The organism is Mycolicibacterium hodleri (assembly GCF_025822245.1).
GTDB lineage: Bacteria > Actinomycetota > Actinomycetes > Mycobacteriales > Mycobacteriaceae > Mycobacterium > Mycobacterium hodleri.
This window is the reverse complement of record NZ_JACKTL010000043.1, coordinates 1-223,071: the sequence shown is the minus strand read 5'-3', so window position 1 is coordinate 223,071 and position 223,071 is coordinate 1. Positions and strand designations below refer to the sequence as shown.

Here is a 223,071-nt window from a genome sequence, read left to right as displayed (position 1 = left end):
ACGCCGCGACATCAGTGCTACGGTGATGTCACGCCGCGACAACAGCGACGAACCGAGCCGAGGAGACACGTGATGACGACCGACGACACCCGGGGGACGGGCAGGGCCGCGGAAGTAGTGGTCGAGCAGGCCGGCCACTCCCCCGCGTACTGGTATCGAGGCGCCCTGTGGAACGTGCTGATGTCGGCCGACCAAACCCTCGGCGAGATCACACTTCTCGAGCAGATCGTGCCCGCCGGAGCCGGCCCGCCGGCGCATGTCCACGAGCGTCAGGCGGAGGGCTTCTACGTGCTGTCAGGCGAGCTCGAGATGACGATCGGCGTCGACCAGCAGGTCGTGCGAGCCGGCGCGGGGTCTGCGGTGTGGGTGCCAAAGTCCACCAGGCACTCGTTCCGGGTCGTGTCCGACGAGGACGCCCGGCTGCTGAACTTCTACGCTCCGGGCGGTTTCGACGACCATCTACCGTTCTACGGTGTCGCGGCCACGGCACAGACCCTTCCGCCGGCCAATCTCGGGGTATCGGTGTTGGACCGGGAACGCACGGGGACGTCGGACACGGCCCGCGAGGCCTACCTGCAACGCCTCGCCGACCTCGCCGAAGGAACGTGGGACTTCACGGTCGCCGACCCCAACGTGCGGTAGGGCTCGAAGCCGTTGTGGCGGTGGAACTCAGCCGTGCCGGACGACCGGCTCCGAGTTGGCGTCGAGTGCGTCGAGGACCGCGTCACCGTTGGCTCTCGCCCACTCGGTCAGGACGTGGATCGGGTCGATGAGCGTCTGCCCGAGCGCGGTGAGCTCGTACTCGACGCGCGGCGGCATCTCTGCATACGCGTGGCGACGGACCAGTCCGTGCGCCTCGAGCCGCCGCAGCGTCTGGGTGAGCACCTTCCGCGAGATGCCGCCGATCATGTCGACCAATTCGCCGTGGCGCACCGGCCCCCCGCTGAGGCCGGCGAGCACGACCACGGTCCACTTGTCGGCGATCAACTCCACCGCCATCCGCCCCGGACAGTCGGCGAGGAACACGCCGCTGGAACCGAATTCGCTCATGGTGCCAAGGTACCCGGAGGTAACCGACGACTACCTAGGCTCGATCTGGATCCCCAACGACCAGGAGAGTCATGCGAGTCATCACCCAGCAGGAATTCGGCAGCCCCGAGGTGCTCACCGTCGTCGAGGCGCCCGCACCCCGGCCACTTCCCACCGAGGTGCTCGTCCGCGTCCACGCGATCGGGTTGAACCCCCTGGAGGCGCGACTGCGCGGCGGTGAGTTCCCACTGCTCGGCCCGCCGCCGTTCATCCTCGGCTGGGACGTCAGCGGAGTCGTCGAGGAGGCCCTGACGGGCCGATTCGCGCCCGGCGACGAGGTGTTCGGCATGCCGTTGTTTCCTCGCCCCGCCAACGCATACGCCGAACTGGTCGCCGCGCCGGCGTTGCATCTGGCGCTCAAGCCGCCGTCGCTCTCCCACGTCGAGGCGTCGGCCTTGCCGGTGGTCGGGCTGACGGCGTGGCAGGGTCTGGTCGACCTCGGCGGCGTGGGCGAGGGCGACCGCGTCCTGGTCCACGGCGGCGGCGGTGGCGTCGGACACGTCGCCATCCAAATAGCGAAAGCCCTTGGTGCGTATGTGATCAGCACCGCGAGTGGCAGCAAGCGCGAGTTCGTGGAAGGGCTCGGCGCCGACGAGGTGATCGACTACGCGACGGTCGACTTCGCCGACGTCGTCCGCGACGTCGACCTGGTGCTCGACACGCTCGGCGGCGACAGCGCCGAGCGATCGCTGGGAGTGCTCCGCCCGGGCGGCCACCTCGTCACCGCGGTCGCCGAGGGCGACGTGGAGTTGGTCGCCGCATTCGAGCGGGCCGGCAAGCGGTTCAGCGGCGTCGCCGTCGACCCCGATCCGGTGGCCCTGCGCGGACTCGTCGACCTCGTCGAACGAGGCAAGCTCCGGGTCCACGTGCAGGAGACGATCCCGTTCGACCGCGTCGTCGACGCGCACCGGCTTCTCGACGCCGGGCACCTTCAGGGCAAGCTCGTCCTAACTGTCTGAGCGTCGACTACGGGCTGCCGCGCCACCGCGCCGTCAGGCAACCGAATCAGCCTGCAGCGCTGCCCAATCCGGACACGTCGCCGAGACCGGACCCGGAACTGCCCACGGCACGCTTGGGGTGACGACGGCGTTCCTCCACGCGATCGGCGTCCCAGTACCGACGGCGGTCAATCATCCGCCACCCGAAGTACCCCGCCCAGAGCACCGCCGGGGCCAGCGCGATCAGTGCAACGGTCACCGCTGCTCCTCTCCGTTCGCCTGCCGAGCACGGCAAGCCCGTCATCCCATTGTGGCCCACGGCCCACCAGCCCAGTGGCGCCAGTTTCGTCGGCACGCCGTGGCGACGGCGTCACGGCCGACGTATCGTCGCCCTGACGGGGAGGAAGGGTGGAGATGAGTCCGTTCGACGTGCTCCTCGACGACGAGCGCACACAGCTCGAGGCGTTCATCGAGGACTACCGCACCGCCGTCGAGCACACCCTCGACGGTCTCACCGACGAGCAGGCGCGGCGACGACTGGTGCCGTCGGCGACGACGCTGCTTGGCTTGCTCAAACACGTCACGTGGATGCAGCGCGTGTGGTTCGAGGAGTGCATCGGGGGACGGTCCCGACGCGAACTCGGGTTGGTGAACAACCCCGAGGAGTCCTTCCACCTGGCCGACGACGACACCGCGGCGGGGGTTCGACAGGCCCATCGGCTGGCCTGCGCGACGGCCCGGGAGATCATGACCGGGCTGCCACTGGACGCGGTCGTCACCGGCCATCGTGGCGGACCCCGCACGGTGCGCTGGGTGTGCTTACAGGTCCTGCGCGAGCTCGCCCACCACTGCGGGCATGCCGACATCCTGCGCGAGCAGATTCTCGCGGGCTGAGCCGCCGAGGGGGCTTCTCCTCGTATGCACTTGTCCTCGAACTGGTTTCGTCGATCAAGATGCCCCGATCGCCCCACTCCGGCATTTCGGTCATGTAAATAGTTCGCCCTTATTCGCCCGTTCTGTTGCGAGACCTCACAGGTAGCCCTACGGTTCCGCAGTAAGCAATCCGTTAAGTAGGTCTTAACGAAATGAGGCAAGTGTTTTCCGAGCCCATGACAGCCGTACCCAACACCGACAGTGCCGTTCGCACCACGCTCGGCATCAGGTTGAGAGATGCCCGCGAACGCGCCCGACTGTCCACCCGGGAGCTGGCCGCCCGGGCCGGGGTGAGCGCGGGCTTCATCAGCCAGCTGGAGAACGGCAAGTGCGGCGTCTCCGTCAGCGTGCTCAAGCGCATCGCCGCCGCGGTGGGCGTCTCGGTGGCCGACCTGCTCTCCGACGAGGCCCCGGTCGCACGACCCGTACTACGAGCACACGAGAGACCCGTCTTCTCGAGCGACGGCGGACTACGGAAGCTCCTCCTGTCGCGTCCACCCATCCGCCAACTCGAGGTCTACGAAGGCACTTTCGAGGTAGGCGGGTCGACAGGTCCAGAACCGTACGCCCACGACGACGCTCAGGAACTCTTCTACGTGTTGACCGGTCACATGGAGATCACGATCGCCTCCGAAACGCACGTCCTCGGCCCCCGCGACAGCGTCGAGTACCTCTCCTCGGTCCCCCATCGCGCCGTGAACATCGGCGCCACCCCGGCCCAGGCCATCTGGATCACGTCGCACTTCACCCCGCCGATCGACGTCAACCCGCTCGCGGCGCCGCCCGCTCAACAGATTGAGGAATGACCCATGACCACACCGCAGAGACTGCTGATCACCGGCGGCCACGTCTTCACCCCCGCCGGCGTCGTCGAAGAGCCGCTCCTCGTCGAGGACGGCGTCATCACCGCGATCGGTGCGACGGCGCTCAGCGCGTCCGACGTCGTCGAGATCGACGCGGCGGGTGGCCTCGTCGCCCCCGGCTTCCAGGACTGTCACATCCATCCGTACCACGCGGGTCTGGACATGATCGCCTGCGACCTCACCCCGTATGACACCGCCGACGGCTACCTCGCGCGCATCGCCGAATACGCGGCGGACAACCCCGAACTGCCGTGGATCAGTGGCGGCGGCTGGTCGATGGACTCGTTTCCCGGCGGGCTGCCGACCGCCGCGGCGCTCGACGCGGTGGTCCCCGACCGTCCCGCGTTCTTCCCCAACCGCGACGGTCACGGCGCCTGGGTCAACACCAAGGCCCTCGAGGTCGGCGGCATCGACGACTCGACCCCCGACCCGTTCGACGGTCGCATCGAACGCGACGCCGACGGCCACGCCGTCGGTACGCTGCAGGAAGGCGCCATGGGCCTCGTCGCGCGGCACATCCCGCTGGCGACCCAGGACGACCTCGACGAGGCCCTGACGATCGCTCAGCGACAACTGTTCGCGTGGGGCGTCACCGCATGGCAGGACGCCATAGTCGGAGCCACGAACGACACCCCCGACACGCTCGACTCCTACCTGCGGGTCACCGCATCCGGCGTGCTGAAGGCCCACGTGGTCGGCGCGCTCTGGTGGGACCGCAACCGCGGGCTGGAGCAAATCCCCGAGCTCGTCGAGAAGCGCGAACGCGCCGTGGCGGCCGGATTCGCCGCCACCACCGTCAAGATCATGCAGGACGGCGTCGCCGAGAACTTCACGGCCGGGATGCTCGAGCCCTACCTCGACTCGTGCGGCTGCCCCGGCGAGAACACGGGCAAGAGCTTCGTCGACCCGACCACCCTCGTCGAGATCGCCACGCAGCTCGACGCCCTCGGCTTCCAGCTGCACTTTCACGCCCTCGGCGACCGAGCCGTCCGCGAGTCCCTCGACGCGATCGAGGCGGCCCGCAAGGCCAACGGCGACAAGGACCTTCGGCACACGCTGGCCCACATTCAGGTGGTCCACCCCGACGACGTCCCCCGGTTCGCCGAATTGGGCGTGGTCGCCAACATGCAGCCGCTGTGGGCCAGGCACGAGCCCCAGATGGACGTTCTGACGATTCCGTTCCTCGGTGCCCGCCGGGCCGGCTGGCAATACCCCTTCGGGTCGCTGCAGCGGGCGGGCGCACCACTGGCCTCGGGCAGCGACTGGCCGGTGAGCACCGCGAATCCGCTGCAGATCATCCACACCACCGTCAACCGGGCCCCCGCGGGAGCCACGGGGCCCGCGGCGTTGCCCTTCCTCGGCGAGCAGGCCCTCTCCCTGGCCGACGCGTTGATCGCACACAGCCTGGGCACCGCCTACCTCAACCACGACGAAGAGCGTTCGGGGAGCATAGAAATCGGAAAGGCTGGCGACATCGTCATCCTCGACCGGGACATCTTCGCCGCTCCCGTCGCCGAGATCGGTTCGGCCACCGTGGCCTACACGATCATCGGCGGCGAAGTCGTCTACGACGCCACCTCGACGCTGGTGTCGGCATGAGCACCGTGGACATGACCACCCGAGCCACCACCGCGCCCAGTTCGGTGGCAGGATCGGTCGAACTACGTTCCCTCACCAAGACGTACGCGTCGGCCGTCGCGGTGGACGACCTCAGCCTCGACGTGCAGCCCGGCGAGTTCCTCAGCCTGCTGGGGCCCAGCGGATGCGGCAAGACCACGACGCTGCGGATGATCGGTGGATTCGAGTTTCCCGACGACGGCTCCATCCAGATCTCCGGCCAGAACGTCGAGAACCTGCCACCGCACAAGCGGCCGGTGAACACCGTGTTCCAGGCCTACGCCCTGTTCCCGCACATGAAGGTCGCCGACAACGTCGCCTACGGTCTGCGCCGCTCCGGCGTGCCGAAGTCCGACATGGCCGATCGGGTCGCCCGCGCCCTGGACATGGTGCGGATGACCGCGTTCGCCTCCCGGAAGCCCGCGCAGCTCTCTGGCGGCCAGCAGCAACGCGTCGCGCTGGCGCGGGCGCTGGTGAACCGTCCCGCCGTGCTGCTGCTGGACGAACCGATGAGTGCCCTGGACCGCAAGCTTCGCGAGGAGATGCAGGTCGAGCTCAAACTGCTGCAGCACGAACTCGGCACGACGTTCATCTTCGTCACCCACGACCAAGAGGAGGCGCTGTCGATGAGCGACCGGGTCGCGGTGATGAAAGACGGCCGCATCGAGCAAATCGGCACGGCCTCAGACGTTTACGATTCGCCCGAGTCGGCCTTCGTGGCCGGATTCATCGGCCGGCAGAACTCCTTCGCCGGCACGATCTCGTCCTTCGACGGCGACGGCGTGAACGTCCGCACCAGCGGCCTCTCGCTGTATTCGTCGCGTCCGACCAAGGGCAGCGTGCCCGCTTCGAGCGGCGGCGAGGTCAGCGCCGCGATCAGGCCGGAGTCGGTGGTGGTCACGGCTGGAACGGCCGCGGCGACGGCCGACGCCCGGGTCAACTCCGTCACCGGCACCCTGCTCGGGGTCTCGGAACTCGGCCACAGCCTGCAACTGGTCATTCACACGCCGAGTGACGACCAGATCCTTGCCCGCCTCCCCCGCGCCGCCAACCCACCCACCGAGCTGGGATCGCCCGTGCTGTGTTCGTGGTCGGCCGACGCCGTCCGGATCTTCACCTCGTAGTCACCCGCCCCGTCCACCGTCTCGCCCATCCGACCTGGAGGTCATGCCATGAACCAACCGCCCAACATTCGCGCGCTCGTTCCCAAGGCGCTGAAGAGTTCGATCACCCGTCGCGGCTTTCTCGGCGGGACCGCGGCACTCGGGGTCGGCGCCTTCCTCGCCGCCTGTTCGAGCTCGTCGGGCGGTGGTGGCGCCAAGGCCGACGGCCTCAACATCTACACCTGGGGTGAGTACGACGATCCCGCGGTGTTGACCGACTTCACCGCCGCCAAGGGCCCGAAGATCACCGTCGACTCCTACGGCTCGAACCCCGAGATGATCGCCAAACTCAGTGCGGCGAAGGGCACTACGGGCTACGACATCTGCGTCCCCACCCACTCGTCGGTTCAGCAGATGGCAACGGGCGGGCTGCTCACCGAGCTCGACCACTCCAAGCTGCCGAACATGAAGAACCTCACCCCCAAGGTCGTCAACACCACGTTCGATCCCGGCAACAAGTACAGCGTCTGCAAGGACTGGGGCTCGACGGGTTACGTGTACGACACCACCGTCATCAAGCGCAATCTGACGTCCTGGGCGGACTTCCTCGACGCCGCGCAGAAGGAGGCGTCGGGAAGCATGTCGCTTCTCGAAGACCAAGGCGAGGTCGCCTTCACCTACTTCTGGGCCAACGGAATCGACGAGAACACCACCGATCCCGCGCACATTGCGGCCTACCGCTCCTTCATCCTCGACAAGATCGCCCCGCACGTGCAGGCCTTCGAGTCGTCGACGAACGCCTCGATCTCCTCGTCCGCCCGGGCCCTGATCCACTGCTGGAACGGAGACGCCCGCCTCGGCATCCTCGCCAATTCGGAACCGGATCGCTACAAGTGGGTCTGGCCGTCGGAGGGTGCGAACCTGTGGCAGGACAACTGGGCGATCGTCAAGGGTGCGCCCCACGAGGACGCCGCCTACGAGTTCATCAACTACGTTCTCGATCCGACCGTGTCGCTGAAGGAGCTCACCTACATCGGTTACAACACCGGAGTCGAGGGCATCGAGGAAGCGGCCACGAAGGCCGGCATCAAGCGCCCCGACCTGGTGTTCATCCCCGAGGCCATCATGTCCAAGCTGGTCTACAGCAAGATGACGTCGGCCGACGGCACCATCATCGGCATCTACGACGAGCTCAAGGCCGCGGCGGGCAAGTGACCACCCTGAAAGACCGGCCGACGCCCGCGGCGGTCGACGCGCCGTCCGGGCGACGGCGCCTTCGGATGCCCAAAGGTCTTGGCGCGCTGCCCATCAGCGTGTGGATCCTGCTGTTCTTCATCCTGCCGTTCGGCCTGGTGGTCTGGTACAGCTTCGGGTACAAGCCAGGTATCTACGTCACCCACGCCAACGACATCCTGTCGCTCGACCGCTACGGCCAGGCGGCGTCGCCGGCGTTCTTCGCGATCTTCGTCCGCACGCTCAAGATCGCCGTCCTGGGCACCGTGCTCTGCCTGGCAATCGCCTTCCCGATGGCCTACTGGATGGCGGTCAAGCTGGCCCCCAAGTGGCGCGGGGTGGTGCTGGCGCTGATCCTCATCCCGTACTGGACAAACTTCCTGGTGCGCACCATTGGATGGCAAATATCCCTCAGCCCAGAGGGTTTCGTCTCCAAGACGTTGCAGTGGGCTCATCTGACCGACGGGTCTCTGCACGTGCTCTACACCTCGTCGGCGGTTCAGCTCGGCGTGGTGTACAACTATTTGCCGCTGATGATCCTCCCGCTGTACGTGGCCTTGGAACGCCTGGACCCCAAGCTGCTCGAGGCCAGCCGTGACCTTGGCGGCACGGTGTGGAGCACGTTGTGCCACGTCACCATTCCGCTGTCCATGCCGGGGGTGACCGCCGGCATGCTGCTGGTCTTCGTCCCGCTGATGGGTGACTACATCACCCCGACCGTTCTGGGCGGAGCCAGCGGAAGCATGGTCGGCCAAATGGTGGCCGCCCAGTTCCAAAGCGCCCAAAACTGGGCGCTCGGGTCGGCGATGGCGGTCCTGCTGATGCTGGCGATCTTCGGCACCAGCGCCGTGGTCGGTGCCGCCCTCAAGGTGGTCGGCGCCGTCGCCACCGCCGCGACATCACTGAAACTTCCGCTGAAGGAGAATGCGTGACCGACACCGCGTCCGTCGCGAAACCCGTTCGCCGACCACGTATCCGGCCGGGTGACGCCCTGCTGAACCTGTGGGGCATGCTGGGGTTGCTCTTCCTGTTCTTCCCGATCGTGGTCATCGTGGTGTTCTCGTTCAACACCGGGCGCACCCTGCAGATGTTCGAGGGCTTCGGCGTCGACGCCTACGTCTCGGCGATGAACAACCCGGCGATCGTCAACGCGATCACCGTCTCCTTGATCACCGCCACGGGCACCGCGGTGGTCGCCACTCTGCTGGGCACCTTCGCCGGGATCGCGTTGACCCGGCGCCCCGGCTGGTGGGCACCGGGCCTGCTCGTCCTTCTGGGCCTGGTGATGGTCACTCCGGAGATCGTCAGCGCGATCTCGCTGCTGCCATGGTTCGTCACCCTCGGCGTCGACTGGGGTTTCGACGCCTTCAACATCGGTCAGGTACGCCTGATCATCGCCAACTCGCTCTTCGCGAGCGCGGTCGTCACCTTCATCGTGCGGGCGCGGATGACGGGCATGAACGAGTTCCTCGAAGAGGCCGCCGCCGACCTGTACGCCCCGCCGTTGCGGCGGTTCACCGACATCACGCTGCCGCTGATCCGTCCCGCCGTCATCTCTGGTGCGCTGCTGGCGTTCACGCTGAGCCTCGACAACACCGTCGTGTCGTCGTTCGTCTCGGTCGCCGGGTCGACGCCGTGGCCGGTGTACATCTTCGCGTCGCTGAAGGCGTCGCTGCGCCCGGACATCGCCGCGATGTCGACGCTGATGCTGGTGCTCACCCTGATCGTCCTGGCAATCGCCGCGCTGATCCTGCGCCGAGACCCGACGGGTGAGGGCGGTGGCGCCGCCGGCCTCACGAGTGCGATGGTGGGCCGATGAGCACCACACTGACCAACGGCAGGGTGTCCTTCTGGTGGGACAGCATCGGGCCGGAACCCCTGCGGCCGGCGTTGCCCGGTTCCGTCCAGGCCGACGTCTGCATCGTCGGCGCCGGGTACACCGGGCTGTGGACGGCGTACTACCTGAAGAAGGCGGCGCCGCAGCTGCGGATCGTCGTTCTCGAGCAACGCTTCGCGGGCTTCGGCGCATCGGGCCGCAACGGCGGCTGGCTGACCAACGAGATCACCGGCGGCCGGGGCTCGTACCTCAAGTCGCACGGCCGCGAGGCCGTGGCCCGCCAGCAGACCGCGATGAACGAGACGGTCGACGAGGTCATCCGCGTCACCCGCGACGAGAACATCGACTGCGACGTGGTCAAGGGTGGCGAGTTCACGGTGGCCACCAACGCCGCCCAGCAGACCCGTCTGCTGCACGCCGTGGAGGAAGCCCGCACGTGGCCGATGACGGACGTCGAACTCCTCGGCGCGGCGGAGGCCACGGCGCGGATCAACGTGCACGGCACGACGGGCGCCATGTGGCACCCCCACTGCGCGAGACTGCATCCGGCGAAACTCGCCGGCGGACTGGCCCGCGTCGTCGAGGCGCTGGGAGTCGAGATCTACGAGCAGACCCGGGTCACCGAGATCCGCCCGCATCAGGCGGTCACGGCGGCCGGCACCGTCACGGCGGACACGATCGTCCGGGCCACCGAGGGATTCACGGCTCAGATCGACGGTCTTCGACGCACGTGGTTGCCGATGAACTCCTCGCTGATCGTGACCGAACCACTGTCCGCCGACATCTGGGCCGAGATCGGGTGGAGCGGTTACGAGACGCTCGGCGACCAAGCCCACGCCTACATGTACGCCCAGCGCACCGCGGACGACCGCATCGCGATCGGCGGCAGGGGCGCACCCTACCGATACGGCTCGGGCACCGACGTCGACGGCGCGACCGACCCGAAAACCGTTGGCCTCCTTCGCGACATCCTGGTGCGATTCTTCCCGGCGACGGCCGGGGCGGGCGTAGAGCACGTCTGGTCGGGTGTGCTGGGGGTGCCGCGGGACTGGTCGGCGACGGTGGGGCTCGACCCGTCGACCGGGCTCGGTTGGGCAGGCGGCTACGTGGGCACCGGTGTCACCTCGACCAACCTGGCCGGGCGCACGCTACGCGACCTCATCCTCAAGTCCCCCTCGGCACTCACCGAGCTGCCATGGGTGAACCACCGGGTGCGCAAGTGGGAGCCGGAGCCTCTGCGGTACGTCGCCGTCCAGGCCATGTACAAGGCCTATTACGCCGCCGACCGGGCGGAGTTGCGTGGTCGTGCCACGACGTCGCCGATCGCCACGGCGGCCGACCTGGTCTCGGGTCGGGGGCACTGACCGTTTCGGCGCTACGGTTGACGGAGAGGTTCGTCGAGAGGAGCCGGCCATGAGCACGCAGGCACGTGCCACCTACCGCACGATGGCCGAGGGCACCGCGGAGGACTACGCCCTCATCGACTGCGCGGAGGAGGCGAACAACGCAGGGCTGGTGCCCCGTGTCCTGGGCCTGGTGGAGGCTCTGGCCGACGGTCGACAGGCGTACCCGGTCAGCCGACTCGACCACTCCCTCCAGTCGGCCACCCGAGCCGTCGACGACGGACGTTCGGAGGGGTACGTCGTCGCCGCGCTGTTGCACGACGTGGGTGACACCTACGCACCACATGCCCACGGTGCATTCGCCGCAGCCGTCGTCGCGCCCTACGTGTCCGAGCGAATGGCCTGGATCGTCAAGGTGCATCCGGAGTTTCAGCAGTACTACTACGCGCCTCACATGGGCGGTGTGCGCGACGCCCGCGAGAAGTACCGCGGGCACCGGTGGTTCGACGATTGCGTGGAATTCTGCGAGAAGTACGACCAGAACTGCTTCGACGCGGACTTCGAACACCGTCCGCTCGACTTCTTCCGACCAATGGTGGAACGGGTCTTCGCCCGTGAACCGTGGACTGCCACCGACTGACGGACGGACACGCCGCGAAGTACCGTTCCCACCTCGTGAAAGTGGACCCCATGGCAGAGCGTGAAGACCGGAACAAGGCCCTGGTCGTCGAGGCCTTCGACACCCTCTTCAACAAGCGTGATTACCCTGCGGCCGAACACTTCTGGTCTGAGCAGTACCTGCAGCACAGCGCCCACATCGCACCGGGACGCCAGGGACTCTTCGACTTGGTCAAGGCGGCTCCGCCCAACCTGCACTACGAGCACGGGCTCGTCGTGGCCGACGGCGACATCGTCATGCTGCACGGCCGGTTCACCGGTCGCGGTGACGCCCCCAACTGGGTTGCCGTCGACGTCGTGCGCATCGAAGACGGTGTGCTCGTCGAACACTGGGACGTCCTGCAGGACGAGGCCACCGCAGCGCAATCCAAGAGCGGTCTGCCCATGTTCGGCGATTCCTTCCCCGAACCCTGACCCCCACGACACGAGCGGCGCCATGCCAGCGGAACCTGCCGGTACATTCGGCTCGGTCTCCACGGCTCCTTCCAGACCGAGCTGAGTGCGCGATGGAGTCCCACGGTGGACATCACGTGGCCCACCGGCAAGCGCACCCGGGGGTTCGACTACGTCGTGGGGGCCATGGAGCGCGACCTGTCCGCCGGGGTTCGCCACCGCATCGCCAACGTCGTGGCGGGCCGTGACGTCGCGATCTGGGAAACCGATCTGATCAGCCCGCCCGAGGACCCCTTCCACTGTCCGCCAGGGGTGGTGTGGGCGTTGTTCCTCGACGAGGGCCGGGTCAGCCGGATACGGCTGTTCCATCCACGACGTGGAAACGCGCTCCGACGCGCGGTGTGACGCACATCGCACCACGACTTCCCCGCGGGATCGAACCATTCACCCGTCCCGCGCATCGTGCAGGAGAGGACCGCCACCCGAGGCGGGCTACGTCGCACAGTGAGGTTCAGATGCTTGCCAGTGAGATCAGCCTGTTGGCCGAAGCCGCCGAGGCGGAGTTCATGTACCACTACGAATCGTCGGCCCCGCCGGCGACGAAACACGAGCTCGGCATCGCGACCGCACGGATCGGGGGTGGCGTGGCGCTTTCGATGCGCCACGACGTCACCGGCTACTGGAGCAAGGCGTTGGGCTTCGGGGTCACCGAACCGGTCACCGCAGAACTCGTCGACGACCTCGTCGCGTTCTACGTCGCCCAAAAGGCACCCGGCGCCGTCATCCAGATCGCGCCCGCCCTGCTCCCCCATGACTGGCCCGAGATCGCTCGTCGACGCGACCTCACGCCGACCTCGCCCTGGATCAAGCTGTTCGGGGAGATCGAGCACGTTCAGACCAGTCACACCACCGACCTGGCCGTTCGACCCGTCGATCCGGTCGACTTTCCGCGATGGGCGGCGACGACCCTACGCGGGTTCGGCATGCCGACCGTCGGCTTGGCGGACATGCTGGCCGAGGCCCTGACCCATCCGGGTTTTCGTCCCTTCGCCGCCTGGGACGGCGACGACATGGTGGCCACCGCAAACCTCTTCCTCCACGGATCCGTGGGCTCTCTGAACTCGACGGCCACGCTTGAGACCCACCGCAGCCGCGGCGGCCGCAGACGCGGGTTGCCGCTGGCTCTCGGCCGAAGCCGGCCGGCCCGCCGACGGGGAGGTCAACCCGTCGTTGAACAACCTCCTCCGAAGCGGTCTGCGACCGCTCTACGAACGGCAGAACTGGGCGTGGTCACCCAGCTCATAGCCGGTGCATCTCGCGGGACATGGCCGCACGTTCGATGAAGTCGGGGCGATGAGAATGACGCGTCGGCCGGGCAGATCGAGGGTGCACCCGCCGGCCGCCCAGGTGGCGTGGCGATGCGAGTCGGCGACGAAGCCCCACCAGCATCGAACCGCGTTTACGTGACGACTCGGTGAAAGGTGTCCAATCATTCTCGCTCAGAACGTCTTCGGTGACGTCCGGACGGGCGTAGACGTACTCGTTGGTTGTCATGTTCATGAGCATTGCGAGCCAAGGCGCCCCGTTCTTGGAGGTGCCGTGGAGATCGGATGGAGATGTGCTGCTGCAGAACGCGATCCAAGTACGTCCCCTCGATCTACCCGGAGGTTCGACGAGAGTTACTGGGAATGAACATCATTCGTCATGTGGCGGAGTTCGACACTCGAGCGTCGCTCGACGGGGTGGACGAACTACGACGCCACGGTGGCGACCAGGAAGTCGGTGCGCTCGAACAGCTCCGGGGTACACGCGATGCCGGTCACGCGTTGCGCCAGGGCGAAGCCCGCCGCACTGAGGTCGACCGTGGCGATCTCCTCGGGGTCGGCGTCGAGGGGGATGCCCACGCCGCGGACGTGGTCGACGAGCACGTCGGGATCGGTGCCGTCACGCTCCGCCGGGAACATCAGGTCGACGTCGACCAACAGCTGCCCGTCGTGCCACCAGTGAAAGGTGTGCACGGCGTTGACGTTGGCGAAGTGCGACACCACCGTTCGTCCGGACGACAGCGGACCGATGAGCCGTTCGGTCACTCCGACGTAACCGTTGACCTCGGCGACCAACGTCCACGTGTCGTCCACGGTGGCCACGCCGACGACGGCGCGGGACGGGTCGTAGCCGTCGGGCCAGTCGGCGACGACGTAGTCGTAAAAGGCGTCGAAACCGTGCGCCCGTGTCACCGGATGGGCGCGCAGCGACTCGACGACACCCTCGACGGTGGCGTCGCCGACGAGGGTCACGCAGTGGGCCTCGGCCCACGCCGGCCGCCAGGTCCGCCACCACGAATAGTCGTCCACCGACACCAATGAACAGCCCTCCCTCGACGGACGAATACTAAGGGTTGAGGCACTCATCGGCGCCCGCCACCGTCGCGACTCTCGGCTGACAACGTCAACATAGGATGACGGGCATGAGCCGTGCCGAATCAGCCGCAGCCACCCGCCGTGCCCTGCTCGCCGAGGCCGCACTGCTGCTCGACGGCGGAGGTCCCGACGCCGTGACGCTGCGCGAGGTGGGCGCGCGCGCAGGAGTCAGCCGCGGCGCGCCCTACCGCCACTTCGACAACAAGGACAGCTTGCTGATCGCCGTGGCCGCCCAGGGCTGGGAACGACTGGGCGACGAAGTCATTGCGCTACGGAATGATTCGCGTGCTCGACCCCTCGACGCGCTCCGTGCCGCGCTCGTCGGCATCCTGGCGGTCAGTCACCGACGACCGTATCTGTACCGACTGATGTTCGACACCCCGGCGGGCGATCGGTCCGCAGTGAACCAGGCCGCCCAGCGCCTCTGCGACGGGTTCCTGGCCATCGTCACCGAGGTGGTCGGCGGCCGCGAGGCCGAACGTTACGCGGCGCTGCTCCTCACCGCCGTGCACGGCGCCGCCGGCCTGGAGTCCAGCGGGCTCCTGCAGACCGACAAGTGGCAGACGACCGCCGACGAACTCGTCGAAAACTTCGTCGGCGTCGTCGAACGGGCCGCCGGCGGACGCTGACCGGCGTCTACGGGACGGCGGATTGCATTGCGGCGACGACGTCTTCGGTCGTCACGACCCCATGGGCGAGGAAGCGGTAGTTGACCAGAGCGGCCTGATAACCGTCTCCCCACTCGGGGTGACGTGGGCCGGCAATGGCGTCGCGGACCACGTACACCTCGAAACCCTGTTCGAGAAGATCGCGTAGGTGCGACTCGACGCACATGTTCGCGAGCATCCCGCCGAGCAGCACCGTGGTGATCCGGCGCTTGCGCAACTGCAGGACCAGATCGTTGGTTTGCGATCCGAACACCTTGTGCGGGCTGGCCACTACCGTGTCCGGGTCCTGAATGTAGGGCTTGAACTCCTCGAGCCAATCCGCTCCCGAGCCCTCGAACCCGTCCACGGTCAGCGGGCCCGACCGGTCGAAGGTGCCCGTCCGCAGTTCGTCGGCTTCCAAGGCTCCGTTGAACAGCCAACGGTGATCCGTCGGATAGAAGTAGTGCGGGGAGATGAACATGCCGAACGACGCGGCCTTCGCAGCCTCGAAGATGGCAAGCATGTGCGCGACGGTGTCGTTCTCGGTCACGCTGGCCCCCGTGGCGTCCCAGCTGCTGCCGGTGGGGCTCAGCACGTCGTTCTGCGGGTCGATGAATACGACGGCGGTGTCGGCGTGATTCCAGTTCATCGCGGTGGCTCCTTCGCTCGAGGTGTGTCGGCGGCTGCCGTCCTCGCCGCGCGCCCGACGCCCGGCGTCGCCCATGCTTCCACGCGCGCGAGCTCGACGGGCGTCATCACCTCGTTCGTCGTCGCCACCGAGGTGGGACCGACCCTCACCACAGGTCGCCGAGACGCCAATCACAAATGAGCGGAACGGATTCCGCGAACTCGGCCGGTTCGCCAGACGGCGTCGAGAACAGCAGGATGCGGTCGGCGGCGTCGTAGGTGTCGACCAACCCGTCGGGCGTCTCCGCCATCGTGGGGCCGTTCCACGGGGTCCAACCGCGGCTGGCGTAGAACGCCACCGCACTCTGCACGGCGTTCAGCGCTCCGATGGCATGCCGCGCACGGATGACGGCCTCCGCGTGGTCCATCACCAGCCGGCCCAGCCCCCGGCCCCGTTGCCCGTCGGCCACCGCGACTGCCTCGACGTACCCGGTGTCGAAGTCTCGGCCGTCGTGGCACAGGGTGCGGGTCACCACCGAGGCGTGGGCGAGCAAGACACCGTCCTCGACGACCACGACGTGCACGCCGTCGACGCCGTGCAGCCAGTCGTGTGCGCGGAAGCCGGCGCCGAACGCCGAGCGGACCAACACCTCGGCTGCAGCCAGTTCGCGCTCGTTCAGCTCACCCGATTCGGCGAGACGCACGTCCGTCACCGACCCAGAATGCCAGCCGGGCAGCCCTTGCCGCCCACGGCACGCCAGGGGGTGATGATGTAGTCGACGAGTGGCTCGACATCGGAGGGAGCGCGAGTGAGTCGACGCGGACGGTGGACGCTGGTGACACTGTGCGGGCTGATCGTCGCCGCGATCGCCTGGGCGCTCGTGCCCTCGTCGTCACCCACCGCGCCGACGGCGACGGGTGTCCCCACCTGCTCGTTGACCACGCTGCCGCGCGAGGCTCGCGACACCGTCCGGGCCATCCACGCGAACGGCCCCTTCCCCTTTCCACGCGACGACGGCGTGGTGTTCGGCAACCGCGAGGGCCACCTGCCCGACCAAGCGCGCAGTTACTACCGGGAGTACACCGTCATCACACCCGGTGCGCACAACCGCTCGACCCGACGAATCGTTACCGGTGGGTCACCGGCCACCGATCCACGTGAGTTCTTCTACACGGCCGACCACTACGACTCCTTCTGCCTGGTCACCGAGGCGGGAGGGCGACCATGACGCGGACTTTCCGCATCGACGGACGAAACATCAAGACTGTCAAGGACTTCTACCGAGAGATCGGCCGAGCGGTCAACGGCCCCGACGGATACTTTGGTGCGAACCTCGACGCACTCTCCGACTGCCTGCGCGGCGGATTCGGCACCCCGTCCGACGAACCCTACGAGTTCGACTGGCAGCACAGCGATCTGTCCCTCCGGCATCTGCGCCACGTCACGCGCGGAGGGCACCCGTTCGTCGACGCGGTGCGGGACGTGTTCGACGACGCCGGGGTCACGCTGTGGCTGAGATGAGCGACGGGCCGTTCTGTAGCGTGGCGACCGTGAATTCAACTCGCGCGTCCCGCTCCGTCGCGTTCGTGGCATGTGCCGCGCCGCTCGTCATGATGCTCGCCGCGTGCGGCTCGGACGCCGACGCCGAACCCGGCTCGTCGTCGACCGCCGCCAGCAGCACCTCGTCGGCCGTCGCCGCACCCGGCCAGTCCCCCGCCGCGGAGTCGTGCCCGTCGGCGGCCCCCGCCGCCGGTGGCACCCCCGAGTGGACGTTGCCCGGAGCCACCGGCAACGTCGCGGTGACCGGGTCGACGGACTCGGCCGCACCGGAGGTCACGGTGTCCAGCCCGTTCAGCGTCACCGCGACCCAGGTCCACACCCTGGCGGCCGGAAGCGGCCCCGTCGTCCCGGACACGGCGACGGTGTCGGTCTGCTACATGGGCGTCAACGGTCGCGACGGAAGCACCTTCGACAGCAGCTACCAGCGTGGTGAGCCCGCAGAATTCCCCCTCGACGGCGTCGTCCCCGGCTTCCAGAAGGCGATCGTGGGTCAGACGGTCGGGTCCACCGTCGCGGTGGCCATGGCGCCGGCCGACGGCTATCCCGAAGGACAGCCTGCCGCCGGAATTCAGAAGGGCGACTCGCTGGTCTTCGCGATCAAGATCCTCGGCATCACGGGCTGACGGCACGACGAAAGTCACTCGGGTTGACGCCGCGCACCCGCTTGAAGGCCGCGCTGAACCCGAACGGGTCGGAATAGCCGACCGCCCGGGCGACCTCGGCGACGGTCGACTTGTCCCCCTGCACCAGTAGATCCGCCGCGAGCGTCATGCGCCATCGGGTGAGGTACGTCAGCGGGGGTTCTCCGACCAGGTCGGCGAACCGCTTGGCCAACGTCGACCGAGACACCTTGGCGGCGTCGGCTAGTGCGGCGATCGTCCACGGCGCCGCCGGGTCGGCGTGCAGCAGGCGCAGCGCGTCGCCGACCACCGGGTCACGCTGAGCCGCCCACCAGCCCGGAGGCGCGCCACCCGGCCGGTCGAACCACTCGCGCAGCGTGCACACCAACATCCAGTCCAGCAGCCGGTCGAGCACCACCTGCTGGCCCGGAACGTCGAGGGCGACCTCGGCGGCGAGGTGGTCGAGAACCGGGTCGCCGGTGCCCCCGGCGTCCACGCGGAGAAGCACCGGCAGCGCGTCCAGAAGTGGGCGGCTGATCTCCCCTCGCACGGGGTAGGCGCCGACGATCAACGTGGTCTCGCCCATCCCGTCGCCGACGTCGCTCCAGCCGAGCCGATGCCGCGTACCGCCCTGGTCGGGGGTCGCGCAATCCTCGCCACAGACGATCGGCTCCGCTGCGGTGCCCACCTCGTCGACGAAGGTGAACGTCGTCGGCCCCCGCACCACGATCGTCTCGTACGGGCGCAGCGGCTCGGGCGGACAGTCCTCGGCCACGATCCACCCGGAGCCGCCCAGGACGGTGCACAGCGTGAGCGGCGCCCCGTCGACGAAGTGCAGCGCCCACGGTGGCGACAGCGTCGAACTTCCGAACAGCGAGCCGTTGGCCCGCACCCCACGGATCAGATCGTCGAAGACGCTCACCACCGCCACGTTAGACGAATACACATGAGATTCGGCTGATCACCCATGGATTCGTCCGAGACACGTGCGTTGAATCGACGTCATGAACACAGACACCACCCTCGTCCTCGGCGCCACCGGCAAGACCGGTCGACGGGTCGCCGCCCGCCTCAGGCTCGCGGGTAGGCCCGTTCGTGCGGCGTCCCGATCCAGCCAGATTCGGTTCGACTGGAACGCTCCGGACACCTGGGACCCCGCACTGCGGGGCGTCACTGCCGCCTACCTCATCGCGCCCGGCACGCCTGGCCTCGCCCATGACGTCGTGGCCGCGGCCGAGGCGGCCGGGGTGAGACGGCTGGTCCTGCTCTCGGGTCGGGGCGCCGACACGTGGGGCGACTCACCGTTTGGGCAGGACATGCGATCCGCCGAGGATGCCGTGCGCGGCTCGGCGCTGGACTGGACGATCGTGCGAGCGTCCAACTTCCAGCAGAACTTCGACGAGGACCTCTTTCACCAGCCGCTGGTTGCCGGCGAGTTGGCGCTTCCCGCCGGCGACGTCCCAGAACCGTTCGTCGACGTCGACGACGTCGCCGCCGTGGCCGCCGCCGTGCTGACCCAGCCCGGTGCGCACGCCGGACGCGTCTACGAGCTGACCGGGCCGCGCGCGCTCACCTTCGCCGAGGCGGTCGAGCAGATCTCCCGCGCGTCGGGTTGGCCGATCGCGTTCACGCAGGTATCCGCCGCCGGGTACGTCGCCGCCGCGGTCGAGCAGGGGTTGACCGAACGGGAGGCACGCTCCGTCGCCGACATGTTCGAGCTCGTGTCGGGCGGGCAGCTCGCGGCGACGACGGACGACGTGACCGCCGTGCTGGGGCGGCCGCCTCGCACCTTCGAGGACTACGTGGTCCGGGTCGCCGCCGCGGGCGGGTGGGACCGATGAGCGTCGGCGTCACCGCACTCACCGAGGACGACCTGGCCTTCCTGCGACGCCCGCTCTACGGGTTTCTCTCCGTCGCCGTGGGTCCACGACCGCCGCAGCCGCGGCCGGTCTGGTTCGAGGTGACCGATCGGGGCACGGTCGAATTGTTCACGGGCCCAGACACGGTGAAGATTCGGCGCCTGCGGCGGGACCCGCGGGCCTCTCTGGTGGTCGCCGCACCGGTCGGTGAACGCGAGCGCTGGACGTCGGTCGCGGGTCACACCGAGGTCGCGGCCGACGGCGCCCACGAGCTGGCCGCGCGCCTGGCGGCCCGTTACTGGGACCTCGCCGACCCGGCCCGGGCCGCCGACCTGGCCGATCTGTTGGCGCACGACCAGGTTCGGCTGATCATCCACCCCGACTCCGTCAGTCGCTACGCGATGGGGTGAGAGCGCCGCATCCGTCGCACCCGGGAAGAACTCGAAGAGGGCAAGCGCCGTGCGTGCCATTGGCCGGGATGCACGCACCGCACGACCACCGGGTGACCACGCCGGTGCCTCCCCGGAGCGTCTCGCCGCTCGGGTCGGCGTGGAGCTAGCCGTCAGCCCGGAGGGGCGGGCACGATCGTCGGTGGCGCCGCGGGGTCGGCCGGCGCCGGTGGTGGCGCGTCGAACCCGGGGGGCGGGGGGCCGTTGAGCGGGTAGTAGCCGGGCGGCAGGGCCGGTCCACCGGTGTTCGGGGCGGCCTGCACGGGGGCAGTATCGGACTCGGGGAAGTTCAGCGACTTGAAGCCGGGCGGCAGCGGCGGCGGCGGACCCGCCCCGGGCGGAGGGGCCGCGCCGACCGGCATTCCGTCGGGCGAATCCCCCACGCCGTAGGGGTCCTTCGCCTGGTGCCAGGCGTCCCTGATGAAGCCCAGCGGACCCGATCCCGAACCGTACTGCTGGTTGGCGATCTCGGGCACGACGGGCGCGCCGACGGGCGGCGGCGCAGGCGGAGCGTCTCCGCCCGCCACCATCTGCTGGTCCGGCGCGGGCGCGCCGGGAACTGCCGGTACCGGCGTCACGGGCACGTCCGGATCAGCGGCGGCCTGACCGGCCATGCCGAGCGCGCCCCCGGCGAGGAACACCCCTGCGCAGGCGATCTTGGCGGCGTTGACGGCCGTGATGCGACGTCGTTCAGTCATGTAACCGGGTGTCCTCTCTGCTGACGCCCGGCCATCGTCGCATATATCGGCCCCGAGCGACCCGACATCGAGGCTCCGATCGGGTTCAGCCGTGGCTGGCGCGCCACTTGTCCAGGAGCCGCCGATCCCGCTTGGTCGGGCGGCCGGCGCCCCGATCGCGCAGGGCCACCGGGATGGCGACCGTCGTCGGCGGCTTGGGTGTGCGGTCGAGGAAGCACGTCACGGCGTCGGCGGCACCCACCCGCTTCTGGATGACGCGCACCACCTCGACGATGCGCGTCGTGTCGCCCACCCGGGCCTGCACCCGATCGCCGGGCACCACCGTCGTCGACGGTTTGGCGGGTCGGTCGTTGATACGCACGTGCCCTCCGCGGCACGCCGCGGCGGCGTCGGGGCGGGTCTTCGTCAGCCGGACGGCCCACAACCAGCGGTCGACCCGGGCCGACTCGACCGGGGCCGTCACGGGGTGCCACCGGTGTGGTGCCGGTGCAACCAGTCGCGCTGTCTCCGCACGAAGCCAGCATCCACCATTGCGCCGTGGCCCGGCACGTACACCGCGTCCTCCCCGCCCAGTTCCGTCAACCGATCCAGGGTGCGCGGCCACGAGGCCACGTCGGATTGGTCGGTGATCGACGGGTCGCCCGACTCCTCGACGAGGTCGCCGCAGAAGACCACGACGCGCTGATCCGGCGCGATCGGTGGAACGACGACCACCAGGTCGTGATCGGTGTGCCCCACCCCGGGATGCCTGACCTGGACCACCCGGTCGCCCAGGTCCAGGTCGACGTCGAGCACCCGGTGCTCGGGTGTCCGAACGGCAGCGATCGCGAGATCCAGTTCGGCGGGGTCCGCGCCGTACTCGGCGGCGTGGGCGCGCACGCCGTCGAGCCCGGTGCTGAGGGCCGCCGTCACCGCCGGGGCGCCGTAGAGCTCGGCACCGGGAAAGCCAGCCGAGCCCAGGACGTGGTCGAAGTGGTCGTGGGTCATGACCAGGTGGGTGACGGCACCCCCGCCGAGGACCTCGACGTCGGCGGCGACGGCCGCGGCCTCGCGCAGCGTCGTCCCACAGTCGACCAGCAGTGTCGCCCGACTGCCCCGGACCAGCCCCACCGTGACGTCGAGGAATGGCAACCGGCACCGGTGCACGCCCTCGGCCGGCGTCTCCCAGACGTAGTTCAGCGCCTCAGGCACCGAGCACCCGCCCGGTGAAGCAGCTGCGGTACTCGCTGGGCGTGGTGCGCAGGGCACGGACGAAGTGGTGTCGAAAGGTGACGGGCGAGTCGAACCCGACCCGCGCCGCGATCTGTTCGATCGACAGGTCGGAGGACTCCAGCAGCGCCAGGCTCGCCTGGATGCGCTGGGTGATGAGCCACTTGATGGGCGTGGTCCCGGTGGCCTTGGCGAATCTGCGCAGATAGCTGCGCCGTGACAGCGACGACCGGGCCGCCAGCTCGTCGAGCGTGATCGGTGAGTCCAAATGGGCTAGCGCCCAAGCCATTCCGCCGGCGATCTGGCCGTCGGTGGTCGGCTCGGGTACCGGCGACTCGATGTACTGCGCCTGTCCACCGGCCCGGTGCGGTGCGATCACGAGTCGACGCGCCACGTCGTTGGCGACGTGGGCGCCGTGATCGGAGCGCACGATGTGAAGGCACAGGTCCAGGCCGGCCGCGCATCCCGCACTGGTGAGGACGTTGCCGCCGTCGACGTAGAGCGGGGTCGGGTCGACGTCGACGTCGGGGAAGCGCTCCTGCATGAGGTCCACGTAGATCCAGTGCGTGGTGGCCGTCCGGCCGTCGAGCACGCCCGCCTCGGCCAGTGCGAAGGCGCCCGAGCAGATGGACACCAATCGCGAATTGCGTTGATGGGCAGTTCGAATCGCCTCGACGAGCGCGGGCGAGGCGGGCCTGGTGGTGTCTCCGACGCTGGGGATGACGACCGTGTCGGCGGCGGCCAGGTCGGCGAGCCCGAACGACGTCCGCACGGTGGCGCCGCCGAGCATCCGAACCTCCGGCTGCTCGGAGCACAGCTTGACCGAGTACCAGGGCGTCGGGATGCCCGCGCAGAACGCTTCGGACAGGTCGTGCATGCCGAAGATCTCCGCCGCCAGGCCGGATTCGAAGCCCGACATTCCGTCGTAGGCGAGGATGGCCACCGAATGCATGTCACTATCTTAGGCATTAACGGCCTTAGTGCCACTGTGCAATGCACGATTGGGCGACGATCGTGAAAACATGCTCTACAAGAGAACGTCTCGCTCCCAGAGGATCCGCCGCACCCGCACGTTCCGATTGCTGGCCGACGCGCTGGCCGGCGTGCACGCAGCCAACGGCCTCGCCCACGGCGTGCAGCCGCCGGCGAACTCCCGTACCCGCTATCCGAACGAGCCGGCGTAGGCGTTGAGCGCCGGCTGCCCGCCCAGGTGGGCGTAGAGCACGTTGGACTCCCGTGGAATCCTGCCGTCGCGCACCATGTCGACCAGGCCCGCCATCGACTTCCCCTCGTAGACGGGGTCGACGATCATGCCCTCGAGACTGCCGCAGAGTGTGATGGCATCCAGCGTCGACTGCACCGGAATGCCGTAGAGATCACCGGCCCAGCCCTCGAGGACGGTGATCTCGTCGTCGCGCAGATCGCGCCCTAGACCGATCAGTTCCGCGGTGTGGCGGGCGATGCGGGCGACCTGCGCGCGCGTCTTCTCCAGGGTCGCGGAGGCGTCGACGCCAAGGACGGTGCGCGGGCGATCCTGACCGGCGAACCCGGCGATCATCCCGGCGTGGGTGGAGCCCGTCACCGTGCAGACCACGATCGTGTCGAAGAAGACGCCCAGCTCGGCTTCCTGACGCTGAACCTCGTAGGCCCAGTTGGCGAAGCCGAGTCCGCCGAGCGGATGCTCGGATGCGCCGGCCGGGATCGGGTACGGCGTGCCGCCGGCCTCGGCGACCTCGCGCAGCGCGTCCTCCCAGGACGAGCGGATGCCGATGTCGAATCCGGACGGGTCGAGCCGGACGTCGGCTCCCATGATGCGGGACAACAGGATGTTGCCCACCGTCTCGTCCAACCGCGTGTCGCCCCACGCGTCCGGCCAGTCGACCCACTTCTCTTGCACCAGAACGGCTTTGAGGCCGAGCCTGGCGGCGACGGCGGCGACCTGGCGGGTGTGGTTGCTCTGATGGCCGCCGATGGACACCAACGTGTCGGCGCCAGAGGCGAGAACGTCCGGAACGATGTACTCGAGCTTGCGGGTCTTGTTGCCGCCGTACGCCAAACCGGAGTTGCAGTCCTCCCTCTTGGCCCAGATTCGTGCACCGCCGAGGTGGGCGGTCAGCCGGTCGAGCGGGTGGATCGGGCTGGGCCCGAACGTGAGCGGATACCTCTCGAAGTCCTCGATGGACATTCTGCCTGCTTCCCTTGGCTCGTCGCACTGTGCGAAACGCAATATATCGCACGCGTAGCCGTACGTCGTTCCCGTACCGATCCGGGATCACGCCAACGGGACTGATGCTGCCGTCACAGCCGAGCGAAGCACGGGTCCGCGTCGTCCTGGGGAATCGACGCGTTCTGCGTCGAGAACGTGCCCACCACCCCCGTCGGCGTGACCTCGACGCCGTCGGCGTGGATGCCGAGCGGGTACTGGGCATTCAGCTTCGCGGTCAGCCCGTCGAGCGCGGTCTGGACGGTGTCCTTGGCGAGCGGGCCCGAGACGTCGACCACCTGCAGGGCAAGGTCCCCGTCGTTCACCACGGGTTTGGCCATCACCTCGACGTTGCCCGCCTCCAGGATGAGGGTGCCCGCCGCCGGGTCCGTCCTCACACCCGTGACCAGGCTTCCCACACCCGGGAGGTTGGCGGCGACCGTGTCCTTGATGCCCGAGGCCGTCCACGTCAACGTCGCGTGCAAGGAGCCGATGGTCCCCTTCGAATCCGACGAGCCCTGCAACCGCACGTCCGACACCGACACCTCGGCCTTCATGCCCTTGGCGTCCTGCACGTTGTCGCCGTCGGTGACCACCGAGATGTTGGTGTAGTGCCCGGTGACGTGCTGCCACAGGAACGGCGGGTTGACGCCGAACGACACACTGGCACCATCCCTGACCACGCACTGGGCCACCTCGACCAGGATGGCGTCCACACGGTGCCGGGCGTACAACTCTCCCCCGGCCAGCCCTCCGACCAGGACGGCCACCACGATGATTGCCAGCAGTGTCAGCGACAACGGATCGCGCAGCCAGGAGCGGCGGGGCTTCTTCGGCGCAGGTGGTGGGGTGTCCTGGGCGCCGACCGGCGGCGGCTCGAGGGGCCGCTGCGGAACGCGGATCCGCTCGGTCGGCACGGCGTCGACGGGTGGCCTCGGGGGCGGCGGGCGAAGCCGCTCGGTGGGCGCCGCATCGGTGGGGCGTTGCGGCGGCCGGAACCGTTGCGTCGGCGGTTCGGGTCGCGGGGGGCCGGGAGTCCGCCGCGGCGGTGCGTCCCGGCGAGCGGGTTCACCGCGCTCACCCGGTCGACGGGGACCCTGCGGCGGTGTCGTCACGCCTCCGATTCTGCCTTAGCCGCTCGTGGCGTCAGCCCAGTTGCTCCAGCGAGATCACGCTGATGTCCGGTGGCGCGCCGACGCGCACCGGCGGGCCCCAGAACCCGGCTCCCCGGGACACGTACAGCTGGGTGTCGCCGACGGCGGACAACCCGGCCAGCGACGGCTGCACCGCGCGGACGGCGTAGTGGAACGGCCACATCTGGCCACCGTGGGTGTGCCCGGACAGCTGCAGGTCGACACCGCGCTTGGCGGCTGCGCTCACCTGCACCGGCTGATGGGCCAGCAGCACCGTCGGCCGGGCCGGGTTTCGGCCGCTCAGCGCCTTGTCGAAGTCCGGCGGGTCCGCGCGCGACGCGCCCGCGACGTCGTTGACGCCGGCCAGGTCGAACGCCGCACCGCCACGCCGGATCACCGTGTTCTCGTTGCGCAGCGGCTGCACGCCAAGCCTCTCGAGCTCCCGCAGCCATGACGCCGGATCGTCGACGAAGTACTCGTGGTTCCCGGTGACGAAGAACGCGCCCTCGCGAGAATGCAAGTCGCGCAACGGTTCCGCGGCCGGACCTAGCTCCGCCACCGTGCCGTCCACCAGGTCGCCGACGATCGCCACCAGGTCCGGCGACGTCTCGTTGATCATCCTGACGATGCGCTCGGTGTGGGCGCGGCCCGCCAGCGGACCCAGGTGGATGTCGGACACCACGGCGATCCGGAAGCCGCTCAGCGCCGGGTCGAGCCGGCGCAGCCGCACCGGGACGTGCAGGACGTTCGGCGGACCCAGCGCCGTCGCGGCGCCAACTCCGACCACTCCGACCGAGACGGCACCCGCCGCCACGGCACTGGCCCGGGCCAGAAAGAGCCGCCGGTTCACCGCGTCCGGCTCGGCCCGTGGCGGCACCTCCGGGGCCGGTCGCCGCCGGATCCGTCGTCGCAGGACCCACCGCACCGGCTCCAGCACGAGCAACACCAGGAACAGGTACGCGACGAGGGCGAACCAGAGGTAGCCCGGCCAGGCGATCTCGGGGGGAACGACACCCCGCAGGGCCAGCGTCGCAATCAGCACGACGGCCAGAGCGACGACGATTCCCGACAGAATCCAGCGGGCGCGGCCGGGACGGGTGGTGTCCTTGACCAACCGCGTCCAGACGAAGAAGTGCATCGCCGCCAGAACCCCGCCGAGGACCAGGAGGAACATCAGACGACCGTCATGGTCAGCGGACCCGCACGCTCAGGCAGGTCACGCAGCCCTCCAGCTTCTCGTACTCCGAGACGTCCACCCGTTCCAGCCGGTAACCACGGGCGGCGAACAGCCTGGCCGTCTCGGGTGCCGCGGAACTCATCAGCAGCAGGTCGTCGTCGAGGATCACCACGTGCGCGCCAGGTTCCTCCGGCACCGCCAGGAACGACGGGAACACGCCGGGGTCGTCGACGACGGGTGCATATCCGATGATCGTGCCGTCGGGGAGCGCGGTGACCGCGCTCTTGAGGTGCAACGCCTTGGTCAGGGGCACCGCGGTCACCGTGTAGCCGTGCGGTGCGAGGATCCGCGCCAACTGCTCGACGGCGGGGGCCGTCGTGGTGCCGCTGAGCCCGACGTACACCTGGGAACCCACCTTGAGGACGTCACCGCCGTCGAGGGTTCCCTCGGTGATCGCCGTCGACTCGAGGCCAAGACCGTCGAGCGTCTGGCGCACCGCCGCCGTCTCCGGGTTGCGGGTGGGCTGACGCGGATTGGTGACCACCGCGAGGTCTCCGAACATCACGACGACGTCCTCGACGAAGACGCAGTCGGGCATGGCGTCGTCGCCGTCGATCACCACGGTCGGCCATCCGCTGCGCTCCAGTGCGGCCACGTAGCCGTCCCATTGTCTCTTGGCGAGCTCCAGGTCGACGGGGCGACGCTCGATGAAGGTGACGATGCCGTCGGCCAGGGTTTCCGCTGGTCGACGAACGAGCGCGAAGGGGCGGTCCGGCATCCCGACATCGTAGGTGAGCCTCGAGCTGGTCAGCGGTGACCGACCACGGCCGCCGCGCACCTAGGCGAGCCTGGCCGCACGGGCACCACGCGGGAGGGGGGCAGGCTAAGCTACACCGAGTCGGGCTTACCGTTTGGAGCAAAATGATCAACGTCAGACGCGGAATCTGGGTTTTCGGCTGCGCCGCCGCGTTCGTTGCCGCGCCCCTGGTCGCCGCCTCCCCGGCTGCTGCCAAGGACTGCCCGTACGGCACCGTGCCCACCAAGTTCGACGGGGTGTGCGTGCAAGGTCAAGCGGGCGGCTTCGGCGCTCCCGGCGTCGTCGTTCCGCCGCAGGCATCCGCGCCCGGCGCCACCGTGGACCAGAACTTCAACGGCTACGGCTCCGTGAACGGCATCCCATGCACGCCGGGCAACGTCGGCAAGTGCATCGCGCTGCAGCAGAGTCAGGGCTGAGCGTCAGGTAGGTCAGCCGACGGCGACGGACTCGTCGACGCCGTTGAGCAGGTCGTCGTCGAAGGCACCGCGGTATGCGGCAGCTGGATGACTGTCGGGTAAGCGGTCACCTCGCCCAAATAGCTTCTGGCGCAACGTGCCCGACTTGTCCGTGGACAGCAGGCCGCGTTCTCGCAGCGTGGGGAACAGTCGGTCCGCCACCTCGCGAAACGATCCAGGGACAGTGGCGTGATAGACGTTGACGCCGTTCACTCCCGCTTCTCGCCACTCCTCCAGATGGTCGGCGATCTCCTCCGGCGTACCGACGACTCGGTTCGCGCCCTCCATGACCCACGCCATGTGGCGAATGGTCGGCTCGTCGCTGCCGGAGACCTCGGACGCCCAGCGAATGAAGCTCTTCACCCCGGTGAATTCCCCCAGTTGGCTGATCGGCGTGTCCAGCGGCAGGCTTCCCGCGTCGATGCCGGCATCGCCCAGCGCGTGCAGCGCGATGCCCTCCAGGTCGAGGTATCTCTTGAGCTCGTCGTTGCGTCGAACGGCCTCGGCGTGGGTGTCGCCGATGACGAACGACAACCCCTGCGCGAAGGTGACGTCCTCGGGATCGCGACCGTTCTGGGCAGCCAGCGCGCGCGTCTCGGTGGTCAGCCTGAAGGCGTCGGCCGGACTCGGACTGCTGATGTAGACGCCCTCTGCGTTGCGGGCGGAGAACAGCTGCCCTGCTGGCGATGAGCCCGCCTGAAAGAGCACGGGTGTGCGCTGCGGCGAGGGTGCCACGAAGTGCGGGCCCTCGACCGAGTAGCGATCTCCGACGTGGTTGATCCGGTGGATCTTCGAGGGGTCGGCATGGATGCCGGCAGCCTTGTCCTGCACCAGCCCGTCGTCGTCCCAGGAGCCTTCCCACAGCTTGTAGGCGACGTCGACGTACTCGTAGGCCCACCGGTAGCGCTCGTCGTGGTTCAGCGTGCCGTCGTGGCCGAAACTGCGAAACACGTTGGCGTTGAAGCTCGTCACGATGTTCCAGCCGAGGCGCCCCTCGGTGTAGTGGTCGAGCGACGACATCCGCCTGGCGAAGTTGAAGGGGTGGTCCTGGACGATCGAACTGGTGAAGACGATGCCCAGGTTCTCCGTCACCGCCGCCAACGCCGAGGCCAGCACCGACGGGTCGTTGACCGGGATTTGAATCCCACCTTCGACGGCCTTGCGCCAGTTGCCATTCCACGGTGCCCGCAGTCCGAAGACGTCCGCGAAGAAGATGAGGTCGTAACCGGCCTCGTCGAGCTCGGCGGCCAGTGAGGTCCAGTGCCGCAACGAATTGAACTCGTGATTCCGGGCCTCCGGGGCCCGCCACAGTCCGTGCAGCACGTGCGACGCGGTGTTCATCACGAACGCCGAGTAGTACAGCGGCTTCTTAGCGCTCACGAGATCGGGCCGAGTGTGTTGCGGATCAACTCGTTGTCGGTGGTCTTCAGGAACTCGGCGATCTTCGGGTCCTTGAAGGTGGCGATCAACTTCTGCACGTTCGGGTCGTCGAGGTGCTTGTCGCTGACGACCAGGCCGCCCTCGCTGCCCTTCGGCGCCGGTTCACGGGCGATGATCTGGTTCTCCCGCAAGCCGGCGGCGTAGACGTCGGAGATGTGCACCACGATGACGTCGACGTCGGCGAGACTGCGCGCGAGCTGCCCGATCGGCACCTGGACGAACTGGTAGTTCTTCGGGTTCGTCTGGACGTCCGACAGCTGCGGAAGGCCCTCGATCGTGTCCTTGCCCGGCTTCAACGTGATCTGCTTGTCGTGGGCCAGGTCGAGCAGGGCGATGGCCTGTCCGGCCGGATCGTCGCGCAAGGCGATCTTGGCCCCGTTGGGTACCTGCTCCCAGCTGCGGTACTTGTCCGAATAGGAGGCCTGGTCCCAGGTGAACGTCGGCGCGGCGAGCGTCAGGTGAAACCCGTTGGCGGCGACGGCGTCGTTGAGGAACGGTTGATGCTCGAAGAAGTTGCCTGCCACCGTGCCGGCGTCGACGGCACGGTTGATCTCGATCAGGTTGTCGATCTTCGTCGGCTCGATGGTGATGCCGTGCGCAGGCGCGACCTCGTCGGTGATGAACTTCAGCAGGTTCTCGGCGGCGATGTCGGTGCTCCACGTCGCGACCTTGAGATTGGTGCCAAACGGCTTGTCCTCGTTGGCGGACGTGGCGTAGACGATGCCGCCCACGACGGCGACGACGAGCACCACGGCACCGGCGATCCATGGCCAGCGGCTCTTCTTCTTGAGCTCGATGTCCGAGTCGGCGGGCGAGCTGATCTGATCGGTCACGGGTGTTCCTTCGTAGTGGGTGTCGGTGTGGCGGAGGGGTTAACGCGTCAGGGCCTTGACGAGGCGGTCGCCCGCGAACTGGACGGCCTGGACGGTGATGATCAGGGTGATCACGGTGGCGATCATGATGTTGTGGTCGAAACGGTTGTAGCCGTAGGTAATCGCCAGGTTTCCCACCCCGCCGGCACCGATCGAACCGGCTATCGCCGAATACTCGATCATGGCGATGAGATTCACCGTCAACGCGCCGCCGAGCGCGGGCAAGGCCTCGGACAACTGGACCGTGCGAATCAGCTGCACGTGCGTGCCACCGGAGACCTGACCCATGTCGGTGACGTCGGATCGCACGTCCCGCAGGGCATTCTGGACGAGGCGAGCGAAGAATGGCACGCCCGCGACCGTCATGGGCACGATCGCCGCGGCGATGCCGATCGTGGTGCCCACGACGAAACGCGTGAAGGGGATGATGGCCGTCATCAGAATCAGGAACGGCAACGAACGGCCGACGTTGACGATCGTGTTGAGGACCCTGAAGATTCGAGGGTCGGGAAAGAGCCCGAAATCCGACGTGTTGTGCAAGGCGATCCCCACGGGAGTGCCGATCAGCAGCACCAGAACCATGGTGACGCCCACCATCAACCAGGTCTGCCCGTAGGCGGGCAGGAGCAGATCGGGCACATTGGCCCAGGGAGTGCTGAAGTCCTCCCCCGCGGCGAGGATCATGCCGCCGTCTCCGCGGTCTCGGCCTTGGGGCTGGCCGCGGTCACGTGCAGTCCACGGTCTTGCAGGTAGCGCGCGAATCCTGCTGGCGCAGAGGGCGAGACGGCCAGAAGCGCACGTCCGACGGCCACCCCTCGGATGGCCTCCACGCTTGCGCTGAGCACGTCGACCCGTGATTCGGAGATCCCGGGCACCGCGTGGATCGAGGTGAGCCAATCCAACGGCACGTCACGTGAGGCATAGGAGACCTCCCAAATCTCCCCGGAGCCGTGGAACGGAACACTGGGTCGGTCCGGCAGCAGTTCCCGCGCCAGCGAGGAGGTGGGGTCGAGAATGACGTCGTCGACCGCTCCGCTCTCGATGATGCGACCGGCGTCGATCCGGGCGACCGAGTCGGCGACCTCGCGGACGACCTCCATCTCGTGGGTGATCAGGATGATCGAGAGGCCGAACTCGTCGCGAAGGTGGCTGAGGAGGGCCAGGATTGACTTCGTGGTGTTGGGGTCCAATCCCGACGTGGCCTCGTCGGACAGCAGATACGACGGGCCGAGGGCGAGTGCACGCGCGATCCCGACCCGTTGCCGTTGGCCGCCGGACAGCTGCGCCGGGCGATCGTTGCGCCGATCGCCGAGGCCGACCCGGTCGAGCAATTGGGCTACCCGCTTCTCGACGGAGGCATCGGTGGCTCCCAGGTACTCCAGCGGGAGCGCAATGTTCTGGGCGACCGTCCGGCGGCGCAACAGCGGGGCCGTCTGGAAGATGACGCCGACGCTGCGGCGTGCAGCGAGCAACTCGGAACCCTCGAGTCTGGTGAAGTCCTTGCCGTCGACCCGCACGGAGCCGCTGGTTGGTCGTTCCAGGAAACTCACGCAGCGGGACAGCGTCGTCTTGCCGGCACCGCTGGGGCCGACGACCGCCAGTATCTCGCCACTGGCCACGGACAGCGAAATGTCGTCGAGGACAGTGCGATCCCCGAACCGCTTGGTCAGGTTCTCGATCTCGATCATGTTGGCTCACTTCACGTCGGCGGGAGGGGCGACGCTGGATCGTGGCAACGACTGCAACCCGTCGGTGCGCAGCGTTCTACGCCGCCAGCGCCGCAGAACAGTGAACCTACGGAGGACTGCGAAGGCCGCACAGATTAGGGATCGGCCTGAATCAAAGGGCGGCCTGGGCGCGGCCGGCAATTAACCGATGCTGATGCCATCCACAGCTGGTGCTTAACATGGCTAACTACCGTGACAGGTGTGTTGCCGGGTGGAACATTCCGCTCGGCGCCGAACCCGGAAGGACTGAAATCGATGAAGTCTACGAAGATCGTCGCCGGAATTGCGATGGCGGGCGGACTCGCCGCCGCCGCCCTGGGAGTCAGTGGCGGGGTGGCCAACGCCGCCCCCGGCCTCAACGGGGCGCCCATACCCGCACGGTGGGGCCCGCCTCCCCCACCCGCACCGTGGGGTCCGCAGCCCCCGCCGGCCTGGGGTCCCGGTCCCGTCGGCTGGGGACCCCCGCCACCGCCGCCCTACCAGGACGGTCCCATCCCCGGCGGCTGGAACGGCGGCTGGGAGCCGAACGGCGGGATCTGCCTCGGCCCGTTCTGCGTCTAGCGCCGGCGCGCCCTTCGAATCGCCCTGACGCAAAGCAGTGACGTCGACGGCTCTGCGCGCCAAACTCGTGCCAGTGACCCGACCGATCCGTTTCAACGCGTTCGACATGAACTGCGTCGCCCATCAGTCGCCCGGCCTCTGGAGGCACCCGCAGGACAGATCCTCGGAGTACAAGGACCTGTCCTACTGGGCCGACCTCGCTCGGCTCCTCGAGCGAGGTCGGTTCGACGGGCTGTTCATCGCCGACGTGCTCGGTACCTACGACGTGTACGGCGCCAGCGACGAAGCGGCCATCCGACAGGCCGCCCAGGTACCGGTCAACGACCCCCTCTTGCTGGTGTCGGCGATGGCCCTGGTCACCGAGCACCTCGGCTTCGGCATCACCACCGGAACGGGATTCGAGCACCCATATCCGTTCGCGCGGCGGGTGTCGACGCTCGACCACCTCACCAAGGGCCGGGTCGGCTGGAACGTCGTCACCGGATACCTGCCCTCGGCGGCCCGCAACATGGGACAGCTCGACCAGCCCGCCCACGATGCGCGCTACGACCACGCCGACGAGTACCTGGAAGTCCTCTACAAGCTGTGGGAGGGGTCCTGGGAGGACGACGCCGTCATCCGCGATCGCGAGCGCGGCGTTTTCACCGATCCCGACAAGGTGCACCACATCGGCCATGCCGGAACGCACTTCACCGTGCCCGGCATCCACCTCTCCGAGCCGTCCCCGCAGCGGACGCCCGTCCTGTTCCAGGCCGGCGCCTCGCCGCGCGGGGTGCGGTTCGCCGCCGAGAACGCCGAGGCCATCTTCACTGCGGCACCGACGAAGGCGATCCTCCGCGAGACGGTGACGACGATTCGCCGGGAACTCGAGCTCGCGGGCCGAGACCCCTACGCGGCGAAGATCTTCAACCTGTCGACCGTCATCACCGCCGAGACCGACGAGGAGGCTCGGGCCAAGCACGCCGAGTACCTCTCCTACGGCGACCCCGAGGGCGCCCTGGTGTTCATGTCCGGCTGGATGGGCGTGAACCTGGCGAGCTACGGGCTCGACGAGCCGATCGGCAACGTCGACTCCAACGCCATCCTCTCGGCGGTGAAGGCCTTCCAGTCGGCCGATCCGGACGGCGGCGAGTGGGCGGTCCGCGACATCGCCGACTGGGGCAAGATCGGCGGCATCGGGCCGCTGATCGTGGGGTCGGGCGAACGCGTCGCCGACGTGTTGCAGGAATGGGTCGCCGAGACCGACGTCGACGGCTTCAACCTCGCCTACGCGATCACGCCGGGAACCTTCGCCGACTTCGTCGACCACGTGGTGCCGGTGTTGACTGCCCGCGGCGCCTACCAATCGGAGTATGCCCCGGGTACGTTGCGCAACAAGCTGTTTGGTCGCGGCGACCGCCTGCCCGACGAGCATCGTGGGTCCCGGTACCGGGTGGGCGGGCCGTCGTCGACGATAATCGAACGACCGTCCACCCAGCCCTCATCATCGTCGTCGACGGCCTCGCAGCCGACGGCCAGCCGCTAGGAGTGTCGCCATGACCGTCAAGCTTCACTGGTTCCTGCCCACCTATGGCGACAGCCGACTGATCGTCGGCGGCGGCCACGGCACCCCCGCCGGATCGGCCCACAGCGACCGGGACGCGTCGATCGACTACCTCGGGTCGATCGTGCGGGCCGCCGAGTCGTTCGGGTTCACCGGCGCGCTCATCCCGACCGGCGCGTGGTGTGAGGACGCCTTCATCACCGCCGCCCTGCTAGCCCGGGAGACCACCTCGCTGGCCTTCCTGGTCGCGTTCCGTCCCGGCCTCGTCAGCCCCACCCTCTCGGCGCAGATGGCGGCCACGTTCGCCAGGCACGCCCCCGGCCGACTGCTGCTCAACGTCGTCGTGGGCGGTGAAGCCCACGAGCAGCGGTCGTTCGGGGACTACCTCGACAAGGACGCACGCTATGAGCGGTGCGACGAGTTCCTCGAGGTGGTGCGACGGCTGTGGGCAGGCGAGACCGTGACCCTGGACGGCCAGCACATCCAGGTGGAGGACGCGGCACTGGCACTACCGCCAAATCCTGTGCCACCGTTGTACTTCGGTGGCAGCTCGAAGGCCGCGGGGCCGGTGGCCGCCAAGCATGCCGACGTCTACCTGACCTGGGGAGAGCCGCCGGAAGCGGTCCGCGACAAGATCGAGTGGATCCGCAAGGAGGCCGCCGACGAGGGCCGCACGGTGCGCTTCGGCATTCGGCTGCACACGATCTCGCGGGACACCGCCGACGAGGCGTGGGCGCAGGCCGGCAAGTTCGTCGACGCCCTCGACGAGGAGACGGTACGCAACGCCCAAGCCGGGCTGAGCCGCAGCCAGTCCGAGGGACAGAAGCGCATGCTCGCCCTGCACGAAGCCAACCGCGCCAACGGTTCCTGGAACGACGCCCGCAGCCTGGAGATCGCGCCCAACCTGTGGGCCGGCGTCGGCCTGGTCCGCGGCGGAGCGGGCACCGCACTGGTGGGCAGCCACACCGACGTCGCCGATCGCATTGCCGAATACGCCGAGATCGGCATCGACGAGTTCATCTTCTCGGGCTACCCGCACCTGGAGGAGCTCTACTGGTTCGGCGAGGGAGTGGTGCCGGTGCTGCGCGAACGTGGGCTGTTCGACGCCGGACGGGTCGACGCGACACCCACCTCGGTTCCCTTCCTGGGCACCGCGCGGTGAGCGCACCCGCTGCCGCGGCGGCGGTCGTCGTCACCGCCGCCGACGCGGTGGCGGTCGCGCACCGGCTGTCGAACGAGTTCGCCGCCGAGGCCAGTGCTCGCGACGCCGACCGAACGCTGCCGCACGCCCAGGTGCAGACGCTCAAGGAATCCGGGCTGCTGACGTTGTCGGTGCCTGCCGAGTTCGGCGGCGTGGAGGCACCCTACGAGGTGGTGACCGAGGTGTTCCGGGCGATCGCCCACGCCGACCCGTCACTGGCGCAGATTCCACACTCGCACTACACGTTTCTCGAAGCCATCCGCCTCAAGGGCACGGCGGCCCAGAAGGCGTTCTTCTACGACGTCGTCCTCGGCGGTGGCCTGCTCGCCAACGCCCAGTCCGAGCGCGGCCCGCATCCGATCGACGTCGACGCCACCACGCTCACCGAGACCGAGTCCGGGGACTACGTGCTGGCCGGTCGCAAGTTCTACTCCACCGGCGCGCTGTTCGCCGACTGGGTGATCGTCCGGGCGTCCGTCGTGGACGGGCCCGGTGAGGCACCGACGTCGAGTACGCCCAAGGCCCTGGCCTTCGTGCCCCGCGACGCGCCCGGTCTGCAGATCGTCGACGACTGGGACGGCATGGGCCAGCGCACCACCGCGTCGGGCACCGTCACCCTCGACGACGTGGCGGTACCGGCCGAACACGTCGTGCCCTTCTCCCCCATCTTCTCCGAACCGACCACCTACGGCGCTCAGGCGCAGGTGCTGCACGCCGCGATCGACGTCGGCATCGCCACCGGCGCGTTGGAGGAAGGCCTTCGGCAAGCGGCCAAGGCCCGGCCCCACTTCGAGGCCCGGGTGGACGACGCCGCGGAGGACCCCACCGTGATCCAGCTGGCCGGGGAACTGGTCGTGACCGTGCGAGGTGCCCGGGCGTTGCTCGCCGAGGCGGCCCGCGAAGTCGACGCCGCCCGAGCCAATCCCACCGCGGAGACGACCGCCGCGGCCTCGATCGCCGTCGCCGTCGCCAAGGTCGCGGCGGTGCGCGCGTCACTGGACGCGTCTGCGGCCCTGTTCGACCTCGGCGGCACCCGCAGCGCGTCAGCGAGCGGCAACCTGTCGCGTTACTGGCGCGACGCCCGCACCCACACCCTGCACGATCCGGTGCGATGGAAGATCCAGCACGTTGGCCGCCATGCGCTGTCGGGCACCCCGCCGCCGCGACACGGACAGATCTGAGCGCCCGTCGGCGGTGGCGTTCGTCAGCTGTGGTCGAATGGTGAGCACCACCATGGACGACGCGAACGATCAAGGGACGGAAGTTGATTCAGCCGGGCGGCCCGACCCATACCAGTAGTGACGCAATGGACGCCTTGCGTTTGGACTACGACAACACGCCGTACACCTCGAATTCATTCTCGCAGTCCGCGCCGGGACGGATGGCGGCCACCGCGCACCTGTTCGGGCTGTCGCCTCCGGAGGTCTCGCGGGCCCGCGTGCTGGAACTCGGCTGCGCCGCCGGCGGGAACCTCATTCCCTTCGCATCCGCCCATCCGGCCGCCCGCGTCGTCGGCGTCGACCTGTCGCAGGTACAGATCGACCAGGGACGTTCGCACGTCCGGGAGCTCGGCCTGGACAACCTCGAACTCGTCGCGGGCGACCTGGCACAGCTGGATCTCCCGTCGTTGGGAGAGTTCGACTTCGTGATCGCCCACGGGCTCTACAGCTGGGTACCGCCGGAAATCCGCGACGCCCTGCTGGCGACGATCCGCGCCGTGCTGGCACCCGACGGCGTGGCCTACGTCAGCTACAACACCTATCCGGGCTGGAAGGCCAAGGAGACGCTGCGCGACGCGATGATGCTCGCCAGCGGCGCGAGCTCCACCCCGCAGCAGAAGGCCGGCGACGCGCGCGACATGGTCGACTTCCTGGCCGCGGCCGCCCCCGCCGACAGCGTGCTGGCCGCGGTGGTGGCCGTGGCCAAGGACCACGCCCTCGGCTTCGCCGACTCCTACCTGCTGCATGACGAACTCGCCACCTTCAACGCGCCCTGCTACTTCTACGAGATGGTGGGTCACGCTGGGGCACACGGGCTTTCGTATCTTGCCGAGGCGCACGTGGAGACGGTGTTCCCGACCAACTTCGGGCCAACGGTCGCCGAGTACCTTCAGGCCAAGTGCGGTGGCGTCCAGGTGCTCGTCGAGCAGTACCTGGACTTCGCGATCAACCGCATGTTCCGCGAATCGCTGCTGGTGCATGCCGACGCCGCGGCGCGCATTCGGCATCAGCCGGACAGCGGGCGGATCCAGGGGTTGCACGTGGCCGCCTGGGTACCGCCCGCCGCGGAGCCGACCTCGATCGACCACGTCCGGCAGGAGTTCGTGGTGTCGGATGCCACGCTGTTCACCAACGATCCCGGCGTCAAGGCCGCCATGGACGCCCTCAGCGCGCGGTGGCCCTGGACGCTGTCCCGGGCGGAACTGTACGACGCGGTGCACGCGCGGTTGGTGTCGGCGGGACTGACTCCCGGTGAGCGACTCGCCCGGACCCTCGACGATCTGATGGGCGTGCTGATCATGCAGGGCGCGGCCAGTTTTCGGCTCGACCCGATCGTGCCGGACGCGGTCGACCCCGAGCGGCTGCGGTTGGACCCTGCTGCCCGACGGATGGCTGCCATCACGCGCGCACCGGACGGTACGGCGAGGACGTTCAACGCGTGGCACGAAACGCACGAACTGACGCCGGTGGACGCCCTGCTGGTGCCGCTGCTCGACGGCACCCTTGACCGTGAGGCCCTGCTGGCGCTGATCGAAGGAGTGGACGAGGACCCGGCCACGCTGGCCACGCAGGTCGACACCCTCCCGCAGCGCCTGGCCGAGATGAAATTGGTCCGCCTGCCCTGACTCACGGCAGTAACATGGGGCCCATTCGTCACACCAGTCGCGGAGGACCCATGCGGAGTCGAGGGATGCGCGCGATCACCGCCGTCGCGGCTGCCCTTGCCGTCGTGCTCGCCGGTGTGACCTCTCCACCCTCGCGGGCGGCACCGCCGGCACCGGCGGTGAAGGACTTCTCGAAGCCGGCCGTCGTCATCCTCGGATACGGCCTCAACCCCAACGGGACCATGCGCACGATTCTGCGTCGGCGGGTGCTGACCGGCCTTGCCGTCGCGCAGTTCTTCCCGCAGTCGCCCGTGATCGTCACCGGGGGAAATCCGCAGAACGGCAACACCGAGGCCGGCCAGATGCGAAAGATGCTGCTGCTGCTGGGGATTCCCGACAACCGAATCATCGTCGAGGACAAGGCCAACAGTACCGTCCAGAACGCCCAGTTCTCGGTGCCGTTGGCCAAACAGGCAGGCACGTCGGGCATCATCCTGGTGACGTCGACGACCCACCAGGGCCGTGCCGACGGTGACTTCGTCGACGCCGGCGCCAACCTGCTGGCCACCGTGAGCTATCCCGACGGTGACCCGGGGCTCAACGTCGTGCAGTTCGCGCGGGACGCCCTGAGCCCCTTCGTCGGCCTCGGATAGCGGTCAGTCCCAGGAGCCCTCGAGGTACTGAGCCCGACAGGCGCGCCGCGCCAGCTTGCCGCTGGTGGTACGAGGGATGGCCCCGGCCGGCAGGATCCGGACGTCGTGCACCGCCAGCCCGTGCCGAAGCGCGACCAAGGAACCGATCGCCTCGACCGCCGCCGTCGAATCGGCCCGGTTGGTACGCGGCGCACGTTCGGCGACGACCACGAGACGCTCACCGCCGTCCCCCGGCACCGTGAAGGCCGTCACGTAGCCGCGGCGCACCGTCGCCGACGCGTCGGCGACGGTCGCCTCGACGTCCTGCGGATAGAAGTCTAGCCCGTCGACCACGATCCGATCGGCGATCCGGCCGGTGACGTACAGCTCACCGTCGAGATGGAACCCGAGGTCACCGGTGCGCAGCCAGCTGGCCCCGCTCGGCACCCCCGCGGCGTGACTCCCCGTGTCCAGCCGGGACGCCAGCGTCGCCCCGAACGTCCGCCGGGTCTCCTCGGGAAGGCCCCAGTAACCGCGGCCGATGTTGTTGCCGTGCAACCACATCTCTCCGACCCGGCCGTCGGGTAACTCGGCACCGGAGGCGGGGTCGACGACGGCGGCCCACAGACTGCGCGCGACCTGACCGGACGACACGTGTGCCACTGCGCCCGGGGCGTCCGCCTCGACCCGAACCGCGTGACCCGTGGCGAGCTGGCCGCGGTCGAAGTACGCCACCGACGCCGTCGCGGCAGGGTCGGTGGTCGCGACGAACAGGGTGGCCTCGGCGATACCGTAGGAGGGCTTGATGGCGGTCGCAGGCAGGCCGTAGGGGGCGAAGGCCGCGTTGAACGCGTCGATCGCGTCGATGCTCACCGGTTCGGAGCCGATGATCATCACGACGTTGCGCAGGTCCACGTCCTCACCTGCGTCGGGCACCCCTCGCTGCGCCGTCCACTCGTAGGCGAAGTTGGGTGCGGCCGTCACCACCCGCCCCCGGCTCGACCCGTCGGACAGGGCCCGGATCCAGCGCTGCGGCCGACGGACGAACGCCGTCGGCGACAGCAGCGTGGAGTGCCCGCCGTAGACGGCGGGGAAGCCGATCATCGACAATCCCATGTCGTGGTAGAGCGGTAACCAGCTGACGCCGTGGGTGTTTCGATCGAGCAAGTCGATCGACAGGATCATCTGGATCAGGTTGGTGCCGACGGCCCGGTGGGTGACCTCCACGCCGACGGGTGGCCGGGTCGAACCCGAGGTGTACTGCAGGTGCGACACGTCGTCGACGCCCACCTCGACGGCGGTGAACTCGCCGGCCATGTCGTCGGGAATGCAATCGAGGACCGCGACCCGCGGGCGCAGCTCCGGAGGGAGCGTGTCGAGGAAGGCCTCCACCGCGTCGAGCACCGCCTCGGTGACGAGGACGAGGGCGGGCCGGGAGTCGCGAAGCGCGGTGTCGAGACGTTCGGCGTGTCCGGGGAGCTCCGGTGCGAAGAGCGGCACCGCGATGGTGCCCGCCTTGATGGCGGCGAAGAACCCGGCGACGTAGTCGAGGCCCTGCGGTGCGAGGATCGCCACCCGATCGTCGCGGGAGACCAGCCGTTGCACCTGTGCGCCGATGGCGCGGATCCGCACACCCAGCTGGGCCCAGGTCATCTCGACCGCGTGGCCCGCGTCGCTGCGGGTGTAATCCAGGTAGCGGTAGGCCACCTCGTCGGGCACGAACGTGACGTTGCGGTCGATCAGTGACGACAGCGTGACGCCGGGCGGCAGTCTCACCCCACCGTCGGCGTCGAGACAGTCCTCGATGCGCAGCAGCCCGGTGGGGACGGCGAGGTCTCGACCGGAACCGACTGCCATACCGGCATTCTATGCGGCGCAAGGGAATGCGGGCCGGCTCCCTCGTGCCCTCGAGCCCGGGTGGGCTGCCCACCTCAGACTCGAGTGGGCTCACCCACCTTGACGAGCATCTTGCCGACGTTCGCCCCGGTGAACAAACCGTTCAGGGCGTCCACGCACGACTCGATGCCGTCGGAGACGGTCTCGCGGTGCACCAGCAGGCCTTGCTGCTCCCATCGCCGCAACGCGGCGAAGGCCTCGTCGAACCGGCCCCATTCGTCGAGCGCGTTGAACCCCTGCATGGTCGCCGTCTTGGCCAGGATGTTCACGTAGTTGGCCGGCCCGGGATGCTCACCGGTCAGATAGCTGGAGATGACGCCGCACAGCACGACCCTGGCCTTGGGCGCCAAGCGTCCCAGGACGGCGTCGAGGATCGGCCCGCCGACGTTGTCGAAGTAGACGTTCACCCCGCGCGGGCACTTCTCCCTCAGTGCGGCGGGCACGTTGCCCGCGCGGTAGTCGACGCAGTCGTCGAACCCGAAGTCCTCGACGACCGCGCGGCACTTGTCCGGGCCACCGGCGATGCCGACGACGCGCGCGCCGGCGATCTTGGCGATCTGGCCGGCCACCGAACCCGTGGCGCCCGCGGCCGCCGAGACCACGACCGTCTCCCCCGGCGCCGGGCGCCCGATGTCGTTCATGCCGAAGTACGCGGTGGCTCCCGTCGGCCCGTAGATCGACATCACCGCGAGCTGGTCGACCTCGTCGGTCACCGGCGTGCAGAACACGTCGTCGCGCACGATGGCGTACTCCTGAAACCCGCACAGGGTGGTCACCACGTCCCCCACGGCGTAGGCCTCGCAGCGCGACTCCACCACCTCACCGATTCCGGCGGCCCGGACGACCTCGCCGAGTTGGACCGGGGGCAGATAGCCGGGCTGGTCGTTGAGCCAGGTCCGGGCGGCCGCGTCGATGCCGACGTAGGTCACCCGGACGAGCGCCTCGCCGTCGGCGGGTCGCGGTGCCGGGGTCACCACCAATTCGGTGTCAGCGGGGTCGACCAGACCCTGGGGCCGGCGACGCAACACGATCTGGCGGTTCGTCAGGTCGGACACCAGACGAAACTACCCAACAGTCGCCGCCACGGGCCCCGTATCGCGTTGCCAGCCCGTGTCGCAGTTGGTCAGGGGAGGTCGAGCCGTGTCAGGCGATGATGCGTCCGAGGTACGGGGTCATGTTGGCGGTGCGGACCGGTGAGACCTTGATGCCGGTGTCGGTGGCCTCCAACATCTGACCGTTGCCCACGAACAGCGCCACGCTCTGCGTACCGTCGGGACCGAAGAAGATCAGGTCGCCGGGCAGCGCCTGGCTCGGCGCGACCTTCTGGGCGACCTGGTACTGCTCACCCGAGGACCGCGGCAACTTGATGCCCGCCCCGGCGAAGGCGTAGACGACGATGCCCGAGGCGTCGAAGCCGACGACGGTGGGCGCGGGCGTGGGAGCCGGCGCCGCGCCCAGGATCGTCGAACCCGGAACGGTGCCGAAGATGCCGCCCGGATCGGTGCCGGGGGTGTTGGCGCGCTGTTCGGTCGCGAGCCCGTCGGTGGTCGGGCCCCTGCCGAGAGTGGGACCGTTGGCGTCGCCACCGCCGTAGGCGAACGGAACCCCAACCTGTGAGAGAGCGCGCTTGATCACGAAGTCGACGGCCTGCTGGTTGCGCGCGGGCCGCTGATAGGGGTCGGCCGACGCGAGTCCCGGCGTCGCCACCAACACGGCGAAGCTGATCACGAAGGCGAAAATGCGTCTCATCGGGGTTCCATCTCTCTGCAATGTCGGGGCGACAATTCACTTCTACTACCCCGTAACGCTCCCAGCCCAATTGCCGAGTGGCCCAACGCCAATGAGCCGCCATACTGTGACCGAACGGTGACGCCCGGGTAAGTTCGGCAACCATGAACACGCATACCGAAACGTGGTCGCAACGGCTGTGGCGCGAGATCGAGCCGACGTTCGCGGCGATCCTGGCCCACCCCTTCGTCACCGGATTGACCGACGGGACCCTGGACACCGACGTGTTCGCCCATTACCTCGCGCAAGACGTGCACTACTTGCGCGACTACGCCCGTGCGTTGGCCGTCGTCGGCGCCAAGGCACCCACCCTGACCGACACGGCGATGTTCGCCCGGCATGCCGCCGACGTGCTCGACGTCGAACTCGGCCTGCATGGCACCCTGCTGCCCGCGCTCGGGATGCCCGCCTCGGCGATCGACGACGACGTCATGCCCACCACGCGGGCGTACACCAGTTATCTGTTGGCCACCGCCTACGGCGGAGGTTTCGCCGAGGGGCTGGCCGCGATCCTGCCGTGCTACTGGATCTACGAACGCGTCGGCGCCGCCCTGATCGAGCGCGGCTCGTCGGACGCCCGCTACCAGAGCTGGATCGACAGTTACGGCGGAGAGGACTTCGCCGCGGCCGTCGCGCAGGTGCTGACGCTGACCGACCAGGTCGGCGCGACCCTCAACCCGGCGGAGGAGGCCCTCGCCAGGGCGCACTTCGCGACCACCGCGCGCTATGAATGGATGTTCTTCGACGCCGCCCACCGCCGAGAGCAATGGCCCCTCTGAGATTCGGCGAAGACGATGTGCGGGTTCGCCTGAATCGTCGCGCGAGACGGAGGACCATTCACCCATGACGCGCACACGACTCGGCTCACTGGTCGACGGCGGACTCAACTGGGACAGTCTGCCGCTGAAGCTGTTCGCCGGCGGCAATGCCAAGTTCTGGGACCCGGCCGACATCGACTTCTCCCAGGACCGCCGGGACTGGCAGGCGCTCTCGGACGTCGAACGCGACTGGGCCACCCGGCTGTGCGCGGAGTTCATCGCCGGCGAGGAGGCCGTCACCGAGGACATCCAGCCGTTCATGACGGCGATGCGGGCCGAGGGACGCCTCGGCGACGAGATGTACCTCACCCAGTTCGCGTTCGAGGAGGCCAAGCACACGCAGGTGTTCCGCCTCTGGCTCGACGCCGTGGGCATCACCGAGGACCTGCACCACTATCTCGACGACCTGCCCGCCTACCGCACGATCTTCTACGAGGAGTTGCCGCGGTCGCTCGAGACGCTGTCCTCGGATCCGTCCCCCGCCGCTCAGGTGCGCGCGTCGGCGACCTACAACCACGTCATCGAGGGGATGATGGCGCTCACGGGATACTATGCGTGGCACAAGATTTGCGTGAGCCGAGGGATCCTGCCGGGCATGCAGGAACTGGTCAGGCGCATCGGCGACGACGAGCGGCGCCACATGGCGTGGGGCACGTTCACCTGTCGGCGCCACGTCGCCGCCGACGACGCCAACTGGGCGGTGTTCGAGGGGCGGATGAACGAACTCATCCCCCTGGCACTGGCGAACACCGAGGAGGCGTTCGCACTCTACGACGAGATCCCGTTCGGCCTCGACAAGGACGAGTTCCTGCAGTACGCCACGGACAAGGGGATGCGACGGTTCGGAACCATCGGCAGTGCCCGCGGCCGCCCCGTCGGCGAGATCGACCTCGACTACTCGCCGCTACAGCTCGAGGAGACGTTCGCCGACGAGGACCACGCGGTCCTCGCCGCCGCCTCCGTCTAGGTGAGCTACGTCCGAATCAGCCCAGCGCCGCCAGGGCCGCGTCGTAGTTCGGCTCCTGCGCGATCTCGGGCACCAGCTCGGTGTAGGTGACGTTGCCGTCCGCGCCGATCACCACGACGGCCCGGCCGAGCAGTCCGGCGAAGGCTCCGTCGGCGATGGTGACGCCGTAGTCAGCACCGAAGCTGTCCCGGAAGCCGGAGGCCGTGGTGACGTTCTCGATGTCCTCGGCGCCGCAGAAGCGCTTCTGCGCGAACGGCAGGTCGTTGGACACGCACAGCACCGCCACACCGGCCGCGGCGGCGCGCTCGTTGAACGTCCGTACGCTCGCGGCGCAGACGGGAGTGTCCACCGACGGAAAGATGTTCAGCAGCAACGGCTTACCGCTGAACTGCTCGTCAGTCACGGCACTCATGTCGTTGCCGGTCAAGCTGAATCCGGGCGCGGGCGATCCGACCGCGGGAAGCTCGCCGACCGTGTTGATGGGATTTCCGCCTAGCGTTATCTGTGCCATGGGGACAGTCTGCCAAGTCCGGCGCGAACCCGTGGGGTTGGGTAGGCGCTCGGCGGCATCACCCCGGTCAGTACGCGAGCTGGTTGACCGCCATGGCGAACACGCGCGGCAGGGCCGTCGCCGCGGGCACGATGCGCGCCCTGACGGGCCCGACGCCGCCGGCGCGCACCAGCCCCGCCGTCAGCAGCCGGTAGCGCCGCGTCACCCGCCGCCACCGTCGGTCGTAGTCACCGGGCCGGTCGGCCACCACACAGTCCACCAATTCCCGTGCGGCACCGAAGGCGAGCCCCATTCCCTCACCCGTCAGCGCGTCGACGTAGCCGGCCGCGTCGCCCACCAGCATCACCCGGCCCGCCGTCTGGCTGCGGGCGGTCTGGCGCAGCGGCCCCGCCGCCCGGTCGGACCCATGGGCGTGGCCGAGCACCCGCTCCCGCAACGTCGGGAATTCCTCGAAGTGGCTGTCGAATCCGCCGCGGGTGGAACTGAGGATCGCGATGCCGACGCAGTCGTCAGCCACCGGTGTCACGTAGGCCTCGGCGCCGGCGGACCAATGCACCTCGACGGAGTCCGTCCACGGCGCAATCTCGACGTGACGTCGGATCCCCCACCGGCGCGGCCCCGGGCTCGCCGCGTCCAGGCCGAGGGCTCGTCGGATGGGCGAGTGCAACCCGTCGGCCGCCGCCAGATACCGGGCCTCGAGATTCCCGACGCGGACCGACGAGTCGTCCTGCGTCACCGGACCCACGTCCTCGTGGACGAACCGCACCCCGGCGTCGTCGGCAGCATCCCGCAGGGCGGCGTGCAGCACGGTCCTGCGCACGCCACGCCCGTGGCCCGCCCGGAAGGTCGCGTCGACCTGGCGGCCGCCACCGAAGTAGCTGATCCCCCGGAGTTCGCGCCCCTTGGGGTCGACACCGAGATGCGCCAGGTGCGCCAGCGTGTGCGGCATCATGCCCTCGCCGCAGGCCTTGTCGAGATCGCCGCGGCGCCGCTCCACCACCACGACCTCCAGCCCGGCCCGGGCGGCGTACAGCGCCGTGGCCAGCCCGGCGGGGCCGCCCCCGCCGACCAGCAAATCGATCACGACAGGCTCGCCAGCGCGGTGTTCTCCACCTTGATCCGCGTCCGCAGCAGCGCCGCGTTGAGGACGGTGAAGACCACCGCGGTGATCCAGGACCCGTGCACCAGCGGCAGTGCGACGCCCTCCACCACGACCGCCACGTAGTTGGGGTGCGGGATCAGGCGATACGGGCCGCCGGTGACGCGGTCGGCTCCCGGGACCACGATCACCCGGGTGTTCCACTGCGACCCCAGGGTGGTGATGCACCACCACCGCAACACCTGGGCCGCAACCACGACGGCCAGCATCGGCCACCCCAGCGCGGGGATGAACGGCCGATGCAGAACCAGCGGCTCGACCAGGCACCCCACCAAGAGTCCGACGTGCAGGACGACCATCACGGGATAGTGCTCGGCCCCGAACTCGGTGCCGCCCCTGGCCTTGCTCCAGGCCCAATTGCGGTTGGAGACGACGAGTTCGGCTATCCGCTCGAGCGCGATGACGACGATCAGAAGTACGTACCACGTCATCGCGTCACCGCCACCGGAGCAGGACGAGCTCCGAGCAGAAGCCCGGACCCATGGCCATCATCAGACCGGAGGTACCCGGCTCGGGCCGTTTGGCGATGGTGTCGCGCAGCACGTGGAGTACCGACGCCGAGGACAGGTTGCCCACCTCCGCCAGTGAGCGCCACGTCAGCTCCAGCGCGTCGTCGGAGAGGCCCAGGGTGGCGGTGATGGCCTCGATGACCTTGGGGCCGCCGGGGTGGCTCACCCACGTGCCGATGTCGTCGATCGTCTTGTCATGTGCGGCAAGGAAGTTGGTGACGTCGTCCCCGAGGTAACGTTCGACCACCTGCGGGACGTCGGGCGAGAGCACCAGGCGGAAACCGCTGGAGTCGACGTCCCACCCCATCGTGCGTTGCGAGTCGGGATACAGGTGACTGCGCGAGTCGACCACCTCCGGACCGGACGGTGTCATGCCCTCCGCGCGGCGGTCGCCCACGGCGACGACGGCGGCTGCTCCGTCGCCGAACAAACTGCTGCCCACGACGGTCGCCATCGACGGATCGCGCTTGGGCACCAGCGAGCACAGCTCCACCGCGACCAGGACGGCGACGGCGTCGGGTGCGCCACGAAGGTAGTCGTGCAGGCGCGCCACGCCTGCCGCCCCTGCGACGCAGCCCAGGCCGAACATCGGCACCCGTCGGACGTCGGGCCGAAGGCCGATGCGGGCGGCGATGCGGGCCTCGAGTGTCGGGACCGCGAGGCCGGTGACAGTCGTCGAGTAGATGACGTCGACGTCCGACGGCTGCAGGCCGGCGTCCTCGAGCGCTCCCAGCACCGCGGCACACCCGAGCTCGACGGCATGTTCGATGAAGACGTCGTTGGCCTTGCCGAAGTCGTCGAGCGCGGCGTACTCCTCCAGAGGCAGGACCATGTGTCTGCCGTCGACCTTCGCGCTGCGATGCAGCTTTCTGATGGGCTCGGCGTATTCCGCATAACCGGGAATGGCCAACAGCGCCTCGGTCACCTCGGCCTGCGTGTAGCGGTTGGGTGGGAGCTCTCCCCGTACGGCGGCGATCACAGTCATGGCGCCCTCCTTCTTCCTAGATACGACACCCGGGACCGAATGGTTCACGGGTTTGGTGATCGGAGCTGGCGACGGTGGTCGCTCCGGTGTGCCTGGGTGAGTGCGACGCCGCGGCGCCGTCGCCGTCGTCGAGTCCGAAGCGGTCGTGCAGCCGGGTCAGCCATCGCGGCGCCCACCAGTTCCACGCCCCCATCACGCGCATGAAGGCCGGCATCAACACCATCCGCACCAGAGTCGCGTCGGCGAGGACGGCGAGGGTGAGACCCAGCCCGAACATCCGCATGAAGGACACCTCGGCGGCGACGAGCGCGGCGAACGAGATGGACATGACGACCGCCGCGGCGGTGACGACCCGGCCGGTGCGGGCGATGCCGAGGGCCACGCTCTCGTCGCTCCTGGCCCGCGCGGTTCCCTCGGCTCGAGTGTCACCGGTGCCGCCCGACGCCAGCCAGAACTCGCGAATGCGCGACACGAGGAACACCTCGTAGTCCATCGACAGGCCAAAGGCGATGCAGAACAACAACACGGGGATGTTGGCGACGAGGGTGCCGGTGGTGGTCGTGCCGAGGCCGCCGAGGTGCCCGTCCTGAAAGATCCACACCATCGCACCGAAGGCGGCCGTCAGCGACAATGCGTTGAGCAGCAACGCCTTCAGCGGAATCGCGACACTGCCGGTGAGCAAGAACAGCACCACGAACATGATCGCCGCGATGAGTCCCAGTACCAGGGGAAGCCGAGACGTGATGGCGTGCACGCTGTCGGCGTTGACCTGGGCGGTGCCGGTGAACAGCACTTCGTGGCCGCCTGGGCCGCTCACCGCGTGCAAGTGGTCCAGCTGAGCCTGGGAACGGTCGGAGAACAGCGGCGCCGAGCTGAACACGGTCAGGAAGGCGCTCCCGTCGACCTGAGTCGGTGGCGTCACGGCGGTCACGTCCGGCACGCGGGCAAGGTCGGCGGCGTAGCGGGTGAACTCGCGGGGAGCGAGGTCCTCCGCCTCGGGTATGACGACGGTGACCGCGGTGGCCGAGTCGTCGGCGAACTCGTCGCGCAGTTGATCGCCGACCTGGTGCGCCGACGCCGACGGCGGCAGCACCCTGTCGTCGGGGAAGCCCCACTTGACCCCGAGGAAGGGTGCGCCGAGCAGCAGCATGACCCCGACGACGGCGACGGCGATAGGCACGGCGTGTCGCATCACCGCCTTGGTCCATCGATACAGGAACGGCTGCGCGACGGGGCGGTGTGCCGCGACGGAGCGTCGGAACGGCCCGCGAATCCTCAAAGCGTCCAGTCGATCTCCGAGCAACACGATCACCGCGGGGGTGACGACGAGGGCGGCTACCGCGGCGAAGGCGACGGTCGCGACTCCCGCGTAGGCAAACGACTTGAGGAAGTGCATCGGGAACAGGGCCATCATGGCCATCGACAGCGCGACGATGGTCGCCGAGAACAGCACCGTGCGGCCTGCCGTCCCCATGGTCCGCACCAGCGCCTCGTCGCGGGGCGAACCGTCGGCGAGCTCGTCGCGGTACCGGCTGATCATCAACAGCGTGTAGTCGATGGCGAGCGCCAAACCCAGTGCGGCACTGAGGTTCAGAGCGAAGATCGACACGTCGGTGAAGAGGGTCACGCCACGAAGCACGGCGAGCGCGCCGAGAACCGCCATGGCGCCGACGGCAATCGGGACCGCGGCCGCCAGCAGTCCGCCGAACACCCACACCAGCACGAGGAAGCTCAACGGTATCGCCAGCGACTCCATCACCATCAGGTCGTGTTGCGACTGTCCGGTGATCTGCACGTTGAGCATTGCCGCTCCGCCGGATCGGACGGTGACGCCGTCGCGGTCGTGGGCGAGTAGATCCGACAGCGCCTTGGCGTTCGCCTGGGCGGCGTTGCCGTCACCCGACACTCCGGCGACGACCAGACCGGACCGCCGATCCTCACTGACCAGTCCGGCGGTCGCCCCCGCGGGCGCCGTCCACGCCGACGCCACGGTGGTCACGTCGGGCGAGCGCTTGAGTTGGTCGACGATGCCTAGGCCGGTGGCGCGCGCGGCGTCGCTGCCGTACCCGCGGGGGTCGGAGACGACGAAGATCATCTGCACGTCGCCCTGACCGAACGTGTCGGTCAGCAGCGCCGTGGCCTTCGCCGACTCGGACGTCGGGTCCTCGAAACCGCAGGCGCACAGCGTGTTGGCAACCGGTATGCCGACGATGGCGGCGGCGATCGTCACCACCGCCGCGATCGTGACGACGCGACGCGGGGCGGCGATGGCCATGCGGGCGATCTCGTGCAGGAACGAACGTCCCGAGCTCGGTTGCGTCACGGTCGACTCCTCACGGTGCACCATGTCAACGACTGATGACTTGTGACCGTAGGTGACGCCGGGGGCTATGTCAACAACTGGTGACTTGTCCGGTCTCGCGGGTGTGCCGGCACGCGAAGACCCCCGAGGCGATCGACGATCGCGCTCGGGGGTCTCGGGGAACTAGCAGCGGGTGTGGTTACCCCGCGTTGGCGCAGAAGTTGGGTACGCAGAAGTTCGCACCACCGCGATCGGCGCTGGCACTCCCGCCGGGCACGTACACGCTGGCGCCACCGGGATTGGTCGACGCTCCTGCGCCGGGCACGGTGGCCGCGGTTCCGTCGGGTCCGGCCTGGACGCCCGCACCTGGCACCACCGCTCCGGCCCCGTCGGGTCCCGCTTGCGCCCCGGCACCGGGAACGGTCGCACCCGCACCGTCGGGGCCCGCGGTGGCTCCGGTGCCAGGCGCCAAGGCCGACGCACCATCGGGCCCAGCCGTCGCCCCGGTGCCCGGTGCACCGGCGGCGGCGCCGTCGGGACCCGCGACAGCGCAGGCCGGCGTGCCTTCGACACCGCACGGCGGCGGCGGGTTGGCTCCGGCCAGGGGGGCGAACGCAATCGCCGACATTCCGGCGCCGGCAACGATGATCTGAGTCAGGAAGTGCTTTCTCATGGCGGCTGGGTACCACCGGGCAATGTGGCCGAAACATTCGTCCGGATGTGAGCTACGTTTCCCTCGTGGCCGTCAACGAATCGCGTGAAATCACCATCGAGGCAACACCGGAGGAGATCCTCGAGGTGTTGCTCGACATCGAAACCCTGCCGGAATGGTCGCCGGCCCATCAGGAGGTCGAGGTGCTCGAACGCGACGCGGACGGCCGACCGAGCCGGACCCGCCAGGTGGTCAAGATCGTCGGCGTCAGTGACGAACAGGAGCTCGCCCACGTCGTCCATCCCGACGGTGTCGGGTGGTCGTTGATCAGCGCGCAACAGCAACGGGCGCAAGAGGCGCGCTACACCCTGACGCCCGTCGGCGACTCCACCCACGTCAGGTTCGACATCACGGTCGACCCGATCGTCCCCCTACCCTCGTTCCTGATCAAACGTGGCGCGAAGGGCCTTCTGGAGACCGCCACGGACGGCCTGCGTGCCCGGGTGTTGAAGGTCAAGAGGGGTTAGAGCCGGGAGTCCGACATCCGGTGACCACGGCGCCGGTGCACGACGACTCCCGCACCGACGATGAACACGGCAGAGATCAGGGACAGGAAGATCGCCGACTGCTGGTCGGGATCGAATGCCATGAGCACCAACACCGCGACGATGGCCACCATCACGACGACCGTCAGGTAGGGGAACAGCCACATCTTGACCGGCGCCTCCTCGCCCTTGGCCCGCATGGCGCGGCCCAGGACGAACTGGCTGGCCGCGATGGCCAGGTAGACGAACAGGGCGATCGCGCCACTGGTCGCCAGCAGGTAGGCGAAGATCTTCTCCGGTAGCAGGTAGTTGCCGACGACGGCCAGAAACCCCACCACCATCGACGCCAGCACCGCGACCCACGGAACGCCGTTGCCGGTCAACTTGCGCACGACTCGGGGCGCGTCCCTGCGATCACCAAGCGAGAACAACATCCGAGACGCGGTGTACAGCGCCGAGTTCAGGCACGACGCCACCGCTGTCAGGATGACCAGGTCCATGATGATCTTCGAACCCGGGATCCCGATCGCCTCCAGAGTGGTTTGGTACGAACCGTTGTCGAGCTTGTCGTAGGGCATCAGGGCGACGATCACGAAGATGGAACCAATGTAGAACAACGAGATTCGCCAGATCACCGAGTTCACGGCCTTGCTGATGCCGGTGGTCGGGTCGGGCGACTCGGCGGCCGCGATGGTGACGATCTCGGTACCCATGAAGGAGAACATCGTGACGAGCATTCCGGCGATGACGGCCCCAAACCCGTTGGGCATGAACCCGTCTGGCTGCCACAGTTGGTGGATCCCGCTGACCTGGGAGTCGGGGATGATCCCGAAGATCGCCGCAACGCCGATGCCGATGAACGCGATGATCGCGACGACCTTGATGAGGGCAAACCAGAACTCGAATTCACCGTAGTTGCCGACGCTGATGAGGTTGGTCACGGTCAAGAGGAGCGTGACCGCAAGCGCCCACACCCATTGGGGTGCGCCGATCAGATCCGACAGGATGGCCGCCGCCGCGGTGGCCTCGACGGGGATGACCAGGACCCAGAACCACCAGTACAGCCAGCCGACGGAGAAGCCCGCCCAGCCACCCAGCGCCCGGTCCGAGTACACCGAGAACGAACCGGTGTCGGGATTGGCCGTCGCCATCTCCCCCAGCATCCGCATCACCAACACGACGAGGGTGCCCGCCAGGAAGTAGGAGATGAGGACCGCTGGCCCAGCCTCCTTGATGGCGTTGGCCGAGCCCACGAAGAGGCCGGCGCCGATGACGCCGGCAATCGAGATCATGGTGATGTGGCGTGGCTTGAGACTGGTGCCGAGGGTGCCGTCCGGTGAGTCCGGGCGTGCGGTCTGGTCTTCGGCGGAAGCACGGTCGGTCATCGGAGCGCCACCCTTCTGTGTACCGGGTGTTCGACGCGGACCCGGAGACGCTGTGGGGTGCCCACGGCGCACGCAAACGAAACAACGCGCTTCGCCAAGCGCCACCTGAACATCCGACGCCGAACCGGTACCGAACACCGCCGGCTGCGAACCGCCTGGGAACTCAGGTGCACGATATTCTGTTGTCAGAGTGACGGGAGTGAATATTGGGTATGAGCTGAGGGATTCTCGGACTCAACCCACCTAGGTCAAGGAGCGGCCGTGTACGTGCAAGGGACCTCGCGGGCGATGCGCGCGGTGGCCGTGGTCGCCGCGGCCGTCGCACTGGCGACCACGACGGCCGCCAGCACGCTGATCACCGCGCCGACCGCCGCGGCCGCCGACGACTGCCCCGACGTCGAGGTGGTGTTCGCCCGTGGCACCGACGAGCCCCCGGGCATCGGCGTCGTCGGTCAGGCCCTGGTGGATTCCCTCAAACCGCTGGTCAAGGGCAAGTCGATCCGTTCCTACGCCGTGAAGTACCCGGCGTCCTACGACTTCCTCGGGGTCGCCGACGGTGCCAACGACGCCAGCGCCCATGCGCAGGCGACCGCCAAGAGTTGCCCGAAGACCAAGATCGTCCTTGGCGGCTACTCGCAAGGTGCGGCGGTCATGGACGTCGTCACCACGTCCCCCATCACCGGCCTCGGCTTCAAGGCTCCGTTGCCGGCGGCGATGGCCGACCACATCAGCGCCGTCGCCGTCTTCGGCAACCCGTCGGCGCGCCTCGGTCAGCCCTTGACGACGCTGAGCGCCCTCTACGGGCCCAAGACCGCCGACATGTGCAACACCAACGACCCGATCTGCTCCCTGGGCAAGGACTTCACCTCACACGTGCGATATCCGCAGTCCGGACTGGTCAAGAAGGCCGCCCAGTGGATCGCCGACAACCACTTGAACGCCAAGCCGACCTCCACCTAGGTGGAGATGGCCCGCGCCGACCGCAATCGCCGGCGCCACCGCTCGACGTGGTCGGCGTCGGTGACCGCGAATCGCTGCAACAGCTCGGCCGCAGGCGCTGCGGGCGTGGGCGCGACGGGCAGATGACCGTCCACGGGGCGCAACGACCGACCGGGCACGACGAGGTCGCCGCCCAGCAGGGACACCGTGCCGAGCGCACAGTCGTACGGCAGCTCGGGAAGCGCGCCCGCGAGCGCGAGGCCGGCGGCCAGCCCGATGCTCGTCTCCCCGGACGACGCGACCACGCACGGCAGGTCGAGCCGTTCGGCGACGCGCAGCGCCCGTCGCACGCCGCCGAGTGGACCGCTGCGAAGGATCACCACGTCGACCGCCTCGGCGCACGACGCCTCGGCGGCGATCGGAACGTCGACCCGGCTGCGCACCGCGGCCAGCTCCGTGGTGCCCCGGCAGGGGCGGGCGACGAACTCGACGTCCCCGGCCGCCTCCGCGAGGACCGCGATGGCGCGCACCGCGTCCTCGACGTTCCATGATCCGTTGGCGCTCAAGCGAATTCGTCCGGAGGGGCCGAGCGCGGCACGGACCGCCGCGACGCGCTCTGCGTCATCGGTCAGCTCACCCGGCGTCGTCGCGACGGTGACGTCGGCCGTACGACAGCCCGACCCGTCCACGGTGCGGCGCGCGGACCCGGGGTCGACCGCGCCGACCGTCACGGCGATCGGAATCCGGCCCCGCCGCGGATCGGGCCAGCCGACGGTGCCCCCCTCGACGGCGGCGGTGAGCCATCTCGACGCCTCGCCGTCGTCGCAACCCGGTGGTGGGCTGAACTCGCCCCATCCCTGCGGGCCCTCGATCAACATGCCCTCGTGCACGCCGGTGCCGTCGGCCAAGGGGACGCCGAAGATCGGCGCGGCGTCGAAGTCGATCATCGCCTTCATTGGGGACAAGCTAACGGACCGTCATCGGGCGGCATCGATCTGTCAGCCGAAGAACCCGTGCGACCCCGACCGCCCGGGGGTCGCACGGCCGCGGTCCGTCTGGCGCGGCGGCGGCGGAGGGGCCGCGCTCAACGGCGCTCGCGTCACGTTCGTCTGCGGCTTCTTCGGCGTGTCGGTCTGGTAGCCCGGCGAATACTGCCGCGTGACGACCGGCGGGGTCATCTCCTCAGCCGTCGGCGGTGGCGGCGGAAGTACCGGTGGTGGCGGCAGTGGAGCGACCGACGCGGCGGCGGGCGCCGACGTCGACGGGGCCGTCCGCGCGGCGGATTCGCTCGGCGGCACCGGTGCCGGCTGGTCGCCGGCGGGGCTGCGCAGGATGAGGACGACGCCGACGACGGCCGCCACGCCGAGCAGGATGGCGACGGCGAGCATCACCGCCCGCGGGCGACGTTTCCGGTCGGTCGACGACGACTTGAACTCCCAGGCGCCGCTGTCGGCGATGCGGGACTCGTACGAGGCGGTGGCGGAGGCGCCGACGACACCGTTGCGGCGCGCCGGGACGACGTTCAACGTTGCGGCCACGGATTCGGGTGCCGGACGGTGGTTCACCCGGGCGGGCGGTGGATCGTCGGGTTCGACTGGCTCGAGCAGGCTCGTGTCGCCGACGAACCAGCGGTCGGTGTCGGCCGCGGAATCGTCCTCGAGCGGGGGCGGGTACTCCTGACGAGGCGGTGGCGGAGCAGGCTGCGGCGGCGTTTCGTCGACGGGTAGTTCCGCGCCGAACCATCCGTCGTCGGGATCGTCGAATGCGTGTTCGGCGCCCAGATCCCGAACCGTCATCTGCCCATGCTACCCCGCTTGACGTGCTCGAAGAGCGCTCGTCCGAATGCGCTTGGGCGTCAGCCCTCCTCGAGACCCTCCTGCCGACGGGGCGGCCCGTCGTGGCCGAACGTCGGGGCTCGGCGCGCCGGGGAATGGCCGTGGACGCCTTCGGCATAGGCCGTTTCGGCGTGCTGGGTGAAGTCGATCCCGGTGGTCTCGTCCTCGGCACTGACCCGGAAGCCCATCAGACGGTCGATCACCGTGCCCAGCCCGTAGGACACCGCGAACGCGTAGGCGGCAACCACCACCGCGGCCAAGAGTTGTTTGCCGAGCTGGGTGAGCCCGCCCCCGTAGAACAGGCCTCTCGGGCCGCCGGTCATGACCTCGGTGGCCAGCAGACCGATCAGCAGCACCCCGACCACGCCGCCGACGAAGTGCACTCCGACGACGTCCAGCGAATCGTCGTAGCCGAATCGGAACTTGAACCCGATCGCGAACGAGCAGACGACACCGGCCGCAAGACCGACCAGGACGGCGCCGAGGGTGTTGACGGTGCCACAGGCGGGCGTGATCGCGACCAAACCCGCGACGACTCCGGAGGCGGCGCCAAACGTCGTCGGCCGGCCGTCGCGGATGCGCTCGACGGTGAGCCAGCCGAGCATGCCCAAGCACCCCGCCACCAGGGTGTTGAGGAAGATCGCCGCCGCCGTACCGTTGGCGGCCAGGGCCGAGCCCGCGTTGAACCCGAACCAGCCGAACCACAGCAGGCCGACGCCCAGCAGCACGAAGGGCAGGTTGTGCGGTCGCATCGCCTCCTTCTTGAAGCCGATGCGCGGTCCCAATACCAGCGCCAGCGCCAATGCCGAAGCGCCGGAGACGATCTCGACGACCAAGCCGCCGGCGTAGTCCAACGCGCCGAGCTTGAACAGCCAGCCGCCAGGTGACCACACCCAGTGCGCGACAACCGAATACACGACGATCGTCCAGATCGGCACGAAGACCATCCACGCCGAGAACCTCGCCCGGTCGGCGATCGCTCCGCTGACCAAGGCGGCGGTGATGATGGCGAAGGTCAGCTGGAACGTCGCGAACAGCAACTCGGGAACCGAGCCGTGCACGGTGGTGGGGTCGACACCCAACATCGCGACGTGCGTGAGATCGCCGACCAACCCGGCATGGCCCTCCCCCGAGAACGCCAAGGTATAGCCGAAGAGCAGCCACGACACCGTCACCAGTGGAATCGCGATGAAGCTCATCATGATCATGTTGAGGACGCCGGTGGTGCGCACCATGCCGCCGTAGAAGATCGCCAGACCTGGCGTCATGAGCAGGACCAGCGCGGTGCTGGCCAACAGCCAGGCGGTTGCGGCCGGATCGATCGAGTTCACGCGCACTCCTTGTCGAAGATTCGCCAGAGGTTAGCGAACCCCACGAGGCCGCCGACGAGGCAATCGCCGAAACGTCCCGGCGCGTCTTTGGCCATTTCTTGACCGATTCCAGAAAAGACGGGCATAGTGGTCCGCGTGACACCGTCGCCGAACTACCCGGAACAGCTACGCCAGGCTGGCCTCCGCGTAACCCGGCCTCGTGTCGCGGTACTCGGGGCGGTGGGCCAACACCCGCACGCCGACACGGAGACGATCTTCGACTCCGTTCGCAACGGTCTGCCCGAGGTCTCTCGCCAGACCGCGTACGACGTGTTGGCGGCCCTGACCACCGCGGGATTGGTGCGCCGGATTCAGCCATCCGGTTCCGTTGCCCGCTACGAGTCCCGGGTCGGCGACAACCATCACCATGTCGTGTGTCGGTCGTGCGGCGTCATCGCCGACGTCGACTGCGCCGTCGGTGACGCTCCCTGTCTGACCCCGTCCGACCGCAGCGGCACTCTCGAGGGCTTCTCCGTCGACGAGGCCGAGGTCGTCTATTGGGGACTGTGTCCCGAATGCTCCACCGCACCAACAGTTTGACCCGTTCCACGTCATCGCTGTCCCAAACGAAGGGGAACCCCGTGCCCGAAGGCAAGACTCCGAACGCCGAAGTCGGAGAAATGAACGAGTCGAGCATCGAGGGCCAGTGCCCCATGCGCGCTCCCTACCCCACCGAGAGCGGCAGGACCAACGAGAGTTGGTGGCCCAAGAAGCTCAACCTCAAGATCTTGGCCAAGAACCCGGTCGAGGTCGACCCGTTCGGTGGCACGTTCGACTACGCCGCAGCGTTCGGCGCCCTGGACCTCGCGGCGGTGAAGAGCGACATCGAAGCCGTCCTCACCACCTCGCAGGACTGGTGGCCCGCCGACTTCGGGCACTACGGGCCGCTCATGATCCGGATGGCGTGGCACAGCGCCGGCACCTACCGCGTCAGCGACGGCCGCGGCGGCGCAGGCGCCGGCCAGCAGCGCTTCGCCCCCCTGAACAGCTGGCCCGACAACGGCAACCTGGACAAGGCGCGCCGGCTGCTCTGGCCCGTCAAGAAGAAGTACGGCAAGAGCCTGTCCTGGGCCGATCTGCTGGTGCTCACCGGCAACGTCGCACTGGAGTCCATGGGCTTCGAGACCTTCGGCTACGCCGGCGGCCGAGCCGACGTGTGGGAGCCCGAGGACGACGTCTACTGGGGCCCTGAGACCGAGTGGCTCGGCGACGCCCGCTACACCGGCAAGCGCGACCTCGAAGACCCGCTCGGTGCCGTGCAAATGGGACTGATCTACGTCAATCCCGAAGGCCCCAACGGACATCCGGATCCGCTGGCCGCCGCGGTGGACATCCGCGAGACCTTCGGCCGGATGGCGATGAACGACGAGGAGACCGTGGCGCTGATCGCCGGTGGCCACACCTTCGGCAAGACGCACGGCGCCGGCGATCCCGATGCCTACGTCGGAGCCGAGCCGGAAGGCGCGCCGCTCGAAGAGCAGGGCCTCGGCTGGAAGCAGTCGTTGGGCAACGGCAAGGGCGCCAACGTGATCACCTCGGGTCTCGAGGTCATCTGGACCCAGAAGCCGACCGAGTGGACCAACCTCTTCTTCGACAACCTGTTCGGCTTCGAGTGGGAACTGGAGAAGAGCCCCGCCGGCGCCAATCAGTGGGTGGCCAAGGATGCCCCCGAGTCGGCGTACGTGCCCGGTCCGGAGGCGACGTCGGAGAAGCGCAAGCCGACGATGCTCACCACCGACCTCGCGTTGCGCATGGACCCGATCTACGGTCCGATCTCCAAGCGCTTCCACGAAAACCCCGACCAGTTCGCCGACGCGTTCGCCCGCGCCTGGTTCAAGCTGACGCACCGCGACATGGGACCCATCCAGCGCTACCTCGGCCCCGAGGTTCCGTCGGAGACCCTCGACTGGCAGGACCCGGTCCCGACCGGCCAGAGCCAGCTCTCGACCGAGGACGTCGCCACGCTCAAGGGGGACATCCTGGCGTCGGGACTGACCGTCTCGCAACTGGTGTCGACCGCGTGGGCGTCCGCGTCGACGTTCCGCGGCAGCGACAAGCGCGGCGGAGCCAACGGCGGCCGCATCCGGCTGCAGCCGCAGTCGTCGTGGGAGGTCAACAACCCAGACGAGCTCGCCCAGGTGATCCGCACGCTGGAGGGCATCCAGGCCTCCTTCGGCGCCGACAAGGTGTCGTTCGCCGACCTCGTCGTGCTCGGCGGCGTCGCGGCAGTCGAGAAGGCCGCGGCCGACGGCGGGGTCTCCATCTCGGTGCCGTTCACCCCGGGTCGCGGTGACGCCACCCAGGAGTGGACGGACGAGGAGTCCTTCGCCTACCTCGAGCCGAAGACCGACGGGTTCCGCAACTACCTCGGCAAGGGCAATCTCCCCTTGGAGTACCTGCTGGTCGACCGCGCCAACCTGCTCACCCTGACCGCGCCGGAGCTGACGGTCCTCGTCGGCGGCCTGCGCGTCCTCGGAGCGAACTGGGACGGCTCGAAGCACGGCGTCTTCACCGACCGGGTGGGCACGTTGACGAACGACTTCTTCACCAACCTGCTCGACATCGACGTCTCCTGGACGGCGACCGACGACTCGTCGGACACCTTCGAGGGCACCAACGCGTCGGGCAGCGTGAGGTACACCGGCACCCGGGCCGACCTCGTGTTCGGGTCGAACTCCGAATTGCGCGCGGTCGCCGAGGTATACGCCAGCGACGACGCCAAGGAGAAGTTCGTCACCGACTTCGTCGCCGCCTGGGCCAAGGTCATGGACCTCGACCGGTACGACCTCGTCTAAGCCACTCTGCAGCCCCAGGAACACCCCGCGAACCGGCTTCGGCCCGCGGGGTGTTCTTGCGTGACAATGGCGGCATGGGCACCCGATGGCAGGACTCGAACGCGCCGCGCGGCGACAGCTATGACCAGCGGTGGGCGAAGCTCGCCGAGTCGGGCGAGAGCATTCACGGCGAGGCGGACTTCGTCGAGAGTGTGCTGGGGCAAGCGGGCGGGCGCCGGGTCCTCGACGCGGGGTGTGGCACCGGCCGCGTCGCAATCGAGTTGGCCCGTCGCGGGCTCTCGGTGGTCGGGGTCGACGCCGACCCCGACATGCTCGCCACCGCGCGCACCAAGGCCCCCGACCTCACCTGGATTCACGCCGACCTGGCGGACCTCGGGGCGCACTCGACCGAGACGTTCGACGTCGTCCTTCTCGCGGGCAACGTGATGATCTTTCTCGCCCCGGGGACCGAGGACAGGGTCATGGGCGAGCTGGCCGACCGGCTCGCCCCCGGCGGACTTCTGGTCGCCGGCTTCTCGATTCGACCCGGTCGGCTGCCGCTCGCGGAGTACGACCATGTCGCCGCCGGCGCCGGATTGGAGTCCGTGGCCCGGTTTGCGACGTGGGACCGCGAGCCCTACGAGGGTGGCGACTACGCGGTGTCGGTGCACCGTCGGACGGACGTGGCAGGGTCACCGGCATGACCTCGGACGTGACCCCCGACTCACCCGCTCTGCGCATCGGATCGGTGTCCGTCGACTGCCCGGACCCCGGCGCGCTCGCGGACTTCTACGCCGAACTGTTCGGCATGACGCGGATCGTCGAATCACCCGACGGCCGGGTCGTCGCCATCTCCGACGGAACCCACACCCTGGCGATGATGAAGGTCGACGACTACGCGCCGCCGACCTGGCCAGAACCCGGGCAGGGCCAGCAGATGCACTTCGACGTCTCGGTGCGCGATCTCGACGCCGCCGCCGCACGCGCACAGGCCGTCGGCGCCCGGCTCGCCGAGCATCAGCCCGCGCCCGACCTGTGGCTGGTGTTCCTCGACCCGGCCGGCCATCCCTTCTGCCTGACCACGTTCGGCCCGTAGCACTCGGCGTCCGGCGTGGCGTGCGGCGAGTCGCTATGCTGGCGCATTCCACCGGCCCGACGCCGGACGTTCGACCCCCGAGGAGCGAGCATGGTCGCGCACATCCGACTGACCTCGCACAGCGGTGGGGTGGGTGCCCTGCCCATCAGGTGGGACGCCCCGACGGCGACCGAACGCGGACCCGTCATCGGCACCACCACCAAGCGCGCGCACCGCAACGTGATCGGCACCCACAGTGGTTCCTACGGCGTGTACCGGGCGCTGGCCGTCGCGGCCGGAGCGCTGTCGCGAGAGCACAAGGCCGACCTCACCAACACCTCACCCACCGACGTCATCGGCCCTCATCCGCAGTGGAGCGAACCGGGCAAGATCGTCAGCCTGGACCCGTGGGGGGCGATGGTCGCCGACGTGTTCGCCGACGAACTGGCGGCCGGTCACGACATGCGCCCGTCGATCGCCGTCACCAAGGCGCACGTCATCCTGCCCGAGGTCGTCGACGCCGTGCAGAAGGGTCGGCTCGTCCCCGACGGTCGCGTGCTGCTCCCCAGCGGAGCCGCGTTGGTCACCAAGGCCGCGATCGAACCGGTCTGGTATCTGCCCGGGGTGGCGCAACGGTTTGACTGCTCCGAAACCGATTTGCGCAGAGCCCTGTTCGAGGAGACCGGCGGGATGTACCCGGAGCTGGTGACCCGGTCCGACCTCGAGGTGTTCCTTCCCCCGATCGGCGGGCAGACCGTCTACGTCTTCGGTGCCACGCACGATCTGGCCGATCCGTCGGTCGAGCTGACCGCTCGGGTGCACGACGAGTGCAACGGCTCGGACGTCTTCGGCTCCGACATCTGTACGTGCCGGCCGTATCTCACCCATGCCATCGAGGAGTGCATCCTCGGCGCCCAGCGCGGCGGCGTGGGACTGGTCTCCTACTCCCGCAAGGAGGGCCGCGCGCTCGGGGAGGTCACCAAGTTCCTGGTCTACAACGCACGCAAGCGGCAGGTGGGCGGCGACACCGCCGACCAGTACTTCGCCCGCACGGAATGCGTTGCGGGAGTGCAGGACATGCGCTTCCAGGAACTCATGCCCGACGTCCTGCATTGGCTGGGCGTCCGCAAGATCCACCGGCTGGTCTCGATGAGCAACATGAAGTACGACGCGATCACCGGCTCAGGCATCGAGGTGGGCGAGCGAGTGAACATCCCGGAGGACCTGGTACCAGCCGACGCCCGCGTCGAGATCGACGCCAAGGTCGCCGCGGGCTACTTCACCCCGGGTCCGGTGCCGGGCGCCGAGGAGCTCCGGAACACGAAGGGCCGCGGGTTGAACGGATGAGTGCCGGCGAGGCCGACGGTGCGGCGGCGTTGCTGCGCACCACCGCTGCCGTCCGAGACCGCGCCACCGCTCTGCTGCACCGGGCGCGCGCCGGCGAGTCCACCTGGTTCGTCGTCGACGACGGGTCGGTGCCCGCGGCGGTGGCCGACGTGGTGGCCGTGACGCGAGACCGCTACCCCGACTTGGACATTCCGTTCCACAGTCGGTGGCGACACTTCGAAGCCGGTGGGGTCCACCGCAAGGCCGAACTCGACGCGCGGCTCGCGGCCCTCGATCCGGCCGGGCGGGCCCGCGCCATGATCGACCTCGCCGTGGTCAGCGTGCTGCTCGACGCCGGTGCGGGACCGGATTGGCACTACGACGAGGCGGCCAGCGGACTGCGATTCGACCGCTCCGAGGGGCTCGGCGTCGCGTCGTTCGACGCGTTCGCCGACGGCGTCTTCTCCTCCGACCCCGGCGTCCCGCTGCGGGTCGACGCGACCGGACTGCTCAGCCTGACGCCGGCGCGCCTGGCCGAGGCGTTCCAGATCACCCCGGACAACCCGCTGGTCGGCGTCGACGGTCGGGTGGCGCTCCTGCACCGCCTGGGGCAGGCCCTGACCGGGCAGCCCGAGACCTTCGGCCCGCTCGGCCGGCCCGGCGGGTTGTTCGACCGGCTGCTGCCCCAGCACGGTCCGGCGACGATCGCCGCGCACGACATCCTGTCGCAGTTGCTGCTGTCACTGTCGGGAATCTGGCTGGCGGACAACGCCATCGGTGATCAACGGCTAGGTGACTGCTGGCGGCACCCGGCCGTGGCGGGACCCGGCCTGACCCAGGGGTGGATGCCCTTTCACAAACTGTCGCAGTGGTTGACCTACTCGCTGCTCGAGCCGTTCGCCTGGGCGGGCGTCCAGGTCGTCGGGCTCGAGGAGTTGACCGCGCTCCCCGAGTACCGCAACGGTGGTCTGCTGCTCGACGCCGGCGTGCTCCGGCTACGCGACCCCGGCTGGCTGAGGACCGCGTGGGCCGTCGACGCCGAACTGGTGGTCGAATGGCGGGCGTTGACGGTGGCGCTGCTCGACGAGCTGGCTCCGCTGGTGCGCGCCGAGCTCGGCGTGGACGCGGCCCAGATGCCGTTGGCCTGCGTGTTGGAGGGCGGCACGTGGGCCGCGGGTCGGGTGCTGGCGCAGCGCCTCCGCGGCGGGCTGCCTCCGTTGGTGGTCGTCAGCGACGGCACCGTCTTCTAGGAGGATGACATGGGATCGCTACATCTGGTCGACCACCCGCTGGTACAGCACAAGTTGACCTTGTTGCGCCGAAAGGAGGCGTCCACCAAGACCTTTCGACAACTCGTCAACGAAATCGCCGCACTGGTGGCCTACGAGGTGTTGCGTGACGTTCCGCTGCACGACGTCGAGATCGAGACGCCGCTGGAGACCATGACCGGCCGGGTCATCGACGGCAAGAAACTGGTCTTCGTCTCGATCCTGCGGGCAGGCACCGGCATCCTCGACGGCATGCTGAGCGTCGTCCCCGGCGCACGGGTGGGCCACATCGGCCTGTACCGCGACCCCAAGACACTGGTGGCGGTCGAGTACTACTTCAAGATGCCCGGCGACCTCGACGAGCGCGACGTGGTGGTCGTCGACCCCATGCTGGCCACCGGCAATTCGGCGATCGCCGCGGTGGACCGGCTCAAGGAATGCGGCCCCAAGTCGATCAAGTTCGTCTGCCTGCTGACGTGCCCGGAGGGGGTGGCGGCCATGCAGCAGGCCCATCCCGACGTCCCGATCTACACCGCCGCCGTCGACCGCCAACTCGACGAGCACGGGTACATCCTGCCGGGGCTCGGAGACGCCGGTGACCGCATCTTCGGCACCAAGTAGTCAGACCCGGCGGGGCAGCTGGTCGCCGATCAGGGGCGCGATCTTGTCCGCCATGTAGGCGTGCCCGGCGTTGGTGGGATGCACGCCGTCGGGTCCGATGAGGTCCGGCCGGTCGACGAACCACCGCTCGGCGATCGGGTCGACGAACGTCGCCCCCGCCAGCATCGACTGGAACGACAGGATGTCGCGGATCTGTAGCACCGCGGGCGGCACGTCCGCCGTCGGCCACGGCGGTCCGATCACCAGCAGCCGCGCGGTCGGCGCGATGCTGCGGGCCAGGGAGAGCGAGCTGAAGACCTGCCCGTTGAGCGCATTGGGATCGACACCCTGGTCGTTGCGGGAGCCGTAGAACACGACGACCGAGTCGTCGGGCTTGACGGCTCTCGGGGTCAGGTCGACGAAGAGGTTGCCCTGATCGCCACGGACGCCGTACCCGGCCCGGCCCTCGGCCGCGACGTCGGCGTTGACCTGCATGCCCCGGCGCGCCAACGTCTTCCAGGCGAGCACGGGCCACGCGTTCGGGCCCTGACCGCCGATCGCGGTGCCATTGGTGTACGAATCGCCGACGACCGCGACCCGCATCACGGGCGTACCCGCGGTCGTGGCCTCATAGGGCGTCGCGCGAACTGAGGGCCCGTTCAGCACCACCCCGACCACCAGGGTCAGCGAGAGGACGAACGTGGCGAAACGGCTACCGAAGTCGTGCATCAACCCGCCTGGACTCGAAGTTTCTTGGGCCGGTCCTCGAGCGGGCCCCGAATCTGATGGGGCTCGGAGGGCTCGGGCACCTCGGACTGCGGGGTGTGCTCCAGGTCGACCGGCGGCCTGCGCTCGCCGACCATGCGGCGCATCCACATTCGCGCGGGTTCCTCGACGAAGTGGAACAGCAGCACCCCCAGGAGCAGGGACACCAGGATGAGCGCGGCGAAGATCAGCTTCGCGCCGATGCTCGGCACCATGGGGATCTGGTACTGGGCCATGATCCACAGCCAGGCGGTGTGGACGATCTCGTGGACCATGTACAGCCCGAAGGAGACTTGTCCGCCGTAGACCATCACCCTGGTGGACAGCAGCGCGGGCAAGGTGCCCGACCCGAGGGCCAACGCCACGACCAGGGGCATGAACAGCACGTCGACCAGGCCGAAGTCGTCGCGGATGGTCGGCAGCGGATGACCGTCGAACCAGTACAAGGCGCCGACGATGACGCCGAGCAAGACCACCGAGACCACGCCGACGGCGGCCCGGGTGCGGTCGGAGGGCCTCATCTTCCGCACCGCGGCGCAGGCCAGCGCGCCGGCGGTGAACTGCAGGACGATGCGGGGCAACCAGCTCCACGGGGTGTAGAACTGGCCGCCGGAGCCCACCAGGAGAATCAGCGGAGGCAGGGTGGCCGCGAAGGACAGCAGCAGCAGACCCCGCGCCCCCGTCGCGCGGTCCACGCGGTGGATCACCAGGATGAGCAACCCGAACAGCAGGTACGCCAACCACTCGGCGCTGATGGACCAGGCCGGGCCGTCCCAGCTCGAGAAGTCGAAGAACGGCTGGAACCACAGCTGCACCATCCCCAACTGGCGTAGGTAGCTGATCGCGTTCAGCGAACCCGCCTCCGGCGACGGGAAGTCCCCGTAGTTGAGGGTGAAGATGATCCACAGCGCCGCGAGGTGCATGGTCACCAGGTACAGCGGCCAGACCCTGGCCAGCCGCAGCCACAGGAAGTGCAGGGTGGCCCTCGTCGACCACCGGTCACCCATCCGCTCCAGGTAGTTCCACGTCAGGACGAAGCCACTGAGGATGAAGAAGAGGTCGACACCTTGCGCACCACAGTCGAGGATCGGCTTGAGCGAGTCGTAGAGCGGTGGTGACGCCATCTGCAGCAGGGGCCGGAAGTGGAACATCACCACCCACAGGGCAGCCACGATGCGCAGGCCGGACAGGGCCTTGATCTCTCCGGTGCGCACAACACTCTTTCCGTGATTCGAGCCGGTCGGTTCGCGTGTGATTCCGCGCCGTTGCGTCAGCTGCCGCGCGGTCGGGGCCTGCTGTCGGCTCTTGGCAGGGTAACAGCGCCGCCTCCGCGGTGGCATGTTCGCAACGCTGTGCAGTTCCTGACACCAGGCCACTTTTCGGTTCCGCGTTCGGTTGCCAGGCAGGGAGGCCACAATTCGTGGCAGACCCCGCGCAGCCCCGCAGGGCCCACGACTTCCCTGGAGGAACCCTCACCATGCTCGATCGACTTCGGCCACCGCGCCGAACCGTCATCGTCGGCGCCGGCCTAGGTGCGTTGGCCACTGCCGCCGCGGCCTGTAGTTCCGGCGACAAGCCGGCCGCCGCCGAATCGACCTCCTCGGCGGCCGCGCCGACGGGTACGCCGGGTGGCGGCGCCCTCGCCAAGACGGCGGACGTACCTGTCGGCTCCGGGATCATCGTCGACGACGTCGTGATCACCCAGCCGACGACGGGAGTCTTCAAGGGGTTCTCGCCGGTGTGCCCGCACGCCGGCTGCAACGTTAACAAGATCGCCGACGGCAAGATCGTCTGTCCCTGCCATCACAGTGAGTTCAACCTCGACGGCACGGTCGCCCAGGGCCCCGCGAAGAAGCCACTCGAGGCAAAGGCCGTCACCGTGCAAGGCGACTCGATCGTCGCCGGCTAGCTACCCGGCGGCGTTGGGCCGCAACGGCGGGCAGTTGCCGGCAGCGTCCACGGCAAGCTCGAAGTGCCAAATCTCGTTGGCGTAGATCTGGCACAGCCCGAACCGCGAGCCGTTGGCGATCATCCACTGGTCCGCGACCACGGGCCCGACGTCGACCGCCTTGCCGAACACGTGCATCGACGTCTCCGGCGACGCCACGAACTGCGCTGCCAGGTCGGTGTTGCCGTAGGTGGTCACGGCCTGGTCGAACAGGCGCTGCTGGAAGCCCTTGGAGCGCCACCCCGAGGTGAGCTGCACGTCGACGCCCTCGGCGGCCGCGGCGGTGGCGGCATTCTGAATCGCCGCGAGCACCGCAGGCTCCAGGAAGCCGACCGCCGGATTCTTCACGTCGAACGGTGAGACCAGCTGGCCGTCGGGAATCGATCCCCCCGTCGTGTCCTCGGCGGCGGCCCCGATGGTCAGCGGTTCGACGGCTACGGCGACGGCTGGCCCGGGCGGCGGGGCGGCCGTCTCGGGTTGCGTGCCGCAACTCATCAGCAGTGCGCTCAGTCCGACGGCCGTCGCCACCGAACCGCTGACCCCCTGACGCATGGGGTGAGCGTATTCGTCGCCGACGGGGACGCCTGCGGCGGCGCCTGTGGCAGGCTCTGACGTCGTGGACCTGCCACGCCCCGACCCCGACCTCCCCCACCTCGCCGACGTCGTCCCCTCGGTGCTCTCCGCCCTGGGCGCACCCGACTTCGAGCGCCGAATTCCGCTGCGCGAGGAACTGTCCGGTGCCTGCGTGTTGCTGGTCGACGGGCTCGGCGCCGAGTTGCTCGACACCTACGCCGCCGACGCCCCCGTGCTGGCCGGGCTCCGCGGGCGTGCGCTGAGCGTCGGCTTCCCGTCGACGACCGCGGCCGGACTGGCGGCGGTCGGCACGGGATGCCGCAGTGGCGAACACGGCATGGTCGGCTACACCTTTCGGCTGGGCGACGCGGGTGTGGTCAACGCCCTGCAGTGGCGCAGGCACCCGGGGGGCGAGGATCTCCTCGACGCGCAGCCGCCCGAGCAGGTGCAACCACTCCCGACGACCTTCGAGCACGCCGCGGCGTCCGGGTTCGCGGTGAGCGTGGTGTCCAACGCGCAGTTCGCCGGTTCCGGACTCACCCGCGCGGTGCTGCGGGGCGGGCGCTACGTCGGCGTACACGGCCTCGGCGACCTCGCCGCCGGGGTGCAGCGCGCCGTCGCGGACCGCGGCTTCTGCTACGGCTACCACGGCGACCTCGACCTCATCGGCCATCTGCACGGGCCGGGCTCTGCGGCCTGGCGAATGCAGTTGCGTCAGGTCGACCGATTGGTCGAATCGGTCGTGGAGAGCCTGCCGCCGGGCGGATTGCTGGCCGTCGTCGCGGATCACGGCATGGTCGCCGTCGGCGACGCCGACCGCGTGGACGTCGACGACGACGCCGCCCTCCTCGACGGGGTCACCGCCGTCGGCGGCGAGGCCCGCGCCCGGCACGTCTACACCGACGACGGCGCGGCCGACGCGGTGCTGGCGGCGTGGCGGGAGACGCTCGGCGACCGGGCCTGGGTGGTGTCGCGTGACGAGGCGATCGACGCGGGCTGGTTCGGCGAACGCGTCGCGGATCGCGTGCGCGGGCGCATCGGCGACGTGGTCGCCGCGGGGCGGGACAGCGCGGTGATGGTGCGACGCACGGCGGAGCCCGTCGAGGCCGGGCTCGTCGGGCATCACGGCTCGCTCACCACCGCCGAACAGCGTGTCCCGCTGCTGCTGGCATACGGCTAGTCTCGTCGCCGTGATCGTGCTGCTGCCGCCGTCGGAGACCAAGCGGGGCGGGGGCGACGGTCCGCCGCTGCGCCTGGACTCCCTCAGTTCCCCCGAGTTGGGCTCGGTGCGCGGCGCGTTGGTCGACGAACTGGTCGACCTGGCCGCCGACCGGCCCGCGGCCCGTCGGGCACTCGGGCTGTCGGCGTCCCAGGACGGCGAGCTCGACCGAAACGCCGCCCTGCGCGACGCACCGACCATGCCCGCCATCGAGCGGTACACCGGCGTGCTCTACGACGCCCTCGACGTCGAATCACTCAGTGGCGCAGCAGCTTCCCGCGCACGCTCCCGGCTCGCGGTCGGCTCGGCACTGTTCGGCCTCCTGCGGGCCGACGACGCCGTCCCCGCCTACCGGCTGTCGGCAGGATCGAAGCTGCCCGGCGGCGGGACGCTGGCGGCCAGGTGGCGGCCCGTGCTGGAACCGGTCTTGGCGGGCCTGGCGCAGGACGAGTTGGTCGTCGACCTGAGGTCGGGAAGCTACGCGGCGCTCGGCAGGTTGTCGGGTGCGGTGGACGTGGACGTGGTCGCCGAGCACGCCGACGGGCGGCGCACCGTCGTCAGCCACTTCAACAAGGCGCACAAGGGCAGGTTGGCCCGGGTGCTGGCCTCGAGCCGGGCCGAGCCGGGTGACGCGGCGGCGGTGGCGACGCTGGCCCGCCGGGCGGGCATGCGCGTCGAGCGCACGGGCAACGAGCTGATCGTCGTGGTGCCCGCCTGACGCTTAGAGCGTTCCGAAGAATTCGATGGAGTTGCCGTCCGGGTCGGCGACGAACATCCAGCCCATCCCGGGAACCGGGGCGAATTCGGTTGGGCCCTCGGTGATTTCGTACCCGGCGGCCTCGACCTTTGCGGCGAGGTCACGCAGGTTCCGCACGCCGACGGTGAAGTACCTGAGCCCAGCCTGCGCCCGACCACCGCCCGCGGCGGCAGGCAACGGTGGTGGCGTGGTGTAGGTGACGAGCTTGAGGACGCTGCCGCCGAGGGGGTAGCGCCGCTGCGTCCCGTCGGCGAAGTCGATCTCGCCTTGCAGTTCGAGGCCGAGGAACCCTTCGTAGAATTCGACCATCGCCTCGACGTTGGTGGTGACGACGCCGATCTCGACACCGGGGCTGAGCAAGTCCAGAATCACGAGCTCAATGTAGGGCCAGCCGAGGCACGCGCGCGGCAGAATGCGCGCCGGTGCGGCGCGGGAAGGGAGACCGCCAGATGGAGACGTTCATCCGCTACCTCAAGATCCAGGCCTTCGTCTTCCTCTGCGGCATCGTCGGCCCGATCTTCCTGATCGTCTTCTTCTGCGTGCCACCCGAACCGGACACCAAGTGGCTGTACTGGGCCGGGCTCTTCGTCACCGCCGGCGACGTCTTGGTCGCCCTCGGGATCACCAACGCGTCGATCCGCGCGGACCCCGCGCCCGCCACGTCGGCGCAGCGCACCGGGCGCGGTTGATTTCCCGTCGCGGCAGTCGTCTGACACACTTGTCGGTGAGGGGAGTATTCCTTCGCTACGGTGTCGTCATCACGTTGTCCACAGTTGGGCAGCCGGTGCCGTAGATCGCACCTGGTGTGCGGTGGCAGAGACCTCGGCCGTAGAACTACGTCCGGAGGCAGCCTCAGCCATGGAAGTCACCAACATCGAATGGATCGTCACGCTGGGCGTGACCCTGGCGGTCCTACTGTTCGACATCATCTTCATCGCCCGTCGGCCCCACGAGCCGACGTTCAAGGAATGCGCGATCGCGCTGACCTTCTACGTGGGCCTGGCCGTCGCGTTCGGCGTGTGGGTCACGTACTTCCACGGCACGCAGTTCGGCGTCGAGTTCTTTGCGGGCTGGCTCACCGAGTACAGCCTCTCCATCGACAACCTGTTCATCTTCCTGATCATCATGGCGAGCTTCAAGGTGCCGAGGAAGTATCAGCAGGAGGCGCTGCTGATCGGCATCATCCTGGCGCTGATCTTCCGCGGCATCTTCATCGCCATCGGCGCGGTGGCGATCAACCAGTTCTCCTGGATCTTCTACGTCTTCGGCGCGTTCCTGGTCTACACCGCGGTCACGCTGGTCCGTGACACCGACCACGACGACGACGCGGAGAACAGCGTGGTCAAGTTCGCCCGCAGGCACCTCACCCTGACCGACAAGTGGGACGGTCTGAAGCTGTGGATCAAGGAGGACGGCAAGCGTCTGATGACGCCGATGTTCCTCGTGATCGTCGCCCTCGGCACCACCGACCTGCTGTTCGCGCTGGACTCGATTCCGGCCATCTATGGGCTCACCAAGGAGCCCTACATCGTGTTCACCGCGAACGTGTTCGCCCTGATGGGTCTGCGCCAGCTGTACTTCCTGCTCGGCGACATGCTCAAGCGTCTGGTCTACCTGTCCCAGGGTCTGGCGTTCATCCTGGCCTTCATCGGCGTGAAGCTGGTGCTACACGCACTGCACGAGAACGAGCTTCCCTTCATCAACGGGGGCGAGCACGTGCCGGTGCCGGAGATCCCGACGCTGGCCAGCCTCGGCGTCATCATCGTGACGCTGGTCATCACCACCGCCGCGAGCCTGTACAAGACCCGCGTCGTGGACAAGAAGGCCGAGACGGTCGACGAGACCAGCTAGCGCCGAGTTGCCCAAACCGAGGCCAGGGTCGAGGATCCGAGCCAATGGACACGCAACAGGCTCGTCAGCTGGCGTCGGTGGATGCGATCGGTCAAGCGGAACTCGTCGGGTCGGGTGAACTGACGGCCGTCGAGCTCCTCGACGCCGCCATCACCCGGCTCGACGACGCCCGCGGACTCAACGCCGTCGTCGCCGACCTCTTCGACCGTGGTCGCCAACAGGCCGCCGCACTCGACGACTCCGGCGCGCTTCGCACCGGTGAGGCGGGGCCGCTGGCGGGGGTTCCCTTCCTGCTCAAGGATCTTGGGGCGTCCCTCGCGGGTGCGCCCGAGGTGATGGGTTCGCGGGCACTGAGAGGCTACGTCCCGACCGAGTCGTCCTGGGTCGTCGACCGGTATTTGAGCGCCGGCCTGGTGGTGTTCGGCAAGACCAACACCCCGGAGTGGGGCAACCACTGCACCACCGAGCCGGTCGTGTTCGGGCCCACGGTGAATCCGTGGTCGCCGGACGTCACTCCCGGCGGGTCGAGCGGCGGGTCGGCGGCTGCCGTCGCGGCAGGCGTCGTGCCCGCGGCCTCCGGCGGCGACGGCACCGGCTCCATCCGGGTGCCCGCGTCGTGCTGCGGGCTGGTGGGCCTCAAGCCACGTCGCGGCCGCAGTTCGTTCGCACCGGACGGCGGCCAGGGGATGGAGGGTCTGGTCAACGGCCACGCCCTGACGCGCACCGTCCGCGACAGCGCCGCGCTCCTCGACGTGATCACCGGGTCCGCGACCGGCGATCCGTACACCGCGCCTCCTCCCGACACCGACTTCCTGACCGCGATCACCCGGCAGCCGACGGGAGTCCGGGTCCTGACCACCACCGAGTCGCCGTTCCCCGGGCCCCCGACCCACCCCGACGTCGTCGCCGCAGTGGAGTCCGTCGCCCGGACGCTCGCCGACCTCGGTCACCATCTGGACGTCGGAGCCCCGACGTTCGATCCCGACGCGGTCGCCGATGCGATCGCCGTTCTGCACACCGTCAGCAACGCGCAGTTGCACGCGTTCGGCAGGCAGGTACTCGGCCGCGAACCCGAGGAGGACGACTTCGAACCCAGCAGTTGGGTGATGATGCGCGAGGGGTTCGCCACGACGGGCGTGGCGTATGCCGAGGCCGTCGGCGCCGTGCACGCGCAGACGCGTCGCTTCGCCGAGGGGATGACGGGCCACGACGTGCTGCTCGTGCCGACGCTGCTGACTCCCCCGCCTCCGTACGGGCTGCTCAACCAGCCGCGGGGAACCACCAGGGCGTTCTTCGACGTCGAGTTCGCCACGACGGGCTGGACGACGATGGCCAACGTGACCGGCTGGGCCGCCATCTCGCTTCCGCTCGGCGTCACGTCGGGCGGTCTGCCCATCGGCGTCCAACTGATGGCGCCCGACGAAACGGTCCTGCTGCAGCTGGCCGCCCAGCTCGAGACGGCGATGCCGTGGTCGGACCGGCGACCGGCCGGCTGGATCGGCTAACTGGCCGTGGCGCGTTCCGGTTGGTGGTCCGGTTCCTGCACTGCCACGGGAATCGACGCCGTCAGGGTCGTGCCCTCACCGAGCGGACTGGAGACCTCCAGCCGGCCGGACACCGCCTCGACCCGGTCGCGCAAACCGATGAGGCCCGATCCACCGCCGTCGGACGTGGCTCCCCCGACGCCGTCGTCGCTGACCTCGATGCACAACGCGTCGTCGACCAATCCCACCCTGATGGTGATGCCCGCGGCCTGAGCATGCTTGGCGGAGTTCGTCATGGCCTCGGCGACCACGTAGTACGCGGCCACCTCGACGGGCTCAGGGAATCGGCGGTCGAGGTCGACCTTCACGCTGGCCGGAACCACCGAGCGGCGCCCGAGCGCCCGCAGCGCCGGACCGAGCCCACCCTTGGACAGGATGGCCGGGTGGATGCCCCGCGAAAGCTCCTGAAGGTTGGTGTACAGATCGGCCAACCCGTTGATCACGTTGTCGAGCTGTTTGCGGACGGTGACGTCCTCCGGGGACACCGACGCCTCGATGGTGCGCAGCCCCAGCCCCAACGCCACGATGCGCTGCTGGGCGCCGTCGTGCAGATCGCGCTCGAACCCCCGTCTGGCCTGGTCGGCCGCCGCCACGACGCGGGCGCGCGACGCCTTCAGCTCGGCCCGCGTCTCGGCGTTGGAGATCGCCGTGGCGACGAGGTCGGCGAAGTCGCAGACCCGTTGCTCGGTACCGTCGGGCATGGGCCCGGCCTGCGCCGAACCAACCATCAGCGCGCCCCGCGCTGCGCCGTCGACGGTGACGGGTGCGCCCGCTCCCGAGCCCAGACCCAGTCCACGCATCCGGACGGCGATCGCGCCCGTCAGGTCCGCGTAGTCGTCGACGCGCGCCGTGCCGCCGGTCTGCCGGATCCGACCGGTGATGCTGTCACCGTCGATCGGGAGTCGCTCCCCCACCCGAAGGGTTTCGCGGCCGGGCCGGTCGTGCGCCGCCAGCACGGTGCAGGAGTCGTCGGCGTCGAAGCGAACGAGCGTCACGTGGTCGACGTCGAGGCCACGCGCCAACTCGGTGACCGTCACCGGGTACACGACGGCCGGTTCGGCGCCGCGGGCCACCAGGGTCGCCACCCGGCGCAATGCCTCCTGCTGCGTGGCCAGGGCGGCGGCCTCGCGGCGGCGCTGCTCGGCTTCCATGGCGCGCAGGCGCGCCTGCCCCGCCAACACGTTTGCCAGCAACGCAACGGGCAGGAAGACCGACAACGCGGCGGTCACGCCGTCGAGGTGGAAGGACAGGTAGACCAGGGTGCTGACGACCGACGTCGTGATCGCCAACCCGAAACCCCAGCCCGCCGAGACGACGAGCACCCCGAGCAGGAAGATCGCGCCGAACGCGTTCTCGGGGGCCACCCTGGTCAGGTAGACCACCACCAGCGTCTCGGCCACGATGAACCCCGTCGCGACCACGATGCCCCACCCCAACGGCCGCGCGGTCGGGCGCAGAAAGGTGGTCAGGAGGCGACGGCGCAGGACGCCGAACCAGCCTTCCTGCTGGTCGTCGGCAGTCGTCGCGCGCTCGGTCATCGCACCGGATGGTAATGCCTTTACAGCGATGTTTCCGGCTAGCAGCAATGCCCGACCCCGTGACGACCTGACAAGCTCGTCTCATGATGTTCTCCAGGGGTTCGCAATGCGTTGTCTGATCGTCGACGACAGTGCCGACTTCCGCGACGCCGCCACCGACATGCTCGGGCGCGCGGGGATCGACGTGGTGGGTGTGGCGTGCACGGGTGAGGAGGCCCTGGCCCGATATGCCGACCTCCATCCCGACGTCACCCTGGTCGACGTGGAACTGGGTGGTGAAAGCGGATTCGACGTCGTCGAGCGGCTTCACGGCGCGGACGGGCCCGCGCCCTCGGTCATCCTCATCTCGACGCACTCCGAACAGGACTACGCGGAGATGATCGCCGAGAGTTCGGCGCTGGGCTTCCTGGCGAAGTTCGCACTGTCGCCGACGGCGATCAGGACCATGGTCGGGCGCTGACTCGCCGTCACAGCGAGTCGAGGTACATGATCACCGCTCGGACCCGACGGTGCTCGTCGTGAGTCTCCGGAAGGTTCAGCTTCGTCAGGATGCTGCGGACGTGCTTCTCGACGGTGCCCTCGGTCACCCAGATCCGGCCGGCGATACCCGAATTCGACAGGCCCTCGGCCATCAGCGTCAGGACCTCGCGCTCGCGGGTGCTCAGCGCGTCCAGCGGATCGTCGCGGCGACGGGCCGAGACCAGCTCCTGCACCAGCGCGGGGTCGATCACCGACGCACCGGCCGCGATCCGGCCCGCGGTCTCGACGAAGTCGTCGACGTTGGTGATGCGGCTCTTGAGTAGGTACCCGACCGAGTGGCCCCCGGCCAGGAGTTCCATCGCGTGTTCGACGTCGACGTGCGCGGACAGCACCAGAATGGCGATGTCGGGCCACTGTTCCCGAATGGACTTCGCGGCGTCGAGACCCTCGGTGTCATGCGACGGCGGCATCCGGATGTCGGTGAGCACCAACCCCGGCTGGCGGTCCCGGACGATGTCGAGCAGCTCGACGGCGTTGCCCGCCTGACCGACGACGTCGAAACCCGAACGGGTCAACAAGCTGGCCAAGCCCTCCCGAAGGAGGACGTCGTCATCGGCGACGACCACGCGCACGGCATTCATCGTCGACGATTGTCGCACTCCGTGGCCCTACCCGCAGGAAACGGGGCGATCGGTGCCGTCAAGCCCGGGCTGGCCACGAAATCCGCATGCGACACTTTCCGGATGGTTCCACCCATCGCACGACCCCGGCTGGAGGGCAACGTCGCCGTCGGGGACGACCGTCAGATCGGCTTCGCCGAGTTCGGCGATCCCCTCGGCCGCGCCGTGTTCTGGTTGCACGGAACCCCGGGCGCCCGCCGTCAGATTCCCGTGGAGGCTCGGGTCTACGCCGAACGCCATGGCATCCGTCTCATCGGCGTCGACCGCCCCGGCATCGGGTCGTCGACGCCGTTCCAGTACGAGAACGTACTGGCGTTCGCCGACGACCTCCGGACCATTGCCGACGTTCTCGGCATCGAGAAGATGGCGATCATCGGGCTGTCCGGTGGCGGGCCCTACACGCTGGCCTGTGCGGCGGCGATGCCCGACCGCGTGGTGGCGGTCGGCGTGCTCGGCGGCGTCGCACCGACCGTCGGCCCCGAACGCATCGGGGGCGGTGCGATGACACTCGGCTCGGCGATGGCGCCGCTCATGCCGTTCATCGGACTGCCGCTGCGGCTGACAGCCGTCAGCCTGCTCAGGCTGGCGAAGCCCTTCGCCGACCGAGCCATCGACGTCTACGGACGGGTGTCGCCCATCGGTGACCGCCAACTGCTGGCCCGGCCGGAGTTCAAGGCGATGTTCCTCGACGACCTGCTCAACGGAAGCCGCAAGCAGATGGCGGCGCCGTTCGCCGACGTCGTCGTCTTCGCCAGGGACTGGGGCTTTCGCCTCGACGAGGTCAAGGTGCCGGTGCGCTGGTGGCACGGCGACAAGGACCACATCATCCCCTTCGCACACGGCGAGCACGTGGTGGCGCTGCTGCCCGACGCCGAGCTGTACACGCTGCCGGGTGAGAGTCACCTCGCCGGTCTCGGCTACGCCGAGGAGATCCTCGACCGCCTGATGGCGTTGTGGGACGACCTCGAACGGGACGCCTGACTACGTTTGCGTGGCGGGGGCCTGGGCACGCCCGAGAATGCGGTCCACCCAGTCGAAGGCATAGCCCTCGAACAGGGTGCTGCCCAACCCCTCACAATGCCCACCCGCACCCTCGGCTTCGCTGAAGGTGGTCAGGCGCCGCTCACACCTCAACTTCTCGAACAGCAGCTCGCCCTGCGCCGCGAAGTCGCCCTCACCCTCGGTGAGCAACGTCGGGCACCGAATGTTGCCTGCGACGTCCTCCAGCGTGAACGTCAACTGCTTGCGAAGGAAGTCGCCCACGGTGGCCGTCCCCATCGCCGCCATCCGCGCGCCGAACCACTCGACGTTGCGCGGGCCGTCGACCGCCTTCTCGAGCTCGGCGTCGAGCCCGGGGTCATGGGCGAGCAGTCGCGCCAGGAAGTCCTCGGCGTCGTCGTAGCCCAGTGTCTTGGCGAAGGCGCCGATGCGAGAGGCGAAGTCGTACTGCCCTGGGTCGGCCACCAGGGCGGCCACCCTCGACTCGAACGCCGTCGCCCGTGGCCCGAGATACCCGCCGAAGGACCGGCCCATCACGATGATCGCGTGCGGATGGACGCCGTCCTGCTGCAGGAGCCAGCGGAACGCCTCCGCGAACGGCACCTCGTAGTCCGGGCGGAACGTGCGTCGATGCTCGTAGAGGGTGCCCCCCTGGCCCGGACCCTCGAAGACGAAGAAGTTGTACCCGCGCGGGAGGGCCATGTAGCCGGTGGACACGTAGCCCGACTCGGCGGTCGAGTCGAACCCGCACGGCGCCAGAATCGTCGGCCGCGGGGTGTCGGCGTCCGCGGGCCGGAACAGGTACCCGGTCATCGAGACACCGTCGTACGGGATCTCCACGGTCGTGGTGTGGCAGTCGAGCAGTGGCAGCGCCGCGCGGAACGTGAGGCGGTGCCGTTGCCACGCACGCTGAAGGCGTTCGTCCTCGATGTCGTGGCGGATGAAGAAGAACGACTGCCGCCAGTATTCGGACGCGCGCAGGAAGGCCTTGCGGGCCGTCACGACGTGTCCGCCGCGCAGCGCGTCCTCGGCCAGGGTCTGGGCGACCTCGGCGGTCGCCGACCATTCCGAATACCAGGAGTCGTAGTCGCCGTCGACCACCCGGCCCGCCGTCGTCATGACCTCCCCGAGATCGGCGGCATGGGCCGAGACGGCGATCATCGTCCGCCCGAGTTGAGCGTCCATCTCCGTGTCGTCGAGCAGTATCTTCACGAGCCGTTGGTTCCCATCTGCGGACTTCCGTCGGGAGTACCCACGTCCGGATCGTCCGAGTGACGATCGCCGGGGTCCGTTCCGTCAACGGCGAAGAGCCTAACGTCGCCGGCGGCGTGTGTGGCGCTCATACGTCAGCGGATCCTCGTGTTGGCGGGGTCGTAGACGGCCTTGAGAGACACGGTGACCGGATGCAACACCCCGCCGACGTTGACCTGATAGTCGCCGGCCGCCACCCACTGGGCGTCCACCGTCGCCTGGTCACCGGAGCGCACGTAGGCCAGGCCGACGCACGCGCCGGTGGTCTCCGCCCAGGCCGCGGAGCTCACCTGACCGGCGACCTCCCCGTTGCGCAGGATCAGTTCACCGCCCCACAGCATGGCGTCGGGCGCGTCGACGCGGAAGCCGACGACGCGGCGGCGTGGACCGTCCGCCCTGGCCTTCTCGACCGCGGCGCGACCCAGGAAGTCGACGTCGGTGGCGAGCTTGCAGGCGAACAGCAACCCCGCCTCGACCGGGTTGTCCCCCGGCGTCAGCTCGCGGCCGAACGCTCGATAGCCCTTCTCCAGCCGCAGTGATTCGATCGCGTAGTAGCCTCCGCGCACGACCCCGAGGTCGGCGCCCGCGGCCAACAGGTCCTCGTACACGCCGACCGCGAACTCGGTGGGCACGTAGACTTCCCAGCCCAGCTCCCCCACGTAGGTGATGCGGGTTGCGCGAACCTCTGCGTACCCCAGGCTGATTCGCTGGCTGGTGCCGAAGGGGAAGGCGTCGTCGCCCAGGTCGGCGTCGGTCAGCGTGGCCAGCAGGTCCCGCGACCGCGGACCCATCACGCCGAACACCGCGAGCGAGGACGTGACGTCCACCAACCGAGCCTGCGTGCCGGCGGGCAGGTTGCGGCCGATGTGGTCCTTGTCCCGTTCGGTCGTGGCGGCGCTGCTGACGACGAGGAATTCGTCGTCGGCCGTGCGGGTGACGGTGACGTCGGACTCGTAACAGCCGCGCTCGTTGAGCATTCCGGTGTAGACGCACGACCCGACGTCGACGGCCATGTCGGCGGTGCACAGCCACTGCAGTGCCGCTTCGGCGTCGGGTCCGCTCAGCAGGTACTTGGAGAACGACGTCTGGTCGAAGACGGCGACCGCGGTGCGGGTGGCCACCTGCTCGGCGGCGGAGTACGGCAACCAGTTCTGCTTGCCCCACGAGTACTCGATGGTGGGTTCGACGCCGGCCGGTGCGAAGAAGTTGGCCCGCTCCCAGCCCATCCGGCTGCCGAAGTTGGCGTTCGCCGCGGCCAGGAGGTGGTGCACCGGCGAGCGACGGAAGGGCCGCGCCGTCGTCATCTCGCGGTTGGGCCAAGGGATTTCGTAGTGCAACCCGAGCACCTCGGACACCCGGTCGTGCAGCCACCTGGTGTTGCCGTTGAACGGTGCGAATCGGCGGACGTCGACGCTGGTGAGGTCCGTCGTCGGCGAACCGTTCGAGATCCACTCGGCCAGTGCGCGTCCGGCACCGCCGGCCGAGGCGATGCCGACGGAGTTGAAGCCCGCGGCGACGAAGAAGTTGGCCACCTCGGGCGCCTCCCCGAGGATGAACTGGTTGTCCGGGGTGAAGCTCTCGGGGCCGTTGTACAGCTTCTTCAGCCCGGTCTCCTCGAGCACGGGGATGCGCAGCAGGGCGTTGTCCATCAGGATTTGGAAGTGGTCCCAATCCTCTTCCAGCAGTTGGAATTCGAAGGGGTACGGGATCGCGTCCGGGCTGACCCACGGCTTGGCCTCGGGCTCGAAGCCGCCGATGACGAGGCCCCCGACCTCCTCCTTGAAATATGTGTAGCCGTCGGGGTCGCGCAGGATCGGCATGTCCGGGTGAACGCCGACGATCGGCTCGGTGACCACGTAGAAGTGTTCGGCCGAGTGCAGCGGCACGTTCACCCCCGCCAGCGAACCGACCTGCTTGGCCCACTGACCCGCGCAGTTGACGACGATCTCGGCCTCGACGTCGCCGCGGTCGGTCCGCACCCCGGTCACCCGACCACGGTCGGTGGTCACCCCGACGACCCTGGTGCGCTCCATGATTCGGGCGCCGCGCATCCGCGCACCCTTGGCCAGCGCCTGGGTCAGGTCGGATGGGTTGGCCTTGCCGTCTGCGGGCAACCAGATGGCCCCGACGAGGTCGTCGATGCGGATGACCGGGTAGTGCTCGAGTGCCTGCAGCGGGGTGAGCAGTTCGCATTCGAGGTCGAAGGCCGCGGCGTTCGCGGCGGTGCGCCGCAGCTGGATCATCCGGTCCTCGGTGCGCGCGACGGTCACGCCGCCACACTGCTTGTAACCCGCGGTCAGGCCGGTCTCGGCCTCGAGTTCGCGGTACAGCTCGGTCGAGTACTGCACCAGCCGGGTGCCGCTCTCCGACGCGCGCAGCTGACCCACCAAACCCGCCGCGTGCCAGGTGGTTCCGGACGACAGCTGGCCCTGCTCGAGGAGCAGTACGTCGGCGATGCCGAGCTTGGTCAGGTGGTAGGCCACGCTGGTGCCGATCACACCGCCGCCGATGACGACGACCCTCGCCCGGTCGGGCACGTTGGTGGCGTTCATTAATTCATCTCTCCCATGTCTCGGTTCCCGGCCGCGGCGTCGTCGAGCAGGCGGGCGAAGTCGGGACTCCTGAACTCCTCGACGGCGTTCTCATAGCGCTGCATTCCCCAGTCCCAGAAGTCGAAGTCGAGGGTGCTGCTGCCGTTCTGGATGCAGCCCCACAACGTCCAGCCGTACTGCGACACCGTGCCCTGCAGCCGTGCCCTGGCCAGATGGTGACGCGTCGTCCGGCCGTAGTACGCGGTGACCAACTCCTCGAGTTGATCGAGGGTCAACCCGTTGTCGCGCCAGATGTTTCCCAATTCGAAGCAGGGGTCGTTGTTGCCGGAGTACTCGTAGTCGATCAACCAGATCTTCTCGCCGTCGTCGACGAAGTTGGCCGCCAGCAGATCGTTGTTGCACGGCACCGAGGCCAGCCCGGCGCAGGCCAGCGCCGCCTTGATCGACGCGAACTGGCCGGCGAAGTCCAGATAGCCGTCGGGGAGCCGGAATCCGTGCGACTCGACGATCCCCAGGTATGCCGCCTGCCGGGAGAACATGTCGAAGTCGTTGCGGAACCGGGGGCCGCCGTGCAGCGTTCGGCAGGCCAGGGCGGCCTTGGCGAGCACGCCCTCTCGCGCGAAGTCCGCGGCGGTGAGGGTGACACCGTCCAGATAGCCGATGAGCAGGATCCCGAGGTCGGGCCGGTAGTCGACGACGGGGGCCCCGACACCGGCCTCCTCGGCGGCTCGGGAGTTGAAGTACTCGTCGTCGCGGTCGATGACGAGCAGCTCCGAGGAGTCGCCCGAGCACCGCGCCACGTACACCCCGGCTGCCGTGGTGATCTTGACGTTGCGGTTGGTGAGCCCGCCCTCGAGGTCCTCGACCCGACGCTCTCGCCCCGCGAGCACCGGCAATCGATCGAGACGATCGTTGAGCTCGGAGTCGCTGAGCGAGAAGGACATCGGCACTCAGTCGGCGTCGCCGGGGGCTGAGAGGATCTGTCGCAGCAGGTGCATCGCCACGGTGGTGGACCGCTCGCGGACGTCCGTTCGGTCGCCGGGGAGCAGCAGCGTCTTGGTCAGGGTCGGGCCCTCGGCCAGGCGGACGCTGAAACACACCGTCCCGACCGGCTTCTCGGCACTCCCCCCGCCGGGGCCGGCTATCCCGGTGATCGCGACCACGGTGTCGGCGCCGAAGCGGGCCAGGGCGCCGGCGGCCATGGCCTCGGCCACCGGTTCCGACACCGCGCCGTGGGCGGCCAGCAGCTGCGCGTCCACCCCGAGCAGGTCCATCTTGGCCTGGTTGGAGTAACTGACCACCCCACCCGCGACGTAGGCCGACGAGCCCGCCCGGTCGGTGAGTCGCGCGGCGACCAGGCCGGCGGTGCAGGATTCGGCCGTGGCAATCGTCCGCCCCGCCAACAGGTCCGCGACCTGGTCGTCCACCAGGGCGCCGTCGACGGAGAACAGCTGCGCGGCGTGCCGCTCCCGCAGCAGCGCCAGCAGGTCGTCGTAGACCGGGGCGGCGTCGGGTTCGTAGCGCGTGACGATCTCCAGTTCGCCGCGCCGCAGACAGGTGGTGATCTCGAGCCGGTCGAAGTCGGAGATCCGGGCCTCGCCGTCGCGCAAGGTCTCGGCGAGGGCCGATTCGGGAAGCCCGAACATGCGGGTGGTGGCCTGGACGAATTCGGTGCGGCCCGCCAACGCCTGTTGCACCGCGTCCGTGCGGATTGCCTTGTCCCACATGGGTTGCAGCTCGCGCGGCGGCCCGGGCAGCACCACCACCGTCGGCTGGCCCGCCGAACCCGGCACGACCACCCCCGGCGCCGTGCCCACGGGACCGAGGATCTCCGCCCCGGCGGGCACCATGGCCTGTTTGCGATTGGCCGCCAGGACCGACTCGAAGTCGGCCCCACCCCAGGACGTCGAGCGACTCATCATGTTCTTGAGGATGTCGGCGATGGTGGCCTCCAAGGCCGCGTCCAACACCAGGTCCCGGCCGCAGAACTTCGCCACCGTCGCGACCGTCATGTCGTCGGCGGTGGGCCCGAGCCCGCCGCTGGTGACGATCAGGTCGACCCCCTCGCCGGCGAGGAACCGCAATTGGGCCTCGATGTCGGATGATCGGTCACCGCAGATCGTGACGTGCGCCAACTCGACGCCCAGTTCCAGCAGCCGGTCGGCGAGCCAGGGACCGTTGCGGTCCTGAACCCGACCGGTGAGGACTTCGGTTCCGGTGACGACGATTCCCGCGCGTGCGCTCACGGGGTATGACACTACGACCCCGGTCGGCATGGGGTCGGTCCGCGGTGTGGTGTGGATGTCGGGTGTCGTTGGCCGGGCCGCAATGTCCACCGGCTACGGTCGGCGCCCGTGACGACCGTCGTGATGGCGCTGCCGGGCGTCATGGACCCGATGTACTGGCTGGGCCACGACGGCCTGTTCGGCTCGGCGGTACTGCCCGGGGTGATGCTGATCGTCTTCGTCGAGACGGGGCTGCTGTGCCCCTTCCTGCCCGGGGACACGCTGCTGTTCACCTCGGGTCTGCTCGCCGCGCAGGACGGCGCCCCCGTGGATGTATGGACGCTGGCGCCCTGCGCCGCGCTGGCAGCGGTGGCGGGCGGCCAGGTCGGATACCTGATCGGATGGCGGCTCGGGCCCGCGTTCTTCCGGAAGGAGGACGCGCGAATCTTCAAGAAGCACTACCTGACCTCGTCGCAGGAGTTCTTCTCCCGCCACGGGCGCAAGGCGATCGTGATCGGTCACTTCGTCGGCGTGGTGCGGACCTTCATGCCCGTCATCGCCGGTGCGTCCGGAATGCGGTACCGCGTCTTCCTGCTCTACGACGTGCTGGGAGCGGCCCTCTGGGGCGTGGGCCTCGTCGTCGTGGGCTTCCACTTGGGGAACGTGGCATTCGTCAACGCCCACCTGGAGCTGATGGTCGTGCTGGTCGCGGCGGCGTCGACGCTGCCGGTGGCGGCCTCGGTGGTCCGGGCGTACCTGGCCAGGCGACGGGTGACGGCTAGCGGGCCAGCCAGCCCTTCACCACGTCCAGATCCCGCGAGTACGTCTCCAGGTTGTCCTCCTGGAACCGGGATCCGCCGCTGATCGCGTCGTCGCCTCGCCAGATGACGCGCACGCGGGTCTGGCCGCGCAGGTAGATGTCCACGCGGTCGTCGATCCTGCGGTTCCAGCCCGCGGCGGCGGTGATCTCTGCGAGTTCTGACCGGAGGTCCTTCGTGGTCATCGCCACCTCCTCTTCGGATGAGCTCATGGGGACATCCTCCCGGTAGCCGTCACGCCCCGTGCGGCCACCCCGACTTTCAGGAACCGTCCAGGTGGCCTCCAGTAGCTTCGCCAGATGTCCAACACGGCGAACGCGCGGGTCCGCGTCTACGGGCCGGTGGTCCTACTGGCGGCGGTGGTCGCGTTCGTGGGGGTGTGTCTGCGGTGGCCGAGCCTCGCCAGTCAGGTCGACCTGCTGGTGTACCGGTTCGGCGCGCAACGGGCGCTTGCCGGTGCGGACCTCTATTCGGTGGGGTTGACCGGCAACCCACGGACGCTGCTGTTCGACTACACGCCCTTCGCAGCCCTGTGCTCACTTCCGCTGACCCTCGTCACGTCCCGGGTGACGCAGGTGCTCGGGCTCCTGGTGAACGCCGCGCTGCTGGTCTACGTCGTCCAGCGCTGTCTGGTGCGGCTCGGAGTGCGCACCTCGGCCGGGCTGTGGGGCCTCGGCGCGCTGCTGACGGGCCTGGCCTGCTGGCTGGAACCGGTGCGGCTCTCACTGCAACTCGGGCAGGTCAACCTGCTGATCCTCGCGGTCGTGGTCGCCGACCTGCTCGGCCCCGACACGCGCCGGTGGGCCGGCGTCGGCATCGGCGTCGTCGCCGGCATCAAGCTCACCCCGGCGTTGTTCGTCGTCTACCTGATCCTCACCGGGAGACGACGCGCCGCGGTGGTGGCGACCGTGACGTTCGTCGCCACGGTGGCCCTGGGGTTCCTTCTGCTGCCCCGCGATTCCGGATACTTCTGGCTCCGCGGCGGTTTCGACGACGTCGCCAGGATCACCAGTGACCCCGTCGCGAACACCAGCCTGAAGGGGTTGTTCGTCCGGATGCACGTCGACGGTGCACCGACGGTCGCGGCGACCGCTGCGCTGGCGGTCGCCGCGTTGGCCGTCGCGGTGCTGGCGTGGCGGCGGGGCCAGGCGGTCCTCGGGGTGGCCGTCGTGGGGATGGCGTCGGCCGCGCTGTCGCCGTTCAGCTGGAGCCACCACTGGGTGTGGGTGGTACCGCTGGTGGTTCACCTCGGACACCGGGCCTACGTCCTGGGCAGCCGGTGGGCGCTCGTCGGACTGTGGCTCTTCTGGGGCGTGTTCGCCGGCTGGCCGGTGTCGACCGCGGGTGACACCCCGGAGACCGGTCTGCTGTCGCTGCGGCCCGGCGGATCGTGGGACGTCGCAATCCCGGCCGCCTACCTGGCGGGGTTCGTCGTCGTGCTGGCCGGCACCGCGTGGTGGTTGCGCGGGCGGCCCGACTACGAGACCGGTATGACGACCGGTGCGGTGTTGTATCCCGTGACCCGGACCCAGTCGGCGGGTGCCAAGCCGCTCGGCACCGTCGCGCGGACGTCGACCGTCTCGCCGGGGAACACCGTCACGTAGTTGTCGTCGTAGGTGATCGGCAGCACCTCGTCGCCGTCCCGGGTCGAGGTCACCTCGGCCCGCTCGAAGAAGGCGACCTGTGTGGTCGGGTTGCGCAGCGAGATCACCACCCCGCCCTCGGACCGTGTCGCCGTCACCGCCAGCGGCACCTTCGCCAGATAGTTCAACGGGGTCATGTCGGCCCAGCTGTTCTGATGGAGTTCGAAGGCGAAGTCCCCGTCGGGATCTCCGACGTCGTCGTTGCGCTGGGACTGCCAGTACACGTTCTCGTCGACGACCGTGCCCGAGGCGTCGAGGACCTCGCAGCGGACGAAGAAGACCCGGGAGTCGCGCGCCTCCCGCGGCAGGGTGAGGGCACGTGCGGTGTCCCCCGAACCCACGGTGAGGGCGGCGCTGGTCTGGTCGTCGCGCACCCGGCCCTGCAGGTCGTACACCCGAACCCGGACGCGGACGTCCTTGGCCTGCTCGGGCGTCTGGTTGACCAGGGTGACGTTCGCCCGGCTGCGGTCTCCGGTCGCGTAGGAGTCGAACACCGCCGACAGCGGCCGCAAGCCCTGCTTGGCGCCGTAGTACGCGCCGCCGGGGCGCAGGTAGTAGTCGAACAGGTTGCCGAAGAACGACGGCCAGTGGTTGTTCAGCATCCAGTAGATGGTCATCTTGTGCCCCGCCCAGCCGAGGGCGGCGAACGACTCGAACTGGGCCCGGGTGGACTCGTAGTGCGCGAGCTGCGCCTTGCGGGCGAATTCGTACGCGCTGCCCGACGGGCCGTAGCGCCGGTTGACGGCGAGCTGGGTGCTGGTCAGCGCCGTGTTGTCCGGGTTGGACCCGGCGTGGAAGTACCAGTAGTCGTTGATGGGCCACAACTTGTCCGGCGGGATGAACTGCTGCAGGCTCGCGAACGGCGGAATGTGCTCGTTGTCGCCCTGTTCGGCCGAGGCGCCCCTGGCTGCGCCGTAGTTGCCGCTGAACCAGTAGGACGGTGGCCGCCACGTGTACGGCCCGGCCATCTGGATGCCGTCCCAGAGCCGTTTCCCCGTGTCGTCGGTGACGTAGGACGACACGGTGTCGACGACGGCGTTCTGCCAGTGCAGGTCTCGCAGAATCTGGTGGTAGTCCTCCCGCACCTTGTCCGGCGGTCGCCCGTCGCTGGCGTTGGCCCAGACGACGGCCGAGGCGTGCGAGCGCAGCATGGTGATCTGCGAGCGCAGGCTGTCGCGGGCGACGCGGTTGTCCTCGTCGTCCCACTGCGGCCACTTCTCCCATTGGTTGCAGCACATCCAGCCGACCATCAGCGGGATGCCGAGTTCGTCGGCCTTCTCCGCGAACCCCTCGTCGGGGATCTTCGACTCCAGCCGCAGCATGTTCAGGCCGAGGTCGCGCACGTAGGACAGGATGGCGTCCTCGCGGTTCGGGTCGTAGGCGTAGAGCAGGTCCGGGGTGTAGGTGGCGCCGCGCACCAGGAAGTCGCGGCCGTTGACCTGGAGATAGAAGTTGCCGCCGGCGCCGAGTTCGGGGAAGCGGCCATCGTCGTCGCGGAACTGGGAGATGGTGCGCACGCCGAAGCGCTGGTGAGTTTCGTCGACCGCGCTGCCGAATTGGCGGAACTCGAGCCGCAGGTCGTACAGGTTGGGAGCACCCATCGTGTACGGCCACCACAGATCCGGATGGTCGACGGTGAGTTGGCTGAAGTCGTCGGCGGCGAAGTCGACGTCGCGGCGTTCGCCGGGACCGAGACTGACGGCCTTCTCGACCTCGACGTCCGGCTTGCCCGCGCGGCTGATGGTGGCGCGGACCACGCCCCGGATGCGGTCGGTCGAGAAGTTGCGCAGCGTGGTGAAGATGGACAGCCGCGCGGTGTCGGTATTCGGCAGCGGCAGTTCGGTGTTCACCGTGGCGGCGGCGATCGCCACCGCGCCGGACATGCGCAGCGTCACGGGTTTCCAGACGCCCGCGTTGCGATCGGCGACGAACGAGTTGCCGTTGCCGGGGTTCTTGTTCGGCCCCTGGTACCCCAGGTAGTTCCAGTTGATCCAGTCGAACCAGCTGTCGGCCAGCTCGACCCCGTCGACGTCCTGCAGTGACCGCTCCGGGGTCACCTTCACCGCGAGGGTGTTGGGCTGCCCAGGCCGGATCCACTTGGTGACGTCGAGGTCGTGGTCGACGTACATGCCGACGATCTGCCGCGCGTCGGCGACCAGCTGGCCGTTGAGCCAGATCTCGGCGCGGTAGTTGATGCCGGGGAAGTCGAGTTGGTAGGTGCGGTGCCCGGCTTCGGCGTCGAAGGTGGTGCGGTACCACCAGTCCTGCTTCCACAGGTCCTGCGGGACCTCGTCGAGGAGGTTCTTGCCGTAGTACAGGTTCGGGTAGGTGCCGTCGTCCTGGAGGGCCTGCAGGACGGTGGCGGGCATGCGGCGGACGTCGTGCCACTTCGGGTTGCGATAGCCCGCGCGGGAGATCGCCGAGCCCTCGTCGGTGACGTCCCTGGCCGAGGCCAGTTGCCAGCCGTCGGACAGCCCGACGTCCTTGGCCGGCGGTTCCGGCCGGGCGAAGCGAGGCACGTCTCCAACGCTCAGGACGAGCAGCAGGAACAGAACCACGAGGCCCAGGACGGCGGTTCGGCGCATCTTGGGCGCGATGGGGCTACTCCGTCCTGGCATGGGGGTACGTCACGGCGACGTGGGGGGTCCCTCATTGTGCATGCCGTTCGGACGGACGGCCGAACGCGTCGGCCATCCGCAGATCAGGCGATCGCCACGGCAGCGGCTAGAACAGATCCTTGTGCGGGACGTCGGTCACCAGTCCGCCGTCGACTACGAACTCGGCACCGGTGGAGAAGGACGACTCGTCGCTGGCGAGGAACACGACGAACGTCGCCACCTCGTCGCACTCGCCGGGGCGGCCGAGCGGCGCGGTGACCATGTCGTCGGGGAAGTGCTTGGTCATCGGCGTGCGAATGAAGCCGGGGTGCAGCGAATTGATCCGGATGTTGAACTTGCCCAGTTCGATCGCCGCCGACTTGGCGAGGCCGCGCACGGCCCACTTGGTCGCCACGTACGGATGCACCATCGCGGCGCCGCGGAGGCCCTCGATAGAGGACACGTTGATGATGGAGCCGCCGCCGGCGGCCTTCATCGCCTCGACGGAGGCCTGCATGCCGAGGAACGTCCCGGTGAGGTTGACGTCGATGACCTTCTGCCACTTCGCCATGTCGAAGCTGCCGATCTTGCCCAGCGCCACGATGCCGGCGTTGTTGACCAAGACGTTGAGTTTGCCGAATTCGGAGATCGCGGTCGCGACGGCGGCGTCCCACTGTTCGGCGTCGGTGACGTCGAGGTGGACGTAGCGCGCGGATTCACCGATGTCGTCGGCGAGGGCCTTGCCCTCCTCGTCGAGGATGTCACCGATGATCACTTTTGCGCCCTCGGCCACCAGCATCCGGGCGTGTGCGGCGCCCATCCCCCGCGCCCCGCCGCTGATCAGTGCAACTTTTTCGTCCACGCGTCCCATGACGGGTCAGGTTACCGCATGCCCCTTTTCGACTAGAACCTGTTCCAATTCCGACCCGTGGACCGCATACTCCCATGGCATCCATCGTGAGGAGAACGTCAATGGCGATCCGCGTCGCACTCGTCGGCACCGGCAACTGTGGCAGCCTCGCGCTGCGGCAGCTGATCACCGACGAACGCTTCGAGCTGACCGGGGTCTGGGTGTCCTCCGACGCCAAGGTCGGCAAGGACGCGGGCGAGCTGGCGGGCCTGGAGGTGACGACCGGAGTTCTGGCCGTCGACGACCTGGACGCGATCGTGGCCGCCAAACCCGAGTGCGTCGTCTACTGCGCGATGGGCGACGTCCGGCTCAAGGAGGCGATGGCCGACGTCCGACTGTTCCTCGGCGCGGGCGTCGACGTGGTGGGCTCGGCCCCCGGCGTGCTGCAGTACCCATGGCAGGTCATTCCCCACAAGTACATCGAGCGCGTGGAAGATGCTGCCCGACAAGGTGATTCGAGCGTCTTCATCACCGGGGTCGACCCCGGATTCGCCACCGACCTCCTGCCGTTCGCGCTGGCGGGCACCTGCCAGACGATCCACCAGGTACGCACGATGGAAATCGCCGACTACTCCACCTACGACGGCGTCACGGTGATGTTCGACGTCATGGGCTTCGGCAACCCGATCGGCGAATTCCCGATGCTGTTCCAGCCGGGGGTGCTGAGCATCGCGTGGGGGACGGCCATCCGGCAGCTCGCCGCGGGTTTGGGCGTCGAGGTCGACGAGATCCGGGACTCAGTCGAGCAGGAACCGGCGCCGGAAGACCTCGAGGTGGCCGCCGGGCGCATAGCCAAGGGCACGGTCGCGGCGCTGCGCTTCCAAATCGAGGGCCTGGTGCGGGGCAAGCCCGTCATCGTCGTGGAGCACGTCACCCGGCTGCGGGCCGACCTGCGGCCCGACTGGGCCCAACCCGCCCACCCGGGTGGTTCCTATCGGATCGAGATCACCGGCGAGCCGTCGTACTTCGCGGACATCGTGCCGACCAGCGCGCACGGCGGCGCGCCCTACGCGGCCATTCTTGCGGCCGCCGCCCGCATCGTGAACTCCATCCCGGACGTGATCGCCGCGGCGCCGGGGATCCGCACCACCCTGGACCTGCCGCTGCCGACGGGCAGGGGGGTCGTCGTCCTGGACTGACCGTGCGTCAGCGCCGGCGAATGCCCGTCCAGACCAGGCGGACCGTGGTGCCGCTGGTCGAGGTCTGGATGGACGCCTGGTCGGAGAGCGCCTTCATCAGTGCGATGCCCCGGCCGCGACTTCGGTCGGCGGGATACGAGGGTGCGGTGCGCCACCGGCCGCGATCGGCCACGGTGACCGACAGCGCCGACTCGGCGGAATCGTGGGCTGCGCACAGATCCATCGTCCCGACGAACCCCGTCGTCGAGTAGGCGAACTCCGCCGTGTTGGCCAACGCTTCGTAGATCGCCAGGACGAGGTCGTTGGCCTTGTACGGATCGAGGTCGAAGGTGCTCTGCAGCCACCGCGAAAAGGCGTCGCGGGTGTGGGCGGCAGCGCTTGGCTCCGCAGGCACGCCCACCCGTTCGAAGCGTTCTGCGCTGGAGACTGTCCTGAACATTGAGTCGATCATCGCAATGGGTGAGGTACCCAATAGCTTGACCGTCTATGCGTACTCAGGCCGTGAAGGTCGCCAGCGCCTCGTCGAGGGTGGCGTGGAGCGGCATGATGTCGGCGATGCCGACCAGCTTGAGTGGCCGACTGGTGGCGGGGCCGTCGGCGACGATCAGGATGGCGACGCCCTCGGGTGCGGCGTCGTGGGCCGCGACGAGCACGCCCATGCCGGCCGACGCCAGGAACTCCACCTCGGTCAAGTCCACGACGAGGCCCGCAGGCGACTTGGCCAGCGCTGCGGTGATGGCGTCCTCGAGTTGAGGCGCCGTGATCATGTCGACCACACCCGAGGCAGCCACGACCGCGACCTCCCCGATCAGCCGTTCGTTGACTTCGCAGGTCGAGCCGGATGCCGTCGAGGTGCCGTCAGTCGATTCCCGTTGTTCGTTCAAAGCCCGTCTTCCATGTTCAACCGCAGCAAGAGTTGTGCGGCGCCGTGATTCTCGTTCGCTGGGGCTCCGGCTGAACCCGGCGCGAATTTGAAACCGCCGACCTTGAACCTATCCGATGGGTGGTCCGTCGTCCCTATCAGCCGGGTGGTTCGCTCCGTCGACCCCAGGAGGGCCGCCGGATTCGGGCGGCCGTCACCACCTGTATACCTGGAGTGAAATGAACGCCGCTCAGCCCGTCGCGCTCCTGCTCGACGACATCGCCGCAGCTCCGCCCGGCCCGCGGGTCGGCGCCTTCTTCGACTTGGACGGCACGCTGGTGTCGGGGTTTACGGCGACCGCTCACGCCGGGCACCGCGTCCACGCCCGCCAGGCCAGCATCGGCGAGATGCTCGGCGTCCTCGAGGCGTCGCTGCGGTACCGACTGGGGCGGATGGAGTTTCAACGCCTGGTCGTGAGGGCGGCGGGCTACCTGCGGGGCGATTCGATCACCGACCTCGACGAGCTTGGCGAATATCTGTTTCGCCGCCACATCGAGCCCAGGGTCTACCCGCAGATGCGCGACGTGGTTCGCGCTCATCAGGACCGTGGCCACACCGTGGTGCTCAGCTCCTCGGCGTTGACGATCCACGCCCAACCGGTCGCGCGCTTCCTCGGCGTGGAGACCGTCATCTGCAACCACTTCGAAACCGACGACGACGGATTGTTGACCGGAGGCATCGTCGAGCCGGTCGTCTGGGGCCCCAGCAAGGCCGCGGCGGTCACCCGGTTTGCCGACGGCAACGACGTCGACCTCAGGAACAGCTACTTCTACGCCGACGGTGACGAGGACGCCGCCCTGATGCGGGTGATCGGGCATCCCCGGCCGGTCAACCCGAGATCCGGCCTTGCCGCCGAGGCGCTCCGCAAGGGCTGGCCCGTGCTGCGGGTCGACGTCGATCAGGGGCGTCGCGGGTCGACGCGGACGAGGCTCTGGAGGCGTCCGACGAACACCGGCGGGTAGGCGCCGACGCCGGCCCTGGTCAGCCACTCGGCGGCGAGCTCGGAGTACTGCAGCCAGTGGTGGGCGTGCAGTTCGTCGTCGATCTGCAGAAGCATCATCACCTCCAGCGGGTCGTCCAGCGCGCTGAAGACCGACAGCCTCCGGACGCCCGCCCTGCGCAGGTCGTCGCCCGTGTCGTGGACGTGGGCGCGCAGCGCCGCGAGATCGTCGACCGGAGTCACCATCGACACCACGACCTCGGGCACGGTCGCCGGGAGGTCGGCACTCGTGGTCAGCCGTTCGACGAGCTCGCCGGCGAAGACGGCGGGGATGTCGTCCACGCCGACCGCGTCGAACCACTCGAAGAAGACGCGGGATCGCAGGATGTCGAGCAGCGGCTCGCGGGCGTGCAGGGCGATCAAGACCAGGACGCGCCGCGGGTCGGTGGTCGCGGCGTAGACCAGCACGTGGTGGGCTCCGACGTCGGCCAGGGCTCCGTTGCGTCCCTCGAGAAGCGGCCCGACCCGCCCGGGGTGGGACACGCGGTAGTCCGATGCCAGCACCAGCGAGTGGTCGAGCCAGTGCGTCACGGCGTGTCCTTCGAAGTCCTCCGAGGTCGAATGAGCAGGCGCTCGAGTTGGCTCATCGTAGGGCGAACGCGCCCGGTCGCCACGGGAATCGAAGCAAGGTACTAAACTAGAACACGTTTCAGTTCGTCCCGTGTCACTGCACGCCACCTCGAGGAGCGACCTTCATGCACACTCCCCTCTGCGATCAACTCGGGATCGAGTTTCCGATCTTTGCCTTCACCCACTGCCGCGACGTGGTGGTGGCGGTCAGCAAGGCGGGTGGGTTCGGCGTCCTCGGCGCGGTCGGCTTCAGCCCCGAGCAGCTCGAGGTCGAGCTGAACTGGATCGACGACCACATCGGGGACCACACCTATGGCGTCGACATCGTGATCCCCAACAAGTACGAGGGCATGGACTCCAACCTCTCGGCCGACGAGCTGACGAAGATGCTCGTCGACATGGTGCCCCAGGAGCACCTCGACTTCGCCAAGAAGATCCTCACCGATCACGGCGTCCCGCTGACCGCCGAGGACAACGAGAGCACGCTGAAGCTGCTCGGCTGGACCGAGGCGACCGCCACCCCGCAGGTCGAGGTGGCGCTCAAGCACCCGAAGATGACGCTGATCGCCAACGCCCTGGGCACCCCTCCGAGGGACATGATCGAGCACATTCACGCCGAGGGCCGCAAGGTCGCCGCGCTGTGCGGCTCGCCAAGCCAGGCGCGCAAGCACGCCGACGCGGGCGTGGACATCGTCATCGCCCAGGGCGGCGAGGCCGGCGGGCATAGCGGCGAGATCGGCTCGATCGTGCTGTGGCCCCAGGTGGTCAAGGAAATCGCGCCGGTTCCCGTGCTGGCCGCCGGTGGCATCGGCAGCGGCCAGCAGATTGCGGCGGCACTGGCCCTCGGCGCGCAAGGCGCGTGGACCGGTTCGCAGTGGTTGATGGTCGAGGAGGCCGAGAACACGCCCGTCCAGCAGGCCGCCTACGTCAAGGCGGGCAGCCGAGACACCGTCCGCAGCCGCTCGTTCACCGGCAAGCCCGCCCGGATGCTGAAGAACGACTGGACCGAGGCGTGGGAGAACCCGGACAACCCCAAGCCCCTCGGAATGCCACTGCAGTTCATGGTGTCCGGCCTCGCGGTGGCCGCCACCCACAAGTACCCCGACGAGACAGTCGACGTGGCGTTCAACCCGGTGGGCCAGGTGGTCGGCCAGTTCACGAAGGTCGAGCGGACCTCCGCCGTCATCGAGCGCTGGGTGCAGGAGTACCTGGAGGCCACGGGCGTGCTCAACGACCTCAACGAGGCCGCCGGCGTCTAGACCGGGCGGCCGCCCACGACGGCAGTCACGCGGTTTGCACCTGGCCGCCGTCGACCACGAGGTTGCTGCCGGTGATCCACGCGGCCCGGTCGGAGGCAAGGAAGGCGATTGCCTCGGCGACGTCGGATCCTTCGCCCATTCGGCCGAGGGGAATCGCCGTGCCGCCGGACTCCGCGCTGTCGGAACCCACGGCGTCGACGATCGCTTGCCGAATGGCGTCCGCACCCGGGGAGGCGACGTTTCCGGGGGTGACGGTGTTGACTCGCACGCCACGCGGCCCGGCTTCTGCCGCCAAACCCGTGGCGTAGGTGGTCAGGGCCGCCTTGGCGCTGGCGTAGTGCAACATCGCCGGGGGTGGGCTCAGCGTCACCGCGGAGGACACGTTCACGATCGAGCCCTTGCCGCGGGCATACATCGCTGGTAGCAGCGCGGCGTTGAGTCGGACCGCGGCCAGGAAGTTGACGGCGAGGTCGTCGACCCATTCGGCGTCGTCGATGTCGAGGACGCCGCCCAGATGAGGCCTCGACGCGCCGGCGTTGTTCACGACGACGTCGACGTCGCCGAGGATCTCCTGGGCTCGTCGGGCCAGCAGGTTGACGCCGTCGACGGTGGAGACGTCGGCGACCACGTATTCCACCCCCGAGGGCAGCGAGCCCGGCTGAGACCGACCGGAGGTGACGACGCGGGCGCCACCGTTGACGAATCGGGCGACGGTGGCCGCACCGATGCCCTTGCTGCCGCCGGTGATGAGGGCGGTCTTGCCGACCAGGTCGAGGACGGGGGTGGCGGGCACTTCTGAAGCCACGACGGGTGTGTTCACGAGACATCTCCTATGGGGTTGACGGTGCATTTTGATGTCCGACGTCATCATTATTTATGATGTCATTCGTCATCAATAGGAGTCAAGTGCGCTACCCTGTTCTTTGATGACGATCACCATTGATCGTCTGGCACGCTCGGGACGACTCACCTCGTCCGACGGGAGGGAGTTTCCGTTGCCTCGTATTTCACGGGAGCAGAAGGAGCGCAACCGCGAGCGCATCGTGGCCGCCGCGAGCCGAGGCTTCAAGACCCGCGGCATCGACGGGATGGGCATCGACGAGCTGATGAAGGCCGCGGGGATGACCCACGGCGGTTTCTACAACCACTTCTCGTCCAAGGACGACCTCGCCCGGGAGGTCCTCAACCAGGGTTTCACCGCCTCCCTGGGTGTCGTCGACGACCTGATCGGCGCCCACCCCCGCTCGAGCCGGGCAGCGCTGAACGCCATCGTCGACGGCTACCTGAGCACCGACCATCGTGACCACCCCGAAGACGGATGCGCGTCCGCCGCCCTGGCCGCCGATGCCGGACGGCATGGACTACCGGCCCAGGAGGAGTACCTGCGCGGGTTGCGCGGCTACCTCGCCGCGATCACCGACCTGCTCCTTGACGGCGCGGCGCAGACGAACGCCGAGCTCGATCCGCGCCGGGCGCGGGAGCAAGCCATCGCGCTGTTCAGCCAGTTGGTCGGCGCGCAAGTCATCGCTCGCGCCGTCGCCCAGGCAGATCCCGAACTGTCCGACGAAGTCTTGGCCTCGACCGGCAAGGAGCTCAAGCGCCGCTGACCTCGACGGCCGCGGTTCGGATCTGTTCGACGGGCCATGCCCTATGTATGCTGCTCTACATAATGGCGACACCCCGCGAACGCATGATCACCTCGACGGCTCTGTTGATCCGGGAACGCGGCGCCCACTCGACCGCGATCTCCGACGTCCTTCACCACAGCGGCGCACCGCGCGGCTCGGCGTATCACCACTTCCCCGGCGGCCGCACCCAGTTGCTGAGCGAGGCCGTCGACTTCGCGTCCGACCACATCGCGGCCCAGATGACCGGTGCCGCAACCGGATTCGAACTGCTCGACGCCGTGGTGGCCAGATTCCGCGGGGCGCTGCTGGAATCCGACTTCCGCGCCGGCTGCCCCGTGGTGGCGGTGGCCGTCGAGGCCGACAACGGGCCGGTGCTGGAGCGGGCCGGCGCGGCCTTTCACCGGTGGCACGACCTGATCGCCGAACGCCTGGTGTCCGACGGCGTTGCCACGGTCCGCGCGCGGGAACTGTCGGTCTTCCTGACCTCCGCGATCGAGGGCGCCGTCGTGGTCGCCAGGGCCACCCGCGACGTCACACCACTGGACTCGACGCACCGCCAACTGGCGGCGCTGCTGCACGCCGAGATGGGGAGCACCCGAGATGACCGCTGACTGGCAACCAACCGCCTGCATCCTCTGCGAGTGCAACTGCGGAGTGGTGGTCCAGGTCGAGGACCGCAGCCTGGTCAAGATCCGCGGCGACAAGGCGCACCCGGCCTCGCATGGCTATACGTGCAACAAGGCGCTGCGGCTCGACCACTACCAAAACAGCGGCAACCGGCTGACGTCGCCGCTGCGCCGCCGGCCCGACGGCGGCTACGACGAGATCGACTGGGACACCGCGATCGCCGAGATCGCGGCGGGCTTCGCCGCCGTCCGCGACGAGCACGGCGGCGACAAGGTCTTCTACTACGGCGGCGGCGGGCAGGGCAATCACCTCGGCGGCGCCTACAGCGGAGCGTTCCTCAAGGCCATCGGTTCGCGCTACCGGTCGAATGCCTTGGCACAGGAGAAGACCGGCGAACACTGGGTGGACGCACACCTCTACGGCGGGCACACGCGCGGTGAGTTCGAGCACGCCGAGGTGTCGGTGTTCGTCGGAAAGAACCCGTGGATGTCCCAGAGCTTTCCGCGAGCGCGGGTGGTGCTCAACGACATCTCCAAGGACCCGGCCCGCTCGATGATCGTGATCGACCCGGTGGTCACCGACACCGCGAAGCTGGCGGACTTCCACCTGCGCGTGCGGCCGGGGACCGACGCGTGGTGCCTCGCGGCCCTGGCCGCGGTGCTGGTGCAGGAGCAGCTCTGTGACGAAGCGTTCCTCGCCGAGCACGTCACCGGCGCCGAGGCCGTCCGGGAGGTGCTGGCGGAGGTGCCGATCGGCGAGTACGCGCAGCGCTGTGGCGTCGACGAGCGGCTGTTGCGCGCCGCCTCTCGGCGAATCGCCTGCGCAGCAAGCGTTTCGGTGTTCGAGGACCTTGGCATCCAGCAGGCGCCCAACAGCACGCTGTGCTCGTACCTCAACAAGATGCTGTGGATCCTCACCGGCAACTTCGCCAGACGCGGCGCACAGCACCTGCATTCGTCGTTCGCGCCGCTCTTCAGCCCCTCCGGCGTCGGGCGCACGCCCGTCACCGGCGCTCCGATCATCGCGGGGCTGGTGCCGAGCAACGTCGTGCCACAGGAGATCCTGACCGACCACCCCGCCCGCATCCGCGCCATGATCGTGGAGAGCAGCAACCCGGCGCATTCGGTGGCCGACTCGGCGGCGGTCGTCGACGCGCTGCGCTCCCTGGAGCTGCTCGTCGTCGTCGACGTCGCGATGACCGAGACCGCCCGACTCGCCCACTACGTGTTACCCGCGGCGAGTCAGTTCGAGAAGCCCGAGGCGACGTTCTTCAATCTCGAGTTCCCGCACAACACCTTTCACCTGCGCCACCCCGTCATGGAGCCACTGCCCGGCACGCTGGCAGAGCCGGAGATCTGGGCGCGGCTGGTGCGGGCCCTCGGCGTGGTCGACGACGCCGAGCTGGCCCCGCTGCGCCGCGCGGCGGCTGACGGGTTGGACGCCTACGCGCAGGCGTTCCTGGTCGCCGTCGGCGCCAACCCGCAATTGGGCCGGGTGCTTCCGTTCGTGCTGTACGAGACGCTGGGGCCGGCACTCCCCGAGGGGCTCGCCGGGGCGGCCGCGCTGTGGGGGCTGGCGCAGAAGACGGCCATGACCTACCCCGAGGCCGTTCGGCGCGCGGGGCACGCCGACGGCAACGCGCTGTTCGAGGCGATCCTGACGCAGAAGTCGGGCGTGACGTTCACCGTGCACGAGTACGCCGACGACTTCGCGTTGATCACCCACCCCGACCGCAAGATCGCCGCGGCGATACCCGAGTTGCTCGCCGACGCGAGAGCCCTGCGGTCGGCGCCGGCGGCGCTCACCTCCACCGAGTTCCCCATGATCCTCTCCGCAGGAGAGCGCCGCGCCTACACCGCCAACGACATCCTGCGCGATCCGCGCTGGCGCACCCGCGACGTCGACGGGGCGTTGCGGATCAGCCCGCAGGACGCGACCGCGATCGGCCTGACCGAGGGCGGACGTGCCCGGATCACCACGGCGGCGGGCACGGCCGAGGCAACCGTCGAGATCACCGACACCATGCTGGCCGGTCACGTGTCGTTGCCGAACGGCTACGGCGTCGACTACACCGAGGCCGACGGGTCCGCGAGCACGCCGGGTGTCGCGCCGAACGCCTTGACCTCAACCGACTGGCGGGACGCCTATGCGGGCACGCCGTGGCACAAGCACGTTCCCGCCCGGGTCGAGGCGGTCGCCACGCTCGGCTGACTTGCACCCGGCGCGGCGTTGCGACTTACATGGTCGGCATGCCTGAAATGGATCGACGCCGCATGCTGATGACGGGGATCGGCGTGCTCGGCGCCGCGGTCGCCCTTCCCGGAGCCACCGCGCACGCCGCACCGCGGGACCTGCCTGCGGCTCCCCCGCCGGTCAAGTACCTGTTCCGCGACGAGTTCGACGGTCCGGCCGGCTCGGCGCCCGACCCCTCCAAGTGGGAGACGGCCACGGAGCGCGAGTCGATGCAGGATCCGACGTTCTGGGAGCTGCCTGGAAACGTCGGGCAGTACCGCGACGACCGCCGCAACGTCTTCGTCGACGGCAAGTCCAACCTCGTCTTCCGGGCGGCCAAGGACGGCAACACCTTCTACAGCGGCAAGCTGTTCGGCAAGTACCGCGGACCGATCGGCACCACCTGGGAGGCGCGGATCAAGCTGAACTGCCTCACCCCGGGCGCGTGGCCGGCGTGGTACCTGGCCAACAACGACCCCGCCAACGGTGGCGAGGTCGACATCATGGAGTGGTACGGCAACGGCAGCTGGGCGCCGGGAACCACGGTGCACGCCAAGCTCAACGGCGGCGAGCACTCGAGTCAGACCATTGCGGTCGACAGCGCCTGGCACACGTGGCGCGCCCAGTGGGACGCCAACGGCATCCGGTTCTGGAAGGACTACGTCGACGGCGCGCAGCCGTACTTCGACGTGCCGGCCAGCGCACTGCCCGACTGGCCGTTCAACACACCGGGGTACACGCTGTTCCCGATCGTGAACCTCGCGGTCGCCGGTTCCGGCGGCGGGGATCCCTCGGGTGGCACCTACCCCGCCGACATGCTCGTTGACTACGTGCGGGTCTGGTAGCTCACTCGAACAACAGGGCGCCCGCGCGGCGCAATACCTGCGCGCGGGAGCGCCCGCCGTGGTCGGCGGCCACGAAGTGGTTGCCGATTGCCACCGAAAACGCCAGTAGCGCAAGGGCTTCGACGTCGTCGGCGTCCGCTCTCGACGTCGCGAACTGGCGTCGCAGGAAGTCCATCCTGCGGTCGTCGACGCGCTTGAGCCGGTCGGCCACCGCGTCGTCGCGGCGCGACCAGTCCCGTACGGCCAAGTCGACCGGCAGCAGCGCCGCGGAGAACGTCAGCATGCCCGCTTTGCCCGCCTTGGTGCGGGCGTCGCCACCCTCGCGCTCGACCCGGTCCAGCACCTCGTCGGTGCTTCGACGTTCCCAGGTGTCGAGCAACTCCTCGAGAAACGCGGCCCTGCCGTCGAATTGGTGGTAGAAGCCGCCGCGGGACACTCCGAGTCGCTGCGCCAGGGCGTCGACGCGCACGGCGTCCGGACCACCGTCGGCAAGTGCCGCCAGACCGGCGTCAATCCAGGACTCCCGCGACGTCCGTGTCGGTGCGGGCATCAGCGTTCGCCGTAAGTCGTTGACATGCAGCAAGACTAAAGCATACAGTCATGTATGGTTCCCACGACGGCACGGTTGCCGCTCGAGGCGCACACGACGCGCCCGTGGCGCATCCACCAGATCGCCTCCGATTTCGACGTGCTCGACGTGTGGGCGCTTCCGACCCCGGGCGGACCCGACGACTTCCCGCGGTTGCTCGCCACCATGCGCGCGCTCGACGCCGTGGGGTCCTCCCCCGTCGTCCGGATGCTGTTCGCCGCCCGACGGGCGCTCGGCCGCCTGTTCGGCTGGGACGCCGCCGGCCTGGCGGGCAGCCGGTTCCAGCCGCTGTTCGTCACCGAAGGCGAGGCCGCCTTCGAGATCGCCAATCGCACCGTGCACGGTGTCCTGCACCTGGGGTGGGTTCCGGACGGCGCCGGTGCTCACCGCGGCCAGATGGCCGTCCTGGTCGCGCCGAACGGCGCGTGGGGTACTCGCTACCTGGCCGCCATCGCACCGTTTCGGCACCTGATCGTCTATCCGGCGCTGCTGCGGGCCGTCGAACGGGGGTGGCGCGAACACGACGCGGCGGTGACCGTCAAGCAGGTCGAGCCGTCCCTGGCCGCGCGCGACCTCGGCACGCTGCCCAGCGTCGAGTACGCGGACTCCTTCGTCGTCGACGTCGCCGCACCGCCGGAGTGGGCGGCCGAGCGCTGGGCCAGGACGGTGCTGGAGGGCGCACCCGCGGGGCTTCGGACCGCGCTTCGACGCGGGTGGACGGCCCTCGGGCTGACCGAGACGACGGGGGCGCAGACGATCCTGGGATGGGAGATCCGCCACGCCGACCCGGACACGGTGCTGATCGGCCGGGCGTCGCGGATCGGGATGCCGGGGGAACTGCTCGTCACGCGTCGGCCGACCGGCATGTCGTTCTCCACGCTGGTCCATCACCGCACGGTCCTGACGCGGGCGCTCTGGGCGGTGGTCCGGCCCGCGCACGTCCGCACGGTGTCGGCGCTGCTGTCGCGGGCCGGGCGGGCCGCCGCTACGGAATCGGCGGCGCGGGAGCCGGCGGAACCGGGGCCGGGGGCGGGGGCGGCGCAAGCGCCGGATCACCCGGTGTGAGTGGCACGTTCGGACCGGGAGCCTGGCCGGGGATCGGGGTGTTCATCCCCCGCTGTGCCATGCCCATGATGAGCGCTTCCTTGCCGCTGATCTCGTGGTTCTGCACGGCTTGCCACAGATCCTTGAGGTAGCTGACGTTCGGCGAATCCATGTCCTGCGGCACCATCGTCGACCCCGGGGGCAGGGCGTCGGGGCTGGCGAGATGTGGGATGCCGTTCGGCGGTGTCGCCGACACCGCTGCGGCGTCGGGTGGCGGCACGGGCGCGTCGGGTGGTAGCACGGGCGCGTCGGGGGCAGCGGGCGGCGCGGGAGCGGCAGCCTGGACGATGGCATCCGGTCCGGGCGGCGGGCCGGGGGCTGGCAGCACCACCAGCGGTGCGGGTGGTGGCGGAGCGGGATCCACCGGATCCGCGCCGGCGGGCGACGCCGTGGCCAGCACCGCGAGGAAGAACCCCGACGCGCAGCACGCCGCGGCGGTCGCGATCCTGACGTTCTTGGCTGCCTTCATCTGCGAAACCCCTTCCCCCTGTGGCCTCAGGGACTGATGTTGCTAGTGGGTCCATCCACAATCGACCCTTTTTCGTTACAGGGCAATCCCCGACCAGTGGATTAACGAAGGTCTAATGATCAGCGGTAACACGTTCTACTCGTGACTTTCCGAAAGCGGCCGCGGTGCCTGCGATCAGTGGTGTAGCAATGCCTTATCCCGCTAGACCGCGTCATCGTGAGGAGCTTCCACGACATGCCGAACGCCGCGACCAGCCCCAATTTGCCCCCGGGATTCGACTTCACCGACCCCGACATCTACTCCGAACGTCTTCCAGTCGAGGAGCTCGCGGAGATGCGCAAGGTCGCACCGATCTGGTGGAACGCCCAACCCGACGACGTCGGGGGGTTCGGCGACGGCGGTTACTGGGTCGTCTCCAAGCACAAGGACGTCAAGGAGGTGTCGCGGCGCAGCGACGTCTTCTCGAGCCTGGAGAAGACGGCCCTGCCCCGATACGCAGACGGCACCGTCGGCGCGCAGATCGAGACCGGCAGGTTCGTCCTGCTCAACATGGACGCGCCGCATCACACCCACCTCCGCAAGATCGTGTCGAGGGCGTTCACGCCGCGCGCCGTCGAGCGGCTGCGGGGAGAGCTGGCCGAGCGCGCTCGCGACATCGCCGAGAAGGCGTTGGCGGAGGGCTCGGGCGACTTCGTCGAACAGGTGTCGTGCGAGCTACCCCTGCAGGCGATCGCCGGCCTGATGGGCGTGCCACACGAGGACCGGATGAAGCTGTTCCACTGGTCGAACCAGATGGTCGGCGACATGGACCCGGAGTTCGCCGGCAACGACGCGATCAGCGCGTCGGTCGAGTTGATCACCTACGGCATGCAGCTTGCGGCCGAGCGCGCCGGTCAGCCGGGCGAGGATCTGGTCACCAAGCTGGTCCAGGCCGACGTCGAGGGCCACAAACTCTCCGACGACGAGCTTGGCTTCTTCGTCATCCTCCTTGCGGTCGCGGGCAACGAGACCACCCGCAACTCGATCACCCAGGGGATGATGGCCTTCGCCGAATTCCCGGACCAATGGGAGCTCTTCAAGCGGGAACGCCCGGCGACCACCGCCGACGAGATCGTCCGCTGGGCCACGCCGGTGACCTCGTTCCAACGCACCGCGCTGCAGGACACCGAGCTCGACGGCGTTCCGATCAAGAAGGGTCAGCGGGTCGTGATGATGTATCGCTCCGCCAACTTCGACGAGGACGTCTTCGACGACCCGTTCACCTTCGACATCCTGCGCGACCCCAACCCGCACGTCGGGTTCGGCGGCACCGGCGCGCACTACTGCATCGGCACCAACCTGGCCCGGATGACGATCGACCTGATGTTCAACGCGATCGCCGACGCGATGCCCGACATCACCCCGCTGGCCAAGCCCGAGCGGCTGCGGTCGGGCTGGCTCAACGGCATCAAGCACTGGCAGGTCGACTACACGGGGTCGTCCGCGGCTCGGTGAGCGCGTAGTCGAAGATCGAGCGCCAGTAGTCCTCGGGGATCTCCGCACCCGACCTGAGCACGACGGCCAGACCCGTGGCCATCGCGAGCCCGAGCAGGCCCAGCCACAATCCGGCGACTGCGATGGCGACCCACAGGACGGTGGCCAGCGCCGGCCAGGGCGACACCACCGCCACGGCCGGCGCGAAGAAGAACCCGAGCCCGACGTACCAGGCGGAGCCGGCGCGGTCGGAGGCCAGGACGAAGCGCAGCCAACCGGGGATCGGCGGCCGGTCCGGGGTGTCGCGTCGGGTTCTCATCGTCGTCGTTCCCTCCGTCGTCGTGTCACCCTCCAGGGTGCAGGTCAGAGGTAATGCGGACAATTACCTCGGAGGTAGTCCATGAGCGCCCAGAGTCCCCCGTTCGGCGCCCTGCTGCGGCAGTGGCGTCGGCGGCGCCACGTCAGCCAGCTCGACCTCGCCCTGCAGGCGGGGGTCTCGTCCCGGCACGTCAGCTTCCTGGAGACCGGCCGCTCGGCCCCCAGCCGAGCCATGGTGCTGCGCCTGGCCGCGGCGCTCGAGGTGCCGGTGCGCGAGCAGAGCCGGCTGCTGCTCGCCGCGGGGCTGGCTCCGGTCCACGTCGACCGCACGTGGGAGGACCCGGACCTGGCCGTCCTACGCGCCGGTCTCGCCACGGTGCTGGCGGCCTACGAGCCGTACCCGTGCCTGGCCGTGAACCGCGATTGGGACGTCGTCGCGGCGAACGCCGGCGCCGGTCTCCTGCTGCAGGGGGTCGCACCGGATCTGCTGAATCGGCCGAACGCACTGCGCATCTCGTTGCACCCCGACGGGCTGGCACCCCGCATCCGCAACCTGGGGCAGTGGCGACACCACGTCATCGGGCGGCTACGCCGGGAGGTCGCCGTCAGCGGCTCGCAGACGCTGGCCGAGCTGCTCGCCGAGGTCGAGGCGTATCCGGGCGGATCGGACGCCACGCACGACCCGGCGGCGGTGGTGATCCCGCTTGAGCTCGAGGGGCCGGACGGCACGGTGCTCACCTTCGTCAGCACGGTGACGACGTTCGGCACCGCCCTCGACCCGATGGCCGCGGAGCTGAGCGTCGAGGCGTTCCTGCCGGCCGACGAGCAGACGGCGGCCACGGTTGCCTCGTCGCCGACGGCGAAGAACCTCGACGCGGCTACGCCTGAACGATGATCGGATCCCCGATGCTGACCTGGTCGTAGTACCAGGCAGCGTTGTCGGGGCTGAGGTTGATGCACCCGTGGCTCACGTTCGACTTGCCTTGGGAGGCCACCGACCACGGTGCGGCGTGCACGTACACCCCGCCCCAGGTGACCCGGACCGCGTCGTAGACCGTCAGCTTGTAGCCCTCGGGATCACTGAGGGGAATGCCGATGGTCCGCGAATCCATGATGACCGGCGACTGCTTCTCCAGCGCGGTGAAGGAGCCAATCGGGGTGGTGTGCTTCGGCTTTCCCATCGAGGCAGGCATGGTCCTGGCCACCTGACCGTCGACGCTCACGGTGAACGTGTGGGCGTCCAGATCCGCGACGCCGACCACCGACGCACCCGCCTCGAAGCTGGTCTTGACCCCACCCACCGACAGGGCGACCGTGGAGTGGGCGGGCCAGTACGTGCTCGGCGTCCACTGCACGACGTCGTCCTTCAGCCATGCGAAGGTGCCGTGCGGGGCGTCCGGCGAGGTCACGCGGAACGACCGCTCGGCAGCGGCGCGGTCGGCGACGGGGTTCGCGAACGTCACCGTGACCGGCATGGCGACGCCGACGACCTGGCCGGCCGCCGGGGAGACGTTTGCGACGGCGACCGGTGCCGGTGCCGCGGCGAGTCCCGTGCTCACCGAACCGCTCAGCAGCAGGGTCGCAATTCCCGCCACCGCCAACACATGTCGCAAAGTCATCCGCACGTGATCGAACCTCCGGGTGTTGGGCTTAGCTAGATGATAGATCGGTCGGCGACGGCGAAGCGTTAGCCGACCGCGGGCGAGCCACCGCCAAGAGCAGATACCCCAGGCCGACGAAGCCGGCCGCGAGGACAGCCACGTTCACCGTCACCGCGGCGACGCCGACGCTGCCGGGATCCAGGAAGTAGTACGGCGCGCGACGCCCGATCCGGTTGAGGACCACCAGCGCGATGCCGAGATACGCGGCGGGATACGCCAGCCAGGCGAGCGGTTGCCACCACCGGGCCGAACCAGTGCCCCGTCCGACCAGCACCCAGTCCGTCAGCGCCAGCACCGGGACGACGACGTGCAGCAGGAAGTTCGCCGGGGTGTAGCCCATGCTGCGGCCGGTCAGCAGCAGGTTCCAGACCACCCCGGCCACGACGACGTACAGCACGACCGCCCCGCGCAGACAGGCGCGGGCGTCGGCCCGCGGCGAGAAGAGCGTCCACGCGTAGTAGGCCGCAGCCAGGATGTTGGCTTGGTAGGTGAAGGTGACGAGGCGCCACGCCACCCCGGACCGCGACGTCACCTCGACGAGCAGCACGGCGGTCACCACCGCGAGCACGATGGCGAGGCGGAGAGCGAGGCGCAGGGCGGCGCCGGACATCGGCGTGGGGAGGGTCGTCAACTAGCCGGGTCCGGGCGTCAGCTTCTCTTTGATTCGGCTGAGGATGCCGGGCTTCTTGGTCGGGACCGGCGCGACGTACGGCGGGGCGACGGACGGCGGGAGTGGCGTCCCCACCATCGGGGTGTCCACGGCGGGGTCGACGGGCGCCGGTGCGTCGGCCGGGGGGTCGGGCACGACGGCGGGAGCCTGGTCGACGGGAGGCGCCTCGGCCGGCGTGTCGACGACCGCCACGGGGGCCTCGTCGTAGACGGGTGCGGGCGCCTCGGGCGGGGGCGGCGGGGCGGCCTCGACGACGGGCTCGTCGGGTACCGCGACCGGCGGTGGCGGCGGAGCCGCGGGCGGTACGACCCGGACCACCTCGGGGGTCTCGGCCCGGACGGCCGGGACCGGATCGCTCGGCTGGGCCGTACGCGTCGGGGTCAGCTGCGTGCTGACGGCGATCGACACCGACACGACGAAGGTGACGGCACCGACGGCGAGCATCGCGAGCGGGCCTGCGGTCGCCAGCGTCCGGCGGCGCCGGTCCCTGGCGCCGCGGGTGGTCTGCTCGGCGCGGTCGGTACGGGCGGCGACGACGAAGGCGTCCTCGAGCGCGGCACGCGGCATCTCGGTGCTGTGCGCCGAGGCCAGTGCTGCGCCGCGGGCCAGCGCGAGCTTGGCTTCCTCCGGTGCGTACACCGGCACCGACAGGGCGTCTTCCAGCTGGTGCAGGACGGGGTCGAGGTCGCCGGCCGAACCCACCACGACCAGTGCCTCCGGCGCCCAGTCGGCGCGGGTGAACACGGTGCTCAACCAGCTGATGAGGGCGTCGTCGGAGTCGACGGAGTGGTTGAACGCCGTCTGCACCGCACCGTCGCTGGTGTTGACGATCAGCGAGATCACCGACTCGGGCTCGACGACGCACACCGCGGTCGTCGCGTAGCCGAGCACGTCGGCGATGCCGCGCGCCAGGGCCTCGGTGGCTTCCGGCATCCGGATGGCCACGACGTTGTCGAAGCCCGATTCGGTCAGCGACTCCAGCAGCATGGAGGCCTCGAGGTCGGCGTCCTCGCTCCAGGTCACGCCAATGGAGTGCAACCGGAGGCCGCGAGTCGCGGCGATCGCCTCGGTGCGCAGCACCGCCGCGGTGGCCTGCTGCGAGGAATGCACGTCACCGGCGATGAAGGCGATGGAATCGCGATCCATCGTCGCGCCGTCGGCATCCTGACCTTCGACCAGCACCAAACCGACCGACGTCGGAGTCATCGACAAGCCGAGGACGGCGTCCACACGTAACCCTTCGGATCCACGAGGCGGCCACGCACGGGCAGCACCAGCGTGGAGGACCATTCCGCGCGACATTACCCGTTGTCCGCGACCCATGCGTGGCAGGGTGACCGTATGACGGAAGGACGAACCGACGACCGCACCCCGGAACGGACCGTGTTGGGTCACCCCATCGGGTTGGTGAACCTGTTCGGCGTCGAGCTGTGGGAGCGCTTCTCGTTCTACGGGATGCTCACCATCCTCGGGTACTACCTCTACTACTCGGCCACCGACGGCGGGCTCGGACTTCCCCAGAGCACGGCCACGGGGCTCGTCGGCGCGTACGGCGGGCTGGTGTACCTGTCCACGGTGCTCGGCGGGTGGATCGCCGACCGCCTCCTTGGCATGGAGCGCACCGTCTTCTACGGCGGCGTGGTCGTCATGCTCGGGCACATTGCGTTGGCCGTCCTGCCAGGGCTGACGGGCGTGGGCGTCGGCCTCGGACTGGTCGCGCTCGGTTCCGGTGCGCTCAAGGCGAACGCCTCCTCGCTGCTCGGCACCCTCTACGACAAGGACGACCCGCGTTCCGACGGCGGCTTCACGCTGTTCTATCTGGGCATCAACCTCGGCGCCTTCGTGGGGCCGCTGATCACCGGGCTGTTGCAGACCAGCGTCGGGTTCCACTGGGGCTTCGGCGCCGCCGCGGTCGGCATGGCCCTCGGCCTCGGTCAGTACGTGTTCTTCCGCCGCAATCTCGGCACCCACGGCCGCGAGGTGCCAAACCCGTTGCCGCACAACAAGTTGTTCGTCTACGTCGGCGCCCTGGTCGTCGTGGTGGCCGTGGTCGCCGCAGCCATGGCCACCGGCGTGGTGAAGTTGGCCAACCTCTCTCAGGTGACCACCGGCGTCCTCGTCGTCGCGTCCGTCGCCTACTTCGTGGTGATGCTGCGCAGCCCGAAGGTCGAACCCCTGGAGCGGACCCGCGTGCGCGCGTTCATCCCGCTGTTCGTCGCCAACGCGGTGTTCTGGTCGCTGTTCCAGCAGATCTTCACCGTGCTCGCGGTGTACTCCGACGAGCGGATGAACTGGTCGATCTTCGGGTGGACGGCACCGTCGAACTGGATCGGGTCGATCGAACCGGTCTGGGTCATCCTGCTGTCCCCCGTCTTCGCCGCGATCTGGACCAAGCTCGGCAACCGGGCCCCCACCACGCCGCGCAAGTTTGCCTACGGCGTCATCGGCATGGGGGTGGCGTTCCTGCTGTTCCTGCCGTTCTCGGGGACGACGGGCAGAGCGGTGCCCGCCCTCGTGGTGGCCGTCATCCTGGCGGCGTTCGCCGTCTCGGAGCTGATGCTCTCGCCGATCGGCCTGTCGGTCACCACGAAGTTGGCGCCGCAGGCGTTTCGCGCGCAGATGATGGCGCTCTACTTCTTCTCCGTGGGGCTTGGCACGTCGATGTCCGGTGTACTGGCCGGTTACTACGACCCCACGAGGGAATTCGCGTACTTCGGGATCCTCGGTGTCGTCGCCATCGCGGTCGGTCTGGTGGTGTTCGCGTTGAGCCGATGGATCACCTCCCTCATGGAGGGCGTGCACTAAGACCCCGCCTTGGCCGAGTTGTGACCTGTCGTAGACCGAATCCACGCCACGTCGGCGCGATGATGGAATGCGTTGGCTCGTGCGACGATCGGATGAGGAGGCGTCATGACGGCACCTGGCGTACTGGTGGACGTCGGCGTGGCCTCCGTCCGCCGGCTCGGGTTGTTCGACGCCACGGCGAGGTGCTCCTGCGGGTGGTCGGGCCGCCGCCGTCTGCTCGTGGCCGCCGCCGAACAGGACGCGTGGTCGCACGCCATGCGGGACAGGTGCGAGGTGTCCACACCCCTGGTCCTCAGCTGGTAAACCGGTACGTCCGTACCGCTTCAGCTGGTCAGGATCTCCGCGAGCAGAGCCGGCTCGACGTTTCCGCCCGACACCACGATCACCGTCGGCCCCGGGGGCGTCTCGCGGCTGCGGTAGGCGGCCAGCGCCGTTGCACCACTCGGCTCGGCCACCAGGTGGGCCCGCAGCGCGATCTCGCGAACGGCCGCGCGAATGTCGTTCTCCGACACGGTGATCAGCTCGTCGAGCACACGCTGAAGATGGGCGAACGTCAGCTCCGACGGCTGCGATCGAAGCCCGTCGGCGATGGTCCGGTTGCGATCCTCGATGGGCCAGTCGACCCGATGCCCCGCCGCCAGGCTCGCGGCGGTGTCGGCCGCGAGCTCGGGTTCGACGCCGATCATCCGCGCGCCGGGCGCGAGGGCCTTGACGGCGGTCCCGATGCCCGACGCCAGCCCTCCGCCGCTCACCGGGACGATGACGTTGGCGACCTCGGGCAGGTCCTCGGCGATCTCCAGCCCGATGGTGCCCTGGCCAGCGATGACGTCCGGATGGTCGAACGGCGGAATCAGCACCCCGCCGGTCCGGGCCACCACCTCGTCGGCAACCTTCTCGCGTTGACCGGCGGCGCACAGCACCACCTCGGCGCCGTGGGCGCGCGTGGCGTCGACCTTGACCGCCGGCGTTTCCTCGGGCATGACGATGGACGCGCGGATCCCGAAGGTCGCGGCCGCGTACGCCACCGCCTGGGCGTGGTTGCCGCTGGAGTAGGCGACGACCCCACTGGCCCGGACGGCGGGCTCGAGGTGGGCGATCGCGTTGAACGCCCCACGCACCTTGAACGCACCGATCGCCTGCAAGTTCTCCGGTTTGAGCCACAGCGGGCGGTCGGGATCGCCCCACGGCGCGGGCACCAGTGGCGTGCGGAGCACCGATCCGCGAATCCGTTCGGCTGCGGCACGGACGTCGTCGACGGTGACCATGTGCATGCCTCGAGTCTGTCAGCCGCCGTCGGCTGACACAGTGTCCCCCGTGACCGACGCGTTCTCGCTACCGATCGTTCCTCGCTACGCCGAGGTCGACCAGCAGGGCGTGGTGTTCCACGGCCACTACCTGACCTGGTTCGACGAAGCGTCGAACGCCTACTTCGACCACCTCGGTCTGCCGATCGCCCAGTTCGAGCAGTGGGGCGTCGACGTGCAGACGGTGCACGCCGAGGTCGACTACCTGGCACCGTTGCGCTGGCGCGACGAAGTCCGCGTGCGCACCCGCTGCGAGTCGACCGGGCGGACGAGCTTCGCGTTGAGTTTCGAGGTGCTGCGCCGCGACGCCGACGGAACCGAGGTGCCGACGACCCGCGGCCGCAACGTCTACGTCGTCGTGTCCACTCGGGACTGGACCTCCCGGGAGCTGCCGGCCCCGCTGCGGGAGGCGCTCACTTCCGTTGCGGGTCAAGGACGCAACGCGCCCGATGGCGGTACTGTCACCCCATGAGCCACGACCACGGCGACCACCACGGCCACGGTGAACCCCGTCGCGAACTTCCACCGGGAATGGCCGAGCAACTCGACCTGCCGTACTCGGGACTGGCGACCTTCGGACACCGTCCCTTCTTGACCGAGGTCGAACAACTCGATTCCTGGCGCCCCGACGTCGCGATCGTGGGCGCCCCCTTCGACGTCGGTACGACGAATCGCCCCGGGGCGCGGTTCGGTCCGCGGGCAATCCGCGCGACCGCCTACGAGCCCGGTACGTACCACATGGACCTCGGGCTGGAGATCTTCGACTGGCTGGAGGTCGTCGACTTCGGTGACGCGTTCTGCCCGCACGGCATGACCGAGGTGTCGCACCAGAACATCAAGGAGCGCGTGGCGGCGGTGGCCTCCCGCGGCATCGTGCCCGTCGTGCTGGGCGGTGACCATTCGATCACCTGGCCGTCGGCCACGGCGGTCGCCGACGTGCACGGCTACGGCAACGTCGGCATCGTGCACTTCGACGCCCACGCCGACACCGCCGACATCATCGACGGCAACCTGGCCAGCCACGGCACCCCGATGCGCCGGCTGATCGAGTCCGGCGCGGTCCCGGGGACGCACTTCGTCCAGGTCGGACTTCGCGGGTACTGGCCGCCGCAGGACACCTTCGAGTGGATGCAGGAACAGGGCATGGTGTGGCACACCATGCAGGAGATCTGGGAACGCGGATTCAAGGCCGTGATGGTCGACGCGGTCGGCGAGGCGCTGGCCAAGGCCGACAAGCTGTACCTGTCGGTGGACATCGACGTCCTCGACCCCGCCCACGCCCCGGGCACGGGAACGCCGGAGCCCGGCGGCATCACCAGCGTCGACCTGCTTCGGATGGTGCGTCAGCTCTGCTACGAGCACGACGTGGCGGGCGTCGACGTCGTCGAGGTCTCCCCCGCCTACGACCATGCCGAGCTCACCGTGAACGCGGCCCATCGGGTGGTGTTCGAGGCACTGGCGGGCATGGCGGCGCGACGCCGGGATGCGGCAGGCGCCGAGATGGGACCGCCGGGGCGTCGGCCCCCGCCGAACTGAGGGGTCAGCCCTTCTTCAGCGTGAACTGCGCGATGTCGGTGTAGCCCTCGGTGAACAGCTCCGCGCAGCCCGTCAGGTAGCGCATGTAGCGGTCGTAGACCTCTTGGGACTGGATGGCGATGGCCTCGTCCTTGCGAGCCTCCAGCGCGGCGGCCCAGATCTCGAGCGTGCGGGCGTAATGCAGGCGCAGCGGCTGAATCCGGGTGATCTCGAACCCTGCCTTGGTTGCGTGCTCCTCGACGGCCACCACCTGCGGAAGGTCTCCACCGGGGAAGATCTCGTCCATCGGCGAAGAGCACCACGTCGCGCGCACCCCGACTCCGGGCGTGCCGTACCGCCTGGGCGGTGACCGCCGCGCCGTAGCCGTGGCCGCGATGCTGCGGCGCGGTGTACACCGGACCGATCCGCGACATCCCCATCAGACATCCGTGCACGCGAGCCATGGCGACCGGTTCGCCGTCGACCGTCCACAGCACCACGTGCCCGCCCGCGTCGGCGACGTCGCCGAACACGCCGCGGCGGGCCGCCGGATCGGACTCCATGTCGAACGCCTCGACGAAGAACGCGTCGAACCAGCCGGCGAGCCACTCGGCGTCCTCGTCGGCGGCGAGGCGCGGCTCACCTACCACGCCGTTCGGTGGGACCAGGTCCGCGAGGCGGTACAGCGTCTCGGTGAACGCGGTCGTCGCGGTCGCACCCGTGGCTTCGACCCAGGCCTGGCTGAATGCCGCTGCGGTGCTTGACGTTCCGCGCACTGGGGGCAGCCCGGGTCGCACGGGTGCGAGCGCCGCGGCGGACTCCTTGGCCAAGGTCGGCGGCAGCCCGTTGACCAACAGCACCGAATCCCGCATCTGCAGAGCGGCACCCACGGCCCCGTCGCAGTCGAAGGCGGCCAGCAGCAGGTGATCGGCCGGCCACGCGGAGGTGCGCAGGGTGGTCAGCTCGACGGTGAACCGCACCGGGTCACGGCGATACACCCAGCGGGCCACCGGGCCGAAGCCGTCCGGCGTCGCGTACAGGTGAACGTTCATGCCTACGAGGGTGAGCCACTCGGCCCGCGAATTCCACTGATTTATCGGCCGTTTGGCGACACCACGGTCAGCGTCGGCCGCGCTTGGTCGGCCCCGGTGGGCGGGCGACCTTTCCCGCGGCGGCGCGGGCGGCCTGCTTCGCCAGCGTCTTCTCCCGTGCGGTCCGCTTCGGCGTCGCCTCGGCCTGCCCGCGCGACGAACTGGGCTTGCGGCCCCGGACGATGCCGATGAACTCCGCCACCAGTGCCGACTGCTCGCCGGCGGGAACGGCGAGCGCGACGGGGCAGCTAGGGGCGTCGGCGATCGGGCGGTAGGTGAGGTCCTTGCGGTGGTGCAGCCGCGCCAACGACTGCGGGACGACGAGCACGCCGACCCCGGCCGCGACGAGTTCGATTGCGTCCCCGACCGTTTCGGGTCGGTGGTCGACGAGCACACCGGGCAAGGCGGCCCAGCCGACGACGTCGTCGAGTGGGAGCAGCACCGGCTCGCCGTCGAGGTCGGCGGCGGTGACCGTGTCGTCGGCGGTGAGCAGGTGGTCGGTGGGCACCACGACCACCGTCGTCTCCTCGTAGAGCGGGATGAGCGCCACCCCGGACGAGTCACCCGACGGTCGAAGCAACGCCACGTCCACCGCGCCGGACCGCAGCGCGTCGACGGCGTCTGCCGCGTCGACGGCCGGCAACTCCAGCCGAACCTCGGGATGACGCTGCGCCCAGGTGCGAGCCCACTTCGCAGGTGTCACGCCGGGGACGTACCCGACGGTGAGGCGGAGCGGGGTCACGGCCTCAGGCTACCGATAGGCTCTGCGTCATGAGCAGGCCGAACGCGCAGTCCATGAAACCCGCCACCGCGGCGAAGAAGCTCGACGTGTACCTGCCGGCGACGCCCGTGGAGTTTCAGGAGAACGCGATCACCCGGTCCGAGCTCGCCGCCCTGCAGGAGGATCCGCCGCAGTGGCTCAAGGATCTCCGCAAGAACGGGCCGCACCCGAAGAACCTGGTCGCGGCGAAGCTGGGTGTCTCGATCGCCGGCCTCGCGCGCGGCGGCGTGACCGAGGCGCTCACCACCGAGCAGATCACCGCGCTGCTCGACGAGAAGCCCGACTGGCTGGTTGCCGAACGCGAGAGCTTCCAGGCAGTGCTGCGCGAGGAGCGACGCGTGAAGGCGCTGCGCGAGGACCAGGCACGCGAGAGCTGATCTGAGCCCCTCTCGAACGTGAAAGTGGCGACGCAATTCGCGAGAATTGCGTCGCCAGATTCACTTTCGGCGGTGGGGCGTCACAGCATGCAGCTGACGCAACCCTCCACCTCGGTGCCCTCCAACGCCATCTGGCGCAGGCGGATGTAGTACAGCGTCTTGATGCCCTTGCGCCAGGCGTAGATCTGCGCCTTGTTGACGTCGCGCGTGCTGGCGGTGTCCTTGAAGAACAGCGTCAGCGACAGACCCTGGTCGACGTGCTGGGTGGCCGCGGCGTAGGTGTCGATGATCTTCTCGTAGCCGATCTCGTAGGCATCCTGGTAGTACTCCAGGTTGTCGTTGGTGAGGTACGGCGCCGGGTAGTAGACCCGCCCGATCTTGCCTTCCTTGCGGATTTCGATCTTGCTCGCCACCGGGTGGATCGACGACGTCGAGTGGTTGATGTAGGAGATCGACCCGGTCGGCGGCACGGCCTGCAGGTTCTGGTTGTAGATGCCGTGCGTCTGCACCGACTCCTTCAACCGCTTCCAGTCCTCCTGCGTCGGAATGCGAATGTCGGCGTCGGCGAACAGTTCCCGCACCCGCGCGGTGGCAGGCTCCCACACCTGATCGGTGTACTTGTCGAAGAACTCGCCCGACTTGTACTTGGAGCGTTCGAAGCCGCCGAACGCCGTGCCCCGCTCGATCGCGATCCGGTTGCTGGCCCGGAGCGCGTGGTACAGCACGGTGTAGAAGTACATGTTGGTGAAGTCGATGCCCTCTTCGGAGCCGTACATGATCCGCTCGCGGGCCAGGTAGCCGTGCAGGTTCATCTGACCCAGACCGATGGCGTGAGAGTCGTTGTTGCCCTGCTCGATCGACGGCACCGACCAGATGTGGGTCTGATCGCTGACCGCCGTCAACCCGCGGATCGACGTCTCGATGGTCTGCGCGAAGTCCGGCGAGTCCATCGCCTTGGCGATGTTCAGCGAGCCGAGGTTGCAGGAGATGTCCTTGCCCACCTTGGCGTAGCTCAGGTCCTCGTTGAACAGCGACGGGGTGGACACCTGCAGGATCTCCGAGCACAGGTTGCTGTGGGTGATCTTGCCTTCGATCGGGTTGGCCCGGTTCACGGTGTCCTCGTACATGATGTACGGGTAGCCGGACTCGAACTGCAGCTCGGCCAGGGTCTGGAAGAACTCGCGCGCCTTGATCTTCGTCTTGCGGATCCGGGCGTCGTCGACCATCTCGTAGTACTTCTCGGTCACCGAGACGTCGGCGAACGGCACGCCGTACACGCGCTCCACGTCGTACGGCGAGAACAGGTACATGTCCTCGTTCTTCTTGGCCAGCTCGAAGGTGATGTCCGGGATGACCACGCCGAGGGACAGCGTCTTGATGCGGATCTTCTCGTCGGCGTTCTCGCGCTTGGTGTCGAGGAACCGGTAGATGTCGGGGTGGTGCGAGTGCAGGTACACCGCACCGGCACCCTGGCGGGCACCCAGTTGGTTGGCGTAGGAGAACGAGTCCTCCAGCAGCTTCATGATGGGGATGACGCCCGAGCTCTGGTTCTCGATGTTCTTGATTGGCGCACCGTGCTCGCGAATGTTGCTTAGCAGCAAGGCAACTCCGCCACCCCGCTTGGACAGCTGCAGCGCCGAGTTGATGGAGCGCCCGATGGACTCCATGTTGTCCTCGATGCGCAGCAGGAAGCAGCTGACCGGCTCGCCGCGCTGCTTCTTGCCCGAGTTGAGGAACGTCGGGGTGGCCGGCTGGAACCGGCCGTCGATGATCTCGTCGACGAGATTCTCGGCCAGCGTCGTGTCGCCGGCGGCCAGCGTCAACGACACCATGACGACGCGGTCCTCGAAGCGCTCGAGATAACGCTTCCCGTCGAACGTCTTCAGTGTGTAGGACGTGTAGTACTTGAACGCGCCGAGGAACGTCGGGAAGCGGAACTTCTTCGCGTACGCCCGATCCAGCAGCGACTTCACGAAGTTGCGCGAGTACTGGTCGAGCACCTCGCGCTCGTAGTACTCCTTCTGCACCAGGTAGTCGAGCTTCTCGTCCTGGTTGTGGAAGAAGACGGTGTTCTGGTTGACGTGCTGCAGGAAGTACTGGTTGGCGGCTTCCCGGTCCTTGTCGAACTGGATCTTGCCGTCCTTGTCGTACAAGTTCAGCATCGCGTTGAGCGCGTGGTAGTCGGTCTCGCCCGGCAGGGCGTGGACTCCGGTGGTTACAGGTTCTGCAGTGACGGTTGGTGACACGTCTTGTCCTTCCAGAAGTCGGCAAGCCCCGCGCGGACGGCGAAGACGTCGTCGGTGGTGCCCATGAGTTCGAAGCGATAGAGGTAGGGGACGCCGCACTTGCGTGAGACGACGTCACCGGCGTAGCCGAATTCGGCGCCGAAGTTGGTGTTGCCCGCGGCGATGACGCCGCGGATCAACGACCGGTTGTGTTCGTCGTTGAGAAAGGCGATGACTTGCTTGGGGACGTAACCCCCGGCGTCTGGGTCGGGCCCGTTGGCGTGTCCGCCGCCGTAGGTCGGCAGGACCAGCACGTAGGGCTCGTCGACCTGGATGCGGTCGCGGAGCGGGATGCGAATGGCGGGCAATTCCAGCTTCTCGACGAAGCGGTGCGTGTTCTCCGAGACGCTGGAGAAGTAGACGAGACTTCCCATCACGCCTCCTCTCCTACCCGCCGGGTTCTTCTTTCTTACGCCGTCGCTGCGACTGCGGACAGCGACTTGATCCGGTCCGGCCGGAAGCCCGACCAGTGGTCGTTGCCGGCGACCACGACGGGGGCCTGCAGGTAGCCCAGCGCCATGACGTAGTCACGCGCCTCGGGGACCTCGGTGATGTCGACGACCTCGTAGGCGACGCCCTGCTTGTCGAGTGCCTTGTAGGTGGCGTTGCACTGCACGCATGCGGGCTTGGTGTAGACGGTGACGGTCATTGGTGGGCTCCCCTCAGCGAAACGATGATCAAGCATGTGGCGTGTCTCTTACACAAGCGTCTCGCACGGCACCGACAAGACCCCATCTTGGCGCAATCATCGATATGTTCAACACCTCACCGAGGGGATGACTTCCCGGCCGGTGGAGTTGAACTGGTCATGATGTGAGCCCGTGATGCTTCGTTGCTTGGCACTAGATGTTGTGTCCGACTAGTAGAGCACATACAACATGGACTTAATCACACAAATGAAATTTCGCCTGGTCGTTGCGGTGTGTCGCAGAATTTCCGGCGTGTCATTCACAACGACGCACCTCCCTGTTAGTCGAACGCGACCTGGCCCGCGCGCAGCGAACGCCCTCCGTTCGACGAGCCGGGGAACAGCCGCGTTCGATGGTCGCGGAGCAAGTCACGAGGGCGGCCCCGTCGGAGTCCGTGGTTGCGAAGTGCGTGGCCACCCCACTCGGGGCGACACATGCGGGAGACATGGCGACGACGAAGCCGCCGGCGAACCCCTCTTGGGCTCGCCGGCGGCTTCTGGTGCCGAGCGGTCAGCCGACCTCGGCGGTCAACTTCTCCACGACCTCGCGGACCTGCTGCACCACGTCGGCGTTCTCCCGCGGATGCTTGCCGTCGAAGATCGTCGCCGGCAACGACAGCTTCACGTCCTCGACCACCCTGGGCCCCGCGACGCCGAACGACTTGCGCGTCTCGTCGTGTGCCCAGACGCCGCCGTACTGGCCGAGCGCCGTGCCGATGACGGCCAGCGGCTTGCCGCTGAGCGCCCCGTTGCCGTACGGCCGCGACAACCAGTCGATCGCGTTCTTCAGCACGCCAGGAATGCTGCCGTTGTACTCCGGCGTCACCACCAGCGCGGCGTCGGCTTCCGCCGCCGCGAGGCGCAGGGCCTGCACGGCTTCGGCCACCCCGTCACCGTCGACGTCCTCGTTGTAGAACGGCAGCTCGCCCAACCGGTCGAACAGCTGCAGCGACACGCCGGCCGGAGCCGTCTCGCTCGCCACCTGCGCCAATTGGCGATTCAGCGACGCCGCGCGCAGACTGCCAACCAGAACCAAAACCTTTACGTCTGCCATGCCCGTAGGCCCCTTTCGGTCGTTTCGTGCCGATCCTCTCACAGCTCAACCGGACCACGGTCCGATTGATTCCGCCTGAGCTAAAGTGCAGGCATGAGCGTTGGCGACGGACTGGTCGGGCTACCGGTCACCGATTCCGCGCCCGTCGAGCGCGGCGATGCGGCACGCAACCGAGCCCTGCTGCTGGCCGCCGCCCGGCGACTGATCGACGAGCACGGCGCGGACACCGTGACGATGGACGACGTCGCCAGCGCCGCGGGCGTCGGCAAGGGCACCTTGTTCCGCCGCTTCGGCAGCCGCGCCGGCCTGATGATCGTGCTCCTCGACGAGGACGAGAAGGCCGAGCAACGCGCGTTCATGTTCGGTCCACCACCGCTGGGGCCCGGCGCCCCGCCGCTGACCAGGCTCATCGCCTACGGACGCGAGCGCTTGCGGTTCGTCTGGGAGCACCGCGCGCTGCTGGCCGACGCCAACACCGATCCGCACATGCGCTTCAACGCTCCCGCCACCCTGCACCGCACCCACGTACGCATGCTCCTCGAGTCCGCGGGCACCTCTGGTGATCTCGAGGCTCAAACCCAGGCGCTGCTGTCGCTGCTGGACGCCGACTACGTCACCCACTCGGTCGAGGATCTCGGGCACGATCTCGACCGCCAGGGTGACGGGTGGGAAAGCTTGGCGCGCAAGCTCTGCGGGAACTAGCGGTCGATGCCCTGGGTGCTGCACGTCGACCTCGACCAGTTCCTCGCGTCGGTCGAGCTGCGGCGGCGGCCCGACCTCGTCGGCCTGCCGGTGATCGTCGGTGGCAACGGCGACCCCACCGAGGCGCGCAAGGTGGTCACCTGCGCGTCCTACGAAGCGCGCGAACGCGGGGTACACGCGGGCATGCCGCTGCGAATCGCCGCCCGCAAGTGTCCCGAGGCCACGTTCCTGCCCTCGGATCCGGCCGCCTACGACGCGGCCTCCGACGAGGTGATGGGCCTGCTCCGCGACCTCGGCCATCCCCTCGAGGTGTGGGGCTGGGACGAGGCGTACCTCGGGGCCGACGTCGCGGACCCCCACGAGCTGGCGATGCGCATTCGCCACGTCGTCGAAGCCGAGACGGGTCTGTCGTGCTCGGTCGGGATCAGCGACAACAAGCAACGCGCAAAGGTGGCGACCGGCTTCGGCAAGCCGGCCGGCGTCTACCGCCTCGACGACGACAACTGGATGGCGGTGATGGGCGACCGCGGCGTCGGCGACCTTTGGGGAGTCGGTCCCAAGACCACCAAACGCCTTGCTGCCCTTGGCATCACCACGGTGGGTGACCTCGCCGCCGCCGACGCCGAGGTCCTGACGTCGACGTTCGGTCCGAGCACCGGATTGGGAATCCTGCTGCTGGCCAAGGGCGGCGGAGACACCGACGTCAGTACCGAGCCGTGGGTGCCGAGGTCGCGCAGCCACGTCGTCACCTTTGCCGCGGACCTCACCGATCGGGCCGAGATGGACGCAGCCGTCGTCGAGCTGGCCCGCAAGACACTCGCCGAGGTCGTCGAGCAGGGCCGCACGGTGACCCGGGTTGCCGTCACCGTCCGCACCTCGACGTTCTTCACGAGAACCAAGATCCGCAAGCTCGCCGTCCCCGGCACCGACGAGTCCGTCGTCCGCGACGCCGCGCTTGCGGTGTTCGATCGGTTCGAGCTGGATCGGCCGGTGCGGCTGCTCGGCGTGCGCCTCGAGCTGGCCATGCCGCACGCCCCGGCTGTCACCACCGCCACCTAGCCTCGTCAGCATGCTGCACACCGTGGCCATTCGTGGTTACCGATCGATGCGCGAGGTCGTGCTCCCCCTGACGGACCTGACGGTGGTCACCGGCGCCAACGGCACGGGCAAGTCCTCGGTGTACCGCGCCCTGAAGCTGCTCGCCGACTGCGGTCGCGGCGAGGTGATCGGCTCACTGGCACGGGAGGGTGGGCTTCAGTCCGTGCTGTGGGCGGGCCCGGAGAACCCCACCGGCGCGCGCCGCGGCGGGGAGGTGCAGGGCACGACGCGGACCCGACCCGTCGCCCTCGAACTCGGCTTCGCCTCCGACGATCTCGGCTATCTGATCGACCTTGGCCTGCCCCAGTACGCCGGCCCCAAGTCGTTGTTCGCGCGCGATCCCGAGATCAAGCGGGAGATGGTGTTCGCCGGTCCGCGGCTTCGCCCGAGCGCGACGCTCGTCCGGCGCGGTGCCGACTACGCCGAGGTCGCCGACGACGCCGGCCGCGGTTTCACCGAGCTCACCCGCGCACTGCCCACCCATCGCAGCGTGCTGGCCGAATACGCCCTGCCCGAGCTCGCCTCGGTGCGCGACCGGCTGCGCGACTGGCGGTTCTACGACGGCTTCCGCGCCGACGCCGACGCACCCGCCCGCCGGCCCCAGGTGGGTACCAGGACCCCGGTGCTGTCCGACGACGGCGGGGACCTCGCCGCCGCCATCCAGACCATCCTCGAATTGGGGTCGGGCGACCTGCCGAGGGCGGTCGCCGACGCCTTCGACGGGGCCGAGCCGTCCGTCACCGTTCACGACGGTCTCTTCGAGTTACAGCTACGTCAGCCCGGGATGCTGAGGCCGCTGCGTGCTGCCGAATTATCCGATGGCACACTGCGTTTCCTGCTCTGGGGAGCCGCGCTACTCAGTCCGCGGCCGCCGTCACTGATGGTGCTCAACGAGCCGGAGACCTCGCTGCACCCCGATTTGGTGGCGCCGCTGGCCTCGATGATACGCGCCGCGGCCAGGGCGACGCAGGTCGTGGTCGTCACGCATTCCCAGGCCATGCGCGGGCATCTCGACGTCGAGGGTTCCAGCGAGATCGAGCTCTACAAGCAGTGGGGCGAGACGCTGGTCGTCGACCAGACCATGCTCACCACGCCGCCGTGGGACTGGGGAAAGCGCTGACGGCGCTCGCCGTTCGCAACGACATAAGCGTCCGTTAACCCGGGTCCCGTTCAATCTGCCAGGCAACGCACGGCGAACGAGGAGATACGGGTGGCGATGAGAGTTGGCCTCAAGCTGGCACTGGTGGTCGGTGCGGTGGCGATGCTGCCGCTGGCAGCCTGCAGCAGCGACTCCGAGAAGGCGTCCAACGGCGACGGGGTGACGCGCGCCGCCACCGGAGATCTCGCGACCAATGGAGGCGCCCGCCGCGTCGACGGCGACCAGAGCGAGGCCATCCGCAACGCGGTGAACGCCTCGGGGGCCAAGAACGTGATCCTGTTGATCGGCGACGGCATGGGCGACTCGGAGATCACCCTGGCCCGCAACTACGAGAAGGGGGCGGGTGGCTTCTTCGCCGGCCTCGACGCCCTCCCGCTGACGGGTCAGTACACCACCTATGCGCTTCAGAAGAACGGCAAGCCCAACTACGTCACCGACTCCGCGGCCAGCGCGACGGGCTGGTCCACCGGGACCAAGACGTACAACGGCGCACTGGGCATCGACGTCAAGGGCGTCGCGCAGAAGACGATCCTCGAACTCGCGATCGCCCAGGGCCGGGCGACCGGCGACATCACCACCTCCGAGATACAGGACGCCACACCAGCGGCGCTCTTCTCGCACATCACCGAACGAGACTGCTACGGCCCGAAGGAGACCGCCGAGGACTGCGCCTCCGAAGCCCTGGAACGGGGCGGGCGCGGCTCGGTGACCGAGCAGATGCTGGCGACGCGACCAGACATCACGATGGGCGGCGGCGCCGAGACCTTCGCCGAGACCGCAAACGGCGGCGACTTCAAGGGCAAGACCCTCGAGGTGCAGGCCAAGGAGCGCGGCTTCCAGATGGTCCGCACCGCGGACGAATTGAACTCGATCACCAAGGCCGACAAAGACGCTCCGCTGTTGGGCCTGTTCGCCGACGGCAACATGCCGGTCAGCTGGACCGGTCCCGCCGCCGTCCGGCAGGGCTACCTGCAGCCCGCGGCAAGATGCGCCGACAACCCCCAGCGCGGCGCCGAGGTCCCCACGTTGGCGGCCATGACGAAGAAGTCGGTCGACCTGCTCTCCGGTAGCGACAAGGGCAAGGACAAGGGCTTCTTCCTCCAGGTCGAGAGCGCGTCGATCGACAAGCGCGACCACGCCGCGGATCCGTGTGGCCAGATCGGCGAGACGGTGGCCTTCGACGAAGCCGTGCAGGCGGCGCTGGAGTTCGCCAAGAAGGACGGCAACACGCTGGTGATCGCGACCGCCGACCACGCCCACACCAGTCAGATCGCCGAGCCCTACACCGAGGAAGACCTTCAGGGCATCGCCGAGGACACCAAGCAGCCGATCGAACGGGTCCGCGACATCATGTATCCCGGCCTCACCCGCCTGCTGACCACCGCCGACGACGCCGAGATGCTGGTCAGCTACGGCACGTCAGCCGATGTGGGCATCGAGGACCAGGGTCACACCGGGACCCAGTTGCGGCTGGCCGCCTTCGGCCCCCGCGCGGCCAACGTCGTGGCCCTGACCGATCAGACCGACCTCTTCTTCACGATGACCGACGCGCTCGGCCTCAACCGGTCTTAGACGGTCGCAGCGCGCGGGTGAAGATCACGTTCACACGCCGCATCGCGACGCTGTACGGCCACCACGCCACGCGCTTGAACGCATAGAACGCGCGGATGTCGGCCGAGGTGTAGATGAGATACCGGTTGCGGGCGACACCGCGAAGGATCTTGTCTGCGACCACCTCCGGCGACACGGCGTGGCCGCTGAACCGCTCCACCCACTTCTGCACCTGCGGATGATCGCGGTCGACGCCCACGATGTCGACGCTCTGCACCAAGGGCGTCTTGACCGCCCCGGGTACCACGACCGACACCCCGATGCGGTGTCGGGCGAGGTCGAACCGCAGCACCTCCGACAGGCCGCGCAGGCCGTACTTGCTGGCGCTGTAGGCCGCGTGCCAGGGTAGGGCCACCAGTCCGGCGGCCGAGGACACGTTGACGAGGTGACCGCCCCGGCGGGCGAGAACCATTGCCGGAACGAAGTTTTCGATGACGTGGATGGGCCCCATCAGGTTGACCGAGATCATCGACTCCCAGTGCCGGTGGGTCAGGTGACTCACGGTGCCCCACGCGGAGATCCCGGCGATGTTCATCACCACGTCCACCGCGGGGGTCGGGCCGCCGATGGCCTCGTGGACCTCGGCGGCGAAGGCGGCCACCTCGTCGTGGTCGGACACGTCGAGCACGCGGTGAACCGTCACGGTGGCGCCGCGGGCACGCGCGTCGGCAACCGTCTCGGCGAGGCCCTCGGCGTTGCGGTCGGTCAGGAAGAGCTCGGCGCCCTCGTCGGCCAGCTTCAGCGCCGTCGCGCGTCCGATTCCGCTGGCGGCACCGGTGAGCACACATCGTTTGCCCGCGTAGCTCTGCACCATGGTCGTGACCCTACCGACCGCGCGTCAGTCGCCGGCCAGGCTCCCGCCGCCCCACAGCGAGTACAGCCACAGTCGCTCGAGCACCGCGACCGCGCGCGAGGTGTCGCGGCCGGCACCCACGAAGGACGAGTCGCCGGAGAGGGTGGCGCCCGTCGTGGCGGCCAGCGTGCGCACCAGTGTCGGCACGTCGTCGGAGATCGGGTGGGCCGTACCTGCCGTCGTCTCGTCTTCGACGATCTTCACGATCTGGTCGACGACCGATGCCATCTGCTGGTCGAGGATCTCCCGGATCTCGGCGTCGGTGCTGCGGGCGGCGTTGCACGCCGACATCACCGGGTCGTTGTGCGAGTAGACCAGGGCCGCACTGCCGACCATCCGCTTGGCGAACGCGGCGGTGGATTCGTCGGCGCCGCGCGGGGCGAAGTAGTGGGTCAACTCCTCGAGCTCCTGCATCGCCTCGGCGAGCATCTGCGCGAGCACCGAGTACTTGGAGTCGAAGTAGAAGTAGAAGCCCGACCGCGCCACGCCGGCGCGGTCGCTGATGGTGCTCACCGACAGTTCCGAGAACGGCTTCTCCCGGAGCAGGTCGTGGACGGCGTTCAAGATGGCCTCGCGTTGCCGGTCACCGCGGCTCTGGCGGGCCCCACTGGGAGCGGATTCGGCGGTCATCGCGTACAACCTTTGCACCGACGCCACGCCAGATCAAAACTTGACATGCGTCAAGTGTCAGCGACAGGATGGGTTAGGTCAGTGACATCGACCACAGACGTCCTTCAGCCCAGGAGCATGCCAATGGCGACCATCAGCACCCCGGAGTACTTGCGAGACCAAGCGAAGCGCCGCTTCACGCCGTCGATCAACAACTTCCCCGGGATGGGCGCCCTCGAACGCAAGCTGCTCCGCACCGACTTTCCGCAAAAGCCCCTGGCAGAGCCGCCCGCGGGCAGCGGCCTCAAGCCGGTGATGGGCGACGCGGGCCTGCCCGTCGTCGGCCACATGGTCGAGATGTTCCGCGGCGGACCCGAGTACCTGATGCACATCTACAAGACCAAGGGCCCGATCTACTACGCCGATTCCCCGGTGTTGGCGGCGGTGACGGCGTTGGGACCCGACGCCGCGCAGGCGATCTACGGCAACCGCAACAAGGACTTCTCCCAGGAGGGCTGGATCCCGGTCATCGGGCCGTTCTTCCACCGCGGCCTGATGCTCCTCGACTTCGAAGAGCACATGTTCCACCGGCGGATCATGCAGGAGGCCTTCGTGCGCACCCGCCTCGTCGGCTACACCGAGCAGGTCGACAAGGTGGTGTCCCAGGTGGTCGCCAACGACTGGGTCCCCAACGACCCCCGGTTCCTGCTCTACCCCGCCATGAAGCAGATGACCCTCGACATCGCCTCGATGGTGTTCATGGGCCACGAGCCGGGCAGCGACCACGAGCTGGTCACCAAGGTCAACAATGCCTTCACCACGACCGTCCGCGCCGGCAACGCGATCATCCGCACCGGCGTCCCGCCCTTCACCTGGTGGCGCGGCCTGCAGGCGCGCAAGCTGCTGGAGAACTACTTCGCGGAGCGTGTGAAGGAACGTCGCGGCGCGGAGGGTTCGGACCTGCTGACCGTTCTGTCTCAGACTGAGGACGAGGACGGCAACAAGTTCTCTGACGAGGACATCGTCAACCACATGATCTTCACGATGATGGCCGCGCACGACACCTCGACGTCGACGGCCACCACCATGGCCTACCACCTGGCCGCGAACCCCGAGTGGCAGGACCGCTGTCGCGACGAGTCCGACCGCCTCGGCGACGGACCGGTCGACATCGAGTCGCTGGAGAAGCTGGAGTCACTCGACCTCGTCATGAACGAGTCGATGCGGTTGGTGACGCCGGTGCAGTGGGCCATGCGACGGGCGGTCCGCGACACCGAGCTGCTCGGCTACCACATCCCCAAGGGCACCAACGTAATTGCCTACCCGGGGCTCAACCACCGGTTGCCGGAGTTTTGGACCGACCCGATGACGTTCGACCCCGACCGGTTCGCCGAGCCGCGCAGCGAACACAAGAAGCACCGCTTCGCGTTCACGCCCTTCGGCGGCGGGTCGCACAAGTGCATCGGCATGATGTTCGGCCAACTCGAGGTGAAGGTCATCATGCACCGGCTTCTGCGCAAGTACCGGCTGGAGCTGGCACACCCCGGTCGCGAGCAGAGGTGGGACTACGGGGGCATGCCCGTGCCGATGGACGGCATGCCGATCATCCTGCGTCCGCTGCGCTAGCCGCGACGACGGCGGTCGGACACGACCAGCCACACCGCCGACACCAGGAAGTAGAACGCGCCGAAGCCCGCGTAGGGCGCGACGTCGGTGATGCCTGGGACGACGGACCCGTTGGCCTTGACCAGGAAGGTGCCGCCGACGACGGCGGACTGAGCGCCGCTGAGCACCATCGCCCATTGGGCGCCAACGGTTTTCCAGCGACGCAGGCCCGTGCCGAGCTGGAACAGGCCCGAGAGCGTCGCCCACACGCCGAACACGCCGAGGACCGCGAACATGCTCATCCCCAGCGCGACTGCCACCGCGGCGGTGGTCGCAGCGCTGACGATCGCGTTGAGGGCTTGGGTCGGGTTGCGCCGCAATCCCCCGTTGCGTCGCGCGTCCTCGACGTTCGCGGCGGCGTCCCAGGCGGGGTAGACGACCAGGAGAACGCCGGCGAGAGCCGGCAGGTCGGTGCCCACGGTGAAGGCGGCGGCTACCCAGACGACGGAAAACGCCGCTCGCGCAAAGTAATACGTGGTGAGCCAGCGCCGTCCGTCGGTTCGGTGGTCCTCGAGCACTCGTTCGGCCATCGCCATCTTCCTTCCATGCGGGATCACGCCCCGCGTCGGCGACGAGGGCGGTGGGTTCGGTGATGCGGGGCTAGCTCAGCGGCGCGCCGTCAGCCCGGCCAGCAGAGGCTCTGTGACCAGGTCGAAGACCTTCGGGTCCCCGTACGCGCGGGCGGAGAGCATGGCACCGTGGACGGCCGCCATGAACTTCTCGGCCTCCGCCTCCGCGGTGTCTCCAAGAGTGAATTCGCCTCGTGCGCAACCGTTGTCGAGAACCTCTGCAAGCCACGTCGACAGCATCTCGAAGTACGTCCGCACCTCGGCGACGACCGCGTCGGGCAGGACCGGCAGCTGGGTGGCGAGCAGCGCACAGAGGCAGAAGGTGTTGGTGCCGTCGGCGATGCAGGCCGACCAGAACCCGATGTAGGCCTTCAACTGGTCGAGCGGGTCGGGGTGTTGTCGCGTCAACTCGGCGAAACCGGCGGCGGCTTCCTCTCGGTAGCGCGCGACCAACCTGGTGACCAGGTCGACCTTGGTCGGAAAGTAGTAGTGGATGCTGGCTTTTCGGATGCCGACGGAGGCGGCGACGTCGGCGTAGCTGAAGCCGTTGTACCCACCGCCGACCAGGAGGGCCCTGGCACTGCGAAGGATGTCGTCCTCGGTGGTCGGCGTCATGTCCGCCAATCTACCTACTAGTAGATAGATTGGTCAACCGTGGATGGCCGTCATTCGCACAGCCGGTTGGCGCAGGCCAGGACGGCCCGCAGGGCGGACTCCGTGGCGTCGCGGTCCCAGCCCATCGCCCACTCCTGGCGTCGCCCGTCGGTCGCACGGATGAACGTGGCCGTCTCGTCGCCGGCCCGAACCTGGTGGAACTGCAGCATCTCCACGGCGACGCCGCGATCGTGGAGCATGGCGGTGAGCGCGGCGAGTGGACCGCTGGCCGCTGTGACGCACGTGCCGATGCGGTCGCCCACGGCGATGGTGGCTTGATACCGGCGGGCCTGCGGGCCGGGCTTGGCCGCGTCCAGGCACTCCCAGTTGCGCAGTCGGACCGAACCCGACGACGGCGCGTACTTGGCGTGGAACGCCTCCGAGGGCAGGGCGCGGGCCTCGTCGCGGAGACCGCGCGGCAGTGACGACGGGAACGGGCCCGCGAAGGGCGCCCGAGACGACGCCGCGTCGACCGTGGTGGAGATCGTGGTGGTGGGGAAACTCATCTGCCGGGTCTCTCTGGAGCGAGGAATCGACCGACGGTGAAGCAACGACCCACAGCGAGGGGTCGGTCTGGATCAGACCCCGCTGCGGGTTGCTACTACGAGTCGCTTCGGCACGGACGTGATGGTAGGCCTCCCCCGCCGGGGGACGCAACCCCTTTGTCGTCCACTAGGGTTCATCGCCGATGGCGACATGACGTGGTGGCATGCCCTTCTGCTCTTCGCAGCGGGGATTGGCGGCGGGCTGTGTGGCAGCATCGCCGGGCTGGCGTCCCTCACCACGTATCCGGCACTGTTGCTGATCGGGTTGCCGCCGGTCGCCGCGAACGTGACCAACACCGTCGCCCTGGTGTTCAACGGCGTCGGATCGGTGTCGGCGTCCCTACCCGAGCTGCGTGGTCAGCGGGCCGCGCTGACGCGGTTGATCCCGATGGCCGTGCTCGGCGGCGCTGGCGGTGCGGCGTTGTTGCTGACTATTCCCGCGGAGGGATTCGAACGGCTCGTCCCCGTGCTGTTGGCGGCATCGGCCGTACTGATCGCGCTGCCACAGCGGGAGCGCGTCACCGACGGTCCCCGGACCGTCACCCGGATCGTGGTGGAAAGCGTCACCGTGTTGGCGATCTGCGTGTACGGCGGGTTCTTCGGCGCCGCGGCGGGCGTGTTGATGCTCGCGCTGTTCCTCCGGACGGGCAGCGAGTCGCTGGCGCACGCCAACGCGACGAAGAACGTCGTCCTCGGCGTCGCGAACGGCGTTGCGGCGCTTGCCTTCGCCGTGTTCGCACCGGTCCACTGGCTGGCCGTGGTGCCGCTCGGCCTCGGCTGCCTCCTCGGCTCGCGGCTGGGGCCGGCCATCGTCCGCCGGGCACCGTCCCGGCCGCTGCGCCTCGCGATCGCCGTCGCCGGCATGGCATTGGCCGTCAAGCTCGGCGTCGACGCCTACCGCTAGAGGAACGGGTCGTCGCCCTTGGTCACCCGCGTACCGAACTCGATGAGCGACTCCGCCGAGGTGTGCAGTCGCTGCCCCGCCTCCATGCTGGCCTGACCGGCCAGGTAGCGCGACCAGGTGCCCTCGATGACGATGCCGAGCTTGAAACAGGCCAGGGCCTTGAACCAGTCCAGCCGCGGCGTGCGCCGGCCTCCTGCGGCGACGTAGGCCTCGACCAACTCGGTACGGGTGGCCAAGCCGCCGAGCGCTGCCAGCTGCGAGCCCGCGTCGATGGTGTTGGGCTCGGCCGGCCAACAGACCAGCAGCCAGCCGAGGTCGAGCAACGGCTCACCGATCGTGCACATCTCCCAGTCGATGAACGCCGCCACCTCCGGCCGGTCACGGCGCAGCAGCACGTTGTTCAGATGCGCGTCGCCGTGCATGACGCCCGGCTCGCCGTCGTCGGGCCGGTTGTCCTCGAGCCACCCCGCCAACTCGGGCACCCCGACGAGCGAGCCCGGGTCGTAGCCCTCGTGGCGGTAACTCTCCAGCAGGCCCAGGAACTGCGGAACCTGGCGTGCCAGAAAGGAACCCGGCCGACGGAGTGCGGCCAGCGGGCTGCCCTCCCAGTCGACGTTGCCCAAGTGGGCCAGGCTGGCGGCGTAGGCGGGCCCGACGTCGTGCCGAAGCACCGGATCGTCGACGTAGGCCTGCGCCATCTCGTTGCCGGGATTGAAGCCGTCGACCTCCTCCATGAGGTAGAACACCACCCCGAGGACGTCGAGATCGTCGCAGCCGGCGATGAACGCGGGGTGCGGGACCCCGGTGCCCGTCAGCGTCTGCAGGACAGCGATCTCGCGCAGCATGGTCTTGTCGCTCGTCGGGCGCGGATGCAGCGGTGGGCGCCGCAGCACCATCGGACGACCGTCGACGCGCAGGCGCACCACGATGTTCTGACTGCCTCCGGTCAGCGGCTCCACGTCGGTGACCTGCGAGCCGAGACCCGTCGCGCGGAGCCACTCCCGAAGAGCCCTCTGGTCACCGTCGGTCAGAGTGGGGACGTCGTCGGCCATGCCCGACATCGTCGTCGCCCCGGCGGCGCGGTGCCAACCATTCGACCGAAGTCGTCGGCCCGCAACGACTTCGGCGGACTCAGACGCCGGGGGGAACGAACGACCTGACCCGGTCGGCGGCGAATGCTGCTCCCTGGCTGGTCAATCCGGATTCGACGTACTGACTGTGTGCGGGGCGGTCGTCACCCGGGGAGCAGACCGGGTCGGCACCGTTGCACAGGTCGAGGGTCTTGGCGCCGTACAGGGGGCTCAGCGCGGTGAGCGGACCACCAAAGCGGTTGAGCGGATTGCCGAACACGACCACGGCGGCCACGTGATCGGCCACCTCGGGGGGCATCGGTTGCCCCAGCCCGAAGAGCCTTGCGGGATCACCGGTGATGCCGTCGATCACGGCCGCGCCCTGCGAGTAGCCGCCAAGCACGATCTTGGTGTTCGGACAGGTCGACACGGTCAACTGGACGTGTGCGGCGGCGTCGGCGGCGCCGGCGGTGGCCTGAAGGAATTCGTACGAGGCCGGATAGTCCACGGCGTAGACGCCGACCGTCTTGCCCTTGAGATTGCCCTTGAGCGAGTCGACGAACGCCTGGCCCTCGCGACCGACTCCGACGGGTTCGTCGGTGCCGCGGGCGAACACCACCTCGACGTCCGAACACCGCGGAGCCGCCGACGCGATCGGCGTGCCGAGGCCCATCAGACCGGCACCGATCACCCCTCCGGTGGCCAGGCCGGCCAGCAGTGCACGAGTCGCGGTCTGAACGGACATCGACGTCCCCCCTTGGTGTTCTTCGGTCGAGCATTTGTTTAGGACAACTTCATAATCACCTAGCGCGTGCCAAAACCGACGCTTTCGACGAGCAAGTGTGAGCGAGAACTCACGGCCCACGCCCGCTTCGGAGGACGACGCTGCGCGTCGTGGGCCTCGATCAATCCAGGAGTCGTCGCGACACGTTCGTGGTGACCAGATCGAGCAACTCGTCGGCGCGGCCCGCCATGATCGTCCGGATCGCGTAGAGCGAGAAGCCCTTCGCCTGTTCGGCACTGATCGCGGGCGGAATGGACAGCTCTTGGCGGGCCGTCACGACGTCGACGATCGCCGGCCCGTCGTGGGCGAAGGCCTCCGTCAACGCCTCCTCCAGCTCACCGGGATGCTCCACCCGGCGGCCGAACGCCCCCAACGCACGACCCACCGCGGCGAAGTCCGGGTTGACCAACTCGGTGCCGAAGTTGACGATGCCCGCCGCCTTCATCTCCAGCTCGACGAAGTTCAACGACGAGTTGTTGAAGATGACGACCTTGACCGGCAGGCGGTTCTGGACGAGCGTGATGAGTTCGCCGAACAGCATGGTCAGGCCGCCGTCACCGGCGAACGCCACCACCTGCCTGCCCGGAAACGCGGTCTGCGCACCGATGGCGTGCGGCAGCGCGCACGCCATGGTGCCGTGGTTGAACGAGCCGACGAGCCTGCGCCTGCCGTTCATGTGGAGGTATCTGGCCGCCCACACCACCGGCGACCCGACGTCGACGGTGAACACCGCGTCGTCGGTTGCCAGTCGATCGGCAAGGGCGGCAACGTACTCCGGCCGGATGGGAGTCTTGTCGCGGTCGTTGACCGCCAACCCATCCATCGTCTTGCGAGTCTTCGCATAGTGCCGCAGCGACCGGTCGAGGTGCTCACGGGAGGACTTCTTGGTCAGCAGCGGCTGCAACGCCGCCACGGTGTCGGCGACCGTTCCGACCAAGCCGAGGTCGATCGGTGTGCGGCGGCCCAGGTTTCGGCCGCGGACGTCGACCTGCACGATGCGGGCGTCGACGGGATAGAACTGTTGATACGGGAAGTCGGTACCCAGCATCAGCAGGGTGTCGGCTTCCTTGATGGCCTTGTAGCCCGAGGTGAACCCCAGAAGGCCGGTCATGCCGACGTCGTACGGGTTGTCGTACTCGACGAATTCCTTGCCACGCAACGCGTGCACGACGGGAGCGTTCAGCGTGCCCGCCAGCTCCACCAGCTCGTCGTGCGCACCTTGAGCGCCGGCGCCGGCCAGGATGGTGACGCGCTCCCCGGCGTTGAGGAGGTCGGCCGCACGACGCAGCCCCTCGTCGTCGGGCCGCACCACGGAGCTGGTGGGCACGATCGGCTTGGCGAGCCAACCGGATTCGATCGCGCGCGCCAGGAAGATCTCGCCGGGGACCACGACGACGGCGACGCCGTTTTCCTCGATCGCGGCGCGCATGGCCATCTCGACGATCCGTGGCGCCATCTCCGGCGTGCTCACCAGTTCGCAATAGACGCTGCACTCGCCGAACAGTTCCTGCGGGTGGGTCTCCTGGAAGTACTCCGACCCAATTTCGCTGCGCGGAATGTGAGCGGCGATCGCCAGCACCGGCACACGCGAACGCTGGGCGTCGAAGAGCCCGTTGACGAGGTGGAGGTTGCCCGGTCCGCAGCTGCCGGCACACACCGCCAGCTGGCCCGTCAGCGCGGCGTCCGCGGCCGCCGCGAAGGCCGCGGTCTCCTCGTGGCGAACGTGCTCCCACGTGACGTCGTCCGAACGCCGGATGGCGTCGGTGAACCCGTTGAGGCTGTCCCCCGGCAGGCCGTAGACGCGGCGGACACCGCTGCGCGCCAACGCGGTGATGATCTGAGTCGCGATGGTGGCCATCCGGACCCTTTCCCTGCGAATCTCGGCGCGAAAACGTTCGCGCAGCGACGGTTTACGCGCCGAAAACACCCTACTGGGAGTGACGTCACGGTGCGGTAATACCCCAGGACGGCTCAGTCGGTAGCTTGGCGACATGGTCGAAACGGCAACACGTCCAAGCCCCTGGATCGGTGTCGCCGCCGCGGCGGTGGCACTGGGCGTGACCCAGCTGGTCGCGGTGGCGTTCGGGCCGCACGCCGATTCGCGGACGGCCGTCGGCTCCGCCGTCGTCGACCTCACCCCCGGCCGCGTCAAGGAGTGGGCGATCCAGTCGTTCGGCACGTCCGACAAACTCGCGCTGTCCATCGTCGTCCTGGTGGTCATCGCGGTGATCGCGGCCATCACGGCGCAGTACGAAACGCGCCGCAGACCGGTCGGAAGCGTCGTGATCGTGGTGGCCGGCGCGCTTGGCTGCGCCGCGGTACTCAGTCGTGCCGGAGCGACACCGGTCGACGTGGTGCCGACGGTGATCGGCACCGTCTGCGGGGTGGTGGTGCTGCGCTGGTTGGCCACCCGCCAGGTCGCCTCATCGGACGCCCCCGCGGATTCCACGACTCCCGCGTCCACCCCCGATCCCGGCCGACGGCTGTCGCTGGTCACGTTCGGGCTCATCGGCGTGGGCGCAGTGGCGGGTGTCGCCGGCTCGCTGCTGAACCGCTTGAACTCGTCGGTCGCCGGCGACCGCACCGCGTTCACCCTGCCGACGCCACGGGGTGCGGCGACGCCGGCGGTGGTGGTACCGCCCGGTGTGCAGCCCGCCGGCTTCACCCAGACCCCGTTCATCACGCCGAACGCCGACTTCTACCGGATCGACACCGCCCTGAGCGTGCCGCAGGTCAGCCGCGCGGACTGGCGGCTCCGGATTCACGGGATGGTCGACCGCGAGGTCACGCTGACCTTCGACGATCTGCAGCACTTCGATCTGGTCGAGCAGATCGTGACGCTGACCTGTGTGTCCAACCCGGTCGGCGGGGATCTGATCTCCAACGCGAAGTGGACCGGGTACCGGGTCCGGGACCTGTTGGCGGGGGTGGGCATTCACTCCGACGCCGACATGGTCCTGTCGACCTCCGTCGACGGCTTCACCGCCGGTACGCCGGTCGAGGCGCTCACCGATCAACGCGACTCGCTGTTGGCCATCGGCATGAACGGCACGCCGCTGCCCACCGAGCACGGCTACCCCGCCCGCCTGGTGGTGCCCGGCCTCTACGGCTACGTCTCGGCGACCAAGTGGCTGGCGGATCTGGAACTCACGCGGTTCGACCGCGCCGAGGCGTACTGGACCAAGCTCGGATGGTCGTCGCGCGGACCCATCAAGACCGAGTCGCGGATCGACGTACCCCGCGAGGGCGCCGAGGTGCCACGGGGCGCCACCACGTTCGGCGGCGTGGCGTGGGCCCAGCATCGCGGCATCACGGCCGTCGAGGTGCGCGTCGACGACGGGCCGTGGCAACCGGCCCAACTCGGGGCGAGCTACTCCAACGACACGTGGCGGTTGTGGAGCTTCCCGTGGCAGGCCACCCCCGGTTCGCACGAGGTCGCCGTGCGGGCCACCGATGCCACCGGCGCGGTCCAGACCTCGGACGAGGCCGACGTCGTGCCCGACGGCGCCACGGGCTGGCACACGGTGTCCTTCGACGTTCAGTGAGATCGGTCGGTCAGACGGGGACCCTCTGGTTGGTGAGCACCGAGGTCAGCACGGCGGCCGCCATCAGCAACGCCCCGAGGCGGATCCAGGCCTGGCTGGCGTCACCGCGAATCGTCTCGTAGCCGATCTGCTGCTGCAACGACGAATAGGCCTTCTTCAACTCGTCGAGGTTGCCCGCGTGCAACGTCTGACCCCCGGAGATGTCGGTAATCCGTTGCAGGGTCGCGTCGTCGACGGGCACCGGGATCTGTTGTCCGTCGACGGTCACGACGCCGTCGGGGGTGCCAAAGGAGATCGTCGAGATCGCCACGCCCTGATCCTTGGCCGCGCGCGCCGCGGTGTACGCACCCCGCGGTTCATCGGGGTTTCGCGGAACCGTCTCTGCGCCATCGGATTCCAGAACGATGTGAGCGGGCGCCGGGGTGTCGCCGCCACCCATCACGGCGTCGACGCTGGCGATGGCCTGCAATGCGGTGAAGATGCCCTCGCCGGTGGCCGTGCGTTCCTGCGCCGTCAGGCCGTCGATCGCGTTCTTCATGGCCGCGCGATTCGTCGTCGGCGAAACCAGCAGCGTCGCGCTGCCGCCAAAGGCCACCAGCCCCAGGCTGATTCCCGGCGTCAGTTCGTCGGCGAACTGCTTGCCGGCTTCCTTCGCGGCGGCCAACCGGCTGGGCGGCACGTCGGTGGCGACCATCGACTCCGACACGTCGATCACCAGGATGACCACCGCCCGGTTGCGCGGGATGCGCACGTCGTGGGTGGGTGCCGCCAGCGCAACGGCCAACGTGGCCAACGAGATCACCAGCAGAACGGCCGGCACGTGCCGCCATCGACGACGGTTCTCGGCGGGTGCCACGCGCTGCAGGAGTTCCATGTTGGCGAACCGCAGCACGCGCCGGTGCCGGCCGTACTGGACGACGACGTAGGCCGCGACCAGGCCGAGCACGACCAGCAGGTACAGGAAGTACCATGCGTGGGCGAAGCCCGACAGGGCCAGCGGGCCGAAGAACGGCAACGTCATGTCGGAAGCCGCCGGTTGACGACGAGGGCGAGCACGGCGGCCAGGGTCGCGATGAGCACGGCCAGGCGAACCCATCCCTCGCTGGCCGGGCCCGGCAGCACCTGAAAGCCGATCTGCCGCTGCACCGATTCGTAGCTTTGGTTCAGCTGCTCGACGTTCGTGGCCGAATAGGTCTGCCCGCCCGAGAGCTGTGCGATCTGGGTCATCGTCTCCTTGCCCACCGGAACCGGAAGTCGTTCGGCGTTCAGGTCGACATAACCGCCGGCGGTACCGAAGGCGATGGTCGAGATCGGCACACCCTGGTCCTTCGCGTACCGAGCCGCGGTGTAGGCGCCACGTGGGTTGCTCGGGTCACCGGGGACGTTCTCGTCGCCGTCCGACAGCAGCACGATCCGCGCCGGCGGGGGCGACGTGTCACCGTCGGTGCTGAGGACGGCCCCGACCGTGGCGATCGACTGCAGTGCCGTGAAGATGGCCTCGCCGGTCGCCGTCTTGTCGGCCGTCTGCAGCTTGTCGAGTGCGGTGATCGTGGCCTGATGGTCCGGGCTCGGAGCCACCAGCAGGTTGGCGTTGCCTGCAAAGGCGATGAGCCCCAAGTTGATTCCGGGTGTGAGCCCACCGGCGAACTGCTTGGCGGCCTGTTCCGCGGCGGCGAGCCGGGTGGGGTCGACGTCGGTGGCCCGCATCGACTGCGACACGTCGACGACGAGCATGATGACGGCACGATTTCGCGGGATCCGGACGTCTCGGGTCGGCCCGGCCAGCGCGACGGTCAACACCCCCAGACCGACGAGAGTCAGAGCGAGCGGAACGTGGCGCCAGCGCAGACCGTTGGCCACCGCCGGTCCCGGCGGAGTGCCGACGAAGCGCGCCACCCGCCGCCGCCGTCGGCGCTGCGCCACGACGTAGGCCGCCAGAATCGCCACCGGCACCACGCCGAAGAGGAACAGCCAGGGGTGCTCGAATCCCGTCCACGTGATCACGCCAATCACGGGCAGGGTCAGCACGGTCGTCCTTCGGTCGGTGGTTGATCGGGTAGCAGCGAGTGTGGCGGGGCTTCCTGACCGTCGGCTGCGATGTCGCTGGGACGGGGGTGTGGCGGTGTCGGACGTCCGTGCCAGGGTGGAGAGGTGGAGTTGTCGGAGGTCGCCGTCACGTCAGCCGCGGTGGGTGCCGTGTCGGCGCGGACGGCCAAGATCGGGCGCATCGCCGACGTCCTGGCCGTCGCCGCCACCGAGGGTGATCCCGAGCTCGTCGCGGTGGTGGTCGCCTGGTTGTCCGGCGATCTGCCGCAGCGACAAATCGGGGTGGGTTGGGCGGCGCTTCGCGCCCTGCCACCGCCGGGCGCGGAGGCGTCGCTGACGGTGACGGGGGTGCACGCCTCGTTCAGCGAGATCGGGCAGGTCGCGGGAAAGGGCTCCCAGGGGCGTCGGTCGGCGTTGGTGGCAGCGCTCTTCGCGGCCGCCACGGAGACCGAGCAGACGTTTCTCAAGCGTCTGCTCAGCGGCGAGTTGCGCCAGGGCGCCCTCGTCGGGGTGATGACCGACGCCGTGGCCAAGGCCGCCGGGGTGCCCGCCGCCGACGTGCGCCGGGCCGCGATGCTCAGCGGCGACCTCCCCACCGTCGCGTCGGCCGTCCTGGTCGGGGGCAGGGCCGCGCTCGCGGACTTCGTGCTCCAGGTCGGCCGCCCGGTCGGGCCGATGCTCGCCCAGCCGGCCACCGGCGTGGACGACGCCCTCGAAAGATTGGGCGGGACGGCGGTCTTCGAGGCCAAGCTCGACGGAGCCCGGGTGCAGATTCACCGCGCGGGGGACGCCGTGTCGGTCTACACCCGCAGTCTCGACGACGTCACGGTGCGCCTGCCGGAGGTCGTGGCGGCAGCGCTGGCCTTGCCCGTCACCTCGTTCATCGCCGACGCCGAGGCGATCGCGCTGCGTCCCGACGGTCGGCCCCACCGGTTTCAGGTGACGTCGTCGCGGTTCGGGCGCGACGCGCCGCGGGCCACCGAACCGTTGTCGGTGTTCTTCTTCGACCTGCTGCACCTCGACGGCACCGACCTGCTCGACCTGCCGACCACCGAGCGGCTGGCCACCCTCGACACACTGGTGCCCGCCACCCAGCGCGTCGACCGGTTGATCACCTCCGACGGCACGGCCGCGGCGGCCTTCCTCGCCGCAACACTCGCGGCGGGTCACGAAGGGGTGATGGCGAAGTCGCCGACGGCGCCGTACGAGGCCGGCCGTCGCGGAGCCGGTTGGCTCAAGGTCAAGCCGGTGCACACCCTCGACCTCGTCGTGTTGGCAGTGGAATGGGGGTCGGGCCGGCGCACCGGGAAGCTGTCCAACATCCACCTCGGTGCCCGCGATCCGGTCACCGGCGGCTTCGTGATGCTGGGCAAGACGTTCAAGGGCATGACCGACGAGATGCTGGAGTGGCAGACCAGCCGCTTCCTTGAACTCGCCGACGGCGAGACCGACGGGTACGTGGTGACGTTGCGCCCCGAGCAGGTGGTCGAGATCGCCCTCGACGGCGTGCAGACCTCGAGCCGCTACCCCGGCGGAATGGCCCTGCGCTTCGCCCGCGTGCTGCGGTACCGCGACGACAAGACCGCCGCCGAGGCCGACACGATCGACACGGTGCGCATCCTGTACGACACCTGAACGAATGCCGGGGTTTCCGCCAAACCCACGTGCCCGCGGTGAAAGGATCGCCACATGGCCTCACCCCCAGTTCCCGCCGCCGGGGCTCGCCTGGAAGACACCGACGGCGACATCACCTACATCCGCACCGAAGCCGACCTGCCGCCCGTGGCGATCGTCGACCGGTCGCCGATCACGGCCAAGCACAAGATCGTCTTCGCGGTCGTGGCCCTCGTCGGAGCGGTCGCGTGGGCGATGATCGCCTTCTTCCGCGGCGAGACGGTGAACGCGGTCTGGTTCGTCGTCGCCGCGGTGTGCACCTACGTCATCGGGTACCGGTTCTACGCCCGGCTCATCGAGATGAAGATCGTGACGCCCCGCGACGACGTCGCCACCCCGGCAGAGGTGTTCGAGAACGGCACCGACTACATGCCCACCGACCGGCGGGTGCTCTTCGGCCATCACTTCGCCGCCATCGCGGGGGCCGGGCCGCTGGTCGGTCCGGTGCTCGCCATGCAGATGGGCTATCTGCCCGGCACCATCTGGATCATCGTCGGAGCGGTCTTCGCCGGCTGCGTGCAGGACTACCTGGTGCTGTCCATCTCGGTGCGTCGCCGCGGACGATCGCTCGGTCAGATGGCCCGCGACGAGCTCGGCGACGTCGGTGGCGTCGCGGCGATCGTCGGCGTGTTGGTGATCATGGTGATCCTGCTGGCCGTCCTCGCCCTCGTCGTGGTCGGGGCGCTGGCGGAGAGCCCGTGGGGCGTGTTCTCCATCTCGATGACCATTCCCATTGCGCTCTTCATGGGCCTCTATCTGCGCTTCCTCCGACCGGGGCGCGTGTCCGAGGTCTCGGTCATCGGCGTGGCTCTGCTGCTGCTGGCCGTCGTGGCCGGCGGCTGGGTAGCCGACACCGACTGGGGCACCAACTGGTTCACCCTGTCCAAGGTCACGCTGTCGTGGTGCATCATCGCCTACGGCCTCGCCGCGTCGGTGCTGCCGGTGTGGCTGCTGCTGGCCCCGCGCGACTATCTGTCGACGTTCATGAAGGTCGGCACCATCATCCTGCTGGCGATCGGCATTCTCATCGCCCGCCCCGTCATGCAGGCCCCGGCGATCTCGACCTTCGCCTCCAGCGGCACCGGACCGGTGTTCGCCGGTTCGCTGTTCCCGTTCCTGTTCATCACCATCGCGTGCGGCGCGCTGTCCGGCTTCCACTCCCTGATCTCCTCCGGCACCACGCCGAAGTTGCTGGAGAAGGAGAGCCAGATGCGGCTGATCGGCTACGGCGGCATGCTCACCGAGTCGTTCGTCGCGATCATGGCGCTGATCACCGCCGCCATCCTCAACCAGCACCTCTACTTCGCGGTCAACGCACCCACCGCGCAGACCGGCACCACGGCGCAGACGGCCGCCGACTACGTCAACGGCCTCGGCCTGTCGGGCTCACCGACCACCGGCGCCGAGATCGCCGACGCGGCAGCGAGCGTGGGCGAACAGTCGATCGTGTCGCGGACGGGCGGCGCGCCGACCCTGGCGTTCGGCATGTCCGAGGTGCTGCACCAGGTGTTCGGTGGCACGGGCCTCAAGGCGTTCTGGTACCACTTCGCGATCATGTTCGAGGCGCTGTTCATCCTCACCACCGTCGACGCCGGTACCCGGGTGGCCCGGTTCATGCTGTCCGACGGGCTCGCCAATCTCGGTGGGCCACTCAAGAAGTTGCGCAACCCGAGCTGGCGCATCGGCGCGTGGAGCTGCAGCGTGATCGTGGTGGCCGCCTGGGGCAGCATCCTGCTGATGGGTGTCACCGACCCGCTCGGCGGCATCAACACGCTCTTCCCGTTGTTCGGCATCGCCAACCAGTTGCTGGCAGCCATCGCCCTGACGTTGGTCACGGTGGTGGTGATCAAGCGCGGGTTGCTGAAGTGGGCGTGGATTCCCGGCGTTCCGCTCGCCTGGGACCTGATCGTGACGATGACCGCGTCGTGGCAGAAGATCTTCTCCGGCGATCCGAAACTGGGCTACTGGAGTCAGCACTTCCAGTATCGCGACGCAAAGGAGGCGGGCAAGACGGCGCTCGGGGCGGCCAAGAACCCCGACCAGCTCGACGCCGTCATCCGCAACACGTTCATCCAGGGCACCCTGTCCGTCGTCTTCGCGGTGCTGGTGGTGATCGTGTTCGCCGCTGGAGTCGTAATGGCACTCAAGGCCATTCGCGGCAGCGGGTCGCCACTGAGCGCCGACGAACCGGTGCCGTCGCGCATCTTCGCACCGTCGGGCATGAGGCCGACCGCAGCCGAGAAGGAGGTGCAGAAGCAATGGGACGCCTTACCTCCCGGGTCACACGGACCGGCCGTCAGGTCGGTTGGTACTGGGGCTCACTGATGGGTGACAACCACTATCGTCGCTACGTCGAGCATCGGACCCGTACCCATCCAACGGAACCCGTCATGTCGGAGCGCGACTACTGGCGCATGCGATACCGCACCAGTGACGTCGAGCCACGCTGCTGTTGACTCGGCGAGACGCACAGCCGGACCGCAGTGCACTCCGATGAAACCGGCAGCCCGCAGTCAGCGCGCACACTGGCGAAGCGGTTATGCTGCACACTCCAATTCGATTACCTTGCAACGGAATTGGATGCGCTGACGCCCCGGGTTATTCCCGCGCCACGGTGATGGTGTTTAGCTTCACAATGACCGCCGCCGTCGAACCGCCAGGTGCACCGGTTACGTGAAGACCGGTATGACCCACGAAACGCAATTTCAACCAAACCTCCTCGGCGTCAGCAGGATCGGCGCACCAACGATCGCGGGAACCGGAACCGCCTTCGGACCCCGTCGGTACGACCAGGACGACGTCGCGCGCGAACTCACCAAGGTCAACGGCCCGGAGTTCATGCGATTCGCCCGGACCAGCGGGGTGGATCACCGCAACCTCGCACTTCCCCTGTCCCGCTACCCGATGATGAGTGGCTTCACCGAGGCGAACGACGCGTACATCGACGTCGCCACGGAGTGGGGCGCCCAAGCGCTGAGCTCGGCACTCGACGCCGCGCACGTTTCACCCGACGAGGTCGACGCGATCGTGATGGTGTCGAGCACGGGGGTGGCGGTGCCGACGATCGACGCCCGGGTCGCCACCAGGGTCGGCCTGCGGCCCGACGTCAAGCGCATCCCGCTGTTCGGACTGGGCTGCGTGGCCGGCGCGGCGGGAATGGCGCGCGTCCACGACTACCTTCGTGGCTTCCCCGGTCACGTCGCCGCGTTGGTGTCGGTCGAGTTGTGTTCGCTGACGCTGCAGCACGACGACACCTCGATACCCGCTCTGATCGGGGTGTGCCTGTTCGGCGACGGCGCTGCGTCGGTGATCGCCCGCGGGGCGAACCGCACCCTCGACCACCCGACGGTCGCGTCGGGGCCCACGGTGCTGGCCACCAGGAGCCGGCTCATTCCCGACACCGTGGACGTCATGGGCTGGAACGTCGGCTCCGGCGGGTTCGGGCTGGTGTTGTCCAAGGACGTGCCCAAGATGGCCGACGACCATTTGCGCGGCGAGGTCGAACGCTTCCTCGCCGATCACGGACTGTCGGTCGACGACGTGTCCACGTGGATCTGCCATCCGGGCGGTCCGCGCGTGATCGAGGCCATCGAGCGGGCCGTCGGCATGCCGTCGGACGCCCTTGCCCACAGCTGGGATTCGATGCGGGAGCACGGCAACATCTCGTCGGCGTCGGTCCTGGACGTGCTGGGCCGCACCGTCGCCGCGCCGCCGCCGCGCGGTTCGCTGGGCGTGATGCTCGCAATGGGTCCCGGGTTCAGCTTCGAACTGCTGTTGCTGAGCTGGTAGGCGCGACGACCATGTACTACTACCTGTTCATTCTGGCGATCGCGTGCGAGCGGCTCGTCGAGCTGATCGTCTCCCGCCGCAACGCCGAGTGGTCACTGGCCCACGGTGGCCGTGAGTTCGGCCGCGGCCATTACCCGGTGATGACGACGATGCACGGACTGCTCCTGGTCGGGTGCGTGACGGAAGTGTGGGCGCTGCACCGGCCGTTCATTCCGTGGCTGGGCTGGCCCATGCTCCTGGTCGTCGTGTTGAGCACGATCACCCGCTGGTGGTGTGCCACCGTGCTGGGCAAGCACTGGAATCCCCGCGTCATCGTCATCCCCGGCGCTCCCCTGGTGCGCAGTGGCCCGTACCGATGGCTGCACCATCCCAATTACACGGCGGTGGTGGCCGAAGTGGCGGCGCTTCCCCTGGTGCACTCGGCGTGGGTGACCGCGATCGTCTTCACCGTGGCCAACGCCCTGGTGTTGAACACCAGAATCCGCATCGAGAACAAGGCTCTGGGTTATGCGTGACCGCAGCGGGGCGGCGTGAGACTCGGCAGGTGAGATCGGGCAATGGTGGCTAGCCCCCATGACGTGGCCGAGGTGGACGGGCACCCTGAGGGGTATGAACCTGCCTCGACGTTCGGTCCGCAGCGACCGCCTGGGGTCGACGGCCACTCGCCTACCCCTCGCCGAGGCGATGACGCTTCTACCGGCCGACGAGCGGGAAATCCTGTTCTGCGCGTCGTCGCTGAGCTGGTCGGTCGAGCGGATCGCCCGTGACTTCGGGCTACCGTCCGACGTCGTCAAACTGCGCCTACACGACGCCCTTCGGCGGCTCCTCGGCCACGTCCCCACGAACCCGCCCGGTACTCCGTGACGATCGGCTCGAGCTCGTCGGGTGTGGCGCCGTGCATGATCAGCGCGTCGGCGCCGTAGTCGAACTCCTTGCGGATCCGTTCGACGCATTGGCGGGCGGTCCCGGTGGCCGACGGCTCGAGCCATTCGTCGGGGATCAGCGTCGCGATGTGCTCGATCTGCTCCGCCGTCGCCTTGTGGTCGATTCCGCCGGGCACCGACGTCACGACTGAGTCTTCCCGAAAGCGTTGCAAGACAGCCGGATCCCATCCGTTGGTGGACACCAGCAGATCACCGTACCCCTGAAGATAGGTGGCCAGGCGCGCCACGGTCTTCTTCAGCCGCAGTTCTTCGGGGAGGTGATCGCCGACGGTGGCGAAGCAGGACCAGACCGTGACGGCGTCGGGGTCGCGGCCCGCTTGCTCCGCGGCGTCCTTGACGGTCTTCACGCTGCGTTGCAAGGTCTCCGGCGTGAAGTAGGTGTGCAGGATGACGTCGTCGAACGCCCGCCCGCCCAGCGCCAGCGTCTGCGGGCCGAAGGCCACCAGCCCCAGCCTGATGTCCTCGTCGAAGTCCGAATCGAGGAACAGCACCGGATACTTGCCGATCGGACCGTCGTGGTCGAGCACCACCTCGCCGTGCCACAGCTTGCGCATCACCTGCGCGAAGTCCTCCATCTGGGCGGTCGTCACGGCGGGCACCCCGAAGGCGTCGTACATCGCCGCGATGCCGCGACCGATGCCGAGGGTGAACCGTCCCCCGGACAACCGATGCATGGTGGTCGCCCACGAGCCGGTGATGAGCGGGTGGCGGGTGTTGTGATTGGTTGCCGCGGTGGCGATCCGCATGCGGTTGGTCACCGCGCAGGCGGCGCCGACCAGCGACGAGGCTTCCTTGACGTTCCACCGCTCGGAGATGAAAGCCGTTCCGAAGCCCAGTTCCTCACCGCGGCGAGCCTCGTCCATCAGCGCGGCCGGTCCCGAACCGCCGGCGCCCGCCAGCAGGTAGTAGCCCAGTTCGTCGAGAACCCGGTCGGCCACGCTATTCGCCGGTCCAGTTCGGCGCCCGCTTCTCGGCGAACGCCGTGGCACCCTCCATGGCGTCCTTCGAGGCGAACACCGGATTGATGAGTTCCCGCTGCTTGGACCACATCTCGTCGTCACTCCAGCCGGCCGACTTGACGATGACCTCCTTGGTCACCGCCACCGCGAGCGGGCCGTTCGCCGAGATGCGTTCGGCAAGCTCCAACGCCCCGTCGAGCGCCCCGCCGGGCTCGGTCAGGACGTTCACGAAACCCCACTGCGCGGCTTGCTCGGCGGTGAAGCTCTCGCCGGTCAGGGCGAGCTCGAGAGCCTTCTGATAGGGGATGCGGTGCGGCAGGCGCAGCAGACCGCCGCCCGCGGCGACCAACCCTCGCTTCACTTCCGGGATGCCGAACTTCGCATCCTTCGCCGCGACCACCAGATCGGTCGCCAGCACGATCTCGGTGCCACCGGCCAGCGCGTAGCCCTCGACGGCCGCGATCACCGGCTTGCGAGGAGGTCGCTCGGTGAAACCGATTCCCCGGCCTCGGATCGAGGGCACCTCGCCGGCCATGAATGCCTTGAGATCCATTCCCGCGCAGAAGGTTCCACCGGCACCCGTGACGATGGCCACCGACAATTCGGCCGTGTCGTCGAGTTCGTCCATCGCGTCGGCGAGGCCTTGGGCGACCGCCAGGTTGAAGGCGTTGCGCGCCTCGGGCCGGTTGATCGTGATGACGAGTGTGCGCGCTCGGCGCTCGGTCAGAACTTCGTCGGCCACGTTGCCCCTTTGTTCTCGAAGATGCGATTGACCCCGTCACTATAAGCACCTCGACGACGGCGTCGACCCCTTCCGACGACGTCGGTCAGGTGCCACTCCCTGCGGCGTCGGCGGCCACGATGACCCCGCGGTCGACGAGGTGCTCGGTCAGCGGCGCGACGCCGCCGATGAAGTGTTCGGCCATCGCGGCCCGCGCCGCGCCGACGTCCCGCCGCTCCAGTGCGGCGATGACGCGGCGATGATCGCTCGTCGACTGCTTCGGCCACCCGGACAGCGTGGGAAAGACCGACTCGGGCGCGTACCGGGTGATGGCGGACATGAACTGGGTCAGCTTGGGCGAATCACCGACCACGTTGACGAGCCGATGAAACTCGTGGTTGAGCCGCACCGTACGGTCCAGATCGTCGCCGCGATAAGCCCGTTCGAGTTCGTCCTGAATGGCCCGCAACTCGTCGAGCTGATCGTCGGTGACGAGCTCGGCCGCGCGCGCCGCCAGTTCGCCGCCGATGAAGGCCTGGACGTTGGCCACGTCGGCCATGTCGCGAGCCGTCAGCTCCACCACCATGAAACCCCGTCGCGGTCGCTGCACCAGCAGTCCTTCGGCGCAGAGATTGAGCAGGGCCTCGCGCACCGGCGTCACGCTGACGCCGAGATCGGCTGCGAGTTGGTCGAGCCTCAGATACCGACCCGCGCGAAGCGTGCCGTCGAAGATTCGCCGTCGGACGTAGCGCGCCACGTCCTCGGACAGTTGCGGCCGCGTCGCGAAGCGTGGTTCAGAGGTGGTACTCACGCAACAAGCTCTTGCTGATGATCGTCTTCTGAATTTCGCTGGTGCCCTCGCCGATCAAGAGAAAGGGCGCGTCGCGCATCAAGCGCTCCACTTCGTACTCCTTGGAGTACCCGTAGCCGCCGTGGATGCGGAAACTCTGCTCGGTGACCTCCGAACAGTATTCGCTGGCAAGGTATTTGGCCATTCCCGCCGCGACGTCGTTGCGCTGGCCCGAATCCTTCAGCCGTGCCGCGTTGACCATCATCAGATGCGCCGCCTCGACCTTGGTGGCCATCTCGGCCAGCTGGAACGCGACGGCCTGGTGCTCGGCGATGGGCTTGCCGAACGTGGTGCGCTGCTGGGCATAGCGGATCGCCAGTTCGAAGGCCCGCAGGCCCACCCCGCAGGCGCGGGCCGCCACGTTCACGCGGCCCACCTCGACTCCGTCCATCATCTGGAAGAAGCCCCGTCCGGGTAACTCACCGAGTACGTCCGCGGCGTCGGCGTGATAGCCGTCGAAGATCAGCTCGGTGGTGTCGATGCCCTTGTAGCCCAGCTTCTCGAGCTTGCCGGGAATGGTCAGGCCCGGAAGCACCTCGCCGAAGCCCGCCGGCTTCTCGATCAGGAAGGCGGTGAGGTTGCGATGCGGCTTGTCGGCGCCCTCGTCGGTCTTCACCAGTGCCGCAACGAGTGTGGAGCTGCCACCGTTGGTCAGCCACATCTTCTGACCGGTCACCGTGTAGCCGCCGTCGGCGTCGCGGACACCCCGGGTTCGAATCGCCGCGACGTCGGATCCCAGCTCCGGCTCGGACATCGAGAACGCCCCGCGCACCTCCCCCGTCGCCATCCGCGGCAGGAAGCGCCGCTTCTGCTCGTCGGTGCCATGTTGGCGGATCATGTAGGCGACGATGAAGTGCGTGTTCACGACGCCGGACACGCTCATCCAGCCGCGCGCCAGCTCCTCGACGCACAGTGCATAGGTCAGCAGCGACTCGCCGAGACCGCCGAACTCTGGCGGAATCATCAACCCGAACAGGCCCATCTGGGCCATCTCGTCGACGATTGCCTGCGGGTAGGCGTCGGCATGTTCGAGCTCCGCAGCGGTGGGGATGACCACCCGGTCCACGAATTCGCGGACCGCCGCGACGATGTCGACTTGGACGTCGGTGAGTCCTGCCGTCTGCGCAAGCCGTGTCGTCATGCCGGAATCCTCTCGAATACCGCGGCCAGGCCCTGGCCGCCACCGATGCACATCGTCTCGAGCCCGTATCGAACCTCGCGCCGGTGCATTTCGCGGGCAAGCGTGGCGAGCATGCGCCCTCCGGTCGCCCCGACCGGATGACCAAGGGAGATGCCGGATCCCGCGACGTTGGTGCGTTCGCGATCCGCGGCGGTGAACTTCCACTCCCGCATCACTGCCAGCGCCTGCGCGGCGAACGCCTCGTTCAACTCGACGAGGTCGACGTCGGCGAGGGTGAGCTCCGCCCTCGCCAGGGCGATCGCCGTCGCGGGCACCGGGCCGATGCCCATGAGCTTGGGCGGCACTCCCGCGACGCCCCAGGACACCAGCCGAACCAGCGGCGTCAGCCCCAGCTCGGCGGCCTTCGCGGCGGTCGTGACGATGCACGCCGACGCCGCGTCGTTCTGCCCGCTGGCGTTGCCCGCAGTCACGGTCGACTCCGGATCCCGCGCGGCCAGTACGGGTTTCAACCTGCTCAGCGACTCCACCGAGGCATCGGCTCGCGGATGCTCGTCGGTGTCCACCGTCTGACCGCCGACGGTGACCGGGACGACCTGCTCGGCCGTGCGGCCGTCGCGCTGCGCCGCCACGGCTCGTCTGTGCGAGGTCACGGCCAACTCGTCCTGCTCGTCGCGGCCGATTCCGTACTGCCTGCGCAGATTCTCGGCGGTCTCGATCATGCCTCCGGGCACCGGGTGGTCACGGCCGCCGGCGGTGGTCCGGCCCCGGGTGAGGGCGTCGTGCACGGTCACTCCGCCGCGGGCGCCACCCCACCGCATGTCGGTCGAGTGAAACACGACGTTGCTCATGGACTCCGCACCGCCGGCGACGACGAGGTCGTTCTGCCCGGTCGCCACCTGCAGGCAGGCTTGGACCACCGCCTGTAGGCCCGATCCACAGCGGCGGTCGACCTGCATGCCGGGCACCGTCACCGGAAGGCCGGCGTCGAGGGCGACGACGCGCCCGATCGCCGGTGCCTCCATGCTCGGGTAGCAGTGCCCGAGGATGACGTCCTCGACCGCGTCGGGCGCCACCCCCGTCCGCGTGAGCAGCCCACGCAGTGCCGCGACGCCGAGGTCGACCGCGGTGAGCGACCGCAACGTGCCGCCGTAGCGCCCGATCGGCGTTCGGACGGGCTCGCAGATCACGGCCTGGCTCACCGGAGAGGACATCAAATGTGCCTGCCCCCGGTCACTTCGAGCACGGTGCCGGTCATGTACGACGACAGATCCGAGGCGAGGAAGAGCGCGACGTTGGCGACCTCGGCGGGTTCACCGGCCCGCGCCATCGGTATCTCGGCCAGCTTTGCGTCCCAGATGCGTTGCGGCATGGCTTCGGTCATCGCCGAACGGATCAGGCCCGGCGCAATCGCGTTGACTCGGACGCCGAGGTGCGCGACCTCCTTGGCGGCGGCCTTGGTCAAACCGACGATGCCGGCCTTGGCCGCCGAGTAGTTCGTCTGGCCGACCAAACCCACCTTGCCGGAAATGGACGAGAGGTTGACGATGGCGCCACTCTTGTTCTCCCGCATGACGTCTGCGGCCTTGCGCGTGCCGTTCCAGGTGCCCTTCAGGTGTACCGAGATCACCTGGTCGAACTGCTCCTCGGTCATCTTGCGCATCGTCGCGTCCCGGGTGATGCCTGCGTTGTTGACCATGACGTCCAGACCGCCGAAACGGTCGACGGCGGTGCGGATCAGGGCCTCGACCTCGTCGGCGTCGGTGACGTCGCACCGCACCGCGGCGGCGACGTCGTGGCCGCCCAGCCGTTCCACGGCGGCCTCGGTCGCCGCGGGGTCGAGGTCACCGAGCACCACTCGTGCGCCCTCGGCGACGAAGCGCTCGGCGATGGCGAAGCCGATTCCCTGGGCGCCGCCGGTGACCACGGCGGTCCGTCCGTCAAGCAATGGCATTCGATGCCCGTCCTCTCGTGACCCGATGAAGTATCGAACATAAAATATGATATTCGTTGAAGCCAGTGCACACCGCCCCGTCAGGAGAAGACGACGCAATGGCAGATTTGGCGATTCAGGCCGAGGTGGGCGACGGGGACTTCCGGGACGTCCTCGGCGCGACTCGCGAATTCGTCCGCACGGTCGTGATGCCACGCGAGGTCGAGATCATGACCGCCGACCGGATCCCCGACGACATCCGCGAGCAGGCGAAGGCCATGGGGCTCTTCGGGTATGCCATCCCTCAAGAATGGGGCGGCCTGGGTCTGAACATCGCCCAAGACGTCGAGATGGCGATGGAGTTCGGCTACACCACCCTGGCCGTGCGGTCGATGTTCGGGACCAACAACGGCATCGCCGGGCAAGTGCTCGTCGGCTTCGGCACCGACGAACAGAAGGCACGCTGGCTCGGCGACATCGCCTCCGGTGACGTGGTCGCGTCCTTCGCCCTGACGGAGCCGGGTGCAGGATCGAACCCGGCGGGCTTGCGTACCAAGGCCGTTCGCGACGGTGACGAATGGGTGATCACCGGGCGCAAGCAATACATCACCAACGCCCCCACCGCCAACCTGTTCCTCGTGTTCGCCCGCACCCGCCCCGCCGACGACGACGGCCCCGGTATCGCCGTGTTCCTGGTACCCGCCGACGCGGCAGGCGTCGAGGTCGGCACCAAGGACGCCAAGATGGGTCAGGAGGGGGCCTGGACTTCCGACGTCCTCCTCGACGAGGTGCGAGTCGGTGACGACGCACTCGTCGGTGGCGCGGTCGACGTGGGCTATCGAGCGGCCATGACCTCCCTGGCGCGCGGTCGCATCCACATCGCAGCGCTCTCGGTCGGCACCGCCCAACGCGCCCTCGACGAATCGGTGTCCTACGCCGCCACCGCAACTCAGGGCGGGACGCCGATTGGGACGTTCCAGCTCGTGCAGGCGATGATCGCCGACATGCAGACCGGGACCATGGCGGGACGTGCCCTCGTGCGCGACGCCGCCAGAATGTGGCTCGCCGACGAAGACCGCAGAATCGCCCCGTCGGCGGCCAAGCTGTTCTGCACCGAGATGGTGGGCAAGGTGGCCGATCTCGCGGTCCAGGTACACGGCGGCGCGGGCTACATGCGCGACGTCCCGGTGGAACGGATCTATCGAGACGTCCGGTTGTTGCGACTCTACGAGGGCACCAGCGAGATCCAGCGCCTCATCATCGGCGGCGGGCTGGTCAAGGCCGCACGGCGGACCACGTAGAACCCCGCAACACCTCAGCCGATGTAGCGCACGATCGACTCCGCGACGGCGGCCGGCTTGGCGGAATCCTCGATCTCGACGGTGATCGTCGTGGTGGCCTGCACGGCCCCCTCGAGTTGATCCACGGCCGTGATCTCACCGCGTGCGCGAATCTTCGCGCCCACCTTGACCGGAGTGATGAATCTCACTTTGTTGTACCCGTAATTCACCGCGAGCTTGACGTTGTCGACCCGGTAGAGCTGCTGAGAGAAGTGCGGCAGTAGCGAGAGCGTGAGCAGACCGTGGGCGATCGTCGCACCGAACGGTCCGCCCTTCGCCCGCTCGGGGTCCACGTGGATCCACTGGTGATCGTCGGTGGCCTCGGCGAACAGGTTGACCCGATCTTGGTCGACCAGCAACCACTCGGTGGGTCCGAATTGACTTCCGCGAGCCGCCGCAAACTCCGTCAGATCTTGAAATACCTTCACGCTTTTCTCCTCTCACCGGGGCCATTCCGGGAAACCGTGGCCCCATTGCCTGTCACGTTCTACCTGATCACAACACAATGGCAAAGATACGCAGATAGTTGCCCAGAATTGACCAGCAATTCGATCCAATCGACACCACGCACCCATGGCCTGCGCAGACGTCAATATTGGGTTTTGCCGTAATACGGGTGTCCTTAGCCGGACGTTTTGCCAGCTAGGCATCGCCCAGACCGCCGTCAGAAAACTTTTGAAACCTAGCTGGGATGAAGTCGTCACGAGACCGATACTTATTTGGAGTTTCCCGAAAAACCCCCAGTAAGAACCGCGGCCGGCGACGAATTCGTCAACGTCGATCGCTCTACGAATGAGGTCGAAATGCACCCCCAACCGCTCGAATTCGGAATCACGGCCGACTGCGGACTCACCGACAACATCAGTTGGTGGGACTCCGACGCCGAAGCCACGATCGTGCTGTCGCGACCGGATACCGATCGTGAGTTGTGGAACGAGTTCCTTCGCGGCGCCGTCGAGAGCTACCGACGCCACGGCGTCGAGCGCGCGATCGACGTCGGCGCCGTGAGGGAGGGAGCCGACACCGCGATGTTCTGGGCGACCCTCGACTCGACGGGTCGGGTGATCGGCGGTCTGCGGGCCAAGGGACCTTTGCTGTCGGCCGACGACTCCCACGCCACGGTGGAATGGGCCGGGCAGCCGGGACTTGCCGCCGTGCGCAAGATGATCGACGACCGCGTTCCCTTCGGTGTTCTCGAGATGAAGACCGCGTGGACCACCGACGACCGCGACAAGGCGCGACGCATCTCCACGGCATTGGCCCGCACGCCGTTCCACGCCATGACGTTGCTGGAGATCCAGTTCTGCATGGCGACGTCCGCCCCGCACATCCTGGAGCGGTGGCGCACCTCCGGAGCCGTGGTGGCGCCCATACCCGCGACACCGTACCCGGACGAGAGGTACCGTACGAAGATGATGTGGTACGACCGGAGAACCTTCGCCAATCATGCTGCCTCCGATCAGATTCCGAAGATCCTACGCGAGATGAGTACCGTGTCGGCTCAGGCCGGGGCCCACGTGGCGGCCCGCGCGGCCGGCCAGTGACGGACGCCGACGTCACCTCCCCGGGTGTCGCCCACGTCCTGGATGCCACGCGAGACGCCGACGCCCGCCTGTTGGAGAGGCTGCGCGCCGACCCGACGGTGGAGTTCGTCGACTCCTGGGAGGACCAGAGCGCCTCGCTGCGCCGGCTTCGTCCGCCGCCGGATGCCGAAATCCTCGCCGAGGCACCCCGCTTCGTCTACTACCCGTGGCGTCGCGCCGTGGTGAAGACCCTCGGCCCTCGGTCGTTCCGTCGGCTCCGGCTGGATCGCAACCGGAACCTGATCACCTCCGAGGAGCAGGATCGCTTGGGCCACTTGGTGGTCGGCGTCGTGGGACTCAGTGCTGGTCACGTCATCGCCCACACCCTGGCCATGCAGGGTCTGTGCGGCGAGATGCGACTCGCCGACTTCGACGACCTCGAGCTGTCGAATCTCAATCGCGTTCCGGCCAGCCTGTTCGACCTCGGCGTGAACAAGACCGTCGTCGCGGCGCGCAGGATTGCGGAGCTGGACCCGTATCTCGTGGTGCGCACCGCACGCGAGGGGGTCACCGCCGACAACCTCGACGAGTTCCTCGACGGACTCGACGTGGTGGTCGAGGAATGTGACTCGCTGGACCTGAAGGTCGGCATCCGGCACGCCGCGAGGGCCCGGCGACTGCCCGTCCTGATGGCGACCAGCGATCGGGGCCTGGTCGACGTCGAACGTTTCGACCTCGAACCCGACCGACCGATCTTCCACGGGCTTCTGGGCGACGTCGCCGCAGAGACGCTGACGGGCTTGAGCTCTCACGACAAGGTTCCGTACGTGCTCCGACTCATCGAGGTCGGGGGACTGTCGGCACGCGCCGCCGCGTCGCTGCTGGAGGTGGGTCACGCCGTCGCCACCTGGCCGCAGGTCGCAGGTGACGTGACCCTTGGCGCGGGTCCGATCGCCGAGGCCGTGCGCAGAATCGGCCTGGACGAACCACTTTCGTCGGGACGGGTTCGCCTGGATGCGTCCGCCGCCCTCGACGAGTTGACCAAGCCGTCGCCACCGACGGTCCCGGCTCGCGAATCGGAGCGAACTGCAACGGGTTCCGAACCCGGCGGTAACGTGGTCACGTCGGTGCTCACCGCGGCGTCGCGAGCACCGTCGGGCGGCAACGTCCAGCCGTGGACCATGCACGCGACCCAGGACGGCGTCACCATCCGCCTCGATCCCCAGCGGACGTCGACCATTGACGTCGGCATGCGGGGCAGCGCGGTAGCCGTTGGTGCCGCGGCCTACAACGCACGGGTGGCCGCGGCCGCGCACGGCGTCGCGAGTGACGTTCATTACACGACGACCGCCCCCGACACCCCGCTTCTGGCTCGAATCCGATTGACGCAGGGCCACTCCCCCGCCCCGACGGCGACGTACGAAGCGATGTGGCGTCGCGAGACCAACCGCGTCCGCGGCACGGGAGAGCCGTTGCCCGCGCACGTCGTGGAGAAGTTGGTGGAGAGCGCGCGAAGCGAGGGCGCCCGGCTGCGGGTCGTCGAGTCCCGCGCCGAGATCGACGAGATTGCCGACGTCTTCGCCGCCGCCGACCGGATTCGATACCTGACCTCACGACTTCACCAGGAAATGGTCTCCGAGCTGAGGTGGCCGGGTGACGCAGATCCCGACACCGGCATCGACGTGTCGAGCCTTGAATTGGGACCCCGGGGTGACGTAGCGCTGGAGATCGTGCGGCGGTCCGACGTGATGGCCGAGCTCTCCGACTGGGACGCCGGTGCCGTCCTCGGCGACGACACGGCGGCAGGCCTGCGGGCGAGTTCGGCAGTGGCGGTCATTTTCGTGCGCGGTCACGAGCTCGACGACTTCGCGCGGGGCGGCTCGGCCGTGGAAGCGACGTGGATTGTGGCCCAGGAACTCGGGCTGGCGGTCCAGCCGATTTCGCCACCGTTCCTCTATGCGACGAACGACCAAGAGCTGCAAGAGGTCTCACCGCGACACGCCCGGGACCTGGCGACGTTGCAGGCCCGGTTCCGCGCCGTGCTGGACACCGGTGACGAGGCCGGGGAATCGTTGGTTCTGGTGCTGCGACTGTCGATCGCGGGATCCGCGACGGTCCGGAGCCGCCGGCGCTCCATCGATATCGACGGAGCACAGCTACCCTAATCCAGTGTCCGCCGAAAGTACGCCCCTGAGCCTGGAACGGCTGGTGACGACGGTCGCCGTCCGGCTCATGGCGGCCAACGCGGCGACCTCGCCGTTGGTGTCTCAGGAAGTGCTCGGCGTCCTGGTCGAATACTTCGACGTCGACTTCAGTTTTCTGCGTTACAACGACCACTCGATTCGGGCGTCGATCCTGATCGCCGAGTGGCCCGTTCGGCCCGACGTACCGGATCCGGACCCGTTGCGGGTCGTGTACTACAAGGACGCCGATCCGGTGTTCGCCTTGGCGGAGTTCGTCAAGACGCCCATGGTCTTCCGCCCCGAGGACGAGGACTACCAGAAGCGGATCGAGGAAGGGCGCAACATCCCCCAGACCTCGATGGCCGCCGCCCCCCTGACCTCCGGTGACGTCACCACCGGTGTCCTGGGGTTCGTGAAGGTCGGCGATCGCGAGTGGAAGCCCGCCGAGCTCAACGCTCTGGAGGCGATCGCCTCGCTGTTCGCGCAGGTGCAAGCCCGGGTGCAGGCCGAAGAGCGCCTTCGGTATCTGGCCGACCACGACGACCTCACGGGCCTCCACAATCGGCGGGCTCTGATCGATCATCTCGAGACCCGGCTCGCCGAAGGCCAACCTGGACCGGTCTCGGCCCTGTACCTGGACCTCGACCGGCTCAAGACCATCAACGACTACCTGGGCCACAACGTCGGCGACTGGTTCATCCGGGTCATCGCGGAGCGGCTACAGCGCGGCGTCGACGATGCCGGTGTGATCGCGCGCCTCGGCGGCGACGAGTTCGTCGTCATACTCTCCTCGCCGATGTCCGCGTCAGAGGCCGAGAAGCTCGCCAACCGGTTGCTGACGATCGTCGGCGAACGCGTCCCGGTGGACGGCGAGATGCTCACCAGAACCGTGAGCATCGGCGTCGCGCTCGGCACCCCGGGGCGGGACTCCACGTCGGATCTGCTGCGCCGGGCCGACCAGGCGGTACTCGAGGCCAAGGCAGCGGGCGGGAACCAGGTCGCGGTGTTCTCAGACGAGATGTCGCTGCGGACCGACTATCGCAACGACATCGAACTCCACCTGCGGGAGGTGATCGAGAACGGTGCGCTGTTCCTCCAATACCTCCCCGAGATCGACATGCGCACCGGCGAGATCCTCGCGACCGAGGCGTTGGTGCGGTGGAACCACCCCACCCGTGGCTTGTTGTCCCCGGCGGTCTTCATCTCCGTCGCCGAGTCGATCAACCTGGCCGGCGACCTGGGTCGTTGGGTTCTGCGAACCGCGTGCGAGGAATTTGCCCGCTGGCGTGCGCGCGGCGTCGCCGACGGGATCGTCCTGCGGGTGAACGTCTCACCGGTGCAGCTGGTCACCGACGGGTTCGTGGAGACCGTCGCCGCCGTGATGCGCGAATTCGGTCTCGATCCCGGTTCGGTGTGCCTGGAGATCACGGAGAGCGTGGTGGTCCAAGACATGGAGGCGACCAGCATCACGCTGGCGGGCCTTCGCGACGTCGGCGTCAAGGTGGCGATCGACGACTTCGGCACCGGGTTCAGCGTGTTGTCTCACCTGAAGTCGTTACCCGTGGACGTGCTGAAGATCGACCGCAGCTTCGTCGCCGAACTGGGCGAGAATCCCGACGACCTCGCCATCGTTCGTGCGGTGATCGCACTGGCGGAGGCCTTCGAACTGGAGCTGGTCGCCGAGGGCGTGGAGACCGTGATCGCCGCCAGAACCCTGTTGCATCACGGTTGTCACCGTGCGCAGGGGTTCCTTCTCTCGCGTCCGCTCGCGGGCGACGAGATGGCCGCTCTGTTAGCCAAGGGCCGGGTACCCGTGCACTTTTCCGCAGCGCCATCCCTCTAGGCTCTGCTGCCTCGCGTCGTGCAAGCCTTCCCGCACCTGACTACGGGAACCGGTGCACGTCGGGCGTGACGGTGTCGCGGGTTCGGTGGCCATCAGCTCGACGCGGCTGAACCGGCTCGCGGTCCGGCCGACGATGCAGACCTGCAGTCGGTCGCCCGGCGCGCTGGTGTAGTCGCCGAGGTCCACGTCCTGCTCGCCTGGGGCGAAGGTGACACCCGCCCGCGTCCGGACCGCGAAGGGGCCGTCGGGGGTGGTCAGGACGACACCGGCGATGACGCCTTCCTCGAACACGATCCGCTCGAGCGTGCTGTCGGTCTCCACCTCGATGTCACGCTCCCGCGCCTGCGTCGCGATCCACTGGCGAAGGGCGCCCTGGCCGAGGCCGTCGGTCCACTCGATCGTGCCGATGGACAGCGCCTCGATGGATTCGCCGGTGGCCGACTTCATGGGCGTCGAGCGCCAATCCTGCATGCTCGTGTAGAGCAGTCCATAGGGCGACGCGATGCACTGCGCGGCCCATCCCGCCAGGCGGGCCCCGAAGAAGGTCTCGACCTGCCGACCGAAGGCTTCCTCCCGCGACAGGTTGCGCGCGCTGCGCTGCGGGACCGAGCCGTCGCCCGCGTCGACCGGCACGTCCAGCACGCAGTCGGCGACCGCGTCGAAGTATTCGTTGGTCTCGAGGTCCAGGGTGTCGTGGACCAGCCACCCGTGCCTGGCGCCGACCCGCTCACGCAGTGCGCCGGAGGTCGAGTCGCCACGACCGCCGAAGCCGACGGGTACGGCTGACACGGGTGAAATCGCGGCGGCCACCAAGACCTCACCGCCGGCGTCGACCACTGCGATCGCGTTGGCGAGGCCGCCAAGGCCCGCGCCGATGACCACAACGTCGACTTCGGTGTCCCACATAGGCGTTACGTACTCCGTGATAGCTGGTCTGCTGACTGATGGCGTGCCACGCCTGGCCGGACGAGTTCGGCTCGAGCACCGGACGCGGGGTGGACGAACGATTGCGGGCGAGGTAGTTGCGCGTGTCCCCCATCCATGGAGACTCGCTGCAGCAGTTTCAGACCGAAAGTCGCCACGTCCGGTACTTTACATACTTTTAGAATGAACTGCAGCATGAAGTCACGGTTGGTTCGCCGGACCGGAACTGCACGTCGCGGACGACGCCGACGCATGGCCATCCCCGGGATGCCGATTAGCCGGCAACCGACGAGTAACCTTTACGACGCCGAGTAGTCCCTTGGGAATGACTCGCCACACGACCGGTCGGCACTCGCCATCGGGAATGCGGCCCTGTCGGGGCGAACGAACTATGATCCCGTCCAACGCCCAGAGCCTGGATGGGTCGACTGAGGAGCTACAGAAGCATGGTGCGCCAGGCTCGATCCGAGGCGACGCGTAGAAAGATCATCGACTCGGCGGTCGACCTCATCAACGAGATCGGATACCCCGCCGCCGGCTTGGGCGACATCATCGAACGTGCCGAATTGACCAAGGGCGCCCTGTACTACCACTTCGATTCCAAGGAAGCCCTGGCGACCGCGATCATCGAGGAGGGATCGGAGACGGTCCTCGGTGCGTTCCGCGGGGCGGGCCGGTCGGGGTCCCCGGCCATGGAGAACATCATCCATGGCTCGTTCGTGGTGACCGACGTGTTGAGCAGCGACAACGTGGCCAGGGCCGGGGCGCGGCTACTCCGTACCTTCGGCGGTTTCAATCCCGCCGCCAAGAGCACTCTCCGGGTCCTGGTCGACGAACTCGTCGAGCACCTCGTGAAGGCCACCACCGAGGGCGACGTGCGAGAAGGCCTGGATCCCGAGTCGACGAGCGCGAGCATCGTGGCCGGGATGCTGGGCGCCGAGTTGTTGTCGAGCGCCCTGACCGACGGGGCCGACATTCGTACCCGATTCGCCAGGAACTGGGAGTTGCTCCTGCCGGCGATCGTCACCGATGCGTCGCTGGGCTACTACCGGGAGTTCCTCGCCCGGCAAGCGGCGCGCCAGCACCCGACGTCACCGTGACGCACACCCACGGGCGGGTTGGGGCCTGAGACGACGGAGGCAAGAGTGGACCTTTACTGGTCGCCGACCGACATCGCGTTTCGCGACGAGGTGCGCAGCTTTCTCGCCGAACGGCTGACTCCAGAGCTGCAACGGGCCGGCCGCCTGATGACGAGTGTCTACAGCGACCACGAGGCCAGCCTGCAGTGGCAGCGGATCCTGAACGAACGTGGTTGGGCGGCGCCCGCCTGGCCCGTCGAGCACGGCGGTTGCGACTGGAGCTTGACCCAGCACTACGTCTTCAGTCGCGAGTCCACCCTGGCAGGCGCTCCGTCGTTGTCGCCCATGGGTATTCGCATGGTGGCGCACGCGATCGTCAAGTTCGGGTCCCAGGCCCAGAAGGACTACTTCCTGCCCCGCATCCTCACGGGCGAGGTGTTCTTCTGCCAGGGCTATTCGGAACCGGAGGCCGGGTCCGACCTCGCCGCCCTGTCCACGTCGGCGGTCGACGACGGCGAGGACCTGGTGTGTACGGGCAGCAAGATCTGGACCACCCATGCCAGCGAGGCGAATTGGATGTTCGCTCTGGTGCGCACCTCCCGTAGCGCCAAGAAGCAGCAGGGCATCACGTTCGTGCTCCTCGACATGACCTCCCCCGGAGTCGAGATTCGGCCGTTGGTCATGACCTCGGGCGAAGAAATTCAGAACCAGGTCTTCTTCGACGAGGTCCGGATACCGAAGGCCAACGTCCTCGGAGCCGTCGACGACGGCTGGACCGTCGCCAAGTACCTCCTCGAGTTCGAGCGGGGCGGCGGCGCCAGCGCGCCGGCCCTGCAGGTCATGGCCGAGGAGGTGACGACCGCGGCGACGGCGCAGCCGGGCCCCGACGGCAACCGGCTGATCGACGATCCCGCCTTTTCGAGGAAGCTCGCCGAAGCACGCATCCGTACCGACGTCCTGGAGGTTCTCGAATACCGCGTCTTGGCCACCCTGGCCGACGGCGGGCATCCCGGTCCGGCGTCCTCGATGCTCAAGATCCTCTCGACCGAGCTCAGTCAGACACTCACCGAGTTGGCGATGGAGGCCGCAGGTCCACGTGGCCGCGCCTACCAACCACACGCGACCCGGCCCGGCGGACCCGTCGCAGACTACGAACCGCCGTCGGACGGCTACGTCGGCGGAGAAGCCTGGCAGGCGGTGGCTCCGCTGCGCTACCTCAACGACCGCGCCGGCTCGATCTACGCCGGCAGCAACGAGATTCAGCGCAACATCCTCGCCAAGGCAGCGCTGGGGCTGTAGATGGACTTCCGACTCTCCGACGAACAAGAGATGCTCCGCAGCGGTCTCGACAGGTTCCTCGCCACCCGTTACGACCTCGACCGCAGCCGCGCCGCCGCCAAGTCCGGCGAGGGTTGGCAGCCCGACGTGTGGCGAGCCTTCGCCGACGAGCTGGGAATCCTCGGCGCAGCCCTCCCCGAGCGGGTCGGCGGCACCGGCGGCGGACCGGTCGAGGTCATGGTCGTCGCCGAGGCACTGGGCCGGGCACTCGTCGTCGAGCCCTACGTGGACACCGCCGTCGTCGCCGCCGGGCTGTTGCTCCGGGCGGGCGGCCGCGCGGCCACAGAGGTGGTCGAACGCATCGCCGCCGGCACGGCGATCGTCGCTCTCGCCGCTGCCGAGGAGCAGTCGGGTGACCGCTGGCTCGACCTGGCCACCACCGCGCACTCCGATCACCACGGGTGGGTGCTCTCCGGCGAGAAGATGATGGTGCTCGGCGCACCGATCGCGACGCACCTCCTCGTCACCGCCCGGACGGAAAGCGGTGTGTCACTGTTCCTCGCGGACGTGACGGCAATCGAGCAGGGTCTCGAGATGCACGGCTTCCGAACCGTCGACGACCGCCGCGCGGCGGACCTGGTGCTGACCGACGTGCGCCTGCCGCAGGATGCGCTGCTCGGCGACGAGGGGCAGGCGTGGCCGTCGCTGGCGCAGGCTCGCGACGAGGGCGCCGCGGCCGTCTGCGCCGAGGCGGTCGGCGCCATGCGACGCGTGGTTGCCGACACCGTGGCATACGCCAAGCAGCGCCATCAATTCGGCCAGCCCATCGGCAGTTTCCAGGTCTTGCAGCACCGCATGGTCGACATGCACATGGAACTCGAACAGTCCGCCGCGGCGGTGTACCTCGCCACGCTCAACCTCGACGCCGAGCCGGCGACGCGAGCGCGTGCGGTGTCCGCGGCCAAGGCCACCATCGGCAGGGCGGCCAGGTTCGTCGGGCAGAACGCCGTGCAACTGCACGGCGGGATGGGCATGACCGAGGAACTCGCGATCGGGCACTACTTCAAACGACTCACCGCCCTGCAGTACGAGTACGGCACGACCGACCACCACGTGACGCGTTACGCGCAACTCACTCGAAGGTGACCGCGCGGGGGTGGTTGCTCTTCGCGGCGATGAGCGTCATTTGGGGCATTCCGTATCTGTTGATCAAGATTGCGGTCGACGGTGTCTCGGCGCCCGTACTCGTCTTCGCGCGCACCGCAATTGGTGCCGCCGTGCTGATTCCGCTGGCGTTGTCCCGCGCCGCGTGGGCGCCGGTCCTCAGATCCTGGAAGCCGGTGCTGGTCTTCGCCTTCTTCGAAATCGTGGCGGCGTGGCTGATGCTCTCCGATGCCGAACGGCACCTCTCCAGCTCGCTCACCGGGCTGCTCATCGCGGCCTCCCCCATCATCGCCGCCGCACTCGACCGGCTGACCGGCGGCGAACGACGCCTTGGCGGCAAGCGAATCTCCGGGCTCGCAATCGGTTTGGCCGGTGTCGCAGTGCTGGCTGGTCCCGAGGTCACCGGCGGCAGTGCGTGGCCGGTCGCCGAAGTCATCTTGGTCGCAACGTGTTACGCGATCGCACCGCTCGTCGCGGCCCGCCACCTTGCCGACGTCCCCGCCTTGCCCATGACCGCTGCCTGCCTCGGTGTCGCCGCCGTCGTGTACGCCGGCCCCGCGGCCGCGACCTGGCCGTCGGAGATGCCGTCCACCCGCGTGCTGCTGGCCTTGGCGACCCTGGCCGTCGTCTGCACGGCCGTCGCCTTCATCGTCTTCTTCGCGCTCATCAGGGAGGTCGGACCCACCCGCGCGCTGGTGTTCACCTACGTCAACCCCGCGGTGGCGTTGGCCGCGGGGGTGCTGGTTCTCGCCGAGCCTCTCACGCCATGGAATATCGCGGGACTGGCCCTGATCCTCGGCGGTTCGGTGTTGGCCACCCGACGGTCCGGACCGGCTTCGGAGCCGTCGCTGGCCGCGCCGCCCTGAGACGTCAGTCGCCGGCGGGACGGCCAAGCAGCCCGTCGCGCAGCAGTGTGTCCGTTGCGTCCTGCCACCGCTGAAGCTGGGCGGGTGAGGTGAACGGCTCGGGCAGGTGGCGGTCGACGTGGGCGCGCAGGCTGATCGCGCCCACCGCCAGTACCAGCGCGTTGATGGTCGCCCAGACCAGGTCGACGTCGGGGCCCACTTCGCCGCGCTCGGCGCGCAGCTTCCACCGGGACAGGCCGACGTCCATCAGGGCGTCGAAAAGCACCGCCCCCAAAGGACTTCCGTCGACCATCGCCCGGCTGACGTAGGCCGCAACCTCGGGGTGATTGGCGATGAGATCACTGACCCTCGATCCGATGTCGGTGATCGAGTCGGCGGGTGGCTCCGGGATGGGTTGTGACATCGCTCCGATCAGCAGCGCCAGGACGTGGTCGTCGACGGCCTTGATCAAGCTCGACTTGGTCGCAAAGTGGTGCTGCACCATCCCCAGGGAGACCCCAGCCGTGGCGGCGACCGCACGCAACGACGTCGACGCGATGCCGTGAACGGCGAAGTTCGCCAGAGCGGCGTGCCGGATTCGCTCCGGACTCGACGGGGCGACCTCGTCGACCTGAGACGGCTCCGACACGGTGGTCACTAGGCAAGGGTATCAATACGCCTGTATCGTCTCTAGCCAATACATACGTATTGTCACGAATGGGTAATCGGGACTAGGTATGAGGTATGAGACGGGAGGGCCAACCCATGCAGACATATGGACGACCCATCGCCGCAGTGGGGCTGCGCGAACGAGGTGCCACGACCGGTTCGACCGTGGACGGGTCACGCCTGGGATTCCCCTGCGCCGACGATCCCGACCGGTGGACCACGTCGCCTGACGACGGCGCGAAGGCACTGTGCCGTGCCTGCCCCAGGCGGTGGCTGTGCGCCCAAGAGGCATGCCGCACCCCTGGCGCGGAGGGTCTGTGGGCCGGTGTCCTGATTCCCGGAGAAGGTCGCGGCCGGCGCTTTGCGCTGAAACAACTTGGCTCCCTCGCCGACCGTCACGGTTTTCCGGTCCGCACCGCGCAATAGGGGCGCGTCCACACGGCTATCCTTCGGCGCGATGACCAGCGCGCGGATCGACCTCATTCACGAACTGGTGTCGTCGGCGGCCGCGGACGTCCCAGGCCGCGCCGCCGTCATCGGCGCCGACGGTGCGAAGGTCACCTTCGCCGAGTTCGACCGACAGGTCGAGTCGGTCGCCGCCTGGGTGGGGGAACGCACCAAGAGGGGTGACCGGGTCGCCGTCATCGCGGACAACTCGGCGTCCTACGCGCGGCTGTACTACGGCGTTCCCCGGTCCGGGCGGATCCTGACGCTGGTCAACCAGCGGTTGAGTGCGGCCGAGCAGATCGGCCAACTCTCGGCGGCCGAGCCGAGGTTGCTGCTCGGCGACGCGCGCTACCTCGACGCACTCCCAGCGGTCGCCCGAGAGACGCCGGCGGTGCGCGAGGTCGTGACGTTCGACGACCCGAGCTGGCACCGCGCCGTGCACGAGCCGGCGTCCTCGTCAGAACCGGTTGATCCCGACGACCCCGCGTGGCTCCTGTTCACCAGCGGTTCGACGGGACCACCAAAGGGCGTGCTCCATACGAACCGGTCCGTCACCACCGCGGTACGCGGCACGGTGGCGGGCCGGTCGGTGCGCCCCGGCGGCGTGTACCTCCTGCCGTTTCCGATGTGCCACGTCGCGGGTTACAACATGCTGGTTCATCACCATGCGCGCTCGACCGTGCTGCCCGTCGCCTCCTTCCGCGCGGACGAGTTCGCCGCCGCGGTCCTCGCCCACGGCGTGACGTCGTGCTCGTTGGCCCCGACGATGCTGCACTCCTTGCTCGCCCACATGGCGGCGACCGAAACGCAGCTGCCGACGTTGCGCGACGTGTCCTACGGCTCCGCCGCGATCCCGGCCGACCTGCTCCGACGCGCGCTCGACCGGCTCGACGCCGACTTCCACCAGGGGTACGGAATGACCGAAACCGGGGGCAACGTGACGTTTCTCGGCCCCGCAGAGCACCGCGCAGGGGTCGACGCGGATCCGTCGATCCTCGCGAGCGCGGGGCGCCCGCACGACGAAGCCGAGGTGCGCATCGCGGGAACGGGTCCGGTCGGCGAGATCATGATTCGCGGTCGACAGGTCGCCGCCGCATATTGGCCGAGCCTCGAACCCGTGACCGTCGACGGCTGGCTGCCGACCGGCGACGTCGGTCGCGTCGACGCCGAGGGCCGCCTGGTGGTCGTCGACCGCATCAAGGACGTGGTCATCACCGGCGGCGAGAACGTGTCCTCCCGCGAGGTGGAGGACATGTTGTCCGCACATCCAGACGTCGACCAGGTCGCGGTGGTCGGCGTCGCCGACGAGTACTGGGGTGAGGCCATCTGCGCCGTGGTGGTGGTCCGGGCCGGCAGCGCACCCACCGCCGACGATCTGGTCACCCACGTGCGGGCGAATCTCACCGCCTTCAAACGACCACGGCACGTCCTGTTCGTGGCGGCCCTACCGCTGACGTCCAACGGAAAGGTCGCGAAGGACGCCGTGCGAGCCCTGGCACGAGCCGCGCTGAGCGGGCGCGTCGGGTAGCGAACTACCCGGCGATCGCGACCGGGTACACCTCGTAGCTTCCACTGAAGCCCTTGAACTCGACCACCTCGGCGGAGGTCACGCTGACGCCGTCGGTGGGCTCGATCGCGTCGCGCACGACGTCGCTGATCAAGATCTCGCCGCCGTCGGCGTGCCCGGCGATCCGAGCGGCCATCGCGACGTTGAGACCGAACAGGTCGTCGCCTCGCCGAACGGACTCCCCCATGTGAATCCCCATGCGTACCTTGATGTTCTGCCAACGCTCCGGCCGGGCGACAAGCTCGCGCTGCACGTCGACGCAACAACGCACCGCCTGGGTGGGGTCGGCAAAGGCCAGCATGAAACCGTCGCCCTGGTTCTTGACGACGTGGCCGTGGTGCTCGTCGACCGCCCCGCGAACGAGTTGCTCGTGGCGTTGCAACAGCGCGACCCATTCGCGGTCACCCAGGGCTTCGTTGCGCTCGGTGGATCCCTCGATGTCGGAGAACACGACGACGACGCTTCCGTCGGCCGCCAACCGCGCCAGGTCGGGACGCTCTACGCTTGCCCACCCCGCGAGATCTTCGATCGAGTTGCGAACGACTGCGCCAATACCCTTGGTACGCAACATCTCCGCCGTCTGCCACGTCTTGCGGATGGCGTACGGCGCCAGGCCGCGTCGCCTGCGGCGAACTCTGGGCGCCGGCCGCCGAGACCGCTCCAACTTCCGGCGGGCGTCCGAGAGCCGTCGCGAGGTGACGATCAGCAGGATGCCAAGGGTGACCGCAGCGGCGACGGCGACTCCGAGCAGCGTCGACAGAACGAGTTGCGTCACCGCGCGATGGTAGCCGTCGCGGGCCTCCCAATCGGCTCGGCCGCGGACGCGCTACGCGATACTGCACCGATGACTGCAGACAGTGGAGACAACCGATGCTGATCGGTCTGGCGGCGGCCCTGGTGGCGTGCTTCGGGTACGGGACGGCGTCGGTGCTGCAGGCCTATGGCGCACGCAGCGCCGCCGCCAAGGACGCCGCCAGCGGGACGGTCGGGGCCACGACGGCGACCGGTGCGCCGTCGCTCGGTGCGACGATCCGTGCCGCACTGACCCCGGCATTTCTCGCCGGGCTGGTTCTCGACGGCCTCGGCTTTCTGGGAAGCGTGGTCTCGGCGAGGCTGATCCCGCTGTTCCTGTCGCAGACGATCATGAGCGCCAATCTCGTCGTGACGGCCGTGCTGGGCGTCCTCGTCCTGAAAGTGCGCTTGCAGCTTCGTGATTGGGTGGCGATCGCCGTGGTGGTGGTGTCGCTGTGCGTGTTGGGATTCACCTCGGGCCACATCGGCGACGACGTGCCGGGGGCGGCGGTGCACTGGGCCGTGCTGGCGTTCTCGATCGCGATGGTGGGCATCGGGCTGGGCCTGATCCGGGTACTCGGCGCCCGCGGCGCGGTCGCCGCCGGGCTCGTCGCCGGGGTCTTGTTCGGGGCCATGGCGGTCGCGGTACGCGTGGTGGACGGGGTCGACCCGTTTCATCTCACCGTCGTCGTGACCGACCCGGCCGGTTGGGCGGTGGCGATCGCCGGCGTCGGCGGCTTCTACCTGTTCACCATCGCGTTGCAGATCGGCTCGGTGACCGGCGCGTCGGCCGCGCTGGTCGCGGGCGAGACGGTGGTGCCCGGCATCGTCGGCGTGCTGCTGCTGGGCGACAGCTCGGCGCCCGGCTTGGGCTGGCTGCTGGTCATCGCGTTCGTCGGCGCGGTGGGTGGGGCCATCGCGGTGGCGCTGTTCGGCGCCGCCGAAAGTGATCGATCAGGAGCGTGAGGTCGCAAGTTCCCGCCGCGCCCGGCGCTCGACGAACAGGGGAATGACGTCGCGAACGGGGCGACCGTCGAAGTCCGCGTGCTCGGGCCGAACCACCGTCGCCACCGTCTCCGCGCCACGTCCGGGTGACTCGACTTCAAGCAATCCACCAGCTGCTCGACGACGGGCACGCCTACGCTGGTCGAATGCCACTGCTGCTGGGCCCCGTCCTACGCCACGTCGGCGAGACCACTGCCAGCGTGTGGGTGCAGACTCGCTCGTCGTGCGTGGTGGAGGTGCTCGGGTGTTCGGCACCGACCTTCGAGGTGCAGGGCTGCCACTACGCGCTGGTGCTCGTCGACGGTCTCGAGGCGGGGTCGGTCACCGAGTATCAGGTGCACGTCGACGGCGAACGGGTGTGGCCGGAGCCGGATACCACCTTCCCCCCGAGTGTGATCAGGACGCGGGGCCAGGAGGCGACGGATCGTCTGCGCGTCATCTTCGGATCGTGCCGCTACCCGAAGACCGGTGACGCCAAGCTCGACGACAAGCTGGGCCTGGACGCCCTGGACTGCTACGCCGCGCGGCTGCCGTCCACGCCGGTGGACGACTGGCCCGATGCTTTGGTCCTGTTGGGCGACCAGGTCTACGCCGACGAGCTCACCCCGGAGGCCCGCCGCCACCTGGCCGGGCGTCGGTCCGGCGGTCGTCGCCCACCGGACGAAGTGGTCACCTTCACCGAATACGAAGGGCTGTATCGGCACACCTGGGGCGATCCGGAGATTCGCTGGATCCTGTCCACGATCCCGACCGCGATGATCTTCGACGACCACGACATCAGGGACGACTGGAACACCTCCGGCACCTGGCGCAAGGAGGTCAACACGAAGCCGTGGTGGCGTGACCGGATTCGGTCGGGCCTCGCCTCGTACTGGGTCTACCAACACCTCGGCAACCTCAGCCCGAGCGAACTGGCCGACGACGAGGACTTCCAGAAGGTGCTCGCCGCCGAAGGCGACGTCTGGCCGCTCCTGGTCGACCTCGCCGACCGGGCTGACACCGAGGTCGACGACGACAAGGGCCTGCGCTTCAGCTACCGGTGGGACCTGGGCCGCAGCCGATTCATCATGGTCGACTCCCGCAACGCCCGGATCCTGGACTCCGGTGATCGAAAGATGTTGGGCAACAGGGAGTTCGCGTGGCTGAAGGAGCAGGTGAAGGCCGCACTGGACGAGGTGGACCACCTGGTCATCGGCTCGTCGCTGCCGTGGTTGCTGCCGCCGGCGATCGGTGACGTGCAGATGGTCAACGAGCGCGCGGCCAACCGTCCGGGCCGGCGCGGCAAGCTCGCCGAAACCGTCCGGCAGGCGGCGGACTTCGAACACTGGGCGGCGTTCGCCGAGTCCTTCTTGGAGCTGAGCCACCTCATCGTCGACGTGGCCACCCGCGACTCGGGTGCCCCGGCGACGGTGTCGGTGCTCTCCGGCGACGTCCACCACAGCTACGTGGCGCGCGCCGACATCCCCGCCGCGCGGGCGAGCGTGCATCAGCTGGTGTGTTCACCGGTGCACAACTACGTCCCGTGGTTCGTCAAGCCGGTCTTCAAACTTGGCTGGTCCCAACGGCTCGCCCGAATCTCCAGACGGTGGGCGCGGCACAACGGCTGTCCCCCACTGCCGTTCGCGTGGAGCGACGTCAACGGACCCTTGTTCGGCAACACCCTGGCCACCTTCCTGACCTCGGGTCGAGACGCGGAGGCCATCTTCGAACAACCGCGCAGTTCAGACGTCCTCGACGAGGTCGCACGGGTTCCCCTCACGGGCTGACCCGGCACGAGACGTCACCGCGACCAGTCTGCGGCGCTTTCGTGGGCGATGCTCCAGCGCACGGAGGTGACCCCGGGCCGCGGGCTCAGTGCCCGGACGGCGTCGACGGCACTGTCGTCGTCACGGGCCGCGGTCAGGAACTCGGCCTGCAGTCTCACCGAGTCGGGGCCCTGCGCGCGGTCCAGGTGAATCGCCCGCAGCTGAAACGCCGCCGGCGGCATCGCCTCGGACAGCAGGGCTCTGAGCTCCTCCTCGACGGCCCGTTGGCATACGACCTCGAGGACGTATTCGGCCGGCGTCGCGTCACGTCGCTTCGAGTGGGCCCGGTCCATCCTGGCCCCCAGTGGTTGCAGGAACCAGTTTCCGGCCACCACGATCGCGGCGCCCGCCAAGGCCTCTCGCCACATCCAGGCGCCGGCCAGCGCGCCGACCGCCGCGGTCGCCCACAACGTCGCCGCGGTGTTGAGCCCCGTCACCGACAGCCCCTGCTTCATGATGACGCCGGCGCCGAGAAACCCCACCCCCGAAACGATTTGAGCTGCGACGCGAAGCCGGTCACCGGTCTGGTCGAAGCTGTAGGCGCTGAGGATGAGAAACAGAGCCGACCCCATGCTGACCAGAGCCATCGTCTGCAGTCCGGCCATCCTCGAGCGCCACTGCCGTTCGAAGCCGATCACGACACCGAGCACCGTCGCCAATCCCACCCTGATCAACAAGTCGACGGCCAACACGCATCGGATTCTTCACCCCTCGTGACCGTTCGTCCGTCGGACACGCACGGTGGAAGGCGACGGCTCAGGCGAGCGCACCGAGGAGTTGGTTGAACGCCTCGGTCATGGACGGGTGGGTGTAGATCTCGTCGCGCATCTGCGTGGCGGTGATGCCGTGGCGCATCGCCAGCGACACCACGTTGACCACCTCGTGGGAGTCGTAGCTCAACAGGGCCGCGCCCAGAATCGCGTCGTCGTCGGCGTCGACCACGACCTTCATCATTCCGCGGGCCTCGTCGACGATGCGCGCCCGCGGCACCGTCGCCATCGAGGCGACCGGCAACGCCGCGACCCGCACCCGACGCCCGGCCACGCGGGCGTCGCGTTCCGTCAGACCCACCCGCGCCAGCGGCGGCGTCATGAAGAGCGTGTACGGCACGGCCCTTCGGTCCGTCGTGCTGCGCGTACCCGATCCGACGAGCTGGTTGAGCACGATCCGGTAGTCGTCGAGAGAGACGTAGGTGAATTGCGGCCCACCGTTGACGTCGCCCATCGCGAACACGTGCGGCTGGCTGGTGCGCAGGTGGTCGTCCACGGCCACCGCCCCGGCGTCAGTCAGGGCGATGCCCGCCGCGTCCAACCGCAGTCCGTCGACGACCGGCCGCCGTCCCGCGGCCACGAGGATGACGTCGGCGTCGACCGATTCGAGCGCCCCGTCCCGGCTGTAGGACACCGTTGCCGGTGCGCCCGCGCCGGTCCGGACCTCGTGAACCTCGGCGTCGGTGACGACGGTGACACCGTTCTCGCGCAGCAGGTCTCGAGCGCACGCGGCGACGTCGTCGTCTTCCTGACCGAGGATTTGGGCGTGACGTTCGAGCACGGTGACCACCGAGCCGTAGGCGGCGTACATGGCCGCGAACTCCAGGCCGACGTAACCGCCGCCGAGGACCACGAGACGTCGGGGCAGCTCCGGCGTCGCGAGCAGGTCGGTGCTGGTGACCATCACGCCGCTGTCCGTCAGCCCAGGCACGTCGGGGATGCGGGGTTGCGACCCCGTGCTGACGACGAGGTGTTCGGCGGACACCACGACCGTGCCGCCGCCGTCGACGAGAGTGACCTGCACGGTGTGCGGGTCGACGAATTCGGCCCGCCCGGTGAGCACCGACACCGACTCGATGCCGTCGAGCATGGCGAAGTTGTCCGCCCGTAGCTTCGCGGTCAGCGCCAGCTCGGTCTCCACCGCCCGGCGGTACGCGGCCGGGCTGCGCTCGCTCAGCTGTTCTGCTTGGTAGACAAGGGACTTCGTCGGTACGCAGCCGATGTTGATGCACGTGCCGCCGTACATCTGCGCGAACTGTTCGATCATCACCACCCGCCGCCCCTGCCGCCCGAGGGTGGCGGCCAGCGTCTTGGCGCCCTTCCCGAACCCAATCACGGCGAGGTCGGCCGCAATGGCCCGGTCGTCGCTCGCTTCTGTCACTGATCTCTCCTGGTCATGCCGGGAACTGTGTCATCGCCGCCGCGTACAGGGTGTAGGGATTGCCGAATTGGGCGTACGTCGCCATCATGGCGTTGACGACGTCGGCCGCGGTGCCCGCCTCGGTGACGGCACGGTCGAAGTCGAGGAGGTACCGGCGGGACTCGTCGAGGATGCGGCGTGCATCGTCGTCGGGTGCGCCGGGATCGCGGTGCCCGGCGATGATCGTCCGTGGTTCTAGCGCCTCCAGTGCATCCAGGGATGCCAGCCATTGCGCACGGCTCTCGGGCGTCGACCCCCACAACCACATGTGAATGCCGTTGTAGGCAATGTCCCCGCAGACGACGACGTCCAGCTCTGGCACGTGGACGACGGTTCCGGTGACGCCGTCGGCGCCACCCACGGCGATCACCCTCAACGAGTGGCCGTCGAGGTCGATCGAACCGTGCGGATGGGTCTCGGGAACGGTTGCGGTGGGATCGAATTGGCCGTCGAACCACGAGTTCCAGGTTGCGATGGACGCGTCGGTGGTTTGGAGTCGCGCCTCGTCGACGACCTCGGGCCGTGACACCAGGCGGGCCGACGGGAACCGCCCGAGCAGTGGGCCCGCACCGAAGAAGTGATCGGCGTGGCCGTGCGTGACGTAGATCAGCTCGAGGTCCGCCGAGGTCACCTCCGGCACCCACCGGGCCAAGCGCTCACCCTCGGCGATGGTCAGCAGGGCGTCGACGAGCACGGCGTGACGCGGCCCGCTGATCAGCGTGGCGGTCGTCGCCGGCCACGTGGCCTGCCGGCTCTGGTCCCAGCCGGTGACGCCGCCGTGCGGAATCGGCTTGTAGTCCGACGTGAAGACGTCGACGGTCAGAGTGCTCATCGCAGGAATCGGTCGACTTCGTGGGCGAAGTCATCGACGTGTTGGAAGAGGAAACCGTGCCCGGCGTCGCTGTAGAGCACGACCTTGGCGTCGGGCAGCTTCTGGGACATGGCGTAGGTGGCGTAGGAGTTGATCATCACGTCGTGGGCACCGTTGGCGACCAGCACCGGCAGCGTCAGCTCGGCGAGGCGGTCGTAGTACCCGGCGAAGGCGCCGATGGCCGTGAGTTGGCCACGGTAGGTGTCGTCCTGAACCGCGGCGCGGGACTGGCTCAGCCGAACGTCCAAGCGCCGCAGGGAGGCCAAGCCGGCCGCGCGCGCACCTTCGGTCTCGGGGAAGAACAGGTGCAGATAGTCCTCGTCGTCGTTGACGGCGTGGGTCAGGATCTCTCCGACCTTGGCCGACGGGTTGGGTTGGTCGGGCACGCCCGCCGGCGTGCTGCCGGCGACGATCAAGCGCCGCACCAATTCTGGTGCGCCGAAGGTGATGCCCTGGGCGACGATGCCGCCGAGCGACCAGCCCAGGACGTCGACCCGTTCGAGACCGAGTGCCCGGATGAAGGCGATGCCACCCTCGGCGAGGCCGTCGACGGTCGTCGGGGCGGTACCGCTGGAGAGACTGGTGCCCCGGTTGTCGAACACGATGACCTCACGCTCGGCGGCCAGGTCGTCGAGAAGTGCGGGGTCCCAGTGGTCGACGGTGCCGCGCAGCCGCATGCACAGCACCAGCGGCACGCCCGAGTCGGTGCCGAAGCGGCGGTAGTGGAAGCGCTCGCCGAGGGGCCCGTCGACGTAACGGTCCTCGGCCTGGTCGGACTGGCTGAACACTGTGGATTCCCTTGTTAGTCGACGACGACGTCGGTGAGTTCGATGGACACGACGAGTTGTTCGTGAATCGGGTGGTTGTCGGCGTCGCGGACGTAGATCATCCGGGTGCGCGGTATGACGACGCCGGCGACGTCGTCGAAGTCCGAGACGTAATGGGCTGCGGGTGAACCGCCGGCGATGTCGACCTGGTAGTCGCGGCGCTGGATCAGGCCGTCGTCGTCGACGTAGAGCACCTGGTGCGGGCTGTGGGTGGCGACGGTGTCGGGATAGCTCACGTGCAACCGTCGCCACCGCTTGCCGTCCTCGGTCCAGGGCTCGCCCTCCTCGGTGCGCACCCCGGGGAGCAGCAGGTTGAACGGTTCCGCCGTGTACGTCCACATGGCGTACCCGGTGAAGTACGCCAGTTGCAATGTCGTCCATGGCGTTTCGAGGGTGTGACCGGTGAACGACGAGCGCGGGTCGTCGAGCACCTCGACGACGTCACCGTCCAGTGTCTCGATGCCCACCCGGTCGGGGGTGTAGGCGGACTTGAGATCGGGCGCGGTGAACGGCCGCAGCGAGGTGCGCTGGTCCTTCAACCACACCGTGATCTCGCCGTCGTCGACGATTCCCGGGACCTGTTTGATGTCCCAGATCGCGCCGCCGAAGCGCTTGTGGGCGCTGACCGACGTCAGCTGATTCCAGCGGTCGAGGCCCCCGTAGGCCTGCAGCGTCGTGGTGAGTAGGTCTGTCACGGTGGGCCCTTCAGCGTCCGAGGAACTGACGGATGTGGTGGCCGAAGTCGACCGGGTACTGGTCGAGGAAGCCGTGGCCGGAGTCGGGGTAGATGCGCAGCTGAGCCCCTCGAATCCGCTCGGCCAGCAAGTAGCTGTTCTTCGTCGACATCATGGTGTCGTTGTCGCCATTGGCGACCAGCGTGGGCTGCGTGATCGCCGAAAGCCGCTCCAGCTTCGAGGATTCCGGAATCCCCCAGGTCATCAACGCCTGATACTGGGCGTCGCGACAGGCCAGCGTGGTCTCGGGGTCGCGATCTTCGGTGCGGGCGTGGGTGCGGGCCAGGTACTCCCAGCCGCGCTGGACGCTGGTCTCCGAACCGGAGAAGAACAGCGCCAAGAAGTTCTCCGGGGTGATCACGTCTCCGCAGGCATACTCGTAGACGTCGTCGGACCAGCGGTGCAGATCAGGGGCGCCCTGCGGGGCAGTGCCGGCGAGCACGAGGCGGCGGGGCAGCCGTGGCCGCACCAGGGCGATCTCCTGGGCGATGTGCCCGCCAAGTGAAAACCCAAGTAAGTCAACGGTCTTGAGACCCAAGGCGTCGACGAAGCGCAATGCGTCGCGGGCCATGGCCGTGACGTCGACCGGGGTGGTTCCGGTGGATCCCCCGACCCCGGGTAGATCCACGGTGACCACCTCGCGGTCGGCGGTCAGCACGTCGAGCAGAGCGGGATCCCAGTAGTCGAGGTTGCCGCGGAAGTGCTGCAGCAACACCAGCGGCGGCAGCGAGGTCGACGGTGTGCCGAAGCGTCGATAGGCAAGGGTCTCACCGCCGACGTCGACGCGCTGGTTCGGCGCGTCCGCCGTGGCGGTGCGGTCAGTCGTAATCGTCATGCGACCACGATGGCGGATGGGCCCGCCCCGGGGTATCCGTCAGATGACTGCGATCGGGTCCCCGCTAGGGCGCGGTCCGGTCCACCAGGGTGACCTCTGCCGAGCGCACGCGCTGACCGTCACGGCGACGGAACGCGACGCCGACCGGTTCGCCGGTGGCCGCCTCGACGAAGCGGTAGTCGCTGCTGTCGGCCCTGGCGAGGTGCACGTGCCCCCACTGGCCGATCGCCGCAACCACCGAGATCAGGTCGTGCCCGGCATCGGTCAGCACGTACCGGCTGCGTCTGCGGTCACCGGCCACCTGGTAGTCGACCACCTCGAGCACGCCGCCGGCCACCAGCTCACCGAGGCGGGCGCTCAGGACGTCGGACGCGACGCCGAGCTGGTCGCGAAACTCCGAGAACCGCGATCGTCCCAGGAGCGCTTCGCGGAGGATCAGCATGGCCCACGGCTGCCCCAGAAAGGACATCGTGCGCGCGATCGGGCACACGTCTTCGGACCACGCATTGCGTCGCATTTGCCCATCATAACTAGGTTGGCGTGCCAAACTCAGCTCTGGTAACTTCGGCCCGGTGATGGTTGGCCGGGCGACGGAACTCGCGATGGTCACCGAGTCCCTCGCGGCGGTGTCCACCCACGGCGCGGCGCTGGTCGTGGACGGCGACCCCGGGATCGGCAAGTCCACACTTCTCGACGCGGCCATCCTGTGGGCGACGGCCAACGGGTACGGCAGGCTCGGCTGCTCCGGGATGCAGAGCCAGACCGAGATCGGGTTCGGCGGGCTGCACGAGCTCCTCCACCCGCTGCTTGCGCACGGTTCAGCCCTGCCACCGCGTCAGAAGTCGGCCCTCCTGACCGCGTTCGGACTCGAGGACGGACCCGCGCCGGACCGGCTGTTGGTCGGCCTTGCCGTGCTTGGACTGCTCGAGGAAGCGGCCAGCCGGCGACGCCTCCTGTTGGTCGTCGACGACGCCCAATGGCTGGACCAGTCGACCCTCGACGTGCTGACCTTCGTCGCGCGTCGGCTGTCCAACGCGCCGCTGATGATGCTGTGTGCCGTGCGGACACCCCTTGACGGCTCGACACCACCGCTGGACGGGTTGCCCCGCCTGTCGCTGGGTCCACTCGCCCGCGACCAGGCCGCGGAGCTGCTCGCCGAGACGCTCAAGACCGTGGCGCGAGACGTAGACGCCTATGCCCGGCGGCGCGTCCTCGAGCAGGCTGACGGCAATCCCCTGGCAGTCATCGAACTGGCCGCCACGCTCGGCGACGACGGTGCCGATGCCGCGCTCTTCGCCGGGGAGCCCTTGCCCACCAGCCGCCGCGTGGAACGTGCCTTCCTGACCCAGCTTGGCGCCTTGCCCGACGAAAGTCGGCTACTTCTGTTGCTGATTTCGGCGAGTGACGGCGTCGTGACCGAAATCAGCAGCGCTGCAAAGTGTCTCGGTTTGGACTTTGCCGAGCATCTTGCTCCGTTGGAAGCCTCCGGCTTGATTACGCTGCGCGGGGGCAAGATTCGGGTACGGCATCCGCTGATTAGGTCGACCGCCTACGGTGCCGCGGCGCTGTCGTCGCGGTCGACCGTGCACCGGGCGCTGGCCGACGCGGTCACCGATCCGACCAGTGCAGCTTGGCATCGGGCCGAAGCGGCGTTCGGGCCGGACGAAGACCTCGCCGACGACCTCGAGCGGGCCGCGGATCGCGCTCGGGCCCGCGGCGCCGGCGCCGAGGCCACGGCGGCGCTGCGACGCGCGGCAATGCTGACTCCCGCGCTCGACCGTCGCGTCGAACGGTTGGCCGCCGCCGCCGACGTGGCGCGGAGTTCGGGGCTGATCGAGGAGGCCATCAGAATTCTTGAGGAGGCTCAGCCGCTCGCCGAGTCGGGTGCCACCGGCACCGAGTTGGCCGTCACGCGGTTCGTCCTCAACGCGACCGCGGCGATCCCCGGGCCGACGGCGAGCGAACTCCTCGCGCTGGCGGGCAAGCAGGTCGACGGAGATCCGCGGCAGCGGAAATTGTTGTGGGCGGCCGCAATCGAATGTCGCATGCATGGCTTGGCGGAGGAATCCCGCCTGGACGTCGTCGCAGCCATCCGCCGCGCCGACGATCCGTCGGATCCGCTGCTCGCCATCGGCCTGGCGTTGGTCGACGACGTCGGCGAGGGCGCGCACGTGCGGGCCCAGCTACCGCATCTGATCGCTGCGGCCGAGGACCAGCCGCTGCTCCTGCTGTCACTGGGCATGGCCGCCGAGGCGGTCGCCGATCGGGACAACGCCCTGAAGTGCTACGCCAACGTGCAGAGGCAGGCTCGCGCGAGCGGCTCGCCGGCCAATGAATGCGAGGGGCTGCGCGGCGCAGCGAACATCCTGTTGACCCAGGGGCGGGTTCGCGCCGCCATCACGAGCGCGGAGAACGCCCTGCGCATGGCCACGGCAATGAACCTGCCGGTGACGTCCGGATCGGCCGCGGCAATCCTCTCCCGTGCCCAGGCGTGGCTCGGGCAACCGGATCAGGCCCGGCACACGCTCGACCGCGCCCGTCAGTGGCTGGCCCGCGACCCCACGATGCTGTGGCACGACGACGTCCACTGGGCGGCCGGGTTCGCGGCGTTGTGCGAGGCGAACCACGCCGAAGCCATCGACCATCTACTGAAGATGTCGCTGCATCGCACCAGCACGCGGTGGGCGATCGCCGACATCGCCGAGGCGGCCGCCGGCTGCGGTCGCGCCGAAGCGGTTCGACCGCTCGTCACCGCCACCGAGGAACAAGCCAATGCGCTTAGCGTGAACAGCTTTCTCGTGCACCGAGCCCACGCCCTGGTCGCCCGGTGCGACGTCGACGCCGAGCATCACTTCACCGCGTCGGTGGCGGCGCAACGCGGTCCCGCCGCTGACTTGGAGGCGGCCCGCACGCATCTCCTCTTCGGAGAGTGGCTGCGTCGCCGCCGTCGCATCGTGGACGCCCGCGCGCACCTCTCGGTCGCCTTCACCGCCTTCGACACCGCCGGGACGACGTCCTTTGCCAACCGAGCGGCGAGCGAACTGCGCGCTGCCGGCGGCACCGCGTCGCTGTCGCAGGCCGGAACTGCTGCGGCGGTCATCCTGACATCACAGGAACTGCAGATTGCCCACATGGCCGCGTCGGGGATGACCAACCGCGAGATCGCCGACCGCATCTACCTGTCGCACCGCACGGTCGCAGCGCATCTGTACAAGGTGTTTCCCAAGCTGGGGATCACGCGACGCAACCAGTTGCACGCCGCCCTTGGCGACATGTCCGAAGTGGCGGTTGGGTCCGAGCGGTGATCCGCGCCTACCCTTGGTAGCCGCACTAACGAAGTGCGGTCATCCAGGGAGCGTGCATTGAGTACCCGAGAACGATCCGTGGCCCACCCGAGGGCGTTGCCCGGCGCGGGCGTCGTCATCGCGCTGCTGGTGTTCTCCGCCTTCGTCATGATCCTCAACGAGACGATCATGAGCGTCGCGCTTCCCGTGTTGATCGTCGACCTGGACATTCCCGCTCGCACGGCGCAATGGCTGACCAGTGGCTTCCTGCTGACCATGGCCGTGGTGATCCCGATGTCGGGATCACTGCTGCAGCGCTTCCCGGTTCGGGCCATCTTCGTGGCGTCGATGTCACTGTTCTGTGCGGGCACGCTGGTGGCGGCTTTGGCCCCCGGCTTCCCCGTGCTGCTGGCCGGCCGCATCGTGCAGGCATGTGGCACCGCGGTCATGGTGCCGCTGCTGATGACGACCGTCATGAAGCTGATCCCGGCGGAGCGCCGTGGCCAGACCATGGGCACCATTTCGATCGTCATCGCCGTCGCACCCGCCGTGGGACCCACCCTGTCCGGTTTCATCCTCGGATCGCTGAACTGGCGGTGGATGTTCTGGATCGTGCTGCCCATCGCGTTGCTCGGGCTTCTGGCGGGCGTGGCGTGGCTGCGCGTCGCCGACGAGCGGGAGCAACCCACCCGCATCGATCCCCTCTCGGTGCCACTGTCGGCGATCGCGTTCGCGGGCTTGGTGTTCGGGCTCTCGGAACTGGGCGCCCCCGGTCACGGCGGTTCGGCCGTACCGGCGTGGGTGCCGCTCTGCGCCGGTGCCGTGGCGATGGTGCTCTTCGGTGCGCGGCAGCTGCAATTGCAGCGTGACGATCGCGCGTTTCTCGACCTGCGGCCGTTCACCTACCGCCGGTTCTCGGTGTCGGTGGGGCTGGTGGTCATCGGGTTCACCGGCCTCTTTGGCGCGATCATCATGGGGCCGCTCTACGTGCAGGACGTGTTGGGCAAGAGCGCGTTGGCCGCCGGCCTGACGAGCCTGCCCGGAGGACTGTTGATGGGCCTGGCGGGACCCTTGGTCGGGCGGGTCTACGACCGCCACGGCGCCCGACGACTCGTGGTCCCCGGTTCGATGCTGTTGTTCCTGTCGCTGTGCGGGTTTGCGATGCTGTCGGCACGAACACCGATCTGGGAACTCGTCGTCTTGCAGACGATCATGATGGTGGGACTGTCGATGATGTTCACCCCGCTGATGACCGACGCGCTCAGCGCACTGCCCGACCGCCTGTACTCGCACGGCAGCGCCATCATGACCACCCTGCAACAGGTCGCCGGCGCGGCGGGCACCGCGCTGTTCGTGACGGTGATGGCCAAGGCCTCCGCTTCGGGTGGCGCGCCGGACATGCCCGGTGTGCACGCCGCCTTCGTCGCCGCGGCCCTGATCGGTGCCGTCGCCGTGGCATTGTCGTTCTTCACCGCGACGCGCCCGTTGCCCGCCGGAGGTACGCCGACGCATTAGGTGGCTTCGAGGCGCGACTCCTCGAGGTCGAGGTCCTGCAGCACCCGGTTGAGTACCTCGTTGGACAGCCGTCCTTCTCGACGCATCGTGATCAACGCGTCCCGTTGCGCCTGCAGCACCAGCCTCACCATTTCCTGATAGGCCTGGGACCGGTCCTCGTAACCGTCGTCCTCGATCTTGCCCAGCCGCGCCGCGAAACGGCGGGCCCGGTACTCGTAGAGGCCCCGCATGCGCTCGGCGGTGTCACCCCTGGTCCACTCCTCGGCGCCGAGCGTCTCGATCTCGGCCAGCGCCGCCTTGGCGGCGACCAGCCGGGCCCGGATCTCCTCGTCGGTGTCCTGGTCGTCGTCCCCGGGGTCGAGCCGGCGTACCAGCGCAGGCAGCGTCAGTCCCTGCACCACCAGGGTGAAGAAGATGACGGTGAACGTGAGGAACACGACGAGATCGCGCTGCGGGAAGGCCGAGCCGTTGCCGACGACGAGCGGTAGTGCCAGCGCGACGGCCAGGGACACCGCCCCACGCATGCCACTCCACGCCAAGATCATCCGCCACGACGCACTGAGGCGGCGCTGCCCGCGCCCCGACCGTCGGTCGACCATCTCGGTGAGCGACGGAACGGCGAAGAACCAGGCCAGCCGGATGACCACCACGGCGGCGGTCACGACCACGGCGTAGAGGGCGAGCGCGCCGGGCGAGTAGTCGTCCAGGCCCTCGACGATCGTCCGGAGCTGGAGTCCGGTCATGACGAACAGCGTTGCGTTGATGAGGAAGTCGACGATGTCCCAGACGAAGTAGCCCTGCAGTCGTGGCCGGGCATCGAGCACCTCCGGACTCCGAATCGCCATGACGATCCCCGCGGCGACGGTGGCCAACACGCCGGACGCGTCGACGGCCTGGGCCGGGAGGAACGCCGCGTACCCGGTGAGCAGGGAGATGGTGACGCTGATCTGCGGGTCACTGATGTGCCGGCGCACCCACGCCGACATCAATCCGACGGCGACGCCGATGGCCACGCCGACGACCACCCCGAACACGAACCGCAGGCCGGCCTCGGCGAGTGAGAACGCCCCCGCGACCGTCGCGGCGACGGCCACCCGGTAGGCCACCAGCGCGGTGGCGTCGTTGAACAACCCCTCTCCCTCGATGCTGCTGACCAACCTTCGGGGGGCCTCGAGGCGGTGCATGATCGCGGCGGCCGCCACCGGATCCGTCGGGGACAGGATGGCGCCCAGCACGAACGCGGTCTGCCATGACATGCCGGGGATCATCGTGTGCGCCGCCGCGGCAACGCCGGTCATCGTGACCAGGACCAGCACCACGGTGCTCAACGTCAGCCCGCGAAGGTTGGTTCGGAAGTCGTCGAAGTTGGCGTAGATCGACGACTTGTACAACAGGGGTGGCAGGAACAGCGCGAGGACGAGTTCGGGTTCCAGCCTCACTTCGGGAAGTCCGGGGATGAAGCCGAACGCGGCGCCGCCGATCACCAGCATGATGGGGTACGGCACCGAGAGCCTGCAGGCCAGCGCACCCAACGCGGCGACGGCCAGCAGCAATCCGGTCACCAGTACCTCGACGTGGTTCACGACGTGCTCCCCATTCCCCAACGGTGCGGCAGGTTCTCCCTAGGCATCATCGTGCACGCCGTCCGACGCCGGGGCGAGCCCCAAACATCACCCGCCGTGTGATGGACCCCGCTGGGCGTCACGGCGCCCGGGCGCCGACGGCTTCCTGGTCACCCCGTCGTGAAGGCTTGCCCCGCGCCGAAGGATTCACGTGGCGGTCATCCCGGGCCACCGGAGTCCCGCAGCGCCCACCCCGCGAGCACGACGCCTTGACGATCGTCATATCCGTTGCGCTGACGGCCCTTTCGGGTGCCCTGGTCCAAGGACACGGTCGACCCGGCGGGCACCCCCACTGCCGACGGTGCGCCCAACCCGGGGTGTGACTTCCAGTGACGGCCGACGCGCCGCGGGACGGCTCCTAGTAGATGTTGGACGGGCGGACCATCCCCTCCGCGAGGTCCCCAAATCCGGGGGCCATGATCGAACCGGGTTGGCCGACGATCTCCTCCACGATCGCGGTTTCGGTGGTGATCAGCAGCGCGGCAATGGACGCCGCGCTCTCCAGCGCCGCGCGGGTGACCTGAAACGGGTCGATGATGCCCTCGTCGAACATGTCGCCGTATTCACCGGTCAGCGCGTTGAAGCCGTGCCCCAGCGGCAGGTCGACGACGACGTCCACGACGTCGTCACCTTCGAACCCGGCGTTGATTGCGATCCATCGCAGGGGTTCGGCGAGGGCGCGGCGAACCACGTCACGCCCCACGGCCTCGTCCCCGACGAGCTCCGTCATGCTCAACGCGCGGTGCGCCTGAGCCAGCGCGGTGCCACCGCCGGCGACGATGCCGGCCTCCAGTGCGGCCCGAGTGGCCGCCAGGGCGTCTTCGACGCGAAGCATGCGTTCCTTGAGCTCCACGCTCGTCGCACCGCCGACGCGGATGACGGCGACCCGGCCGGTCAGCCTGGCGATGCGGACGTCGAGCATGTCCTGATCGGCGTCGAGCTTGGCGCGTTCACGTTGCACCTCGAGTTGACCGACCCGCGCGTCGACCAGGTGCTGTTCGCCGTGCGCTCCGATGAGGGTGGTGTCGTCCTCGGTGGCCGTGGCTCGGTCACACGACCCGAGGTGTTCGCGCGTGATCTCACTGAGTTCGATGCCGGTGTCCTTGGCGATGACGTGCCCTCCCAGCGCCACCGCGAGATCCTCGAGTTCGGCCACACGGCGGTGCCCGAAGCCGGGTGCACGCACGACGACCGACTGCATGGTCTTGTGCATGTTCCCCCCGACGAGGAGCTGCAGAGCAGGACCGTCGACGTCCTCGGCGACGACCAGGAGCGGACGATCGGCGCGCTTGGCCACCTCGATGGTTGGCATGATGTCCTGAACTTGGCTGATCTTCTTGTTGGTCAACAGGATCAGCGGATTGTCGAGCACGGCCTCCATGCGCTCGTGGTCGGTGATCATGTAACCGGAGATGTACCCGTGATCGAATCCGATGCCGTCGACGACGCTGACGTCCAGGCCCGGGATCTCGCTTTCGTCGGTAGTGACCACACCCGTGAGGCCGACGTGCTCGATGGCCCGGGAGATGACGTCGCCGATGGCCTCGTCGTCGCTGGCGGCCAGGGAAGCGATGCGATGCAGATCCCCACTCTGAACCGCAACGGTGTGCTCGCGCAACGCGTCGACGACGACCGGCACGGCGCGTTCGATGCCGCGGCGCAGTCGCATCGGGTTGGCGCCGGCCTCCACCGCGCGCAACCCCTCGCGCACCATGGCCTGCGCCAGCACCGTGGCCGTGGTGGTGCCGTCGCCGACCCGTCCGTTGGTCTTCATCGCCACTTCCTTGACCAACTGGGCGCCCATGTTGGCGAACGGGTCTCGCAGCTGGATCTCCCGGGCGATCGTGACACCGTCGTTGGTGATGGTGGGGGGACCGGTCAACTTCTCCAGGATGGCGTTGCGGCCCTTGGGGCCGATGGTGACCTTGACCGCGTCGGCGAGGGCGTTGACGCCCTGTTCCAGTCGAGCGCGGGCATCTGAGTTGAAGCGAAGTTCCTTGGCCATGGCGATGAGTTCCTGTTCAGTGGTTGAGGATTCGGGTCGATCTCGGGGATGGGGTGCGACGGCGGCTACCGGGAGATGACGACCTTCAAGGCGTCGTGGGTGTCCGCATTGGCGAATACCTCGTAGGCGTCCACCATGTGGTCGAGGTGGAAGGAATGGGTGCCGAAGGCACCGGCGTCGATCTTGCCGTGCGCCAACAGGTCTAGCAGGGTCCCCACCGTGGTTCCGTTGACCAGGCCGGTGGTCAACGTGATGTTCTTGATCCACAGGTCTTCCAGGTGCAGCGTCACCGGTTTGCCGTGCACGCCGACGTTGGCGATGCGACCACCCGGGCGGACCAACTGGGTGCACACCTCGAACGTCTCCGGTATGCCGACCGCTTCGATGGCGACGTGGGCGCCCACGCCGTTGGTGATCTCCAGGACCCGCTCCCGAACGTCTTCGCGCTCGCCGTTGATCGTCATGTCGGCGCCGAAGGCGATGGACCGCTTCAGCCGGGACTCCGAGACGTCCACGGCGATGACCGTTGCGGCACCGTATAGTCCGGCCGTCTGGATCGCCGCGAGGCCGATGGGTCCGGCGCCGACCACCACGACCGTGTCCCCGGGTCGGACGGCCGCATTCTGCACACCCATCTCGAAGCCGGTGGGCAGGACGTCCGCGAGGAAGATCGCCTCGTCGTCGGTCACCTCCTCGGGCAGCAGGTGCACACTGGTCTCGGCGTAGGGCACCCGCACCAATTCGGCCTGAGTGCCGTCGATCAGGTGACCGAAGATCCAACCGATACCACCCACCGTCGCACAATGCGACGGCATCGCGGACCTGCACGGTCCACACTTCCCACAGCTGGTGATGGCGGGCACCAGGACGCGGTCCCCGACGGTCAAATCAGTGATTGCCGAACCAATCTCGGTGACGGTGCCCACGGCCTCGTGTCCCAGGACACGTCCTGGGGTGACCGCCGGCACGTCGCCCTTGAGGATGTGCAGGTCGGTTCCACAAATCGTGGTCGTGTCGACGCGGACCACGACGTCGGTCGGGTCGACCACCTGCGCGTCTGGAACCTCCGTCCACGACTTCGAACCCGGGCCGTGGAACACCAGCGCCTTCACGAGGGCTCGCCCGCCGTCGCCGTCAGATCGAAGCCGATGTACTCGGCGGCGTCCTCAGGGCTGGCGAACAGCATGGTCTTGTCGTCGAGATGCACCATTCGCCCGTAGTGCGTGGAACTGATCTCCTCGAAGATCGAGCCGTCGAACTCCTCGCCGAGAGCCTCGGTGAGTTCGTCGTAGTCGAAGTTCAGCAGCCGCACCCCGTCGACGCGGATCATCGACGGATATTCGGTGAGTTCGACGCCCTCCTTGGCGCCCATCACCTCGGCGACGACACGTCCGACCGGGGTGTTCATCAGGGTCACGCCGCACATGTTGGAGAACTCGGTGGCCGATCCGAATTGCATGGTCATTTGGTCAACTCCTCGGGAACGTCGAGCTCGATTTCGTGTAGCAGGGCGGTGAACTTGCCGATCGCGGCGTCCAGGCTGTGGGCAAACGTCACCGCCTTGTCGGCCGGGGTCGACCAAATCGGTTGCAGGGCACGGGCGGCCGTCAGGCAGCGCGGCACCCAGATGGTCAGCCACTCCGCGAACAGGGCCTTGTTCGCCGCACCGTATTCCTCGTCGCGGGTCAACAGGCGGAACAGGTTCCGGGTGTAGTTGAGGTCGCGGTCGTAGTCGTGCTCCCCGGTGCCGACGATGGTCGGGGTGATGTAGTCGCCGTTGCGGGCGGCGATCTGCATGACCAATTCGCTACGGAACAACGATCCCACCAGCTGTTCGAAGACGATGTTGGTGGCGAACAGCAGCTGACACCAATCCCCCACTGCCGTCAGCTCTTCGACGACTCTGCGGATTGGTTGCCATTCGGGCGCCTCCTGCCACACCGCCTTGTGGGCGCTGCCGTCGAACGAATCGGTCGCCTCGGACAGGTCCAGGTTGAACAACGCGAGGTCCTGGGCGAAGCGCATCTTGTGTGCGGCGTTGACGGCCACCGCGGTGTTGATCATGTTCGTGGGCCCGGAGCGTTGAATCGAGGTGAAGACGTGCAGCGCCAAACCGTTCTCGGCGTGCATCCACGCGCCGACGTTGCGTTCGACGAAGGTCAACCAGGCCGAATTCCACCCGTCGTACACCCGCGCCCGCTTGGCATTCTTGAGGCACAGCTCCACCTGACGCACGACCGCGGCGTTGTTGCGGAAGATCGTCTGGTTCCATTCCTCGTTGGGGTCGAGGAAGGCATGCCAGTTGGAGGACTTGGCCGTCGTCCAGTCCTTCGGGTATCCGCCTGGTCCGTCGCCGAAGCCGTAGATCCACCCCTGGGTCAGGTGGCGGTCCGGGTCGGGCTGCACGTCGACGGTGACGTCCTCGTACATCGTGGCGCGCAGCTTGGCCGGTGTGAAGTAGGAGTAGTTGCGGCTCTTGGAACTGGGAAAGGTCTTCGCACCGGCTTCGGAGTCGGTGAACTCGATCTTCGGGAAGCTGCGTTCCTTGGTCTTCTCGGGGGTGGACATCCGGGGTTCCTCTCGCTAGTCGAACAGGGGGCTGGTGAAACTGTCGTAGAAGACTTGGTCCTTGGGTACCGAGTTGGCGTCGAGGTAGACCAGCGCCGCGTCGACCATGGGAGGCGGGCCGCACAGGTACACCTCGGTCTTGGCGATCGACGCTTCGTGGCGCGCGACGACGTCGGTGACCATGCCCTCCTCGACGGTTACCGCGTCGTCGTCGACGCCGTCGGCGGATTCGGACAGGCACGCAACGAACCGGAAGTCCTTGAGGCCCTTGCCCAGTTCCGCGATCTCGTCGAGGTAGAACAGATCGCCGGCGGTGCGTGCCCCGTAGTAGAACCGCACCGGCCGGGTGTTCTCGGTCTTGTGCATGTGGCGCAGCAGGGACAGGATCGGCGCCATGCCGGCACCGCCGCCGATGCACACCACCGGTAGGACGTGCCCGTCCTTGAGCGTGAACGACCCGTAGGGACCGGTGAGGGCGATCTGGTCGCCGACCCCGATGTCGCCGTCGAGCAGCGCCGAGAACTTGCCGCCGGGGTACTTCTTGATCAGGAACTCGACCCGATCGCTCGAGGTTTGGGTGGTGGCCATCGAGAACGAGCGGTGCTCGTCGGTGCCCGGGATGTGCAGGTCGGCGTATTGACCGGGCTTGAAGTCGAACTTGCCGGGCTCGACCGGCTTGAGCCGAAGCGACACGATGTCGCGGGTCACGGGTTCGACGCCCAGCACCTCGGTGCGGACGTCCTGAATCGGGATCCCACCGAGGAGTTCGTCCTCGTCGAAGTTGAGCAGCTCGATGGTGCAGTCACTGAACGCACGAGAGCGGCACAGCAACACGAACCCGTCGTCGACCTCCGAGTCGTTGCAGGCGAAGGTGGAGTAGTTCTCCATCTGAATCTCGCCGTCGAGAACGTAGGACTTGCAGGCCGAACAGCGGCCTTCGCGGCACCCGTGCATGAGGTGGATGCCCTGACGGAAGGCGGCGTCCAGAATGTTCTCGTCCTCGCGGACGTCCATCTCGAGGTTCACCGGGTCGAAGGTGATCTTGTGCGAATCCACGTGTTCCTTTCTGGCGATTTCGGCGTGATTGGTGCCAGTCAGGGCGACCAATCACGCCGAAATCGCGTGGGTTAGACCGTTGCGCCGGCGCGGTAGGCCGCGACGTGGGCCTCACGTTCGGCGTCCGACATCTGGTTCAGCAGCACGTTCGGACTGTTGAACGTGTTGCCGCGCACGTCGTCCAGGGTCCACATCTTCGACGGATCCAGATTCAGGTGCGGCTGACCCACCAGTGTCTTGCCGTCGTCGCGGACGTAGCCGAGATCGGTGACGATGTCGGCGAGGTCCTTGCCGTGGTGCAGCGTCTCCCACTCGCGGAAACCGGTGAGACGCCCCATGTTCGGGGTGTCCCGGCCCTCGTACTCGCCGCGGAAGGCGACCGCGTCGGTCCAGTAGCAGGTCTCCGAGCAGTACGTCTTCCACTGCCCGTCGACCTTCTCGACGATCATGTCCTCGCGGATCAGTGCCGGCACCATGCACGTCCAGCAGCGGTGCGGGTACTCGTAGCCCACCTCCTCGAAGGCGATGGGCTTGTTGCGGCCCGGGTAGGCGAGGCGGTTGTAGGCCTCCCACCACTTGCCGTACTTGGAGTACCAGCCCGGGTACTTGTGCTCGAACCACTCGAAGTCGGTGTCGGTCATGGTGTCGATGCGCCAGTAGTTGACCGGCCAGCCGGTGGCGAAGAACCGGGCGACCTCGTGCACGTAGCCCTTCTCGGTGATGCGCTTCCACGCCTCCTCGACCAGGTCGTGCGGGATGGTGAGGCCGTACTTCTCCAGTGGCAGAAGGTAACTGCGGTAGTAGTCGTCGTAGATCCAGCGTCGCCACATCTCGGCGTAGCTCTCCCGGTCCTTGCGCCGGTCCTTGGTGCCGTACTCGATGAAGGTGCCGATGGCGGCGTCCACCACGCAGTGGTTGTTCCACCAGGCGTAGCGCAGATCGCGTTCCAGCAGCGGACGGTTGCGCTCGTCGGCCAACGCCATCAACAGAATCGAGTAGCCGTTAGAGATGTGCCGTGACTCGTCGGACTGCACCGAGTGGAACACCGTCGGCAGCAGATAGTCGCCGTTGGCCGCCGCCTCGTCGGGCATGGCCACGAAGAGGGTGTTGGTGAAGGCGGTTTCGGCGACCACCGTGAGGTAGATGTTGGCCGCGGTGATGGCGTCGCCGGTGATGAAGCCCTCACCGAACTGCCGGCCGATCGTGCCCGCGTAGTTGTTCGCGAACGCCTTCTCCGTCATGTCGAACCCGGCCGGGTCGATGTAGTTGTTCATGTACAGCTTCTTCAGATTCATCTGAATCGTCGAATGCCGTACTTCGTCGATCATCTGCACCGCGAGCCCGTTGTGGATCTCCGGGTTGGGCACCGCGTCGATGGCCATCGGCATCGCCCGAGCCGCCGAGATCTCCGGGAACGGGATGATCGACAGGAAGAGCTTCTGCCATTCCAGCCAGCGCTGCTGCACCTGGCGGAACATGTTGCCGCGGATGGCGCCGTCCATGGCGCCGTAGACGCGGTTGTCCTTCTCCTCCTCCATCGAGAAGTAGGACCGCATGATCTGCTTGAGCGGATCCTTCTTGGGCGCCTTCTCGAAGGTGTAGTCGGTGCCGAAGCGGGTGGCCGGCGTGGCGAACGTCGGCTCCCAGGTCAGTTCACTGATCTTCGCGTGCGCCTTGGTCAGGCTTTGTCTACTCAACACGAGCCTCCTGATAGATGGGCCAGTCGTCCGCCGGGCTGGGGACGACGCGACACCGATGGAACCTCGTGAGGTGGCTCATATGGGTCTCAGTTTGAGACGCGCATCACACTGGGACGAACGTGGACGACGCCGGGGTGGTCGCTCGGCGTCATTCTCAAATTGAGACGCCACGTCCTGCGTTCGTCCCTAGACTTTCGGTGCAGTCAATGCAGGACCGAGGTACAGCCACCGTGGTCAAAGATGACGACACCGCACTGGACGCGCGCCTGGCCAGAGAACAATTTCTCGCCGCCGGGGCGTTGAACGAAGACGCCGTCAGACCGAACGTGCTCAGTTCCTGGCGCCGCTCGCGTGAGCTGCACGTGCATCCCGACCGCGTCGACCTGCCCTACCTGCGCGACCCGGACACCGACACGCCGCTGGCGCACGCGGCCGCGCCGATTCTGCGACGGATCGCCGACGACCTCTCCGAGCAGGCCGTGAGTGTGGTCCTGACCTCGGCCGACGGTCTCGTCCTCGACCGGATCGCCGCGAATTCCGACATGGCGCGAATGCTGGACGACGTCCACCTGGCCCGGGGTTACAGCTACGCCGAAGAATTCGCCGGCACCAACGGCATCGGAACCGCTCTGGAGACCGGGCGGCCGGCGTTCATCCGCGGCAGCGAGCACTACGTGGGCACCCTGGGTCGGCTCGCGTGCGCCGGCTCGCCGATCCGCGAGCCCATCACCCGACGGATCGTCGGCGTCATCGACCTGACGTGTTGGGCGAATCAGGCCGATCCGCTGCTCTTCGTGCTCGCCAAGAGTGCGGGCAGCCAGATCGAGGACCGCATGAACGCGGTGAAGAACGAAACCGAGACGGCGCTGCTCGAGGCCTACCTGAAGCAAAGTCGCCGCTATCCGGCCGGAGTCCTGGCCATCGGCGGCGACGTCGTGCTGATGAATCCCTACCTCCGCCAGACCCTGGACGCGGCCGATCAGACCGTCCTGCTGGACCATGCGGCGGACATGACGCGCGCCTCGTTGAGCTCGACCGCCGTGGCCTCTCTGCCCAGCGGTGTGTCGGTGAAGATCTCGGCGGCCGAGCGCATCGCCACCGGCATCCGCGACGACAGCGTGGTGTTCCACGTCTCGTTACACGTCACGGCGAGCACCCCGGTGCGAGGAGTGGGCCAGTCGATCCCCGGTCTTGCCGGGCGCAGCAGCTCGTTTCGCCGTAGCTGCCAGCAGGTCGAACGGTGCTACCGCGATCGGGAATGGGTGGTGCTCGAAGGTGAGCGGGGATCGGGCCGGACACGCCTGGGGCAGTCGGTCGCGCGCTTCGTCTCCCCCGAGCGCACGGTCGCCATCCTTCGCGCGGACGACTTCGACACCGCCGACGACTTCGTCGCCGAGCTGGAGCTGGAGACCGACGCCGCCGACTTCGCCGTCATCGTCGCCGACGTCGACGAACTCGACGACGGGATGCTCGAGCCCCTGGCCGCGGTGCTGCAGGCGCGCGCCGGGCGAGGCTGGATCGCCGCCACCACGAGCACCGAGCGGAACTCCCCGTTGGTGGACACTCTGGTGCTGCCCTTCTTCACGCACACCGTGACCGTCCCGGCGTTGCGGCACCGGATCGAGGACCTCGACCAGCTCGTGCCGATGCTCCTTCACGAATTGGCGTCCGGACCAGTTCGCTTGGACGGTCTTGCGATGCGACAGCTGGGCAGAATGCCGTGGCCGGGCAACGTCGCGCAGCTGCGAAACGTGTTGGCGGAGACGCTGACTCGCCAACGCTCCGGCGTCATCGGCATCGACGAACTGCCCAACGAGTGCCGCTCGGTGAGCAGGCGCAAGCTCACCCGCCTGGAGGCCATCGAACGCGACGCGATCGTCCGCAGCCTGTCGGAGAACGACCGCAACAAGGCCGACGCCGCCAAGGCCCTCGGGGTGTCCCGCGCGACGATCTACCGCAAGATCAAGGAGTTTGGCATCGACGTGTGACGGGGCGCTCTAGTACACGCCCTTCGCCCGCAGGTCGGCGAGCATGGCCGTGACGCCCTCGATGATGTCCGAATCCGGGCTGCGATAGCGGGTTCCCAACCGTTGGACGGCGGCGTCGACGCGCTGAAGAAGCGCGCGGAAGGCGTCACCGGCGGCCACGGCATAGCCGGCGGCCGCCTGGACCTGAGCTTCGTCGGAGTACCGCGAGGACAGGGCGGCCAATTCCCGCGGGACCTCCTCGGCCTGCTCCTGCACCTTCAAGATGAGGTTGAGCGTGAAGTCGCGATCTGGGACGAACGACGACTTCACGTCGGCGAGCGCGACCTCCAGCACGTGGTCGATCTGGTAGAGCGTGTCGATCGTGCTCTCGACGGACCCGGCTCGCGATCGCACCTCGAACGGCGGGATGGGAATCGTCAACAGCTGGGTGGCCACCTCGGCTCGCGCCCATCGCTCCATTTCCCGGGCATGGCCCTCCCAGCGGGCAACGTCGGCGGCAGCAGCTTCGCGCGCGGCCTCGGCCTCGGCCTCGGCGGCCTTCCGTGCAGCGGCCACGTCTGCGATGGCCTGCCCACGCGCCGCGGCGACCTCGGCGGCCGCATCCGAGCGCACCTTCTCCAACTCGCGGCGCACCCCCTGCACGGCTTCCTCCGCCGTCGCCCGCTCTGCGGCCCGTTCGGCGCTCCGTTCGGCGGCACGCGCCTCCGCCGCCCGGACCCTCTCCTCGGCCGCCGCCACCTCGGCCGCGGCGTCGGCGCGGGCCCGTTCGATGTCGTCGTGCAATTGCTGCACGGTGTGCTCGCTGGCCGCCCGCTCGGTCGTCCGTTCGGCGCTCCGCTCGACGGCACGCGCCTCCGCCGCCCGGACCCTCTCCTCGGCCGCCGCAGCCTCCGCCGTCGCCGCGGCGCGGACCCGCTCGACTTCTGCCCGTGCCTGCAGCGTCGCCTTCTGATCTGCCGCCCGCTGCGCCCTGCGTTCGGCGTCCTTGCGCGCGGCCTCCGCCTCCACCGCGCGAACCCGCTCACCCGCAGCGCCGGCGACGCGGGCCGATTCCTCGGCCTCCGCGCGAGCCAGCTCGGCCGCCGCCTCGGCGTCCAGCCTGCCCTGGTGGGCGATCCGCGCCTGCTCCTCGGCCACGCGACGGAGGTGGTCGGCCTCGACGACCTGCATCGCCAGGGATCTGCGAGGCACGGGTGACCCGTTGCGCTCACGGTGTTCGACGAGCTCGGGCTCACTCATCGCAGCCAACGCGGCCGTTTCGGCCCGTGGCTGCATTCCCAACCGCTCCGCGGTGGCGACCGCGTCCGCCGCCGCCCGCCGCGTCAACGTCGCCCACCGGTCGGCGTCGAGGTCCTCGATGTGTCGACGAGTGGTCGTCATCGGCGTCGCCGTCCTCCGCTGCTCTCCCTGACCCCGACGGAAGGCGTTGGAATGGACGATGTTTCAGTTTCCGACGTCGGTTCTGGGTCGACTGGATCCTGGTCCGTTGGGTTCGCGTCGGCGCGCCTCTTGCCCGGGCGCGCCCTCGTAGCCCCCGCGACGTCGGACACCGGACCGGCCTGCTGCGCCAGCACCAGCACGAGCTGCTCTTGGTACACCGCCACGGCCCTGGACAGGGTCTCGTCGCCGAGCCGGGCGGCGTCCCGCAGTAGCCCACCCAGCAGCTCAAGAGTCACGGCGGGCCCAAGACCCAGGGTGGCGCCTTCGCTCACGGCGGGCTCGATCCCCGCGGTGTCGACCACCCACTGCCACCGCTCCCACGCCAGCGCCTTGTCCGCGTCGTCGCGAGCCCGGTCGTGTCGGCGCTCCTCCTCGTCACGCCGTTGCTCGAACCGCTGACGGGCTCGTCGCGACGCGTAGAGCACCGCACCGGCCGCGACGATCGCCGCCAGCAGTGCCGTCACGCCGGCAAAGCCAGGCGAGACCACGAAGTCGCGCACCGGAAGATCCCCCAAGACGCCGATAGGCGGTACGTACTGCACCGTGTCAGTCTCGCACTGCTGCGCCCCATGTGGTGACGGCAATCCCGGCAGCAATCGCTCGCGGACGGGGACGGCACGCCACCACCCGACGTGCGATGCTGTCGACCGTGATCTCGCCAATGGCCCGGTGGACCGGGCTGGCCGCGCCGTCGATGGCGGCGGCCGTCCTACTCGCCGGTTGCGCCGGTCAAGCACCGGCGCCGACGCCCGTCGGCCTGCCCACGGCCGCCACGACTGCCCCCACCACGACCACCAGCACCGCGAAGCCCTACGACTACCGAAACCTCCTGCTGCAGCCTCAGGACATGGTGCTTCCGAACGCGGGCTACTCGGTGCCACGGCCGGCGACGTTGAACCCCTCCGGCATCCCGGGTGCCGAAGTGATGCTCACCAGCAATGACGGCACGAATGCCGTCGGTACCACGATCGTCCTGCTCGACGAGGCCTCCGCCGCACCCGTCGAACTTCCGAAGGCGATCGCCAACCTCAAGACCGTCTCCTCGAGCGTGCCTCCCGTGCCGGTCCCCGTCGGAGATGCCGGCGTCGCGGTCAGCGGCGTCACCCCCGACGGCACCAAATCGGCTACGGCGCTTGTCTTTCGGCAGGACCGGGCGATCGTCCGCATCGACTTCTACACGACGCTCGGGGCGGTGACGCCGCTCGACACGGTGATCGACATCGGGCAGAAGCAGACCGTTGCACTCAGAGCGGGCCTGCCCGCCCTCGACTGACGGCAGGTCCCGAGACCAGACGGTCAGCGCAGGGCGGCTGCCGCGCCGACCAGTTCGGAGGCCTCGGCGCCGAGCCGGCGAGCGCCGCCAACCGCCTGCAGCCGCGAGAACGCGTCGGACGGCAGCGCTCCCAGAACGGTGAGCAGTCGAGCGCGGCCTGGCTCGTCGAGTCCCTCGACGAGGTGGTCGAACTCCACCCACATCTCACCGGACACCACCGCGGACAACACGCCGGCGAGCTGGCCGTCGGTCGCCCGGCCGACCGCGGCCGAGAGCATCTCGGGGGTGATGACACCAGCAAATCCGACCATCGCCGCGTATTCGCCACCCTCGAGCAGGGCGCTCGCGATGTCGGCGACCGTGGCAACCGGCACGGCCGCGACGATGGGTCCGAACCGGTGTGGGTCGAGCGCGAGTGCCAGCTCGGCGAGTTCGCCGGCGTCGAGATCGGCGGCAATCTGCTGGATCTGGTGGTCGGGGGAGCTCGGCGATGACGCGATCCAGGTTGTCGTTCCAGGTCAGCAGCGGCACCACGGCGAGCAGGTCGTGGGGCGTCGCGACGCCGAGCGTCGCGAACAGTGCGTCCACCTCGACGGCTCCGACGAACCGCGCCATCGCCGCATACTCCGCGCGACTGAACAACTCCTGCGCGACCTCGCCCACCCTCGCGGCCGGGATCGCCCGAACGACGTCGTGCGCGCGCACCGGGTCCAATGCGATCGCCAGATCACCCAGATAGCTCACCGAGACCCTCCCGACGAGGTCTCGCGCCTTGGCGGGCTCGAGCAGCTCGGCGACGAGCGCACCGCCCGCCGGTGGCAGGAACTTCTCGGCCAGCCGCCCCGCGATGGGACCGGGAATCGACTGAGAGAGTGCCGCCACCCTGGCGAATCTCCGCCGCTTGTCCGCGGACAGGCGACGGGCGATCTGGCCGTGGAGCACGCTCAGGTCGTCGTCGGACACCCCGTCCAGACCGTGCAACTCGTCGACCTCGACCCCCAACAGTCGGCCGATGGCCACCAGCTCCGGACGCGCCGTGGCGGCCGTCATCCCAGCAGCGCCTTGCGGACCACGCCTCGCAGCGGCAACGGCACGCCCTTGAGTGCCGTCTTGACCCCGGCCTCCATCGCCGCGGCCTGACGGCGGCTGGCGTCCTCGACCTGACTGGCCAGCCGGGTCTGAATCTCGCCCGGCAGCGCACTGACCGCGGCGGGCGGCTCCTCGCCGAGTGTCTCGGCGAGCGTGCGAACCAGCACCGCGCCCCCGTCTGCATCCGTATCCGTCACGCCAACTTCCTACCATCGAGACCGCCGACGGCAGACCTGCGACTACTGCGGTGGCGGAATGAGGACGGTCCACAGATCGGGGATGACCCCGTCCTGGACGACGGCTGCGTCGAACCCCGTCATCGTCGGCTCGCTCGTGGCGGGATCCACCAGCTGCCAGGCGAGGTACTCGAACCCCGGCAACTCGTGGACCGGGCCGGCGGTCTCGAATTGGAGCTCACCCGATACCCGACTGCTGGCCAACGCATTTGGCGTCCGGAGCGTCGTGGTCAGAGATGACGCCCTCGGCGTAGGTCCGTTGCTCGGCGGCGTGACGCGTGGCGTCAGAGCTGACCGAGCGGTCGGCACACGTTGGACAGCGCATTCCAATATTGGCCGGGCGCACAGTTGTCCGCCGGACGCGGCGTCTGGCAGGTGTTGGTGATGGGATCCCAGAACTGCCCGTTCACGCAGTTGAGGGGATCCGCCGAACCGGTGCCCGCGCTCAGCAGGGACACGGCGACGATGGGAGCGGCGACGATGGTCGAACGGCGTAGCAGGTTTCGCATGCTTGCCTTTAGCCGAGAACGCCGGCGGTCAAACTCGCGAGACAGGGCTCTGAACTACGGCTTGGGCACACCGGTGAACACCGGCACGTGATACGGATTGTCGGAACGTGTGACGTTCATCTTCGGGCGCGACGGGGGGGACGGTGCCGCACTTGGCGGCGGCGTGGCGGCAGCAGACGACGCGGTTGTCGTGGGGGTTTCGCTCACCACGGGTGGTGGAACGTACGTCGGGGTGTATGTCTGCGGCGCGGTGGTGGTCGGCTCCTCGACGACGGGAGTCGGTGGCGGGGCGGGCGGTGCCACGGTGGTCGACGGAGCCGCGGGCGCCACCTCGGGCGCTGGCGTTTCCGCGGGCGCGGAGGTGGCCGCGGGTGGGTACTTCTCATCCGGCGCATCCGTCGGCGCGCTGCGCGGGTACCAGATCGTCACCCCCACGACGACCGCCGTCACGACGATCAGCGCGGTCATCAGCAGCCCCCGAACGGACACATAGTGCTGCCATTTCCGACTTCGCATCCCCACGCGGCTGAAGATTACCCGTGTGCCAGGCAACCCGCGGACACACCATTCAGCGACTCGGCAGCGAGCTTTCAGGTCGCTTCGGTGCGTCGCGGACCGACCGGCAGCTCTGCCGGTCGTGACGGGGCCGACGGACAGAAGCCCGAGCGAATGGGGCCGAAGGGAGACATGGCAGAAAAGCCCGAAGCCGGCGACCAGCTTCACCGGCCCGCAGGTGGCGCCTGCGAGTCGAGGCCGAGCGGAGCGGCGAGAGCGGTCAGCACGGGCAGCAGCCGATCGGATTCGACGACCTGAACCGCCACGTGATCAGCCCCCGCGGCGACGTGCTGACGGAGGCGTTGGGCGATCCCTTCGGCCGAGCCGTACGCGACCACCGCGTCGACGAGCCTGTCGCCACCGGGCTTGGTGACGTCCTTTCTGCAGTACCTGGTCACGGTCGAGTTGTTCGCCGGGACACCGCGCACCGTCGGTGACCTGGGGTGCAAGCTCGGCATGGACACGGGCACGATCACCCCGTTGCTCGAGCGGCTGAGGAGGCGGGGCTCGTCACGCGCCGTCGCGATGTCGCCGACGAGCGTCGGGTACTGGTGGACCTCACCAAAACCGCTCTGGCACTGCGGTATCCCGCGTGGCGGATCTCGGAGCAGATCAAGTGTGCCGCCAACAGACGGCCCTGGCTCGAGCAACTCACCGACGTCGTCGCCGAACTGCCGATGGACCTGGTGCACGACAAGGGCTTCGCGGAGATCCGCGAGGGACTCATCGCGTGGTTGCACTCGCACGCTTCAGCCACGCCCGACACTCGTGGATACTTGAGCCGACCACCACCGTGAGTGTTCGGTGCCGGTCGTGCGCCGACCCGCCGCGGCACGATCACCGATCCATGGGCACTGGCCGTCGCCCCGTCACCACCAGCAGTATTTCCTTGGCAGGCAAATCAATGTGCCGCCCTTCTCCCACGGCACAATCCGCGTCGGTAGCAATCAGGCGGCGTCCGGACAGGTTCACCTTGAACGCCTTCGCCAGCTTGGCACCACCCAACACTTCGGCGATCCGATCGGGTGGCGAAACCGGCTGCAGCACAATCGCTTCGGTCATGTCCAGGCCGTGGATCACGTCGTGGCTCAGCGCCCCGAGCTGACCACCTCTTGGCGGCGTCCAACGGTGAGCGACGTTGCGTCGCAGATCTTCGAGCAGCGCAGCCGACGACCGATCGGCGGTGTCTCGGCGCGCCAACCCGTCCGCGGCGACGTCGAACTTGCCGCGCGCCCGGAGCATCGCCGCGAGGATCGCTGCGACCGAATACCGGTAGGGCATCGTGATGTGCGCGACCACTTCGCGGATCCTCCAACCGGCACACAGCGAGGGCGCATCCCATTGCGGCTCGGGCAATCCGTCGAGTAGCTGTACCAGCGAGGCCCGCTGCGCAGTCGTTTCGCCAAACAGTTCGTCGTCGTTCATGAATCTCCTCCGTCCGAGGACACGTCACCGGTGCTGACTGCCGCCGACCTCCAATCTCATCTCATCGCCTCGCCCTGTGGTGGCGTGGCGGGCAGCGTCAGTCGGAACGTCGCTCCCCCGCCGGACGTCTACCTCGATCTCACCGACCGTCGCGAGGCCGATCCCGTACCGCTCGCGCCCGGCAGTCGAGGCGTGGCTCAGGCCTTGGCAGAACCGGGTGAACATGGCTTCCGTCGCGTACCTCGATGTCGACGTCCGCCCCACGCCGCCCTGCGTAGATCTCGATCGATCCCCCGGAATGTTCGTGCGTGCCCTTTGCCGACTGAGGAGGTGACCGCCCGCCGGAGCACGGCCCGCGATGAAGTCACTGCTTGGCGTCATGGGCAGCGTCCACCTCGTAGCCTTCGACGGCGACTAACTCGGAGAGCAACGCGCTCAATGCCCGATCGTCGTCGACGATGAGCAGAGTCGTCAACGCGGTCGTGTAGGCCACCCGGCGAGCGTGCCATGGCGATTCTTCGAAGGCTCGAAGAATCGGCTGCCAGCATCAGAGCATGGACGCGCTCCGTTCCGGATCCCGCCGCGACGGCGCTGCCTCGTGGGCGCTGGCCGATCTCCTCGTCTCGCCGACTCTGGCTCCCGCCGTCTGGCTCAGGATTCGGTGGGAGGACCGGGCGGTGACGCGCAGGAGTGTTGCTCGACCTTGGGGCAATGGCCAAGGCGGTGGGCCGCGGACCACTGTGCCGGGCGGCGTCGCCGCACGGCAATTCCTCAACCCCGACAAGGAGATTGTTCGTGACGACCCTCGATGGGCTCCCCGCACAAACGCTATTGGTGCACCCAATCACCGAGATCCCTTTGGCTAGGCTACATTTGCTGGCGATCACTGGTGTCGATGTCTAACGTGGGCTGACATGTTGACTGCCACGCATCCCGCCGAGCCGCACGCAGGTTCGGTGTCCTCCAAACTGAATTGGCTCCGCGCCGGAGTGTTGGGCGCCAACGACGGGATCGTCTCCACGGCAGGCATCGTCGTCGGGGTTGCCGCCGCCTCGGCGTCGCGCGGTCCGATTCTGACCGCGGGAATCGCCGGGCTCGTGGCAGGTGCGGTGTCAATGGCGCTGGGAGAATATGTTTCCGTCAGTACTCAGCGCGACACGGAGCAGGCCCTGCTCAGCAAGGAACGCAGCGAGCTGAGTGAGCATCCCGCCGCCGAACTCGACGAGCTTGCGGCGCTCTACGAGGCCAAGGGTCTGTCGACGGCAACTGCGCGCACCGTGGCCGAGGAACTGACCGACCACGATGCCTTCGCCGCCCACGCCGACGTCGAACTCGGCATCGATCCCACCGACCTGACCAACCCCTGGTAGGCGGTGGTCTCCTCGGCGCTGTCCTTCACCGTCGGAGCGCTCCTGCCGTTGATTGCGATCATTCTGCCGCCCAATGTCATTCGAGTTCCGGTCACCGTCGCCGCCGTGCTCGTAGCCCTCGTCGTCACCGGAGCGGCGTCGGCCGCCCTTGGCGGGGCGCCGAAGGCACGGGCGATCGCACGAAACGTCATCGGCGGCGGACTGGCCCTGAGCATCACCTACGTCGTTGGCCATCTCATCGGCGCCGCCATTACCTGACCGCCTCGCCACGAGGGCAGTCCAAAGAAGGGTTCCCGTTGTCCACGTTCCAAGGTCTTCCCGCACACATCCTGCTCGTTCACTTCATCGTGATACTGGCTCCATTGACTGCCATCCTCGCGATCGTGTGCGCCCTGTGGCCGCGCGCCCGCGGCCACCTCACCTGGCTGGTTCTCGTCCTCGCCGCGGTCACCACGATCCTGACTCCGCTCACCACCGACGCCGGAGAATGGCTCGAACACCGCACCCATCCCACCGACCTTCTCCACACTCACGCGGAGTTGGGCGACACCATGCTCTACTTCTCGATCGGCCTCTTGGTGGTCGCCGTGCTTCTCGCGGTCGTCCACGTGCGCGAACGGCGCGAACAGCCCCTGAAGCCGCTCATCACCTGGGCCATCGCCGCTGCCGTGGTCATCGCCAGCATTGCTACGACGGTGCAGGTGTACCGAATTGGCGACTCCGGCGCCCGGTCTGCTTGGGGTGACAAGGTTGCGGAGTCGGCTCCCAAGTGAGCCCCTCCTCAACGCGGCCGACTGCGACGACAGTGGTGACGCGAGTGTGACGCGATCGCCCGTTGTGGTGCGGCGGCGCGAACCAGCCAGGCAGTCTCGTAGGAGCCTGATCATCGATCGCGCAACACGCTCCTGGACCGAGAGGCGGTACCCATGCGAGCCGCTGCAACCACAGCTGTCCTAGCCGCTGTCACGACATTCTTGTTGGGCGGATGCAGTTCCTCGGGCGAGTCTTCGCCACCGTCGAGCAACGCGATCGCCATCACCAGCGCACCTGCAACGAATGCTTCTGTCCCCGACATCGTGATCTCCAACTTCGGCTACGCGGTGCGCGGCCCAGTAAAGCCGGGCCAACAGGTCAGCGTGGTCAACGACGACCAGGCCAACCACAGCCTCGCGTCAGATGGCAACGACGCCTTCGACGTACGCGTGTCGGGGGGCGGTGGCATCGCGACGTTGACGGCGCCGATGACACCGGGCGCCTACGAGTTTCACTGCAAGTACCACGCCAGCATGCACGGCACGCTCGTCGTCCAATAGCCACTCTTCCGAGTTGCCGTGTCCGGGCGTACCGCCGACCCGCTGCGTCGACTCGCGCCCATTCCCTCGAATGCACCCTCGGGTACGCCGGTCGACGGCGACATGATTCCGTCACCAAATCGGAGGGCAGGCGGGCGTAACGTCAATTTGAACGATCACTTGTCAATGTTGGGACTGACCATGCACGTTTTGAGTCCGAGAGCCCGGTCCATGGCCATGGCAGGTATCGCGGCGACTGCGCTCTCAGTTGCCCTCGCTCCGGTGCTGGTGGCAATGGCCCCACTACCGCCGCCCGCCGCCGTCGCGTCGGGATCGACCTGTGTCAACGGGGTGGTCCCGCTCAATCCGTACGTGGTGAATTGCAATTTGCCCGCCCGAGGGAACCAAATCGCCGGCGCGGCACCGGATGCTGGGGCGATCATCGCTTGCCGGAACCAGCCGGCGTGCTTGTCGGCTTACGTCAATTATCCAGGCACCTTGGTCGTCCCCGGATACCGCCCGTGACGTGGCTACTGACCTGACCTGACCTGACCTGAGAGGCGATTCGACCATCACCGTGGCCGGTAATGCCAACCCTACGACTGTTGGCAGCCGCATCCAGAAACGAAGTCCCGCTCCGAGTTTCACCGGTTGGCCGACCGACGCCAATGACGTCCTCGACTGCCGCCCGTCCGGAAGTGTCCTTCTCGTCGCAGTCTCCGATGCCATGGCTACTCCAGGCTTTTGGGCATGCCGAGGTGAAAGCCCTGACCGTACTCGATACCGAGATCAATCAAGGCCTGGAGCTGGCCTGCCGTCTCCACAGCTTCCGCGACCATCGTCGCGTTCATCTCGGAACCAAGCGAGGTGAGCGCGGTGGCTATCGCCCGCTTGGCTGGATCATTGTCGATGTCGGCAATCAGCTCACCGTCGATCTTGATGAACTCAGGACGAAGTCGCAGCAATTGAGTGAAGCTGGCATAGCCGGCACCGGCATCGTCGACTGCCAGGGCTATCCCATGCTCGCGCAGGCGCATCAGGCCCACTGCGAGGTCGGCGGGAAAGGGCTCGTGTTCGGTGATTTCGATGATCAATCGTCGGTCTTGGGCGAGCAGGAAGTCCTGAATCGACCCTTCCAGTGCAGCGGTCGGACTCAGATTGACCGCCACCGGACAATCGATCGGGATGCCGCGAGCGGCAGCCAAGACGGCGCGCATCGCAGCAAATTCGAGGTCGAGGCCTCGACCAAGGCGGCGCGCCGTACTGAACCATTGCGCCGGGGTCAAGTCCGATGACGCTGGAAAGCGCGCCAACCCTTCGTAGGCGACCGTCCTGTTACTCACCAGGTGCACGATTGGCTGGAACGCCACGCGAAGGACGTCGGGTTGCGCGAGCAGCGCGTCCAGTCCAACCTGGTGTCCCTCGGTTTCGACCGCCTCCGGCACCATCACCGATGCCACGAAACGAGCCGTGAAGGCTTCCTCCGCACGGTCTTGGCCGTCGATGATCGCGTGGGTCAGCAGCGTCGAGAGCTCCGACTGGCTGACGATCAACGCCGAAACGAAGTCACTGACTGCGACCATCGGATCGATGTCTGCTGCAGCAAAGGCACCCGGGACTGTCGCGGCCAGCATCAGAGAACCCATGGCTTCAGCGTTGTGTATCAACGGAATCACCGCCCACGATCGAGTGCCCCACTGTGTGTTGAGCGCACGGACACTCCGTGACAATCGGGTGTCTGTCAACGAATCGTGTACGAGAAGCGGCTGTTTCTCCCGCGCGGCAATGCCTTGCACACTGCGATCCTTCGAGATGACGAAGCCCAAGGCGGGCGCCAGCACGCCGCTGGCAGAAACCGTCACATAGGCATTGTCGGAAGCGCGAAGCAGGTTGATGGCGGCACCATCAGCATTGGCCATGAACGCACACGCTTGCTCGGCGACGCGAACCATCAGTGACGCTGGATCCATCGAGGTGGCCAATGCGCGTACCAGCCGATTCATTGCGCCTTTCCTCCACATCGGCCACGAACCGCTGGAAGTAGTTCCGGTATGACGCGAGGTTTGGCGAAGCCCGCGGCATCACAGGTTCACCTAGGTTACGCACTTCTTCGGCGGCAACGCCGTACAACAAGCAAATAACCTGTTAAAACAACCGTCTCTTGCCGATGGTGGCCGAGCAGTAGCGGGCCGTGCGCGGCGCCACGGCCACGCCCGGACGGATTGTGAACTACTCGAGCGAAAGAACCACGAGCTCGTGGAAGCCATCGAAATCACCATTGTGCCAGGCGAACTGCGGTCACGTGTGCCCACACCCCGCGCCGAGTGGCCGCGTACGCCGAGTGCACCAACCCCCGCAACGGCTACCGTCAGCGCCAATTCGACACTCACACAGGATCATCGACGGAGCTCATCGCATGACCTTGAACTGAACCGCCCGTCCAACGACGTCGGAGCTCAGTCTGCTGTCCAGATCCTCACATCACGCTATCGAGGAATGCCTTGGTGCGCTGATGGCGTGGACTCCGGAGAATCTCGCTCGGCGGACCGGACTCGACCACCACACCGTCGTCCATGAAGACGATGCTGTCGGCGACACCGCGGGCGAACCCGATCTCGTGGGTCACCACCACCATGGTCATCCCGCTCTTGGCCAATTTCTGCATGACGTCGAGCACATCCCCCACGAGTTCGGGGTCCAGCGCTGAGGTCGGTTCGTCGAACAGCATCAGCTTCGGCTCCATGGCCAGGGCCCGAGCGATCGCCACGCGCTGCTGCTGGCCTCCGGACAGTTGCGCGGGGTGCGCGTGAGCGAAGTCAGCCAGCCCTACCTGGTCGAGCAGTTCCCGGGCTTCGGCGACCGCCTTCGTCTTCGGGATCTTGCGGATGCCAATGGGCGCTGCGGTCACGTTCTCCAGCGCGGTCAGGTGAGGGAACAGGTTGAACCGCTGGAACACCATGCCGATTCCTCGCCGCTGCCGGGCGACTTCTCGGGGGGTCATCTCGTGCAGTGCGCCTTTTCGCTGGGTGTAGCCGATCAACTCACCGTCGAAATTGATGCGTCCACCGTCGATGGTTTCGAGGTGATTGATGCAGCGCAGGAACGTCGACTTGCCTGATCCAGAGGGGCCGAGCAGGCACATCACCTCGCCCTTGGCCACGCTGAGGGTGATGCCCTTGAGAACGTCGACCTTGCCGAAGCGCTTGCGCACCCTCCGCGCAGTGAGCAGCGGTTGGGCGGCCGCCTGGATGCTGCCGTCATCGACGGTGGTCATAGCGACTCCTTCTCCGTTACCCGCGGCGGAGGCTCCCGGCGCAGGAGGGCCATGACCCGTCCAATCGGCGTCGGGCCGAGCACGCGACTCCCGCGGCCGAAGTGCCGCTCGAGGTAGTACTGCGGGACCGACAGCACAGATGTCAACGCCAGATACCAGCAACTGACCACCACCAATAACTCGACCTGGCGGAGGTTCTGTGCCGAGATGCGCTCAGCGACGGTGTAGAGCTCGAGTACGGCAATCAAACTCAGCAGCGCGGTGTCCTTGAGCATGGAGATGGTTTCGTTGCCCATTGGCGGGATGATCACTCGCATCGCCTGGGGAAGCTCGACCTTGAGCAGGGTGAACAACGGCGTCATCCCCAGGGAGTAAGCGGCCTCCTTCTGGCCCGGGTCGACGGAGAGCATTCCCGCCCGCACGATTTCGGCAGAGTATGCGGCCTGGTTGGTCGTCAACGCGATGACGCCGGCAACGAATGCGGGGATGAGGGTGTTCGTGTCGACGGCGAACACCGTGAAGTCGGTGAACGGCACGCCAAGGCTGATCTGTTTGTACAACAAGCCCAGGTATCCCCAGAAGACGATCTGCACCAGCAGCGGGGTTCCTCGGAACACCCAGATGTAGAGCCACGCCAAGCCACTCAACACCGGGTTGCTCGAGAGCCGCATGAGGGCCAAGACGACGCCCAGGATGGTCGACAGCACCATCGCCAGAAAGGTCAGGACGATCGTCAGCACGGCGCCGTGCAGGATCTGAGTGCTGAACATGAAGTCGGCGATCGTGCCATGGTCGACGTTCTCGTTGTTCCACAACGACGACGCCAACCAGACGAACCCGAGCCCCAACACACCAGCCGCGACCCACCGCCACGTGTGTCGCAACCGAAGGGCGACGATGTCGTCGTCGGACTCACCGTCTGCCGCCCCCGCCGGGCTCAGCTCTGTCGGCGGGCGTCCTCCGGGGGCGTCATGATCGGTGAGGTCACTCCGAGGCACGGTTGATCCCGGCCTTGTCGATCGCAAAGTCCGACAGCTTGTACTTGTCCAGAAGCTTGGCGTAGGTCCCGTCGTCCATCACCGATTGCAGAGCCATGTTGAGGGCTTTGGCCAAGTCGTCGTTGCCCTTGAGCAGACCGATTCCGGTGTAGACGGGGTTGTAGCCACCCGGGTTCTCTACGTCCTTGACGAGCTCGAACGTTTGACCATCCCCGGCAGTTTGCGCTGCATAGGTTCCGACCGAGGCGTCGACGACGTCGGCGACCGCCTTGTTCGAACGTACGGCGGTCTGGGCGTCCAGCTCAGTCGGAAGCTGCACGAGATTGATCGGTCCGGCGCCCTCTGCCTTGCACTTGTCGGCATAGCTCTCGAGGAGGTCGCCTTGAACCGTGGCCTTCTGCACCGCCACGTTCTTGCCGCACAGATCGAGGATCCGGGTGATCTTCTCCGGATTGCCCTTCTGCACCACGATCACGAACCCAGCGTGAAAGTAATCGACGAAGTCGAGCACTTTCTCACGCTCAACCGTGTCGTTCATGCCGGCCATGATGATGTCGTGCTTGCCTGCCTGTAGCGAAGGCACCGCGGTGTCGAAGGTCTGCTGGACGAACGTGAACTTCACCCCGAGCTTGCCACCGAGCGCTTGGGCGAGGTCGTAGTCGAAGCCGGTCGGATTCTGGTTCTCGTCCAGCATCTCCATCGGCGGGTTGGGCATGTCGGCGGCGACGTTGATCCCCGACTCCTTGTACTTCGCAGGCAACAGCGCCGCCGCCGCGGCGTCGACGTGGACCGACGTGCTCGAACTAGCATCTGTGCTGGTCGCAGAGCCCGATCCGCCACCGGAGCACCCCGACAAAACCAGCGCGGTCGCGGCACCCATCAACACGGTGCTGCCAAGAACACGGGTGCGGAATCTCTTCGTGGTTGTCATGATCGGTCTCCTTCATGTGATGGTTCGCGGTTCGGACGTGTGACCAGCTGATGGACCCTCACCACCGGCGGGTGAAGGCCGGTTGGTGGGTTTGCAACATGTCTTCGTAGGTCTCTCGACGCGCGGCCAGCGAGGCCTTGCCGTCCGCGCAGAAGACGATCGGCGGAATCGGGGCGCCGTTGTAGTGGTTGGCCATCGTGTAGCTGTAGGCCCCGGTCACGGGGATGACGACCAGGTCGCCGACCTTCGGGTCGACCAACTTGGCCCCACCCACCATCAGGTCCCCAGACTCACACTGGCGGCCGACGACGTCGCAGACCGTGTCTGGCACGCGGTCCATCGCGGTCGCGACGACGGCGTGGTAGCGCTGGCCCGTCAGCGCGATGTCCAAGTTGTCCGCCATTCCCCCATCCACGGCTACGAACGTCTTACCGGTGCGCTTGACCGCGTTGACGCGGTATAGGGAGACGCCAGCTCGAGCGACCAGGGAACGCCCTGGCTCGATGATCAACCGTGCCCCGGCCGGCAGATGTGCGCGTGCTGCGTCCACCACGGCGTCGAGGTACTGATCCACACTCGGCGCCGGCTCATCCTCGGTGTACTGGACACCCAATCCGCCACCGATGTCGTAGGTCTCGAAGGGCCCAAAATCGGCAACCGTCTTCACCGCGTCGGCGAACGGCTCGGTCTCCAGCACTTGGGAACCGATGTGAACGTGGATCCCGTCCAGGCTCAGGAACGGGTGCATCGCGATGCGCTTCGCGGCCAATTCCACCTGTTCGCGGGGCAGCCCGAACTTCGAGTCAGAGCCACCGGTGAGCTGGGATGCGTGAGTCCGAGGGGAAATTCCCGGCGTCAACCGGATCATCACTGCCTGCGGCCGCGTGGTCAGCGTCTCCAGTCGAGCGAGCTCGTCCAGGTTGTCCACGATGATGCATCGGATTCCCGCCTGCAGTGCCATGTCGATCTCGGCGTCGGACTTGGCGTTCCCGTGCATGTAGATGCGGGCTGGGTCGACACCAGCTGCCAGTGCCATCATCAGCTCGCCGCCGCCGGCGACGTCGACGCCGAGTCCCTCGGACTGAGCGATCGCGTACATGGCAACTGCCGGAAGCGACTTCGACGCAAACAGCACCGTTGAACGCGGCCAGCGGCTCGCCAACCCGTCGACGAAACGTCGGATCTGGCGACGCAGACCCTGCTCGTCGATGACATAGGCGGGGGTGCCGAACTCCTCGGCCAGCTGGCTGACACTGCAGCCGCCGATGGTGAGCTCACCCGTCTCGGTGAGGTCCGATTCCTCGGGAAAGACGCCAAGGACGTCAGCGGAGGTAAGACGGAGTGATTCGGTGGTGCTCACGATGTCCTTCTGTGTCTCGGGTGTCGACGCTCGATGCCGGCTCACACTCGAACGGCATCTGCCGGCGTCTGCAGGTGATGGGGTGGTCTCCACCTGCTGTGAGCAGTCTGTGCGCCCCAGTCTCAAGAGACAGTTGTGCGTTTGGCCAAGTCCGGCTCGATTAACCTGGCCAAATGGATGAGGTTCACAGGCGCCGCGGACCGTCGGCACTCACCGTCGCGGACTTGGTTGCGACGTTGGGAACCGTCGTAATTCGCGCCGTGCCCAACGCCGCCGGACTCGGGAACATTGCCAGTGGGCCGGTGATCTTCGACCCCATGGACGAATTACCCGACAGCCCCGGCGGTGTGCTGCTCATGGTGGGCCTCGCACCCGATTCCCCACAGGTCGGCACGTTGATGCCGGCCGCCGCCAAACGCGGATACTCGGCCCTCGTCGTCAAGGCCAGGGGGCAACCGCTTCACGACGTCGCCGACGCAGCAAAGACGGCGGGCATCGCACTCTTGGTCGTCGACGAGGCGGTCCCCTGGCGCCACCTGGACAGGCTGATCGTGTCCGTGACCAGCAGCCACTCGCGAAATGACCATCCCAACGACACCGGCGGTGGCGACCTGTTCGTACTCGCCAACGCGATCGCCACCGCACTGAAGGGAGCGGTCGCGATCGAGGACCTCGATCGCAACGTGCTGGCCTACTCAAACCTGGAACAGCACAAGGTCGACAGGATGCGCCGCATCGGAATCCTGGCCCGCCGCGTCCCCGAGATGGACAAGCACATCAGGCAGTACCGCGACCTACTACTCGCCGAGGGGGTAGTCCATTTCCCCTACGACCCAACCGACGGAGAGTTGCCCCGGTGCGCGGTTGCGGTCCGGGCCGGCCGTCAACCAGTCGGGTCCATCTGGGTCATCGAGGCGGACCAGCCCGTCGGACCCGAGGGTGAGACCGCGCTGCAGGACGCTTGCCGGCTTGCGGCCATTCACATCCTCCAAGCCCAAAACGCGGTCGACGTCGAACGGCAGTTGCGGGCGGAATGGCTGAGGTCGCTGCTCGAGGGGCACGGTTCACTCGCCACCACGGCAACTCGATTCGGCATGGCCACCGGCGTGCCCTCAGTCGTGGTGGGGTTCACGTTCCCCGCCGGACTTGAATCCCCGCCCCTGATCCCCCAGCTGAGCACCGCGGTAGAGCAGTACTGCGGCGTCTTTCGGACGAACGTCTCCTGCGTCGCCATCGGCGGCACCGTCTACGTGCTGTTCCCCTCCGTACGCGACGAGGAGATGCCCCGCCGGGTGGCCACCGGTGCGTCGAAGGCGGTCAAGGCCCGCCTCGGCCACCCAGCTCACGCCGCCATCAGCTCCGCGGGACGAGGGCCTTCCGCCGTACACCAGCTGCGCCGTGAGGTCGACCAGGTGCTCGCCGTCATCGGATCCAACGACTCTGCGCCGTCCGTTGCCACCGCCACCGACATCTACTCCCAAATACTGCTGACCACCCTCGCCCGCGAGTTCGCCCGCAACGAGACACCGCTGCACTCCGGAGTCCGAGCCCTGCTCGACCATGACCAAGCACGAGGCACCGAGTACCAGTCGACCCTCTGTACCTACTTCGGCGCACTAGGCGACGTCGCCGAGACCGCCCGACAACTGAACATTCACCCCAACACGTTGCGCTACCGCCTACGACGGGCTGCAGATGGTTTTCGCGTGCCTCTCGAACACCCCGATGACATCCTCACCACATGGCTTCAGCTACGTCTCGCACCTAGTCAAGAGGGCCGCGGCGGGCACGACGGCAGGCAGTAAGGAGTCCACGCCGTCGCTTCCAGTCGCGCAAAGAGGCGCACGAACGGCGGGTGTGATGCCGGCGGCGTCAATGGTGAAGTACGCCAACCGATTCTGTCGGTGGAAACGCGGAAACCCGCCCAGACCGAAGCTCTGGGCGGACGCTAATCGACGCCGAGCGTTACCTCGGTCGACTTCACCAGCACCGTCGTTGCGGTACCTACGGTCAGACCCAGATCCTCCACCGCCTCCTTGGTAATGGACGCCGTGATGATCTGGTCGCCTCCGTCTAGGCGCACCTTGACCGTGGCCATGACGCCGCCGACGTTGACTTCGGTGACGACGCCTGGCAGCTGATTCCGTGTGGACAAACGCATTGAGGTTCCTTTCTGTTGTGCAAGAACGACTTTCAGACACTACGCTGTAACCGGCGTATTCATCGCATCGCCGTTTCTGCGGAAAGGACTGTTCAAAACCCGCGCAAGAAGTCACTTTTTGGGCTAGTTTTGCCGCATACGCGGAGTTAGATGGGATACAGGTGATGGGCCGTGCCGGCGATTCGGATTAGGGATGCGGCTGTACTGCTGGGCGTCAGTGACGACACGGTGCGCCGCTGGATCGACGGCGGCAGCCTCACCGCCTACAAGGACGACGCTGGTCGCATGGTGATCGCCGGAGACGTACTAGCCGACTTCGCCCGCGATCACGCGACGCCCCCACCGGATCCCCTCGGCGTCTCGAGTTCCGCGCGCAATCGGTTCGTCGGCCTGGTCACCAAGGTCACGGTCGATCACGTGATGGCCGAGGTGCAGATGCAGTGCGGACCGTTCACCGTCGTCTCGCTGATGAGCAGTTCGTCGGCCAACGAACTCGGTCTCGAGCCGGGTGTCGTCGCCGTGGCCGTCGTGAAGGCAACAACCGTAATCGTCGAAACCCCTGGAGGAACTTCGTGAAATCAATTCTGGGCGTCGCCGTGGCTGCACTGAGTGCCGCGGCTCTGGTCGCCGGGTGCTCGTCGTCGCAGCAGACTGGCACCGGGGCAACGACGACCGGAGATGCGCCGTCCATGTCCACCAGCATCACCGGTGACATCACGGTGTTCGCGGCGGCGTCGTTGAAATCGACGTTCACCGAACTCGGGAAACAATTCGAGAAGAATTACACCGGCACGCACGTCGCGTTCAGCTTCGCGGGTTCCTCGGATCTGGTGACCCAGTTGACCCAGGGAGCGCCCGCGGACGTGTTCGCCTCCGCCGACGAGAAGAACATGACCAAGGCGACGGATGCGGGCATCGTCTCGGGCAAGCCGGTCGACTTCGCCACCAACACGCTGACCATCGTCACGCCTCCGGGAAACCCCAAGGGCATCAAGGCCTTTGCCGACCTGGCCAAGCCGGGAACTCAGGTGGTGGTGTGTGCGCCGCAGGTTCCGTGCGGTTCCGCGACCGAGAAGGTCGAGCAGGCGACCGGGGTAACCCTGGCTCCGGTGAGTGAGGAATCGGCCGTCACCGACGTGCTCGGGAAGATCACCTCCGGCCAGGCCGACGCGGGTCTGGTGTACGTCACCGACGCCGCCGGCGCCGGGGACAAGGTCACCTCGGTGCCGTTCCCGGAGTCGAGCGGCGCGGTGAACACCTACCCGATCGCGTTGCTGAAGGACTCGAAGAACACCGCCACCGCGCAGAAGTTCATCGACATGGTCAGCGGCCCCGAGGGTCAAAAGGTATTGAGCGCAGCAGGTTTCGCTGCGCCGTGACGGCCAGGCGGCGGCCCGGCGGGCTGATCCAGGTCGGTCTGCCGATCTGGATCTACCTGCCTGCCACCATCGGGGCATTGTTCGTCATCGTCCCGTTGGTGGCCATCCTGCTCAAAATCGACTGGGCACACTTCTTTCCGCTCATCACCTCCGAGTCCTCCCGGGCGGCGCTCGTCCTGAGTCTGAAGACCGCGGCCGCAAGCACCGTGGTGTGCGTCGCGCTCGGGGTGCCAATGGCGTTGGTGCTCGCCCGCGCCCGTTTTCCCGGCCAGTCGATCCTGCGTGCGCTGGTACTGCTACCGCTGGTCCTGCCTCCAGTCGTGGGTGGGATCGCACTGCTGTACACCTTCGGCAGGCAAGGTCTGCTGGGTCAGCAGCTCGAGGTACTCGGCATTCGGATCGCGTTCTCCACCGCCGCGGTCGTGCTCGCGCAGTCCTTCGTGTCGCTGCCCTTCCTCGTCGTCAGCCTCGAGGGCGCTTTGCGCAGCGCGGGTGACAAGTACGAGAGCATCGCCGTCACGCTCGGTGCGCGACCGACCACGGTGCTGCGCAGAGTGACTCTGCCACTGGTGGTTCCAGGCCTCGTGTCCGGAGCCGTCCTCGCATTCGCACGGGCGCTCGGTGAATTCGGCGCGACTCTGACCTTCGCGGGCTCACTGCAGGGTGTCACCCGGACGTTGCCTCTGGAGATCTATCTGCAGCGCGAAACCGATCCCGACGCCGCAGTGGCCCTGTCACTGCTGCTGATCGTCGTCGCCGCGCTCATCGTCGTCGCCTCGGCGAGTCGGCGCCTCTCGGGAGCGCTGTGAGCAGCGTCCGCGTGCAGGCCACAGTCGAACAGCGCGGCGTGGAGTTCGATCTCACTCTCGAGCATGGCAAGGTACTCGCCGTCCTGGGGCCCAACGGTGCCGGGAAGTCCACGCTGCTACTGCTGATCGCCGGCCTGCTCCGACCCGACGACGGCAGGATCACGCTGGGCGAGCGGGTCCTCACCGACACCAACACCGGCATCTTCGTGCCCGCGCACGATCGCGGTGTCGCGATGCTGTCCCAGCAGGCACTGTTGTTCCCGCACATGACGGTTGCCGCCAACGTCGCCTTCGCGCCACGATGCAAGGGGCACAGTCGCTCCGATTCGCGCGCGACTGCGCGGCGCTGGCTCGAAGCCGTCGACGCGGACGCCCTCGCCGACCGGCGTCCCGCACAGCTCTCCGGGGGGCAAGCCCAACGGGTGGCCGTCGCCCGCGCACTCGCCGCGGAACCACACGTGCTACTCCTCGACGAACCGATGGCCGCACTCGACGTCACCGCCGCACCCGCGCTCCGGCGGCTGCTGCGCGACATCCTGCGCGACGAAAACCGCACTGCCGTCATCGTCACCCACGACCTACTCGATGCCCTCGCCATCGCCGACGAGGTACTCGTCGTCGACGGCGGACGCATCGTGGAAAGCGGCCCGGTCCGCCAGGTTCTGTCGTCGCCGCGCAGCGACTTCGCCGCCCGTATCGCGGGAGTCAACCTCATCACGGGTGTGATCAGCGAACCCGGAATCCTGCAAACGGTTTCGGCAGAAAGCATCTCCGGAGTTGGTGATCCACCCCCGGGTACCGCCGCCGTCGCCCTGTTCCGACCGACGGCGGTGGCGGTTCACCGCACCGCACCGCACGGCAGCCCACGCAACGTGATTCCGGTGACCGTTTCCGAAATGGACCTCCACGGCACCACTGTCAGGATTCGAGCCACCGACCAGGCCGACGGCACTACCGGCCTCGCCGCGGACATCACGGTCGCAGCGGCCTCCGACCTCGACCTCGCCCCCGGCCAGCACGTCTTCTTCGCGATCAAGGCCCACGAGGTCGAGTTGCACCCTGCACTGGGCACAGTGGCTCTCAACTAGCTATTCCGTCGTCAGTCCCCTGGAGCCGCGGGCGCCGTGGGGGCGACGAGCCCGCATCTTCATGGACTCGATTGTCGCGACCCGGCATCCACCGGCGCTCTCCATTCGACGCAATTATGACTACGCTCATTATTGAGTCTAGTCATAGATGCGAAACTGAGGCGCAAGCGCGCTCCGCATACATCCGAGGAGGGACCGATGATATGCAACCGAGTGATGAATCGGGTACCGACCAGGAGGCCATGCCTGATCTCGCGCCGGTGGTGATCACCGCCGGACTGGGTGTGGACGGAGAGCACGGCCCGCTGTTCTCGGGCGTTGACCTCAGCCTCGCCCCGGGATTCCACGCCGTACAGATGCCGGGCGGGCCGAGCCAGTCAGCCTTGCTGCTGACGCTCGCCGGCCGCTTGAAGGCCAGCCACGGCACCGTCGCCGTCTGCGGCGACACCACACCGCGTGCGATCCGACGGCATTGCGCAATCGCAGCCTTCCCGGACATCGACGAACTGGAAGGACCGGTGACGGTCGACACCGTGTTGACCGAACAACGCCGATGGCTGGCGCCCTGGTACACACGGGTGCCCAGGCTGGGGCATCCCGCCGAACTCGACGAGGTATTCGGCGACGTACCCGTGCCTGCCGGACGTACCTACGTCGTCGAGTTGTCCGATCTTGAACTGTTTCTGATGCGTATCACGTTGGCGCTGTTGTTAAACCGTCCGATTCTGGTGGTCGGCGACCTGGAACAGGTGCGTGACAACTCGAGGCGAGCACTCGCGGTGCAACGCCTCGGCGCCATCGCCGAACATCGCACAGTGATCGTCGGAGTGACCAATCCACTCGGCAGCGATGCTCCCGATCACGACCTGCACGACAACCGCATCCTCAATGAGGGGAACTGACCATGCTGGCTGGACTCACCTTCGGCTCGGAACTCAAGCGCTTCGGTCGTAGCCGGATGACCCGCGCTACGGTCGTCGTGCTGGCGTTGTTGCCGCTGATATACGGCGCGCTGTATCTCTGGGCGTACTGGGACCCCTTCGGTCACGTGGACAAGATGCCCGTTGCACTGGTCAACTCCGACCGTGGCGCGGTGGTCTCCGGACAGCACATCAACGCTGGCGAGGAGATCGCCAAGAGCATGACTGCCGACCACAGCCTCGACTGGCACATCGTGGACCCCGAGGAGGCGCGCGACGGGGTGCAACACGGCAAGTACTACTTCATGCTCGAACTGCCGCCCGACTTCAGCGAGGCCATCGCGTCCCCGGTTACCGGACAACCCAAGCAGGCCAACCTCATTGCGGTGTACAACGATGCCAACAACTACATCTCGACCAACATCGGCCGCTCCGCGATCGACCAGGTGCTCAACGCCGTCTCCACTCGCATCTCCGGACAGGCCGTCAATCAGGTGCTGTCCGTGGTCGTCTCGTCCGGAGCGGGGATCAAACAAGCCGCCGACGGAGCGCAGCAGCTCGCTGACGGCGCCGCCAAGGTCGACGAGGGCGCCAACCAACTGAAAACCGGACTGCACAGCGCGCGGTCCGGTTCGGCTCAGCTCGCCTCGGGCGCCGCCCAGCTCGCCGATGGTGTCAACACGGCCACCGAGCCGCTGCTGACCGCCGCTACGGCACTCTCACGAGTCGGCGGCAGTACCGAACAGTTGGAGCAGGGTGCTGTTGCAATACGGCAAGCCAACGATCAACTGGGCGGCATCGCCGCCGCCCAGGACGCCGCGGCCACGTCACTCGCCTCGGTGATCCAACAGCTCTCCGCCAGCACGGATCCCGTCGCCGGCGCCGCCGTGAACACGTTGAGCGGGATCGAGGGCCAGCTGCGCGACCACCAGTACACACCCCAGGTCCGCCAGCAGCTCACCGACGCTGAGAACGCCGCCATATCGATGACCTCGACGCTGCGCACTCCGGGCAGTCCGCTGTACGCGTCGTTGGACGATATCGGCCAAAAGGGTCGAGACCTCACCAACAAGCTGACCCAACTGCGCAGCGGGGCCCAGCAACTCGCCTCCGGTAGCAACGAATTGGCAGGCGGGATCGCCAAACTCGACGGCGGTGCCGCGGCGCTGACATCGGGCACGGCACAGCTGCACACCGGGTCAGAAGAACTCGCGACCAAACTCGCCGACGGCGCCAAACAGGTACCCAATTGGACACCCGAGCAGAAGGTCTCGATTGCCAACACCATCGGCGGACCCGTGCACCTGGACACCTCACACGAAAACCCCGCCCCCAACTTCGGTACGGGCATGGCGCCGTTCTTCATCACCCTGGCGCTGTTCTTCGGCGCGCTGATGCTGTGGATGGTGTTGCGGCCGCTGCAGAATCGCGCCATCGCAGCCGAAGTTCTCGCGATCCGCGTCGCCCTCGCGAGCTATCTGCCCGCGGTGCTGATCGGGACCGCACAGGCGATCATCTTGTATTGCGTCGTTCGGTTCGCGCTAGGTATGCATGCCGAACACCCCGTCGCGATGCTCGCCTTCATGGTCCTGATCTCGTGCGCGTTCGTCGCTGCGACACAAGCGATCAACGCTCTCGTGGGCCCCACGGTGGGGCGGGTACTGCTGATGGCGCTGCTGATGCTTCAGCTGGTCAGCGCCGGCGGCATGTATCCGGTAGAGACCACCTCCAAACCGTTCCAGCTGATCCATGTCTACGATCCGATGACGTACGGCGTCAACGGATTACGACAGCTCGTTCTCGGCGGCATCGACTTTCGACTGTGGCAGGCTGTCATGGTTCTGGTCGGCATCTGGGCAGGCGCACTGGCGCTGTCGTCGCTCGCCGCCCGCCGTGACCGGCTCTGGACGATGATCAGACTGATGCCGGCGATCAAGATGTAACACGTCGATTGGCCTGTCCCCCGGTCACGACTATTGAGTACATTCACCAGCGAGCAAACTAGGAGAGGTTGGGGCTGATATGCCGACGGTCAAGGAACCCAACGACGGGCTGACCAGCCGCGGCGGTCGGCGGATGCGGAACATGCAAGACAAACGCGACCGCATCTTCGACGCCGCAGCCAACCTGTTTGCCGAGCACGGTTACGAGGCGGTGACCACTCAACAGATCTCCGAGCGCGCCGACATCGCCGCCGGAACATTGTTTCGCTACGCATCGTCGAAAGGCGACTTGCTGTTGATGGTCTACAACAGACAATTCCGCGCAGCCATCGACACGGGTCGACAAGCATCGCTCTTCTGCACCGATCCGGCCGACGCGGTGTTTGCCATGACGGCGCCAATCGTTCGCGCTGCCGGTGCGGATCCTGAGAACACCGTGCTCTACCAACGAGAACTCCTCTTCGGTCCGCCCTCGGTCGGCTACCGCGCCGACGGTTTGGCTCTGGTGGTGGAGCTGGAAGAGGCTATTGCAGAACGCCTTTCGACGGCGATCATCCCAGCGTTCGACGGCACCATCGTCAAGGTGGCAGCGATGCGGGCGGCCCGCAGCGTGTTCGCCGTGTTGCATCTACTGGTGGCGCAACCCGCCACCGGAGCGCACGACGGCGCCGACCCGGTGGGCGAGCTGAAAGCGCAAGTCGGGCAGATCGTGGCGGGTTTTTTCGCTTCGATCGATGCCCGCGAATGACATTCACGTCCGACCAGTTGCGGTGCGCGGCCTGGGCTTGGGCGTGGCCGAGTGGCGCGTGGACGGCGCGGGTCTCGGCCAGGCGCGCGCGCTGCTGCTTCGCACGCTCGGCAGCCGTCGCGGTCTCGCGCGCCCTTCGCCGCGAGTCGAAGTCAAGGGACGGCGCGGGGTCGGGGTTGGAACGCTGCGCCTGGGCGAGCGCCTCGCGGGCCGCGCCCTGGCGGGCGCGCTTCTCGTCGAGGGATTCGGGCATCACGGTTCGACCGCCTTGCTGGCGGCGATCCCGGCGACGAGCTCGCGGAGCTTGGGCCGTTCGGCAGCTGGCAAGTTCGCGGAGTCGGCGCTGTTCGGCGAGCTCTGCGGCGTCGGCGCCCTTCGATTCGCAGAGCGCTTCGTACTCGGGTGTGGGTCCGGTGTCGGCGTCGCGGGCCCGGCGGATCTCGCGGGCCATGGCGATGATCTCGGCCGGCTCCGGCGCGTCAGCCGCCGTCCTCGTAGACCATGGCCACCGCTTTGGTGACGCCCATCAGTTCGAGCCGGACGATGGCGCGGCCGGGGCCGTCGAGGCGGCTACCGGCGACCGTCGGCACGAACCCCGCGCGGCCCTTCGCAGGCGCGGAGCACGTCTCCGAATATGTCACCTAGACGTCCTGAGTGATGTTGTCGCGCAACTCCTTTGCGAATAGCAGCCATCCCCCCACGAAGTCGGCGGCCGAGAATCGGCCCTGCTTCTCCTCAGCTGCCGCGACGGCCCCGGCGACGACGGTGTACACCCGACCAACGTTGCCGCTGCCGCTACGACTCCCCGAAAGCTCCCCATGGGCGCGTCGACCCTGCCACCGCGAAGCACACCTTTTGGGCGAGGGTGTGATACTCCCGCTCACGACGATGCAATCCAACAGCACGCGTATTTCGGCAAAAACCGGCGCTCCTGGCAACGGCGCAATATCCTCCGCTCAGGGGGTTGGAATGCGTATCGGTATCGGTGGGGGCGCCTTCGGTGTCCGCGGTGGTATATCCAACAAGGGCTTCGGCGTCGGCGCTGGACCCGTGTCGCTCGGATCTTCATGGGGCGGTCGACGACGGCGGCGATCCAGCAACAACAGCGGCGGGTTCTTCGGCTTCGTAGCTGCCCTGCTTCTGATCGCGTGGCCGTACTTGCTCGGCACATACGTAGCGGTGCAACTCGGTGCGGCGAACCCTTCGACGACCCGTTCAGTTTGCGGGTGGGTTCCGGAGATTATCTGGTTGGCACTCCTAGCAATCCTCCTCGTCGGGATCGTGCAGCAGCGGTCGCAACAGCAGGCAGCACTTGCCGAATATCACGCGCCGCGGGCCGCGGTAGGCCCCGGAAGCCAGACGGTCTTCCGGCACGGAGCATGCACAGTGAATCACCGCACGCCGGAGGCTGCAACCAACTGCCGCAAGGGCTAATCCGGGGCGTCTGGAAGCAAAACCTGCCGATCCGAAAGGTAGCTGGGATTCAGAAATGTGTTTTCGAGGGACGTTATTCGCGGTGGGCCTGTTCGCGACGGCCTTGTCGACTACAACGCCAACCGCGTCGGCGGAGCCGGGCATCTGGCCGGACTGCGACCCTAGTCGCCCCGAGGTTATGGCCGAGTGCTCAATGCCACCCCACGGGTCGTGCGCCGAACCCGCTATCGACAACTACTCCGGCCTGAATGGCGGCGCATTCGTCTGCGCGGCGTCGGGCCAGTGGGCATGGCGTTCGATGAGCTACGCAGAGTGGCAGTCGTTGTCGAGACGGTAGGGGCAGCAATGGGAAGGATCGTTGGTGCGATCGTGGTGATGCTAACCCTTCTCGCAGCACCGGCATGCTCACACACAACCGGTAAGGCAACAGCACCACCGGTCTCGACGATGTCGCCCACCGACGCCGCGGCCAGCGACACCAAGAGGTCGATGCAGGACAAGCTGGACTCCGACCCTGATCTGTCGCAGCTGAAGTTGAAAGTCGTCGATGTCGTCCTGGTCAACAAAAGCGGAAACGACTATAAGGGCATCGCCACCGTCAAGACCCCCATCGGCAAGGAACACGACGTGGCAGTCGACGTCACCGCCGACGGCAGCCATCTCATCTGGGAAGCCGCCCCGGGCGCCTTTCTGTTTGCGCTGCAAGAACAGTCGGAGACTCCTCCCCCGGCGGCGGCTGCGCCGCCAGCTCCATCCGGCCCTCAAGCGCTGGCACCATCCCGCGACGGCATGGTCTTCATCGTCACCAAGTCGGGCAAGACGTACTGCCAAATTTCTGCATCCGAGGTGGATTGTCAGGCTCCGTTTGCCTTTCACACGCCAATGGCCGGCGGTTGCCCAGCGAACGGTTTGAGGTTCTCCTCCGGCGGGTCCCTAGAGTGGGTGTGCGGCGACCTCGGCGACATCCCAGTTGTGAGCATCGGCTACAACACCTATCGGGCGTTGTCGTGGATCATCGACGCTGGCCCCGCCGGAACCACATTCACGAACCAGAGCACCGGCCGAAGCGCCTTCATCAGCATCGACTCGGTGCGAGTCAACTAAGCCGGAAGTCAGTTTGGCGGCCGCAGCATGGCGCCGATGACGTTGGCGTTGTCGCGGCCGCTGGAGCGGTCCAGGTGCCCGTTAGACTCCGACGGTGATCTGGATGGACTCATGGCGAGGTGCTGTTGCACCGCGGGTGGTGGGCGGCCGGACTGGATTAGCCAGGACGCGCAGGTGTGCCGAAGGTCGTGCACGCGTGGCTTCTTCGTCAGGCCAGCGGCGCGGGCCCGGGCGACCGCTGGGGTTGCCCCACTTAGACGGCCTGGCGACGACGACCGTGCCTTCGGGCTTGCGCCAGCCGTTGGGGCGCCGGAGCTGAATTCGCGCGCGAGCGCACAGTGCTGTGGTGACGGCATCTGCGGACACGAGCCCATTTGAGCACGCCAACACACATTTTGATGACCACGTCTTGATGACGTGGCAAACTCGGCTTGTGGTCAAGCCGTCTACCAGGCGTTTCCCGCCTTACAAGGGGTGGAGCTAAGGGGATTCGAACCCCTTGATTTTCCCGCGTAAATAGCCCTTGAGCTGCGGCAAATGATCTTTGGCAGTGTTGCGCCATGCGTCAGCATCCTGCGGATATGCGCCGGTGTGTTGCGCGACGTAACAGCGCCGTAGAGACGCGTTGGCGCATGCCTCGGTGGACTCAACGAGTCGTCTTCCCGAACCCGGCCTCCGACGTCGTAACCGCGGAGCTGAGCAGACCTTTGCTGCCCGGCGATCGGAGGGGCGACGACTCTGCAGCTTCAGGACGTCGCGGGCCGATAGCAGGAACCGAGGTGCCATGATGCCGGCGCGCTGAGCGGTACCGCGGGGCGGCAGCCTCCTCATTCCGCCGTTCCGACGCGAACCGGCAGGATGATCTCCATGACCACGCCTCAGGTATGGGTATCTGCAACGGCGCAGGACATCGACTACGACGGTGAAACGCCCGGCAGCCACTGGAAGCTCGTCGGCGGGATCGACACCGTGCAGGAGAGTGACTTCTTCACCTACATTCAGGTGTTGATCGGCGGCCACCGGACGGTGAAGGGGTCGCCCGCGTTTTACCTCGACGGCGACCCCGACAGCGAATGGGTTCGGCAGTGCAACAACCAGCCACCGTTCTGGGTCGCGATCGATCCCTGGGGTGAGCCCCGCACCAGCATCCACGGAGCACATCCCACCTACCTGGTGAGTAGCGCCAAGGCGACGGTGACTTCCCTGATTCGGCGTCCACCGGAGCCTCATCCCGGCCGGACGGTCAGACCGCTCAAGGTGCCGATCAAGCTCAAGCGGGTCGACGGCGAGGTCTTCACACTCTGGGTCCAGCCTGAGTAGTTTCGGGAGCGACTCGCGCACTTGGCGCGATCCTGGATGCCTCAACCATTTTGGCGTGTGCAGATCTCTGCCGGCGCGAGTAGTTCGCACCACCACGGTTGCACCCATCGACCACAGCGCCCTCCACTGTCGGACGACGATGTCATGCTGTTTGACGGGGAGGGCGCGGATCAGATGACGACGGGCAACACGGACGAGAACCTGTATCAGGCAACGCCGTCCAACACGCTGAGCGCGACACATCCAATGCTCGCAGCGCAATGGCACCCCACGTTGAACGATCGCGACCCGTCACTGGTGACCGGTGGCGCCAAGCTTAAGGCGTTCTGGCTGTGCCCGGCCTGTACTCACGTCTGGCAGGCGCGGGTATCTAGTCGCACCCACGGTCACGGCTGTCCAGCATGCGCCCGGCGCGAAACCGGGCGACTGAAGAGCCTTCCCCAGCCAGGTGATTCGCTGGCAGAGCGGTTCCCCGACGTCGCCGTTGAATGGCATCCCAGCCTCAACGAGGACCTCACTCCCGAGACGGTCGGCTACGCCAGCAACAAGAAGGTCTGGTGGCTCTGCGGACGCTGCGGTCACGAGTGGCAGATCTGGGTCGCCAGCCGCAGCCGCGGCAGCTCGTGTCGTAAATGCGCGCACGCCACGTTGCGCAAGCCGAAGCCTGGCGGCTCGTTGGCCGAGCGAAACCCTGCAGTCGCCGCGGAATGGCATCCCACCCTCAACGGCGACCTCATACCCAGCGACGTGGCGTTCTCGGCGAAACGGAAGGCATGGTGGCGATGCGCCGGCTGCGGAAATGAGTGGGAGGCGTCAGTGGGCAATCGCGCCGTCGGCGCTGGCTGCCCCGGATGCAGTCGCCGAGGACGCCGCGCCCCTGCCGTCACACCCAAGACAGACAACATAGGCGACGGTCATTCGCCCACGGGGACCCCGCAGGCCTTCCCCCTCGAAGACTCCGACCGGGCACTGCCTCCCCCGAACGTGCCACCTGGCACCGCCTTGTCGGAACGCTATCCCGACGTCGCAGCGCAATGGCATCCCGTCCAGAACGGAGCACTGCACCCGGCCAACTTTCGTTGGGCAAGCAACGTCCGTGCCTGGTGGCTCTGCCCGACATGCGGACACGAATGGTCGGCGATCATCATTAGCCGGACACGCGGTGGTTCGGGCTGCCCGAAGTGCGGGCGGCGCCGCGCCGGCGCCGCGCTGGGTGCACCCAAGCCGGGACAGTCGCTGGCCGAGCGCCTGCCTGAACTCGCCGCGCAATGGCACCCCACCCGCAACGGAGACCTCACCCCGGCCATGGTCACCGCGAAGAGCGGCAAGCGCGCCTGGTGGTTGTGCCCCGACTGCGGCAACGACTGGGAAGCCCAAATCGGTAGTCGTGCCGTTGGTTCCGGTTGCAAGGCATGTGCGACCCAACAGTCGGCAGTTGCCTATGCAAAGCCAAGTTCAGGACAGTCACTGGCTGAGCAGGACGGAGAGCTGGCCAGCCAGTGGCACCCCACCCGCAACGGCGACCTCACCCCAGCCGATGTCACGGGCAACAGCGGCAGGAAGGCGTGGTGGTTGTGCGCCCGCGGTCACGAATGGCAGGCCATGATCAACAACCGCACCAAGGCGCGAGGCTGCCCGAAATGCATCCTGTGGGGCACCAGCGCCGAGGAGATCCGGCTGCGCCACGAACTCACTGCGGCCGGGGTGCCCATCGAGGTTGAGCACACGATCATCCACCCGCCAAAGGGCAGACCACTGAACTGCGACATGGTCATACCCACCTGGAGCGTGGTCGTCGAGTTCGATGGCAACAGATATCACAAGACTCCTGAGGGCCACGACAAGGATCGACGCAAGACGGAGGCCTTGACCGCGGCCGGGTGGACGGTGATCCGCGTCCGGGAGGAGCTAGATCTAATCGGCCCTTGGGATGTCGTCGTTCCGAAGTTCTCCTCAGAAGTGGTTCGCGCCAAGGCTGTTCTTACGATGCTCGACCAACTGGGTCACCATGCCGAACGCCACGATGACTACCTCGCCACCGATGCGGCCTGGGCCGCCACGACGGCCGAGGACGAGATCCGACGACCCCGCGCCCGCTCGCTGGCCTCGGAGTTGCCGACCCTGGCCACCGAGTGGGATTACGTCAAGAACGCCCCGCTGACCCCCGAACACATGACCTTCGGCAGCGGACAAAAGGCGTGGTGGGTGTGCCCGGTGTGCGGCAACAGTTGGCACGCGGTGATCGGCAGCCGTGCAACGGGTGTCGGTTGCCCGGTGTGCGGGCGCAAGGCAAGCCTGGAAGCGCGCAGTAGACCAAAGCCCGGCAACTCGCTAGCAGACCGTCACCCCGAGATCGCGACCGAATGACACCCGTTCGACAACGGTGCTCTCACACCCGACTCTGTCGCGTCCGCCAGCAGCAAGAAGGTGTGGTGGCTGTGCCCGATGTGCGGGACCGAATGGGAGGCCGTCATTTCGAGGCGCACCATACGGGGCAGTGGCTGCCCCAACCGCTGCCACCGCGCTCTCCCCCGATGACGCGAGGCGTCGAGGACGTCACCTTCATCGGGAAGTCCCGCCGACTGGGTGCGTAAGCCTGCTGACCCTGGATGGTTCGGTCGCTGCTTAGCGCGACCCAGTTTTGGGCGCAGCGAGGGAACCCGGCTTTGATTGTCAAATTCTGCTACCGTTGGCGACATGACGGTGTGCTTGGTACACGGCACCCCCGAGACGGCCGCGGTATGGGATGCGTCATCGCGACGTTGACGACGTGCGCGCCACCCAATCATGACCGACCAGATCGACCGGCCCGTCGATTCCCTCGAGAGCATCGATTAACCACAGCCATTTTCAAAGTTAGACGTTAACGCCATGAACAACCAGGAGAACGACATGAAGCTCGACCAAGCTGCCCGAGATCTGATCGGCGAGGGCGCCAACGCCACGATCGTGACGGTGAACCCCAGCGGTACCCCAAATGTCAGCGTGGTGTGGGTCGCGTTGAACTCCACCCCGGACGGCGACGAGATCGTGGCCGGGCATCTGGGCGAGCACATCAAGGTGCGCAACCTGCGGCTCAACCCCCTGGCGGTGTTGACCATCATGGACCCCAATTCCTGGGCGGGCTACGTTCGCCCCTATCTCAAGCTCACGGGAACGGCCACCATCGAGGAGGGCGGTGCGCCGGAGCTGCTCACGCGGTTGGCCGCCGCGGTCGGCAACCCCGACCCGGCAATCGTCTTCCCGCCTGCGGACGCTCCCCCGGGTTTCCTCACCCGCATCCGCATCGACAAGGTCGGGGGCACGGGCCCGTGGACGGCTCGAACGGTCCGCGGTTCATGAAGGCCATCGTCTACCACCAGCCCGGTGATCCAAGGGTGCTGGGATACCTCGAGCGGCCGATGCCCCAGGCGGCCGCCGGACAGGTCCGGGTACGCATCGAGGTCTCGGCGGTCAACCCCACCGACGTCAAGGCCCGCCAAGCTGCCGGCGCTACGCTGCCGGCCTGTGGTCAGGTTCCCCACCAAGACGGGGCCGGGATCATCGACCAAGTGGGCGAGGGTGTTTCGGCGCAGCGCCTCGGTGAACGCGTCTGGATCTGGGACGCCGCCTGGCGGCGCAGCGAGGGCACCGCTCAGCAGTTCCTGACAATGCCGTCCGATCAGGCCGCAACCCTGCCCACCTCGGTGTCCTTCGACGTCGGCGCATCACTGGGAATTCCGGCGCTGACTGCCCACCGCGCCTTGACGGCCCACCCCGCTGCAGAGGGTCCGCTGCGCCCGGGCGCCCTGTCGGGCATGACAGTGCTCGTGGCCGGCGGCGCAGGCGTGGTCGGCCACGCGGCGATCCAGTTGGCGCGCTGGGCAGGAGCGGAGGTCCACGCCACGGTCAGCGGCCCGGAGAAGTCGGCGCTGGCCCTCGCCGCGGGCGCATGCGAAACGATCGACTACCGCCGACAGGACGTGGCAGCGGTGCTGCGTGAGCACCAGCCGCGCGGCGCAGACGTCGTCGTCGAGGTCGACCCGACGCACAACCTCGTGGCCGACACCGCACTGCTGGCCGAGCGCGGTGTAATTGCCGTCTACGGTGCCGACCCCGGACGTCCCGTTACGGTTCCGGCACACACGTTGTTGCTCAACGATTCTCGCGTGCAGTTCGTGTTCACCTACCTGACGCCGCGCCCGGTCAAGCTCGCCTCGGTGCGCGCCGTGAGCGCCGCCGCCTCCGATGGCGCGCTCGAGGTGGGCCAGGAGCATGGGTTGCCGATGCACCGCTACCGGTTGGCCGACACGGCCGCTGCGCACACCCGCATGGAGGAGGGTGTCGTCGGCCGGGTTCTGATCGACGTCGCCCATGCAGACGGACGGGGTGAGACGTCGTGATGACCGCGCCAGGTGTGGCCGGTTTCGGCGGGCAGACCGTCGTCGTGCTGGGCGGGAGCGCCGGAATCGGTTTGGAGACTGCACGTGCCGCCAAGGCCGGTGGTGCGAACGTGATCATCACCGGCCGCAATCCCGAACGGCTGGCCCGCGCTAGCGCCGAGGTGTCCGCTCAGCGGACCGCTGTCTTCGACGTCACCGACGCCGCGGCGCTCGCCGAGTTCTTCGACGGAGTGACCACCGGGATCGATCACGTCATGGTGACCGCAGGTGGCCCGCATTACGGACCGCTCCTGCAGATGACCGCCGAGGACGTTCGTGACGCGATGAGCGCTCACGTCGTCGTCGCTCTCGACGTCGCCCGACACGTGGCGCGCGTGGTCCGCCCCGGCGGGTCGCTGACGTTGATGGGCGGAACCGGTGCCCGCCGGGTCGCACCCGGGCCCGGCATTGCCTCGGCATCGACGGCGGCCATGCCGCCCTTGACGGCGGCGCTGGCTCTGGAAATCGCGCCGACACGCGTCAATCTCATCGCCGCCGGGTTCGTCGATACCGACCTGTCGGCGTCGCTGCTGGGTGACGATCTCGATCGGCGTCGCCAGCAGTTGCGCGAGACGTTGCCGATCCGGCGCGTCGTCGGACCAGCCGACGTTGCCGCCTTGGCCGTGCACCTCATGGTGAACACCGCCCTGAGCGGGGCGACCTACGACATCGACGGCGGGCAGCAGTACGTCGGCTGAACCCACTAGACGAGTGATTGAACGACGCCACCGCCGACAGACACCGCGCCCTTGCGCGGCGACGAGACACAGATGGGAACTCAAATGCAGATCGGAATTTCTACGTTCGTCACCGATGACGGCATCGACCCGGTATCGCTGGCACGAGCGATCGAAGAGCGGGGCTTCGACTCGCTGATGATCGCCGAGCACACCCACATCCCCGCGAGCCGGGAGTCGGCGTGGCCGATGGGTGGAGAGCTACCCCAGTACTACTACCGGACGTTGGACCCGTTCGTGACGCTGGCCGCAGCCGCAGCGGTGACGACCAGGATCGAATTGTTCACTGGCATCGCCCTTCTCATCCAGCGTGACCCCATCCTCACCGCAAAGGAAGCCGCCAGCATCGACGTCATCTCCGGTGGGCGGTTCGTACTCGGTGTCGGTGCAGGCTGGAACATCGAGGAGTTGCGCAACCACGGCACCGACCCCAAGACGCGGGGTGCGCTGTTGGACGAGCGCATCGAGGCCGTCAAGGCACTGTGGACCGAGGAACCCACCGAATATCACGGCGCCTTCGTCGACTTCGACTCGTCCTACCTTCGTCCCAAGCCGGTTCAGCAACCCCACCCGCCTCTCTTCATCGGCGGAAACTCCGACGCCACCGTCATGCGGGTCATCCGCCATGGCGCTGGCTGGGTATCCAACGACTATTCGACCGACGTGCTCGCGAGACGCATCGACCAGCTGCGCGACGGTGCCGGGCACGACGTGCCACTGGCCATGTTCGGCACACCCATCGATCCCGAGTACTGGCGCGCGGTGGAGGACCTGGGTTTCGGCCGGCTCGCGCTCATGCTGCCGACCTTGCCGGTGGACGACACGCTGCGCACGCTCGACGGCTTCGCCTCAGTCGTCGAGCAGTACCGAACCTAGCCGCTGGCACTGGCCGGCCAGGTGGTCGTTCGGCGGGGCCGGAAGCCTGTAGATCGTCGGTCAGCGTCCCACCCGCCTGGCGGTGGCTCTGCGCCCAGTGGCCGAACGGTAGACGGCTAGCCGCACATGGCAATGATGTCGACCTCGGTAACGGGTATCTCATAGCCCTGGTCGTCGACGAAGGCGACGTGAACGGGTCGGTCGGTGCGGCGTGCGCGGCGGATCAGGGTTGGTCCTTCACGCCGCGGCAGGTGGCGGTCGCCCCACTGCTGCAACGCTCCGATGACCACGTGCAACTGTCGTCCGGCTGGGGTGAGGTGATATTCCGACCGTGTGCGCTGGCCCGCGACGCGGTAGGGCTTCCTGGTCAGCACCCCGCACTCGACGAGCGCGGCGAGCCGTTCGGACAGCATGTCGGGTCCGATGCCGAGATTGCCTTGGAAGTCAACGAATCTGGTCGTGCCCAGCAGCGCCTCGCGCAGGATGAGAAGGGTCCACCTGTCACCCAGGATGGTGACACTGAGGCCGACGGAGCACTTCTCATCGCGGCCATCCGGCGTCCTCATGCGCGCACTCCCGTGGGTGGCTTCGACTGTCGTAGTCGCGAAACCGCGCCACACGTCGAGGGCGACACCGACTGGGGGACGCTTCTGATCAATTGCACTGCATTGCAGCAATTTTCAGACCACGACATGCGGCGACGGTTCAGGCGAGGACCCATGCCTAACTATACTTCCCGTATTCAGCCAGCTATACTGCAAACGTGAAGATCGCCATTGACGGCGCGGACAGCGAGCACGCGCGGACTCCCCACGGGGGTGCGACGAGTCGCCCCGCCCCACGTGCGCGGTTCCCCAGACCTGTAAGTGCTCGCCATTGAGCACCAACCGACCACCGTCGCCGCCGTCCGGCACCCCATCCCCGATGTCGGGTCGCACCCGAGGCCCTTCGACGCCGGATACCTCCACCGGAGTCGCGCTGCCCGCTCGACGGGTCGACCTTCTCGGTGCGTGGTCCCTGATCGCGTACACCGTGTCTAGCACCATCGGCGAGGTCGATCATCCGCTCGGGACCGAGCCCATCGGCATGCTGATCTATAGCCCCGCCGGATACATGTCGGCCCAGTTGGTCAACCCCCACCACCGCGCCGCGCAGGCCCCCGCGGTCGGCGCTGATCCGATCGCCGCAGCGGGGCAGCTCGCCTACAGCGGGCCCTTCACCGTCGACGGCACCACGGGCCACGTCGCCCACCACCTGCTGGTGTCTTCACGACCGGACTGGTTGCACACCAACCAGCACCGGCGCGGCATCCTGCACCAGGATCAGCTCACGCTGTCGTTCACCGGACCTGATCACACCGGCCAGGACACGACGAGCGCCCTGATGTGGAGGCGCCTGGACCCCCAGACGCTCCGCTGACCGCCCCGACTCATATCCGTTATCCGTCAACGCCTTACGTAAGGACTTCATCGTGCCGCTAGTGGTGTGTCTCGCAAATAAATAGTCATATGTTCGGTATTCTGGACGGGTGAGTGCATCACCAGCAGCGGCCTTGCCGATGACGACGGTCGAGCGTCCTAGTGGTGTGTCTCGCAAATAAATAGTCATATGTTCGGTATTCTGGACGGGTGAGTGCATCACCAGCAGCGGCCTTGCCGATGACGACGGTCGAGCGTGAGACATTGGAGGGGCTGGAACGGTCGCGGACGGCGCCGCATCAGCAGGTGCTGCGCGCGAAAGTGCTGCTGATGGCCGCCGATGGTGAGGCCAATATCCGGATCGCCGAGGATGTTGGGGTGACGCCGGTGACCGTGCGGGCGTGGCGCCGGCGGTTCACCGAAGATGGACTTGCCGGGTTGGACAAGATCCGTGAAGGTCGAGGCCGCAAGCCCTCGATTCCCGAGGAGACGATCGCGCAGATCGTGCGGTTGACCACCACGACGACTCCCCCAGGGGCCACGCATTGGTCGTGTCGCACGATGGCCGAGCGGGTCGGGGTCAGTTCGTCTACGGTGCAAAGGATTTGGTCGGATCTCGGGTTGGCGCCGCACCGGGTCGATACGTTCAAGGTGTCCAATGATCCGTTGTTCGAGGAGAAACTGATCGATGTGGTCGGGTTGTATCTGAACCCGCCCGAGCGGGCCATCGTGTTGTGCATGGACGAGAAGTCTCAAATTCAGGCTTTGGACCGCACCCAGGCGTCGCTGCCGATGGTGCCGGGGCGGGCGGGCACGATGACCCATGACTACAAACGCAATGGCACCACCACCTTGTTCGCCGCCCTGGACGTGCTGACTGGCGCCGTGATCGGCCAGTGCCTGCCCCGGCATCGTCACACCGAGTTCATCAAGTTCCTCAACACCATCGACCGCGAGGTGCCCAAGGGGTTACAGGTTCATCTGATCCTGGACAACTACGCCACCCACAAACACGTCGAGGTTAAGAAATGGATGAAGCGGCACAAGCGGTTTCACTTCCATTTCACCCCGACCTCATCGTCATGGCTCAACCAGGTCGAACGCTGGTTCCGCGACCTGACCGACAAAAACCTCCGCCGCGGCATCTTCGCCAGTGTGCCCGAGTTAATCGTCAGCATCGAGTCATACCTCAACGCCCACAACGCCGATCCCAAGCCCTACCTGTGGACGGCTACCGCCGAGTCGATCCTGGCCAAAGTTCGACGCGCACGCACCAAACTCCAACAAGTAGTCAATCAAAACTGAGACGGACCACTAG

229 protein-coding genes and 6 pseudogenes are annotated in these 223,071 nt (G+C 68.0%); 118 read left to right on the top strand and 117 right to left on the bottom strand.

Features of this window, described 5'->3' with window-relative positions; translation table 11 throughout:
• The first annotated feature begins 72 nt into the window (after positions 1–72).
• The gene (locus H7J06_RS19465; protein WP_264040674.1) at positions 73–642 is read left to right on the top strand and encodes a cupin domain-containing protein; all 570 of its coding nucleotides are present in this window, start codon (positions 73–75) and stop codon (positions 640–642) included.
• Between the two features lie 27 nt (positions 643–669).
• Here the strand turns inward: H7J06_RS19465 and H7J06_RS19460 are convergent, their stop codons facing one another.
• Positions 670–1,050: a winged helix-turn-helix transcriptional regulator gene (locus tag H7J06_RS19460; protein WP_264040673.1), complete on the bottom strand. Its 381-nt coding sequence runs from the start codon at positions 1,048–1,050 to the stop codon at positions 670–672.
• 71 nt (positions 1,051–1,121) lie between these two features.
• On the opposite strand from H7J06_RS19460, the gene H7J06_RS19455 reads away from it, so the two are divergent.
• On the top strand, positions 1,122–2,048 hold the full coding sequence (locus tag H7J06_RS19455) for an NADP-dependent oxidoreductase (protein WP_264040672.1): 927 nt from the start codon (positions 1,122–1,124) through the stop codon (positions 2,046–2,048).
• A gap of 46 nt (positions 2,049–2,094) precedes the next feature.
• On the opposite strand, the gene H7J06_RS19450 is transcribed toward H7J06_RS19455, so the two are convergent.
• Entirely contained in the window at positions 2,095–2,286 is a 192-nt protein-coding gene (locus tag H7J06_RS19450; RefSeq protein ID WP_264040671.1) for a hypothetical protein, read from the bottom strand.
• 155 nt (positions 2,287–2,441) lie between these two features.
• Between H7J06_RS19450 and H7J06_RS19445 the strand changes: the two genes are divergently transcribed.
• The 12 genes from H7J06_RS19445 to H7J06_RS19390 all read left to right on the top strand — a co-directional run bounded on the left by H7J06_RS19445 (position 2,442) and on the right by H7J06_RS19390 (position 13,370).
• Positions 2,442–2,921 (top strand): DinB family protein, encoded by a 480-nt coding sequence (locus H7J06_RS19445; protein WP_264040670.1) that lies wholly within the window; start codon positions 2,442–2,444, stop codon positions 2,919–2,921.
• 215 nt (positions 2,922–3,136) lie between these two features.
• Entirely contained in the window at positions 3,137–3,766 is a 630-nt protein-coding gene (locus H7J06_RS19440) for a type II toxin-antitoxin system RelB family anti-toxin (RefSeq protein ID WP_264040668.1), read from the top strand.
• A 3-nt stretch (positions 3,767–3,769) separates the two neighbouring features.
• Complete coding sequence (locus tag H7J06_RS19435) at positions 3,770–5,422, top strand: amidohydrolase (protein ID WP_264040667.1); 1,653 nt, start codon at positions 3,770–3,772, stop codon at positions 5,420–5,422.
• Positions 5,419–6,564, top strand: coding sequence for an ABC transporter ATP-binding protein (locus H7J06_RS19430; protein WP_264040666.1), 1,146 nt, complete (start codon positions 5,419–5,421; stop codon positions 6,562–6,564). The genes H7J06_RS19435 and H7J06_RS19430 overlap by 4 nt, the downstream gene beginning before the upstream one ends.
• Positions 6,565–6,612: 48 nt before the next feature.
• Positions 6,613–7,758 (top strand): ABC transporter substrate-binding protein, encoded by a 1,146-nt coding sequence (locus H7J06_RS19425; RefSeq protein WP_264040665.1) that lies wholly within the window; start codon positions 6,613–6,615, stop codon positions 7,756–7,758.
• Positions 7,755–8,708, top strand: coding sequence for an ABC transporter permease (locus H7J06_RS19420; RefSeq protein WP_264040664.1), 954 nt, complete (start codon positions 7,755–7,757; stop codon positions 8,706–8,708). Before H7J06_RS19425 ends, H7J06_RS19420 begins: the two co-directional genes overlap by 4 nt.
• Positions 8,705–9,595, top strand: a complete 891-nt coding sequence (locus H7J06_RS19415) for an ABC transporter permease (protein WP_264040663.1) — start codon at positions 8,705–8,707, stop codon at positions 9,593–9,595. Before H7J06_RS19420 ends, H7J06_RS19415 begins: the two co-directional genes overlap by 4 nt.
• Positions 9,592–10,977: an NAD(P)/FAD-dependent oxidoreductase gene (locus H7J06_RS19410; protein WP_264040662.1), complete on the top strand. Its 1,386-nt coding sequence runs from the start codon at positions 9,592–9,594 to the stop codon at positions 10,975–10,977. The genes H7J06_RS19415 and H7J06_RS19410 overlap by 4 nt, the downstream gene beginning before the upstream one ends.
• A 49-nt stretch (positions 10,978–11,026) precedes the next feature.
• Entirely contained in the window at positions 11,027–11,596 is a 570-nt protein-coding gene (locus H7J06_RS19405; protein WP_264040661.1) for an HD domain-containing protein, read from the top strand.
• 50 nt (positions 11,597–11,646) lie between these two features.
• Positions 11,647–12,048 (top strand): nuclear transport factor 2 family protein, encoded by a 402-nt coding sequence (locus H7J06_RS19400; RefSeq protein ID WP_264040659.1) that lies wholly within the window; start codon positions 11,647–11,649, stop codon positions 12,046–12,048.
• Positions 12,049–12,153: 105 nt separating this feature from the next.
• On the top strand, positions 12,154–12,432 hold the full coding sequence (locus H7J06_RS19395) for a hypothetical protein (protein WP_264040658.1): 279 nt from the start codon (positions 12,154–12,156) through the stop codon (positions 12,430–12,432).
• Positions 12,433–12,542: 110 nt separating this feature from the next.
• The gene (locus tag H7J06_RS19390; protein ID WP_264040657.1) at positions 12,543–13,370 is read left to right on the top strand and encodes a hypothetical protein; all 828 of its coding nucleotides are present in this window, start codon (positions 12,543–12,545) and stop codon (positions 13,368–13,370) included.
• 408 nt (positions 13,371–13,778) lie between these two features.
• Here H7J06_RS19390 and H7J06_RS19385 read toward each other — a convergent pair whose 3' ends face one another.
• Complete coding sequence (locus tag H7J06_RS19385; RefSeq protein ID WP_264040656.1) at positions 13,779–14,387, bottom strand: DUF6461 domain-containing protein; 609 nt, start codon at positions 14,385–14,387, stop codon at positions 13,779–13,781.
• 107 nt (positions 14,388–14,494) lie between these two features.
• On the opposite strand from H7J06_RS19385, the gene H7J06_RS19380 reads away from it, so the two are divergent.
• Positions 14,495–15,076 carry a TetR/AcrR family transcriptional regulator gene (locus H7J06_RS19380; RefSeq protein WP_264040655.1) on the top strand — a complete coding sequence of 194 codons (582 nt, stop codon included), beginning with the start codon at positions 14,495–14,497 and terminating at the stop codon, positions 15,074–15,076.
• A 7-nt stretch (positions 15,077–15,083) separates the two neighbouring features.
• Here H7J06_RS19380 and H7J06_RS19375 read toward each other — a convergent pair whose 3' ends face one another.
• Entirely contained in the window at positions 15,084–15,743 is a 660-nt protein-coding gene (locus H7J06_RS19375) for a cysteine hydrolase family protein (RefSeq protein ID WP_264040654.1), read from the bottom strand.
• 145 nt (positions 15,744–15,888) lie between these two features.
• Positions 15,889–16,434, bottom strand: coding sequence for a GNAT family N-acetyltransferase (locus H7J06_RS19370; RefSeq protein ID WP_264040652.1), 546 nt, complete (start codon positions 16,432–16,434; stop codon positions 15,889–15,891).
• 96 nt (positions 16,435–16,530) lie between these two features.
• Here H7J06_RS19370 and H7J06_RS19365 point away from each other — a divergent pair, with 96 nt between their 5' ends.
• The 3 genes from H7J06_RS19365 to H7J06_RS19355 are packed head-to-tail and all read left to right on the top strand — an operon-like array spanning position 16,531 to position 17,905.
• Positions 16,531–16,950, top strand: a complete 420-nt coding sequence (locus H7J06_RS19365) for a guanyl-specific ribonuclease (RefSeq protein ID WP_372515354.1) — start codon at positions 16,531–16,533, stop codon at positions 16,948–16,950.
• Positions 16,947–17,243 (top strand): barstar family protein, encoded by a 297-nt coding sequence (locus H7J06_RS19360; RefSeq protein WP_264040651.1) that lies wholly within the window; start codon positions 16,947–16,949, stop codon positions 17,241–17,243. The genes H7J06_RS19365 and H7J06_RS19360 overlap by 4 nt, the downstream gene beginning before the upstream one ends.
• A gap of 29 nt (positions 17,244–17,272) precedes the next feature.
• Entirely contained in the window at positions 17,273–17,905 is a 633-nt protein-coding gene (locus H7J06_RS19355) for an FKBP-type peptidyl-prolyl cis-trans isomerase (RefSeq protein WP_372515352.1), read from the top strand.
• Here the strand turns inward: H7J06_RS19355 and H7J06_RS19350 are convergent.
• Positions 17,895–18,824 carry an AraC family transcriptional regulator gene (locus H7J06_RS19350; RefSeq protein ID WP_264040650.1) on the bottom strand — a complete coding sequence of 310 codons (930 nt, stop codon included), beginning with the start codon at positions 18,822–18,824 and terminating at the stop codon, positions 17,895–17,897. The two genes, H7J06_RS19355 and H7J06_RS19350, sit on opposite strands and share 11 nt — an antisense overlap.
• Positions 18,825–18,906: 82 nt before the next feature.
• Here H7J06_RS19350 and H7J06_RS19345 point away from each other — a divergent pair, with 82 nt between their 5' ends.
• Positions 18,907–19,743 (top strand): NAD(P)H-binding protein, encoded by an 837-nt coding sequence (locus H7J06_RS19345; RefSeq protein WP_264040649.1) that lies wholly within the window; start codon positions 18,907–18,909, stop codon positions 19,741–19,743.
• A complete protein-coding gene (locus H7J06_RS19340) occupies positions 19,740–20,171 on the top strand; it encodes a pyridoxamine 5'-phosphate oxidase family protein (RefSeq protein WP_264040648.1) in 432 nt (143 codons plus the stop codon). Before H7J06_RS19345 ends, H7J06_RS19340 begins: the two co-directional genes overlap by 4 nt.
• A 152-nt stretch (positions 20,172–20,323) precedes the next feature.
• Here the strand turns inward: H7J06_RS19340 and H7J06_RS19335 are convergent, their stop codons facing one another.
• From H7J06_RS19335 to H7J06_RS19320, 4 genes are all read right to left on the bottom strand, one after another.
• Positions 20,324–20,908 carry a hypothetical protein gene (locus H7J06_RS19335; RefSeq protein ID WP_264040647.1) on the bottom strand — a complete coding sequence of 195 codons (585 nt, stop codon included), beginning with the start codon at positions 20,906–20,908 and terminating at the stop codon, positions 20,324–20,326.
• A gap of 85 nt (positions 20,909–20,993) precedes the next feature.
• A complete protein-coding gene (locus H7J06_RS19330; protein ID WP_264040646.1) occupies positions 20,994–21,371 on the bottom strand; it encodes an Hsp15 family ribosome-associated heat shock protein in 378 nt (125 codons plus the stop codon).
• Positions 21,368–22,087 carry an MBL fold metallo-hydrolase gene (locus H7J06_RS19325; RefSeq protein ID WP_264040865.1) on the bottom strand — a complete coding sequence of 240 codons (720 nt, stop codon included), beginning with the start codon at positions 22,085–22,087 and terminating at the stop codon, positions 21,368–21,370. The genes H7J06_RS19330 and H7J06_RS19325 overlap by 4 nt, the downstream gene beginning before the upstream one ends.
• Before the next feature lie 4 nt (positions 22,088–22,091).
• Entirely contained in the window at positions 22,092–23,069 is a 978-nt protein-coding gene (locus H7J06_RS19320) for a GlxA family transcriptional regulator (RefSeq protein WP_264040645.1), read from the bottom strand.
• Between the two features lie 70 nt (positions 23,070–23,139).
• Here H7J06_RS19320 and H7J06_RS19315 point away from each other — a divergent pair, with 70 nt between their 5' ends.
• Entirely contained in the window at positions 23,140–23,301 is a 162-nt protein-coding gene (locus H7J06_RS19315) for a hypothetical protein (RefSeq protein ID WP_264040643.1), read from the top strand.
• On the opposite strand, the gene H7J06_RS19310 is transcribed toward H7J06_RS19315, so the two are convergent.
• The 4 genes from H7J06_RS19310 to ddaH all read right to left on the bottom strand — a co-directional run bounded on the left by H7J06_RS19310 (position 23,280) and on the right by ddaH (position 27,408).
• Entirely contained in the window at positions 23,280–24,302 is a 1,023-nt protein-coding gene (locus H7J06_RS19310) for a 1-aminocyclopropane-1-carboxylate deaminase (protein ID WP_264040642.1), read from the bottom strand. The genes H7J06_RS19315 and H7J06_RS19310 overlap by 22 nt on opposite strands.
• 113 nt (positions 24,303–24,415) lie before the next feature.
• A complete protein-coding gene (locus H7J06_RS19305) occupies positions 24,416–25,435 on the bottom strand; it encodes an LmeA family phospholipid-binding protein (RefSeq protein WP_264040641.1) in 1,020 nt (339 codons plus the stop codon).
• A gap of 31 nt (positions 25,436–25,466) precedes the next feature.
• The gene (locus H7J06_RS19300; protein WP_264040640.1) at positions 25,467–26,627 is read right to left on the bottom strand and encodes a metallophosphoesterase; all 1,161 of its coding nucleotides are present in this window, start codon (positions 26,625–26,627) and stop codon (positions 25,467–25,469) included.
• Between the two features lie 16 nt (positions 26,628–26,643).
• Positions 26,644–27,408 carry a dimethylargininase gene (gene ddaH, locus H7J06_RS19295; protein WP_264040639.1) on the bottom strand — a complete coding sequence of 255 codons (765 nt, stop codon included), beginning with the start codon at positions 27,406–27,408 and terminating at the stop codon, positions 26,644–26,646.
• 143 nt (positions 27,409–27,551) lie between these two features.
• Between ddaH and H7J06_RS19290 the strand changes: the two genes are divergently transcribed.
• Positions 27,552–27,863 (top strand): hypothetical protein, encoded by a 312-nt coding sequence (locus tag H7J06_RS19290; protein ID WP_264040638.1) that lies wholly within the window; start codon positions 27,552–27,554, stop codon positions 27,861–27,863.
• 12 nt (positions 27,864–27,875) lie between these two features.
• Here the strand turns inward: H7J06_RS19290 and H7J06_RS19285 are convergent, their stop codons facing one another.
• From H7J06_RS19285 to H7J06_RS19270, 4 genes are read right to left on the bottom strand one after another with little or no spacing between them, the layout of a single operon-like run.
• Positions 27,876–29,243: an LLM class flavin-dependent oxidoreductase gene (locus H7J06_RS19285; protein WP_264040864.1), complete on the bottom strand. Its 1,368-nt coding sequence runs from the start codon at positions 29,241–29,243 to the stop codon at positions 27,876–27,878.
• Positions 29,244–29,278: 35 nt separating this feature from the next.
• Complete coding sequence (locus H7J06_RS19280; RefSeq protein ID WP_264040636.1) at positions 29,279–30,175, bottom strand: MetQ/NlpA family ABC transporter substrate-binding protein; 897 nt, start codon at positions 30,173–30,175, stop codon at positions 29,279–29,281.
• Positions 30,176–30,214: 39 nt separating this feature from the next.
• Entirely contained in the window at positions 30,215–30,898 is a 684-nt protein-coding gene (locus H7J06_RS19275) for a methionine ABC transporter permease (RefSeq protein ID WP_264040635.1), read from the bottom strand.
• Entirely contained in the window at positions 30,895–31,902 is a 1,008-nt protein-coding gene (locus tag H7J06_RS19270) for a methionine ABC transporter ATP-binding protein (protein WP_264040634.1), read from the bottom strand. The genes H7J06_RS19275 and H7J06_RS19270 overlap by 4 nt, the downstream gene beginning before the upstream one ends.
• A gap of 294 nt (positions 31,903–32,196) precedes the next feature.
• Here H7J06_RS19270 and H7J06_RS19265 point away from each other — a divergent pair, with 294 nt between their 5' ends.
• The 6 genes from H7J06_RS19265 (at position 32,197) to H7J06_RS19240 (ending at position 38,723) form a co-directional block, all read left to right on the top strand.
• The gene (locus H7J06_RS19265; protein ID WP_264040633.1) at positions 32,197–32,502 is read left to right on the top strand and encodes a hypothetical protein; all 306 of its coding nucleotides are present in this window, start codon (positions 32,197–32,199) and stop codon (positions 32,500–32,502) included.
• A 73-nt stretch (positions 32,503–32,575) separates the two neighbouring features.
• Positions 32,576–34,027 carry an LLM class flavin-dependent oxidoreductase gene (locus H7J06_RS19260; RefSeq protein ID WP_264040632.1) on the top strand — a complete coding sequence of 484 codons (1,452 nt, stop codon included), beginning with the start codon at positions 32,576–32,578 and terminating at the stop codon, positions 34,025–34,027.
• 10 nt (positions 34,028–34,037) lie between these two features.
• Positions 34,038–35,207: an LLM class flavin-dependent oxidoreductase gene (locus H7J06_RS19255; RefSeq protein ID WP_264040631.1), complete on the top strand. Its 1,170-nt coding sequence runs from the start codon at positions 34,038–34,040 to the stop codon at positions 35,205–35,207.
• Entirely contained in the window at positions 35,204–36,427 is a 1,224-nt protein-coding gene (locus tag H7J06_RS19250) for an SfnB family sulfur acquisition oxidoreductase (RefSeq protein ID WP_264040629.1), read from the top strand. Before H7J06_RS19255 ends, H7J06_RS19250 begins: the two co-directional genes overlap by 4 nt.
• A 125-nt stretch (positions 36,428–36,552) precedes the next feature.
• A complete protein-coding gene (locus tag H7J06_RS19245; protein ID WP_264040628.1) occupies positions 36,553–38,091 on the top strand; it encodes a methyltransferase regulatory domain-containing protein in 1,539 nt (512 codons plus the stop codon).
• A 50-nt stretch (positions 38,092–38,141) separates the two neighbouring features.
• Complete coding sequence (locus H7J06_RS19240) at positions 38,142–38,723, top strand: YdcF family protein (protein WP_264040627.1); 582 nt, start codon at positions 38,142–38,144, stop codon at positions 38,721–38,723.
• A gap of 3 nt (positions 38,724–38,726) precedes the next feature.
• Here the strand turns inward: H7J06_RS19240 and H7J06_RS19235 are convergent, their stop codons facing one another.
• From H7J06_RS19235 to ripD, 3 genes are all read right to left on the bottom strand, one after another.
• The gene (locus H7J06_RS19235) at positions 38,727–40,559 is read right to left on the bottom strand and encodes a fatty acyl-AMP ligase (RefSeq protein WP_264040626.1); all 1,833 of its coding nucleotides are present in this window, start codon (positions 40,557–40,559) and stop codon (positions 38,727–38,729) included.
• A gap of 74 nt (positions 40,560–40,633) precedes the next feature.
• On the bottom strand, positions 40,634–41,653 hold the full coding sequence (locus H7J06_RS19230; protein ID WP_264040625.1) for an NADP-dependent oxidoreductase: 1,020 nt from the start codon (positions 41,651–41,653) through the stop codon (positions 40,634–40,636).
• An 88-nt stretch (positions 41,654–41,741) separates the two neighbouring features.
• On the bottom strand, positions 41,742–42,347 hold the full coding sequence (gene ripD, locus H7J06_RS19225; RefSeq protein ID WP_264040624.1) for an NlpC/P60 family peptidoglycan-binding protein RipD: 606 nt from the start codon (positions 42,345–42,347) through the stop codon (positions 41,742–41,744).
• A gap of 143 nt (positions 42,348–42,490) precedes the next feature.
• Here ripD and tenA point away from each other — a divergent pair, with 143 nt between their 5' ends.
• Together tenA and H7J06_RS19215 are read left to right on the top strand one after the other, a co-directional pair.
• Positions 42,491–43,165 (top strand): thiaminase II, encoded by a 675-nt coding sequence (tenA, locus tag H7J06_RS19220; RefSeq protein ID WP_264040623.1) that lies wholly within the window; start codon positions 42,491–42,493, stop codon positions 43,163–43,165.
• A 64-nt stretch (positions 43,166–43,229) separates the two neighbouring features.
• A complete protein-coding gene (locus H7J06_RS19215) occupies positions 43,230–44,171 on the top strand; it encodes a R2-like ligand-binding oxidase (RefSeq protein WP_264040621.1) in 942 nt (313 codons plus the stop codon).
• A 16-nt stretch (positions 44,172–44,187) separates the two neighbouring features.
• Here H7J06_RS19215 and tpx read toward each other — a convergent pair whose 3' ends face one another.
• From tpx to H7J06_RS19185, 6 genes are all read right to left on the bottom strand, one after another.
• On the bottom strand, positions 44,188–44,682 hold the full coding sequence (tpx, locus tag H7J06_RS19210) for a thiol peroxidase (RefSeq protein ID WP_264040620.1): 495 nt from the start codon (positions 44,680–44,682) through the stop codon (positions 44,188–44,190).
• A 67-nt stretch (positions 44,683–44,749) separates the two neighbouring features.
• Positions 44,750–45,766: an NAD(P)/FAD-dependent oxidoreductase gene (locus tag H7J06_RS19205; protein ID WP_264040619.1), complete on the bottom strand. Its 1,017-nt coding sequence runs from the start codon at positions 45,764–45,766 to the stop codon at positions 44,750–44,752.
• Entirely contained in the window at positions 45,763–46,272 is a 510-nt protein-coding gene (locus H7J06_RS19200; RefSeq protein WP_264040618.1) for an isoprenylcysteine carboxyl methyltransferase family protein, read from the bottom strand. The genes H7J06_RS19205 and H7J06_RS19200 overlap by 4 nt, the downstream gene beginning before the upstream one ends.
• A gap of 4 nt (positions 46,273–46,276) precedes the next feature.
• Complete coding sequence (locus H7J06_RS19195) at positions 46,277–47,383, bottom strand: type III polyketide synthase (RefSeq protein WP_264040617.1); 1,107 nt, start codon at positions 47,381–47,383, stop codon at positions 46,277–46,279.
• Positions 47,352–49,682: an MMPL family transporter gene (locus tag H7J06_RS19190; RefSeq protein ID WP_372515350.1), complete on the bottom strand. Its 2,331-nt coding sequence runs from the start codon at positions 49,680–49,682 to the stop codon at positions 47,352–47,354. The genes H7J06_RS19195 and H7J06_RS19190 overlap by 32 nt, the downstream gene beginning before the upstream one ends.
• Positions 49,683–49,836: 154 nt before the next feature.
• Positions 49,837–50,310 carry a hypothetical protein gene (locus tag H7J06_RS19185; protein WP_264040616.1) on the bottom strand — a complete coding sequence of 158 codons (474 nt, stop codon included), beginning with the start codon at positions 50,308–50,310 and terminating at the stop codon, positions 49,837–49,839.
• 65 nt (positions 50,311–50,375) lie between these two features.
• On the opposite strand from H7J06_RS19185, the gene H7J06_RS19180 reads away from it, so the two are divergent.
• Positions 50,376–50,816, top strand: a complete 441-nt coding sequence (locus H7J06_RS19180; RefSeq protein WP_264040615.1) for an SRPBCC family protein — start codon at positions 50,376–50,378, stop codon at positions 50,814–50,816.
• On the opposite strand, the gene H7J06_RS19175 is transcribed toward H7J06_RS19180, so the two are convergent.
• Positions 50,813–52,219, bottom strand: a complete 1,407-nt coding sequence (locus H7J06_RS19175) for an amino acid permease (RefSeq protein ID WP_264040614.1) — start codon at positions 52,217–52,219, stop codon at positions 50,813–50,815. The genes H7J06_RS19180 and H7J06_RS19175 overlap by 4 nt on opposite strands.
• Positions 52,220–52,507: 288 nt before the next feature.
• Here H7J06_RS19175 and H7J06_RS19170 point away from each other — a divergent pair, with 288 nt between their 5' ends.
• Positions 52,508–53,179, top strand: coding sequence for a cutinase family protein (locus H7J06_RS19170; protein ID WP_264040862.1), 672 nt, complete (start codon positions 52,508–52,510; stop codon positions 53,177–53,179).
• On the opposite strand, the gene H7J06_RS19165 is transcribed toward H7J06_RS19170, so the two are convergent.
• Genes H7J06_RS19165 through H7J06_RS19155 form a run of 3 tightly spaced genes read right to left on the bottom strand, consistent with a single transcriptional unit; the run spans position 53,176 to position 56,324 of the window.
• Positions 53,176–54,114, bottom strand: coding sequence for an enolase C-terminal domain-like protein (locus H7J06_RS19165; RefSeq protein ID WP_264040612.1), 939 nt, complete (start codon positions 54,112–54,114; stop codon positions 53,176–53,178). The genes H7J06_RS19170 and H7J06_RS19165 overlap by 4 nt on opposite strands.
• 42 nt (positions 54,115–54,156) lie before the next feature.
• The gene (locus tag H7J06_RS19160; protein WP_264040611.1) at positions 54,157–54,954 is read right to left on the bottom strand and encodes a hypothetical protein; all 798 of its coding nucleotides are present in this window, start codon (positions 54,952–54,954) and stop codon (positions 54,157–54,159) included.
• A gap of 59 nt (positions 54,955–55,013) precedes the next feature.
• Entirely contained in the window at positions 55,014–56,324 is a 1,311-nt protein-coding gene (locus H7J06_RS19155) for an ammonium transporter (protein ID WP_264040610.1), read from the bottom strand.
• A gap of 135 nt (positions 56,325–56,459) precedes the next feature.
• On the opposite strand from H7J06_RS19155, the gene H7J06_RS19150 reads away from it, so the two are divergent.
• The 7 genes from H7J06_RS19150 to upp all read left to right on the top strand — a co-directional run bounded on the left by H7J06_RS19150 (position 56,460) and on the right by upp (position 63,427).
• The gene (locus tag H7J06_RS19150; protein WP_264040609.1) at positions 56,460–56,903 is read left to right on the top strand and encodes a Fur family transcriptional regulator; all 444 of its coding nucleotides are present in this window, start codon (positions 56,460–56,462) and stop codon (positions 56,901–56,903) included.
• Between the two features lie 80 nt (positions 56,904–56,983).
• Positions 56,984–59,158 carry a catalase/peroxidase HPI gene (katG, locus tag H7J06_RS19145; RefSeq protein ID WP_372515362.1) on the top strand — a complete coding sequence of 725 codons (2,175 nt, stop codon included), beginning with the start codon at positions 56,984–56,986 and terminating at the stop codon, positions 59,156–59,158.
• 74 nt (positions 59,159–59,232) lie between these two features.
• Positions 59,233–59,841 carry a class I SAM-dependent DNA methyltransferase gene (locus H7J06_RS19140; protein ID WP_264040608.1) on the top strand — a complete coding sequence of 203 codons (609 nt, stop codon included), beginning with the start codon at positions 59,233–59,235 and terminating at the stop codon, positions 59,839–59,841.
• Positions 59,838–60,233, top strand: coding sequence for a VOC family protein (locus H7J06_RS19135; RefSeq protein ID WP_264040607.1), 396 nt, complete (start codon positions 59,838–59,840; stop codon positions 60,231–60,233). The genes H7J06_RS19140 and H7J06_RS19135 overlap by 4 nt, the downstream gene beginning before the upstream one ends.
• Positions 60,234–60,323: 90 nt before the next feature.
• Positions 60,324–61,559: a GTP cyclohydrolase II gene (locus H7J06_RS19130; protein ID WP_264040606.1), complete on the top strand. Its 1,236-nt coding sequence runs from the start codon at positions 60,324–60,326 to the stop codon at positions 61,557–61,559.
• The gene (locus H7J06_RS19125; protein ID WP_264040605.1) at positions 61,556–62,788 is read left to right on the top strand and encodes a URC4/urg3 family protein; all 1,233 of its coding nucleotides are present in this window, start codon (positions 61,556–61,558) and stop codon (positions 62,786–62,788) included. Before H7J06_RS19130 ends, H7J06_RS19125 begins: the two co-directional genes overlap by 4 nt.
• A 9-nt stretch (positions 62,789–62,797) precedes the next feature.
• Complete coding sequence (gene upp, locus H7J06_RS19120) at positions 62,798–63,427, top strand: uracil phosphoribosyltransferase (protein WP_264040603.1); 630 nt, start codon at positions 62,798–62,800, stop codon at positions 63,425–63,427.
• Here upp and H7J06_RS19115 read toward each other — a convergent pair whose 3' ends face one another.
• Positions 63,428–64,135 (bottom strand): Rv0518 family GDSL lipase, encoded by a 708-nt coding sequence (locus tag H7J06_RS19115; RefSeq protein ID WP_264040602.1) that lies wholly within the window; start codon positions 64,133–64,135, stop codon positions 63,428–63,430.
• A complete protein-coding gene (locus H7J06_RS19110) occupies positions 64,135–65,385 on the bottom strand; it encodes an acyltransferase family protein (protein WP_264040601.1) in 1,251 nt (416 codons plus the stop codon). The genes H7J06_RS19115 and H7J06_RS19110 overlap by 1 nt, the downstream gene beginning before the upstream one ends.
• Positions 65,386–65,648: 263 nt before the next feature.
• Between H7J06_RS19110 and H7J06_RS19105 the strand changes: the two genes are divergently transcribed.
• Positions 65,649–66,080, top strand: a complete 432-nt coding sequence (locus H7J06_RS19105; RefSeq protein WP_264040860.1) for a Rieske (2Fe-2S) protein — start codon at positions 65,649–65,651, stop codon at positions 66,078–66,080.
• Here the strand turns inward: H7J06_RS19105 and H7J06_RS19100 are convergent, their stop codons facing one another.
• Positions 66,081–66,671, bottom strand: coding sequence for a M15 family metallopeptidase (locus tag H7J06_RS19100; RefSeq protein WP_264040600.1), 591 nt, complete (start codon positions 66,669–66,671; stop codon positions 66,081–66,083). It lies immediately after the preceding gene.
• Positions 66,672–66,735: 64 nt separating this feature from the next.
• Here H7J06_RS19100 and H7J06_RS19095 point away from each other — a divergent pair, with 64 nt between their 5' ends.
• Both H7J06_RS19095 and yaaA read left to right on the top strand, forming a co-directional pair.
• On the top strand, positions 66,736–67,872 hold the full coding sequence (locus H7J06_RS19095) for an alkaline phosphatase family protein (protein WP_264040599.1): 1,137 nt from the start codon (positions 66,736–66,738) through the stop codon (positions 67,870–67,872).
• Positions 67,873–67,882: 10 nt separating this feature from the next.
• Positions 67,883–68,629, top strand: coding sequence for a peroxide stress protein YaaA (gene yaaA / locus H7J06_RS19090; protein ID WP_264040598.1), 747 nt, complete (start codon positions 67,883–67,885; stop codon positions 68,627–68,629).
• 3 nt (positions 68,630–68,632) lie between these two features.
• Here yaaA and H7J06_RS19085 read toward each other — a convergent pair whose 3' ends face one another.
• Positions 68,633–69,040: a VOC family protein gene (locus H7J06_RS19085; RefSeq protein ID WP_264040597.1), complete on the bottom strand. Its 408-nt coding sequence runs from the start codon at positions 69,038–69,040 to the stop codon at positions 68,633–68,635.
• 77 nt (positions 69,041–69,117) lie between these two features.
• Here H7J06_RS19085 and H7J06_RS19080 point away from each other — a divergent pair, with 77 nt between their 5' ends.
• The 3 genes from H7J06_RS19080 to H7J06_RS19070 all read left to right on the top strand — a co-directional run bounded on the left by H7J06_RS19080 (position 69,118) and on the right by H7J06_RS19070 (position 72,024).
• Positions 69,118–69,357 (top strand): hypothetical protein, encoded by a 240-nt coding sequence (locus tag H7J06_RS19080; protein ID WP_264040596.1) that lies wholly within the window; start codon positions 69,118–69,120, stop codon positions 69,355–69,357.
• Between the two features lie 169 nt (positions 69,358–69,526).
• Positions 69,527–70,519 carry a TerC family protein gene (locus H7J06_RS19075; protein WP_264040595.1) on the top strand — a complete coding sequence of 331 codons (993 nt, stop codon included), beginning with the start codon at positions 69,527–69,529 and terminating at the stop codon, positions 70,517–70,519.
• 44 nt (positions 70,520–70,563) lie between these two features.
• Positions 70,564–72,024 carry an amidase gene (locus H7J06_RS19070; protein WP_264040593.1) on the top strand — a complete coding sequence of 487 codons (1,461 nt, stop codon included), beginning with the start codon at positions 70,564–70,566 and terminating at the stop codon, positions 72,022–72,024.
• On the opposite strand, the gene H7J06_RS19065 is transcribed toward H7J06_RS19070, so the two are convergent.
• Positions 72,021–73,601 carry a sensor histidine kinase gene (locus H7J06_RS19065; protein WP_264040592.1) on the bottom strand — a complete coding sequence of 527 codons (1,581 nt, stop codon included), beginning with the start codon at positions 73,599–73,601 and terminating at the stop codon, positions 72,021–72,023. The genes H7J06_RS19070 and H7J06_RS19065 overlap by 4 nt on opposite strands.
• Before the next feature lie 106 nt (positions 73,602–73,707).
• Between H7J06_RS19065 and H7J06_RS19060 the strand changes: the two genes are divergently transcribed.
• Complete coding sequence (locus H7J06_RS19060) at positions 73,708–74,061, top strand: response regulator transcription factor (protein WP_264040591.1); 354 nt, start codon at positions 73,708–73,710, stop codon at positions 74,059–74,061.
• A gap of 7 nt (positions 74,062–74,068) precedes the next feature.
• Here the strand turns inward: H7J06_RS19060 and H7J06_RS19055 are convergent, their stop codons facing one another.
• The gene (locus tag H7J06_RS19055) at positions 74,069–74,722 is read right to left on the bottom strand and encodes a response regulator (protein ID WP_264040590.1); all 654 of its coding nucleotides are present in this window, start codon (positions 74,720–74,722) and stop codon (positions 74,069–74,071) included.
• Positions 74,723–74,824: 102 nt separating this feature from the next.
• Here H7J06_RS19055 and H7J06_RS19050 point away from each other — a divergent pair, with 102 nt between their 5' ends.
• The gene (locus H7J06_RS19050; RefSeq protein ID WP_264040589.1) at positions 74,825–75,742 is read left to right on the top strand and encodes an alpha/beta fold hydrolase; all 918 of its coding nucleotides are present in this window, start codon (positions 74,825–74,827) and stop codon (positions 75,740–75,742) included.
• On the opposite strand, the gene H7J06_RS19045 is transcribed toward H7J06_RS19050, so the two are convergent.
• From H7J06_RS19045 to H7J06_RS19030, 4 genes are all read right to left on the bottom strand, one after another.
• On the bottom strand, positions 75,743–76,972 hold the full coding sequence (locus H7J06_RS19045) for an alpha/beta hydrolase family protein (RefSeq protein WP_264040588.1): 1,230 nt from the start codon (positions 76,970–76,972) through the stop codon (positions 75,743–75,745).
• A gap of 134 nt (positions 76,973–77,106) precedes the next feature.
• Complete coding sequence (locus H7J06_RS19040) at positions 77,107–79,563, bottom strand: GcvT family protein (RefSeq protein ID WP_264040587.1); 2,457 nt, start codon at positions 79,561–79,563, stop codon at positions 77,107–77,109.
• Positions 79,563–80,507 (bottom strand): choline kinase family protein, encoded by a 945-nt coding sequence (locus H7J06_RS19035; RefSeq protein WP_264040585.1) that lies wholly within the window; start codon positions 80,505–80,507, stop codon positions 79,563–79,565. The genes H7J06_RS19040 and H7J06_RS19035 overlap by 1 nt, the downstream gene beginning before the upstream one ends.
• Positions 80,508–80,513: 6 nt before the next feature.
• Positions 80,514–81,809: a competence/damage-inducible protein A gene (locus H7J06_RS19030; protein ID WP_264040584.1), complete on the bottom strand. Its 1,296-nt coding sequence runs from the start codon at positions 81,807–81,809 to the stop codon at positions 80,514–80,516.
• A gap of 123 nt (positions 81,810–81,932) precedes the next feature.
• On the opposite strand from H7J06_RS19030, the gene H7J06_RS19025 reads away from it, so the two are divergent.
• On the top strand, positions 81,933–82,652 hold the full coding sequence (locus tag H7J06_RS19025) for a DedA family protein (RefSeq protein WP_275079634.1): 720 nt from the start codon (positions 81,933–81,935) through the stop codon (positions 82,650–82,652).
• Here the strand turns inward: H7J06_RS19025 and H7J06_RS19020 are convergent.
• Entirely contained in the window at positions 82,567–82,818 is a 252-nt protein-coding gene (locus tag H7J06_RS19020) for a hypothetical protein (RefSeq protein ID WP_370464860.1), read from the bottom strand. The two genes, H7J06_RS19025 and H7J06_RS19020, sit on opposite strands and share 86 nt — an antisense overlap.
• An 87-nt stretch (positions 82,819–82,905) precedes the next feature.
• Here H7J06_RS19020 and H7J06_RS19015 point away from each other — a divergent pair.
• Positions 82,906–83,793, top strand: a pseudogene (locus tag H7J06_RS19015) (glycosyltransferase 87 family protein); the annotation flags it as partial.
• 290 nt (positions 83,794–84,083) lie between these two features.
• Here the strand turns inward: H7J06_RS19015 and H7J06_RS19010 are convergent.
• Both H7J06_RS19010 and H7J06_RS19005 read right to left on the bottom strand, forming a co-directional pair.
• Positions 84,084–86,867, bottom strand: a complete 2,784-nt coding sequence (locus H7J06_RS19010) for a glycoside hydrolase family 2 protein (protein ID WP_308205808.1) — start codon at positions 86,865–86,867, stop codon at positions 84,084–84,086.
• A 106-nt stretch (positions 86,868–86,973) separates the two neighbouring features.
• Entirely contained in the window at positions 86,974–87,717 is a 744-nt protein-coding gene (locus tag H7J06_RS19005; RefSeq protein WP_264040582.1) for a glucose 1-dehydrogenase, read from the bottom strand.
• Between the two features lie 101 nt (positions 87,718–87,818).
• Here H7J06_RS19005 and H7J06_RS19000 point away from each other — a divergent pair, with 101 nt between their 5' ends.
• The gene (locus H7J06_RS19000) at positions 87,819–88,895 is read left to right on the top strand and encodes an NAD(P)H-dependent amine dehydrogenase family protein (protein ID WP_264040581.1); all 1,077 of its coding nucleotides are present in this window, start codon (positions 87,819–87,821) and stop codon (positions 88,893–88,895) included.
• Between the two features lie 7 nt (positions 88,896–88,902).
• Here H7J06_RS19000 and H7J06_RS18995 read toward each other — a convergent pair whose 3' ends face one another.
• On the bottom strand, positions 88,903–89,334 hold the full coding sequence (locus H7J06_RS18995) for an ATP-binding protein (protein WP_264040580.1): 432 nt from the start codon (positions 89,332–89,334) through the stop codon (positions 88,903–88,905).
• Between the two features lie 55 nt (positions 89,335–89,389).
• Entirely contained in the window at positions 89,390–89,779 is a 390-nt protein-coding gene (locus H7J06_RS18990; RefSeq protein ID WP_264040579.1) for an STAS domain-containing protein, read from the bottom strand.
• Between the two features lie 217 nt (positions 89,780–89,996).
• On the opposite strand from H7J06_RS18990, the gene H7J06_RS18985 reads away from it, so the two are divergent.
• The gene (locus H7J06_RS18985) at positions 89,997–90,779 is read left to right on the top strand and encodes an HAD family hydrolase (RefSeq protein WP_264040578.1); all 783 of its coding nucleotides are present in this window, start codon (positions 89,997–89,999) and stop codon (positions 90,777–90,779) included.
• Here H7J06_RS18985 and H7J06_RS18980 read toward each other — a convergent pair.
• Positions 90,716–91,348: a fatty-acid--CoA ligase gene (locus H7J06_RS18980; RefSeq protein WP_264040576.1), complete on the bottom strand. Its 633-nt coding sequence runs from the start codon at positions 91,346–91,348 to the stop codon at positions 90,716–90,718. The two genes, H7J06_RS18985 and H7J06_RS18980, sit on opposite strands and share 64 nt — an antisense overlap.
• 164 nt (positions 91,349–91,512) lie before the next feature.
• Between H7J06_RS18980 and H7J06_RS18975 the strand changes: the two genes are divergently transcribed.
• Positions 91,513–92,646: a nitronate monooxygenase gene (locus tag H7J06_RS18975; RefSeq protein WP_264040575.1), complete on the top strand. Its 1,134-nt coding sequence runs from the start codon at positions 91,513–91,515 to the stop codon at positions 92,644–92,646.
• Between the two features lie 25 nt (positions 92,647–92,671).
• On the opposite strand, the gene H7J06_RS18970 is transcribed toward H7J06_RS18975, so the two are convergent.
• Positions 92,672–93,466, bottom strand: coding sequence for an SDR family oxidoreductase (locus H7J06_RS18970; protein WP_264040574.1), 795 nt, complete (start codon positions 93,464–93,466; stop codon positions 92,672–92,674).
• A 106-nt stretch (positions 93,467–93,572) separates the two neighbouring features.
• On the opposite strand from H7J06_RS18970, the gene H7J06_RS18965 reads away from it, so the two are divergent.
• From H7J06_RS18965 to H7J06_RS18950, 4 genes are all read left to right on the top strand, one after another.
• Positions 93,573–94,253 carry a TetR/AcrR family transcriptional regulator gene (locus tag H7J06_RS18965; protein ID WP_264040573.1) on the top strand — a complete coding sequence of 227 codons (681 nt, stop codon included), beginning with the start codon at positions 93,573–93,575 and terminating at the stop codon, positions 94,251–94,253.
• 62 nt (positions 94,254–94,315) lie between these two features.
• A complete protein-coding gene (locus H7J06_RS18960; RefSeq protein WP_264040572.1) occupies positions 94,316–94,885 on the top strand; it encodes a TetR/AcrR family transcriptional regulator in 570 nt (189 codons plus the stop codon).
• Positions 94,875–97,112, top strand: a complete 2,238-nt coding sequence (locus H7J06_RS18955; protein WP_264040571.1) for a molybdopterin-dependent oxidoreductase — start codon at positions 94,875–94,877, stop codon at positions 97,110–97,112. The genes H7J06_RS18960 and H7J06_RS18955 overlap by 11 nt, the downstream gene beginning before the upstream one ends.
• A gap of 38 nt (positions 97,113–97,150) precedes the next feature.
• Positions 97,151–97,978, top strand: a complete 828-nt coding sequence (locus H7J06_RS18950) for a glycoside hydrolase family 16 protein (protein WP_264040570.1) — start codon at positions 97,151–97,153, stop codon at positions 97,976–97,978.
• A 1-nt stretch (position 97,979) separates the two neighbouring features.
• Here H7J06_RS18950 and H7J06_RS18945 read toward each other — a convergent pair whose 3' ends face one another.
• Complete coding sequence (locus H7J06_RS18945; protein WP_264040569.1) at positions 97,980–98,528, bottom strand: TetR/AcrR family transcriptional regulator; 549 nt, start codon at positions 98,526–98,528, stop codon at positions 97,980–97,982.
• Between the two features lie 54 nt (positions 98,529–98,582).
• Between H7J06_RS18945 and H7J06_RS32430 the strand changes: the two genes are divergently transcribed.
• Entirely contained in the window at positions 98,583–99,632 is a 1,050-nt protein-coding gene (locus H7J06_RS32430; RefSeq protein ID WP_308205807.1) for a DUF2867 domain-containing protein, read from the top strand.
• On the opposite strand, the gene H7J06_RS18935 is transcribed toward H7J06_RS32430, so the two are convergent.
• On the bottom strand, positions 99,553–100,140 hold the full coding sequence (locus tag H7J06_RS18935) for a hypothetical protein (RefSeq protein ID WP_264040568.1): 588 nt from the start codon (positions 100,138–100,140) through the stop codon (positions 99,553–99,555). The two genes, H7J06_RS32430 and H7J06_RS18935, sit on opposite strands and share 80 nt — an antisense overlap.
• A 234-nt stretch (positions 100,141–100,374) precedes the next feature.
• Between H7J06_RS18935 and H7J06_RS18930 the strand changes: the two genes are divergently transcribed.
• Complete coding sequence (locus H7J06_RS18930; protein ID WP_264040567.1) at positions 100,375–101,634, top strand: cytochrome P450; 1,260 nt, start codon at positions 100,375–100,377, stop codon at positions 101,632–101,634.
• Here H7J06_RS18930 and H7J06_RS18925 read toward each other — a convergent pair.
• Positions 101,588–101,932: a hypothetical protein gene (locus tag H7J06_RS18925; RefSeq protein ID WP_264040566.1), complete on the bottom strand. Its 345-nt coding sequence runs from the start codon at positions 101,930–101,932 to the stop codon at positions 101,588–101,590. The two genes, H7J06_RS18930 and H7J06_RS18925, sit on opposite strands and share 47 nt — an antisense overlap.
• 81 nt (positions 101,933–102,013) lie before the next feature.
• Here H7J06_RS18925 and H7J06_RS18920 point away from each other — a divergent pair, with 81 nt between their 5' ends.
• Complete coding sequence (locus tag H7J06_RS18920; RefSeq protein WP_264040565.1) at positions 102,014–102,826, top strand: helix-turn-helix domain-containing protein; 813 nt, start codon at positions 102,014–102,016, stop codon at positions 102,824–102,826.
• Here H7J06_RS18920 and H7J06_RS18915 read toward each other — a convergent pair.
• Genes H7J06_RS18915 through H7J06_RS18905 form a run of 3 tightly spaced genes read right to left on the bottom strand, consistent with a single transcriptional unit; the run spans position 102,810 to position 105,492 of the window.
• Complete coding sequence (locus tag H7J06_RS18915; RefSeq protein ID WP_275079603.1) at positions 102,810–103,550, bottom strand: L,D-transpeptidase; 741 nt, start codon at positions 103,548–103,550, stop codon at positions 102,810–102,812. The genes H7J06_RS18920 and H7J06_RS18915 overlap by 17 nt on opposite strands.
• A gap of 31 nt (positions 103,551–103,581) precedes the next feature.
• Positions 103,582–104,202: a Pr6Pr family membrane protein gene (locus H7J06_RS18910; RefSeq protein ID WP_264040857.1), complete on the bottom strand. Its 621-nt coding sequence runs from the start codon at positions 104,200–104,202 to the stop codon at positions 103,582–103,584.
• Between the two features lie 21 nt (positions 104,203–104,223).
• On the bottom strand, positions 104,224–105,492 hold the full coding sequence (locus tag H7J06_RS18905; RefSeq protein WP_264040563.1) for a DUF7159 family protein: 1,269 nt from the start codon (positions 105,490–105,492) through the stop codon (positions 104,224–104,226).
• Between the two features lie 111 nt (positions 105,493–105,603).
• On the opposite strand from H7J06_RS18905, the gene H7J06_RS18900 reads away from it, so the two are divergent.
• Both H7J06_RS18900 and H7J06_RS18895 read left to right on the top strand, forming a co-directional pair.
• The gene (locus H7J06_RS18900) at positions 105,604–107,067 is read left to right on the top strand and encodes a peptide MFS transporter (RefSeq protein WP_264040562.1); all 1,464 of its coding nucleotides are present in this window, start codon (positions 105,604–105,606) and stop codon (positions 107,065–107,067) included.
• A 105-nt stretch (positions 107,068–107,172) separates the two neighbouring features.
• Positions 107,173–107,370 carry a hypothetical protein gene (locus H7J06_RS18895; RefSeq protein WP_264040561.1) on the top strand — a complete coding sequence of 66 codons (198 nt, stop codon included), beginning with the start codon at positions 107,173–107,175 and terminating at the stop codon, positions 107,368–107,370.
• Positions 107,371–107,390: 20 nt separating this feature from the next.
• Here H7J06_RS18895 and H7J06_RS18890 read toward each other — a convergent pair whose 3' ends face one another.
• Complete coding sequence (locus H7J06_RS18890; RefSeq protein WP_264040560.1) at positions 107,391–108,338, bottom strand: threonine ammonia-lyase; 948 nt, start codon at positions 108,336–108,338, stop codon at positions 107,391–107,393.
• On the opposite strand from H7J06_RS18890, the gene H7J06_RS18885 reads away from it, so the two are divergent.
• The gene (locus H7J06_RS18885) at positions 108,337–108,843 is read left to right on the top strand and encodes an acyl-CoA thioesterase (protein ID WP_264040559.1); all 507 of its coding nucleotides are present in this window, start codon (positions 108,337–108,339) and stop codon (positions 108,841–108,843) included. The genes H7J06_RS18890 and H7J06_RS18885 overlap by 2 nt on opposite strands.
• Positions 108,840–109,907 (top strand): agmatinase, encoded by a 1,068-nt coding sequence (gene speB / locus H7J06_RS18880; RefSeq protein WP_372515349.1) that lies wholly within the window; start codon positions 108,840–108,842, stop codon positions 109,905–109,907. The genes H7J06_RS18885 and speB overlap by 4 nt, the downstream gene beginning before the upstream one ends.
• Positions 109,908–109,911: 4 nt before the next feature.
• Here speB and H7J06_RS18875 read toward each other — a convergent pair.
• From H7J06_RS18875 to H7J06_RS18865, 3 genes and pseudogenes are all read right to left on the bottom strand, one after another.
• A pseudogene (locus H7J06_RS18875) lies at positions 109,912–110,193 on the bottom strand (class I SAM-dependent methyltransferase); the annotation flags it as partial.
• Between the two features lie 67 nt (positions 110,194–110,260).
• Positions 110,261–110,449, bottom strand: a pseudogene (locus H7J06_RS32680) (GNAT family N-acetyltransferase); the annotation flags it as partial.
• 556 nt (positions 110,450–111,005) lie between these two features.
• Positions 111,006–111,719: a LysR substrate-binding domain-containing protein gene (locus tag H7J06_RS18865; RefSeq protein ID WP_264040557.1), complete on the bottom strand. Its 714-nt coding sequence runs from the start codon at positions 111,717–111,719 to the stop codon at positions 111,006–111,008.
• A gap of 29 nt (positions 111,720–111,748) precedes the next feature.
• Here H7J06_RS18865 and H7J06_RS18860 point away from each other — a divergent pair, with 29 nt between their 5' ends.
• On the top strand, positions 111,749–112,135 hold the full coding sequence (locus H7J06_RS18860) for a DUF5997 family protein (RefSeq protein ID WP_264040556.1): 387 nt from the start codon (positions 111,749–111,751) through the stop codon (positions 112,133–112,135).
• Positions 112,136–112,215: 80 nt separating this feature from the next.
• Here H7J06_RS18860 and nrdE read toward each other — a convergent pair whose 3' ends face one another.
• The 4 genes from nrdE to H7J06_RS18840 all read right to left on the bottom strand — a co-directional run bounded on the left by nrdE (position 112,216) and on the right by H7J06_RS18840 (position 116,162).
• Positions 112,216–114,381: a class 1b ribonucleoside-diphosphate reductase subunit alpha gene (nrdE, locus tag H7J06_RS18855; protein WP_264040555.1), complete on the bottom strand. Its 2,166-nt coding sequence runs from the start codon at positions 114,379–114,381 to the stop codon at positions 112,216–112,218.
• Complete coding sequence (gene nrdI / locus H7J06_RS18850; RefSeq protein ID WP_264040553.1) at positions 114,351–114,794, bottom strand: class Ib ribonucleoside-diphosphate reductase assembly flavoprotein NrdI; 444 nt, start codon at positions 114,792–114,794, stop codon at positions 114,351–114,353. Before nrdI ends, nrdE begins: the two co-directional genes overlap by 31 nt.
• Positions 114,795–114,829: 35 nt before the next feature.
• Positions 114,830–115,069: a redoxin NrdH gene (locus H7J06_RS18845; protein ID WP_264040552.1), complete on the bottom strand. Its 240-nt coding sequence runs from the start codon at positions 115,067–115,069 to the stop codon at positions 114,830–114,832.
• Positions 115,070–115,619: 550 nt separating this feature from the next.
• On the bottom strand, positions 115,620–116,162 hold the full coding sequence (locus H7J06_RS18840; RefSeq protein ID WP_264040551.1) for an NAD(P)H-dependent oxidoreductase: 543 nt from the start codon (positions 116,160–116,162) through the stop codon (positions 115,620–115,622).
• Between the two features lie 93 nt (positions 116,163–116,255).
• Here H7J06_RS18840 and H7J06_RS18835 point away from each other — a divergent pair, with 93 nt between their 5' ends.
• The 4 genes from H7J06_RS18835 (at position 116,256) to phoA (ending at position 120,693) form a co-directional block, all read left to right on the top strand.
• Positions 116,256–116,864 (top strand): TetR/AcrR family transcriptional regulator, encoded by a 609-nt coding sequence (locus tag H7J06_RS18835; protein ID WP_264040550.1) that lies wholly within the window; start codon positions 116,256–116,258, stop codon positions 116,862–116,864.
• Between the two features lie 6 nt (positions 116,865–116,870).
• Positions 116,871–117,923 (top strand): DNA polymerase IV, encoded by a 1,053-nt coding sequence (locus H7J06_RS18830; RefSeq protein WP_264040549.1) that lies wholly within the window; start codon positions 116,871–116,873, stop codon positions 117,921–117,923.
• Positions 117,924–117,933: 10 nt separating this feature from the next.
• Positions 117,934–119,082, top strand: coding sequence for an AAA family ATPase (locus H7J06_RS18825; protein ID WP_264040548.1), 1,149 nt, complete (start codon positions 117,934–117,936; stop codon positions 119,080–119,082).
• Positions 119,083–119,178: 96 nt separating this feature from the next.
• Positions 119,179–120,693, top strand: coding sequence for an alkaline phosphatase (gene phoA / locus H7J06_RS18820; protein ID WP_264040855.1), 1,515 nt, complete (start codon positions 119,179–119,181; stop codon positions 120,691–120,693).
• Here phoA and H7J06_RS18815 read toward each other — a convergent pair.
• On the bottom strand, positions 120,680–121,546 hold the full coding sequence (locus H7J06_RS18815; protein WP_264040547.1) for an SDR family oxidoreductase: 867 nt from the start codon (positions 121,544–121,546) through the stop codon (positions 120,680–120,682). The two genes, phoA and H7J06_RS18815, sit on opposite strands and share 14 nt — an antisense overlap.
• Positions 121,547–121,570: 24 nt before the next feature.
• The gene (locus tag H7J06_RS18810; protein ID WP_264040545.1) at positions 121,571–122,215 is read right to left on the bottom strand and encodes a TetR/AcrR family transcriptional regulator; all 645 of its coding nucleotides are present in this window, start codon (positions 122,213–122,215) and stop codon (positions 121,571–121,573) included.
• Between the two features lie 123 nt (positions 122,216–122,338).
• Here H7J06_RS18810 and H7J06_RS18805 point away from each other — a divergent pair, with 123 nt between their 5' ends.
• Entirely contained in the window at positions 122,339–123,820 is a 1,482-nt protein-coding gene (locus H7J06_RS18805; RefSeq protein WP_264040544.1) for a cytochrome P450, read from the top strand.
• Here H7J06_RS18805 and H7J06_RS18800 read toward each other — a convergent pair.
• The 3 genes from H7J06_RS18800 to H7J06_RS18790 all read right to left on the bottom strand — a co-directional run bounded on the left by H7J06_RS18800 (position 123,817) and on the right by H7J06_RS18790 (position 125,588).
• The gene (locus H7J06_RS18800) at positions 123,817–124,389 is read right to left on the bottom strand and encodes a DUF308 domain-containing protein (RefSeq protein ID WP_264040543.1); all 573 of its coding nucleotides are present in this window, start codon (positions 124,387–124,389) and stop codon (positions 123,817–123,819) included. The two genes, H7J06_RS18805 and H7J06_RS18800, sit on opposite strands and share 4 nt — an antisense overlap.
• 75 nt (positions 124,390–124,464) lie before the next feature.
• Positions 124,465–125,043, bottom strand: a complete 579-nt coding sequence (locus H7J06_RS18795) for a TetR/AcrR family transcriptional regulator (protein ID WP_264040542.1) — start codon at positions 125,041–125,043, stop codon at positions 124,465–124,467.
• 50 nt (positions 125,044–125,093) lie between these two features.
• Positions 125,094–125,588 (bottom strand): 2-isopropylmalate synthase, encoded by a 495-nt coding sequence (locus tag H7J06_RS18790; RefSeq protein ID WP_264040541.1) that lies wholly within the window; start codon positions 125,586–125,588, stop codon positions 125,094–125,096.
• A 190-nt stretch (positions 125,589–125,778) separates the two neighbouring features.
• Between H7J06_RS18790 and H7J06_RS18785 the strand changes: the two genes are divergently transcribed.
• Positions 125,779–126,531: a sulfite exporter TauE/SafE family protein gene (locus H7J06_RS18785; protein ID WP_264040540.1), complete on the top strand. Its 753-nt coding sequence runs from the start codon at positions 125,779–125,781 to the stop codon at positions 126,529–126,531.
• Here the strand turns inward: H7J06_RS18785 and H7J06_RS18780 are convergent.
• The 3 genes from H7J06_RS18780 to poxB form a co-directional block, all read right to left on the bottom strand.
• A complete protein-coding gene (locus H7J06_RS18780) occupies positions 126,528–127,583 on the bottom strand; it encodes a phosphotransferase family protein (RefSeq protein ID WP_264040539.1) in 1,056 nt (351 codons plus the stop codon). The two genes, H7J06_RS18785 and H7J06_RS18780, sit on opposite strands and share 4 nt — an antisense overlap.
• Positions 127,584–127,662: 79 nt before the next feature.
• The gene (locus tag H7J06_RS18775) at positions 127,663–128,346 is read right to left on the bottom strand and encodes a cutinase family protein (RefSeq protein ID WP_264040538.1); all 684 of its coding nucleotides are present in this window, start codon (positions 128,344–128,346) and stop codon (positions 127,663–127,665) included.
• A 160-nt stretch (positions 128,347–128,506) separates the two neighbouring features.
• Positions 128,507–130,243, bottom strand: coding sequence for a ubiquinone-dependent pyruvate dehydrogenase (gene poxB, locus H7J06_RS18770; RefSeq protein WP_264040537.1), 1,737 nt, complete (start codon positions 130,241–130,243; stop codon positions 128,507–128,509).
• 133 nt (positions 130,244–130,376) lie between these two features.
• Here poxB and H7J06_RS18765 point away from each other — a divergent pair, with 133 nt between their 5' ends.
• Positions 130,377–131,930, top strand: a complete 1,554-nt coding sequence (locus H7J06_RS18765) for a molybdopterin-dependent oxidoreductase (protein ID WP_264040536.1) — start codon at positions 130,377–130,379, stop codon at positions 131,928–131,930.
• A gap of 10 nt (positions 131,931–131,940) precedes the next feature.
• Here H7J06_RS18765 and H7J06_RS18760 read toward each other — a convergent pair whose 3' ends face one another.
• On the bottom strand, positions 131,941–132,951 hold the full coding sequence (locus H7J06_RS18760) for a VWA domain-containing protein (protein WP_264040535.1): 1,011 nt from the start codon (positions 132,949–132,951) through the stop codon (positions 131,941–131,943).
• Positions 132,948–133,955, bottom strand: a complete 1,008-nt coding sequence (locus H7J06_RS18755) for a VWA domain-containing protein (RefSeq protein WP_264040854.1) — start codon at positions 133,953–133,955, stop codon at positions 132,948–132,950. Before H7J06_RS18755 ends, H7J06_RS18760 begins: the two co-directional genes overlap by 4 nt.
• 126 nt (positions 133,956–134,081) lie before the next feature.
• Between H7J06_RS18755 and H7J06_RS18750 the strand changes: the two genes are divergently transcribed.
• The 6 genes from H7J06_RS18750 to H7J06_RS32425 all read left to right on the top strand — a co-directional run bounded on the left by H7J06_RS18750 (position 134,082) and on the right by H7J06_RS32425 (position 140,303).
• A complete protein-coding gene (locus H7J06_RS18750; protein ID WP_264040534.1) occupies positions 134,082–135,611 on the top strand; it encodes an ATP-dependent DNA ligase in 1,530 nt (509 codons plus the stop codon).
• Positions 135,612–135,665: 54 nt separating this feature from the next.
• Positions 135,666–137,975 (top strand): carbon starvation CstA family protein, encoded by a 2,310-nt coding sequence (locus H7J06_RS18745; RefSeq protein ID WP_264040533.1) that lies wholly within the window; start codon positions 135,666–135,668, stop codon positions 137,973–137,975.
• Complete coding sequence (locus H7J06_RS18740) at positions 137,909–138,106, top strand: YbdD/YjiX family protein (protein WP_264040532.1); 198 nt, start codon at positions 137,909–137,911, stop codon at positions 138,104–138,106. Before H7J06_RS18745 ends, H7J06_RS18740 begins: the two co-directional genes overlap by 67 nt.
• 229 nt (positions 138,107–138,335) lie before the next feature.
• Positions 138,336–139,439, top strand: coding sequence for a type III polyketide synthase (locus H7J06_RS18735; RefSeq protein ID WP_275079602.1), 1,104 nt, complete (start codon positions 138,336–138,338; stop codon positions 139,437–139,439).
• Between the two features lie 11 nt (positions 139,440–139,450).
• Entirely contained in the window at positions 139,451–139,954 is a 504-nt protein-coding gene (locus H7J06_RS18730; RefSeq protein ID WP_264040531.1) for an isoprenylcysteine carboxyl methyltransferase family protein, read from the top strand.
• A gap of 58 nt (positions 139,955–140,012) precedes the next feature.
• Positions 140,013–140,303 (top strand): sigma factor-like helix-turn-helix DNA-binding protein, encoded by a 291-nt coding sequence (locus H7J06_RS32425; protein ID WP_308205806.1) that lies wholly within the window; start codon positions 140,013–140,015, stop codon positions 140,301–140,303.
• Here the strand turns inward: H7J06_RS32425 and H7J06_RS18720 are convergent.
• The 6 genes from H7J06_RS18720 to fabG all read right to left on the bottom strand — a co-directional run bounded on the left by H7J06_RS18720 (position 140,230) and on the right by fabG (position 146,005).
• Complete coding sequence (locus H7J06_RS18720) at positions 140,230–141,321, bottom strand: TIGR03857 family LLM class F420-dependent oxidoreductase (protein WP_264040530.1); 1,092 nt, start codon at positions 141,319–141,321, stop codon at positions 140,230–140,232. The genes H7J06_RS32425 and H7J06_RS18720 overlap by 74 nt on opposite strands.
• A gap of 1 nt (position 141,322) precedes the next feature.
• On the bottom strand, positions 141,323–142,084 hold the full coding sequence (locus H7J06_RS18715; protein WP_264040528.1) for a crotonase/enoyl-CoA hydratase family protein: 762 nt from the start codon (positions 142,082–142,084) through the stop codon (positions 141,323–141,325).
• An 85-nt stretch (positions 142,085–142,169) separates the two neighbouring features.
• Positions 142,170–142,874, bottom strand: coding sequence for a GntR family transcriptional regulator (locus H7J06_RS18710; RefSeq protein WP_264040527.1), 705 nt, complete (start codon positions 142,872–142,874; stop codon positions 142,170–142,172).
• Complete coding sequence (locus H7J06_RS18705; RefSeq protein ID WP_264040526.1) at positions 142,858–144,054, bottom strand: acyl-CoA dehydrogenase family protein; 1,197 nt, start codon at positions 144,052–144,054, stop codon at positions 142,858–142,860. The genes H7J06_RS18710 and H7J06_RS18705 overlap by 17 nt, the downstream gene beginning before the upstream one ends.
• On the bottom strand, positions 144,051–145,253 hold the full coding sequence (locus H7J06_RS18700; RefSeq protein ID WP_264040850.1) for an acetyl-CoA C-acetyltransferase: 1,203 nt from the start codon (positions 145,251–145,253) through the stop codon (positions 144,051–144,053). Before H7J06_RS18700 ends, H7J06_RS18705 begins: the two co-directional genes overlap by 4 nt.
• Before the next feature lie 11 nt (positions 145,254–145,264).
• On the bottom strand, positions 145,265–146,005 hold the full coding sequence (fabG, locus tag H7J06_RS18695) for a 3-oxoacyl-ACP reductase FabG (RefSeq protein ID WP_264040525.1): 741 nt from the start codon (positions 146,003–146,005) through the stop codon (positions 145,265–145,267).
• Positions 146,006–146,103: 98 nt separating this feature from the next.
• Between fabG and H7J06_RS18690 the strand changes: the two genes are divergently transcribed.
• Positions 146,104–147,285 (top strand): acyl-CoA dehydrogenase family protein, encoded by a 1,182-nt coding sequence (locus H7J06_RS18690; protein WP_264040524.1) that lies wholly within the window; start codon positions 146,104–146,106, stop codon positions 147,283–147,285.
• Positions 147,286–147,299: 14 nt separating this feature from the next.
• Here the strand turns inward: H7J06_RS18690 and H7J06_RS18685 are convergent, their stop codons facing one another.
• Positions 147,300–147,752 (bottom strand): MaoC family dehydratase, encoded by a 453-nt coding sequence (locus H7J06_RS18685; protein WP_264040523.1) that lies wholly within the window; start codon positions 147,750–147,752, stop codon positions 147,300–147,302.
• Between the two features lie 375 nt (positions 147,753–148,127).
• On the opposite strand from H7J06_RS18685, the gene H7J06_RS18680 reads away from it, so the two are divergent.
• From H7J06_RS18680 to H7J06_RS18670, 3 genes are all read left to right on the top strand, one after another.
• Entirely contained in the window at positions 148,128–148,868 is a 741-nt protein-coding gene (locus H7J06_RS18680) for a hypothetical protein (RefSeq protein WP_264040522.1), read from the top strand.
• On the top strand, positions 148,865–151,012 hold the full coding sequence (locus H7J06_RS18675; protein WP_264040521.1) for an Rv1355c family protein: 2,148 nt from the start codon (positions 148,865–148,867) through the stop codon (positions 151,010–151,012). The genes H7J06_RS18680 and H7J06_RS18675 overlap by 4 nt, the downstream gene beginning before the upstream one ends.
• Positions 151,013–151,079: 67 nt before the next feature.
• The gene (locus H7J06_RS18670) at positions 151,080–152,873 is read left to right on the top strand and encodes a bifunctional diguanylate cyclase/phosphodiesterase (RefSeq protein ID WP_264040849.1); all 1,794 of its coding nucleotides are present in this window, start codon (positions 151,080–151,082) and stop codon (positions 152,871–152,873) included.
• On the opposite strand, the gene H7J06_RS18665 is transcribed toward H7J06_RS18670, so the two are convergent.
• Positions 152,823–153,779, bottom strand: a complete 957-nt coding sequence (locus H7J06_RS18665; RefSeq protein ID WP_264040520.1) for an FAD-dependent oxidoreductase — start codon at positions 153,777–153,779, stop codon at positions 152,823–152,825. The genes H7J06_RS18670 and H7J06_RS18665 overlap by 51 nt on opposite strands.
• 464 nt (positions 153,780–154,243) lie before the next feature.
• Between H7J06_RS18665 and H7J06_RS18660 the strand changes: the two genes are divergently transcribed.
• Genes H7J06_RS18660 through H7J06_RS18645 form a run of 4 tightly spaced genes read left to right on the top strand, consistent with a single transcriptional unit; the run spans position 154,244 to position 158,184 of the window.
• Entirely contained in the window at positions 154,244–154,897 is a 654-nt protein-coding gene (locus tag H7J06_RS18660) for a ScbR family autoregulator-binding transcription factor (protein ID WP_264040518.1), read from the top strand.
• Positions 154,898–154,942: 45 nt separating this feature from the next.
• Entirely contained in the window at positions 154,943–156,175 is a 1,233-nt protein-coding gene (locus H7J06_RS18655) for an acyl-CoA dehydrogenase family protein (RefSeq protein WP_264040517.1), read from the top strand.
• A complete protein-coding gene (locus tag H7J06_RS18650) occupies positions 156,176–157,300 on the top strand; it encodes an acyl-CoA dehydrogenase family protein (protein ID WP_264040516.1) in 1,125 nt (374 codons plus the stop codon).
• A complete protein-coding gene (locus H7J06_RS18645) occupies positions 157,297–158,184 on the top strand; it encodes a DMT family transporter (protein ID WP_264040515.1) in 888 nt (295 codons plus the stop codon). Before H7J06_RS18650 ends, H7J06_RS18645 begins: the two co-directional genes overlap by 4 nt.
• Before the next feature lie 4 nt (positions 158,185–158,188).
• Here the strand turns inward: H7J06_RS18645 and H7J06_RS18640 are convergent, their stop codons facing one another.
• Positions 158,189–158,821, bottom strand: coding sequence for a TetR/AcrR family transcriptional regulator (locus tag H7J06_RS18640; RefSeq protein WP_264040514.1), 633 nt, complete (start codon positions 158,819–158,821; stop codon positions 158,189–158,191).
• Between the two features lie 107 nt (positions 158,822–158,928).
• Between H7J06_RS18640 and H7J06_RS18635 the strand changes: the two genes are divergently transcribed.
• Both H7J06_RS18635 and H7J06_RS18630 read left to right on the top strand, forming a co-directional pair.
• Positions 158,929–159,258, top strand: coding sequence for a WhiB family transcriptional regulator (locus H7J06_RS18635; RefSeq protein ID WP_372515348.1), 330 nt, complete (start codon positions 158,929–158,931; stop codon positions 159,256–159,258).
• Between the two features lie 31 nt (positions 159,259–159,289).
• A complete protein-coding gene (locus tag H7J06_RS18630) occupies positions 159,290–160,807 on the top strand; it encodes an AMP-binding protein (protein WP_264040513.1) in 1,518 nt (505 codons plus the stop codon).
• A gap of 4 nt (positions 160,808–160,811) precedes the next feature.
• Here H7J06_RS18630 and H7J06_RS18625 read toward each other — a convergent pair whose 3' ends face one another.
• Entirely contained in the window at positions 160,812–161,621 is an 810-nt protein-coding gene (locus tag H7J06_RS18625; protein ID WP_264040511.1) for an adenylate/guanylate cyclase domain-containing protein, read from the bottom strand.
• Between the two features lie 95 nt (positions 161,622–161,716).
• On the opposite strand from H7J06_RS18625, the gene H7J06_RS18620 reads away from it, so the two are divergent.
• Entirely contained in the window at positions 161,717–162,604 is an 888-nt protein-coding gene (locus H7J06_RS18620; protein WP_264040510.1) for a DMT family transporter, read from the top strand.
• Here H7J06_RS18620 and H7J06_RS32675 read toward each other — a convergent pair.
• A complete protein-coding gene (locus tag H7J06_RS32675; RefSeq protein ID WP_372515347.1) occupies positions 162,593–162,796 on the bottom strand; it encodes a three-helix bundle dimerization domain-containing protein in 204 nt (67 codons plus the stop codon). The genes H7J06_RS18620 and H7J06_RS32675 overlap by 12 nt on opposite strands.
• Here H7J06_RS32675 and H7J06_RS18615 point away from each other — a divergent pair.
• Positions 162,790–164,409, top strand: a complete 1,620-nt coding sequence (locus H7J06_RS18615) for an alkaline phosphatase D family protein (RefSeq protein ID WP_264040509.1) — start codon at positions 162,790–162,792, stop codon at positions 164,407–164,409. The genes H7J06_RS32675 and H7J06_RS18615 overlap by 7 nt on opposite strands.
• A 14-nt stretch (positions 164,410–164,423) precedes the next feature.
• Here H7J06_RS18615 and H7J06_RS18610 read toward each other — a convergent pair whose 3' ends face one another.
• The 7 genes from H7J06_RS18610 to H7J06_RS18580 form a co-directional block, all read right to left on the bottom strand.
• Positions 164,424–165,140, bottom strand: coding sequence for an MgtC/SapB family protein (locus H7J06_RS18610; protein WP_264040508.1), 717 nt, complete (start codon positions 165,138–165,140; stop codon positions 164,424–164,426).
• Positions 165,141–165,204: 64 nt separating this feature from the next.
• Positions 165,205–166,599 carry an FAD-dependent oxidoreductase gene (locus H7J06_RS32420; protein WP_264040507.1) on the bottom strand — a complete coding sequence of 465 codons (1,395 nt, stop codon included), beginning with the start codon at positions 166,597–166,599 and terminating at the stop codon, positions 165,205–165,207.
• A gap of 13 nt (positions 166,600–166,612) precedes the next feature.
• Positions 166,613–167,470, bottom strand: coding sequence for an MBL fold metallo-hydrolase (locus H7J06_RS18600; RefSeq protein ID WP_264040506.1), 858 nt, complete (start codon positions 167,468–167,470; stop codon positions 166,613–166,615).
• A complete protein-coding gene (locus H7J06_RS18595) occupies positions 167,467–168,297 on the bottom strand; it encodes an alpha/beta fold hydrolase (protein ID WP_264040505.1) in 831 nt (276 codons plus the stop codon). The genes H7J06_RS18600 and H7J06_RS18595 overlap by 4 nt, the downstream gene beginning before the upstream one ends.
• A gap of 14 nt (positions 168,298–168,311) precedes the next feature.
• Positions 168,312–169,031: a hypothetical protein gene (locus H7J06_RS18590; RefSeq protein WP_264040503.1), complete on the bottom strand. Its 720-nt coding sequence runs from the start codon at positions 169,029–169,031 to the stop codon at positions 168,312–168,314.
• Positions 169,032–169,041: 10 nt separating this feature from the next.
• Positions 169,042–169,905 (bottom strand): alpha/beta fold hydrolase, encoded by an 864-nt coding sequence (locus tag H7J06_RS18585; protein ID WP_264040502.1) that lies wholly within the window; start codon positions 169,903–169,905, stop codon positions 169,042–169,044.
• A 64-nt stretch (positions 169,906–169,969) separates the two neighbouring features.
• Positions 169,970–170,422 carry a winged helix-turn-helix transcriptional regulator gene (locus tag H7J06_RS18580; protein WP_264040501.1) on the bottom strand — a complete coding sequence of 151 codons (453 nt, stop codon included), beginning with the start codon at positions 170,420–170,422 and terminating at the stop codon, positions 169,970–169,972.
• Between the two features lie 58 nt (positions 170,423–170,480).
• Here H7J06_RS18580 and H7J06_RS18575 point away from each other — a divergent pair, with 58 nt between their 5' ends.
• Positions 170,481–173,210, top strand: coding sequence for an ATP-binding protein (locus tag H7J06_RS18575; RefSeq protein ID WP_264040847.1), 2,730 nt, complete (start codon positions 170,481–170,483; stop codon positions 173,208–173,210).
• Between the two features lie 57 nt (positions 173,211–173,267).
• On the top strand, positions 173,268–174,704 hold the full coding sequence (locus H7J06_RS18570) for a DHA2 family efflux MFS transporter permease subunit (RefSeq protein WP_264040500.1): 1,437 nt from the start codon (positions 173,268–173,270) through the stop codon (positions 174,702–174,704).
• Here the strand turns inward: H7J06_RS18570 and H7J06_RS18565 are convergent.
• The 7 genes from H7J06_RS18565 to H7J06_RS18535 all read right to left on the bottom strand — a co-directional run bounded on the left by H7J06_RS18565 (position 174,701) and on the right by H7J06_RS18535 (position 183,652).
• Complete coding sequence (locus H7J06_RS18565) at positions 174,701–176,287, bottom strand: Na+/H+ antiporter (RefSeq protein ID WP_264040499.1); 1,587 nt, start codon at positions 176,285–176,287, stop codon at positions 174,701–174,703. The two genes, H7J06_RS18570 and H7J06_RS18565, sit on opposite strands and share 4 nt — an antisense overlap.
• Positions 176,288–176,684: 397 nt before the next feature.
• Entirely contained in the window at positions 176,685–178,331 is a 1,647-nt protein-coding gene (gene groL, locus H7J06_RS18560; RefSeq protein WP_264040497.1) for a chaperonin GroEL, read from the bottom strand.
• A gap of 65 nt (positions 178,332–178,396) precedes the next feature.
• Complete coding sequence (locus tag H7J06_RS18555) at positions 178,397–179,443, bottom strand: zinc-binding dehydrogenase (protein WP_264040496.1); 1,047 nt, start codon at positions 179,441–179,443, stop codon at positions 178,397–178,399.
• Positions 179,440–179,796 (bottom strand): propane 2-monooxygenase effector subunit MimD, encoded by a 357-nt coding sequence (gene mimD / locus H7J06_RS18550; RefSeq protein WP_264040495.1) that lies wholly within the window; start codon positions 179,794–179,796, stop codon positions 179,440–179,442. Before mimD ends, H7J06_RS18555 begins: the two co-directional genes overlap by 4 nt.
• A complete protein-coding gene (locus H7J06_RS18545) occupies positions 179,793–180,899 on the bottom strand; it encodes an aromatic/alkene monooxygenase hydroxylase subunit beta (RefSeq protein ID WP_264040494.1) in 1,107 nt (368 codons plus the stop codon). Before H7J06_RS18545 ends, mimD begins: the two co-directional genes overlap by 4 nt.
• Positions 180,900–180,914: 15 nt before the next feature.
• The gene (locus H7J06_RS18540) at positions 180,915–181,955 is read right to left on the bottom strand and encodes a 2Fe-2S iron-sulfur cluster-binding protein (RefSeq protein ID WP_264040493.1); all 1,041 of its coding nucleotides are present in this window, start codon (positions 181,953–181,955) and stop codon (positions 180,915–180,917) included.
• 71 nt (positions 181,956–182,026) lie between these two features.
• The gene (locus H7J06_RS18535; protein WP_264040492.1) at positions 182,027–183,652 is read right to left on the bottom strand and encodes a ferritin family protein; all 1,626 of its coding nucleotides are present in this window, start codon (positions 183,650–183,652) and stop codon (positions 182,027–182,029) included.
• 233 nt (positions 183,653–183,885) lie between these two features.
• On the opposite strand from H7J06_RS18535, the gene H7J06_RS18530 reads away from it, so the two are divergent.
• The gene (locus H7J06_RS18530; RefSeq protein ID WP_264040490.1) at positions 183,886–185,643 is read left to right on the top strand and encodes a sigma-54-dependent Fis family transcriptional regulator; all 1,758 of its coding nucleotides are present in this window, start codon (positions 183,886–183,888) and stop codon (positions 185,641–185,643) included.
• Between the two features lie 9 nt (positions 185,644–185,652).
• Here the strand turns inward: H7J06_RS18530 and H7J06_RS18525 are convergent, their stop codons facing one another.
• Both H7J06_RS18525 and H7J06_RS18520 read right to left on the bottom strand, forming a co-directional pair.
• Positions 185,653–187,023 carry a hypothetical protein gene (locus tag H7J06_RS18525; RefSeq protein WP_264040489.1) on the bottom strand — a complete coding sequence of 457 codons (1,371 nt, stop codon included), beginning with the start codon at positions 187,021–187,023 and terminating at the stop codon, positions 185,653–185,655.
• A complete protein-coding gene (locus H7J06_RS18520) occupies positions 187,020–187,583 on the bottom strand; it encodes a hypothetical protein (RefSeq protein WP_264040488.1) in 564 nt (187 codons plus the stop codon). Before H7J06_RS18520 ends, H7J06_RS18525 begins: the two co-directional genes overlap by 4 nt.
• A gap of 149 nt (positions 187,584–187,732) precedes the next feature.
• Between H7J06_RS18520 and H7J06_RS18515 the strand changes: the two genes are divergently transcribed.
• Entirely contained in the window at positions 187,733–188,356 is a 624-nt protein-coding gene (locus H7J06_RS18515) for a hypothetical protein (protein ID WP_264040487.1), read from the top strand.
• Positions 188,357–188,379: 23 nt separating this feature from the next.
• Here the strand turns inward: H7J06_RS18515 and H7J06_RS18510 are convergent, their stop codons facing one another.
• Positions 188,380–188,730, bottom strand: a complete 351-nt coding sequence (locus H7J06_RS18510; RefSeq protein WP_264040486.1) for a hypothetical protein — start codon at positions 188,728–188,730, stop codon at positions 188,380–188,382.
• 116 nt (positions 188,731–188,846) lie between these two features.
• Here H7J06_RS18510 and H7J06_RS18505 point away from each other — a divergent pair, with 116 nt between their 5' ends.
• A complete protein-coding gene (locus tag H7J06_RS18505; protein ID WP_264040485.1) occupies positions 188,847–189,095 on the top strand; it encodes a hypothetical protein in 249 nt (82 codons plus the stop codon).
• A gap of 307 nt (positions 189,096–189,402) precedes the next feature.
• Here H7J06_RS18505 and H7J06_RS18500 read toward each other — a convergent pair whose 3' ends face one another.
• The 3 genes from H7J06_RS18500 to H7J06_RS18490 form a co-directional block, all read right to left on the bottom strand.
• Positions 189,403–189,642 carry a hypothetical protein gene (locus tag H7J06_RS18500; protein WP_264040484.1) on the bottom strand — a complete coding sequence of 80 codons (240 nt, stop codon included), beginning with the start codon at positions 189,640–189,642 and terminating at the stop codon, positions 189,403–189,405.
• A 42-nt stretch (positions 189,643–189,684) separates the two neighbouring features.
• Positions 189,685–189,885 carry a hypothetical protein gene (locus H7J06_RS18495; protein ID WP_264040483.1) on the bottom strand — a complete coding sequence of 67 codons (201 nt, stop codon included), beginning with the start codon at positions 189,883–189,885 and terminating at the stop codon, positions 189,685–189,687.
• An 80-nt stretch (positions 189,886–189,965) separates the two neighbouring features.
• Positions 189,966–190,190: a hypothetical protein gene (locus H7J06_RS18490; RefSeq protein ID WP_264040482.1), complete on the bottom strand. Its 225-nt coding sequence runs from the start codon at positions 190,188–190,190 to the stop codon at positions 189,966–189,968.
• Positions 190,191–190,299: 109 nt separating this feature from the next.
• Between H7J06_RS18490 and H7J06_RS18485 the strand changes: the two genes are divergently transcribed.
• Positions 190,300–190,683 (top strand): hypothetical protein, encoded by a 384-nt coding sequence (locus H7J06_RS18485; RefSeq protein WP_264040480.1) that lies wholly within the window; start codon positions 190,300–190,302, stop codon positions 190,681–190,683.
• A gap of 226 nt (positions 190,684–190,909) precedes the next feature.
• Here H7J06_RS18485 and H7J06_RS18480 read toward each other — a convergent pair whose 3' ends face one another.
• Positions 190,910–191,143, bottom strand: coding sequence for an LLM class oxidoreductase (locus tag H7J06_RS18480; RefSeq protein ID WP_372515346.1), 234 nt, complete (start codon positions 191,141–191,143; stop codon positions 190,910–190,912).
• Between the two features lie 153 nt (positions 191,144–191,296).
• Here H7J06_RS18480 and H7J06_RS18475 point away from each other — a divergent pair, with 153 nt between their 5' ends.
• A complete protein-coding gene (locus H7J06_RS18475) occupies positions 191,297–191,542 on the top strand; it encodes a hypothetical protein (protein ID WP_264040479.1) in 246 nt (81 codons plus the stop codon).
• Positions 191,543–191,582: 40 nt separating this feature from the next.
• Here the strand turns inward: H7J06_RS18475 and H7J06_RS18470 are convergent, their stop codons facing one another.
• On the bottom strand, positions 191,583–192,170 hold the full coding sequence (locus H7J06_RS18470; RefSeq protein ID WP_264040478.1) for a maleylpyruvate isomerase family mycothiol-dependent enzyme: 588 nt from the start codon (positions 192,168–192,170) through the stop codon (positions 191,583–191,585).
• Positions 192,171–192,534: 364 nt separating this feature from the next.
• Complete coding sequence (locus H7J06_RS18465; RefSeq protein ID WP_264040477.1) at positions 192,535–192,663, bottom strand: hypothetical protein; 129 nt, start codon at positions 192,661–192,663, stop codon at positions 192,535–192,537.
• A gap of 421 nt (positions 192,664–193,084) precedes the next feature.
• On the opposite strand from H7J06_RS18465, the pseudogene H7J06_RS18460 reads away from it, so the two are divergent.
• From H7J06_RS18460 to H7J06_RS32415, 3 genes and pseudogenes are all read left to right on the top strand, one after another.
• Positions 193,085–193,798 (top strand): annotated as a pseudogene (locus H7J06_RS18460) (VIT1/CCC1 transporter family protein).
• Between the two features lie 38 nt (positions 193,799–193,836).
• Positions 193,837–194,313, top strand: a complete 477-nt coding sequence (locus H7J06_RS18455) for a DUF2231 domain-containing protein (protein WP_264040476.1) — start codon at positions 193,837–193,839, stop codon at positions 194,311–194,313.
• A 303-nt stretch (positions 194,314–194,616) separates the two neighbouring features.
• Positions 194,617–194,853, top strand: a complete 237-nt coding sequence (locus H7J06_RS32415; RefSeq protein WP_264040475.1) for a cupredoxin domain-containing protein — start codon at positions 194,617–194,619, stop codon at positions 194,851–194,853.
• 710 nt (positions 194,854–195,563) lie between these two features.
• Here the strand turns inward: H7J06_RS32415 and H7J06_RS18445 are convergent.
• The 5 genes from H7J06_RS18445 to lysA all read right to left on the bottom strand — a co-directional run bounded on the left by H7J06_RS18445 (position 195,564) and on the right by lysA (position 201,395).
• Positions 195,564–196,835 carry a sensor domain-containing phosphodiesterase gene (locus H7J06_RS18445; protein ID WP_264040474.1) on the bottom strand — a complete coding sequence of 424 codons (1,272 nt, stop codon included), beginning with the start codon at positions 196,833–196,835 and terminating at the stop codon, positions 195,564–195,566.
• A gap of 473 nt (positions 196,836–197,308) precedes the next feature.
• Positions 197,309–198,106: an amino acid ABC transporter ATP-binding protein gene (locus tag H7J06_RS18440; RefSeq protein WP_275079598.1), complete on the bottom strand. Its 798-nt coding sequence runs from the start codon at positions 198,104–198,106 to the stop codon at positions 197,309–197,311.
• Entirely contained in the window at positions 198,103–199,104 is a 1,002-nt protein-coding gene (locus tag H7J06_RS18435; RefSeq protein ID WP_264040473.1) for an amino acid ABC transporter permease, read from the bottom strand. The genes H7J06_RS18440 and H7J06_RS18435 overlap by 4 nt, the downstream gene beginning before the upstream one ends.
• Complete coding sequence (locus H7J06_RS18430) at positions 199,091–200,035, bottom strand: ABC transporter substrate-binding protein (protein ID WP_264040471.1); 945 nt, start codon at positions 200,033–200,035, stop codon at positions 199,091–199,093. The genes H7J06_RS18435 and H7J06_RS18430 overlap by 14 nt, the downstream gene beginning before the upstream one ends.
• 58 nt (positions 200,036–200,093) lie before the next feature.
• Positions 200,094–201,395, bottom strand: coding sequence for a diaminopimelate decarboxylase (gene lysA, locus H7J06_RS18425; protein WP_264040470.1), 1,302 nt, complete (start codon positions 201,393–201,395; stop codon positions 200,094–200,096).
• 173 nt (positions 201,396–201,568) lie between these two features.
• Here lysA and H7J06_RS18420 point away from each other — a divergent pair, with 173 nt between their 5' ends.
• On the top strand, positions 201,569–203,200 hold the full coding sequence (locus H7J06_RS18420; RefSeq protein ID WP_264040469.1) for a PucR family transcriptional regulator: 1,632 nt from the start codon (positions 201,569–201,571) through the stop codon (positions 203,198–203,200).
• A gap of 143 nt (positions 203,201–203,343) precedes the next feature.
• On the opposite strand, the gene H7J06_RS18415 is transcribed toward H7J06_RS18420, so the two are convergent.
• Positions 203,344–203,556, bottom strand: coding sequence for a TOBE domain-containing protein (locus tag H7J06_RS18415; RefSeq protein WP_264040468.1), 213 nt, complete (start codon positions 203,554–203,556; stop codon positions 203,344–203,346).
• 171 nt (positions 203,557–203,727) lie between these two features.
• Between H7J06_RS18415 and H7J06_RS18410 the strand changes: the two genes are divergently transcribed.
• The 8 genes from H7J06_RS18410 (at position 203,728) to H7J06_RS18375 (ending at position 210,963) form a co-directional block, all read left to right on the top strand.
• A complete protein-coding gene (locus H7J06_RS18410) occupies positions 203,728–204,132 on the top strand; it encodes a TOBE domain-containing protein (protein WP_264040467.1) in 405 nt (134 codons plus the stop codon).
• The gene (gene modA / locus H7J06_RS18405; protein ID WP_264040466.1) at positions 204,129–204,935 is read left to right on the top strand and encodes a molybdate ABC transporter substrate-binding protein; all 807 of its coding nucleotides are present in this window, start codon (positions 204,129–204,131) and stop codon (positions 204,933–204,935) included. The genes H7J06_RS18410 and modA overlap by 4 nt, the downstream gene beginning before the upstream one ends.
• Entirely contained in the window at positions 204,932–205,744 is an 813-nt protein-coding gene (locus H7J06_RS18400; protein WP_264040464.1) for an ABC transporter permease, read from the top strand. The genes modA and H7J06_RS18400 overlap by 4 nt, the downstream gene beginning before the upstream one ends.
• Positions 205,741–206,832 (top strand): sulfate/molybdate ABC transporter ATP-binding protein, encoded by a 1,092-nt coding sequence (locus H7J06_RS18395; protein ID WP_264040463.1) that lies wholly within the window; start codon positions 205,741–205,743, stop codon positions 206,830–206,832. The genes H7J06_RS18400 and H7J06_RS18395 overlap by 4 nt, the downstream gene beginning before the upstream one ends.
• A gap of 203 nt (positions 206,833–207,035) precedes the next feature.
• On the top strand, positions 207,036–207,734 hold the full coding sequence (locus H7J06_RS18390; RefSeq protein ID WP_264040462.1) for a hypothetical protein: 699 nt from the start codon (positions 207,036–207,038) through the stop codon (positions 207,732–207,734).
• Between the two features lie 2 nt (positions 207,735–207,736).
• Complete coding sequence (locus H7J06_RS18385; RefSeq protein WP_264040461.1) at positions 207,737–209,695, top strand: YhgE/Pip domain-containing protein; 1,959 nt, start codon at positions 207,737–207,739, stop codon at positions 209,693–209,695.
• A 79-nt stretch (positions 209,696–209,774) separates the two neighbouring features.
• A complete protein-coding gene (locus H7J06_RS18380; protein ID WP_264040460.1) occupies positions 209,775–210,443 on the top strand; it encodes a TetR/AcrR family transcriptional regulator in 669 nt (222 codons plus the stop codon).
• A complete protein-coding gene (locus H7J06_RS18375; RefSeq protein WP_264040459.1) occupies positions 210,430–210,963 on the top strand; it encodes a hypothetical protein in 534 nt (177 codons plus the stop codon). Before H7J06_RS18380 ends, H7J06_RS18375 begins: the two co-directional genes overlap by 14 nt.
• Here H7J06_RS18375 and H7J06_RS18370 read toward each other — a convergent pair.
• A complete protein-coding gene (locus H7J06_RS18370; protein WP_264040458.1) occupies positions 210,923–211,084 on the bottom strand; it encodes a hypothetical protein in 162 nt (53 codons plus the stop codon). The genes H7J06_RS18375 and H7J06_RS18370 overlap by 41 nt on opposite strands.
• On the bottom strand, positions 211,085–211,216 hold the full coding sequence (locus H7J06_RS18365; RefSeq protein ID WP_264040457.1) for a hypothetical protein: 132 nt from the start codon (positions 211,214–211,216) through the stop codon (positions 211,085–211,087). It lies immediately after the preceding gene.
• 1,108 nt (positions 211,217–212,324) lie between these two features.
• Here H7J06_RS18365 and H7J06_RS18360 point away from each other — a divergent pair.
• Positions 212,325–212,981 (top strand): hypothetical protein, encoded by a 657-nt coding sequence (locus H7J06_RS18360; RefSeq protein WP_264040455.1) that lies wholly within the window; start codon positions 212,325–212,327, stop codon positions 212,979–212,981.
• A gap of 8 nt (positions 212,982–212,989) precedes the next feature.
• Here the strand turns inward: H7J06_RS18360 and H7J06_RS18355 are convergent, their stop codons facing one another.
• Positions 212,990–213,337: a tyrosine-type recombinase/integrase gene (locus H7J06_RS18355; protein WP_264040454.1), complete on the bottom strand. Its 348-nt coding sequence runs from the start codon at positions 213,335–213,337 to the stop codon at positions 212,990–212,992.
• Positions 213,338–213,848: 511 nt separating this feature from the next.
• Between H7J06_RS18355 and H7J06_RS18350 the strand changes: the two genes are divergently transcribed.
• The 3 genes and pseudogenes from H7J06_RS18350 to H7J06_RS32670 form a co-directional block, all read left to right on the top strand.
• Positions 213,849–214,301 carry a hypothetical protein gene (locus H7J06_RS18350; RefSeq protein ID WP_264040453.1) on the top strand — a complete coding sequence of 151 codons (453 nt, stop codon included), beginning with the start codon at positions 213,849–213,851 and terminating at the stop codon, positions 214,299–214,301.
• Positions 214,302–214,445: 144 nt separating this feature from the next.
• The gene (locus H7J06_RS18345) at positions 214,446–216,668 is read left to right on the top strand and encodes a zinc-ribbon domain-containing protein (protein WP_264040452.1); all 2,223 of its coding nucleotides are present in this window, start codon (positions 214,446–214,448) and stop codon (positions 216,666–216,668) included.
• 12 nt (positions 216,669–216,680) lie between these two features.
• Positions 216,681–216,839, top strand: a pseudogene (locus H7J06_RS32670) (zinc-ribbon domain-containing protein); the annotation flags it as partial.
• A gap of 205 nt (positions 216,840–217,044) precedes the next feature.
• Here the strand turns inward: H7J06_RS32670 and H7J06_RS32665 are convergent.
• A pseudogene (locus H7J06_RS32665) lies at positions 217,045–217,142 on the bottom strand (alpha/beta hydrolase); the annotation flags it as partial.
• Between the two features lie 51 nt (positions 217,143–217,193).
• Between H7J06_RS32665 and H7J06_RS18340 the strand changes: the two are divergent.
• From H7J06_RS18340 to H7J06_RS18325, 4 genes are all read left to right on the top strand, one after another.
• Positions 217,194–217,643: a TIGR03618 family F420-dependent PPOX class oxidoreductase gene (locus tag H7J06_RS18340; RefSeq protein WP_264040845.1), complete on the top strand. Its 450-nt coding sequence runs from the start codon at positions 217,194–217,196 to the stop codon at positions 217,641–217,643.
• Positions 217,640–218,683, top strand: a complete 1,044-nt coding sequence (locus H7J06_RS18335; RefSeq protein WP_264040451.1) for an NADPH:quinone reductase — start codon at positions 217,640–217,642, stop codon at positions 218,681–218,683. Before H7J06_RS18340 ends, H7J06_RS18335 begins: the two co-directional genes overlap by 4 nt.
• The gene (locus tag H7J06_RS18330; protein WP_264040450.1) at positions 218,683–219,420 is read left to right on the top strand and encodes an SDR family oxidoreductase; all 738 of its coding nucleotides are present in this window, start codon (positions 218,683–218,685) and stop codon (positions 219,418–219,420) included. Before H7J06_RS18335 ends, H7J06_RS18330 begins: the two co-directional genes overlap by 1 nt.
• Positions 219,421–219,504: 84 nt before the next feature.
• Positions 219,505–220,335 carry an LLM class F420-dependent oxidoreductase gene (locus H7J06_RS18325; protein ID WP_264040844.1) on the top strand — a complete coding sequence of 277 codons (831 nt, stop codon included), beginning with the start codon at positions 219,505–219,507 and terminating at the stop codon, positions 220,333–220,335.
• 116 nt (positions 220,336–220,451) lie between these two features.
• On the opposite strand, the gene H7J06_RS18320 is transcribed toward H7J06_RS18325, so the two are convergent.
• Positions 220,452–220,901 carry a winged helix-turn-helix transcriptional regulator gene (locus H7J06_RS18320; protein WP_264040449.1) on the bottom strand — a complete coding sequence of 150 codons (450 nt, stop codon included), beginning with the start codon at positions 220,899–220,901 and terminating at the stop codon, positions 220,452–220,454.
• A 358-nt stretch (positions 220,902–221,259) separates the two neighbouring features.
• Between H7J06_RS18320 and H7J06_RS18315 the strand changes: the two genes are divergently transcribed.
• Together H7J06_RS18315 and H7J06_RS18310 are read left to right on the top strand one after the other, a co-directional pair.
• Entirely contained in the window at positions 221,260–221,754 is a 495-nt protein-coding gene (locus tag H7J06_RS18315; protein ID WP_264040448.1) for a lipocalin-like domain-containing protein, read from the top strand.
• 239 nt (positions 221,755–221,993) lie between these two features.
• A complete protein-coding gene (locus H7J06_RS18310; RefSeq protein ID WP_264040843.1) occupies positions 221,994–223,058 on the top strand; it encodes an IS630 family transposase in 1,065 nt (354 codons plus the stop codon).
• Positions 223,059–223,071: the final 13 nt, after the last annotated feature.

Excerpts from the sequence above, each read along its gene's own strand:
- H7J06_RS18545 (WP_264040494.1), bottom strand. The coding sequence starts at position 180,899 with ATGTCCACCCCCGAGAAGACCAAGGAACGCAGCTTCCCGAAGATCGAG.
- H7J06_RS18385 (WP_264040461.1), top strand. The coding sequence starts at position 207,737 with ATGCTGGCTGGACTCACCTTCGGCTCGGAACTCAAGCGCTTCGGTCGT.
- H7J06_RS18630 (WP_264040513.1), top strand. The coding sequence starts at position 159,290 with ATGACCAGCGCGCGGATCGACCTCATTCACGAACTGGTGTCGTCGGCG.
- H7J06_RS19360 (WP_264040651.1), top strand. The coding sequence starts at position 16,947 with ATGACGCGGACTTTCCGCATCGACGGACGAAACATCAAGACTGTCAAG.
- H7J06_RS18440 (WP_275079598.1), bottom strand. The coding sequence starts at position 198,106 with ATGACCACCGTCGATGACGGCAGCATCCAGGCGGCCGCCCAACCGCTG.
- H7J06_RS18810 (WP_264040545.1), bottom strand. The coding sequence starts at position 122,215 with ATGACCGCCGAATCCGCTCCCAGTGGGGCCCGCCAGAGCCGCGGTGAC.
- H7J06_RS18960 (WP_264040572.1), top strand. The coding sequence starts at position 94,316 with ATGGCGACACCCCGCGAACGCATGATCACCTCGACGGCTCTGTTGATC.
- H7J06_RS19055 (WP_264040590.1), bottom strand. The coding sequence starts at position 74,722 with ATGAATGCCGTGCGCGTGGTCGTCGCCGATGACGACGTCCTCCTTCGG.
- H7J06_RS19165 (WP_264040612.1), bottom strand. The coding sequence starts at position 54,114 with ATGAAGGCGATGATCGACTTCGACGCCGCGCCGATCTTCGGCGTCCCC.
- H7J06_RS18390 (WP_264040462.1), top strand. The coding sequence starts at position 207,036 with ATGCAACCGAGTGATGAATCGGGTACCGACCAGGAGGCCATGCCTGAT.
- H7J06_RS18765 (WP_264040536.1), top strand. The coding sequence starts at position 130,377 with ATGGTCGAAACGGCAACACGTCCAAGCCCCTGGATCGGTGTCGCCGCC.
- H7J06_RS19005 (WP_264040582.1), bottom strand. The coding sequence starts at position 87,717 with ATGGGACGCGTGGACGAAAAAGTTGCACTGATCAGCGGCGGGGCGCGG.
- H7J06_RS18780 (WP_264040539.1), bottom strand. The coding sequence starts at position 127,583 with ATGGCCGACGACGTCCCCACTCTGACCGACGGTGACCAGAGGGCTCTT.
- H7J06_RS18665 (WP_264040520.1), bottom strand. The coding sequence starts at position 153,779 with ATGTGGGACACCGAAGTCGACGTTGTGGTCATCGGCGCGGGCCTTGGC.
- H7J06_RS18505 (WP_264040485.1), top strand. The coding sequence starts at position 188,847 with ATGACGCGATCCAGGTTGTCGTTCCAGGTCAGCAGCGGCACCACGGCG.
- groL (WP_264040497.1), bottom strand. The coding sequence starts at position 178,331 with ATGGCCAAGGAACTTCGCTTCAACTCAGATGCCCGCGCTCGACTGGAA.
- H7J06_RS18350 (WP_264040453.1), top strand. The coding sequence starts at position 213,849 with ATGACCACGCCTCAGGTATGGGTATCTGCAACGGCGCAGGACATCGAC.
- H7J06_RS18355 (WP_264040454.1), bottom strand. The coding sequence starts at position 213,337 with ATGCCGTCACCACAGCACTGTGCGCTCGCGCGCGAATTCAGCTCCGGC.
- H7J06_RS19070 (WP_264040593.1), top strand. The coding sequence starts at position 70,564 with ATGGACACGCAACAGGCTCGTCAGCTGGCGTCGGTGGATGCGATCGGT.
- H7J06_RS18995 (WP_264040580.1), bottom strand. The coding sequence starts at position 89,334 with ATGTTCAGGACAGTCTCCAGCGCAGAACGCTTCGAACGGGTGGGCGTG.
- nrdI (WP_264040553.1), bottom strand. The coding sequence starts at position 114,794 with ATGGGAAGTCTCGTCTACTTCTCCAGCGTCTCGGAGAACACGCACCGC.
- H7J06_RS18490 (WP_264040482.1), bottom strand. The coding sequence starts at position 190,190 with ATGCGAAACCTGCTACGCCGTTCGACCATCGTCGCCGCTCCCATCGTC.
- H7J06_RS18805 (WP_264040544.1), top strand. The coding sequence starts at position 122,339 with ATGGCGACCATCAGCACCCCGGAGTACTTGCGAGACCAAGCGAAGCGC.
- H7J06_RS19020 (WP_370464860.1), bottom strand. The coding sequence starts at position 82,818 with ATGAGCTCATCCGAAGAGGAGGTGGCGATGACCACGAAGGACCTCCGG.
- H7J06_RS32425 (WP_308205806.1), top strand. The coding sequence starts at position 140,013 with ATGACGTGGCCGAGGTGGACGGGCACCCTGAGGGGTATGAACCTGCCT.
- H7J06_RS18620 (WP_264040510.1), top strand. The coding sequence starts at position 161,717 with ATGCTGATCGGTCTGGCGGCGGCCCTGGTGGCGTGCTTCGGGTACGGG.
- H7J06_RS18920 (WP_264040565.1), top strand. The coding sequence starts at position 102,014 with ATGAGCGCCCAGAGTCCCCCGTTCGGCGCCCTGCTGCGGCAGTGGCGT.
- H7J06_RS18320 (WP_264040449.1), bottom strand. The coding sequence starts at position 220,901 with ATGAGGACGCCGGATGGCCGCGATGAGAAGTGCTCCGTCGGCCTCAGT.
- H7J06_RS18445 (WP_264040474.1), bottom strand. The coding sequence starts at position 196,835 with ATGAATCGGCTGGTACGCGCATTGGCCACCTCGATGGATCCAGCGTCA.
- H7J06_RS19460 (WP_264040673.1), bottom strand. The coding sequence starts at position 1,050 with ATGAGCGAATTCGGTTCCAGCGGCGTGTTCCTCGCCGACTGTCCGGGG.
- H7J06_RS18830 (WP_264040549.1), top strand. The coding sequence starts at position 116,871 with ATGCCCTGGGTGCTGCACGTCGACCTCGACCAGTTCCTCGCGTCGGTC.
- phoA (WP_264040855.1), top strand. The coding sequence starts at position 119,179 with ATGAGAGTTGGCCTCAAGCTGGCACTGGTGGTCGGTGCGGTGGCGATG.
- H7J06_RS18315 (WP_264040448.1), top strand. The coding sequence starts at position 221,260 with ATGTCGGGTCGCACCCGAGGCCCTTCGACGCCGGATACCTCCACCGGA.
- H7J06_RS19255 (WP_264040631.1), top strand. The coding sequence starts at position 34,038 with ATGACCGTCAAGCTTCACTGGTTCCTGCCCACCTATGGCGACAGCCGA.
- H7J06_RS18790 (WP_264040541.1), bottom strand. The coding sequence starts at position 125,588 with ATGAGTTTCCCCACCACCACGATCTCCACCACGGTCGACGCGGCGTCG.
- H7J06_RS18705 (WP_264040526.1), bottom strand. The coding sequence starts at position 144,054 with ATGACGACACGGCTTGCGCAGACGGCAGGACTCACCGACGTCCAAGTC.
- H7J06_RS19345 (WP_264040649.1), top strand. The coding sequence starts at position 18,907 with ATGAACACAGACACCACCCTCGTCCTCGGCGCCACCGGCAAGACCGGT.
- H7J06_RS18375 (WP_264040459.1), top strand. The coding sequence starts at position 210,430 with ATGCCCGCGAATGACATTCACGTCCGACCAGTTGCGGTGCGCGGCCTG.
- H7J06_RS18615 (WP_264040509.1), top strand. The coding sequence starts at position 162,790 with ATGCCACTGCTGCTGGGCCCCGTCCTACGCCACGTCGGCGAGACCACT.
- H7J06_RS18945 (WP_264040569.1), bottom strand. The coding sequence starts at position 98,528 with ATGCCCGCACCGACACGGACGTCGCGGGAGTCCTGGATTGACGCCGGT.
- H7J06_RS18575 (WP_264040847.1), top strand. The coding sequence starts at position 170,481 with ATGGTTGGCCGGGCGACGGAACTCGCGATGGTCACCGAGTCCCTCGCG.
- H7J06_RS19050 (WP_264040589.1), top strand. The coding sequence starts at position 74,825 with ATGGTTCCACCCATCGCACGACCCCGGCTGGAGGGCAACGTCGCCGTC.
- H7J06_RS18785 (WP_264040540.1), top strand. The coding sequence starts at position 125,779 with ATGACGTGGTGGCATGCCCTTCTGCTCTTCGCAGCGGGGATTGGCGGC.
- H7J06_RS18735 (WP_275079602.1), top strand. The coding sequence starts at position 138,336 with ATGACCCACGAAACGCAATTTCAACCAAACCTCCTCGGCGTCAGCAGG.
- H7J06_RS18985 (WP_264040578.1), top strand. The coding sequence starts at position 89,997 with ATGAACGCCGCTCAGCCCGTCGCGCTCCTGCTCGACGACATCGCCGCA.
- H7J06_RS18930 (WP_264040567.1), top strand. The coding sequence starts at position 100,375 with ATGCCGAACGCCGCGACCAGCCCCAATTTGCCCCCGGGATTCGACTTC.
- H7J06_RS19405 (WP_264040661.1), top strand. The coding sequence starts at position 11,027 with ATGAGCACGCAGGCACGTGCCACCTACCGCACGATGGCCGAGGGCACC.
- H7J06_RS19285 (WP_264040864.1), bottom strand. The coding sequence starts at position 29,243 with ATGAACACCGCGTCGCACGTGCTGCACGGACTGTGGCGGGCCCCGGAG.
- fabG (WP_264040525.1), bottom strand. The coding sequence starts at position 146,005 with ATGCCATTGCTTGACGGACGGACCGCCGTGGTCACCGGCGGCGCCCAG.
- H7J06_RS18885 (WP_264040559.1), top strand. The coding sequence starts at position 108,337 with ATGCCTCGAGTCTGTCAGCCGCCGTCGGCTGACACAGTGTCCCCCGTG.
- H7J06_RS19310 (WP_264040642.1), bottom strand. The coding sequence starts at position 24,302 with ATGTCCATCGAGGACTTCGAGAGGTATCCGCTCACGTTCGGGCCCAGC.
- H7J06_RS18335 (WP_264040451.1), top strand. The coding sequence starts at position 217,640 with ATGAAGGCCATCGTCTACCACCAGCCCGGTGATCCAAGGGTGCTGGGA.
- H7J06_RS18915 (WP_275079603.1), bottom strand. The coding sequence starts at position 103,550 with ATGACTTTGCGACATGTGTTGGCGGTGGCGGGAATTGCGACCCTGCTG.
- H7J06_RS18345 (WP_264040452.1), top strand. The coding sequence starts at position 214,446 with ATGCTGTTTGACGGGGAGGGCGCGGATCAGATGACGACGGGCAACACG.
- H7J06_RS19140 (WP_264040608.1), top strand. The coding sequence starts at position 59,233 with ATGGGCACCCGATGGCAGGACTCGAACGCGCCGCGCGGCGACAGCTAT.
- H7J06_RS19380 (WP_264040655.1), top strand. The coding sequence starts at position 14,495 with ATGAGCCGTGCCGAATCAGCCGCAGCCACCCGCCGTGCCCTGCTCGCC.
- H7J06_RS18660 (WP_264040518.1), top strand. The coding sequence starts at position 154,244 with ATGGTGCGCCAGGCTCGATCCGAGGCGACGCGTAGAAAGATCATCGAC.
- H7J06_RS18430 (WP_264040471.1), bottom strand. The coding sequence starts at position 200,035 with ATGACAACCACGAAGAGATTCCGCACCCGTGTTCTTGGCAGCACCGTG.
- H7J06_RS19080 (WP_264040596.1), top strand. The coding sequence starts at position 69,118 with ATGGAGACGTTCATCCGCTACCTCAAGATCCAGGCCTTCGTCTTCCTC.
- H7J06_RS18835 (WP_264040550.1), top strand. The coding sequence starts at position 116,256 with ATGAGCGTTGGCGACGGACTGGTCGGGCTACCGGTCACCGATTCCGCG.
- H7J06_RS19245 (WP_264040628.1), top strand. The coding sequence starts at position 36,553 with ATGGACGCCTTGCGTTTGGACTACGACAACACGCCGTACACCTCGAAT.
- H7J06_RS19400 (WP_264040659.1), top strand. The coding sequence starts at position 11,647 with ATGGCAGAGCGTGAAGACCGGAACAAGGCCCTGGTCGTCGAGGCCTTC.
- H7J06_RS18470 (WP_264040478.1), bottom strand. The coding sequence starts at position 192,170 with ATGAACGACGACGAACTGTTTGGCGAAACGACTGCGCAGCGGGCCTCG.
- H7J06_RS19190 (WP_372515350.1), bottom strand. The coding sequence starts at position 49,682 with ATGGTGCACCGTGAGGAGTCGACCGTGACGCAACCGAGCTCGGGACGT.
- H7J06_RS19075 (WP_264040595.1), top strand. The coding sequence starts at position 69,527 with ATGGAAGTCACCAACATCGAATGGATCGTCACGCTGGGCGTGACCCTG.
- H7J06_RS18950 (WP_264040570.1), top strand. The coding sequence starts at position 97,151 with ATGCCTGAAATGGATCGACGCCGCATGCTGATGACGGGGATCGGCGTG.
- H7J06_RS19410 (WP_264040662.1), top strand. The coding sequence starts at position 9,592 with ATGAGCACCACACTGACCAACGGCAGGGTGTCCTTCTGGTGGGACAGC.
- H7J06_RS18325 (WP_264040844.1), top strand. The coding sequence starts at position 219,505 with ATGCAGATCGGAATTTCTACGTTCGTCACCGATGACGGCATCGACCCG.
- H7J06_RS19000 (WP_264040581.1), top strand. The coding sequence starts at position 87,819 with ATGGCGATCCGCGTCGCACTCGTCGGCACCGGCAACTGTGGCAGCCTC.
- H7J06_RS19065 (WP_264040592.1), bottom strand. The coding sequence starts at position 73,601 with ATGACCGAGCGCGCGACGACTGCCGACGACCAGCAGGAAGGCTGGTTC.
- H7J06_RS18650 (WP_264040516.1), top strand. The coding sequence starts at position 156,176 with ATGGACTTCCGACTCTCCGACGAACAAGAGATGCTCCGCAGCGGTCTC.
- H7J06_RS19215 (WP_264040621.1), top strand. The coding sequence starts at position 43,230 with ATGACGCGCACACGACTCGGCTCACTGGTCGACGGCGGACTCAACTGG.
- H7J06_RS19025 (WP_275079634.1), top strand. The coding sequence starts at position 81,933 with ATGGCGCTGCCGGGCGTCATGGACCCGATGTACTGGCTGGGCCACGAC.
- H7J06_RS18860 (WP_264040556.1), top strand. The coding sequence starts at position 111,749 with ATGAGCAGGCCGAACGCGCAGTCCATGAAACCCGCCACCGCGGCGAAG.
- H7J06_RS19275 (WP_264040635.1), bottom strand. The coding sequence starts at position 30,898 with ATGATCCTCGCCGCGGGGGAGGACTTCAGCACTCCCTGGGCCAATGTG.
- H7J06_RS19035 (WP_264040585.1), bottom strand. The coding sequence starts at position 80,507 with ATGTCCTTCTCGCTCAGCGACTCCGAGCTCAACGATCGTCTCGATCGA.
- H7J06_RS19430 (WP_264040666.1), top strand. The coding sequence starts at position 5,419 with ATGAGCACCGTGGACATGACCACCCGAGCCACCACCGCGCCCAGTTCG.
- H7J06_RS19455 (WP_264040672.1), top strand. The coding sequence starts at position 1,122 with ATGCGAGTCATCACCCAGCAGGAATTCGGCAGCCCCGAGGTGCTCACC.
- tenA (WP_264040623.1), top strand. The coding sequence starts at position 42,491 with ATGAACACGCATACCGAAACGTGGTCGCAACGGCTGTGGCGCGAGATC.
- katG (WP_372515362.1), top strand. The coding sequence starts at position 56,984 with ATGAACGAGTCGAGCATCGAGGGCCAGTGCCCCATGCGCGCTCCCTAC.
- tpx (WP_264040620.1), bottom strand. The coding sequence starts at position 44,682 with ATGGCACAGATAACGCTAGGCGGAAATCCCATCAACACGGTCGGCGAG.
- H7J06_RS18955 (WP_264040571.1), top strand. The coding sequence starts at position 94,875 with ATGACCGCTGACTGGCAACCAACCGCCTGCATCCTCTGCGAGTGCAAC.
- H7J06_RS18925 (WP_264040566.1), bottom strand. The coding sequence starts at position 101,932 with ATGAGAACCCGACGCGACACCCCGGACCGGCCGCCGATCCCCGGTTGG.
- H7J06_RS18600 (WP_264040506.1), bottom strand. The coding sequence starts at position 167,470 with ATGAGCACTCTGACCGTCGACGTCTTCACGTCGGACTACAAGCCGATT.
- H7J06_RS18525 (WP_264040489.1), bottom strand. The coding sequence starts at position 187,023 with ATGACGACCACTCGTCGACACATCGAGGACCTCGACGCCGACCGGTGG.
- H7J06_RS19270 (WP_264040634.1), bottom strand. The coding sequence starts at position 31,902 with ATGATCGAGATCGAGAACCTGACCAAGCGGTTCGGGGATCGCACTGTC.
- H7J06_RS19010 (WP_308205808.1), bottom strand. The coding sequence starts at position 86,867 with ATGCCAGGACGGAGTAGCCCCATCGCGCCCAAGATGCGCCGAACCGCC.
- upp (WP_264040603.1), top strand. The coding sequence starts at position 62,798 with ATGGGATCGCTACATCTGGTCGACCACCCGCTGGTACAGCACAAGTTG.
- H7J06_RS19300 (WP_264040640.1), bottom strand. The coding sequence starts at position 26,627 with ATGTTCCTCCTGGTCCTCGGCGGGGTTCTGGCGGCGATGCACTTCTTC.
- H7J06_RS19435 (WP_264040667.1), top strand. The coding sequence starts at position 3,770 with ATGACCACACCGCAGAGACTGCTGATCACCGGCGGCCACGTCTTCACC.
- H7J06_RS18975 (WP_264040575.1), top strand. The coding sequence starts at position 91,513 with ATGCACACTCCCCTCTGCGATCAACTCGGGATCGAGTTTCCGATCTTT.
- H7J06_RS19440 (WP_264040668.1), top strand. The coding sequence starts at position 3,137 with ATGACAGCCGTACCCAACACCGACAGTGCCGTTCGCACCACGCTCGGC.
- H7J06_RS18580 (WP_264040501.1), bottom strand. The coding sequence starts at position 170,422 with ATGCGACGCAATGCGTGGTCCGAAGACGTGTGCCCGATCGCGCGCACG.
- H7J06_RS19105 (WP_264040860.1), top strand. The coding sequence starts at position 65,649 with ATGCTCGATCGACTTCGGCCACCGCGCCGAACCGTCATCGTCGGCGCC.
- H7J06_RS19425 (WP_264040665.1), top strand. The coding sequence starts at position 6,613 with ATGAACCAACCGCCCAACATTCGCGCGCTCGTTCCCAAGGCGCTGAAG.
- H7J06_RS18745 (WP_264040533.1), top strand. The coding sequence starts at position 135,666 with ATGGCCTCACCCCCAGTTCCCGCCGCCGGGGCTCGCCTGGAAGACACC.
- H7J06_RS19160 (WP_264040611.1), bottom strand. The coding sequence starts at position 54,954 with ATGACGGTTCGGGATCTGGGCGCCGAACACGCATTCGACGATCCCGAC.
- speB (WP_372515349.1), top strand. The coding sequence starts at position 108,840 with ATGAGCCACGACCACGGCGACCACCACGGCCACGGTGAACCCCGTCGC.
- H7J06_RS19115 (WP_264040602.1), bottom strand. The coding sequence starts at position 64,135 with ATGCACGACTTCGGTAGCCGTTTCGCCACGTTCGTCCTCTCGCTGACC.
- H7J06_RS19040 (WP_264040587.1), bottom strand. The coding sequence starts at position 79,563 with ATGAACGCCACCAACGTGCCCGACCGGGCGAGGGTCGTCGTCATCGGC.
- H7J06_RS18635 (WP_372515348.1), top strand. The coding sequence starts at position 158,929 with ATGCAGACATATGGACGACCCATCGCCGCAGTGGGGCTGCGCGAACGA.
- H7J06_RS18730 (WP_264040531.1), top strand. The coding sequence starts at position 139,451 with ATGTACTACTACCTGTTCATTCTGGCGATCGCGTGCGAGCGGCTCGTC.
- H7J06_RS19335 (WP_264040647.1), bottom strand. The coding sequence starts at position 20,908 with ATGACTGAACGACGTCGCATCACGGCCGTCAACGCCGCCAAGATCGCC.
- H7J06_RS18360 (WP_264040455.1), top strand. The coding sequence starts at position 212,325 with ATGTCGCCCACCGACGCCGCGGCCAGCGACACCAAGAGGTCGATGCAG.
- H7J06_RS18900 (WP_264040562.1), top strand. The coding sequence starts at position 105,604 with ATGACGGAAGGACGAACCGACGACCGCACCCCGGAACGGACCGTGTTG.
- H7J06_RS19340 (WP_264040648.1), top strand. The coding sequence starts at position 19,740 with ATGAGCGTCGGCGTCACCGCACTCACCGAGGACGACCTGGCCTTCCTG.
- H7J06_RS18890 (WP_264040560.1), bottom strand. The coding sequence starts at position 108,338 with ATGCACATGGTCACCGTCGACGACGTCCGTGCCGCAGCCGAACGGATT.
- H7J06_RS19125 (WP_264040605.1), top strand. The coding sequence starts at position 61,556 with ATGAGTGCCGGCGAGGCCGACGGTGCGGCGGCGTTGCTGCGCACCACC.
- H7J06_RS18775 (WP_264040538.1), bottom strand. The coding sequence starts at position 128,346 with ATGTCCGTTCAGACCGCGACTCGTGCACTGCTGGCCGGCCTGGCCACC.
- H7J06_RS19060 (WP_264040591.1), top strand. The coding sequence starts at position 73,708 with ATGCGTTGTCTGATCGTCGACGACAGTGCCGACTTCCGCGACGCCGCC.
- H7J06_RS18895 (WP_264040561.1), top strand. The coding sequence starts at position 107,173 with ATGACGGCACCTGGCGTACTGGTGGACGTCGGCGTGGCCTCCGTCCGC.
- H7J06_RS19320 (WP_264040645.1), bottom strand. The coding sequence starts at position 23,069 with ATGCATTCGGTGGCCATCCTCGCCTACGACGGAATGTCGGGCTTCGAA.
- H7J06_RS18910 (WP_264040857.1), bottom strand. The coding sequence starts at position 104,202 with ATGTCCGGCGCCGCCCTGCGCCTCGCTCTCCGCCTCGCCATCGTGCTC.
- H7J06_RS19390 (WP_264040657.1), top strand. The coding sequence starts at position 12,543 with ATGCTTGCCAGTGAGATCAGCCTGTTGGCCGAAGCCGCCGAGGCGGAG.
- H7J06_RS18415 (WP_264040468.1), bottom strand. The coding sequence starts at position 203,556 with ATGCGTTTGTCCACACGGAATCAGCTGCCAGGCGTCGTCACCGAAGTC.
- H7J06_RS19315 (WP_264040643.1), top strand. The coding sequence starts at position 23,140 with ATGCTCTACAAGAGAACGTCTCGCTCCCAGAGGATCCGCCGCACCCGC.
- H7J06_RS18380 (WP_264040460.1), top strand. The coding sequence starts at position 209,775 with ATGCCGACGGTCAAGGAACCCAACGACGGGCTGACCAGCCGCGGCGGT.
- H7J06_RS18825 (WP_264040548.1), top strand. The coding sequence starts at position 117,934 with ATGCTGCACACCGTGGCCATTCGTGGTTACCGATCGATGCGCGAGGTC.
- H7J06_RS18310 (WP_264040843.1), top strand. The coding sequence starts at position 221,994 with ATGACGACGGTCGAGCGTGAGACATTGGAGGGGCTGGAACGGTCGCGG.
- H7J06_RS19170 (WP_264040862.1), top strand. The coding sequence starts at position 52,508 with ATGCGCGCGGTGGCCGTGGTCGCCGCGGCCGTCGCACTGGCGACCACG.
- H7J06_RS19135 (WP_264040607.1), top strand. The coding sequence starts at position 59,838 with ATGACCTCGGACGTGACCCCCGACTCACCCGCTCTGCGCATCGGATCG.
- H7J06_RS19200 (WP_264040618.1), bottom strand. The coding sequence starts at position 46,272 with ATGACGTGGTACGTACTTCTGATCGTCGTCATCGCGCTCGAGCGGATA.
- H7J06_RS19185 (WP_264040616.1), bottom strand. The coding sequence starts at position 50,310 with ATGAGAAAGCACTTCCTGACTCAGATCATCGTTGCCGGCGCCGGAATG.
- H7J06_RS19235 (WP_264040626.1), bottom strand. The coding sequence starts at position 40,559 with ATGGCAGTCGGTTCCGGTCGAGACCTCGCCGTCCCCACCGGGCTGCTG.
- H7J06_RS19375 (WP_264040654.1), bottom strand. The coding sequence starts at position 15,743 with ATGAACTGGAATCACGCCGACACCGCCGTCGTATTCATCGACCCGCAG.
- ddaH (WP_264040639.1), bottom strand. The coding sequence starts at position 27,408 with ATGCCGGACCGCCCCTTCGCGCTCGTTCGTCGACCAGCGGAAACCCTG.
- H7J06_RS19445 (WP_264040670.1), top strand. The coding sequence starts at position 2,442 with ATGAGTCCGTTCGACGTGCTCCTCGACGACGAGCGCACACAGCTCGAG.
- H7J06_RS18795 (WP_264040542.1), bottom strand. The coding sequence starts at position 125,043 with ATGACGCCGACCACCGAGGACGACATCCTTCGCAGTGCCAGGGCCCTC.
- H7J06_RS18965 (WP_264040573.1), top strand. The coding sequence starts at position 93,573 with ATGACGATCACCATTGATCGTCTGGCACGCTCGGGACGACTCACCTCG.
- H7J06_RS19130 (WP_264040606.1), top strand. The coding sequence starts at position 60,324 with ATGGTCGCGCACATCCGACTGACCTCGCACAGCGGTGGGGTGGGTGCC.
- H7J06_RS18760 (WP_264040535.1), bottom strand. The coding sequence starts at position 132,951 with ATGACGTTGCCGTTCTTCGGCCCGCTGGCCCTGTCGGGCTTCGCCCAC.
- H7J06_RS18845 (WP_264040552.1), bottom strand. The coding sequence starts at position 115,069 with ATGACCGTCACCGTCTACACCAAGCCCGCATGCGTGCAGTGCAACGCC.
- H7J06_RS32430 (WP_308205807.1), top strand. The coding sequence starts at position 98,583 with ATGGTTCCCACGACGGCACGGTTGCCGCTCGAGGCGCACACGACGCGC.
- H7J06_RS18690 (WP_264040524.1), top strand. The coding sequence starts at position 146,104 with ATGGCAGATTTGGCGATTCAGGCCGAGGTGGGCGACGGGGACTTCCGG.
- H7J06_RS18340 (WP_264040845.1), top strand. The coding sequence starts at position 217,194 with ATGAAGCTCGACCAAGCTGCCCGAGATCTGATCGGCGAGGGCGCCAAC.
- H7J06_RS19290 (WP_264040638.1), top strand. The coding sequence starts at position 27,552 with ATGATCAACGTCAGACGCGGAATCTGGGTTTTCGGCTGCGCCGCCGCG.
- H7J06_RS19465 (WP_264040674.1), top strand. The coding sequence starts at position 73 with ATGACGACCGACGACACCCGGGGGACGGGCAGGGCCGCGGAAGTAGTG.
- H7J06_RS18585 (WP_264040502.1), bottom strand. The coding sequence starts at position 169,905 with ATGACGATTACGACTGACCGCACCGCCACGGCGGACGCGCCGAACCAG.
- H7J06_RS18330 (WP_264040450.1), top strand. The coding sequence starts at position 218,683 with ATGACCGCGCCAGGTGTGGCCGGTTTCGGCGGGCAGACCGTCGTCGTG.
- poxB (WP_264040537.1), bottom strand. The coding sequence starts at position 130,243 with ATGGCCACCATCGCGACTCAGATCATCACCGCGTTGGCGCGCAGCGGT.
- ripD (WP_264040624.1), bottom strand. The coding sequence starts at position 42,347 with ATGAGACGCATTTTCGCCTTCGTGATCAGCTTCGCCGTGTTGGTGGCG.
- H7J06_RS19240 (WP_264040627.1), top strand. The coding sequence starts at position 38,142 with ATGCGGAGTCGAGGGATGCGCGCGATCACCGCCGTCGCGGCTGCCCTT.
- H7J06_RS18800 (WP_264040543.1), bottom strand. The coding sequence starts at position 124,389 with ATGGCCGAACGAGTGCTCGAGGACCACCGAACCGACGGACGGCGCTGG.
- H7J06_RS18840 (WP_264040551.1), bottom strand. The coding sequence starts at position 116,162 with ATGGCAGACGTAAAGGTTTTGGTTCTGGTTGGCAGTCTGCGCGCGGCG.
- H7J06_RS18670 (WP_264040849.1), top strand. The coding sequence starts at position 151,080 with ATGGCGGCCAACGCGGCGACCTCGCCGTTGGTGTCTCAGGAAGTGCTC.
- H7J06_RS18420 (WP_264040469.1), top strand. The coding sequence starts at position 201,569 with ATGGATGAGGTTCACAGGCGCCGCGGACCGTCGGCACTCACCGTCGCG.
- H7J06_RS18680 (WP_264040522.1), top strand. The coding sequence starts at position 148,128 with ATGCACCCCCAACCGCTCGAATTCGGAATCACGGCCGACTGCGGACTC.
- H7J06_RS18815 (WP_264040547.1), bottom strand. The coding sequence starts at position 121,546 with ATGGTGCAGAGCTACGCGGGCAAACGATGTGTGCTCACCGGTGCCGCC.
- H7J06_RS19265 (WP_264040633.1), top strand. The coding sequence starts at position 32,197 with ATGAAGTCTACGAAGATCGTCGCCGGAATTGCGATGGCGGGCGGACTC.
- H7J06_RS19100 (WP_264040600.1), bottom strand. The coding sequence starts at position 66,671 with ATGCGTCAGGGGGTCAGCGGTTCGGTGGCGACGGCCGTCGGACTGAGC.
- mimD (WP_264040495.1), bottom strand. The coding sequence starts at position 179,796 with ATGACCATGCAATTCGGATCGGCCACCGAGTTCTCCAACATGTGCGGC.
- H7J06_RS19175 (WP_264040614.1), bottom strand. The coding sequence starts at position 52,219 with ATGACCGACCGTGCTTCCGCCGAAGACCAGACCGCACGCCCGGACTCA.
- H7J06_RS18740 (WP_264040532.1), top strand. The coding sequence starts at position 137,909 with ATGGGACGCCTTACCTCCCGGGTCACACGGACCGGCCGTCAGGTCGGT.
- H7J06_RS18935 (WP_264040568.1), bottom strand. The coding sequence starts at position 100,140 with ATGAAGGCAGCCAAGAACGTCAGGATCGCGACCGCCGCGGCGTGCTGC.